The sequence below is a fragment of the Blautia sp. JLR.GB0024 genome, assembly GCF_037000545.1.
GTDB classification, from domain to species: domain Bacteria; phylum Bacillota; class Clostridia; order Lachnospirales; family Lachnospiraceae; genus Blautia; species Blautia celeris.
On sequence record NZ_JBANBF010000009.1, the window covers coordinates 1 to 193,425 of the forward strand.

General features: G+C 46.1%; 173 protein-coding genes and 6 pseudogenes. 28 read left to right on the forward strand and 151 right to left on the reverse strand.

Annotated features, from left to right (window positions below; translation table 11 throughout):
- Positions 1 to 90, reverse strand: a pseudogene (locus V8Q34_RS18495) (manganese catalase family protein); the annotation flags it as partial.
- Entirely contained in the window at positions 90 to 509 is a 420-nt protein-coding gene (locus V8Q34_RS18500; RefSeq protein WP_054353525.1) for a spore coat protein CotJB, read from the reverse strand. The pseudogene V8Q34_RS18495 and the gene V8Q34_RS18500, both read right to left, overlap by 1 nt.
- Positions 510 to 690: 181 nt before the next feature.
- Between V8Q34_RS18500 and V8Q34_RS18505 the strand changes: the two genes are divergently transcribed.
- The 3 genes from V8Q34_RS18505 to V8Q34_RS18515 are packed head-to-tail and all read left to right on the forward strand — an operon-like array spanning position 691 to position 2,639.
- Entirely contained in the window at positions 691 to 1,044 is a 354-nt protein-coding gene (locus V8Q34_RS18505; RefSeq protein WP_335836071.1) for a PadR family transcriptional regulator, read from the forward strand.
- Entirely contained in the window at positions 1,034 to 1,696 is a 663-nt protein-coding gene (locus V8Q34_RS18510; protein ID WP_033140837.1) for a permease prefix domain 1-containing protein, read from the forward strand. The genes V8Q34_RS18505 and V8Q34_RS18510 overlap by 11 nt, the downstream gene beginning before the upstream one ends.
- A 7-nt stretch (positions 1,697 to 1,703) precedes the next feature.
- Entirely contained in the window at positions 1,704 to 2,639 is a 936-nt protein-coding gene (locus V8Q34_RS18515; protein WP_335836073.1) for a DUF4097 family beta strand repeat-containing protein, read from the forward strand.
- Between the two features lie 99 nt (positions 2,640 to 2,738).
- Here V8Q34_RS18515 and V8Q34_RS18520 read toward each other — a convergent pair whose 3' ends face one another.
- The 4 genes from V8Q34_RS18520 to V8Q34_RS18535 all read right to left on the reverse strand — a co-directional run bounded on the left by V8Q34_RS18520 (position 2,739) and on the right by V8Q34_RS18535 (position 8,088).
- The gene (locus V8Q34_RS18520) at positions 2,739 to 4,067 is read right to left on the reverse strand and encodes a sensor histidine kinase (RefSeq protein WP_335836074.1); all 1,329 of its coding nucleotides are present in this window, start codon (positions 4,065 to 4,067) and stop codon (positions 2,739 to 2,741) included.
- Complete coding sequence (locus V8Q34_RS18525; protein ID WP_033140834.1) at positions 4,064 to 4,738, reverse strand: winged helix-turn-helix domain-containing protein; 675 nt, start codon at positions 4,736 to 4,738, stop codon at positions 4,064 to 4,066. Before V8Q34_RS18525 ends, V8Q34_RS18520 begins: the two co-directional genes overlap by 4 nt.
- A 72-nt stretch (positions 4,739 to 4,810) precedes the next feature.
- On the reverse strand, positions 4,811 to 6,580 hold the full coding sequence (locus V8Q34_RS18530; protein ID WP_335836075.1) for a Na/Pi cotransporter family protein: 1,770 nt from the start codon (positions 6,578 to 6,580) through the stop codon (positions 4,811 to 4,813).
- Between the two features lie 752 nt (positions 6,581 to 7,332).
- Positions 7,333 to 8,088, reverse strand: coding sequence for a GNAT family N-acetyltransferase (locus V8Q34_RS18535; protein ID WP_335836076.1), 756 nt, complete (start codon positions 8,086 to 8,088; stop codon positions 7,333 to 7,335).
- Between the two features lie 308 nt (positions 8,089 to 8,396).
- Here V8Q34_RS18535 and V8Q34_RS18540 point away from each other — a divergent pair, with 308 nt between their 5' ends.
- On the forward strand, positions 8,397 to 9,011 hold the full coding sequence (locus tag V8Q34_RS18540) for a Type 1 glutamine amidotransferase-like domain-containing protein (protein ID WP_335836078.1): 615 nt from the start codon (positions 8,397 to 8,399) through the stop codon (positions 9,009 to 9,011).
- Positions 9,012 to 9,215: 204 nt separating this feature from the next.
- On the opposite strand, the gene V8Q34_RS18545 is transcribed toward V8Q34_RS18540, so the two are convergent.
- From V8Q34_RS18545 to V8Q34_RS18565, 5 genes are all read right to left on the reverse strand, one after another.
- Positions 9,216 to 10,361: a Gfo/Idh/MocA family protein gene (locus V8Q34_RS18545; protein ID WP_335836079.1), complete on the reverse strand. Its 1,146-nt coding sequence runs from the start codon at positions 10,359 to 10,361 to the stop codon at positions 9,216 to 9,218.
- Between the two features lie 12 nt (positions 10,362 to 10,373).
- Positions 10,374 to 11,933, reverse strand: coding sequence for a response regulator transcription factor (locus tag V8Q34_RS18550; RefSeq protein ID WP_335836080.1), 1,560 nt, complete (start codon positions 11,931 to 11,933; stop codon positions 10,374 to 10,376).
- Between the two features lie 13 nt (positions 11,934 to 11,946).
- On the reverse strand, positions 11,947 to 12,780 hold the full coding sequence (locus V8Q34_RS18555) for a carbohydrate ABC transporter permease (protein ID WP_335836081.1): 834 nt from the start codon (positions 12,778 to 12,780) through the stop codon (positions 11,947 to 11,949).
- 13 nt (positions 12,781 to 12,793) lie between these two features.
- Positions 12,794 to 13,684: a carbohydrate ABC transporter permease gene (locus V8Q34_RS18560; RefSeq protein ID WP_335836082.1), complete on the reverse strand. Its 891-nt coding sequence runs from the start codon at positions 13,682 to 13,684 to the stop codon at positions 12,794 to 12,796.
- A 63-nt stretch (positions 13,685 to 13,747) separates the two neighbouring features.
- Positions 13,748 to 15,052: a sugar ABC transporter substrate-binding protein gene (locus V8Q34_RS18565; RefSeq protein ID WP_335836083.1), complete on the reverse strand. Its 1,305-nt coding sequence runs from the start codon at positions 15,050 to 15,052 to the stop codon at positions 13,748 to 13,750.
- 217 nt (positions 15,053 to 15,269) lie between these two features.
- On the opposite strand from V8Q34_RS18565, the gene V8Q34_RS18570 reads away from it, so the two are divergent.
- Positions 15,270 to 17,039 carry a sensor histidine kinase gene (locus V8Q34_RS18570; protein ID WP_335836084.1) on the forward strand — a complete coding sequence of 590 codons (1,770 nt, stop codon included), beginning with the start codon at positions 15,270 to 15,272 and terminating at the stop codon, positions 17,037 to 17,039.
- A 372-nt stretch (positions 17,040 to 17,411) separates the two neighbouring features.
- On the opposite strand, the gene V8Q34_RS18575 is transcribed toward V8Q34_RS18570, so the two are convergent.
- The 7 genes from V8Q34_RS18575 to V8Q34_RS18605 form a co-directional block, all read right to left on the reverse strand.
- Entirely contained in the window at positions 17,412 to 18,230 is an 819-nt protein-coding gene (locus V8Q34_RS18575) for a purine-nucleoside phosphorylase (RefSeq protein WP_335836085.1), read from the reverse strand.
- Between the two features lie 159 nt (positions 18,231 to 18,389).
- Positions 18,390 to 18,893 carry a transcription elongation factor GreA gene (gene greA / locus V8Q34_RS18580; RefSeq protein ID WP_335836086.1) on the reverse strand — a complete coding sequence of 168 codons (504 nt, stop codon included), beginning with the start codon at positions 18,891 to 18,893 and terminating at the stop codon, positions 18,390 to 18,392.
- Positions 18,894 to 18,924: 31 nt separating this feature from the next.
- On the reverse strand, positions 18,925 to 19,449 hold the full coding sequence (locus V8Q34_RS18585; RefSeq protein ID WP_335836087.1) for a transcription repressor NadR: 525 nt from the start codon (positions 19,447 to 19,449) through the stop codon (positions 18,925 to 18,927).
- A 76-nt stretch (positions 19,450 to 19,525) separates the two neighbouring features.
- Positions 19,526 to 20,383 (reverse strand): carboxylating nicotinate-nucleotide diphosphorylase, encoded by an 858-nt coding sequence (gene nadC, locus V8Q34_RS18590; RefSeq protein ID WP_335836088.1) that lies wholly within the window; start codon positions 20,381 to 20,383, stop codon positions 19,526 to 19,528.
- The gene (locus V8Q34_RS18595) at positions 20,380 to 21,693 is read right to left on the reverse strand and encodes an L-aspartate oxidase (RefSeq protein WP_335836089.1); all 1,314 of its coding nucleotides are present in this window, start codon (positions 21,691 to 21,693) and stop codon (positions 20,380 to 20,382) included. The genes nadC and V8Q34_RS18595 overlap by 4 nt, the downstream gene beginning before the upstream one ends.
- Before the next feature lie 61 nt (positions 21,694 to 21,754).
- Positions 21,755 to 22,663 (reverse strand): quinolinate synthase NadA, encoded by a 909-nt coding sequence (nadA, locus tag V8Q34_RS18600; RefSeq protein WP_335836090.1) that lies wholly within the window; start codon positions 22,661 to 22,663, stop codon positions 21,755 to 21,757.
- Between the two features lie 136 nt (positions 22,664 to 22,799).
- Positions 22,800 to 23,378, reverse strand: a complete 579-nt coding sequence (locus V8Q34_RS18605) for a TetR/AcrR family transcriptional regulator (protein WP_033140819.1) — start codon at positions 23,376 to 23,378, stop codon at positions 22,800 to 22,802.
- Between the two features lie 195 nt (positions 23,379 to 23,573).
- Between V8Q34_RS18605 and V8Q34_RS18610 the strand changes: the two genes are divergently transcribed.
- Entirely contained in the window at positions 23,574 to 24,575 is a 1,002-nt protein-coding gene (locus V8Q34_RS18610) for an NAD-dependent epimerase/dehydratase family protein (protein WP_335836091.1), read from the forward strand.
- Positions 24,576 to 24,651: 76 nt separating this feature from the next.
- Here the strand turns inward: V8Q34_RS18610 and purM are convergent, their stop codons facing one another.
- From purM to V8Q34_RS18645, 7 genes are all read right to left on the reverse strand, one after another.
- Positions 24,652 to 25,902: a phosphoribosylformylglycinamidine cyclo-ligase gene (purM, locus tag V8Q34_RS18615; protein ID WP_335836092.1), complete on the reverse strand. Its 1,251-nt coding sequence runs from the start codon at positions 25,900 to 25,902 to the stop codon at positions 24,652 to 24,654.
- A gap of 80 nt (positions 25,903 to 25,982) precedes the next feature.
- A complete protein-coding gene (locus V8Q34_RS18620) occupies positions 25,983 to 27,311 on the reverse strand; it encodes an MATE family efflux transporter (RefSeq protein WP_335836093.1) in 1,329 nt (442 codons plus the stop codon).
- A gap of 111 nt (positions 27,312 to 27,422) precedes the next feature.
- On the reverse strand, positions 27,423 to 28,124 hold the full coding sequence (locus V8Q34_RS18625; protein WP_335836094.1) for a metallophosphoesterase family protein: 702 nt from the start codon (positions 28,122 to 28,124) through the stop codon (positions 27,423 to 27,425).
- A 112-nt stretch (positions 28,125 to 28,236) separates the two neighbouring features.
- A complete protein-coding gene (locus V8Q34_RS18630; protein ID WP_148393519.1) occupies positions 28,237 to 28,521 on the reverse strand; it encodes a hypothetical protein in 285 nt (94 codons plus the stop codon).
- 3 nt (positions 28,522 to 28,524) lie between these two features.
- Positions 28,525 to 29,295 (reverse strand): ABC transporter permease, encoded by a 771-nt coding sequence (locus V8Q34_RS18635; protein WP_335836095.1) that lies wholly within the window; start codon positions 29,293 to 29,295, stop codon positions 28,525 to 28,527.
- The gene (locus V8Q34_RS18640) at positions 29,292 to 30,014 is read right to left on the reverse strand and encodes an ABC transporter permease (protein ID WP_148393517.1); all 723 of its coding nucleotides are present in this window, start codon (positions 30,012 to 30,014) and stop codon (positions 29,292 to 29,294) included. The genes V8Q34_RS18635 and V8Q34_RS18640 overlap by 4 nt, the downstream gene beginning before the upstream one ends.
- Positions 30,011 to 30,766, reverse strand: a complete 756-nt coding sequence (locus V8Q34_RS18645; RefSeq protein WP_033140812.1) for an ABC transporter ATP-binding protein — start codon at positions 30,764 to 30,766, stop codon at positions 30,011 to 30,013. The genes V8Q34_RS18640 and V8Q34_RS18645 overlap by 4 nt, the downstream gene beginning before the upstream one ends.
- A 216-nt stretch (positions 30,767 to 30,982) precedes the next feature.
- Here V8Q34_RS18645 and V8Q34_RS18650 point away from each other — a divergent pair, with 216 nt between their 5' ends.
- Together V8Q34_RS18650 and V8Q34_RS18655 are read left to right on the forward strand one after the other, a co-directional pair.
- Entirely contained in the window at positions 30,983 to 31,690 is a 708-nt protein-coding gene (locus V8Q34_RS18650) for a response regulator transcription factor (RefSeq protein WP_148393516.1), read from the forward strand.
- Positions 31,687 to 33,081: a sensor histidine kinase gene (locus V8Q34_RS18655; protein ID WP_227245041.1), complete on the forward strand. Its 1,395-nt coding sequence runs from the start codon at positions 31,687 to 31,689 to the stop codon at positions 33,079 to 33,081. Before V8Q34_RS18650 ends, V8Q34_RS18655 begins: the two co-directional genes overlap by 4 nt.
- 2 nt (positions 33,082 to 33,083) lie before the next feature.
- Here V8Q34_RS18655 and V8Q34_RS18660 read toward each other — a convergent pair whose 3' ends face one another.
- Both V8Q34_RS18660 and V8Q34_RS18665 read right to left on the reverse strand, forming a co-directional pair.
- The gene (locus V8Q34_RS18660) at positions 33,084 to 35,279 is read right to left on the reverse strand and encodes a hypothetical protein (RefSeq protein ID WP_335836096.1); all 2,196 of its coding nucleotides are present in this window, start codon (positions 35,277 to 35,279) and stop codon (positions 33,084 to 33,086) included.
- A 1,128-nt stretch (positions 35,280 to 36,407) separates the two neighbouring features.
- On the reverse strand, positions 36,408 to 37,088 hold the full coding sequence (locus V8Q34_RS18665) for a YoaK family protein (protein WP_033140809.1): 681 nt from the start codon (positions 37,086 to 37,088) through the stop codon (positions 36,408 to 36,410).
- Positions 37,089 to 37,316: 228 nt separating this feature from the next.
- On the opposite strand from V8Q34_RS18665, the gene V8Q34_RS18670 reads away from it, so the two are divergent.
- The gene (locus tag V8Q34_RS18670; RefSeq protein ID WP_033140808.1) at positions 37,317 to 38,204 is read left to right on the forward strand and encodes a LysR family transcriptional regulator; all 888 of its coding nucleotides are present in this window, start codon (positions 37,317 to 37,319) and stop codon (positions 38,202 to 38,204) included.
- A 418-nt stretch (positions 38,205 to 38,622) separates the two neighbouring features.
- Here the strand turns inward: V8Q34_RS18670 and V8Q34_RS18675 are convergent, their stop codons facing one another.
- The 3 genes from V8Q34_RS18675 to V8Q34_RS18685 all read right to left on the reverse strand — a co-directional run bounded on the left by V8Q34_RS18675 (position 38,623) and on the right by V8Q34_RS18685 (position 43,320).
- Positions 38,623 to 41,358 (reverse strand): translation factor GTPase family protein, encoded by a 2,736-nt coding sequence (locus V8Q34_RS18675; protein WP_256139655.1) that lies wholly within the window; start codon positions 41,356 to 41,358, stop codon positions 38,623 to 38,625.
- Between the two features lie 189 nt (positions 41,359 to 41,547).
- A complete protein-coding gene (locus tag V8Q34_RS18680) occupies positions 41,548 to 42,318 on the reverse strand; it encodes a helix-turn-helix domain-containing protein (RefSeq protein ID WP_033140805.1) in 771 nt (256 codons plus the stop codon).
- 111 nt (positions 42,319 to 42,429) lie between these two features.
- A complete protein-coding gene (locus V8Q34_RS18685; RefSeq protein ID WP_256130070.1) occupies positions 42,430 to 43,320 on the reverse strand; it encodes a helix-turn-helix domain-containing protein in 891 nt (296 codons plus the stop codon).
- Between the two features lie 179 nt (positions 43,321 to 43,499).
- Between V8Q34_RS18685 and V8Q34_RS18690 the strand changes: the two genes are divergently transcribed.
- Positions 43,500 to 44,891, forward strand: coding sequence for an MATE family efflux transporter (locus V8Q34_RS18690; RefSeq protein WP_227211734.1), 1,392 nt, complete (start codon positions 43,500 to 43,502; stop codon positions 44,889 to 44,891).
- 26 nt (positions 44,892 to 44,917) lie between these two features.
- On the opposite strand, the gene V8Q34_RS18695 is transcribed toward V8Q34_RS18690, so the two are convergent.
- From V8Q34_RS18695 to V8Q34_RS18715, 6 genes and pseudogenes are all read right to left on the reverse strand, one after another.
- Positions 44,918 to 46,954, reverse strand: coding sequence for a DUF4118 domain-containing protein (locus tag V8Q34_RS18695; RefSeq protein WP_227211735.1), 2,037 nt, complete (start codon positions 46,952 to 46,954; stop codon positions 44,918 to 44,920).
- A 13-nt stretch (positions 46,955 to 46,967) separates the two neighbouring features.
- The gene (kdpC, locus tag V8Q34_RS18700; RefSeq protein WP_256139658.1) at positions 46,968 to 47,615 is read right to left on the reverse strand and encodes a potassium-transporting ATPase subunit KdpC; all 648 of its coding nucleotides are present in this window, start codon (positions 47,613 to 47,615) and stop codon (positions 46,968 to 46,970) included.
- 13 nt (positions 47,616 to 47,628) lie between these two features.
- A complete protein-coding gene (gene kdpB / locus V8Q34_RS18705; RefSeq protein ID WP_033140800.1) occupies positions 47,629 to 49,695 on the reverse strand; it encodes a potassium-transporting ATPase subunit KdpB in 2,067 nt (688 codons plus the stop codon).
- Between the two features lie 25 nt (positions 49,696 to 49,720).
- Positions 49,721 to 51,427 (reverse strand): potassium-transporting ATPase subunit KdpA, encoded by a 1,707-nt coding sequence (gene kdpA, locus V8Q34_RS18710; protein WP_256282870.1) that lies wholly within the window; start codon positions 51,425 to 51,427, stop codon positions 49,721 to 49,723.
- A gap of 52 nt (positions 51,428 to 51,479) precedes the next feature.
- The gene (locus V8Q34_RS27565) at positions 51,480 to 51,557 is read right to left on the reverse strand and encodes a potassium-transporting ATPase subunit F (RefSeq protein WP_081624793.1); all 78 of its coding nucleotides are present in this window, start codon (positions 51,555 to 51,557) and stop codon (positions 51,480 to 51,482) included.
- Between the two features lie 30 nt (positions 51,558 to 51,587).
- Positions 51,588 to 51,689 (reverse strand): annotated as a pseudogene (locus tag V8Q34_RS18715) (DUF6783 domain-containing protein); the annotation flags it as partial.
- On the opposite strand from V8Q34_RS18715, the pseudogene V8Q34_RS18720 reads away from it, so the two are divergent.
- Together V8Q34_RS18720 and V8Q34_RS18725 are read left to right on the forward strand one after the other, a co-directional pair.
- A pseudogene (locus tag V8Q34_RS18720) lies at positions 51,642 to 51,851 on the forward strand (DUF6783 domain-containing protein). The pseudogenes V8Q34_RS18715 and V8Q34_RS18720 overlap by 48 nt on opposite strands.
- Positions 51,852 to 52,103: 252 nt before the next feature.
- The gene (locus V8Q34_RS18725) at positions 52,104 to 52,613 is read left to right on the forward strand and encodes a helix-turn-helix domain-containing protein (protein WP_335836097.1); all 510 of its coding nucleotides are present in this window, start codon (positions 52,104 to 52,106) and stop codon (positions 52,611 to 52,613) included.
- 459 nt (positions 52,614 to 53,072) lie between these two features.
- On the opposite strand, the gene V8Q34_RS18730 is transcribed toward V8Q34_RS18725, so the two are convergent.
- From V8Q34_RS18730 to V8Q34_RS18750, 5 genes are all read right to left on the reverse strand, one after another.
- Positions 53,073 to 53,402 (reverse strand): type II toxin-antitoxin system MqsA family antitoxin, encoded by a 330-nt coding sequence (locus V8Q34_RS18730; protein WP_225305259.1) that lies wholly within the window; start codon positions 53,400 to 53,402, stop codon positions 53,073 to 53,075.
- A gap of 4 nt (positions 53,403 to 53,406) precedes the next feature.
- Positions 53,407 to 53,799, reverse strand: a complete 393-nt coding sequence (gene rpsI / locus V8Q34_RS18735; RefSeq protein ID WP_033140797.1) for a 30S ribosomal protein S9 — start codon at positions 53,797 to 53,799, stop codon at positions 53,407 to 53,409.
- 16 nt (positions 53,800 to 53,815) lie between these two features.
- A complete protein-coding gene (rplM, locus tag V8Q34_RS18740) occupies positions 53,816 to 54,244 on the reverse strand; it encodes a 50S ribosomal protein L13 (protein WP_033140796.1) in 429 nt (142 codons plus the stop codon).
- Positions 54,245 to 54,470: 226 nt separating this feature from the next.
- Positions 54,471 to 58,640, reverse strand: a complete 4,170-nt coding sequence (locus tag V8Q34_RS18745; protein ID WP_335836098.1) for an alpha/beta hydrolase-fold protein — start codon at positions 58,638 to 58,640, stop codon at positions 54,471 to 54,473.
- A 132-nt stretch (positions 58,641 to 58,772) separates the two neighbouring features.
- The gene (locus tag V8Q34_RS18750; RefSeq protein ID WP_227211236.1) at positions 58,773 to 59,723 is read right to left on the reverse strand and encodes an AraC family transcriptional regulator; all 951 of its coding nucleotides are present in this window, start codon (positions 59,721 to 59,723) and stop codon (positions 58,773 to 58,775) included.
- A gap of 200 nt (positions 59,724 to 59,923) precedes the next feature.
- On the opposite strand from V8Q34_RS18750, the gene V8Q34_RS18755 reads away from it, so the two are divergent.
- Positions 59,924 to 61,840, forward strand: a complete 1,917-nt coding sequence (locus V8Q34_RS18755; protein ID WP_033140793.1) for an OPT family oligopeptide transporter — start codon at positions 59,924 to 59,926, stop codon at positions 61,838 to 61,840.
- On the forward strand, positions 61,840 to 62,199 hold the full coding sequence (locus V8Q34_RS18760; protein WP_081960266.1) for a PqqD family protein: 360 nt from the start codon (positions 61,840 to 61,842) through the stop codon (positions 62,197 to 62,199). The genes V8Q34_RS18755 and V8Q34_RS18760 overlap by 1 nt, the downstream gene beginning before the upstream one ends.
- Before the next feature lie 44 nt (positions 62,200 to 62,243).
- Here the strand turns inward: V8Q34_RS18760 and V8Q34_RS18765 are convergent, their stop codons facing one another.
- Positions 62,244 to 62,681: a rhodanese-like domain-containing protein gene (locus tag V8Q34_RS18765; protein WP_033140851.1), complete on the reverse strand. Its 438-nt coding sequence runs from the start codon at positions 62,679 to 62,681 to the stop codon at positions 62,244 to 62,246.
- 283 nt (positions 62,682 to 62,964) lie between these two features.
- Here V8Q34_RS18765 and bioB point away from each other — a divergent pair, with 283 nt between their 5' ends.
- The 3 genes and pseudogenes from bioB to V8Q34_RS18775 all read left to right on the forward strand — a co-directional run bounded on the left by bioB (position 62,965) and on the right by V8Q34_RS18775 (position 65,058).
- The gene (bioB, locus tag V8Q34_RS18770; protein WP_033140791.1) at positions 62,965 to 63,927 is read left to right on the forward strand and encodes a biotin synthase BioB; all 963 of its coding nucleotides are present in this window, start codon (positions 62,965 to 62,967) and stop codon (positions 63,925 to 63,927) included.
- A 184-nt stretch (positions 63,928 to 64,111) separates the two neighbouring features.
- Positions 64,112 to 64,186 (forward strand): annotated as a pseudogene (locus V8Q34_RS27570) (hypothetical protein); the annotation flags it as partial.
- Positions 64,183 to 65,058 (forward strand): YitT family protein, encoded by an 876-nt coding sequence (locus V8Q34_RS18775; RefSeq protein WP_148393501.1) that lies wholly within the window; start codon positions 64,183 to 64,185, stop codon positions 65,056 to 65,058. The pseudogene V8Q34_RS27570 and the gene V8Q34_RS18775, both read left to right, overlap by 4 nt.
- 77 nt (positions 65,059 to 65,135) lie before the next feature.
- Here V8Q34_RS18775 and V8Q34_RS18780 read toward each other — a convergent pair whose 3' ends face one another.
- The 4 genes from V8Q34_RS18780 to V8Q34_RS18795 form a co-directional block, all read right to left on the reverse strand.
- Positions 65,136 to 65,702, reverse strand: a complete 567-nt coding sequence (locus V8Q34_RS18780) for a uridine kinase family protein (RefSeq protein ID WP_033140779.1) — start codon at positions 65,700 to 65,702, stop codon at positions 65,136 to 65,138.
- A gap of 23 nt (positions 65,703 to 65,725) precedes the next feature.
- Positions 65,726 to 66,262 (reverse strand): flavodoxin family protein, encoded by a 537-nt coding sequence (locus V8Q34_RS18785; protein WP_033140778.1) that lies wholly within the window; start codon positions 66,260 to 66,262, stop codon positions 65,726 to 65,728.
- A 166-nt stretch (positions 66,263 to 66,428) separates the two neighbouring features.
- Positions 66,429 to 68,156: an adenine deaminase C-terminal domain-containing protein gene (locus V8Q34_RS18790; RefSeq protein ID WP_335836099.1), complete on the reverse strand. Its 1,728-nt coding sequence runs from the start codon at positions 68,154 to 68,156 to the stop codon at positions 66,429 to 66,431.
- A 15-nt stretch (positions 68,157 to 68,171) separates the two neighbouring features.
- On the reverse strand, positions 68,172 to 69,476 hold the full coding sequence (locus V8Q34_RS18795; protein ID WP_033140776.1) for an NCS2 family permease: 1,305 nt from the start codon (positions 69,474 to 69,476) through the stop codon (positions 68,172 to 68,174).
- A 217-nt stretch (positions 69,477 to 69,693) separates the two neighbouring features.
- Here V8Q34_RS18795 and V8Q34_RS18800 point away from each other — a divergent pair, with 217 nt between their 5' ends.
- Complete coding sequence (locus tag V8Q34_RS18800) at positions 69,694 to 70,629, forward strand: LysR family transcriptional regulator (protein ID WP_227211249.1); 936 nt, start codon at positions 69,694 to 69,696, stop codon at positions 70,627 to 70,629.
- Positions 70,630 to 70,733: 104 nt separating this feature from the next.
- On the opposite strand, the gene V8Q34_RS18805 is transcribed toward V8Q34_RS18800, so the two are convergent.
- The 32 genes from V8Q34_RS18805 to V8Q34_RS18960 form a co-directional block, all read right to left on the reverse strand.
- Positions 70,734 to 71,762 (reverse strand): Gfo/Idh/MocA family protein, encoded by a 1,029-nt coding sequence (locus V8Q34_RS18805; protein ID WP_335836100.1) that lies wholly within the window; start codon positions 71,760 to 71,762, stop codon positions 70,734 to 70,736.
- Between the two features lie 9 nt (positions 71,763 to 71,771).
- Positions 71,772 to 72,749: a zinc-dependent alcohol dehydrogenase gene (locus tag V8Q34_RS18810; protein ID WP_227211252.1), complete on the reverse strand. Its 978-nt coding sequence runs from the start codon at positions 72,747 to 72,749 to the stop codon at positions 71,772 to 71,774.
- Positions 72,739 to 73,647 carry a sugar phosphate isomerase/epimerase family protein gene (locus tag V8Q34_RS18815; protein WP_103732108.1) on the reverse strand — a complete coding sequence of 303 codons (909 nt, stop codon included), beginning with the start codon at positions 73,645 to 73,647 and terminating at the stop codon, positions 72,739 to 72,741. Before V8Q34_RS18815 ends, V8Q34_RS18810 begins: the two co-directional genes overlap by 11 nt.
- Before the next feature lie 3 nt (positions 73,648 to 73,650).
- Positions 73,651 to 74,523 (reverse strand): sugar phosphate isomerase/epimerase family protein, encoded by an 873-nt coding sequence (locus tag V8Q34_RS18820; RefSeq protein WP_054352832.1) that lies wholly within the window; start codon positions 74,521 to 74,523, stop codon positions 73,651 to 73,653.
- Positions 74,520 to 76,079, reverse strand: coding sequence for a response regulator transcription factor (locus V8Q34_RS18825; RefSeq protein WP_256139666.1), 1,560 nt, complete (start codon positions 76,077 to 76,079; stop codon positions 74,520 to 74,522). Before V8Q34_RS18825 ends, V8Q34_RS18820 begins: the two co-directional genes overlap by 4 nt.
- The gene (locus V8Q34_RS18830; RefSeq protein ID WP_033140769.1) at positions 76,057 to 77,925 is read right to left on the reverse strand and encodes a cache domain-containing sensor histidine kinase; all 1,869 of its coding nucleotides are present in this window, start codon (positions 77,923 to 77,925) and stop codon (positions 76,057 to 76,059) included. The genes V8Q34_RS18825 and V8Q34_RS18830 overlap by 23 nt, the downstream gene beginning before the upstream one ends.
- Before the next feature lie 17 nt (positions 77,926 to 77,942).
- Positions 77,943 to 78,773, reverse strand: a complete 831-nt coding sequence (locus V8Q34_RS18835; RefSeq protein ID WP_033140768.1) for a carbohydrate ABC transporter permease — start codon at positions 78,771 to 78,773, stop codon at positions 77,943 to 77,945.
- Positions 78,774 to 78,784: 11 nt separating this feature from the next.
- Positions 78,785 to 79,666, reverse strand: a complete 882-nt coding sequence (locus V8Q34_RS18840) for a carbohydrate ABC transporter permease (RefSeq protein ID WP_225305258.1) — start codon at positions 79,664 to 79,666, stop codon at positions 78,785 to 78,787.
- 66 nt (positions 79,667 to 79,732) lie between these two features.
- Positions 79,733 to 81,124: an ABC transporter substrate-binding protein gene (locus tag V8Q34_RS18845; protein ID WP_335836101.1), complete on the reverse strand. Its 1,392-nt coding sequence runs from the start codon at positions 81,122 to 81,124 to the stop codon at positions 79,733 to 79,735.
- Between the two features lie 255 nt (positions 81,125 to 81,379).
- Positions 81,380 to 82,180 (reverse strand): protein-ADP-ribose hydrolase, encoded by an 801-nt coding sequence (locus V8Q34_RS18850; protein ID WP_054352851.1) that lies wholly within the window; start codon positions 82,178 to 82,180, stop codon positions 81,380 to 81,382.
- A gap of 4 nt (positions 82,181 to 82,184) precedes the next feature.
- Complete coding sequence (locus V8Q34_RS18855) at positions 82,185 to 83,066, reverse strand: SIR2 family NAD-dependent protein deacylase (protein WP_335836153.1); 882 nt, start codon at positions 83,064 to 83,066, stop codon at positions 82,185 to 82,187.
- A 21-nt stretch (positions 83,067 to 83,087) separates the two neighbouring features.
- The gene (locus V8Q34_RS18860) at positions 83,088 to 83,720 is read right to left on the reverse strand and encodes a pyridoxamine 5'-phosphate oxidase family protein (RefSeq protein ID WP_335836103.1); all 633 of its coding nucleotides are present in this window, start codon (positions 83,718 to 83,720) and stop codon (positions 83,088 to 83,090) included.
- Positions 83,721 to 83,982: 262 nt separating this feature from the next.
- Positions 83,983 to 85,857 carry an EAL domain-containing protein gene (locus V8Q34_RS18865; RefSeq protein WP_335836104.1) on the reverse strand — a complete coding sequence of 625 codons (1,875 nt, stop codon included), beginning with the start codon at positions 85,855 to 85,857 and terminating at the stop codon, positions 83,983 to 83,985.
- Complete coding sequence (locus tag V8Q34_RS18870) at positions 85,847 to 87,289, reverse strand: glycosyltransferase family 2 protein (protein ID WP_033140763.1); 1,443 nt, start codon at positions 87,287 to 87,289, stop codon at positions 85,847 to 85,849. Before V8Q34_RS18870 ends, V8Q34_RS18865 begins: the two co-directional genes overlap by 11 nt.
- Positions 87,282 to 87,980 carry a HEAT repeat domain-containing protein gene (locus V8Q34_RS18875; RefSeq protein ID WP_256139667.1) on the reverse strand — a complete coding sequence of 233 codons (699 nt, stop codon included), beginning with the start codon at positions 87,978 to 87,980 and terminating at the stop codon, positions 87,282 to 87,284. The genes V8Q34_RS18870 and V8Q34_RS18875 overlap by 8 nt, the downstream gene beginning before the upstream one ends.
- A 7-nt stretch (positions 87,981 to 87,987) precedes the next feature.
- Positions 87,988 to 88,425: a hypothetical protein gene (locus V8Q34_RS18880; RefSeq protein WP_335836105.1), complete on the reverse strand. Its 438-nt coding sequence runs from the start codon at positions 88,423 to 88,425 to the stop codon at positions 87,988 to 87,990.
- Positions 88,426 to 88,445: 20 nt separating this feature from the next.
- On the reverse strand, positions 88,446 to 90,602 hold the full coding sequence (locus V8Q34_RS18885) for a hypothetical protein (protein WP_335836106.1): 2,157 nt from the start codon (positions 90,600 to 90,602) through the stop codon (positions 88,446 to 88,448).
- Between the two features lie 27 nt (positions 90,603 to 90,629).
- Positions 90,630 to 92,078, reverse strand: a complete 1,449-nt coding sequence (locus V8Q34_RS18890; RefSeq protein ID WP_227245009.1) for a CotH kinase family protein — start codon at positions 92,076 to 92,078, stop codon at positions 90,630 to 90,632.
- Positions 92,079 to 92,083: 5 nt separating this feature from the next.
- Positions 92,084 to 92,761 (reverse strand): DUF4956 domain-containing protein, encoded by a 678-nt coding sequence (locus tag V8Q34_RS18895; protein WP_033140759.1) that lies wholly within the window; start codon positions 92,759 to 92,761, stop codon positions 92,084 to 92,086.
- Positions 92,762 to 92,802: 41 nt separating this feature from the next.
- Entirely contained in the window at positions 92,803 to 93,498 is a 696-nt protein-coding gene (locus V8Q34_RS18900) for a polyphosphate polymerase domain-containing protein (RefSeq protein ID WP_033140758.1), read from the reverse strand.
- The gene (locus tag V8Q34_RS18905) at positions 93,495 to 94,403 is read right to left on the reverse strand and encodes a hypothetical protein (protein WP_103732997.1); all 909 of its coding nucleotides are present in this window, start codon (positions 94,401 to 94,403) and stop codon (positions 93,495 to 93,497) included. Before V8Q34_RS18905 ends, V8Q34_RS18900 begins: the two co-directional genes overlap by 4 nt.
- 174 nt (positions 94,404 to 94,577) lie before the next feature.
- Entirely contained in the window at positions 94,578 to 95,399 is an 822-nt protein-coding gene (locus V8Q34_RS18910; protein WP_335836108.1) for a MerR family transcriptional regulator, read from the reverse strand.
- Positions 95,400 to 95,481: 82 nt separating this feature from the next.
- The gene (locus V8Q34_RS18915; protein WP_278247695.1) at positions 95,482 to 95,808 is read right to left on the reverse strand and encodes a branched-chain amino acid transporter permease; all 327 of its coding nucleotides are present in this window, start codon (positions 95,806 to 95,808) and stop codon (positions 95,482 to 95,484) included.
- Positions 95,805 to 96,524, reverse strand: a complete 720-nt coding sequence (gene azlC, locus V8Q34_RS18920) for an azaleucine resistance protein AzlC (protein WP_033140754.1) — start codon at positions 96,522 to 96,524, stop codon at positions 95,805 to 95,807. The genes V8Q34_RS18915 and azlC overlap by 4 nt, the downstream gene beginning before the upstream one ends.
- Positions 96,525 to 96,653: 129 nt before the next feature.
- A complete protein-coding gene (locus V8Q34_RS18925) occupies positions 96,654 to 97,214 on the reverse strand; it encodes a DUF3795 domain-containing protein (RefSeq protein WP_103732630.1) in 561 nt (186 codons plus the stop codon).
- 27 nt (positions 97,215 to 97,241) lie between these two features.
- Positions 97,242 to 97,772, reverse strand: a complete 531-nt coding sequence (locus V8Q34_RS18930) for a dihydrofolate reductase family protein (RefSeq protein ID WP_033140752.1) — start codon at positions 97,770 to 97,772, stop codon at positions 97,242 to 97,244.
- A 20-nt stretch (positions 97,773 to 97,792) separates the two neighbouring features.
- The gene (locus V8Q34_RS18935) at positions 97,793 to 98,521 is read right to left on the reverse strand and encodes a hypothetical protein (RefSeq protein ID WP_335836111.1); all 729 of its coding nucleotides are present in this window, start codon (positions 98,519 to 98,521) and stop codon (positions 97,793 to 97,795) included.
- On the reverse strand, positions 98,508 to 99,332 hold the full coding sequence (locus V8Q34_RS18940; protein WP_227244995.1) for an ATP-binding cassette domain-containing protein: 825 nt from the start codon (positions 99,330 to 99,332) through the stop codon (positions 98,508 to 98,510). The genes V8Q34_RS18935 and V8Q34_RS18940 overlap by 14 nt, the downstream gene beginning before the upstream one ends.
- 9 nt (positions 99,333 to 99,341) lie before the next feature.
- Positions 99,342 to 100,010 carry a signal peptidase I gene (gene lepB, locus V8Q34_RS18945; protein ID WP_187370572.1) on the reverse strand — a complete coding sequence of 223 codons (669 nt, stop codon included), beginning with the start codon at positions 100,008 to 100,010 and terminating at the stop codon, positions 99,342 to 99,344.
- Entirely contained in the window at positions 100,000 to 100,509 is a 510-nt protein-coding gene (locus V8Q34_RS18950) for an RNA polymerase sigma factor (protein ID WP_033140749.1), read from the reverse strand. The genes lepB and V8Q34_RS18950 overlap by 11 nt, the downstream gene beginning before the upstream one ends.
- Before the next feature lie 124 nt (positions 100,510 to 100,633).
- Positions 100,634 to 101,125, reverse strand: a complete 492-nt coding sequence (locus tag V8Q34_RS18955; RefSeq protein ID WP_033140748.1) for a helix-turn-helix domain-containing protein — start codon at positions 101,123 to 101,125, stop codon at positions 100,634 to 100,636.
- A gap of 109 nt (positions 101,126 to 101,234) precedes the next feature.
- The gene (locus V8Q34_RS18960) at positions 101,235 to 101,681 is read right to left on the reverse strand and encodes a MarR family winged helix-turn-helix transcriptional regulator (RefSeq protein WP_033140747.1); all 447 of its coding nucleotides are present in this window, start codon (positions 101,679 to 101,681) and stop codon (positions 101,235 to 101,237) included.
- 154 nt (positions 101,682 to 101,835) lie between these two features.
- Here V8Q34_RS18960 and V8Q34_RS18965 point away from each other — a divergent pair, with 154 nt between their 5' ends.
- The gene (locus V8Q34_RS18965) at positions 101,836 to 103,581 is read left to right on the forward strand and encodes an FUSC family protein (RefSeq protein ID WP_335836112.1); all 1,746 of its coding nucleotides are present in this window, start codon (positions 101,836 to 101,838) and stop codon (positions 103,579 to 103,581) included.
- 64 nt (positions 103,582 to 103,645) lie between these two features.
- On the opposite strand, the gene zwf is transcribed toward V8Q34_RS18965, so the two are convergent.
- The 44 genes and pseudogenes from zwf to V8Q34_RS19185 form a co-directional block, all read right to left on the reverse strand.
- Positions 103,646 to 105,043 (reverse strand): glucose-6-phosphate dehydrogenase, encoded by a 1,398-nt coding sequence (gene zwf, locus V8Q34_RS18970; protein ID WP_335836113.1) that lies wholly within the window; start codon positions 105,041 to 105,043, stop codon positions 103,646 to 103,648.
- A complete protein-coding gene (gene gndA, locus V8Q34_RS18975; RefSeq protein WP_227244964.1) occupies positions 105,036 to 106,466 on the reverse strand; it encodes an NADP-dependent phosphogluconate dehydrogenase in 1,431 nt (476 codons plus the stop codon). Before gndA ends, zwf begins: the two co-directional genes overlap by 8 nt.
- 11 nt (positions 106,467 to 106,477) lie before the next feature.
- Positions 106,478 to 107,455 carry a beta-propeller fold lactonase family protein gene (locus tag V8Q34_RS18980; RefSeq protein ID WP_227244961.1) on the reverse strand — a complete coding sequence of 326 codons (978 nt, stop codon included), beginning with the start codon at positions 107,453 to 107,455 and terminating at the stop codon, positions 106,478 to 106,480.
- A 29-nt stretch (positions 107,456 to 107,484) separates the two neighbouring features.
- Positions 107,485 to 108,180 carry a ribose-5-phosphate isomerase RpiA gene (rpiA, locus tag V8Q34_RS18985; protein WP_033140742.1) on the reverse strand — a complete coding sequence of 232 codons (696 nt, stop codon included), beginning with the start codon at positions 108,178 to 108,180 and terminating at the stop codon, positions 107,485 to 107,487.
- A 334-nt stretch (positions 108,181 to 108,514) separates the two neighbouring features.
- Positions 108,515 to 108,871, reverse strand: coding sequence for a molecular chaperone Hsp90 (locus tag V8Q34_RS18990; protein WP_335836114.1), 357 nt, complete (start codon positions 108,869 to 108,871; stop codon positions 108,515 to 108,517).
- Positions 108,872 to 108,960: 89 nt separating this feature from the next.
- Positions 108,961 to 109,662 (reverse strand): ABC transporter ATP-binding protein, encoded by a 702-nt coding sequence (locus V8Q34_RS18995; RefSeq protein WP_335836115.1) that lies wholly within the window; start codon positions 109,660 to 109,662, stop codon positions 108,961 to 108,963.
- A gap of 16 nt (positions 109,663 to 109,678) precedes the next feature.
- Positions 109,679 to 112,069 (reverse strand): ABC transporter permease, encoded by a 2,391-nt coding sequence (locus V8Q34_RS19000; protein WP_335836117.1) that lies wholly within the window; start codon positions 112,067 to 112,069, stop codon positions 109,679 to 109,681.
- 61 nt (positions 112,070 to 112,130) lie between these two features.
- Positions 112,131 to 113,162 carry an ATP-binding protein gene (locus V8Q34_RS19005; protein ID WP_033143124.1) on the reverse strand — a complete coding sequence of 344 codons (1,032 nt, stop codon included), beginning with the start codon at positions 113,160 to 113,162 and terminating at the stop codon, positions 112,131 to 112,133.
- Positions 113,152 to 113,847, reverse strand: coding sequence for a response regulator (locus tag V8Q34_RS19010; protein ID WP_033143116.1), 696 nt, complete (start codon positions 113,845 to 113,847; stop codon positions 113,152 to 113,154). The genes V8Q34_RS19005 and V8Q34_RS19010 overlap by 11 nt, the downstream gene beginning before the upstream one ends.
- Positions 113,848 to 114,679: 832 nt before the next feature.
- Positions 114,680 to 115,657 (reverse strand): hypothetical protein, encoded by a 978-nt coding sequence (locus V8Q34_RS19015; RefSeq protein ID WP_227244949.1) that lies wholly within the window; start codon positions 115,655 to 115,657, stop codon positions 114,680 to 114,682.
- A gap of 49 nt (positions 115,658 to 115,706) precedes the next feature.
- Positions 115,707 to 117,623, reverse strand: coding sequence for a recombinase family protein (locus tag V8Q34_RS19020; protein WP_335836118.1), 1,917 nt, complete (start codon positions 117,621 to 117,623; stop codon positions 115,707 to 115,709).
- A gap of 72 nt (positions 117,624 to 117,695) precedes the next feature.
- A complete protein-coding gene (locus V8Q34_RS19025; protein WP_005339673.1) occupies positions 117,696 to 117,842 on the reverse strand; it encodes an SHOCT domain-containing protein in 147 nt (48 codons plus the stop codon).
- A gap of 360 nt (positions 117,843 to 118,202) precedes the next feature.
- Positions 118,203 to 118,448: a helix-turn-helix domain-containing protein gene (locus V8Q34_RS19030; RefSeq protein WP_195421495.1), complete on the reverse strand. Its 246-nt coding sequence runs from the start codon at positions 118,446 to 118,448 to the stop codon at positions 118,203 to 118,205.
- A gap of 3 nt (positions 118,449 to 118,451) precedes the next feature.
- Positions 118,452 to 118,871, reverse strand: coding sequence for an RNA polymerase sigma factor (locus tag V8Q34_RS19035; RefSeq protein ID WP_195421494.1), 420 nt, complete (start codon positions 118,869 to 118,871; stop codon positions 118,452 to 118,454).
- 246 nt (positions 118,872 to 119,117) lie between these two features.
- A complete protein-coding gene (locus V8Q34_RS19040) occupies positions 119,118 to 119,279 on the reverse strand; it encodes a hypothetical protein (protein WP_335836119.1) in 162 nt (53 codons plus the stop codon).
- A gap of 33 nt (positions 119,280 to 119,312) precedes the next feature.
- Positions 119,313 to 119,720: a large conductance mechanosensitive channel protein MscL gene (gene mscL / locus V8Q34_RS19045; RefSeq protein WP_335836120.1), complete on the reverse strand. Its 408-nt coding sequence runs from the start codon at positions 119,718 to 119,720 to the stop codon at positions 119,313 to 119,315.
- Between the two features lie 20 nt (positions 119,721 to 119,740).
- Positions 119,741 to 120,430, reverse strand: coding sequence for a hypothetical protein (locus V8Q34_RS19050; RefSeq protein ID WP_335836122.1), 690 nt, complete (start codon positions 120,428 to 120,430; stop codon positions 119,741 to 119,743).
- Positions 120,431 to 120,440: 10 nt separating this feature from the next.
- Positions 120,441 to 121,265 (reverse strand): BsaA family SipW-dependent biofilm matrix protein, encoded by an 825-nt coding sequence (locus V8Q34_RS19055; protein WP_335836123.1) that lies wholly within the window; start codon positions 121,263 to 121,265, stop codon positions 120,441 to 120,443.
- The gene (locus tag V8Q34_RS19060) at positions 121,255 to 121,746 is read right to left on the reverse strand and encodes a signal peptidase I (protein ID WP_335836154.1); all 492 of its coding nucleotides are present in this window, start codon (positions 121,744 to 121,746) and stop codon (positions 121,255 to 121,257) included. Before V8Q34_RS19060 ends, V8Q34_RS19055 begins: the two co-directional genes overlap by 11 nt.
- 63 nt (positions 121,747 to 121,809) lie before the next feature.
- On the reverse strand, positions 121,810 to 122,601 hold the full coding sequence (locus tag V8Q34_RS19065; protein WP_335836124.1) for a BsaA family SipW-dependent biofilm matrix protein: 792 nt from the start codon (positions 122,599 to 122,601) through the stop codon (positions 121,810 to 121,812).
- A gap of 76 nt (positions 122,602 to 122,677) precedes the next feature.
- Positions 122,678 to 123,289 carry a BsaA family SipW-dependent biofilm matrix protein gene (locus V8Q34_RS19070; RefSeq protein WP_335836126.1) on the reverse strand — a complete coding sequence of 204 codons (612 nt, stop codon included), beginning with the start codon at positions 123,287 to 123,289 and terminating at the stop codon, positions 122,678 to 122,680.
- An 11-nt stretch (positions 123,290 to 123,300) separates the two neighbouring features.
- Positions 123,301 to 123,933, reverse strand: coding sequence for a BsaA family SipW-dependent biofilm matrix protein (locus V8Q34_RS19075; RefSeq protein WP_335836127.1), 633 nt, complete (start codon positions 123,931 to 123,933; stop codon positions 123,301 to 123,303).
- A 12-nt stretch (positions 123,934 to 123,945) separates the two neighbouring features.
- Positions 123,946 to 126,924: a hypothetical protein gene (locus tag V8Q34_RS19080; RefSeq protein WP_335836128.1), complete on the reverse strand. Its 2,979-nt coding sequence runs from the start codon at positions 126,922 to 126,924 to the stop codon at positions 123,946 to 123,948.
- A gap of 183 nt (positions 126,925 to 127,107) precedes the next feature.
- Positions 127,108 to 127,740, reverse strand: coding sequence for a recombinase family protein (locus V8Q34_RS19085; protein WP_335836129.1), 633 nt, complete (start codon positions 127,738 to 127,740; stop codon positions 127,108 to 127,110).
- A gap of 202 nt (positions 127,741 to 127,942) precedes the next feature.
- Positions 127,943 to 128,845, reverse strand: a complete 903-nt coding sequence (locus V8Q34_RS19090; protein WP_335836130.1) for a conjugal transfer protein — start codon at positions 128,843 to 128,845, stop codon at positions 127,943 to 127,945.
- Positions 128,846 to 128,861: 16 nt separating this feature from the next.
- Positions 128,862 to 129,869 carry a C40 family peptidase gene (locus V8Q34_RS19095; protein ID WP_335836131.1) on the reverse strand — a complete coding sequence of 336 codons (1,008 nt, stop codon included), beginning with the start codon at positions 129,867 to 129,869 and terminating at the stop codon, positions 128,862 to 128,864.
- Positions 129,866 to 132,016 carry a CD3337/EF1877 family mobilome membrane protein gene (locus V8Q34_RS19100; RefSeq protein ID WP_335836133.1) on the reverse strand — a complete coding sequence of 717 codons (2,151 nt, stop codon included), beginning with the start codon at positions 132,014 to 132,016 and terminating at the stop codon, positions 129,866 to 129,868. Before V8Q34_RS19100 ends, V8Q34_RS19095 begins: the two co-directional genes overlap by 4 nt.
- Positions 132,016 to 134,466, reverse strand: a complete 2,451-nt coding sequence (locus tag V8Q34_RS19105; RefSeq protein ID WP_335836134.1) for an ATP-binding protein — start codon at positions 134,464 to 134,466, stop codon at positions 132,016 to 132,018. The genes V8Q34_RS19100 and V8Q34_RS19105 overlap by 1 nt, the downstream gene beginning before the upstream one ends.
- Positions 134,444 to 134,842, reverse strand: coding sequence for a conjugal transfer protein (locus tag V8Q34_RS19110; protein WP_004843362.1), 399 nt, complete (start codon positions 134,840 to 134,842; stop codon positions 134,444 to 134,446). The genes V8Q34_RS19105 and V8Q34_RS19110 overlap by 23 nt, the downstream gene beginning before the upstream one ends.
- 118 nt (positions 134,843 to 134,960) lie before the next feature.
- Entirely contained in the window at positions 134,961 to 135,464 is a 504-nt protein-coding gene (locus tag V8Q34_RS19115; protein WP_002323345.1) for an antirestriction protein ArdA, read from the reverse strand.
- Positions 135,465 to 135,481: 17 nt separating this feature from the next.
- Positions 135,482 to 135,985, reverse strand: a complete 504-nt coding sequence (locus V8Q34_RS19120; RefSeq protein ID WP_335836135.1) for an antirestriction protein ArdA — start codon at positions 135,983 to 135,985, stop codon at positions 135,482 to 135,484.
- Positions 135,904 to 136,200, reverse strand: a complete 297-nt coding sequence (locus V8Q34_RS19125) for a conjugal transfer protein (RefSeq protein WP_335836155.1) — start codon at positions 136,198 to 136,200, stop codon at positions 135,904 to 135,906. The genes V8Q34_RS19120 and V8Q34_RS19125 overlap by 82 nt, the downstream gene beginning before the upstream one ends.
- 73 nt (positions 136,201 to 136,273) lie before the next feature.
- A complete protein-coding gene (locus tag V8Q34_RS19130; protein ID WP_002323342.1) occupies positions 136,274 to 136,495 on the reverse strand; it encodes a hypothetical protein in 222 nt (73 codons plus the stop codon).
- A pseudogene (locus V8Q34_RS19135) lies at positions 136,496 to 136,609 on the reverse strand (DUF3789 domain-containing protein); the annotation flags it as partial.
- A 33-nt stretch (positions 136,610 to 136,642) separates the two neighbouring features.
- A complete protein-coding gene (gene mobT / locus V8Q34_RS19140) occupies positions 136,643 to 137,839 on the reverse strand; it encodes a MobT family relaxase (RefSeq protein ID WP_335836137.1) in 1,197 nt (398 codons plus the stop codon).
- Between the two features lie 183 nt (positions 137,840 to 138,022).
- A complete protein-coding gene (locus V8Q34_RS19145) occupies positions 138,023 to 139,417 on the reverse strand; it encodes an FtsK/SpoIIIE domain-containing protein (protein ID WP_335836139.1) in 1,395 nt (464 codons plus the stop codon).
- A 62-nt stretch (positions 139,418 to 139,479) separates the two neighbouring features.
- The gene (locus V8Q34_RS19150; RefSeq protein ID WP_021369856.1) at positions 139,480 to 139,812 is read right to left on the reverse strand and encodes a hypothetical protein; all 333 of its coding nucleotides are present in this window, start codon (positions 139,810 to 139,812) and stop codon (positions 139,480 to 139,482) included.
- An 81-nt stretch (positions 139,813 to 139,893) separates the two neighbouring features.
- Entirely contained in the window at positions 139,894 to 140,280 is a 387-nt protein-coding gene (locus tag V8Q34_RS19155; RefSeq protein WP_335836140.1) for a YdcP family protein, read from the reverse strand.
- 15 nt (positions 140,281 to 140,295) lie between these two features.
- Positions 140,296 to 140,622: a YdcP family protein gene (locus V8Q34_RS19160; RefSeq protein WP_005339720.1), complete on the reverse strand. Its 327-nt coding sequence runs from the start codon at positions 140,620 to 140,622 to the stop codon at positions 140,296 to 140,298.
- An 85-nt stretch (positions 140,623 to 140,707) separates the two neighbouring features.
- On the reverse strand, positions 140,708 to 140,848 hold the full coding sequence (locus V8Q34_RS19165) for a hypothetical protein (RefSeq protein WP_335836141.1): 141 nt from the start codon (positions 140,846 to 140,848) through the stop codon (positions 140,708 to 140,710).
- Positions 140,849 to 140,860: 12 nt separating this feature from the next.
- Positions 140,861 to 143,905: an SrtB-anchored collagen-binding adhesin gene (locus tag V8Q34_RS19170; protein ID WP_335836142.1), complete on the reverse strand. Its 3,045-nt coding sequence runs from the start codon at positions 143,903 to 143,905 to the stop codon at positions 140,861 to 140,863.
- Between the two features lie 242 nt (positions 143,906 to 144,147).
- Positions 144,148 to 145,515: a 23S rRNA (uracil(1939)-C(5))-methyltransferase RlmD gene (rlmD, locus tag V8Q34_RS19175; RefSeq protein WP_335836143.1), complete on the reverse strand. Its 1,368-nt coding sequence runs from the start codon at positions 145,513 to 145,515 to the stop codon at positions 144,148 to 144,150.
- 117 nt (positions 145,516 to 145,632) lie between these two features.
- Entirely contained in the window at positions 145,633 to 146,583 is a 951-nt protein-coding gene (locus V8Q34_RS19180) for a 3'-5' exoribonuclease YhaM family protein (RefSeq protein ID WP_103732993.1), read from the reverse strand.
- 75 nt (positions 146,584 to 146,658) lie between these two features.
- Positions 146,659 to 148,002, reverse strand: a complete 1,344-nt coding sequence (locus V8Q34_RS19185) for a S1C family serine protease (RefSeq protein WP_335836144.1) — start codon at positions 148,000 to 148,002, stop codon at positions 146,659 to 146,661.
- Positions 148,003 to 148,226: 224 nt separating this feature from the next.
- On the opposite strand from V8Q34_RS19185, the gene V8Q34_RS19190 reads away from it, so the two are divergent.
- From V8Q34_RS19190 to V8Q34_RS19210, 5 genes are all read left to right on the forward strand, one after another.
- Positions 148,227 to 150,605 (forward strand): endonuclease MutS2, encoded by a 2,379-nt coding sequence (locus V8Q34_RS19190; protein ID WP_227211834.1) that lies wholly within the window; start codon positions 148,227 to 148,229, stop codon positions 150,603 to 150,605.
- Positions 150,606 to 150,622: 17 nt separating this feature from the next.
- A complete protein-coding gene (locus tag V8Q34_RS19195) occupies positions 150,623 to 151,327 on the forward strand; it encodes a response regulator transcription factor (protein WP_018592951.1) in 705 nt (234 codons plus the stop codon).
- Complete coding sequence (locus V8Q34_RS19200) at positions 151,324 to 152,745, forward strand: sensor histidine kinase (RefSeq protein ID WP_103732984.1); 1,422 nt, start codon at positions 151,324 to 151,326, stop codon at positions 152,743 to 152,745. The genes V8Q34_RS19195 and V8Q34_RS19200 overlap by 4 nt, the downstream gene beginning before the upstream one ends.
- Positions 152,746 to 152,834: 89 nt before the next feature.
- Positions 152,835 to 153,509 carry a helix-turn-helix domain-containing protein gene (locus tag V8Q34_RS19205; protein WP_335836145.1) on the forward strand — a complete coding sequence of 225 codons (675 nt, stop codon included), beginning with the start codon at positions 152,835 to 152,837 and terminating at the stop codon, positions 153,507 to 153,509.
- 32 nt (positions 153,510 to 153,541) lie between these two features.
- Positions 153,542 to 154,471 carry an IS3 family transposase gene (locus V8Q34_RS19210; RefSeq protein WP_244807376.1) on the forward strand — a complete coding sequence of 310 codons (930 nt, stop codon included), beginning with the start codon at positions 153,542 to 153,544 and terminating at the stop codon, positions 154,469 to 154,471.
- A 150-nt stretch (positions 154,472 to 154,621) separates the two neighbouring features.
- On the opposite strand, the gene V8Q34_RS19215 is transcribed toward V8Q34_RS19210, so the two are convergent.
- The 14 genes from V8Q34_RS19215 to V8Q34_RS19280 form a co-directional block, all read right to left on the reverse strand.
- A complete protein-coding gene (locus V8Q34_RS19215; protein ID WP_033143110.1) occupies positions 154,622 to 155,122 on the reverse strand; it encodes a tRNA (cytidine(34)-2'-O)-methyltransferase in 501 nt (166 codons plus the stop codon).
- A 51-nt stretch (positions 155,123 to 155,173) separates the two neighbouring features.
- The gene (locus V8Q34_RS19220) at positions 155,174 to 156,163 is read right to left on the reverse strand and encodes an AIR synthase family protein (protein ID WP_335836146.1); all 990 of its coding nucleotides are present in this window, start codon (positions 156,161 to 156,163) and stop codon (positions 155,174 to 155,176) included.
- Positions 156,164 to 156,299: 136 nt separating this feature from the next.
- Positions 156,300 to 157,010, reverse strand: a complete 711-nt coding sequence (locus V8Q34_RS19225) for a 3'-5' exonuclease (RefSeq protein ID WP_227244941.1) — start codon at positions 157,008 to 157,010, stop codon at positions 156,300 to 156,302.
- Positions 157,011 to 157,015: 5 nt separating this feature from the next.
- Entirely contained in the window at positions 157,016 to 157,663 is a 648-nt protein-coding gene (nth, locus tag V8Q34_RS19230) for an endonuclease III (RefSeq protein WP_335836147.1), read from the reverse strand.
- Positions 157,632 to 159,428 carry a B12-binding domain-containing radical SAM protein gene (locus V8Q34_RS19235; protein ID WP_335836148.1) on the reverse strand — a complete coding sequence of 599 codons (1,797 nt, stop codon included), beginning with the start codon at positions 159,426 to 159,428 and terminating at the stop codon, positions 157,632 to 157,634. Before V8Q34_RS19235 ends, nth begins: the two co-directional genes overlap by 32 nt.
- On the reverse strand, positions 159,425 to 159,592 hold the full coding sequence (locus tag V8Q34_RS19240) for a FeoB-associated Cys-rich membrane protein (RefSeq protein ID WP_103731636.1): 168 nt from the start codon (positions 159,590 to 159,592) through the stop codon (positions 159,425 to 159,427). Before V8Q34_RS19240 ends, V8Q34_RS19235 begins: the two co-directional genes overlap by 4 nt.
- Before the next feature lie 105 nt (positions 159,593 to 159,697).
- Entirely contained in the window at positions 159,698 to 161,686 is a 1,989-nt protein-coding gene (gene feoB / locus V8Q34_RS19245) for a ferrous iron transport protein B (RefSeq protein WP_103731632.1), read from the reverse strand.
- The gene (locus V8Q34_RS19250) at positions 161,683 to 161,910 is read right to left on the reverse strand and encodes a FeoA family protein (protein ID WP_033143104.1); all 228 of its coding nucleotides are present in this window, start codon (positions 161,908 to 161,910) and stop codon (positions 161,683 to 161,685) included. The genes feoB and V8Q34_RS19250 overlap by 4 nt, the downstream gene beginning before the upstream one ends.
- Positions 161,911 to 161,931: 21 nt before the next feature.
- Entirely contained in the window at positions 161,932 to 163,224 is a 1,293-nt protein-coding gene (locus V8Q34_RS19255) for a cation:proton antiporter (RefSeq protein ID WP_227211836.1), read from the reverse strand.
- Positions 163,225 to 163,389: 165 nt separating this feature from the next.
- Positions 163,390 to 165,525, reverse strand: a complete 2,136-nt coding sequence (gene nrdD / locus V8Q34_RS19260) for an anaerobic ribonucleoside-triphosphate reductase (RefSeq protein ID WP_103731633.1) — start codon at positions 165,523 to 165,525, stop codon at positions 163,390 to 163,392.
- A 182-nt stretch (positions 165,526 to 165,707) separates the two neighbouring features.
- Entirely contained in the window at positions 165,708 to 167,066 is a 1,359-nt protein-coding gene (locus V8Q34_RS19265; RefSeq protein WP_033143101.1) for an MATE family efflux transporter, read from the reverse strand.
- On the reverse strand, positions 167,063 to 167,896 hold the full coding sequence (gene dapF, locus V8Q34_RS19270; RefSeq protein ID WP_033143121.1) for a diaminopimelate epimerase: 834 nt from the start codon (positions 167,894 to 167,896) through the stop codon (positions 167,063 to 167,065). Before dapF ends, V8Q34_RS19265 begins: the two co-directional genes overlap by 4 nt.
- Positions 167,897 to 168,104: 208 nt before the next feature.
- Positions 168,105 to 169,058 carry a 4Fe-4S binding protein gene (locus tag V8Q34_RS19275; protein ID WP_033143100.1) on the reverse strand — a complete coding sequence of 318 codons (954 nt, stop codon included), beginning with the start codon at positions 169,056 to 169,058 and terminating at the stop codon, positions 168,105 to 168,107.
- A 79-nt stretch (positions 169,059 to 169,137) separates the two neighbouring features.
- Positions 169,138 to 170,772, reverse strand: a complete 1,635-nt coding sequence (locus V8Q34_RS19280; protein WP_148392388.1) for an FAD-dependent oxidoreductase — start codon at positions 170,770 to 170,772, stop codon at positions 169,138 to 169,140.
- A gap of 195 nt (positions 170,773 to 170,967) precedes the next feature.
- Here V8Q34_RS19280 and V8Q34_RS19285 point away from each other — a divergent pair, with 195 nt between their 5' ends.
- The gene (locus tag V8Q34_RS19285; RefSeq protein ID WP_103731635.1) at positions 170,968 to 171,891 is read left to right on the forward strand and encodes a LysR family transcriptional regulator; all 924 of its coding nucleotides are present in this window, start codon (positions 170,968 to 170,970) and stop codon (positions 171,889 to 171,891) included.
- A gap of 41 nt (positions 171,892 to 171,932) precedes the next feature.
- On the opposite strand, the gene rd is transcribed toward V8Q34_RS19285, so the two are convergent.
- The 6 genes from rd to V8Q34_RS19315 all read right to left on the reverse strand — a co-directional run bounded on the left by rd (position 171,933) and on the right by V8Q34_RS19315 (position 180,052).
- Entirely contained in the window at positions 171,933 to 172,091 is a 159-nt protein-coding gene (gene rd / locus V8Q34_RS19290) for a rubredoxin (RefSeq protein ID WP_033143097.1), read from the reverse strand.
- Positions 172,092 to 172,352: 261 nt separating this feature from the next.
- Entirely contained in the window at positions 172,353 to 172,835 is a 483-nt protein-coding gene (locus V8Q34_RS19295; protein WP_033143096.1) for a hypothetical protein, read from the reverse strand.
- Positions 172,836 to 172,867: 32 nt separating this feature from the next.
- Positions 172,868 to 174,406, reverse strand: a complete 1,539-nt coding sequence (gene nhaC, locus V8Q34_RS19300) for a Na+/H+ antiporter NhaC (protein ID WP_033143095.1) — start codon at positions 174,404 to 174,406, stop codon at positions 172,868 to 172,870.
- Positions 174,407 to 174,458: 52 nt separating this feature from the next.
- A complete protein-coding gene (gene hutH, locus V8Q34_RS19305; protein ID WP_033143094.1) occupies positions 174,459 to 175,994 on the reverse strand; it encodes a histidine ammonia-lyase in 1,536 nt (511 codons plus the stop codon).
- A gap of 218 nt (positions 175,995 to 176,212) precedes the next feature.
- Entirely contained in the window at positions 176,213 to 179,077 is a 2,865-nt protein-coding gene (locus V8Q34_RS19310; protein WP_148392393.1) for a tetratricopeptide repeat protein, read from the reverse strand.
- A 312-nt stretch (positions 179,078 to 179,389) separates the two neighbouring features.
- Positions 179,390 to 180,052, reverse strand: a complete 663-nt coding sequence (locus tag V8Q34_RS19315; RefSeq protein ID WP_158587375.1) for a Crp/Fnr family transcriptional regulator — start codon at positions 180,050 to 180,052, stop codon at positions 179,390 to 179,392.
- Between the two features lie 198 nt (positions 180,053 to 180,250).
- Here V8Q34_RS19315 and V8Q34_RS19320 point away from each other — a divergent pair, with 198 nt between their 5' ends.
- Positions 180,251 to 180,655 (forward strand): DUF3783 domain-containing protein, encoded by a 405-nt coding sequence (locus V8Q34_RS19320; protein ID WP_052099662.1) that lies wholly within the window; start codon positions 180,251 to 180,253, stop codon positions 180,653 to 180,655.
- Positions 180,656 to 180,715: 60 nt separating this feature from the next.
- On the opposite strand, the gene V8Q34_RS19325 is transcribed toward V8Q34_RS19320, so the two are convergent.
- The 5 genes from V8Q34_RS19325 to V8Q34_RS19345 are packed head-to-tail and all read right to left on the reverse strand — an operon-like array spanning position 180,716 to position 187,268.
- Positions 180,716 to 182,263 (reverse strand): MGH1-like glycoside hydrolase domain-containing protein, encoded by a 1,548-nt coding sequence (locus V8Q34_RS19325; protein ID WP_227211937.1) that lies wholly within the window; start codon positions 182,261 to 182,263, stop codon positions 180,716 to 180,718.
- Positions 182,264 to 184,180: a beta-L-arabinofuranosidase domain-containing protein gene (locus tag V8Q34_RS19330; RefSeq protein WP_148392397.1), complete on the reverse strand. Its 1,917-nt coding sequence runs from the start codon at positions 184,178 to 184,180 to the stop codon at positions 182,264 to 182,266.
- Between the two features lie 22 nt (positions 184,181 to 184,202).
- Positions 184,203 to 185,027: a carbohydrate ABC transporter permease gene (locus V8Q34_RS19335; RefSeq protein ID WP_103731813.1), complete on the reverse strand. Its 825-nt coding sequence runs from the start codon at positions 185,025 to 185,027 to the stop codon at positions 184,203 to 184,205.
- 10 nt (positions 185,028 to 185,037) lie between these two features.
- Complete coding sequence (locus tag V8Q34_RS19340; protein ID WP_033143091.1) at positions 185,038 to 185,919, reverse strand: carbohydrate ABC transporter permease; 882 nt, start codon at positions 185,917 to 185,919, stop codon at positions 185,038 to 185,040.
- A 53-nt stretch (positions 185,920 to 185,972) separates the two neighbouring features.
- On the reverse strand, positions 185,973 to 187,268 hold the full coding sequence (locus V8Q34_RS19345; RefSeq protein ID WP_033143090.1) for an ABC transporter substrate-binding protein: 1,296 nt from the start codon (positions 187,266 to 187,268) through the stop codon (positions 185,973 to 185,975).
- Between the two features lie 273 nt (positions 187,269 to 187,541).
- On the opposite strand from V8Q34_RS19345, the gene V8Q34_RS19350 reads away from it, so the two are divergent.
- Positions 187,542 to 188,435, forward strand: coding sequence for an AraC family transcriptional regulator (locus V8Q34_RS19350; RefSeq protein WP_335836149.1), 894 nt, complete (start codon positions 187,542 to 187,544; stop codon positions 188,433 to 188,435).
- A 23-nt stretch (positions 188,436 to 188,458) separates the two neighbouring features.
- Here V8Q34_RS19350 and V8Q34_RS19355 read toward each other — a convergent pair whose 3' ends face one another.
- The 3 genes from V8Q34_RS19355 to V8Q34_RS19365 form a co-directional block, all read right to left on the reverse strand.
- Complete coding sequence (locus tag V8Q34_RS19355; protein WP_335836150.1) at positions 188,459 to 189,706, reverse strand: MFS transporter; 1,248 nt, start codon at positions 189,704 to 189,706, stop codon at positions 188,459 to 188,461.
- A 106-nt stretch (positions 189,707 to 189,812) separates the two neighbouring features.
- A complete protein-coding gene (locus tag V8Q34_RS19360; RefSeq protein ID WP_335836151.1) occupies positions 189,813 to 190,685 on the reverse strand; it encodes a class II fructose-bisphosphate aldolase in 873 nt (290 codons plus the stop codon).
- A 183-nt stretch (positions 190,686 to 190,868) separates the two neighbouring features.
- A complete protein-coding gene (locus tag V8Q34_RS19365; protein WP_335836152.1) occupies positions 190,869 to 192,119 on the reverse strand; it encodes an MFS transporter in 1,251 nt (416 codons plus the stop codon).
- A gap of 282 nt (positions 192,120 to 192,401) precedes the next feature.
- On the opposite strand from V8Q34_RS19365, the gene V8Q34_RS19370 reads away from it, so the two are divergent.
- Positions 192,402 to 193,163: a DeoR/GlpR family DNA-binding transcription regulator gene (locus V8Q34_RS19370; RefSeq protein WP_033144203.1), complete on the forward strand. Its 762-nt coding sequence runs from the start codon at positions 192,402 to 192,404 to the stop codon at positions 193,161 to 193,163.
- 147 nt (positions 193,164 to 193,310) lie between these two features.
- On the opposite strand, the pseudogene V8Q34_RS19375 reads toward V8Q34_RS19370, so the two are convergent.
- Positions 193,311 to 193,425: pseudogene (locus V8Q34_RS19375) on the reverse strand (myo-inosose-2 dehydratase); the annotation flags it as partial.

Below are 193,425 nucleotides of genomic sequence, written 5' to 3' on the forward strand. Positions count from 1 at the left end.
GCCGTACTGGCTGATAATAAGCTGTGCAGTTTTTGGACATGTTTTCGTGATCTTTACCGGAAACTGCAGTCTTTTTTCATAAGTCCACATCAGATACACGCTCCTTCCCATGGCATGGGACCTTCGCCCCAGCAGCCAATACAATCCTTTGTTAAAGCATAAAATTTCTCATCGAATTCTTTCAGAAGTCCTTTTCTCTGTTCAATGAGATTTTTCCTAAGGTCCATGGCCTCAGCGGATTCCGGATGGGTATCCAGATACAGGACGGTGTCGTCCAGTGCAAAACTCAGCGCACTGATTTCCTTCATCAGACGTTCTCTTTCCTGCTGCTCGGGTGACGCATTTTCGTCCGGCTTAAACTCAGTCTCGAAAGAGTTTTCTTCCAGCACGAAAAATGGCTTATTCAGTCCCGGAAAAATAGTTCCTGTTGCCAGTGCCTGATCCCAGTCATAAAGTGTCTCCCAGTTCTGCATGGGAACGGAGGCAATTGCCAAATGCTGCTGTTCCATATCATCGTCTCCTTTCATAAACAAAGACATTCTTTGACAAAATCCATCAAATTTTTCTCTGCAATGATAGTATGCGCAGAAAAAAAGCATTTCACAAAGGTAGTTTTTTCAATTTTAAATATACCTTGACAGGCGAGGTATATATATGCTTTAATGTAGCTAAGAAAAGGAGGTATGCTATATGTCAATCGCTTCTGATTTGATTCGCGGCCATACCGATACGATTATACTGGCGCATCTGCTGGAAGGCGACAGCTACGGATACAAGATCAATAAAGAGATACAGAGAAAGACCAGTCAACAGTATGAACTTAAAGAAGCCACCCTCTATACTGCTTTCCGGCGTCTGGAGGAAGCCGGCTGTATTTCTTCCTACTGGGGCAATGAACTGACCGGAGCCCGCCGGCGTTACTACTCCATTACCCCGGAGGGAGAACGGACTTATGAACGTCTGAAAGAGGAGTGGGATACAGCGAAACAATTAATTGATATCCTGATCCAATCAAAAAAGGAGGATGCAGCAGATGGAAAATAGACTCAGAGAATATATGGATGATTTATTCGGAGAAATCCCCCCTACCAAACAGGCAGTGGAACTGAAAGAAGAGATTCTGCAGAACCTCATAGACAAATATCATGACCTTCTGGCGGAAGGCAAAAGCCCGGAAGCGGCCTTCAATATTTCCGTAGCCAGTGTAGGCGACGTGGACGAACTGCTGTCCGGACTGACTGCAGGCTATACTCCACACCCCTGCCAGGACCAGGAAACCTATATAAAGCAAAAACGGAAATCTGCCCTTTTGTTTTCCACATCCATTATGCTTTATATTTTATGTGTATTACCTGTCATTATTGCCGACAGCGTGGGCTATGACATCATCGGCGTATGCCTGATGTTCCTTATGATCGCCACTGCCACGGGGCTTCTTATCTATAACCACATGACACGTCCCCGCTATGCCGCCAATGACGGGACCATTATAGGTGATTTCAGAGAATGGCAGGAATACAACAGCGGCAGCCGTCAGACCTTCCGCGCTGTCAACAGTGCTGTCTGGACTCTTGCCACAGTCCTCTACCTGATCATCAGCTTCAGCACCATGCGCTGGAATGTGACCTGGATCATCTTTTTGATCGCCGCTGCGGTTCAGTCCATCATCCGAGCAGCTTTTGAGCTGAGAAAGTAGGTAAGCCATGAATAGAAAAACATCCGCGGTCATCCGCATAATCTGCTGGTCCATCATTGCTGTGGCTCTGATAGCTGTACTCATACTTGGCCTCAACAAAAGATGGCACTTCACACCCTTTCAAACCGGCGGCTGGAGCTACCCGGAAAGCAGTAAATACACAGCCGGCCCCGCAAAACTTCCCGCAGATAAAATCAAGAATATAAATGTAGACTGGCTTGACGGCAGCGTCACCCTCACCACCGCAGACACTGACAAACTGATTGTTAATGAAACCAGCCGCCAGAAATTAAGCGCAGACAAACAACTCCATTATTATTTAAAAGATGACACTCTCCTGATCCAATACCGCGGTGCCACCAAAAATCTGATCTCCACCTTCAGTAACGGCCTCTCCAAAAAACTGGAGATCCAGATTCCGAAAAAATATGCCGCCTCCTTCCGGGAGATTGTGGTAGACGGTGTCTCATCGGACCTCAGCCTGGAAAATCTGAAAGCAGAAAAACTGTACCTGGACAGTGTATCCGGAGACATCACTCTGAAAAACATAAAAACTGACACCCTGACTGCAGACACCACCAGCGGCTCTCTGGATTCCACTGCCCTGATCGTTACCACCTCTGCTGTCACCAATACCACCAGCGGCAGTGTAAATCTGGAAGGCACCATAAACGATATTCAGCATGACAGCGTCTCCGGAGATCTCCGTGTCCTCTCCGATATCTGTCCTCAGAAGATCCAGGCAGACACCACCAGCGGCAGTATACTTATCAATATCCCGGACAATCCTGGGTTCACCCTTGACTACGACACCATAAGCGGCGACATCCACACCGACTTTCCCGCCACCGGTTCCGACTCCCATTTAACCTACGAGTCCGGACAAAACCACTTCCGCATTGAAACCACCAGCGGTGACATCACTGTCAGGAAAAACCAATAATTTTTTCTTTACACCATCAAAGTGCTGCTCCAAAAGCGAAACCGGGGAGGCCTGCAGGATACTCACACCCCGCAGGTCTCCCCGGCCTCCTCGCCGCTGCTAAAACCTCAGCACAATCTTCGTTCCCTTCCCAGGCTCACTATTCAGCACAATCTTAGCATGATGCAGCGCTGCCCCGTGCTTCACAATAGAAAGCCCAAGCCCGGTCCCTCCGGTCTTCCTCGAATGGCTCTTATCCACCCGGTAAAACCTCTCAAATATTCTCTCCTGCTCTTCTTTTGCGATCCCTATCCCGTTATCCTCTACGCTCCACCGCACACCGTCCTTTTCCCGTGCCAGCAAAACCTTCACATATCCACCTTCTTTATTATATTTGATGGCGTTATCCACAAGATTATACAGCATTTCATACAGAACATGCCGGACTCCCTGTATGGATACACTCTTTCCTTCCATGAGCACAGTCACACGCTTCTTCTTTGCGGGAAGCATAAGTGTCTGGCAGATATCCTGCGTCATCTCATACAGATCCACGTCCTCAAACGGCATATTTTTACTCTCATCCAGCTTGGATATCTCAATGATATCCTGCACAAGGCTGGTCAGCCTGCTGGCCTCATCATATATCCTGCCTGCAAACTCCGGTACATCCTGGGTCTGTACCAGCCCGTCCCGCATGATCTCCGCGTAACCGGATATGGACATGAGCGGTGTCTTCAGCTCATGGGACACATTGGCAGAAAATTCCCTGCGCACCATCTCAGCCTGCTTCAGCTCTTCCACCTGCTTGGCGATCTGCACATTCTGTTCATCCACCCTGTTTAAAAGAGGCCGCAGCTCCTCATAAGCCACGTGTTCCAGGGGATGCTCCAGATCCAGCTCATTGATTGGCGCGATCAGCCTCCGCGTCTGCTTCTCCACCACAAAAAATGCCAACGCCAGTATTGCGATCAGCAGAAGTCCCAGAAGCGTAAAGCTGGAAAGCATGGTGGAAAGAACACTGTCCGTCGTCTTAGCTACACGCAGAATATTGCCGTCATTTAATTTGACCGCATAATAAAAAGTCTGCTTTGAAAGAGTCTGGGAAAACCGCACGACCTCACCGGTTCCCTCCTTCTTGGCCTCAATGATCTCAGGCCTGTCCTTATGATTTTCCAGGTCTGATGCGTCCTTCTCTGAGTCATAGAGGATCGTTCCGTCAGGCTTTGCCAGGGTAATGCGGCTGGTAGTCAGGTCACCTGTTGTTTTGTTCAGATATTCCTTCCCCGTATTCTCCACCGCGTAGCGGATGTACTCGGCCTCATTCCTCACATCCTGCTTCATATAATGATTATATTTTCCGTACATAACAGCGCTTGCCGCAATAAAGGTCAGTATCACGGAAAGAACCACCATAATTCCCACGTGGTTCAGTATACGTTGTTTCATCTTCCATCTCCAATCCGATATCCCACTCCCCGGATGGTCTCAATCAGGTTGCCGCAGTCGCCCAGTTTCTGCCGCAGTGTCCGGATATGTACATCTACTGTCCTGGTCTCACCGTCAAAGTCATATCCCCAGATATGTTCCAGCAGCCTGTCGCGGCTCAGCACGATTCCCTGATTCTCCATCAGATAGCGGAGCATTTCAAATTCTTTCAATGTCAGTTCCACTCTCCGCTGTCCGTCCATTACCTCGTGGCGGTCCACATTTACGGAGAGATTTTCACAGCGCAGGATCTTGTCCTGTGTCTGCCTACTGCTTCTTCTCAGCACAGCCCGGACCCGGGAGATGAATTCCATCATGCCAAAGGGCTTTGTGATATAATCATCAGCCCCTCCGTCCAGTCCCCGCACCTTGTCATATTCCGCCTCCTTGGCTGTCACCATGATTATGGGAATATCCCTGGTCCTGTGCTCCTTTTTCAATTTTTCTAATATAGCATATCCGTCGTCACCGGGAAGCATAATATCCAGAAGAATCAGTTCCGGAATTTCATCCTCCAATGCTGTGAAGAGCTCTTTTCCGTCACTCAGTCCTTTGGCCTGAAATCCGGTGGTCCCTAATGTATATACAAGAAGTTCCCGAATATTTCTTTCATCTTCCACACAATAAATCATATGCGCTCCCTTCTCTGCCCATCTCATTCTATAGACAGTATACGCATTTTTTCGGGAGCGCACAAGAAAAATTTATGGAAGCTGGTAACGGCTGCGGGAGAGTTCCATCACTCTCTGGAATTCCGAGTTGTCTTCACGCTTCATATGTTCCAGGTAGCTGTGAGTGTCAAAGGTATCCTCAGGCACCTGGGTGATACAGACTGCAATGTTGGAGCAGTGATCTGCTATTCTCTCCAGACTGGTGGTTATATCCGAGAGGACAAATCCCTGTTCTATGGTACATTTACCTTCTCTCAGCCTGCGGATGTGGCGGCTTTTCAGCTCCATATTCAATTCATCGATCACCTGTTCCAGAGGTTCCACACTTTTGGCCATCTCCTGATCCTGTCCAGCAAATACTTTGTATGCGGAGTCAAAGATATCCTCAACCGCTTTGGCGATCACATGCAGTTCCTGCAGTGCCTTATCGGAGAATTTCATATTTTTTGAATACATTTCTTTTGCGGACTGCATAATATTTACCGCATGGTCAGAGATTCGTTCAAAGTCCCCGATGCAGTGGAGCATAATGGACAAGTCGTGGCTGTCCTTCTGATTCAAATCCTTCTGGCTCAGTTTCACCAGATAGGTTCCGAGGGCATCCTCATAGCGGTCCACATGGTCCTCCAGGGTCACCACCTCTTCCGCTTTCATCTCATCATATCTGTCAATGAGTGACAGCGCAGTGTGCAGAGAATCCTGGGCCTCTTTTGCCATTTTATCCACTACATGACGGCTCTGCTCCATGGCAAATGCCGGTTTATCCAGGAATCGCACATCCAGAAGCTGGGTCTGCACATCCTGTACAGCCGGTTTTGTCTCCTCCTCCTTGTCGCGGATCGTGAGTTTTGCCAGCTTCTCCAGGCCTCTGGAGAAAGGAAGCAGAAGCACAGTTGCAAATACGTTAAATGTTGTGTGTACCACTGCAATGCCTGCCGCGTTTGCCGCATGTCCCATAAATCCAAAATGGATGAAGGAATTCAGGGTGTAGAACAGAATCATGAAGATAACTGTACCGATCACGTTAAAGTATAAATGCACCATGGCAGCACGCTTTGCATTTTTCTTGGCTCCTACAGCGGAGAGAAGTGCTGTTACGCAGGTACCGATGTTCTGGCCCATGATAATGGGAATGGCAACGTCAAAGCTGACTGCACCGGTTACGCAGAGGGCCTGCAGGATACCCACTGACGCGGAGGAGCTCTGGATCACTGCCGTCAGAATGGTACCGGCGATCATACCGAGAATCGGGTTGGAAAACTGTGTCAGAATCCCTGTAAATTCAGGTACATCCGCCAGCGGCTTCACTGCGTTGCTCATACTGTCCATACCGAACATGAGAACGGCAAATCCGATAAATATCATGCCGATGTCTTTTTTCTTCTCACTTTTGGCAAACATAAGGAAGGCAACGCCAACAATGGCCAGAACGGGTGAGAATGTGGAGGGTTTAAAAAGCTGTATGAAAAAATTGTCACTTTCGATTCCGGAAAGACTCAGAATCCAGGATGTAATTGTTGTACCGATATTGGCACCCATGATAACGCCAACTGCCTGAGAGAGTTTCATGATGCCTGAATTGACGAAGCCAACTACCATTACGGTGGTTGCTGATGATGACTGGATGACTGCGGTTACGGCAGCGCCCAGGCCTACGGCTTTCAGGGGATTTGAGGTCAGTGTCTCCAAAATCCTCTCCATTTTGCCGCCTGATACCTTGGCCAGACCGTCACCCATGACATTCATTCCATATAAAAACAAAGCCAGACCGCCGATTAAGGTCAAAATACTAAAGAAATCCATACTTTTTCTCCTTTTCCTTTTGTAGCAAGGCATACTTATTACCTTTTATTCTTTCCTTATTGTAGGGGAGGTATGTAAAATCTTTTATTGGGGTTTTGTAAAATCTGTGTAAAATTTTCATTATTTAAGAGAGAATAGAATATGGGGGGGGGATTTTGGCATATGCGGACGGCGAAGGAGGGGCATAGGGAAAGGGATTCATCCGACGTTCCGCTGGTGGGCAGCTAACCAGCTGGCATTCACTAAATTCGTCGGATGAGGCCTCCTCATTAAGTGACTGCCGCAGGTGGATCTGCCCGCCGCTCCACTAAACCTACTGAATCCCTTTCCCTATGCCCCTCCTTCACCTGGGATATAATGCGGAATATACAGGGCGGATGTTCTTGAACTGTGCGGTTTAGTGACGATAGGGGAATCGTTGTCTGATAACATGGTTGTACAGGATATTTGTTTGGTAAGTCTGATTTCGTGGTTTCGTGCTTGTGGGTTTTATGGGTTTATTTTTGAGCGGTATTTTTAAGGTTGGAGATTTTAAATGTATTGTTGAAATAATAATAGTAATATAAGTGTTGATATTTATAGTAATATTAATTGATCTTATTTTTTAGTGTTTGTGGTTGTTATTGATAGAATTAATAATTATTTAGTTTTGAGATGGTTTTGGTTAGAGTTTTTAATTTGCCGAAAGCATAAAGTATTTTGGGTAAAGAAGCCGCTTACGGTTTTCCCGGCAGCGGCTTGTGAGAGTGGAGTTATAGATTTTGTTCTGAGAGAATTTTTTCAAATTTCTTTTCGGATAGTATTTCGTTTGTAAGAAAGGTTCCGTTGTAAAAGAGACTGTATGTGGTAAATGGGGATGGGGCATTTTGCGCCTGGTCTTTTGATTCAAAGCGTATCGTTTGGAAGGGTACGCCTTTATCTTTGGCCAGACTCTCGATGAGAGGAACGTATTTCGCCGTAAACGGACATTGGTGACTGTAATAGAGAACAAAGCCCTTCTGCTCTGATTGTGGTGTTTTTACCTGCTCTCTGAACTGCGGTTTCCCGGAAGTTTTATCGAAAGGCAGGTATAGTAGTTCGTAGTACGGCATTGCTGTATCCGCCAATTGGAAGCCTTTATATCTGAGGAAGTCCGGGTCAGAGAGATAGGGCCTTTTTTTGGGTGATGAAAGAACTGCCAGACCTTTTTTGCCCTTGGCCCTGCTGTCTTTGATGCACTCGTCCAGAAGCAGGGTGGAATATCCCTGCCCTTTGAATTTTCCGGAAACCCACAGGCAGTCAATGTACATATAGCCTTCCGCTAATATGGGAGCCCATGCCTCCTCCGCGGGAATATATTCAATAAAACATTTTCCCCGGACATCACATTTTTTGAACATCAGTCCTGCATCTAACTGCCGGGCGATCCACGCTTTCTTGGCTGCCACCTGACAGTCCTTATTATTGGAAATTGCACAGCAGATATGCTCTTTTTCAAGATTTTCCTTTGTCAAAGTAATTACGTCCATTTCATTTCTCTCCTCTTCTTAAATATGATCTATATTGCCCGTTCATTTTTGGGACCGGATCAGGACCGTCATAGACTGCCATAGTTTATTAAGCTAATAAACGGCTGTCTGTCATCTGAACCTTCTTTATTAACAATTATTCCCCGGTTAAATAAAGTAACCTCTTTTTTTCATTTGATTATAAACAGTATACTATAAAAAACATGACATAGTATGTCATATTTATTCCCTCATTATGTTAAAGACATTGTCAGCCTTCCCCGGCTGTAGTATACTCAGACTTATACTACACTGCAGGAGGATGCCCTATGAAAAGAATGCTTTTAGTCTCCATGTTTCAAAATGTTGGGGATATATTAAAAACAATTGAACCAAATCTGAAAAATAAGACCGTAACCTTTATCCCCACCGCAAGTCTTGCAGAAAAATTAGGTTTCTTTGTAAAAATAGGCAAATGGCGTCTGAAAAGGATGGGACTTAAAGTAGAAGAATTAGAAATCTCCAGTTCATCTTATGAAACAATAAAAAGTAAACTGGAGAAAAACGATATCATATATATATCAGGCGGCAACACCTTTTTCCTTCTTCAGGAATTAAAAAGAACCGGCGCAGACAAACTGCTCATCAAGGAAATAAACAATGGAAAGCTATACATCGGCGAATCCGCCGGCGCGATCGCAGTGGCTCCTGATATCCGCTACAGCGCTGAAATGGACAAACCGGAAAAAGCCCCTGATTTAAAAGACTACACCGGCCTTGATTTAATTGAATTCTATGTAGTTCCCCACTACAAAAACTGGGAATTAGGAAAAGCTGCAGAAAAAATAATTAAAAAATACGCAACCACATTAGATTTGAAAATAATTACCGACAATCAGGCAATCCTTATAGAAAATGATACCTGGAAACTACTAAACAGATAGACAAAAAACAAGTCCCCACCCCGCACGGATTTCCTTCCCGCATTCCACCACCAGGCGAAAGAGACGGTACGGCAGGAGCGGGAGATACAGGCTGGCGAGTGTTTAGCTGAGGGGAGCGCAGCCAGGAGTCAGACTGTATCTCCCCCTCCCGCTCCTGCCGCGCCGTTTCTTTCGCCGTCCGCCAAATGCCATATCCCCTCATTTTCACCTAAACTCCGGAATCACAACCCCCTCCCCATTTCTCATGGCCGACTCATGCCCGCAAATCCCCGCAGCCGTCCAATCAGCAGCCGTATACACATCAATCATCGGCTCCCTCTCCTCCACAATACTCCTGACAAATTCATTCACCAAATGCGGATGAGATCCATGATGACCGCCCCCCTGCTTCATATACATATCAGGATTATCCGGGTCCAGAATGGCAAATTCCGTAGTATACTTTCTGATCTCCTCAGGCAGAATCTCCGCCCTATTCGGACAATGCACCTCCTGCCTGCTAATTACTCTTCCCCTGCTGCCAATATTCGTCTCTGCCATTCCCTCCTCAAAAGCATATACATAAGGATCTTCTTCCTCAAAATTCCACTCAAAAGACATCTTATCCCCAAAGACACTGAATCCCTCCACATACTCATGGGCCGTCTCAAACAAAGAACGTGTGACATCTGCGGAAGTCTTCCCATCCTCCAACTGAAAGACCGCTGTCTCCACCGGATAAGGATTTCCGTATTTCTGAACCAGCTCATCCCGCATGGTTCCGCTTCCGAAACAGTGTACCTTCGCTGCTCTCTGTCCGCTTAAAAACAACAGCGGCGACACCGCATGCGTTGCATAATGCAGCGGCGGAAGGCCTTTCCAGTAATCAGGCCACCCTTCCATATCCTGAAAATGCGTCCCTCTCAAATATTGAATCCGGCCCAGCTTCCCCTGATCGATCAAAGATTTAACATACAGGCACTGATATGTATAAACACTTGTCTCCATCATCATATAGTTTTTTCCGCTCTTTTTCTTTGCCTCTATGATATTCCTGATCTCATCCAGCGTTGTCGCCATGGGTACAGTCACAGCGCAGTGTTTTCCCGCATTTAATGCCTGCACTGCCAAATCCGCATGTGTATGAATATTGGTTAAAATATGCACAGCATCCACATCACTGTCCAGCATTTCCTGATAATCGCTGCAGCACTTGCTAAACCCAAACTTTCTCGAAAAATCCCTGAGCAGTTCCTCATTTTTATCACAGATGACCACCTCCTCCACATCCGGATGTTCTCTGTAAATAGTCGGAAAAGCGCCTCCGAAAACAAGCCCTACAATCCCCACCTTTATCTTTTTACCATTCATTCTGATTCTCCTTTATTCCTGTATTTTCCGGTATTCCTTTGGAGAATATCCGGTTGCCTTCTTAAATCCCATACTAAAATAATATTGACTGGAATAACCCAGTTCGCTGCTGATCTCTCCTATTTTTTTATCTGTCTCTACCAATAGTTTTTTTGCCTGGAGGATTCTGAGACTGCTGATATAATTCACCAGGGTACTGCCTGTCTGTTCTTTAAAAATACGGCAGATATAATTAGGACTCATACTGAAAACCTTTGCGATCTGTCCCAGACTCAAATCCTCTTCTCTGTAATTTTCCTCAACATACCTCTTGATCTTAGAAACCGTCTGCGTCGTATCCTTAGCCGTATAATTCCTGATCTCACGGCATAAAGCTATGAGGATTTTCTCTAAATATTCAAGAATATCTGAGGCATAGACCATGGCGTTTAGTTTCTGCAGACTTATTAAATCCTTCACTTTCTCCTCAGGAAGAAGACCACAGACCTGCGTGCTTAAAAATGTAGTGACAAAGAAAAGCAGATACGACCTTTTGATCCGATGCTTTTCCATATAATTTCGTATTTCAGTACACACTTTATCGATTTCTCCGAAATCACCGCTTGTCAGACCGTCCGTCAGCTTTTTTTCAAAATAATCAAAGCGCGTATAATCTGATAATTCTTTATCTGCATAATCGTGAATATGAAAAACCTGGTTTTTCCCCAGGACAAAACGATATTCCAGTGCCTGCGCAGCAGCATCCGCGGCATACTGCAGCTTTCTGATATCATCCACCCAGTATCCGATTCCGACGTTGATATCCACACCTGTACCTTTTTCTGCCAGATCCCGGATATACTTTTTCAGCAGATGTACCAGTGTGTTCATAAGAAAATTTTCTTTTTCTCCAAATACAATGCAGAATACATCCGTCTCCATTAAAAACGGTCCCCAGAATTCCTGGGTCTGATAATACTGAGACAGGCTGCGGCAGATTTCAGCGCAGATCTCTTCCCCTGTGATATCACTTTTTCCTGTTTCCACTGCCGCCATAATGCAGTTAAACTGCATTTTCCGCAGATCGGATTCCAGAATCTCTTCCAGTTCTACCCGGTCCAGCTTACTGCTCTCTTTACTGTCCTTCAAAAGCTTTTGAAAAAAAGCTTCCCGATAAATGCCGTGATTGTTCTCATAAACATGCTGCACCTGCTCCTCGTGATGCTTTTCTTTGCCGGCCTGCAAAATGCGCCGGCTCAGAAATTCATAATCCACAGGCTTTTCCAAAAAATCATATACCCCAAGCTGAATCCCTTTCTTCGCATACTCAAATTTGCTGTATGCACTGATTATGATAATTTTTATATTTCGGCCCAGTCCGTTAATATACTCGCAGAAACTAAGACCGTCCATTCCGGGCATAACGATATCCGATATTATCACATCAGGCTTTGATTCATCCAGGCTTCTCATGGCTTCCTGGCAGTTAGAATAGAACCCCACCGGGTTCAGCCCGTATTCGTCCCACTTCACCTGCGTTTTCAGAGCATTCAATGTTAAGATACGATCTTCAATCACCATTACATTTATCATGATTTTTCATCCTTTACTGCTTTATACTTCCCATCATCAGGCCGCCCATAATATTTTTTTCAAAGCAGACAATAAACAAAATTGCCGGGAGCAGCATCATACATCCCGCAGCACTGATCGCTCCCCATGGCATCTGGTACTGATTCATCTTTGGAATGGATGACATTAAAAGGCTCATCACCTTCACATTTTTAGTAGTAAACATTAACGGTGTAAAAAATTCATTCAGACATGTGATAAAATTAATAATACACAGGGTTGCCATGATCGGTTTCAGCAGGGGAAGTATGATCCTCACAAAAGCTCCTGCCATAGTCGCCCCGTCAATTCTGGCTGCCTCCTCCAGAGAGGGCGGTATCTGACTGATGAAACCGGAATACATGATGGTTGAAAACGGGATCAAAATAGAAAAATACAAAATCACCAGTCCTGCAAATGTATCGCTCAGCCCCAGATGACGCCACAATGTCATAAGAGGAATAACCGTTACCGTGCCTGGTATCATGGTGGAAAACATGATAAAGGCAAATGCTGCATTTAACCCTTTTGTCTGACATCTCGCAAATCCATAACCGGCCAGCGCGCATAGAAAAACGGATAAGACCAGGGAAACCGCTGTAATGATAATCGTTCCTTTCAGATATTCCGTAAGTCCTGCCGCCTGGAACAACTGCCTGTAATTATCAAGCGTCAGATGAATCGGCCTGTACTCTATAGGTGATTTAAACAGATCTACCTGCTGTGTAAAAGAGGATTTTATGATCCAGTAAACAGGCCACATAATAATAAATCCCACCAGGATAGTCAAAACCCATAGGAATACTTTTTTCTTTCCGGACATTTTCATACTCATCCCCCCCTTAATAGTCCACTTTTCTGTAAATCGACAGCCCCACGACTCCATAAAGCGCAGTCGCTAAAAACATGACCACAGTGATCGCAGACGCCATTCCGTAATTCATATTTTTTGTCGCTTCCATATAAAGCCTGTAAGCTAAAAGGGATGTGGATGTGCCCGGCCCTCCCTTTGTCATTGCATATACGATTTCAAAGCTGTTGATCTGGGAAACACCAATGAAAATGATCATTATAATAAAAGTTCTCATAACATAGGGCAGCGATACATGAAACAATATCTTCCAGTCATTAGCCCCGTCAATCTTAGCCGACTCAAACAGTTCCCCCGGTATTCCCTGAAATGCTGCCAGCATGATAATTCCAAAGAAGGATACATTCTTCCATATATTCACGATAATAACGGATATCTGTGCTCCCGATTTATCTGAGAGCCAGTTAAAGTGATATCCTGCAAACCCTATTCTTCTTATCAAATCATTTATGATTCCATACGTATCATCAAAAGCCCAAAGAGCCGCTATAGATACAACGATCATGGAAAGTCCCCATGGAATCAAAGCGATAGTCCTTATCAGCTTTCTTCCGCCGAAATTCTGTTTTAGCAAAAGGGCCAGTCCGATTCCCAGTACAATGATCGCCAGTAAGGAAACCACAGTAAAAACCAGTGTAAAAGATAAAGACTCTAAAAACTGTTTATTCGTGGTGAGTTTCTTAAAATTCAGCAGACCTGCAAACTTTTTTGTTCTCCGAATCAGATCATAGTCCAGCAGACTATAGTAAAACATCGTCACAACCGGATATATGGTTGTCCACGCCCGAATCAGCAGAACCGGAAGAATACAGATCCATGCAAATAAAATTTTCCGCTTTGTGAGCGTCAGTTTTTTCAACATTGCATTCCCCTCTTCCAAATATTTTCAAAACGGAGGCTGCAGATACTACAGCCTCCATCCGCCTTAATTTTTGCCTAATAGCTCATCAATCTGCTGCTGTCCTTTTTCCAGGCATTCCTCATAACTGATCTCATCCATGAGATATTCCTGAAGGGTTCCTGTTACCGTATCCATATATTCACTGTGTCTCTCACTTAACGTTCTGGCCTCAAATGCGTTGTCCTCCACATATGACTTATGTTCTTCCACTGTCAGAAGGCCCTTTGTCAGTTCCGCATCATCCCACACACTCAGATTCGCTGTTGGTGAAAACTTTCCGGTTGCCTTCATATAAGCCGCCTGCGCCTCAGGCGTTGCCATGAATTTCACGTATTCTTTTGCTGCCTCTTTCTTGGAAGAATTTTTATTCACCACCCACATCCAGGAACTCATGGGTGTCTTGTTGGTAACAAATGTAGGCATTGGCGCACAGATAATCTCATCACCGTATTTTCCTGCTTCCGCAAAGGATGAGGATGCAGACGCCCACTGAAAATACATGGCTGCATTTCCATCTGTAAATTTCTGGTTTCCGGTTTCATAATCTACGCTCAGATTATCAATACTTGTGACTCCATAGGTATGTACTAAGTCATACATAAATTTAATTGCTTCCTTCGTCCCGTCCAGCGTCCAGTCATAGAAATTTCCGCCAAACATGAGACACCAGCGATTCAGATTATCCTGCAGATGCGAAGCCTTGTCCCAGGCCTCCAGCAGTCCGTACTTTCCGTCCTTTGTCAGTGCTTTCGCCGCTTCGATAAATTCCTCCTGGTTGGCAGGGACGGCGATTCCCGCTTCATCAAACATCTTCTTATTCACAAAGAAAAGGATACCTCCAAAATCAGCCGGCACGCCATACACATGACCATCCTTTTTTAAGAACTTATCTGCATACCCATCCATGAATTCATTTAAATCTTCTTCCGAAATCACGTCATCAATAGGCTCCAGAAAGTCAGCGCTCATAAATGAAAGCTGCATGATCTCATCAATATAATACACATCTACGGAATCATCGCCTGAAGCCAGCATAGTAGTCGCTTTATTTACCGTATCCGCGTACAACAACGGTTCTGCCTCAAAATTAACTTTAAATTCCAGGCTGTCCTCCACCATCTTCTTAAACTCCTGTCCATACTCATCATCATTAATCGCTGAGGTATAGACGGTTATCTCCGTCTCCTGGGTTGTTTCTTCCTGTTTCGCTTCCTGTTTTCCTGCACCAGCATCTTCTTCCGCAGAAGTACATCCTGATAAAAGCATCGTTCCCATCATAAACACAGCAGTCCCTGCTGCCATCTTTCTTCTCCAATTTCTTCTCTTCATACCATACTCCTTTTTCTGCTTTTAGAATCTCCTGCGCAAAAGAATCTGTAAATAGTACCGCTTGTCCAGCTAATATTAAGATATCACATCCATTTATAAAAATCATACAATTTATTATCTATTTTTTAATATTTCATATCCACTTTTACATAAATCGTTTTTATTTCTCATGAATTTTGCTATAATATTTTCAATACAGAATCAACCGGAGGTCATTATGAACAAATTCAAAAAATCCTTTCATAAACATTTTTCAACTTTCCGTTCCAAGCTGACTGCTGCCTTTATTCTAACGTCCATGATTCCCCTGCTTCTCTCCATTACCATAGCCATGTTTATTATCAACAGCTATCTGAGAAAAGAAACCATAAATCAACTAATCTCCGACGCCAGCCTGGAAGCACAGCAGATAGAGGCTCGTCTTGGTCAGATCATTGATATGCAGAACGCGCTCTCTTCCCTGTTCTCCTCCTCACTGACTCCCGATAACGCCTCAAAAGATATCTCATCCCTGTCACTGTCGCGTTTTGAGTCCCTGCGCGCCAATGTCACCAGCCTGGAGTATGTCTATAATGTAAAGAAAATCAGAATATACTCTGACTATTTTCCATTCACCGATGGTGACAGTTTTCATTTTTTTCCTCTCACAGACCTGGATTCCACTGTCCTTAATCAAATCGCCTCTGAATCCTCCGGTGTCAACCGCCTGAAAATGGTGTCCCCGGCTGACGTTTCCTCTGCCGGCACAGCCAGCTTTTACAAAGCGATCAAAAATATAAACGGAACCATCATTGCTGTTTACTATATCGATATAGACCTGCCCAGCACCATGAAAAGCATCCTGTCTCCCACAGCGGATACAACTGCCCTCACTCTTTTGGACTCTGCATCCACTCCTCTATACAGCAGCACTGAAAACCTGACCCTTTCCAATCCGCCGGACATCTGCGAACAAGACAAAGTATTCTCCTCCGAAGACGCCCGCTTCCAAATCCTAAAAAAAAGCAGATATACGGACTGGTATTATCTTTTTGAATCGTCAAAAGGGAGCAGTAAAATTGTAAACCAGGCCCTTCTTGCAGGCTATCTGCTGGTCTTTTCACTGACTGTACTTTTATGCATCATTGCCGTCATCATATTCCCCATCACCCTGTCCAAACGCATAAAATACTTTTCCAGTACCATCAATAACATCCCTGATAAAGACCTGGCATCCGCCAGCGCCGCTGAAGCCATCCTGGATACCCTTGTAAATGACAATACCCCCGGTGATGAAATAGACTCCATAATCATAACCTTCAGCAATTTATTCAAGAAAAACACACAACTCAATACCGCCATAAGACAGCATGAGCTGGAAATTGAAAAATCAAAGTTTACCATACTTCAGGAACAGATCAATCCGCATTTTCTATATAACTCCCTGGATACCATACGCATATGCATGCTCATGGACAAAAAGGAGACTGCCTGCCGCCTGATCCAGTCCCTGTCCCAATTTTACCGCATCTCCCTGAGCAAAGGAAAAGACATCATTACCATCGAACAGGAACTCCGCATGATAGAAGCCTACCTCCAAATCGAACAGGCCGGCTATGACGGAAAGATCACATGGAAAATAAGCTGCAGCGGCCAGGCATCCTCCTTCGGAATCCCTAAATTCACACTGCAGCCCATAGTAGAAAACTCCATCATACACGGAGATTTCGCCTCATCACCTACACCCCTGTCAATCACAATAACCGTGGAATACAAAGAATCGATCAAGATAATCCTAAAAGACAACGGCCCCGGAATCCCCCCGGACCGCCTGAAAGAACTGAACCGCCTGCTGGCTTCCCAAACCCTGGTCCCCACCGCCAGCTACGGCCTCCAAAACTGCAGCCAACGCATCCGCCTCCACTACGGCCCCGCCTATGGCCTCCAAATTACCAGCACCCCCAAAGGCACCCAAACCACCCTGACCCTCCCCCCCATCCTCCCCTAACCCCGCAGTTCCCCACCACATTCCCCTGTTTTCTCCCCACATACCCCAAGGTTACCACCTATTCCCCTCAGCCTTTTACCCCCATCCCAACTCTGTACAGATAACCTTCCCGCATTCCACCCCCAGGCGAAAGAGGCGGTGCGGCAGGAGCGGGAGGGGGAGATACAGGCTGGCGAGTGTTTAGCGGAGCGAGCCGAAGATCCACTTGCCCCAGCTGATTAATGAGGAAGCCCATGCTGACGAATTTAGCAGCTGGGAGCAAGTTAGCTGAGGGGAGCGCAGCCAGGAGCCAGGCTGTATCTCCCCCTCCCGCTCCTGCCGTGCCGCCTCTTTCGCCGTCCGCCAAATGCCACACCTCTTATCCTTCTACAGCTAAACTCTCTCAATAACCTCCGTCACCAACCCCGCAAACTCCCGCGAAACCCTGTCCGCCGTCTCCTGCACCTCCTTATGATCCAGCTTCGCACCCATCCCCGCAGCCTGATTCGTAATACAGGAAATCCCGCAGACTTCCATTCCCATATGCCGTGCAGCCATAGCCTCGCAGGCTGTACTCATCCCAGCCGCATCAGCGCCCCACACTCTGCACATCCGAATCTCCGCCGGCGTCTCATAATTCGGCCCGCTAAACTGCATATAAACGCCTTCTTTCAGTGTAATACCCAGCTTTTTTGCCGCATCCTTCACCACATTACGCATCCTTACACTGTAGACCTCACTCATATCCGGGAACCTCGGCCCCAGCTTATCCATATTCGGCCCGATCAAAGGACTCGGCACAGCGGTGGTGATATGATCCCGGATCAGCATAAAATCTCCCGGATCAAAATCAAAATTCACTCCTCCTGCCGCATTGGTCAGAATCAGCTTTTTCGCTCCCAAAAGTCCCATAAGCCTTACCGGCAGCACAACATCTGTCATAGGATATCCTTCATAATAATGGACACGCCCCTGCATGATCACCACAGGCACCTCCCCCACATAACCAAATACAAATCTCCCCTTATGTCCTTCCACCGTGGAGGTCGGAAATCCCTCGATATCCTTATAATCTACAGTATCCTCGATCCGAATACCGTCCGCATAATCCCCCAGTCCGGACCCCAGTACCAGAGCCACCTCCGGTTTAAAATCTGTTCTCTTTTTCACACTTTCCAAACACCTGAATAATTTTTCTTCTGCCTGATTCATACTTACATTCCTCTCTTTCCGATTCTGCCGCAAATTCTCTCACAGACTGCCCTTTCCCGGACACACATCTGCATACTTCACATTATAAAGCATTTCCCCTTGCAGAAAAAGGAGTAAACTCTTTTTTCATTCAAAAAAAGAGGGCATGTCTCCATGTCCTCAAAAACTTCTGATCTGATCCTCTTCATCTTCTGTTGTCTTAACAATCGCTTTTATCACAACCGGATAACTCACCGCATCATTTACCTTCACCATAACCCGGTCACCCTCCCGGTGTCCGCGGATGGCCTTTCCTAGGGGCGATTCGATACTGATCTTATTGTCAAGAGAGTTGCCCCGGATGGACGTTACCAGCTTGTAAGTCTCGGTCTCGTCATCCTCCTCATAGTAAATTTCCACCACATTGTTGATTCCCACTTCATCGCTCTTTGAATTGTCTTTTACAATGGCGGCAGTCTTCAGCATTCTTTCCAGATACCGGATACGGCTCTCGTTTTTATTCTTATCCTTTTTGGCCGCATAATACTCAAAGTTTTCGCTCAGATCCCCCTGTGCCCTGGCCTCCTTGACAGCCTCTATGGCTTCTTTCCTGACCACCAGCTTCCGGTATTCGATTTCCTCCTGGATTTTCTTTACGTCACTCTCTGTCAGCTGTTCCCGCATTTCTCTCTGCCTCTTTTCCTGATATTTCCGGTTACGATATCTTGGTTCCCGCCTCGGCCAGAAAACCACGTTTAAAAAGCTCTTCCGCTATCTCATCCAGGGTCTGCTCGCTGTCTGCAAGAACCGTATGGTAGTGATAGCCCGAAGTGATATTCTTCAGAGGACTGGATTGTCCTCCCTGTATGCCTCTCACAAACTCAGCCGCCTTCTTTCTGGAATCAACAGACAGATCAGCCCTGAGCTGTCCATAAACCTCATGGCGTATGAACACGTCCTCCACTTTGCCTCCGCAGTCAACGATCAGATTCAGCTCCTCCAGAATCTCACTGTCCTTATGACACACATAGAACACACGGCTCGCAAACACCGGGGCATGGAACACATACCCCCGGTGTGTGGAAAGAATATCCTGGTTCTGCGCCCGCAAAAGTGCAATATCCTGCACAATCACCTGGCGGCTGACCTGGAACCGCTGTGCCAGCTTCGTGCCGGAAACAGGTTCCGGGCTGCGCCTGATATATTCTAAAATTTCCTGTCTGCGTTTTTCGCCGTTCATCCTCACTTATTCCTTTCTCGCTGTCCTTTGCGGTACTTCCATTCATTCTCCCAAAGCCGGCCCGCTGCACCTGATGCTAACAGGACACGGGATGCAGATTTTTCAGGGAAATATCAAGAATCGGTGAGGAGTGAGTCAGCGCCCCGCTGGAAATATAATCCACGCCGATAGATACAAGCCTTTCCACATTCTCCCTGGTCACATTGCCGGAACACTCCGTCTCAGCCCTTCCGTCAATGATTCGGATGGCCTCCTTCATCATCTCCGGTGTCATATTGTCCAGCATAATGATATCAGCCCCTGCTTCCACGGCTTCCTTCACCATATCCAGATTCTCAACCTCTATTTCAATCTTGCGCACAAAAGGAGCATATTCTTTTGCCATTTTGACAGCTTTTGTCACACTTCCTGCTGCCCCGATATGATTGTCTTTCAATAAAATACCATCCGACAGATTGTATCTGTGATTATATCCGCCGCCCACTTTTACCGCGTATTTCTCAAAAACACGCATATTCGGTGTTGTCTTTCTGGTATCCAGAAGTTTTGTCTTGCTGCCTGCAAGCAGATCTGCGATCTGCCTTGTGTAGCTGGCGATCCCGCTCATTCTCTGCAGATAGTTCAAGGCAACTCGCTCACCGGAGAGAAGTACCCGGATATCTCCGTGAAGCGTTGCCATAAGCTGACCGTTTTTCACCCGGTCACCATCACTTACATAAAACTCCACCTCTGTCTTCTCATCCAGAAGCTCAAAGACTCTTTTAAAAACATCAAGTCCGGCTATCACACCATCCTGCTTACAGATCAGCTGCACCTCGCCGGGGCATGCCCCGCGCATTACCGCATTGGTGGTAATATCCTCACTGGTTATATCTTCCTGCAGAGCCTGCATGATCAAATGGTCTGCATTTAATTTCATTGTAATCTGATTCATACCGCTTTTTTCACCCTTTCGATTTCTTTCAAAACGCTCTCTCCGTACATCCTCTGAAGCTCTTCCTGCCTCGGAAAGCCTTCTCTCTCCGCTTTCGTCAGAAGCATGGCTGCCTTTTCCCGGCATATTTCTCCATTCTCCTGCTGCTCACGCTCTGAGATCCGCAAAGCCGCACGCTTTGCAAACACCAGACTCTCCAGCAGGGAATTGCTGGCCAGGCGGTTTGCACCGTGAACGCCGTTGCAGCTTGTCTCTCCTGCCGCATAAAGATTTTCCATTGTAGTCCTGCTGTCCAAATCCACTTTTACACCGCCCATAAAATAATGCTGGGCAGGCACAACAGGAATACATTCCTTTCTCACATCATACCCTTCCTCCAGACAGCGCTCAAAAATATTGGGGAAATGAGACATGATCTCTTCCTCCCCGAGGGGACGCATATCCAGCCACACATAGGGTTTGTGGTCTATCTCCATCTGCCTGTGGATGGCGTCTGCCAGGATATCCCGGGGAAGCACCTCATTGGCAAAACGCTCCATATTGGCATTGTATAATTTCGCACCTTCCCCGCGCACGGACTCCGATATCAGGAATCTGCGGCCCGGTTTCTTGGAATATAAGGTTGTAGGGTGAATCTGCACGTAATCCGGATGCTCCAGCTCAACACCGTGCTTCAGCGCAATGGCAAGGGCATCTCCTGTCAGATGGGGAAAATTGGTGGAATGTTCATAAAGCCCGCCGATTCCGCCGCAGGCCCAAATCGTATCCCGGGCTGTGATTCCAAATATACTGCCGTCCTCCCGGCGTGCCACAATACCGTAACACCGGTTATTCTCCTCCAGTATATCAATCATTGTTGTCCGTGTCAAAATTTTTACATTGGGAAGTTTCCGGACTGTTTCCAGCAGCCTGCTTGTGATCTCTTTTCCTGTGATATCTTTGTGAAACAGGATTCTCGGCCTGGAATGGGCACCTTCCCTGGTATAAGCCAGTTCCCCGTCTCTGCGGTTAAAGTCCACACCACAGGCAATCAGCTCCTCTATCACTGCTCTGGAGGAACGGATCATCATATCCACGGATTCTTTCCTGTTCTCATAATGTCCGGCTTTCAGGGTGTCCTCCATAAATGCCTCATAATCCTCTTCATCCCGCTGCACACAGATGCCTCCCTGAGCCAGAAAAGAATCACTGTTCTCCAGGTCATCCTTCGTCAGCATCAGAACCTGTTTCTCTCTTGGCAGGTGAAGGGCTGCAAAAAGCCCTGCAACACCTGTTCCCACGATCACGATATCTGTTTTTTCTCTTTTCATTTTCTCCTAAACCTTCTTTCCATCCGCAGCCTGCCGTTTCACAAAGGCAGTGCGGGTTACACTACTTTGCGGTCTCGAGCATCCGGTTCAGAGGCACATTGGCCTTACTGCGGAGGCTGTCATCCACACTTACCTCTCCTTTGTTGTATTTCAGACAGTCGCGCACTTTTTCCAGGGTTATCTTTTTCATGGATGTACAGGTCTGTCCGCCGGGCAGTGTATAGAATTTTTTGTCCGGATTCTTCTGCTGCAGTTCGTACAGCACACCGTTTTCTGTTCCGATAATAAATTCTTTTTTGTCACTTTTTGTGGCATGGTCAATGATGCCGGATGTGCTGCCCACATAATCGGCAAGCTCCAGCACTTCCTTTGTGCACTCCGGATGCACCAGAAACTCCGCACCGGGGTGGCAGCGTTTTATTTCTTCCACCTGCTCTTTCTTTACTTCTTTATGTACATAACAGTAACCGTCATTGAGAATCACATTTTTCTCCGGGACCTGTTTTGCCACGTAGCTGCCCAGGTTTTCATCCGGAATAAAAAAGATATTCTTATTTGGAAGTTTCCTTACTATCTCAACCGCGTTTGAGGAAGTCACACATACGTCTGCGTATGTCTTCAGTGCGGCACTGGAATTGATATAGCAGACAACTGCCAGGTCCTCATACTCTTCTCTCATTTTTTCAATTTTACCGGCAGCCGCCATATGGGCCATAGGACAATCCGCTGTGGTGTCCGGCATGAGTACGGTTTTTTCAGGGTTCAGGATTTTTGCGCTCTCCCCCATGAAAGTTACCCCCGCAAAGACCAGGGTACTGGCATCCAGCTTTGTGGCAATCTTGCTCAGATAAAAAGAATCTCCAATATAATCCGCACATGCCTGCACCTCACCCGGTACATAGTAGTGGGCAAGAATCACTGCATCCTTTTCTTTCTTCAGTTCCTCGATTTCCCGATAAATGGAATCCACGGTTTCTCCTCCTCGATTTTACGAATTTTTAACATTATACAACTTTCCTTTACATCTGACAAGACAGTTGTAAAATTGTACTGTAATACATACAAAAAAGAGACTGCACCATGTACAATCTCTCCTGTGTATTTCTCTACTTTTTCAAACACCCGACCCCATACATCATCATATCCTCAGCCATGGCAGCAATCTCTTCCGCCCCTGTCACCATGCCCTCCCTCAGCCACTCCTCCAAAAGGCCGATGCATCCCGCACTGGCAAACGCATAAAAATATTCGATCTCCTTCGGAGACGCCATGGCAAAGAATCGGGAGTAGGCTTCCACGCATTTTTCCCGTCCGAGGCTCAGAAGCCGTACAGCAAAGTTTTTATCCCCGTAATCACCCAGCGTCACGGTACAGAGATCCGCATTTTCCTTCAGACACCGGAATATCTCCGTAGTGATCTTCAGCGGGGTCAGTTCCCTGTTCTCCACTGACAGAAGCGGCTCCAACGCTCTTTCAATATCCCTGGTCATCTCCTCCTCTATCTGCTCCAGCAGGTCATAAATATCTTTATAATGCGCATAGAAAGTCCCTCTGTTTATACCTGCAAGACCGCACAGCTCTCTTATGGAGATGCTGTGTATGGGTTTTTCGCGAAGCAGTTCCATAAATGCTTTCCTGATAAGCTGCTTTGTCATTCTGGTTCTCTGGTCGCCCGATTTCCCCATAGAACGGCCTCCTTTCTCAAATGCCCGACACTTTTTGCCTGAACTGTTCAAAAACCATCCAAATGGCTCAAATCTGCCGATTGTTTTCCTGTTATATTCTCATTATAATTAATAATAGAAAGAGATTCAACTGCGTTTACATTCCGGTTTCAGAATGCGTATAAAATATTTGTGCCAAAAAGGAGATGTTTCCTTATGAGAACACTATATCTTGTTACAGGCGCAGACGGCCACCTGGGCAGCACTATTATCCGTCTGCTGAAAAAACAGAATCTTCCTGTGAGAGGACTGCTGCTCCCGGAAAAGGCAGAGCCGGATATCCGCGGTGTCCGGTATTTCCACGGAGACATACGGAACCCGGAAAGCTTAAGACCCTTCTTTGAAAATACCGGACACAGCAGCCTGGCCGTCATACACGCTGCCGGCATGATCTCTATCGCTGAGGATGTGACCCCGGAGTTATACGACGTCAATGTAAACGGAACGAAAAACATAATTGCCATGTGTCTGCAGTACAAGGTAAAAAGGCTTCTCTATGTAAGCTCCGTACATGCGATCCCGGAGCAGAATAAACTGAAAGTCCTGCATGAGACCACCAATTTCTCTCCTGACCTGGTAGTCGGCGCCTATGCCAAGACAAAGGCGGAGGCAACCAGAGCGGTACTGGAAGCTGTTCCTAAGGGACTTGACGCTGTGGTTGTCCATCCTTCAGGAATTTTAGGCCCCTTTGACACCTCGGGCAATCACCTGGTACAGATGGTAACAGACTACATAGAGGGACGTCTTCCGGCCTGTGTAAACGGCGGCTATGATTTTGTGGATGTCCGCGATGTGGCTTCCGGCTGTCTGGCTGCCTTAGAGCGCGGACGGAAAGGGGAATGCTATATTCTCTCCAACCGCCATTATGAGATAAAGGATGTTCTGAAAATGGTTAAAATGCAGAGCGGCGGCAGACACCTGCCGGTTCTTCCCATGTGGATGGCAAAGATGGCAGCACCTCTCATCGGGGGCATCTGCCGCATGAAAAAAAGCCGTCCTCTGTACACCCGCTATTCCCTGTATACCCTGCAGAGCAATGACCGGTTTGACCACACAAAAGCCACTGCCGAACTGGGGTTTAAGCCGCGAGATCTGTTCCAGACCATTGCAGATACGATTGCCTGGATGAAAAAGAAAAGCCACAGCATTCTGATTTAAAATGACATACTCTTACCATTTGAAAAGGCGGACGGCCTTCCTAACCCCTTCGGAAGATACCGTCCGCCTTGTATTGTCACTGCCAGTTTATCTTATTTTCCATTATGATCTTCTGCTTTTCAGCCCGGATACAGCCGATTTCGTAGCAGTCATAATATCTGCTCAGATGCGCCGCTATCCTGTCTGCTGCCTCCCGCTGCACCACCAGTATAAATCCCACACCACAGTTGAACGTGGAGAGCATTTCCCTGTCACTGATATTTCCGCACTGTCTGATAAAGCGGAAGACGGGCAGTGTCTTGATCCTGTCAAGCTCTATCACAGCACTTAAGCCGTCCGGGATTACCCGGCACAGGTTCCCTTCTATGCCGCCTCCTGTAATATGGGCCATGCCGTGAACAGCGCTGTTTCCCATTATGCCTTTCAGGGCTTTATAGTAAGGCGTGTGGGGCTTCATGATCTGTTCCGTAAATGTCATGCCCTCCACCTTTTCCAGTTTGATCTCCGGCATCCGGTCCATGAGCATACGGACAAGGGAATAGCCGTTGGTGTGCAGCCCGTTGGATGCAAGGGCCAGCACTGTGTCCCCCTCTTCAATAGCGGAGCCGTCAATGATCCTGTCCTTTTCCACAATGCCGGCAATGCTGGAAGTGAGCACATACACCCCCTTATCCACCACAGCAGGCTGTACGCTTGTCTCCCCTCCCACCAGGGAGCATTCATTCTCCCGGCAGGCATCCGATACGCCTTTGACCAGGGCACTGATGGTGTCCTTCTCCGCGTTTCCGCACACGATCGTATCCAGCACGGCAAGCGGCTTTGCCCCCATCACAGCAATGTCATTGACCAGATGATTTATCATATCATGGCAGATGGAGTCCGTATAGCCATACTCCATGGCAAGCTTCTGCTTTGACCCCGGCTCTTCTGACTTCAGAACCAGCACAGGGTTCTTAATCTCCGGGAACGAAATATCGTAGAGAGAAGCAAACGGCCCAAGTCCGTTCAGAACCCTTTTATCTCCTGTTTCCAGGTGCTTTGCCATTTCCTTTTTGATCGTGTCTGTGTAGGCAATGTCCACTCCTGCCTTACTGTAGGACAATTCCTCCCCGTCCTTCTCACAGCCCGAAAGCAGTTCATCCACCGTCACCTCCATGACCGCGGAAAGCTCCGGCAGCAGCTCCACATTGGGAAATGTACTGCCCTTTTCCCATTTGGATACGGCCTGAAAAGAAATATTCAGCCTGTCTGCAAGCTGCTGCTGCGTCATTCCCAGTTCTCTTCTTTTTCTGGAAATAAAACCTCCTATTTTCACACTGTCAAGCATGGCTTTTCCTCCTCGTCTTTATGCCTTAATCATACCCCTGTACCACGCTTTGGACAATAACGGAATATTTGAATTTTATCTCATTTTTCAACTGCCGGTAGAGTCCCTCTTTTATATCTTCTCCAAAGTCCTGCCGTCAGCAGCAGGGTCGAAACCTCAGCTGCCGGGAAGGCCAGCCAGATACCATCCATTTTCCAGATAAAAGACAGCACAAAGGCGAAAAACAGGATGGCAGCAACACCTCTTGCAAAAGCAATGGCAAAAGATTCCCTTCCACGCTCCACTGCTCCCATAAAAGCCGCTGCCACAATGTTGATCCCAGCCGGACAAAAGCCCAGAAAATACAGCCGCAGTCCCCAAAAGGCAATATCCGCAAGTTCCTGATTCCCCTCACTGTTAAAAATCCCAATCAGATTTTGGGTAAATGCAAACGCAGCCGCACTGAACAGAATCCCTACAGCCGCAGCCAGCAGAACTGCTCTTAAAAGCACCACAGCACTTTCCTTTTTCCTGCCCTCCCCGTAAAAACGGCTGATCAGAGGCTGACTTCCCTGGGAAATACCGGTAAATACAGACACAGCGACCAGGGCCAGATTCGCCACGATCCCGTAAGCCGCCACCCCTGTATTGCCTGCCAGACGCAGAATCAGCAGATTAAACACAATGAGCACCACCGCGGAAGACAGTTCATTGATAAACGCGGATATACCAAGACTGCAGATATCCAATACTCGCCGCCCAAGCGCTCTATGATCAAAGCTCCAGGCAAACCGGTTCTTCCCTCTGATAAAATGCAGAGACAAGAGTCCTATACTGATGACCGGAGCAAACCCGGTGGCAAGAGCCGCCCCGAAGATTCCCATATTCAATGGGAATAAGAATACATAATCAAGCAATATATTAGAAAAACTCCCGGTCAGCATAGCCGCCATGGAAAGACGGGGGCTGCCGTCGTTTCGGACAAATGCAATGAGTATGTTGTTCACAATGAAAAACGGAGCAAATCCCAGTATGGTCTTCAGATAACTCCCTGTCATCTCCTGTATGACACCCTCAGCTCCCAGGATTTTTGCCACAGCATCGGATGCGGTAAAACCAAGGAACAGAAGAACCAGCCCCACCGTAATCCCTGCCGCCGCTGAAGTGGTGAACACCTGATTTCCCTTCTGCACCTCTTTCTGTGCCCGACAGATAGCAAAACGTGTGGCACCACCGATTCCCAGCATCAGCCCCAGTCCGTTAATGATACTGTAGACAGAAATAGCCAGATTCAGCGCTGTCAGGCCGTCTGCCCCCAAACGCTTTGAGATAAAAAAAGTGTCCGCCAGAATATAACAGGACAACCCCAGCATTCCCAGAACATTTAAGGATATGTATTTGTAAAATTCTCTATTCATTTGTTTCTGCATAAGCCAGTCTCCTTGCGATTTTAAAAAAAATGCCCAAATACATTCCTTCCATGACCTACCGGAATGTATTCAGGCATTTTCCGTCTACCCGGTGGCAGACGGTTGCTCATGCTATTGTATATCAGCGGAAGGATTTTTGCAAGAGGGATTTTGTATCCGGTTGACTTCCATCTTATTCAGGATTCCCTCCGCCGTCACACCGGGATGTGTGGCAATGATACGGCAGACCTGTTCGGTAAATTCCGGGGAACAGCCGTATTTTTTTGCCATATCTTTTATATTCTCCCCTTTTTTCATTCCCCGGCTGATATTCTCCACTGCTTTTCGGGTATCGGTTCCCACCGGAACTTTTACGGGGGTATCCGTGTGGGGAATATCTATGCGTTTTACCTGTATCTCTCCGTTCCCGGTCTCCAGAACTGCCATGGTTATATCCTGGTTAAAGCGGCGTTTTCCGCAGCTCCCCGGATTGAGGAAGAGATGTCCGTCCCTTCGTTCCTCCAGATATTTGTGGGAATGACCGAATACGACCACATCCACACCGGTCAGATTTCGGGGGATCTCTTTTTTGTTATGCACCATATAGAAGGTAATACCGTCCAGCTCAAACCGAAGGGATACCGGTATCTGTTCCGCCCATTCTTTGTCATTATTTCCTCTGACAATGTAGAAAGGTTTATCTTTTGAAAGTTCATCCACGATTCTTTGGGTGTTAATATCTCCGCCGTGAAGAACCGCGTCACAGGTATTTACAATTTCCATCACCTCAGGACGCAGAAGCCCGTGGGTATCGGATAAGACTGCTATTCTCATTTAGCTGCTCTCCATCTAATTAGATTTTGTAACTGTCTGTCCGGTGGAACAGTTACAGGATTTCTTTTATCTTATCCGAAATCATTTTCTTTGTAAAGCACCCGCCATTCGTTTATGAAAATTTTGTTGCTCCCATCATAGCGAGCATAGCCACGCCTCCGGCTATGTAGACGCCGTGCACTACCAGGCATATTTTCATCAGATTGTTCTTAACCTTCCCTTTTGTGTAAGCGGTAATCGTGAAAATACCCCCGACAAGCATCACCGCAATATACACCAGGATAATGATCTCAGCCGCAGGTGACTCCAATGCCCACGGATTCCATCGTATCGGAAAAATTGTAAACGGGAAAAATATTAAAACAGTACTTATCGCAGTAAACAGTTTTTCTTTCATCATCTATCTCCTCTCTGCCTGTCCGAAACGGATACAGGCTGCAAACAGACACACCACCGTGCAACCCACTGCCACAGGTATGAACGGCATCAGTTCAAAAGCAAAGGTCCCCATATTGGATGCCAGCTCATGCATCCTGGATGCAACCATGAGAAACGGGTAGCACATGGGGTACGCAAACCATATTTTTGTGTTAATAAGAAGGACGGACGGCACAATAGATGCCATTCCCACACCCATGGAAAAAATGGGAGTCTGAATACTGACAGCAAGCATCCAGAAAAACGCGGCCATGGGAATGGAGGAAATGTAAATGATCCCCGCTTCTCTCAGTATATCTATAACCGGCAGCATGAAGTTATAATCCTGGATTCGGGATGCGATCGCCGCACTTGGAAAATATGCCAGGGTCATAAAAAACATCTGCACTGCTGCCAGCAAAATAAGGATAGAAAATTTCACCAGGCAGAGGCGGGCCGCAGATACAGGCAGAGCCAGCATCTTCAGTATTCCTTTATTCTTCCGTTCTGTCTGCACCAGCATCACGGTACTGATCACAATACTTGCAGGAAACATGAACCAGGCATATCCCATAAAGCTCTGTATGAAAAAGTTATTTTCCGGGGATATCCCTTCATTTCCTATGGTAAAGTTAATATCCGCATTGATCACAGCAGTCAGCCATATGAGAAATACGGGAATCACTAAAATCCAGAGGATGCCGGAGCGACGTGTCTTTTTCAGTTCTACTCCTGCTAATGATAAAAAACTCATGTGAAATGCCTCCTTATTTTAAAATAGATGATCTCCAGCAGTCCGAAACCTGCCGTTTCCCCGCAGGATATAATCAGGCATCTAACTGCCTGCGCCCCATTAAGATTCGGATATACCTTCATGGGCATCATAAATGGCAGATAAGAGAGTATCCCGCCTCCATTTTGGAGAATGGAAGTCATAAACAGACAGATCGTGCCGATTCCCAGCGATATCCACATATTTTTACAGATGGAAGAAACTGCAGTCATACAGAGGAGCAGCGGAAGGAACATGGCAAAAGAAAATCCCATGCTCTTCCAGATTTCTGTCGTAAAGATGCGGTCTGCAGAAAACCACTTCCATCCGCAGAACCAAAGAGCTGCACCTCCCAGTACAAGCGCCCCGGCTGTCAAAACCAACAGCACACTGCATTTTCCGAAAAACAGACTCTCCGGACGCTTTGGAAGGGTATCCATGCGCTGCATGGCATTGTCTGCAAATTCTGTATGGTACATAATACATGCGCCGATAATAAGGAGAAAAGACAGCAGCATAGACATGAGCTGCCAGTTGGCTCCCATTAAAATAACTGCCGGGGAATCCTGTTTGTTTACAAAGCTCTCCGGGCGGGCTCCGATATTTACCACCGGGGCTGCCGCTGCCAGAAGTCCGCCAGCCAGAAATGCGGGAAAGAATCCGGTCCGCTTCAGCTTATTCCACTCCAATGCAGATGTCATTTTCCTGCACCTCTCTTTCTGTTATCCTCCTCCACCATTGCCAGAAATGTATCTTCCAGATTGTCAGAGGGATATCCTTCAAAGTCAGCCATCTGCCGCAGTTCCTGCAGATTCCCTTCAAAGAGGAGACGGCCATGATTCAGGATTCCGATATCATCCGCCATGAGCTCTACCTCAGGAAGCAGGTGGGAGGACACAAGGACTGTGCAGTCGTATTTCTTCGGCAGGGAACGGATCAGAGTCCTGATCTCATGAATTCCCACCGGGTCAAGACCATTGGTCGGTTCGTCCAGGAATAAAATAGGCGGGCGTCCGATAAGCGCCGAGGCCAGCCCCAGCCTCTGTTTCATACCTAGGGAATACTTTCTGGCAAGGCGTTTCCGGTACTGGGTCAGCCCTACAAGCTCCAGAGCATCCGATACGCTGGATTTCGGAAGACCCAGGATTTTTCTTATAATCTCCAGATTCTCTTCCCCTGTCAGGTTGCCGTAAAAAGCGGGTGCTTCTATGAAAGACCCCACTTCCCTGAGAATCTTCATCCTGTCTCTGGGGAAGGTATTGCTGTTAATGGTAAAACGGCCTTTTGTAGGCTTTGTCAGTCCCAAAAACATTTTCATAGTAGTGGATTTACCAGCCCCATTCGGTCCCAGAAATCCGTAAACACTGCCCTTTCGTATATGCATGTTCAGGTCAGCGACAGCGGTAAAGTCAGCGTATTCTTTTGTCAGATGGTATGTTTCTATAATATTCATTTTCATGTCTCCCTTCCGGATTCTTTTTCTTTGTTTCTGTCTTTATTATAGAAAGCCAACCTTACATCTGCATTCTGATAACCTTACATTTACCTTACATTTCGGTATTATTCCCACGGGCAGGCGGATTTGCTGATATAATAAGGATACGGGGAGCTACTCAGCCGGATGAATAGATACAAATACGGAAAATATATTTGCAGGGAGGTACAGACAATGGCAAATGATCATTTGAAAAGAAAAAGAATACTTCTTGTAGACGATGAACCGGAGCTGCTTGATATGGTTGTCTCTATTTTACAGGAAGAGGGATATTTACAGATAAAAACCGCAAAAAATACGGCGGAGGCACTGGCTGCCTGCCGTGATTGGAATCCTGAGTTTGGCATTTTTGATGTTATGCTGCCGGATGGCGATGGTTTCTCCCTGTTTCAAAAGGTCCGGGAGTTTTCTGACTTTCCCATCCTTTTTTTAACCGCACGCGGGGAGGATGAGGACAAATTTACAGGACTTGGCCTGGGTGCTGATGATTATATGGTAAAACCGTTTCTGCCCAGAGAACTGATTCTGCGGATTCATGTTATATTAAAGAGATGCTATCGGAATGAATCAAATCTCGTGTATCTGAAAGCCTGTGCCCTGGATTTTGACCGGGCAGAAATTATACGGAACGGGGAACATATTGCCCTGACTGCCAAGGAATTTGAACTGCTGCAGGTTCTCAGCCGGAATGCCGGCAGGATCGTGACGATCGATATGCTCTGTGAGGCAGTTTGGGGTGACAATCCGTTTGGCTATGAAAACTCTCTTATGGCGCATATCCGGCGGATAAGGGAAAAAATTGAGGAAAACCCATCCAGACCGGAATCCCTTCTGACCGTCAAGGGACTGGGATATAAACTGCTCATGGAGGACGTACGATGAAAAGTATTCTGAAACTGATCAAACGGTTTATTGTAACCATGCTGTTTTCCCTTGTGCTGCTGCTTTTCCTTAATTTTTTTCTCCTGCTCCTTATCTCATATAAGCAGGCAGCAAACCACGGAGCATGGTCATCTGCAGATACTGTGGCCTCTGCCCTTACTGAGAACGGGGATGGAACATACCGGTTGTCCGCCCAGGGAGAGGATATCCTTTCCAGGACAAATGCCTGGGCTATCTTAGTGGATAATGAAACCGGATATATTCTCTGGAACAGCAGCAATCTTCCGGAGGGGATTCCCACACAGTATTCAGCAGCCAGCATTGCCATGGCGGTCAGAGGGTATATCAATGATTATCCCATCACTACCAGCGGGTACGGGGATGATTTGATCATGCTTGGTTTTCCGAAGAAATCTTACTGGAAATTAATATCCAATACCTTTGACTATGATTTCATCAGAAATTTTCCTAAAACGGTGCTGCTGTTTTTAAGCTGTAATCTCATCCTTATATTTTTCGTCTATATGGTCGTTACCTCCGGGGTTCTGCGTTCTGTAAAGCCGGTCATACAGGGTATTGAGGCACTTCCTGCTGAAAGAGACGTCTATGTCAAGGAAAAGGGACTGCTGTCAGACCTGGCGGTTTCCATCAATAAAGCTGCGGAAAAACTCCGGAATCAGGATTATCAGCTTCAGAAAAAGGAGACTGCCCGTGCAAACTGGATTGCCGGAGTATCCCATGATATCCGAACGCCGCTCTCTATGGTTCTGGGATATGCAAGCCAGATTGAGGAGAACAGGGATTTGCCGGAAAGGGAGCGAAAGAAAGCACGGATCATCCGGCAGCAAAGCCTGCGGATGAAGAATCTGGTCAATGATCTGAATCTGGCGTCAAAACTGGAGTATAATGTGCAGCCTCTTCATATGGATACTGTAAATTTAGTTTCCCTGGTCAGACAGACCGCTGTGGATTTCCTGAATCTGGACCTGGAGGGAAAATATCCAATCGAATGGGTCGCAGGGGAGGATATGCAGAACTGCTGTGCAAAAGCGGATAAGGGGCTTTTAAAACGGGCGGTTTCTAACCTGATCACAAACAGTCAGGTGCATAATCCGGATGGCTGTACATTGTTCATGTCTGTGGGGAGAACAGAAAAGATGTGCAGAATCGTGGTGGAGGACAATGGCACCGGAATCACCGATGAAGAGCTTGAGAAAATCCGGAAAGCCCCCCATTATATGGTCTGCGACAGAGAGACAGGAAACCAGAGGCACGGGCTTGGGCTGATGCTGGTCAGGCAGATTGCAGAAGTGCATGGCGGAGACATGGAGGTCTCACATGGAAAAGCCGGCGGATTCCGGGTTGTTATCCGGGTGCCGGGAACAGAGTGATACTATGATGAGATCTGACGATTGATATCCTGCAGGATTTTATCTATGTTATTGCCATGGACGTATAGAATTTTTTGTTCCTTTTTCCTCTGGCCTATTATTTTATAATACAGTCCGTGTTTCAGCACATCTGTGTTGAAGATAATATATCTCTTGCAGTGTAATACAGAATTGTCAAAATGCAGGTTGTCTGATGAAAGGAACTGGCTGCGCGGCAGGTATTGTTTCATCTTTCTCTGCCAGTTTATATGCCCGCCGATTATGAGCATTTTTTCGCCTTTCATCAGCGCTGCATAGTCTTCTGTGCGGTGGGATTCTTCGTGGTTTTGATATGCTTTTGCCTGTGAATCCACTGTTTGTAAATGTACTTTCTGTGCACATTCAGTCCGGGCACGTTCTTGCAGTACGCATTCTGCTTGTGCGTGTTCTGTCTGAGCACTTTCTGCTTGTGCACGTCCTGCCCGGGCGCATCCTATCTGGGCGCATTCTGTCCGGGCGCATTCTGTCCGGGCGCATTCTGTCCGGACGCGTTCTGTCCGAGCGCTTTCTGTCGAAGGATTTTCTGTCTGAATGTATTCTGTCTGAGCGCTTTTTGTCCGAGCGTTTTCTGTCTGAGCGCTTTTTGTCCGAGCGTTTTCTGTCTGAGCGCTTTTTGTCCGAGCGTTTTCTGTCTGAGCGCATCCTGTCTGGGATTCTGTCCGAGCGTTTTCTGTCTGAACACATCCTATCCATTCACATCCTGTTTTTGCAGATTCTGTTTGTATGACACCTGCGCCTTTACCTCCTGTCTGTGTAAACGGGAAAACATAATTCCGCAGGCTGATCAATTCCTCCCGCTCCAGCGCATTTTTTTCCTCCGTATTTTGAATCTTCACCTTCAGCTTTTCTTTCTCTTTTTCACATTGCTCCAGGCAATTTTCCAATTCCCTTTTCTTTTGTTCCAGATACGCTGTCCTGCTCTGCAGGTTCTCTATTTTATTGAGGAATTCCTTCCTATCCTTCTCAGCTCTTCGCTGACGGTAGCGGTATTCCTCCGGATCATTCTTTTCACATAACTGCTGCAGACTATGGATATATTTACACAAGCTTGCTATGAGTAATGTCTGTTTATACTCCTGCCATTTCATTCCCTCTGACAGGGAACAGATAAAGTCTATATCTTTCTGCTCCAGCTCAATTCCTGCAAGCATACGCAGGTTCAAATGAAAATATTCAAATACTGTCCCGGGATCAGGCACAGTTCTCTCTGTTTCTGTCCCATCCAGATAATAGCAGGTATAATAGGATTCCATCCGCGGATGACCCTTCTGCAGATTTCTGTGCAGTCTTCTGCCTCCGTTTTCTGTAATTTCCGGCTCCGGCAATGTTTCCAGATCCTCTTCATATGATTCAAGAATCTGAAGCCCCAAATAAAAATCATAATCCTCATGTACCGGAATTTCCAATTCTTCAGCTATTACCAAAAGAACCATCATCTCCGACGCGGCATGTACCATATCATTGCTGTCCTGAACTATCTTTTGGAACATGGAGCCATCTATGTATTCTGCTTTTTTTAACTGGTTCTTAAGATTACGGTAACCCTTTTCCAGAATTTCTGTAAGGTCTTTGTATCGCCTGTGCTCATCTGCATCACTGTCTTCTGCAGCTTCTTCTTCCAGGCGTATCCGTTCAATCAAACCCACTGCCATGCTTGCCGGAAGCCTGTCAGCCACGAGAAACCAGGATAAAAAGTCCGAATCTTTGTAGCTGGAATTTTTATATGCATCGTAACATGTTTCGCCTTCCTTTTCTGCATATTCCATTATGGCTTCTCTGCACGTCTCATTTCTGACGATTGCATATGCCAGAAAAAGAATACTTTCCACCTGTACCTCCTCGTGATCCATATTCAGCGCAGGGCCTACTGCTGCTGCAAGTAACTGGGGAAGTTCTTCCTGTCCGCGTTTTAACAATTTTCTCCTGATAATGGCATCAAATACATGCTCCTTCTGTTCCTGGTTCCACAGTATGCTCTTTTTCACAACACTGCCCATTTGCGATGACTCGAAAAATCCTTCTCTGCCATCTGCATTCATCATAGCCTGAATCAGCATATTCCGGGATTCTTTTGAGGATTCCATACACCAGTCAATAAATGCCGCCTTAGAATGCACACAGCATCTTAAACCTTCACACACAATGTTTTTTTGTACCATAAAAAACCTCCTTCAGATATAGAATAAAATGATTTGGTAAATTTGGCGAAACGCCTGATTTTGTTGAAAAGATAAAATTAGATATTTTAGATTGGCAAAATCTTTGCCTGTTATTGTGGAAATACAATACCATATTTTGTCTCGAAATGCAAGGACAAGATTTATTTTTTCCGGGCATGACTTATCCACCAAGTCATGCCCTTATCTGCCATGGCAAATGGAAATCCCGGCTATTGTGGATAACTTGCCACCTTAATGAGACCTTCCGGCCCATTTTCTCATAGTTTTCCACAGTCAAATTGAAAGGTCCCCCCGTTGGAACATTCGCTTTTCGGCCCCTTTTGCTGCAAAAAGAGTAGACCCTGCTCAACAGGCTGGTAAAATATAAGAAGAACCTCCTCCTTTTCCTGCATGATTTTTCCGTGCCATTTGAGATAACATGAGCGAAAGAGATTTGAGGAAGTGCAAAAATCCAGAAAGCCCTGACACTTCCAGTGAGTCTGACTTAGTCTATGAAAGATTACCTGCTATTCCGTTCCAATATCTTAGAATTATAGGCATTTCTGGCGATTCTGATCAGATTCTCATCGTGCTTTACCTACTATTCAACTCTAATATTTTAGAATTATAGGTATTTCTTAAGTTTCCGACCAATTTTTCTTCCTGCTTTACCTACTATTCATTTCTAACATTTTAGAATTATAGGTATTTCTTAAGTTTCTGGCCAATTTTTCTTCCTGCTTTACCTACTATTCATTTCTAACATTTTAGAATTATAGGTATTTCTTAAGTTTCTGGCCAATTTTTCTTCCTGCTTTACCTACTATTCATTTTTAACATTTTAGAATTATAGGTATTTCTTAAGTTTCTGACCAATTTTCCTTCCTGCTTTACCTATATTTCAATCTAAGATTTTAAAATTATAGGTATTTCTTAAGTTTCTGGCCAAATTTTCTTTCTGCTTTACCTACTATTTCAATTCAACATCTTAAAATTATAGGTATCCCTTAATGTTCCGTAATAGTTCAGACAAGCTGAACCGTTACGCAGCCAGCGCAATATAAAGAAAAATGTTCTTATCCGTGCATCGCGAAATATATTGCCGGGCACAGGGCACACAGCCAATCATCAGCATAAAACCGGCTGCTCTTTGATAAACATGAGGATAAAACCAGCCAGCAGCAGCAAGGAAGACCCCCAGATAGCCTGACTGCCCAAATGTGCAGTAACCAGTGCCCCGGTAGTTGCGCCTATAGCGAAAACCAGGATGATAAAATAATAGTGGGCACTCTTCCGCCTAAGCGTTTTATCTTTGGTTATATGATATCTGCAGAGCATTTCCGTGGCACTTCGGATGTTGCCGATACACATGGTAGTAGCACATGGAAGACCATGAAATTTTCGGAAGCTGTTGACCTGCATGGCACAGGCAAAGGACATCAGGGCATTGGCACTTATATTCAGGGATTGAGGGAGAAAACCGGTGATGATCAGTAAAAAAGATTCTATCAGAAGAATAATCTGCCTCCAGTGGATTTTGTCATTTTCCCTGAAAAGGCAATGTACCCGCTCCGTAATATAAACGCCCAGGAAAAAAGCGGCGAGGGGAATGAGATAATGAAGCGCTGTCTTCCATTGGCCCTGGGCCAGATTTTGACCGAGCAGAACAATATTACCGGTTTGTGCATTGGCAAAGACTTTGCCGCGGCAGTTATAGGAATAGGCGTCCTGAAAACCGCCGGCCAGAGTTAGAAATATGGCAAGAGGCATGGACTCTGACATTTGCTTTTTTTTAATTTCTGGTTTCATGATTCCTCCTGTTGACCGCTGTCGGTTTGGGTTGTTTTTTATTCTTTTATATATTATACTTTTGTGAAGCAAGATGTAAAATATATATTTCGTATCGCTTTTATATCATAATAATATATCAGACAGCGGTTATTGTTTATTACAGCAAAAAAAGAAGGAAATTGATAGCGAAGAGCAAACGATTGCCACAGGGATTGCAGCGCCCAAAGGAAAGGCAGAGTAATTTTAATGAATATAACATATGATTATTATAAAATTTTTTATTTCGTAGCGAAATATCACAGCTTTACAAAGGCGGCCTCTGTTCTGATGAACAGTCAGCCCAATATTACCAGATCCATGAATAATCTGGAGCACGAGCTGGGATGCAGACTTTTGGTGCGCTCCAACAGGGGCGTAAAACTAACACCGGAGGGGGAAATGCTCTTCCGGCATGTATCCCTGGCTGTGGAACAGATTCAGGCCGGAGAGGAAGAACTGCGGTCAGCGCAGTCCCTGCAAAACGGGCAGGTTTCCATCGGAGCCAGCGAAACGGCACTGCATGGGCTGCTTCTTCATAAACTCGGGGAATTTCACAGGAAATACCCGGGAGTAAGGATACGGATTTCTAATCAGACCACGCCTCAGGCCATACAGGCTTTGAAAAACGGTACCGTAGATTTTGCCGTTATCACAAATCCATCGGGCATCACCAGGCCATTAAAAGAAATTCCGCTGAAATATTTCAGGGAAATCCTTGTAGGCGGGCCGCAGTTTTCCGGGTTTTCCGAAAAAACATGGCATCTCGGGGAACTGAAACAGTTCTCCTTTGTGTGTATGGATAAAAGATCAAGAAGTTATGAATTGTATGGGGACTTTTTCCTGGAACACGGCTTAACCTTGGAACCGGATTTGGAGGCTGCCACCATGGACCAGGTTCTGATGATGGTGAAAAACGGGCTTGGAATCGGATTTCTTCCCGAAGAATTTGCCGGGGATGCTTTGGAGAAAAATGAAATTTTCAGAATTCCACTGCATATAGAACCGCCGAAGCGCTCCATATGCCTGATTCAGGATACGGAGCGCCCGCTCAGTGTTGTCGCTGAAAAATTAATGGAGCTCTTACTATTATATTAAATAGGTTTCTTTTCTTTATAATTAGTCATTTCCATTATTTTTGTCAAACCATTTGCAAATATAATAGCTAATTACACTTGCTACAATTGAAATTAAGAAATTAAAGATTTTCATATTTACACCCCCTTCCCACAAAAAGTGATCGGCTTATGATGGTAAATACTTAATATCTAGTGTTCTCTAATTATACAGATATTTTATCACATATTTCGTGCGAAGGAAACAGATTGTTACAATTAATTATTGTTGAAATTTTATATTAGCTATGATACAATACTTGTGTCGGTATTTTTTTACAATACCGGGGATTGAAATAACAAAAATTATTTGTAAAGTAAATTGAAACACCGAAAAGAGACTGCCTTATTAAATTTAATAGGCAGCCTCTTTTCATTTACTGAAACCCTTTCCGGTTAATTTACAGCTTCTTCCTCCCCATCCTGACATCCTCCATCAGCGCCTGGAGTTCATCAGACATATGGTCAAACAAATAATTTTTCCCATTTTGCCCCTGGTTCAGATAATTGCTTCGGATCTCTATGTCTGCAGCCTGAATCTCCTCTTTCAGGCCGGCGGCTGAGAGGCGGCTCGCGCCCTGGCCCAGAATGATGATCTGCTCCAGTGCGTCAGAGGTTGCCACGGTAACCCGGTGTTTTCTTCCAATCTCATGGACCGTTTTCTCAATGTACTGGTCCGCTGTTTCCGCCTCTTTTGTATAAACTACATAGATATTGTGGTATTTCATTACTTCTCCCGTATTGCCCTCCACTTTATAGGCATCATATACGAGGATCAGTGTGTTCTTCTTATATCCCTGATAATTGCTGAGGATGTCCATGAGCTTATTTCTGGCGGCCTCAATGCTGGCATTGGCAAGATCTTTTAACTCTTCCCATGCAAATATAATATTATAGCCGTCTACCAGCAGGTATTCCTCCTCTGTCACCTGCTTTGCAGGCCTGTATTGCCTGGAGGAAGATGACTCTGCGCTTACGGTACGTTTTCTGTTGAATGGATTTCTTTCCTTTTTGGCAGTTCCGTATGTGCGGGCAAAGATTTCTTCCAGCTCTTTTTCATCTGCCAGACCGCCGCCCGTGTAAGAGGAAGGTGATATCTGAGCGGATGATTCCTGAACCGGCTTCTCTTTTTTCTCCAGACTAAGGCCGCTGTCCAGATGCATGTAATCCCGTACTTTATCATAACTCACCACAAAACCGGCACCATGGGAACAGAAAACAGAGCCTGTGGGATTTTCCGTATCCTTCTCGGAATCATAGCCTTTTTCAGCGATGACCTCCTCCGCATTGTGGCAGGGTTCGTATCCCTTCAGTGTGCAGGAAAGACGTCCGTGGCCTTTGGTATAGGCGATCACCTCTGTCTGGTAATCCCGCATGGCGGATACAGGGGCAGTACCTGTCAGTATGGTCATATCCCCCTCTATGATCGGTTCGGAAAATGTACCGTACATTTTCTGGATGTCTGAGAGCGCCCTTCCCACCTTGTCGGAGGGGATTTCCAGCCGGTATTCGTAGACAGGTTCCAGCAGCAGACTGGTTGTACATTTCAGTCCGTGGCGCACGGCACGATAAGTAGCCTGCCGGAAATCTCCGCCTTCTGTATGCTTTAAATGTGCTCGTCCTGTCACCAGTGTGATCTTCATATCCGTGATCTCGGAACCTGTCAGCACACCTCTGTGGCGTTTTTCTTCCAGATGTGTCAGCACCAGACGCTGCCAGTTTCGTTCCAGGATATCCTCACTGCAGGCTGTCTCGAACTGCAGGCCGCTGCCCCGCTCTCCCGGCTCCATGAGAAGATGCACCTCCGCATAGTGGCGGAGAGGTTCAAAATGCCCTACCCCTTCCACCGGCTCTGTGATGGTTTCTTTGTACACGATACTTCCCGCTCCAAATTCCACTTCCGTGCCAAATCGTTCCCCGATCAGCCGTTTCAGAATTTCTATCTGCACCTCTCCCATAACCTGTGCATGGATTTCATTGGACTGCTCTTCCCAGACAATGTGCAGTTCCGGTTCTTCCTCCTCCAGCTGGCGGAGCTTCAGATACATCTGGTGCACATCACATTCCGGCGGAAGCTGGATCTGATAGGTGAGAACAGGCTCAAGAAGCGGCAGCTCCGACTCAGTCTCAGCGCCCAGCCCCTCTCCGCAGTATGTCCTGGACAGCCCTGTCACCGCGCACACTGTCCCTGCAGGTGCCTCGCTCACAGCACGGAAACCGGCTCCGGAATAGATACGGAGCTGGTCCGCTTTTTCCTCCCAGATCTCATCACTGTCCGCCTGTTCATCACGGCGGTTTGTCAGCATTCCTTTCACCTTCAGAGTTCCGCCCGTGATTTTCATATAAGTCAGACGGGTCCCCTGGGCGTCCCTGGCTATTTTGTATATCCTGGCGCCGAAATCCTCCGGGTATTTCGGACAGGCCGTATAGGTTCCCAGACCCTGCAGAAACTCCTCCACTCCTTCTATTTTCAGGGCAGAGCCGAAATAGCAGGGAAATACTTTCCGCTCCGCTATCAGCCGGACGATTTCTCCCTGCTCCACAGTGCCGTCAGACAGATATTTCTCCAGTACGGCCTCATCACTCATAGCCAGATTCTCATAAAAGGCCTCCTGTTCCTCCTCAAAGGCTATACACCTTTCATCCAGGCGTTTCTGCAGTTCTTCCAGCAGCTTCTGCCTGTCAGTTCCCTCCTGGTCCATTTTATTGATAAACAAGAACACAGGAATCTCGTATCGGGTCAGAAGCCTCCACAATGTCTGCACATGTCCCTGTACGCCATCAGCGCCGCTGATGACCAGGACCGCGTAATCCAGTATCTGCAGGGTCCTTTCCATCTCCGCCGAAAAGTCCACATGCCCCGGGGTATCCAGAAGTGTCACTTCCTTTTCTCCCAGTTTTACCTCAGCCTGTTTGGAAAAGATTGTGATTCCCCGCTCCCGTTCCAGGTCATAGGTGTCCAGAAATGCATCCTGATGGTCCACACGCCCTGGTTTTCTGATACTGCCCGTCAGATACAGGATACTCTCAGCCAGTGTTGTCTTGCCGGCATCCACGTGGGCCAACAGACCCACACTCATATGTTTTGACGTTTTATAAAACGATTTATTCTCTCTCTTTTCGGATGTATTTTCCATGAAAATACCCCTTTCTGTGATATATAATACAGTGCTTATCATATCACAGAAAGGGGTGTAAGTCGATAAGTATCATCGCATAAACAGGCTCATGTTAACCGACAAGATCACAGCAGCCATACAGCGGTGGAATGGTTATCATATAAAGGATGCAGAAACTGCAGTAAATTCTCTGTTCCTAAAACCGTTCTATTCGTTTTTCTTTGCCACCGCCACAATAGGGATAAATACTGTACACAACACTACTGCCAGGCATACATATCCCTCATATCTCCTCCATAATACCTCCCCCGTTGCTTTTAACAGCAAAAAATTAAGTAGTGGATTTATAACAGCAATTCCCAACATAGATATCCGTCCAGCTCGCAGGACATGGGGCCAGTTTCTGTTATTAAAATATACCCCTGCAATATGAATCCGAAACGGTCCCTGACTGTAATAATTAATCTTATTCTCATCATAGAAGGCCGGCAGAGTCTCTCTTGCAAACAGCAAAAACCATGCCCCAAATAAAAAACTCAGTCCTTCTATGGTAAAGAAACCAGTGAAAAATATCTCTTTCCCAACCTCTGCATATAGCAAAAGCCATATTTCCACCCCGGCAAGAGCCATACACAGCAGGTAGCGAATCATATTCTTTCTCTGTTTTAACCTTTTTTCTTCCTGTTCCTCCGCCGATAAACGAAGGGAACCTGAAACGAGAGCATCTACCTCCGGCTTTGTCAGTGTTTTTTCCTCACTAATGCGCTGAGCCTGCAAAAGCTCTGTCACCGTTACACCCAGAATCTCCGCCAGCGGGCCCAGGAGTGTAATATCCGGCAGACTCAACCCCCGTTCCCATTTGCTGACTGCCTTGTCTGATACAAATAATTTTTCTGCAAGCTGTTTCTGTGTATATCCCTTTTCTTTCCGCAGTTCCAAAAGGAATGCGCCGAATCGTTCTTTGTCAATCTCAAACATGTTATCTGCCTCCTGCTTTCTAACTCAAAAGCTTATAATAAAAGGCACGATTTGGCAATCGACCGGCAGTAGAATTGTCTTTTTTGACAGCAAATACAATAGAATCAGGAATCAAACATGATTCCTTTTTGCATATGCCTTAGGTGTGATCCCGGTTTTGCGCCGGAACATTTTAATGAAATAACTGACATCACAAAAACCTGTCTGTTCAGCAATTTCTGTGATACTCAAACCCGAGGTCTCCAGTAACGCCGCTGCTTTGGACAGGCGGTATTCCAGCAGATACTCCGTGATGGTCATATTCATCATCTGCTTAAAATAACGGCAGCATTCATTTCGGCTCATGGACACATGATCTGCCAGCGCAGCCAGAGAAAACTTTTCCTGATAATGTTCATGAAGATAGGCGATCAGGTTCAGAATCTTCCGGGTATCACGGGCTGCCAAGCTGGGCTTCGTCTGGTCAAGCAGATTTGCTGCAAACAAAGCCCAGACATCCTGAAGGATATGCTGGGTTTTCAAACGGAATGCAGGAGAGGTATCCGGACAGTGATCGCCTACCCACATAAGCTTCGGGAATATCTCCTTTGTCCATGCATCACGGCCATGGAATACAAAGTACGGCGTATTACAATCAACTATAGGACGATAGTATGCTTCCTCGTAATAACTGCCATGGCTGCCGTACAGAATCTCAGGATGGAAAATCAGCGTAAAATACTTTGCAGTCTTATATCCCGGCGCCGGACGGATGGAGTGCAGAAATCCCGGCATAATAAAAAAACCGTCCCCCGCCGCTACTGTCTGTTCGTGTTCCAGCACATATACATTTACTGCACCTTCGCAGATCACGGAAATTTCAATCGTAGGCTGCTTGTGCCAGTTTACAAATCCCTTGTTATATTCACTTAGGTCATCCCGTGAAAGAATAAAACGAAAAGAATCATCATAAGCAACAAGGGCGTTCATCTCCTGATCGATCGGCACCTGGCGTTTCTCCATTGTAAATCTCCTCCTCGCAGCAATACAATTATATTTTTTGAGAATATATCCATAGAAAAGCATACATTTTTTATAATATAATTATATCCATGGCATTCCGATATAGCAATACAAAATCGGAAAATCTACAGACTGCATCATGCGGATCCATAAAATGACCGCATCCGGAGGTATTACATATGAAAGCAAGACGTTCAACGGAACTTGTGGAAAAGAAAGATTTTTATAAGGAACTGTTCTCCCTTGCGATTCCAATCGGAATGCAGAACCTGCTTGTTGCCCTGATCGGCGCGTCCGATGCGCTGATGCTGGGACGGCTGACACAGGATGCTGTTTCCGCGGTTTCCCTGGCAAACCAGATTGCATTTATCATGAGCCTGTTCAGCGGCGCTGTGGTCGGCGGCGGCGGTGCTCTGATCGCCCAATACTGGGGTAAAGGCGATTGGACCATGGTTAAAAACCTGTTCTGTATGCTCATAAAATGGGCATTTGGCATCTCCTTCGTTTTCTTTGCCCTGGCAATGTTCGCACCGGAGCTATTAATGCGGATTTATACACCGGACACTGCCCTGATCAAAATCGGAGCCTCCTATCTCCGTGCGGTGAGCCTTTCTTATCTGTTCACCGGCGTTACACAGTGTTACTATCTGATAATGAAACTGGAAGGTAAGGCGCCTAAGAGCGTTTTGATTTCCGTTGTCACCCTCATAACCGACGTTGTGCTTGACTTTTTCCTGATCTACGGTTTCGCGGGGGTACCTAAACTGGGGGCAAACGGTTCCGCTTATTCCACTGTTGTTGTAGAACTGGTGGCGCTCATCTGGTGTATCGCGGAATCTCACCGTGGAGAAAGCATTCGTCCCGACCTGCAGGGGTTTCAATGGTTTTCCATCGATATAACCAAAGATCTGTTCAAAATCGCGCTTCCCATGCTGGGCAGTTCTCTTGCGTGGGGATTCGGATTTTCCATGCACTCACTGATCATGGGACACCTGGGATCCGATGCCACTGCAGCTGCATCCATCGCGTCCGTAGCACAAGAGCTTATAACCTGTGTCTGCAAGGGTATTTCTGTGGGCGCGGGAATTATGGTCGGTAAACTCCTTGGACAGAATCTGTTTGACAAGGCCAAAGAATACGGAAAAAAATTCTGCCATATTTCCATCTGGGCAGGTATTATCCATATGGCACTGCTCTGTATCCTCGGTCCCATCGTGGCGGAGTTCTTCGTGTTATCGGAAACCGCAAAGCACTACCTGGTCATCATGCTGGTCTTCAGCGCATTCTATGTATTCGCCTATTCCATCAATACAGTTATTGTCTGCGGTATTTTCCCTGCAGGCGGTGATGCCGGATACGATGCGCTCAGTGTTTTCTTCGCCTCCTGGTGCTTTGCACTGCCGCTGGCACTGCTCGGAACTTTCGTATTCCACTGGCCGGTCATCGTGGTATATATCCTGATGTGCGCAGATGAGATCGTGAAAATCCCCTGGCTGTACCCCCGATATAAAAAATACCTCTGGCTGAACAATCTTACACGCGAAGAAAGCTCAGAGATGGTAAACGCGTAAATGATATCCATACCCGGCTTGAGGCGTTATTTTGCTGTGGACTCTGCCAAATCCTCCATCTTCTGGATCCGCTCCAGTACAAGGGCTGCTTCATCCAGCATGGCAGATATGAGATTGTATTCAAATACAGCAATCTCTCTTTTCTCCTCAAGCACCATGCCGACCACAGCAGAAACCTTGTCATCCTCCATAACCGGAAGATAAATCGCCTTTGCGTTTGGAAGTGTATGAGTAGTGCATCCGGCCCTGTGTCCGTTTTCAAATACCCATTTGACCACGGCCTGCTCCGACCGGGAGGTATAGCCTGCCCTCAGGATTTCCTCCTCTTCCTCTTCTATCCCGCTGCGAAGATAAACAGAGGGGACCTGGATCACACCGTGTTTCTTCATATATATTAACACAGTAAACTGCATCAGTTTTTGGATCTGGCCGGCCAGCTCATCGCTGACCTGCTGCCTGGTCTTTGCCCGTCTTAATTTTTTGCTGTTTACCAGCAGAATTTCCGTGCGGTATGCGCGCTTTGCGTTTTCTTCGTTCTGCTTCTGAATCTTTGACATATTCCAGGATGTGAGAAGGCTGACTGTGAACATCATGGCAAATGTCACCGGATAGCTGGCATCATACGCCTGAAGGCTGTGAACCGGCATGGTGAAAAAATAATTGAACAGCATCACACTTAGAACTGAGGCAAGCACAGAGCACACATACCCCTGGGTAAAGATGGCGGTCAGCATCACTCCCAGCAGATATGACATAATGATATTGGCTTCTGTCATCTGAAAATGCGAAAGCAGAAAACCGCCGGCTGTACTGACTGTCATCATGCCCAGCATGATCCAGAAATCCGTTCCTTTCAGCCCCTGCAGGAATTTTCCGGTCTTTACCACAGTATAAGACCGCTGACCGATTCCGCTCTGCAGATCCGGGATGATATATACGTCAAGGCTGGGGGCATATTGATTCAAGCTTTCGACCAGGGTTTTTCTGGTCTGTCCGAACAGAACCCTGTGCGCAGTTCTGCCCATAACGATTTTCGTCACATTGCTGACTTTTGCGTATTCGGCGATCTGCCTTGACACGTCCTCTCCGTTTACCGTGGCAATCTTTGCGCCCAGGCTTCTGGCAAGACGCATATTTTCGTCCCTTCGTCTTTTCACTTTTTCATCTGCGTTCTGCAGATATCTGGTCTCCACATAGAGAGCCGTAAATTCCGCGTGAAAGGCATAGGCCAGGCGGGCTGCTGTGCGGATGACCTTTGCGTTGGAAGGCGCCGGGGAGATACAGGTCAAAACATGTTCCCCGGTAGAGTATTCCCCGGTTCCAAACAGCTTCTTCTCCTCCTCCGCCAGATGGTTCACTCTGTCGGCCATACGGCGCAGGGCAATCTCACGGAGGGCGATCAGCTTATCTCTCGTAAAAAAGTTCTGTAAAGCCCTCTGTGCCTGAATCTCCCGGTATATCTTTCCTTCCTTCATGCGCTGGATCAGCTCTTCCGGCTCAATATCCACAAGTTTTACCTGGTCCGCCCTGTCAAACACGCGGTCCGGAATGGTCTCTCTCACCATAACGGAGGTAATCCCGGTCACATTGTCATTCAGACTCTCCAGATGCTGGATATTTACGGTTGTATACACATTGATCCCGTGCTCCAGCAGCTCCTCGATATCCTGATAACGTTTCCTGTGACGGCAGCCGCGGATGTTGGAATGTGCCAGTTCATCCACCAGAATCACTTTGGGACGGCGTTTTAGAGCAGCGTCCAGGTCAAATTCCCTGATTTTGACCCCTTTATAGTCCACCATCAGAAAGGGAAGCTGCTCCAGTCCCTCCAGAAGTGCGGCAGTCTCCGGTCTTGCGTGGGGCTCCACATATCCGGCGATCACATCCACCTGCTGCTTTTTCAGTTCTCTTGCAGCTTCCAGCATAGCGTACGTCTTGCCTGTTCCGGCTGCGTAACCCAAAAAGATCTTAAGCTGTCCCATCTCTTTTTTACGGACCTGAGCTTCCTCTGCCCGGATCTTTTCCAGCATCTTTTCAGAACTTGGTCTTTCCATTGTGTCCATGGCATCTCCCTGCCTATATTTCTCCTATGGCCTTCGCGATTTCCAGATTACATTTCAGGACATTCACCCGCTCATGTCCGAAGACACCAAGAGTCCTGCCATCCGTATTCTCCTCCACGATCTTTCTGAGTTCTTCCTCTTGAAGCCCGGTCTTTTCAGCAATGGAAGGAATCTGGATCCTGGCGGATTCCGGTGTGATGTTCGGATCCAGGCCGGAACCGGAGGCTGTGAGCAGATCAGCAGGAATGTCACCCTTCTCCACATCCGGGTTCTTCTCCAGAAATTCCTCTACTGATTTCTCCGCGCGCTTCTTCAGCTCTTCATTGGATGGAGCCAGGTTAGAACCGCCGGAACCCACCCCTGTGTAGCTGCCGTCCTCTTTTTCTTCCTCTGTATAAGTGTTGTAATCCACCCCGGATACACGGCATTGAAAATACCTGGGATCTCCGGAAAAATCCTGCCCCACAATAGCTGAGCCCACTGCTTTTTCCGGGTCATCTGTTTTCTCTCCCTCTGCCGTGATCAGGCTTCCGTTCGCCTGATGCGGAAACATAAGCTGCCCCAGCCCGGTCAGTGCAGCGGGATAGGCAAATCCGCAGAGAACCAACATGAAAACCGTCAGAACCAGAGCGCTCCTAAAATATTTTAAAAATGATCTCATAGCATCTTCCTCCCTACATTCCCAGCACTGCAAGCAGCGGAGCCACCAGACAGTCTATGATCTTAATTCCGGCAAACGGTACGACGATACCACCCAGGCCGTAAATACCCATATTTTTCAAAAGCATGCGCTCCGCGCTCATGGGTTTGTACTTGACACCCCGCATGGCAATGGGAATCAAACACGGTATAATGACCGCATTGAAAATGAGTGCTGATAAGATAGCTGACATAGGTGTTGCCAGCTTCATGATATTTAATATCTGCATCTGCGGTATCACCATAGTGAACATGGCCGGTATAATGGCAAAATACTTTGCCACATCGTTTGCTATACTGAATGTGGTGAGGGAGCCTCTTGTAATAAGAAGCTGTTTTCCTATTTCCACCACTTCCAGAATTTTGGTGGGGTCAGAATCCAGGTCCACCATATTTGCCGCCTCTTTTGCCGCCGCTGTGCCTGAATTCATGGCCAGCCCTACATCTGCCTGGGCAAGAGCAGGGGCGTCATTGGTTCCGTCACCTGTCATGGCTACCAGTTTTCCCTCTGCCTGTTCCTTCTTAATCGCCTGTATTTTATCCTCAGGCCTGCATTCGGCAATAAATCCATCCACACCGGCCTCTTTCGCAATGGTCGCGGCAGTCAGCGGATTGTCGCCTGTGCACATAATCGTCTTGATCCCGATTTCACGAAGTCTTGCGAACCGCTCGATCAGACCCGGTTTCACAGTATCTTTCAGATAAATAACACCGTAGATCACAGCGTCTGCCTCCACAACCAGGGGCGTTCCGCCAAGCCCCGCGATCTGTTCCACTATCGCGTCCAGATCTCCCGGTATACTGCCCCCGTTTTTGAGAACTCTTTCTTTGATGGCATCTGCGGCACCTTTTCTGATTTGAGAACCGCTGTCCAGATTTACACCTGACATTTTGGACTGGGCTGTAAATTCAATAAATTCCATCTGTTTTGCTGCGCTGTCGTCAATTCTTGTTCCCATGCTCTTAGCCAGCTCTGCCGTTGATTTTCCTTCCGGTGTGGGGTCACAGAGGGAGGCAAGTGCGGCATAGTCTATCAGGTCCTCCCTGCTTTTCCCGGCAACCGGATAGAACTCTGCTGCCAGACGGTTTCCAAAGGTTATGGTACCTGTCTTATCAAGAATCATGGTATCCACATCCCCGCAGGCTTCCACAGCCTTTCCTGACATGGCAATCACATTGAATCTGGTAACTCTGTCCATACCCGCGATTCCGATCGCTGACAGCAGACCGCCAATCGTGGTCGGAATCAGGCAGACCAGCAGGGCAATCATTGTAGATACGGGTATCTGCACTCCCGAATAAGTCGCAAAAGGATACAGACACACAACCACGATCAGAAAAATAATCGTGAGGCCCACCAGCAGGGTATTTAATGCGATCTCATTGGGAGTCTTCTGGCGGGATGCCCCCTCCACCAGGGCAATCATTTTGTCCAGAAACGACTCACCCGGCTTTGATGTGATCCTGATTTTCAGCCAGTCACTGACCACGGTGGTTCCCCCCGTAACAGATGAAAAATCAGTTCCCGCCTCACGGGTGACAGGTGCGGATTCCCCTGTAATAGCAGATTCATCCACAGACGCGATCCCTTCTATTACTTCTCCGTCATTCGGAATCGTCTCCCCAGCCTTTACAAGTACCACATCATCCTTTTTCAGTTCAGATGCGTTTACAATAGTTTCCGTACCGTCTCTGCCGAGAAGACGTGATTTTGTATCCTGCTTTGTCTTTTTCAAGGTCGCCGCCTGCGCCTTACCACGTCCCTCCGCTACAGACTCTGCAAAATTTGCAAATAATACGGTTATAAAAAGTACAGCGCAGACGATTCCATTATAAATCCTCAGATATCCAAGTGATGCGTCGTCCCCAAAAATAGTGGGAACAATAGTCATAAGCAGCGTGAGCACAAATCCCACCTCCACCACAAACATGACCGGGTTCTTCACCATATATTTCGGACTCAGTTTCTGAAACGCACCGATAATGGAACTCTTTAAAATGTCCTTTGTCACGAACTTTGTTTGCTGTTGTTTTTTAGACATTCCTCTAACATCCCTTTCTTAAATTTTATGAAAACCACAAGGTCAGATGCTCTGCGACCGGTCCCAATGCCAGTGCCGGGAAAAAGGTCAGAGCAGCGAAAATATATACAATAAATACAAGCAAAATGGTAAATACCGTATTATCTGTACGCATGGTACCGATGGAAACCCTTGTGCTCTTCTTTGCAAGCAGTGAGCCGGCAATGGCAAGCTGGGCTATAATGGCTATGTAACGGCCGAAGAACATCGCAAGTCCTGTTGTGATATTCCAGAAGTAACTGTTGTCGGACAGTCCTTCAAAACCGGAGCCATTGTTTGCCGATGCTGAGGCGTATTCATACAGCACCTGGGACAGGCCGTGAAAACCGGGATTGCTGATACCTTCCAGACCGGCCTGCGTGGATACGGCAAGCGCCGAGAATCCCAGGATCAGCAGCGGATGGACGATCAGAACCAGGGCAACCAGCTTCATCTCTCTTCCTTCGATCTTCTTGCCCAGATACTCGGGAGTACGGCCAACCATCAGACCGCAGATGAATACAGCTAAAATGGCATACATCAGCATGTTCATAAGGCCCACGCCTTTTCCTCCGAATACACAATTGAGCATCATATGCAGAAGCGGTACCATTCCGCCAAGAGGCGTCAGTGTATCATGCATGTTGTTGACAGTACCTGTGGTGAAGGAAGTTGTCACAGTTGTAAACAGAGCGGACTGGTCAACTCCAAACCGGACCTCCTTGCCCTCCATGCTCCCCATTTCCTGGCTGATGCCGGCTGTCTCAAGAACCGGATTACCGGCCTTCTCAGATACAAAGCACAGAGTCAGACCGATGAGGAATATGACAGACATTGCCGCGAATATGGTCCTTCCCTGTTTGCCGAAGACAGGTTCTTTTTCCTTCCTCTTCCTATCCTGACACATCTTTCCAAAGGTAAGTACACAGGCACCCGGAAGGATCATCATGGAAATCAGCTCCACAATATCCGTGATCACTGTCGGGTTCTCAAATGGGGTGGAAGAGTTGGCTCCCAGAAAACCACCTCCGTTTGTCCCCAGATGTTTGATGATCTCAAGGGCCGCTATGGGTCCCATGGCAAAGTCCTGTAGTTTTCCGTGAATGGTCTCCACTGTAATGTTGGAGCCAAAAGTCTCCGGGCATCCCTGCCAGATCAGCACAAGGCCAAAGATGAGAGACCAGGGAATCAGGATACGTGTGGTGATACGCACCATATCCTCATAGAAATTTCCCAGGTCCTTACTCTTTCCCGCAAGTCCCCTGCAGAATGCCATACAGGCCGCATATCCGGATGCCGCGGAGGTGAACATCATAAAAATGATCACCAGCATCTGGCTTAAATAAGAAAGCCCGGATTCACCGGAATAATGCTGCAGGTTTGTGTTTGTCATAAAGCTTATGATCGTATTGAAGGAAAGGGTCGGCTCCATTGCCTCTATCCCGTTTGGATTCAGAAACAGTACATACTGCAGTCTCAATACCAGATATCCCGCAAAAACCATAACTGCATTTGCCATGAGAAGGTTCAGTGCATATGTTTTCCAATTCATACCTTTTCTGTCAATCCGGCAAATTCTGTATATCCCGTTGTCCACCCTGTCAAAAAAAGGGTCCGCAAATGTTTTCTTTTTGGCCGCAATGTGATACATGTATCTCCCCATAGGAATGACCGCCAAAACAAAAATTGCCAAAGTCAGCGCTATCTGTAACATGACTTTTATCTCCTCCTGTCATTTTCTAAATTCCCGTTGCTGATCTTGTTGTCTATAATTTCTCGGGATATACCAGGGCATAGAATAAATATGCCGCTATCAGTAAAATCACGATTCCCAGCAATATCATGTGATCTCCTCCTGTCCTTAATCTATGTTTTCATTTTTTCCTAGAGTGTGTTTGAAAATTGCTTTTGGCAAGCTGTGTGTCACAATTTGTGGGAGATTTGACCCCGATGAAGGAGGCGTAGCGGGCTACGCTGACTGAATTGGGGGCAAATATGCCGCAAAGTGGGGCGTGCAGATTGTCGGAATGAATTTTCTAACAGGCTCTACGCCTTATCTTCTGTGCTGTCTGTATCTACCTGTCTGCTGCACCATCCGGCAAACAGCACCATCAGTCCGAAGCAGGCAAACAGTATAACCACCATAGCCAAGTCCATCATTTCAGGTCCCTCCTTTATCTTTCAGGCTGTAACTGATATTATCACGTCCTGCCCTAAATGCGCATAAGGGAAACGGCAGGTGTATTAAAATTGGATTAATGGCAGCTTGAAAGCAACTTCTGACCTAAAGAATTTGCTATTTTGCCTGAATGTTAAAATGCGTTGCTTGTGGCAACGGGCAGTTTTGTCTAAAATAATGGTAACAATAGAAAGAAAGGAGGTTATCCCTAATGCTCAACGAAAATATAAAAGAAATCAGAAAATCAAAAGGACTTTCGCAGCAAGAGCTTGCTGTCAAGCTAAACGTTGTGCGGCAAACAGTTTCTAAATGGGAGCAGGGACTGTCAGTTCCCGATTCCGAGATGTTAATCTCCATATCAGAACTGCTTGAAACACCTGTAAGCACGTTGTTGGGAGAAACTGTTATTGAAACGGAGGTTGATAGCTTAAAAGCAATTTCAGAAAAATTGGAGGTAATAAACTTGCAACTGGCACAAAGAAAAACCATGAGGAGAAAAATTCTTCACTGGCTATTTATCTCATTGTGTGTAGTCATAGCAGCAATTTTTGCAGTTTTGTTCGTATCAGAAAGCCCTTATTTTGGATGGGATTATAGTCATCCTGAAACTGCTGTTCTTGGAGTGGCGTTTCACTCATTTGAATGGCTGTTTGTCAGAGCAGCCCCGATTATCCTTGTTGGTGCAATCATAGGGATTTTCTTAACACGAAAGAAAGAATAAAACCATCCTGCTCTGATATGATACCTTTTAAGCAGACAAGGCAAATAACCAAAATCTACTTAGGAGGTATTTTCATGTCCAAATCACCAGATACGCCAGAGTTCAGAGTAATGGTTTCTCAAGAATATCTTAACATACTAGACTCATATCGCTTTCCGGCAGATAAATATCAGATCGGTTGTAAAACTTTAAAAGAATAGGTGATTAAATATAGGTGGTATGGAATCGTTGCCTCTCAAATCTAAAATGGGAGTTGCATATTCTTCTGATTTAAAAAAGATGTGTGTGGAGGCTGTTTTGCCTGGTGATGGGAGTGTCGATGATATTGTTGAAAAATATAGTATTGATTGTCAGTTATGCATGTGTTTAGATAACTTCTGAAGCTTTCCCGCGATACCTTTGAAGAGTATTAAAATCCTTGAAAACACTGAATTTTCAAGGATTTTAATACTCTTCAAACTATGCCACTTTACTATAGTCAACAATTGAAATCTCCTGCATTACTTTCTTTGCCTGTTCTATAATATTTTCCAATTGTTTCACAACGTCCGCTGTATAAATAACTTCATTGCATTCTATGCATTTATAGCAAGGAACATTTCTGACAATTACTAAGCAGCTCCCCAAATCTGTCACGTCTGTTGTCAATCCTTTTTCAGCCTTAGCTCCGCATTCCATACATAACATATTTATTGCTCCTTTCTGGTTTTGAAATCTGCTTCCAATATTCAATTCAAAAAAACCCACAAACTTGACATTTGTGGGTTTTCCATACATTGCAATATGCAATTGATTATCTCTTGCTGAACTGCGGTGCACGACGAGCTGCTTTGAGACCGTATTTCTTTCTCTCTTTCATTCTCGGGTCACGAGTCAGGTAACCTGCGGATTTTAATACAGGTCTGTACTCAGCGTCTGCCTCCAGTAATGCTCTGGAGATTCCGTGACGGATAGCGCCGGCCTGTCCTGTGAATCCACCGCCATGAACGTTTACTAACACGTCAAATTTGTCTGCTGTCTCTGTTGCCATTAACGGCTGACGAACAACAACTTTCAGTGTCTCTAATCCAAAATATTCATCAATATCTCTTTTATTGATAGTGATTTTACCTGTTCCCGGTACTAAGTAAACACGAGCTACAGATGATTTTCTTCTTCCTGTTCCATAGAATTTTGTACTAGCCAATGTTCTCTACCTCCTATTAAAATGTTAATACTTCTGGCTTCTGAGCTGCATGGTTGTGTTCCGGTCCTGCGTATACGTGCAGCTTTTTGATCATGGATCTTCCTAAAGGTCCTTTCGGAAGCATTCCTTTAACAGCGAGTTCAAGAACCTTCTCCGGTTTTTTAGCCATCATCTCTCTCAGTGTGGTTTCTTTCATTCCGCCAACATAGTCAGAGTGATGATAGTAAATCTTCTGGTCTAATTTTTTACCAGTTACGCTGACTTTCTCAGCATTAACGATGATTACATAATCACCTGTATCGACATGAGGAGTAAAAACTGGTTTGTTTTTTCCTCTTAAAACTTTAGCTACTTCAGATGCAAGGCGGCCTAAGGTTTTGCCTTCAGCGTCCACTACATACCATTTTCTTTCAATCTTATCCGGATTAGCCATATAAGTGTTCATGGTTTTACCTCCTAATTTTCAGCATATACAGTAATATTCAAATTCATAAATTTATAATGAAAAATACCATACCGGGGCTTTTGGCTAGGTATTTTCGCACTACGTCACATTGAGATATTATATTACACTTATCCGGGCATGTCAACAGGTTTTATCGAAAATTTTGGCAAAAAATAAGCCATTTAGAGAGCTGTCTTCTTATATAATATTAACAGAACTCCTGATTTTATGATTTACGGATCTGTTTTTTCTTTTTCAGTATAAGAATGACTCCTCCAAAAGCTGCAGCAGTCAGGGTCAGATACAGTACAACCGGAGTCTCATCCCCTGTCTTTGCATTGCCGGCACCGGTCGTCTTTGTGCCTTTACTGCCGCTTCCCGTGTCATTTCCCTGACCGGAAGGTTTGGTACCGGGCTTTTTATCATCGCCGCCTGTTCCGTCATCCTTTCCATCATCTGTTCCCTTATTCCCGTCATCACCCGGGTCTTTGCTGTCATCACTCGGGTCTTTGCCATCATCACCCGGGTCTTTGCCGTCATCCTTTTTCTCTGCGCTCGTCTGTGCCAATTCCACAGTCTTGTCAAAAACAGCCGCTTTCAGACTCACCTGGTACGCTTCGTCCGGGTCAATACTGTCAGTGATATCAAAGGAAAAGCTTTCGTCTGCTGCACCGTCCGTCATATAATCACGCTGTGATGCAGTATACACAGTTTTTCCTCCCTGTGTGACCTCAAGCATAACAGGGACGGAGAGAGACGGATTCTCATTTTTTGTATAAACAGACGCAGGAATCCGGTTCATATAACTGCTGATTCCATCCTCAATTTTTATACTTGTGTTTACCACTGTTTTTCCATCTTTATTTTCCAGCACGGCAGTGCCGCTGATCTGTTCTGTGACCTCATCGTCCGCCTGATACATATGACCTCTCACATATGAAAACGCGGATTTGAAATACGGAATATAAAATTCACTGTTGTGATCTCCATTCTCTATAAAGAAGCAGTGGTCAACACCCCGCTCTGTGAGGGCTGCATCCAACTGGATTGCCGGGACTCCAAAACCATAGAGGTCTTGATTTCCGCACATAAAATACATAGAAAAATACTGCAGGTACTCGGTTGACACCTCTTTTACAATCTCATTCGGACTGTATGCGCCGCCCATACTGAAAGCGCCGAAGAAGCTTACCGCTCCTGAGAATATATCAGGATTGCGCAGGGCCAGGCCGTATGCCCCCTGTCCGCCCATAGACGCACCTGCTGTCAGACGATATCTTGCGTCCCTGATCGTCCTGTAACGGGCATCCATCATAGGCACCATCTCATCTGTGACCATTTTCTCCCAGTCATCTCTCCACCAGCTATCCTCCTCACTGTTTGGTATGACAACTATCATTTCGTCTATGAGGCCTTCCTCAATCGCTTCATCTAAAAGGCGGTCCACATTGTCTGTCATGTATGAAGTATGGTCGCTGTTAAACTGATGCAGCAGATAAGTGGTGGGATAATTTCTGTCAGATTCAAAATACCCCTCCGGCAGATATACCAGATATTTTTCCTCTACGGTTCCCTCTTTCTCCGTTGCCGATGCCGCATAAGCCGAATCATAAGATGTCTCAAAGAATCTGGAATGATTTCCATACATATAAATTCTGTCATTTCTGCTGATATAGGTATCCTGGAATTTTATCTCCTGTACACTGCCGTCCGTAAATGTGATCTTTCTTTCTGCACTGTATAAATAAGAAGCAGTGCCCTCTTTATCCTCTGTCTCAAAGATTGTGATGCCTGTATCCTCTATCTCTGTAATCCCTTTGTCATGTATCAGTTCTTCTGCTTCCTTTACTCTGTCTTCTTTCTTATTTCCCGATGAAAAATAATCTTCCGCAATAGTTCCTGCATATTCTTCTAATCTGCCCTCTTTCAGACAGGTATTCTGATATGCCGCTGCCGCTGCCACAGATTCTTTTATTTCCTTTTCCGGCACTCTGGAGGGCAGGCCCTGCAGTTTGTTGTAGGCTGCCTGGCTGTAAAGACCTACAGGTCCGCTGTACCAACCGCCGCCGCCATACGGAGGATCATTGTACACATGAACGTATACTGTATTCGTACCGCCGTAATTTAAGATGCTGGAGTCTATGGAGAACTTGCTGAGCACAGCCCAGGTCGTCTCCTTGGTACTGCTGCCATCCTCATTGACGCCTGTTCCTCCGATTCTCTTACCATTGACAAAAACTTCCCCTCTGTCATCCATGTACCCGATCAAGAGAGTCAGATTTTCTTTTGTGAAATCTTCCGGCAGTTCAAAGGTTCTGGCATACCAGCCCCAGCCTGTATTCATATACCATATCTTAGTAATATTTCCAAATCCCTGCTCCCAGTTTCCAAGGGCAGGCTGAACCACTGACCAGGATTCATATTCCTCTGAAGTCAAGGTATCTGCCTTAAACGGATCTGATAATCCTACATAATTGAAATACCAGTCTCCCATCAGATCGATCTGCTGTTCATCCTCAGCGTCCCCGGTATCCTGAATGCGAATCAATGTGGCTGTATCGAGATCCATACGGACGCCAAGAAGATTCACATACATCTGAATCGTGGAAGAGGTTTTATTTACCTTATTCGGAACCTTGACACCGCCCTCGTAAGTGCCGGGACCGTTTATATTCTGAGAAATTGTTGTATCGTACAGAATTTCCTTTGTGTTCGGATCAAGAACTGCAACTGTTATATCCATTTTGCTGTTCCCGCCCTGGAAAAAATCCGCATATTTTTCCCCAATCTCTATGGAATAGCTGACCTCTGCTGTCTTGTCGTTTCCCGTAAGCGCTGCTTTTTTCAGGGAAACAGACCCGGATGCCAAGCCTGAGATAAAGCGGTTTGTCATACGGCTAACCACTCTTTCCAGGGATTCCTGCAGATAATCTGTGCTGTAAGAGCCTGTCCTGACTGTAAATTCATGGTAATCAAAGGAAATAGATTTCTCCCAGCTGATAAACAGAGCTCCCATATCACTGGTGGAATGGGCCATATTTGTCCATGCATCGCCTGCAGGGGCGTCCATATAAGTATAGAATCTGGTATAAAAATTCGGATCTGCCTCGTGGCACTGTACCAGGTAATCATACACATCACCGTATATCTCATACCAGGGGTTGTCACTGCTGACGAAATCGCCCCGAATACTTGCAATCATGCCAAATGTCCCGGGTGCTGTAAGGGGAACGCTGTCTATCGCTTTGCTGTCCGATTCCAGAGGCTTCGGCATATCAGCATCCGATTCCTCCGGAAGGCTTCCGCTGTCCGGATCATGGAAATCTGCACCGGTGCTGTCTTCCGCATTGCCCGTTTTCTCAGCATCTGCTTCTGCATTCTTTTCTGAATCCTGCTGTTTCGGCATATCCGTAACTGAATCTTTATCAAAATCCGAAGTATCTGCATCCGAATCTTTTGCAGGTGACTGTAATTCTGCCTGACTCGCGTCTGGCTTCTGCTCTGCATCTGATTCTTTCCCGGCCTCTAACTGACGCGCATCCAATTCTTTTTCATTATCCTGAACATCCGAACGGTTCACATCTGTTTCTTTTTCCGCATCCCGGACATCCGAGCGGTTCGCATTCGATTCTTTTTCCGCATCCCCAGCATCCGAATGTTCTGCATCTGATCCTTTTTCCGCATCTCGGACATCCGAGCGGTCCGTATTCGATTCTTTTTCCGCATCTCCAGCATCCGAACGCTCTGCATCTGATTCTTTTTCCGCATCCAACGCTTCCTCTACATCCCGGGAATCCAACGTCTCCTGCGGCGTATCCGAATCTGTGTCCGGTATTTCTCCGGCTGTCTTATCCAGGTCTTCCTGCCCTGTCTTTGTATCCGCAGATTCTTCCGGATCCTTTGCATCTTCTGCCGGTTCCTGATCATCTGCCTGTTTCGTCTCTGTCAGTCCAAGAATATAGGCGAGATATCCTCCTGCTCCGGTTCCGACTACCGCCCTGTTTCCAGCACCCGGAATGGTATTATATTTTGCATCCACATCTGCCGCAACAAGCTCCATGACCTGCCGCACATCCATATCCAGAGTAAATGCCGGTTTTACCAGAATCATGTCAATCCCTTTTTCACCGGACATAGTTTCCCCCAGCATGTCCTCCATTCCTTCCGGATATTCCCCCAATCCATCATCCGGAAGCAGATACATAACCGGATAGCGCATTCCCCCATCCGGATCATAGCCCTCGGGCAGCACGACCTGATACCCGCAGGTATTCCCGTTCCACTCCACACTCTGCCTGTCAGACACTTCAGTCTTCGCCTTGATCTCCAGCGGCGTAAGAACACTGCCCAAAACCATAGACAATGTCAGCAAAATTGTCACAATTTTTCTCTTCATAAAAGCTCCTCCTGTACATCTTGACATATGAACCGCATTCTCCCCTCTGCATTTCCGTCATATTGTCAGTTTTATACATTTAAAATACAGGATAAGCATTCTTCACAGTAAGCAGATTCGCTTCTTAAACAATCAAAAATGATTCTCTTCACCGTCCCCGGTGCGTTCTTCCACCAGTATCTGTTTTATTTCATATTCCCCCCTCTCTTTTTTCCTGTACAGCCGCCGCTCTTCCCTCCATTTTGCAGGAAGTACCCCCATACGTTTTTTAAAATTCCGTTCAAAGGATGATATGGAGAGATAGCCGCACTTTTCTCCGACTATCCTTATTGGCTCCATGGTATTCTGCAGCATCCGGCACGCCTCCCTGACTCTTATGCAGTTAATGTAATCCACCGGTCCAAGCCCCTTCATCTTCTGGAAAACCTTGCGGAAATGGCTCTCACTGAAATGACACATGTCAGCCAGCTGCCCCACTTTTATCTGCTCCATATAATGGTCATAAATGTAGTCAATAGCCGGCAGAAGCGGCAGACTCACAGCCTCCTCCTCCACCCTGTGTTCCAGTACATCATAAAGCATAAACAAAAAAGAACACAGAAGGCTCATCACCTGCATTTTATATGTCCCTTTTTTCTCTCCCGCCGTCCGGAAAATCTGCTTTAAAAGAAAGGTAAGCTGTTCGTATTTTCTCTCATCTAAAATGCGGACTCCATAAAAAAGCTGCCTGCATATCTTCATATGCATTCTCTCATCAATAAAGGAAAACAGCTTCACAAAATCTTCCAGGTCCACAAACAAATATCCCCACATGTTGTACATGCCATTCTCATTTCTGGTAGCATGCAGAAGATTTGGCGCCACAAGACTGATACTTCCCTGACAAAATGCCGCTTCCTCCCCCTCGCTGATGATCGTCCCCTGTCCTTCATAACAATAACCAATCTCCAGATAATAATGAAAATGTAGTGGGTCATTAGCCCCTGCCTTCGCCCACGCGATCTTATCCAGTACCAGCAACGGATAATCCGGATATATTCTGAAAATATGGTCCTCTACATAACGCTTCTTTTTCCGCCCCACTTTTTCTTCTCCTGCTTTTATATTGCAAATATGCGTTTGCCTTTTTTATTATTATACATTATATTTGTAGAATTGTGTCATTATTTGTCATATTTATCCGTGATTTACTGGTATTTACTCTGAGAACTCTTTTCTTTATTGCAGTTTTTTATATTTTTCGATATAATAGGAGAGCATAAAAAATAAGGGAGAGAAAGACTATGAATGAACAAAAAGAATTCAAGCCTTATATTCCGGCCGAGCGCGTAACGCCGGAATTAACTGTCACCTCCATTGTTATGGGTATCATTCTGGCCGTCGTATTCGGCGCCGCCAATGCTTACCTTGGACTTCGTGTAGGTATGACAATCTCCGCGTCCATTCCCGCAGCCGTTCTCGCCATGGGTGTAATCCGCGTTATCATGCGCAAAAATTCCATCCTGGAGAGTAACATTGTACAGACCATCGGTTCTGCCGGTGAGTCCCTTGCTGCTGGTGCCATCTTTACATTACCTGCCCTCTTCTTATGGGCCGCTGATGGCAAAATGGAAACCCCGAGTATTCTGGAAATCACTCTGATTGCTCTGCTGGGCGGTCTTCTGGGTGTACTTTTCATGGTACCTCTGAGAAATGCCCTGATCGTAAAAGAGCATGGTATTCTTCCTTATCCGGAAGGAACCGCGTGTGCGGAAGTCCTTCTGGCAGGTGAAGAGGGCGGCGCAAATGCCTCCACAGTATTCGCCGGTATGGGATTTGCAGCAATCTTCAAATTTGTTATCGACGGTTTTAAACTGGTTCCCAGTGAAGTTTCCCTGAGAGTAAAGGGCTTTGCAGGTGAAATCGGAACACAGATCTATCCGGCTGTTATGAGTGTTGGTTATATCTGCGGACCACGTATTTCATCCTACATGTTCGCCGGCGGTCTGGTGAGCTGGATGGTTCTGATTCCGGCTGTTGTACTTTTCGGTGCTGATCTGACTCTGTATCCGGGAACTGCCCCCATTGGACAGATGTTCGCAGAAGGCGGCGCAAGCGCTATCTGGGGCAGCTACATCCGCTACATCGGTGCAGGTGCTCTGGCTGCCGGCGGTATCATCAGCCTGGCAAAATCCCTGCCTCTGATTATCCGTACATTCAGTGATGCCATGAAGAGTCTGAAAGGCAATACAAACACCAATACAACCAGAACAGGACAGGACATCAACATGGGTGTCATTCTGGGCGGTGTTCTACTTATCACAATTGCCATCTGGCTGGCTCCTCCGATTCCGGTTACCTTCCTGGGTGCCATTATCGTAGTGATCTTCGGCTTCTTCTTCGCCACTGTATCTTCCAGGATGGTAGGTCTGGTGGGAAGCAGCAACAACCCTGTTTCCGGTATGGCAATCGCAACACTGCTGATCGCTACTATCCTGCTGAAGGCAACAGGCGACAGCGGAATCCACGGAATGCAGGGCGCTATTGCCATCGGTTCCATTATCTGTATCGTAGCTGCTATCGCAGGCGATACTTCACAGGATTTGAAAACAGGATACCTTCTGGGCTCCACACCTAAAAAACAGCAGATTGGTGAGTTCATCGGTGTATTCGCAGCTGCTCTTGCCATCGGCGGTGTTTTATATCTGCTGAACGCAGCTTGGGGATTCGGTTCCGAGGAACTGGGCGCACCTCAGGCCATGCTGATGAAGATGATCGTAGAGGGTGTTATGGAAAACAACCTGCCGTGGACACTGGTATTTATCGGTGTATTCCTGGCAATCGCAGTGGAGATCGTGGGGATTCCGGTACTTCCGTTCGCAATCGGTGTATATCTTCCGGTACAGTTAAATGCCTGCATTATGGTAGGCGGACTGGTTCGTCTGGCATTTGACAAGATGAACATGAAAGACAAGAAGAAAAAAGACGCCATCATCAATGACGGTGTACTCTACTGTTCCGGTATGATCGCAGGTGAAGGTCTGATCGGTATCCTTCTGGCAGTCTTTGCCGTATTCCATGTGGATAAGGCCATTGACCTTTCCAGCAGATTCAATCTGCCTGCATCTGTTTCCAATATCGGAAGCCTTGTAGTATTCGCACTTGTGATCCTGAGTCTGCTTAAATTTTCTCTCTGGAGAAAACGTAAAGAGAACAAATAATGAAAAAAAAAGAAAATGTAATTGATAAAAACTATCTGGAGTTTATCCCTGAGAGAAATTCACTTCTCACCTGGAAAACGGACAAAAAGGGCATTGTGACCCTGGATGTTGAGAATACCGGTTTCTTTAACCGGCTCGCTCAGAAATGCTTCAACCGCCCGAAATACACCCATGTCCATCTGGACAAGCTTGGAAGTTTCGTCTGGCCTTTGATCGACGGCAAAAAGAACATCATTGAACTGGGCAAAGAGGTGGACGCACACTTCGGGGAAGAGGCTGCTCCTCTCTATGAAAGGCTGGCAAAATTCTTTCAGGTACTGGAAAGTTATCATTTCATTAAGCTGAACAAAGATGTGTAAAAGAACAGCGCACCATGGATATTATCTGCCATGATGCGCTGTTTTTATTTTTCTGTATCATAGGGCCAGTCCATGATCCCGCCGAAGTCATACACCTGGGTGTAACCCGCCTCTATGAGTTTTTTTGCAGCCTGCGCGCTGCGGTTACCGCTTCTGCAGTAGACCAGTATCTCCTGATCCGGGTCAGGCAGTTCCTCCAAGGGCTCACTGCCGATGGTCTCATTGGGGATCACCAGTGCCCCGGGCACATGGCCTTCCTTGTATTCCTCTTCTGTGCGGACATCCAGGATCACAATCTTATCATCCTTGTCCATGCGCTCTTTTGCCTCCTCTGCTGTGATCTTTTTATACTCTGTTTTCACTGTGTCCTCCTGTGCTGCATTTGTATCCTGGCCGTTCTTATTTTCTCCGCATGCGGCCAGTGCGGCTGCTATGACTCCCGCCGCTATAACAGTCTGAAGCCATTTCTTCTTTCTCTTCATACGTTTTCCTTTCCTCTGCCGGTAAGTCCATAAAACTTGATAGGATTCTGCTATTTCCGGCAGATTATACATTCTGTGATTAATTATGTTACAGTTGATACTGTAATTATAATTGTTGCAGTTATATTTGTCAAGCATTTCCGAAAAATACTGCTGCTGATTGTAAACTTTATTATTTTTATAAGTTGACAATATTCTTCTGATATTTTATAGTTATTCTCATAGGTTCTTTTTACGGATACATCTGAAATACTTAAAAAGCCCGAAAGATGAGGTATGAAAAATGATAACTACATTGCAGAAAAAAGTTATAAACGGCGGTACTCTTTCCAGGGAGGAGGCAATCCTTCTGTCTTCTGCCCAATTGGAACCTCTGTGCGAAGCAGCGGATCAGATACGCAGGCATTTCTGCGGGAACGCTTTTGATATGTGTTCCATTATCAACGGCAAAAGCGGAAAATGTCCGGAAGACTGCAAATACTGTGCCCAGTCCTCCCATTATTCTGCTGATACAGCCGTTTATCCCCTCCTAAGCACGGATGAGATCCTGCGGGAAGCAAAGGCAAACGCGGCTGACGGCATCCTCCGCTTCTCCATTGTCACCTCCGGGAAACGACTGAGTGATCAGGAAGTGGAACAGGTCTGTGACAGTTTCCGGAAGATCAGGGAAACCTGTGGAATCTCCCTGTGCGCTTCCATGGGTCTGCTCTCCCAAAAACAGTTTAAAATGCTGAAATCTGCCGGTGTGGTCCGTTACCACAACAATCTGGAAACATCCCGCCGCTTTTTTCCTCATATCTGCACCACTCATACATATGAAGATAAAATACAGGCAATCCGGGATGCCAGGGAATCCGGCCTCACGGTATGCAGCGGCGGAATCATCGGGCTTGGCGAAACCATGGAGGACAGAATTGATATGGCGCTCACCCTGCGGGATCTGCAGATCCGCTCTGTCCCCATCAATGTTCTGAACCCTATCCCCGGCACCCCTCTGGAGCATAATGCGCCTCTGCCCGAGGACGAAGTCTGCCGGACTGCTGCCATTTTCCGATTTCTTCTGCCGGACAGCATCCTGCGCATGGCAGGCGGCCGGGGGCTCATGGAAGACCAGGGACGCCGCGTATTCCGGTCCGGCGCAAACGGAGCTATCACACAGAATATGCTGACCACTGGAGGAATCGCTGTCCGTGAGGACCGGCAGCTTGCAGAGGAACTGGGATTTGAAATCAGGCTTTACGAGTAATGGAAGAAATCAACGGTAATTTTTTTAGAAAGGAACTTGAAATCTGATTTTCTCTCTGCTATACTGGATTCTATAAAAGAGCTTATGCGGATTATAATAATCGTTTGCATAAGCTCTTTTTTTGTTGTTTTACGTGTAACTGATTATAACTTGCCCGGAGCCTGTTTGAAAATGTGTTCCGGCAAAGTGTGACACACAGCCTGCCGAAAGTGATTTTCAGACACACTCTGGCAGGCAGAAAGGAAGGTTCTATTTATGAAAAACAATTATAAAGCACTGGCAAAAAATATTGGAATGGAACTGCTGGGAAGTGTCTTTATTGCCGTTGGCATCTACAACTTTGCCGTAGCCTCACACTTTCCCATGACAGGATTTTCCGGTATTGCGTTGATATTAAACCGCCTGTTTCAGCTTCCCATCGGTATATCCATTATTGTTCTGAATATTCCGGTGGCGATTCTCTGCTTCCGGCTTTTGGGGCGGCAGTTTTTTCTCCGTTCCCTGCGTGCCATGATCATCTCTTCGGTGATGATCGACTATCTGGCGCCGCTGCTGCCCGTCTATGAAGGAAGCCGGATGCTGTCAGCCATCTGCACCGGTGTGCTGGGCGGTCTTGGCTATGCCATTATTTATATGCAGAATTCCTCCACAGGAGGCACGGATTTTATTATCATGGCTGTAAAGGCATTGAAGCCTTATCTGTCCCTTGGAAAAATCGCCTTTTTATCTGATGTGGGAATCATTCTCCTGGGCGGTATTATTTTCCGGGATATGGATGGGATCATTTATGGAATGATCATCAACTTTCTGTTTGCTATTGTTGTGGATAAAGTGGTCTATGGAATCAATGCCGGTAAGATGACTCTGATCGTGACTGAGCACGGACAGAAGGTCACAGAGGTCATTGACGAGTGCTGCGGCAGAGGCAGCACCATCCTGAAAGGCGTCGGCGGCTACCGGATGGACGAAAAACAGGTGGTGATGTGTGCCTGTAATAATAAGCAGATGTATTTTGTCCAGAAAGCAGTGAAGGAGACAGATCCGGATGCCTTTATCATTGTTCTGGAATCCAATGAGGTGCATGGGGAAGGGTTTGAGATGCTGAAGATTGGGGAAGGCGGAACCTGTTAAAGAACAGATTGTAAGAAATAAAAATAGAGATTAAATATACTGCCTTCTGAAACTCCACATTCAGAAGGCAGTCTTCATTATACATATTTTCTTATGTAATCAACGATCATATCCATCGCTGTCCGAGAAGGAGTGGCTCCGTTCAAGATAAGATCCGCCCTCCATTTTGACGGCTCTACATACTGGTCATGGCGGTATCGCACTGTATCCAGATATACATCCGTGATTTCTTCACGGGAAAGGCCGTTCTGCATATTGCGTTTTAATCTCCTGAGAATCCGTTCGTCCGCCCGGCAGTCCACAAAAAGCTTCAGATCCAGCAGGCTGCAGATGGCATCATCATAGAGGGTCAGCAGGCCTTCCACCAGGATGATCCTTGTTTTGCCGCAGTCTCTTTCTCTTATGATATCCTCGTATAGCTGCTGCAGATACATGGTATCCGGATGGTTATCATCCACATATTCTCTGTCTCCTGTCAGAGCACGGACCCTCGGCCGCAGCTCTTCCGGTTTGAAATACTCATCCATATGAAAGACTTTTGGGCTTTCCTTTTCCAATATCTCTGCCAGTTTATTACACAGTGTGGTTTTGCCTGACGCACTGCCTCCGGCAATACCGATAACCAGAGCTTTTCCTTTTTCCATATGTAAAAGCACCCGCCTTTCCGCTATTCTGACACCAGGGATTTTCCTAACCGGTATGCTTTTTCCACACCGTCGGAATGTTCCATATCGCCTTTTGCATCCATCCCGGGAACGGTCAGAATCCCTTTATTTTCCCAGCGCAGATAGGAACAGGTATCCTCATAAGCAGCAACCGCAGAGCGGTAAACACCATCGGAAGCGGAATCCAAAAGCAGCGCTGCATAGCGGATATTGAATCCCTTTTTTGCCCTGGCGTAGAGTCTGTCTATGGCTGCCTTTAACTGTGCACTGATGGAAAACCAGTAAATGGGGGACGCAAAAACAATCATATCCGCATTGTCTACTTTGTCCAGTATCTCTGCCATATCATCCTTCTGCACACACACTCCGTTATGTGTAAAACAGAATTCACAGGCCAGACAGGGGGCGATTTTCATATGCCCGAGGTTTACTTTTTCCACCTGATGTCCCTGTTCCAATGCTCCTTTTATGAAGGCATCTGCCATGATCTCTGTATTTCCCTTTTTGCGGGGACTGCCGTTTAATACTAATATATTCATTCATTTTTCCTCCTGTACCTGTTTCTATCACTATAACATTGCGGAGAAAAAAAGTCACTACGGAGGGTTAAATTGTCTGCTGGAAAATTTTCCGAACGCAGAAATACCCGCCCCGTTTGCGGACAGGACAGGTATTTTTCAGTTGTATTTCATGCAGTTCTGACTGTCATGATTCCTCTATGACCAGAGGCACCACTGCCCCTTTTTCCACATCGATCAGCCCGCAGTCTGTCAGCTTCAGAGCCGGGCTGACCGGCAGGCCCAGGGTACACAGGGACATAATTGGATTGTAGTGTTCATATCCCAGATTCTCCAGGCTCCTTCTCACATCACCCAGCATTCTTCCGATATCATCCGCCGGAAGCTCTGAAAGAATGCCGCATACAGGGAGAGGCAGTTCTGCTGTTATCTGCCCGTTTTCGGCAGTACAGATGCCGCCCTGCAGCTCTATCAGCCGTCTTGCTGCTATGAGCATATCCTCCGGATCAGCACCAATCACCATGAGATTGTGATGGTCATGGTAATATGTGGTGGCCGCCGCACCGCGTTTCAGACAGTTTCCGGTCACGAATCCGTACCCTATATTACCGTTTTTGCCATGGCGTTCCAGCACAACTGCCAGCACGCAGCCGCTTTTTTGCCATTTTAAATGACCGTTTTCCACTTCCATCCGAACCTGCTTTTCCCTTGTCTGGGTGCGTCCGTCTCTTACCTCTATGACACGGACTTTAACGGTTCCCCGGCTTTTTGGTACTTTCGGTTCCAGGTCTTCTGCTTCGATCTTATCAAGGTGCACGGAGTGATAAAATTCAGTGGGAAAACCATAGCGTTTTAGCTGCCTTTTTGTCTCCCCTTTGCAAAAGATCTCCTTACCGTCCTTGAACACGCGATCCGGTTCAAAGGCAGAGACTGCCTGTTCCCTGATAAGCTGGAAATCTGCCTTTCTCCCCGGTGCCAAAGCGCCTCTGTCCCTGAGATTCATACGTCTTGCCGGGGTATAGGAGGCGCAGTAAACAGCTTCCTCAAGGGGAAATCCCATCTCTACTGCCTTTTTCACAATATAATTGAGCTGGCCTTTTTCCAGAAGGGCATCTGCCATAGTGTCATCCGTGACAAAACAACAATGCTCAAAGAGGTTATTTTTTATAATATAATCCAAAATCTCCGGTTTCAGCATTTTCTCCTGCAGTTCCACGAACATGCCGTTTTCAAAACGCTGTCTGATTTCCTCAAGGGTGTGCTCTGTATGGTCACCGTCAATTCCCCTGAACAGGAACTTCGCCAGATCCAGGCCGACAAGAGAAGGGCAGTGGCCCTCAATAACAGCCTGCGGATCTTCCTCTCTAAGGTAATCCAGAAACTTTGTGATCTCCATCTCAGTCCCCTTGACAATCTGGCGGTAATTCATGATTTCCCCTACACAGACAACGCCTTCTTCCCTCATGAGGTGCTTCATTTTCTCAAATCCGATGACACCTCCGGTCGTCTCCAGGCTTTCATTTGTGGAGGGAACACTGCTGGGGATTCCGTAGAAAATATCAATCGGTGAATCTTTTGCCCCGTTGATCATCTCATGGATTCCCTGCACACCCATGACATTGGCAATCTCGTGAGGCTCGGACACCAGCGTGGTAACCCCGCAGGAGGCTGCCCGTTCCCCAAAGGAAACAGGTGTCATCATGGAGCTTTCAATATGCATGTGTATATCGATAAACCCCGGCAGCATCAGACAGCCGCTGCCGTCCAGCACCTCATCCGGAGAAAGCGCATTCTCCTGCCTGGTATCCACATAATAAATCCTTCCATCCTGCACATATACATCAGCCGGCATAAAGCATTTCAGGTAGGAATTGTAAACTTTCGTATTCTTTATGAGTAAATCCGCCTTTTCCACAGGGCACCTCCCATCTTACACAATTGAGTAGAAATAAAGCAGACAGACTGCCACCAGCACCCACATGACAGGACGAATCTCTTTTATCTTTCCTGCTGAGATCTTCATCACCACATAGGTGGGAAGGGCAGCGCAGATGCCGTTGGCAATGTTGTTTCCGAAGATGGTAAATGCAATACATACAAAGGACGGAAATGCCTCTGTAAAATCATGGAATTTGATGTTTTTCATTGCTCCCAGCATATTGATTCCAATGTACATCAGCACCGGCGCAGTAGCTGCTGAGGGAATCATCAGCGCGATCGGAGCCAGGAACAGGGCCAGCCCGAAGAAAACAGAAGTAAACACTACGGAAAGTCCTGTCTTACCTCCTGCCTCCACGCCTGCAGAGGACTCCAGGTATGTTGTCATACTGGGCATTCCGAACAGAGCGCCGAAACTGGTAGCCACTGCATCCACCTTGAAGCATTTGTCAATGCCCGGAAGATTGCCGTCCTCATCCAGATACCCCGCCTTTGCGCCAACCCCCAGCACGGTTCCGAAAGTAGAGAAAAAGTCGGGTACAAAAAGTGCGATCAAAAATGGAATATATGCAAAATTAAGTGCGCCCAGGAAATCCACATGCAGGAACTGCCCGCTGATATTGGCCGGCATGGTAAACAGGCTTTCCGGCATTTTTGTGACGCCAAAGGGAATCCCCACCAGTGTGGTAAGGGCAATGGCCAGAATCATATCTCCCGGCACGTTTCTGGTTTTAAGTACCAGTAAGATCACAAAACCGATGACTGCAACAATAACCGTAGGAGCGGTCAGGTCACCGAATCCCAGGCTTTTCTTCGCTTCATTTGCGATAATAAGACCACAGCTTTTCGCTCCTAAAAGCGCGATGAACAGACCGATGCCGGCACTCACCGCGTGTTTCAGACTGACGGGAATGACTTTCACTACAGCTTCTCTGAGTCCCAGAAAAGAGATTGCAATAAACAGCACGCCGCTCCAGAAAATAACACCGGAAGCCACATCAGGCGCAATGCCGTCGTTAGCTATCATTGCTGTCACAATACCCACACTGCCCAGTCCCGGGGCAAGCGCAAACGGCCGGTTCGTGTAGAATGCCATCGCACAGGTTGTAAGGATGACCAGTAAGATCAGCACCGTGAACATTACGTGCTTGTCCAGTCCTGCGGACTCCATCATGTTGGGCACTGTTGCCAGAACATAGGCCATGGTCACAAATGTAGTCAGACCGGCCAGAAGCTCTGTTCTGACATTGGAATGAAACTCTGATAATTTAAATTGTTTTTCCAACCACTGTTTCATATAGATTTTCTCCTGCCTTTCTCAATCGTATAACTCCTTGATTCTTTTCCATTTTCATTGTATGATAACCGTAATCGGAAGTCTAATTCATCTTAACTATAAATTCTATTCCAAAGTGGAATAGTGCCCCCAAAAACCATATCCGGCATAGGACCCGGTACCTTGCTGTACCATCCGGTATTCCAGCCATTCGCTGAGAAGAGGTCAGGAGAAATCTATGAATATCCACGAATTGAACTATGTGCTTTGTATTGCCAAACATCAGAATATGACGAAAGCCGCCCAGGAGCTTTTTATTTCCCAGCCGACCCTCAGCAAACATCTGGGAAAGCTGGAGCGGGAACTGGGCATCAAACTGTTCAGCAGAGTTGACAACTGCTATATCCCCACTTATGCGGGAAGGCGGTATATGGAATACGCCTCAGGCGTACTGGAACTGACTCATGACTGGGAGAAGGAGCTTGCGGATCTGCGCTCTCTCAATGACGGAGAACTGAATGTGGCCTTTCCCCTCATGCGCAGCTCCTGCATGATACCCAGGATCCTGCCGGCATTTCGCCGGATACATCCCAACATCCGTCTGAATTTTCTGGAGGAGACATATGCGATCCAGGAGCGTCTTCTCACTGACAGCCGGATTGACTTTGCAATTTTCAGCGACGGAAACCTGCACCCCAAGCTGGAATATGAAACTCTGGGCCGGGAAGAAATCCTGCTGGCAGTTTCCCCCCGACATCCTCTGGCGAAAGAGGCCAAATGTAAAGTCTGTCAGGATGGCCCTTATCCCAAGGTGGATTTGTCACAGCTCGGCAGCGAAAAATTCATACTGCATTTTCCGGAGCAGAATACAGGCGCCATAACGGAACAGCTTCTGAAAAAATACGGCATTGAGCCTAAGGTTCCGTTCTATACCCGGAATACCCAGGCTGCACTCCTGCTGGTGCAGCAAAATGAAGGAATCTGTTTCGCACCGGAGACTTACATTAAGAACATGACGTTTTCTACACCGCCGGTCTGCTTTTCCCTTCATGATCCGGATGCCTTTACACGTACCATTATCGCATATCGGAAGGGGGCTTATCTGACCTCCTATGCACTGGATTTTATTCAGATATCAAAGGATTATTTTGGCGGTGATCTGCATAAACGGTAAATGGAATTCCCTTACAGAATGCCCATAGTGCCCCTGAAATATACTTTGGCGCTGCAATCGGCATCCGCATCACGCACCAGGCTGTGCCTGCAGTCCCTTTACCGTCACAGATAAATTTCTCTGCCCTGTTCTGACGATTCATAGATGGCTTTTATCAATTTCAGGCTCTCCAGGGCATCCTCTCCTGTTACCAGAGGCTTTCTGCCCTCTGTGACAGCCTGTACAAAATCCCGGTACTGACGTTCGTGTGAATCTGTGGAAATGGCTGCGTCCTGATGCAGTGTATTTGCTTTTGCAGGATTCAGCAGACAGCTGAACGCCTTGCTTTCCCCGTCTTTCAGCTGATAAAACAACAGTTCATCGTTCCTTATGATAACTGTGCCCTTTTCAGCAAAAACAGCCAGTTCCGCGTACAATCCCGGATAAGCAGTTGTCGTTCCCTCCACAGTTCCAAGACAGCCGTTTGCAAATTCAAGATTAGCTATCCCCACATCTTCTGTCTCGATTTCCTGATGAAGCAGGCGTCTGCACTTTCCGTTCACACTTTTCACTTTCCCGAAAATATCAAGCAGCAGGTCAATATAATGGATGGACTGGTTCATAAGAGAACCTCCCCCGTCAAATTCCCAGGTGCCTCTCCATGGATTTGAAAAATATTCCTCGTCTCTGTACCAGATTGTTCTTGATGCTCCCCATAGCAGCTTGCCGAGTTTTCCCTCTGCCGCCGCCTGTTTGAGTAAAACTATGGGCTTATCAAAACGATGCTGCATAATAACCCCAAGTTCTACTCCGCATTCCCTGCAGGTATCCACCATCTCCTGTGCTCGTTCCACATGAATATCTATGGGCTTTTCACAGATGACATGTTTCCCGTCCCTGGCTGCCTCTATGGTGACACTGCTGTGCATCCCCGAAGGCAGACAGACAGAAACCACTGCGACATCCGGGTCCCGTAACATCTCATGGTAGTCCTTGTAACTTCTGCAGCCCCATTTTCTAACTGCCTCCTCTGTTTTTTCCGCATCACTATCTGCCACCGCTGCCAGATAAGCCCCATCCAATGCGGCAATCACACCTGCATGGAGCATCCCTATAAACCCACACCCGATAACACCAAATCCAAGCTTCTCCATGGATACCTCCTATTCCCTGCACCAGCAAAATGCAGCCAGCATCAGCGGATCTTTTTTACTGAGCAGTCTGTCATAAATCGTCTGCGCACATTCAGGAGCAGCGTTCTCGCTGATGAGCGGTTCCAGTACAATTCTCCTCTGTGCAAGAAGATCTATGATCGTCTCCTCATCTCTCTGATGACTTCTAAAATGTCCGAACTGATCCCTCTCATCCTGTGCCCTATGCATTTCGTGAGCTCCGATGACAGCGATTCCTTTCCTGTGTACATCACGATAAAAATTGACGCCGTCCGTATTTCCCCTTGTGGACCCCAGAAGGACTACACGTCCAAGTGGTTTCACCATTTTAAGTGCTGTATTAACAGCCTGGGGAACTCCGGTAGCTTCGATCACAACATCAAAAACACTGTCGAATGCTTCGTCCTCCCCATTTTCCTCTGTCCTCAAAATCCCGCATTTCTTTGCCAGCACACGCCTCCACTCCACAAAATCAAAACCTGTCACACTGCCCGCCCCTGCACAGAATCCAAGCTGTGCCGCCAGATTTCCAATAGGCCCAAGGCCCAGAACTGCCACTTTATCCCCCAATTGAATATCTGCCTTTCTGATTCCCTGCAGGGAAATAGAGGCCAGTCTGAATGCGGACGCTTCCCGGGGATTTATCTTTTCCGGTATTTTTGTGCATTTTTGCGCGTCGGCGGTGAATCGTGAACAATGTATTTGATTACACACCACCAAATCACCTGCTGCCAGACCGCGGACACCGCTGCCGGCTTCCTCTATACGGCCGCAGCAGCTGTAACCGGGATAATAGGGATATTCGCCCGGCGTATTTTCCATATGGTTCAGCCATGCAAGCTCTGTGCCCGGAGAGATCGTGCTGAACAACGTTTTAATGAGCACTTCGTTCTCACCGGGGGGCTTCACCTCACAGCTCTCCAGCCTGACTTTCCCCTTTTCATAAGCACATATTTTATCAGCTCTCATAATCTTTTCCCCCGTTCTTCTTCCTTCTGTCAATTCTCTCCAGGATATGATTCAGTGCATTATACTGCATGTGAAATGCTTCCGCTCCGTCTTCTGCCCTGTTTTCCCGGATTATTTCCTTTACCGCTCTGCGCTCCAATAATTCCAGCCCTTCAAATCTTGTAAGATGAGGTTCCAATGTAAGGAATCCGTTGTACCCTTTCCCAAATGCATCCCCCAAAATCGTTTCCATACAGCCATCTCCCTGCCCGCAGACAACCGTATCACCATTTTCAGACAATGCATCTTTGATATGGAAATAGGCCACATATGGTTCCAGCATCCGGTATGCTTTTAACGGTTCCTCTTTACACTGCACAAAATTGGCAAAGTCAAAAGCTGCCTGCAAAAAAGGACTGTTCACCTTTTCAAATAATTCCAGACAATGTTCTTTTGTATCTCCGAATATTTCTTTTTCATTTTCATGCAGGGCTTTGATTCCATACCTGCCTAATACCTCTGCCAGCCTGCCTACCTTATCTGCAGCACATTCACTCCACATGGAATGGGAATCTCCTGTGGGAATGTAAAAACTGAATATCCTCACATAACTGCATTCCAATATCTCTGCTATATGTGCCGCATTTTCCGCCTGCAGCATCTGTTCTGCAAACGCTTCCTCGTCACAGATTGGTATTTTTCCAAGCGGGGAACCCAGGGATGAAACTCTCATCTTATATTTTTTCAGTAATGGCAGCACTGTCCTTTTAATCTCCCCGGGTGTATAGCTGCAGATGTTTTTCCCGTCTATATTCCGTAATGCCAGATAAGATATCCCTGTCCTGCCGGCTTCTATAAGCTGCTGTTCCAGATGACTGCTGATTTCGTCTGTAAACCCTGAAATTTTTTCATATTTCATATATCAGTCCTTCTCTACATCCATAAGCCAATGCAGGTATTCCAGATTATGCCTCAGCTTATCGTATGTACTTTCTTCATTTGAAAAGTCCTCCACGGATATGTTTCCCTGATAATTCATCTCTTTCATCACACGAAACAATTTCTTAAGGTCCGCACTCCCCTCTTTCAATGGTGTCCAGCTTCTTTTCCACTGCCGCACACCGTTTTCATCTGTTCCTTCCGGTTTCAGCATTCCGTTTTTAATATGTATATGGGCAATGTAATCCCCCAGCATTTCAAATGCTTTCTTATAATTTTCATACCCCTCATATACCAGGTTTCCCGGGTCATAAATGACCCCCATATCCTCAGGTCTGCATCCGCACAGAAGCCGGTGCGCTGCACTTGCGCTGGCCAGAATATTGTCCATATGGATTTCAAATACAATCTTTACCTTGTATTTATGTGCCAGTGTCTCCAGCATTTTAACATTCTCTCTGGCCTCCTGAAACAACTCTTCATAGTTCCTTGTCTCATCATAATCCGGTGTAAATACACGAACCTGCCTGCACCCCATTATGTCTGCAGCCCGCAGAACCTTCTCTATCTGTTTGTGCTCATGGGGCTTCAAATAAGTGGTAAGTCCAAATACAGCGATTTGCTGCTCCGCACATATCTGTTTTATGATCTCTGCTGTTTCCTCTATCGTCTCTAAATCTAATGTACATTGATTATCCTGCCAGTATCTGTCCTCATAAGCAATATTTTCTTTCTTTTTGTCCGGTAACGGCGCGACCCGCCACTCCACTCCATCATACCCCAGTTCTTTTAATATCCTAACAGCCTCCTTTGGACTGTATTCCGGCATACTCACTGTAAAAACCCCTGTTTTCATCTGCTTTCATCCTCCTTTTTCTCATCAAATTGGTTTCTGTACTCCTGAGGGGTAATACCGATATAACGTTTGAACATTTTGCTGAAATACTTTATATCCGCATAACCCACAAGTGCACCGATTTCATAGATACGCAGTTCCGTATCTTCCAGAAGCCTTTTTGCCTTCTCTATTTTCTTTTGAATAAGACACTCTTTGAAATGGATTCCCTCCACTTCCTTAAATATAATGCTGAGGTATATGGGTGTTGTATTCACATGTTCCGCGGCACTGTCTAGGGATACACAACTGATGTCTCCCTCCATATAAGCGATCACCTTTTTAATCATCTCCCGGTTTTTCCGGGTATTCATCTGCTGCTGGCATGTCCGCAGACATTCCGCCAATGCCGTGTATGCATTTACAAGCTTTGTTTCATCATTATCCGTAATAAAGTCTTCCGGCCCGTCATTAATTTGTATATCCGATTCTGTCATTTTTGCTTTGAGATAACTTACAATATCCCTGTACAGCTCTCTGGAAAAGTTCTGCACCACTCGGTTTTCTGCGTATTCCCTGCTGAAACGAACTATCATAAGCTCTATCAGGGAGGCAAGCTGGATATAGTTTTCCTGCTCCATAGTATCTACAGCCTTGTATCTGATCTTTTCCAGCTCCTTGACGATTCTGCTGTCACTGCCGCTGTAAAAAAGTACTCTGGATGCCTTCGTACCTATTCCCCTGGATTCGCAGTAAGCCGCATAAAAACTCAATTCTCCCTCATATAAACTGCTTATCTGAAATTCCGTATAAAGCTTAAAATCCTCATAAAGCACAGAATAAATCTGTTCCAGAACTGCTTCTAACAGCTCATCCTGCATACCTGTGATCAGTGTGTAATTTCCCGTTTCATCTTCGATACACAGATAGCGGCTGCCTGCCGCCTCACCTAAAATGTCATCCAGCTTTCTGCGTATAAACATCTTCAGATTAGATAACTGTACCGAACGGGAGTATGTGGCAATCGTCCAATATTCCTTTATGCTGATATTGACCACACGGTATCCGGCAAACAGTGAGGCCAGGCCAAGCCGCCGGATTTCCACCTGCAGTTCTGCGGAACAGCCGCCCTCAAAGATCATGTCCAAAACCACTTTTTTCTTTGCCAGCATCAGTGTCTTTTTTTCATCTTCCCTGCGGATTTTCTCCTCTGCGATCTGGTCTATGGACTGCCTCACAAGTTCGACGACTTTCTTTTGATTTATAGGCTTTAAAATATAATATCTCACATTTAACTCAATGGCCGTTTTCGCATATTCAAACTCACTGTAGCCGCTGATAATATACACATGCATATGGGGAAAATCTGTCTTAATGCTTTTTATAAAATCAAGGCCGTTCTCTTCCGCTATTCTGATATCCGTGATCAAAATATCAGGTTCTTCCCGGTACAGAATTTCTCTTGCTTTTGTCACATAGTCTCCCGTAAAAATCTCCAGTTCGGGAAAACGTGCATGGATCAACTGATATAAACCGTTCAGAATATAGTACTCATCATCCACCAATAAGATCTTCATTTCCGTCTCCTCCCATCCTTGCGGGAATCCTGATAACGGATACAGCGCCGTTCCCATTTTCCCCCGGTTCAAGTCTGACCCCATAATCCTCACCAAAGTACATCTTGATTCTGGCATCTACATTTCGCAGGCCATAACTGGATCTTCCGCTTTTCTTTTCCATGGTCTGTTTTTCCGAAAGTCCCTGTCCGTCATCGGCCACCCGAAAAAGAATTTCATGGTTTTCCATCTTCACCGCGATCCAGATATTCCCCTTGCTTCCCTTGGGAATGATTCCGTGGACAATAGCATTTTCCACAAGAGGCTGCAGCGCAACTTTTACCATTTCATATGGGTAGGTCTCTTCCTGAATATCGAAATGATATTTTATTTTTCCCTGATAACGTTCTTTCTGAATCTCAATATAAGCGCTTACATGTGTGATCTCTTGTCTGACGGTGTATATCCGTTCCCCGGAGTTAAGCCCCGTCCGGTAGAACTCAGAAAGGGATTCTATAATATGACATGTTTTTTCATCGTTGCGCTCAAATGCGATCCAGTTGATCATATCCAGTGTATTATAGAGAAAATGCGGATTGATCTGTTCCTCCAATACGCGCAGTTCTGCATCTTTCTTCTCGGTCTCCATGCTGATCTTCTGGTCTATCAGTTCTCCGGTCCGGTTAACCATCTTATTAAATCTCTGGGTAAGATAATTTAACTCGTCTTTTCCCTCATCCTCCACCACAACAGAGAAATTATTCTTCTCTACCTGCTTCATACCTGCAACAATCTGATTGATCGGTTTTTTAATACTGATAAAATACAGCCAGGACACAATCCCTGCTACCACCAGTACAAGTACACTGAAAAATACCATCATTTTAAATATCTGGTTGATCACCTGATAGAACTCCTTATAATCCACCAGTGCCACCATGCGCATGCCGGTTAATTTGGATTCCGAATAGAATACAAGTTTTTTCTCCCTGCCCCCATTCAGAAACACGACTTTAGATTCCGGTTGATCAATCTTATTCTGCTTTAAATTTTCTTTCAGCTCCTTTTCAATATAAGTCCCAATCTGTCCGGGATCTTTATGGGAAACGATCTTGCCGCTTCTGTCAATAAAAAACAGTTCTTCCTCCGAAAACAGTGAACTTGTTTTTTCTCTGTAATTCAAAACCTCTGACAATAAATCTGACAGCAGAAACTGATCGATATACAGATTTACGCATCCCAGATAGTCTGAGGAATACGCGCCCTTTACTTTGGTGGATATGATCAGCGGGTACTGCAGGTTTTTCCTGCTGGGAGGAGAGGAATACTTATCCGTATTCTCCCATTTGAATGCCCCGAGCCACACCTGCCTTTCCTCCAGACTCATGATATGGGAAAAGAGCACACTCTCTTCCAGGCGGCTGTCCGTGAACTGATATGGCTTGTAGGCTATAAATCCTCTTTTATTTATAACTTCCACAGCTATATAATCTTCCAGCTCACCGGCCCATTCGTCCAAAAATTTATAATACTCATTTGTCTGTATAAAATCATCCAATTGTTTATCACTTGATGTTTTCTCCAGCATCTTGATGGTATACAGGCTGGTAGCGATTTTATTTCCCACAGAACTGTATTCCCTGAGACGGTTGTTCACCAGCACATTATAAGAGTCCAATTCCTGCTGCATATTCTCGTAATTACTCAACTGAAAGACTCTGCGCACGGAAAAAAATGTTGCTGTTTCCAGAAAAAGCAGAGGAAATATGACCGCAAAAACCACAAGCAGCAGAAATCGTTTCTGCAGCCCCAGCCGGCGCACTATTCTGATCATTCTGTTGACAAATTTTTTCCAATGCTCTTTCATTCTGCCCTGCGTCCTCCTTATCCCTTAACCGCCCCGGCCATCAGGCCCTGTACCAGATATTTCTGTGCGAACAGAAGAAATAAAAGAGTCGGCACTGTGGCTATCACTGCACCGGCGGAAAGCAGTGACCAGTCAACCAGGTTCTCCTGTACGAATTTCTGCAGTGCCAGGTTGATGGTTTTCAGTTCGTCTGTCTGGATCAGTATCCTTGCCATCATATACTCATTCCAGGAACGGACAAACGTAAAAATCGCTACTGTTGCCAATCCCGGCTTTGATATAGGCAGGATGATCCTGATAAATGCCTGAAACTGGCTGCATCCGTCAATCAGACCGGATTCCTCCAATTCCATGGGCACCGAATCAAAGAACCCTTTCAGCAGCCAGATAGCAAATGTCAGTGAAAATGAGATATATGCCACGATCAGCCCGGCATGGGTATTATTCAGCCCCAGTCCTTTGTATATCATGAACATTGGTATCAGTGTCAGCATCATGGGCAGCATCTGCAGTACAAGAAGAAGCCCTATAAATCCACTGAAAATCTTCCCCTTAAATCTTGAAATCGCATATCCCGCAAACGCGGCGATCAATACGCAGAAAATCATGGCCACAACCGATACAAATATACTGTTGAAAATACTTTTTACAAAGGATTCCACATGAAGTACCTTGCTGAAATTTCCCAGATACACGTCCTGAAATTTGGGAAACATCCCCAGATCACTCATAGCCATTGTCTTTGTTTTCAGAGAAGTCCCGAACATGGAGATAACAGGCAGTGCCAGCAAAAAGCACACTGCAAATGTTACCAGATACATGATCATCCTTGAAATTGCCCTTTTCATTCTGCCGCCTCCTATTCGTTATTCCTGCTGAATTTTTGATTGATCAGACACAGCACTATCATGCACAGAAGCATTAATACGGATGCCGCAGATGCGTACCCCATCTTTGATCTGAAAAATGCTGTGTTATACGCGTATATGGGAAGCACCATAGTATTGCCGGAAGGCCCCCCTTCTGTGAGCAGAAAGATGTTCTCAAACCCATTAAAAGCCCAGATGAGCAGCAGGGTGACTGACACTTTTGACACGGAACGAAGGGACGGAAGTGTTATGTAAAAAAAGCTTTTTATCTTCCCGCCGCCGTCAATTCTGGCTGCCTCATATAATTCTCCCGGGATTCCCTGCATTCCTGCCAGCAGCGTGATCGTCATAAAGGGCAGGTTTTTCCATACCCCTATCATGGTAACTGTAAAGCGTGACATATACCTGGTCGTCAAAAACAAAATGGGTTTCTCAATTATCTTCAGCTCCATGAGCACATGGTTTATCAAGCCGAATTGGTCATTTAACAGCCAGAGCCAGTTTGCAGCCATTACCATAGGCGCGATGACCCAGGGCATCAGTATGACTGCACGGTAAATTCCCCGCCCTTTCATATTCATATTCAAAAGTGCTGCGATCAGCATTCCCAGGACATAGCTGAATACAACAATAGAAATAGCGTAGATAAAGGAGAACGACAGTGAACTGTAGAACTCTTTATCTTTTGTGAGAATATCAATATAATTCTGCACCCCTATGAATTTTTCTTTTCCCGGGCTTAACAGATTGCTGTTAGTAAAGCTCAGCTTAAAACCATCCAGAAACGGATAGATCTGAATCAGCAGGATCACTGCCAGTGCGGGCAAAAGCATAAGATAACCAAGGCGTTTGGATTTTTTCTTTTTCTGCATAGTTATACTCCCTTTACGAAAGGCTGCCTACAGAAAATCTTCTGTGGGCAGCCCCTAAAATGTCTGCTATTCTGCCTGCAGCTCCAGCGCTGCTTCCACATTTCCATTGTCCTCTTCCAGGATTGCCTCATAATCCCGTCTGCCGCTCAGAACCTTTTGTGCCGCATTTCCCAGATAACGTTCCCCGTTGATCTGTCCAAATGCAGGATAGAAATTCTGGATCGGTTCTGTCGCATGTACAAAGGTAGGCATGATCTTTTCATTAACAAGCTTTTCTAATACTGCGTTATCATAGTAAGGATCTGTTGTGATAGATTTCAGTACCGGCGTTTTGCCGCATTTCCCCTCTGTGAACAATGTCTTTGAATTTTTTACCCACCACTCCACAAAGTCCAGGGTTGCCTGCGCATTTTCAGAGTCTTTGTTATATGCCGCTATACTGTTTGCCCAGTACACAGTCTGCGGTTTGTCCGCTGACGGTCCCTGCAGGGGATCAAGAATGTCCAGATTATCTTTCAGATTTTCATCCTCAAAAAATCCTATAACAGGTGCCCCATAAAAAATGGCAGCCTGACCGGAATAGAAAAGTTTCTGCGCATCTGCATCTTTGTAGCTGATGGTTGCTTCCGGAATCAGCTCTTCATCCATAAGGGCTGCAACAAACTCCAAACATTCCTGCATCTTAGGTGAAGTAAAATCTGATTTGGCGTCTGCTGTTACGGGACCCACATTATTTCCCACGGTCAGATACATCATAATGTTCTGTGCTCCGCCCAAATCCCCGGCTGTCACAAGCGGAAAGACATCTGGATTTTTCTCCTTCAGCGTGCGAAGCACATCCAGTAATTCCTCCCATGTAGACGGAAGTTTCTCAATTCCTGCCTCCTTGAACATATCCGTCCGATATGTAAAAATCCTTGTATCACACTGCCAGGGAAGCGCAATATACTCGTCTTCAAGTTTGTTTGTTTCCAGTATCCCCTCCATCATATCATCCAGGATCGGATCCTTTTCGCTCTGCCATTTTTCTACAATAGGGGTAAGCGGCATGATTTCCCCCATGGTCGCAAACTGCATTGGAGTCTGAGATCCTGCCGTGGCTACATCCGGCCCTGTTCCGCTGGTGATCGCCGTCAAAAATGTCTGATAGTAGTTATCCCAGGGCACACTCTGATATTCTACTTTCACATTGGGATTTTCCTGGTTGTACTGGTCCACCAGTGCTTCCGCGGCCACATCGTACACACCTGCTTCTCCCCACATCATATCCCAGAACGTAATTTTGGCTGTCTCCCCTGATTCTTTTTCTTCCTCCTCTTTTTTCTGCGTATCATTGCTCTCTGTATTGACTTTTTCTTCTGAATTTTTATCTTCGGATGCAGAATCCCCACCGCATCCTGCCAACAGAAGGCTGACTGCTGCACTGGCTGCAAGCAGCATACTTAATCTTTTTTTCATACCTTTTCTCCTTGTTCGTACCTGGTATAGTTTTTTTTGTCCATTTCATTATTTAATAATTCTGATGCGCATCAAAAATTGTTAAATCTTTTATCTAAAAAAATTATATTATATAATCTTTCTTTCGTATAGTAAGAAAAAGTTTATAGAAGTTTTTGACAACTAAGTAATTCCCCCTATATCGCATGAAATCTTATACACGCACACAAAAACCGCCTGCCCTGTATCAGGCAGACGGTTCCGTCATGCTGGAAATTATAATGTTTTCAAAATCTCTTCATATATCCTTAAATCCTCATCCTTAAACACATTAAACACCACCCTCTCCATCCCGCTGTGCCCCAGCCACTCTCCCACGGTCTTCACTGCGATCTCCGCGGCCTTATGGTTGGGGAAATGAAATTCCCCGGTGGATATACAGCAGAAAGCTACGCTTTTAAGGCCCTTCTCCTCAGCCAGACTGAGACAGGATTTGTAGCAGGATGCGAGCTGCCGGCAGTGGTGTTTTGTAAGGTTCTCATAGACAATGGGGCCCACTGTATGCAGAACATATTTACAAGGCAGGTTGTATGCTCCTGTGATCTCTGCCTCTCCGGTGGCCTCCTCATGCCCCTTTCTCTCCATAAGCCTGCTGCATTCCTCCCGCAGTTCTATACCTGCCGCAGAGTGTATGGCATTATCGATGCACCCGTGGCAGGGAACAAAGCACCCCAGCATCCGGGAATTGGCAGCGTTTACAATGGCATCCACGGATAATCTGGTGATATCCCCCTGCCACAGGGATATTCTGGTGCTGTTCTGTCCGGTTATGCCGTATGCCTCACGAATCGTGGGAATGTGCTCCACATCCACAATCCCCTTCTCCCAAGCCTCCTTCTGCAGAAAAGCATCCTGTATTTCCAGAAATTCCGCCGAGACGTGACCCGGCATACGGATGTTCATGAGTGAACGCAGTGTGGCGCGCCGTTCTGCCTTTTCCACCCGCAGGCCCCGGTACTGAACGGAATCCTCACATAAATAATGGATCAGATAATCCAAACGCTCTTCCTGGGTCATATCCTTAGCTCTCATCTTCCATTCTCCTCTTCCAAACGCTCAGGATCCTGCCGATATCTTCACTGATACAGACAGACTTTCCCTCTATTTCCTGCGGCGCATAGGCTTCCCCCAGATTGATGCACCCATACACCGCCTCCGGCCATTGGCTGGTAAGGCGCCAAAAACTGAACTTGATGATACCGGGTGTATTCATCCCGCAGCCCAGCTCCAGAAATAAGACCCTGCTTCCTTTACGGGTCTCCAAAAAATTCTCATACCGCCCGCAGGCTTCGTGCCATCCCTCATCCTCCACAAACGTGCTGTCTGCTCTCAGATTCATAGTCATGGGCTTTTTGCAGACAGGGCAAAGCGGAATCAGTTCACCCGGAATGCGCATATCCTTCTGTTTGGCGATCATGCGGCGCACGGTCTCCTCATTATCATAGGTTTTCTTATGGCACGGTACGGAACACTGCCACAGCCCAAAGTCCCCCTGGGTATAGAAAAGCCGCTTCTTGTCAAACCCGGCTCTCTGAAAACAATGGTCCACATTTGTGGTCAGCACAAAATAATCCTTATCCTTTACTAACTGAAGCAGATCCGTATAGACCGGCTTCGGCACCTCCCGGTACCGGTTCAGGTAAATATATCTGCTCCAATAAGCCCAATATTCTTCCAGGGACTCATAGGGATAAAAACCTCCGCTGTACATATCATGAAACCCGTACTTCACCTCAAAATCACGGAAGTTTTCCCGGAACCTCTCCCCGGTGTATACAAATCCGGCAGAAGTGGAAAGTCCGGCTCCGGCTCCGATCACCACCGTCTCGGCTGTCCGCAGTTCACGGTACAGATTTTCCTCTTTCTTCTCCTCTTTTCTGTTCAAAGCGTTCAAAGCCTCCATCAGCCCCAATAAACCTCCCTCCTATCTTCGATGTACTGCCTTGCAGGGACATACCTCCTGACAGTTTCCGCAGCGCAGGCAGTGCTCCTGCAGGATCACATATGGAACTGCAGACATATCAATACACTTCTGCGGGCACTTTTTAAGACATTCCCGGCAGCCGCTGCAGGTCTCGTCAATATAATAGTCTCCGCTGACAGGATGTCTTTCCTGTGCGCCGCCCAGGGAAAAAGTATGCCGCACCACGGGTTTTGCTGAGAGGTCAAAATATTCGCCCTCCCCCTCATACATGCGGAATACCTCCAGTGCAGTACGGCTTTCCTCCTCCGGATAAATCTCCGCCATATAAGGATTCGCTTCAAATACCTGGGCAAGTCTGCCGCTCCCTATATTCTCCACCTTACCTCTCACGGATACGGCTTTCCTCTCCAGTGAACCCTTCCCCTGTGTCATGCCGCTGACAGCCGCGTATTTTCTGTCCGTAAGCTGTCGGTAAAAGGCTTTTCCCTTTGCCGTAATAAAATAAAGACTGTCCTCATCAGTTAACATAATATCAATCACTCTCGTTGCAGGAAGCCCCTGTTCATCCACAGTCGCAAACACTGCGGAATGTATCTCTTCTCTCAATATCCTGAGGATTTCTGCTGTTTCCATACTGCTTTCCCCCTTCTGAATTTCCGGAAATGAAATGCTGTCTTCCCTTTTATTTTATTATAAAACAGGGCTCTCCCGCTCCACAAGAGCGCACTTGAAAGTGCTATAGATGCCTTTTTGATACTAAGTATCCAAACGCCCCTCACAGTCGTTTTCTTCCTACGCGAAGTACATATCCCGCCCGGAAGGCTTTTTTCCACATAAAAAGGGATATCCCCGAAGAGATATCCCCAATACTACAGAGTGTCCAGCCAGCCTGTGATCATTTCTCAAGCTCACCAAATACCTCCTGACTGACGGGATAATAATAGTGGAATCCGCTGACCATGGTACAGCCAAGGTCTCTCAGGAATCTTTCCTGCTCCTCATTTTCTACCCCTACGCTGAGCACTTCCAGATTCAGCTTCCTGCACAATTCCACCACGCTTTTCACTACCACTTTCCCCTCCGGCTTGTCGATCTCGCTGATCATTTCCTGCCTCAGTTTAATGCCGTTGATTCCGCAGTAGAGATAATGAAAGAATACACGGTCCAGTTCCAGACCCGCCAGATATACATCAAAGCCGAACTGCCTGAGCTGTTTGATTGTTTTCGCATAAATTTCCGACTGGCTCATCTCCACCATCTGATTTAGCTGGACAATGATCTGCTTCCTGTCAATATGATACTGTTCTGCTATGGCATACAAATGGTTTGCGAACTGTTCATCACCAATATTCTCAACGGTAAAATTAAACAGCAGCCTGAGAGAACGCCCCTTCTCTGCCTCCTGCTTCAGAAACTGGCAGCCCTGGCGGTAGATCTCCATGTTCATCTTACCCGTGAGCTGCTTGCGCTTCATGACATCCAGAAATTCATTTGGCCTTAAAAGCCCCCTGTTTGGGTTCTGCCACCGGACCAGTGCCTCGGCACCGCAGATTCTGCCGCTGTCCAGGCTTACCATGGGCTGCAGATACATGAGAAATTCTTCATGCATCAGTCCGTGGATTGCCTCATGTTCCATTGCATAACCGGATATGGTCTCTCTCTCCACATATTCGTCATAGAGGGCGTAATCCAAGACATGTATCTTGGCATATTCCATAGCCACTTCACTGAACTGGATCGTCTTCAGGGGATCTTCATCCACATTGGTCATTCTGTAGATACCTGTGTGCAGCTCCAGAAAATATTTCTTCTCTTTCTTTTTAAATTCCTCAACTATATTTTCCTGCATATCCCGGATCCGCTTCTTCAGCCCTTCGATTCCGGTATACTCCACAAAGAAAATATAATAATATTCATTAAAGCGGGCAAACGCCTCTTTTTCGTGCATGACCAGCTCTTCACAGGTATCACTGATAAGCCGCAGTGCATTCTCCGCCTCCTTGTATCCGTATATATGACTCACCACATCAATGCCGGCGTATAAAAAGAGCACCGCATAGTGATTCCTGTTCTCCTCAACGATACATTTGGAAAACTTTTGTTTCCAGGATGTCAGATTGTCCCTTCCGGTAACGTCATCCTTATATGCCATCTGCTCCATCTGACGCCTTTTTTGCCAAAAGTACACAGGAAAAAATACAAGTATGGCAATGGAAAACAGAATAAGGCCGAAAATGATCCTAAGATAAATGCCGGACTTTCCTTCCGGGTTATCCCCTTTGGCGGCATAGCCGGCATATGCCCCCTGTATTTTCGCTGTGTCAATATTCTGAAACGCTTTTTCCAGCTTCTCAATATCTGCCGTTTCCATACTCTTTGTATAGGCCAGACTTATGCTTTTCTCTTCTCTGTCCTCCTCATAGACGATCAAATCCCGGCCCTTTACAAGCCCTGCGTCTTTTATCTCCTCCTCTGTAAGGCCCAGCGTCCATACCGCATCTGCCTGTATATTCCCGGCCAAAGCCAGGCGCCTGTCCTGATCAGAGGGCTTGATATACTTTATGGTAATATCTGCGGCTTCCCCTGCCTCCCTCAGAAGGTCAGGCAGGACACCTCTGTAATCCTCTGCTGTCTCGTCGTAAAATTCAAAAGGCCAGGAATCCGGCATGCCGGCCACATACACCTCATTTCCGGCCCGGCACACTGAGGGTGTGAAAATAAACATGGCTGCTGTAATCACTGCCAGATAACGGATAATCTTATTTCGCATCTCCCATTTTCCCCTTTTCTTCAGATGTCTGATGAAGCTGTATCTTCTGTCTCTTGATCTGTCCCCAAACATTTTTCTTTTTCTTATATCCGAAAAATGCCGTCATTCTTGTAAACGCCTGGATAAACCGGAAAAATACGCTCTCCGCAATGCACAGATAGACAGCCTTCACCACATCCAGCACGGACAGTCTGATATTCTGCGTGTAAATCCTGGCAAAAAACGCCGTTATAGTCAAAACCGCTCCATAGAGCGCATAGATCAGGAAAAACATGATCATAAAAGGCACATTGATCAGATTCACCATATATGCCAGCACAATGGTCAAAAGCCCAAACAACTCGATAAACGGGGACAGCAGTTCATACAGAAGATAATACAGATATGAAATGTATCCCACCACTCCGAATTCCGGTGCCAGGAACATTCTTCTGTGTTTGTTCAGACACTGGAAGAGTCCTAAGAACCATCTTCTCCTCTGTTTCTTTAAATCCCCGATACTGGAAGGACACTGACTCCAGCAGATCGCGTCCGGTATGTATCGTATCCCATAGGGTATTTTATTGATACGGCAGAAGGCATGAAGTTTTACGACCAGCTCCATATCCTCTCCCATAGTGGAGGCATCGTAACCGCCCACGCTGGCGACCATATCTTTCTTAAAAAGTCCGAACGCCCCGGATATGATCAGGTTGCCGTTAAATTTATCCATAAGGATTCTGGATGCCATGAAAGAGCGGTCATACTCCAGTATCTGCATTCCCACAATGGGGTTCCAGGGCATGTGATAGTCCACAAGCTCGCCCTCACTCAGCACCGCACAGTTGGATATCCTCACCAGGCCGCCCACCGCCACAATGGTGTCATCCTCCAGCACCGGGCGGACAATATATTTCAGAGAATCCTTCTGCAGCACACTGTCCGCATCCATACAGATAAAATACGGGTATCTGGACGCATTGATACCCATATTCAGGGCATCCGCCTTACCGCCGTTTATCTTCTGGACCAAAGTGATATTGATCCCATTGACCACAGCCTCGTATACATTCTGTTCCTTTCTGCATTTGATCTGCCGGTTAATAGGCCGCATCACCTTTTTCAGATGAAAGGCATCCAGCAGTACCTGGGTAGTCGCGTCCTTTGATCCGTCATCCACGACAACGATCTCATACAGCCTGTAATCCATCATGAGCAGGGATTTCACCGTGTCAACCACTGTGACCTCCTCATTATAGGCGGGAACTACAATGGACACAGGAACGTAATAGTCATGGCTGATCTCATTGTGGTATCGTCTCTTTTTACTCTCCTTGTACAGGTCAAGAGAGCCGGCGATCACAGAAGCGATAAGAAATGTGGAATAGCCCAGCAGGTAGATGACAAACAGGGCACCCACCACTGTATAAAAACACTTAACAAACTCAAACATCTGTCTCCCTCAGCTCCATTTCCTGGCCTTTGATCTCTATTTTCTCTGTGACATAATTCAGGATCTCTCTGGCATAACGGTCACGTCCATTATACACATCGAATAAATCCTTCTTTGGTATTTTAAGACCCATGATCAGGGTCTCCGCGCTGTTCAGCCGCACATACCAGTTGACAGCCTTCAGCCCTTCTTTCAGACAATCCACTGTATCAGGACCGGGATAGGATTCCAGAGCCTGGGCCGCAACCGCGGCATATTCCCAGTCCAAATATTCATGGTACTGCAAAAAGCGCTGCAGCAGCGCACGGACCGGCTCATACGGATATTTTCTGAAATAACGGACTGCCTCCAGACGGATTTCCTTATCTACTGTCTCCTTGGAGAGAAGTTCCAGGAACTCTTTCCGGAAATCCTCACCCAGAAACCGGATGAACTGCATGACAGGAAGTACCAGCCGGGTATCAAACCTGCTCCTGTGCTCAAACAGCAGGCGGGCAAGTTCTCCCCTGTCACCTGTAAATTTAAGAAGGCCGTCAGACAGCAGCTTTTTGCTGTGGCAGATCTCATTATCCTCCATTTTCTCCCAGGCGGCCAGCACTGCCTCTTTGTTCCCGATCATATAAAGAGCCCTCAGCGCGTTCTCCCTGACGAAGACACCCTTGTGGACTACCATACGGATCATAAAATCCATCAGGCCGTCATAAGCCGTGACCTTTGTCTATGCCGAACTTCTCTACAAGACTGGCAAAATAAGCCTGCTCAATTTCATCCCTTTTCTCATATACAGGGACTAATTCCAGGAAAACCCGGCGCATTTGTTCCAGATACTTTTCCGTTCGCCCGGCCGGCATCTGTCTTCGTATCTCCTCCATGGATAATTCAAAGGCTCTTAATTTTTCCAGTTTTTTCAACCTCCGTATCAGACCCGTAAAATATTCCTCCCGGACATCAACGCCGGCTTCCATCTGCTGTATCTGTCCCGTAATCTCATCTACCATCTCCAGGCTTTGGTGCTCCAGACGCCGCCCCCTGTACTTGTCAATAAAAATGTAGAGTACATTAAACACAAGGACAGCAACACAGCTTGCCATATAGACATATAAAATCACTTCCGGTTTGATTGAAAGTATGTGCATTGTCTCCTCCTTCGTGTTTTTTATCTGTTCCAGATATCCTGTATCATATAATAGGACTGCTTCAGCCGTTCATGGTACGTGGGATCCTTCCCCCACCCCTTCAGCTCCTTCCGGTTCATTTTAATCCTGTTATCCTTCCCCGCCTCTGTTCCGATTCCGGCATATATCCCTTTCACGGACAGATTTTCGATTCCATAGTTCTCATAATAATCATCATGGACCTGCATCTGGGATGGATTGGAGAAATTCAGCAGATCCCATGGAAGCCGGATCTCAATATCATCCCCATCGGCAATAAAATCCGACACAGAATGGTAATCCCGGTCGTAGGGATTTCCGTTTCCATAGGTAAGTCTTCCCGTCTCAAACTTTTCTGACATCCTATCCTCCTCGTCCGCTGCATTCACATTGCCGATCTGAAGTGCCATATATATCTTGTCAAAAACAGGAGTATCCTTATCCGGCACTTCAAAATACGGGTTATCCTCCCCATATGCCTCACTGTACACCACCCGGAAGACATCATAGCGCTGCTGTACAAGAACACGGCTGTTCTCTTTTCCGTCCAATACAACCAGAAAATCAGCCTGCCGGTCAAATTTTACATCCTCGCCCTCCGCATAATAACTCCCTGACTTGGGCGTGATATCCAGCGGAATATAGATTTTCTCATTTTCAAAATCCAGATTCTCCTTGTGGATACGGAAATAGATGAACTTCTCATCGTATTTCATGGACAAGGTGTAATCTCCGTTTTCTGAGAGTATATCGTCCCCGCTCCACTCCTCTGTGTCTCCGTCCGTATAGCAGACGCTCTCCTCTTCCCCGGGGTCAAAGGACATCAGTCCGAAAAACTGTTCATTTGTCTGAAAATCACTCCAGTAGGCCGTCTTGGTCAGGTCTACATTTGCCATGGTATTCCAGGTTCTCTTGAACCACTCATCCTGCCAGGAGAAGATAATACTCCCCGCGCACCCCGCCTTTTTGATGTCCTCATAGCTGGACACCAGGGCATTTCCCTGCTCTTTCTCCGACATATATCCCTGGGAACGGGCTGTGTGAAAATCAAGCTGTGCCCTGCCTCTTGACGTGGGCACGCCAAACTCGGATATGACCACAGGCATGGTATGATGGCGGTTCAGCATTTCCAGATAGATTCCGTAGGTGTTATAGCTGCCGTCCTCCTGCAGATAGTCCTTCGCATAAGGTATCTCCTCTTTCCAGGAATCATAATGACTCAGATAGTCCGGATAATAGGAATACACATGGTAGGACGCAAACTGACCGGAAAGGAATTTATCTGTGGAGGCAATATGCTCCACATCCACCTGTGCACATTTCATAAACAACTGGTTGATCTCCTCCGGATAGTCCATGGGGTCCGTTGTAGGCCAGTTGGAAAATGCCACCAGGCGCTGTTCTTTATATTTTTTACTCTCATACATAATGATCTGGTCACCGGCCTCTGCCAGCATGGCTTCAAAGGGTGTGGCATCTTCGGTCGTATACATATACTCCCCCCGGTAGGAACTGTTCTCCCGGCGCATATGGTCCGTATACGCAACCGTCACATCCTCCCACTCTACACCCATGATATATCCCAGCACCCACCGGGAGATATCCTTTGTATAGGAACCGCTGGCGTTGGATGTGCTGTATCCCAGGTTCATTTTCTTCCTGCCGTGGATGATATCTACCAAAGTCCTGCAGTCCTCCTTAAAAGTTTTTAAAAAGGAATCATCAAAGGCATCCACGTGTGAATTCTGTATATAATCATTGACCCATACCCCGTGGATAATGTAAAGAGGCTCCGGGTTATCCCTGTTATATTCATACACAGCTTCATAAAAATCACTGGAAAGAATGGTATACACACGGATGGTATTTGCCCCCATATCCTGGATCATGCGGAACCATCTCAGATACGTTTCCTTGTCAATGGCATACTCCGTGGCAAAATGTCCCGGTATTCCGGCACCCAGATCTACCCCTTTTATCTCAAATGGCTCGGGCCCTTTCCCCTCATCCACCAGGATTTCTTTACCGCTGACCGTTGTAAAAGTATCCGGTTCTTTGTCCGGCCAAAAATCAATATAAAATCCCCACCGGTAATATGCCGTGTTCAAAAAGAGAACCAGAATTATCAGCGAAACAGCACCGATCAAAAATTTCTTCAAAGTATGTTTCCTCCGTTACAACGCATTCTAATCATTAAATTTTTTGTTGACAGACTCGTGGCTGTAGGAGTACAGGGCATCTATATGCTTATCCATCCAGCCCATACGGCTGACAAGGCGTTTTTCATACTGTTCCACTGCCTCATCATAAGAGCTGATCTGCCGCCCTTCCCCTTTCAGAAGGTCGTTCTGCGGTTCAAAGGTATATCCCCATACCTGGAAATTTCGGTCTATAGCACATCCCAGGTATTCCTGTACCTCTTCCATATATGCCTTTACATGGTCATCGCTGAGTATCCCTTTTCTGAGTTCTCTGTATCTGTCGATCACCTTTTCGGTAAACGCCTCATCCTTGGCAAGCATGAAAAACCATGTTCTGTTCTGCATAAAAAAACCTGCCATGGACTGCTGGTATTCCATGTAGTTATCACAACAATTGTTAAAATCCCAGACCGCTGTCTTCAGCTTACCCGATATATCCTTGTAAAAATAGGTGGAAAAAATACCGGCATCTGTATTCTGCGTCACCTCATTGATAATGAAATAATCCACAAAATTATCTACGTCTATAAAGTTCCGATAGCCATAGCGCCTGGATGTATAATCATACGAATACAGGGACTTCTCAAACTCTGAAAAATCCCGGCTGATATAATCCGTGATCTCCGGTGTCAGCTTTCTGGCACCCGGATATTTAACCTCCACCTTGCTCGTCATCCGCCTTGCGTACTCTGTGAAGTTATCCAGATAATCCACATCATTGACACTCTCCCTGTCCACACAGACAATATAGCTGGAGGCATTGGATTTCCCGTCATACTCAGTCACCTCTACTCTGCCTTCCCCTACACTGATCTGTTCTGCCATCACGTATACGCCCTGGTATTCATCGTTCAAGAACACCTCGCAAAAACGCACATCCGGTGCCCATTCCATGATCTGGCCCGAGAGGTTATACCACATATAATTCCGCATCAGGGTCTTATCCAGATAAGGGCCGTGCAGTACCCAGGTACTGTCCTTTTCCATTCCCATAACCTCATATCCCTTGTCCATGCCGTCCTCATCCGTGAATTTAAACAAATACCCGGCCTTATCAAACAGCCGGGAGGAATTTCCCCTGACACGGATCTGTATATCTGACTCCACCTGGGGCGTGTCCTGCAGAGTATTTAGCTCCCCTTTATTTTCCATGATCTTCATCTCTGCATGGATAAAGGTATTCTTCACCTGGCTTACTTTCTGGCCCTCCTCCGGTCTTCCCGGTATGGCCTGCCCGCCTGTCTCAATGCTGACCACCGGAAGGCGGGAGGAAAAGGAGGACGGTTCTATGGACAGATTGGTGTCCTCCACCTCTGTATTGTAAGACAGATGCTGCTGTACCCTCACATTCTCAGGTTCTATGAATTTCGCTATTCCCAGCACTGCAAGCAGTGACAGCAGAACTGCTCCCACGTATAACCATTTACTTTTCATTGTTGTTACCCGCTGATCTCATCATTCTGAGTTACAATATTGACATATTCGATAGATTCCAGTTCATACAGCATCTCCGCAATACTCTTCTCCTTTTTATTGGAGAGAAGATATATCTTTCTGGGCATCTCATATATAAGCTCAATGGATTCCCGGCTTGTGTTCTTGACTCTCAGCATGGCCTTTGCCTCAAAATAGTCAAATACAATGGCTTCCATCCTGCGCTCCATATTCCTCGCGCCCCGGATGATGAGAAGGATCCTGTTGTCGTTTTTCACTCTTCCCAGAACCAACAGGACCAGGAACACCACACCGCTGCCCACACAGGCCACCACATAATCGCCCACACCGCAGCAGATTCCCACAATGATGGTCCAGAAAATATAAGTAGTATCCCGGGAATCCTTGATCGCCGTCCTGAATCTCACAATGGACAGCGCACCTACCATACCGAGGGACAGGGCAATGTTGTTGCCTATAACCGTCATGACAGTGGCGGTTAAGACCGTAAGGGTTATGAGGGACACATTGAATTTTTTGGAATACACTCCGCCTGCATGGGTGAAATAATAGGACAGGTAAATAACGCCTCCGAGAATCACCGCTACGAGTATATTCAGAATGATCTGCTCTGTATTCAGAGAACCTGTCTCCTCAAACATAGAATAAAGATAATTTTTCATTTATGCTTTTTCCTCTCTTTCTGCAGCCCGGCTGCTGTATGTCAGAATAAAAAATGAAGGCTGGCGCTTCTGGAAAGACTGTATTTGCTCACGGAAAGTGGGCTTTTTCCCTCCAAGCTAACCATCTGTTTAATATAACTCAGCATAAAACCGCTGTATTTTACTTCCATCACCACCAGGTATTTATCCATCACAGGATTCTGGTTCAGATCTGCCGCAAAAATGCGGAAGTCACTTTCCGTGGCTTTGATATCAAAGTCAAAGGTGATGCGGGTCTTATTTTCACTTGCTATATAGGCTTTTCTCTGGTACTCCACAATGGATTTCGGACGGTACAGCATCATATTCATAAGCCCGTAGCATTCCTTTGCAAAGGGGTCCTCATACTTAAGCAGACACCCGTACCTGCCCCGGGACAGTTCTATGGCATCTTCTCTGGATACGCGCAGAGACCTCTTTTTCTGATTATCCCCCTGCTTCTGCTTCATTTCCAGCATAGCAAAATCAGAGGTGGGCGAATAGGTCCGCAGACGGATTTTTCTGCGGATCTCCAGCCCGTCTTCCTTCTCGTAAAAATCCCTTTCCTGCAGTGTATCAAAATACAGGCTTCGGACAGCATATCCGCTCACCCCGTTGTGGGGATCCGGATGCAGTACTTTCTCAAATGTGTTGTCCAGCCTTCTGAACTGATCATATGACATCAGATACTTCTTCTCCTGACGCAATACTTCTCTCATGTATTTTCCCCTTTCTCCTGGAATGTGTCCAACTCCAGCAGTTCCAGCACCGGTTTCAGATAGTGCCAGGAAAATCCCAGATTCTCATTTGGTATCTCCTCCCTGAGATGCTCCCAGCTCTCTTTAACTGCTTCTATCCCGTCTTCGTAATAGGTGTTCTTGGGTTCCAGATCATGGGTGCCGGGCCTCTGCATTTCCGTAATATGGATGATTCCCTTTCCGTATTTTTCCGCGATCTCTGCTTCGCCCCATATCTGGCCCGCCTCATCTGTTTTATCATAATTCATGACAGCTACAGCGTCACAGCCCGTCCGGATCAGCTTCTCCAGTGACTGTTCAAGACCCATGGAATCGTAAAAATTGGGGATGCAGAGGATCACAAGCAGATTCCGCTTCTCTGCCGCCTCATACGCTTTGGCGGCGTTCTGCACAAACTGCGCCATTACCGTGACCGGATCTGTGTCCCACCGCTCCAAAAGATAGGGTTCCACATCCCACACAATGCCGCAGAATTCTCCGTCCGCTTCCGCCTCTTCATTCCATCTGCCCACAGTATCAACAGCCGTAAGCATGGACTCCCCGCTTTTCTGAACTGCCCACTTTGAGTCCCCGGCCAGATAGTAGACATCCTGGCCTGCCTTTCTGCGGCGTCTCAGATAATCTTTTATCACATCCATATCCGTATCTGCCGGAACCTGCTGGTATATGGCCTCACAATCCAGCATTTCCATAGCCTTCTGCACCTCTTCCTCCGCACCCGGAAGCATGTATTCCTCTTCCCATGAAAAAATACTGGTTTTACAAACTTTTACTTCCACGTCTTTTCTGTCATTTTGGCAGCCTCCCACGCAGCAGATCAGAATACAGAGTGCCAAAAAAACCACGGCTTTTCTTCCACCTGCCATGATTACCTCCTGCTTCTTACTCTATTGGATTAAAATTAAATTTTATATAATTTCAAAACAATTTCATTATAACATAAGGAAATATGAATGCATATTAATTAATTATTAATATGGAATGCCATTGTATGGAAAGCAAAAGGAGCTTCCTCAAAAAGGAAGCTCCCGCATCACCTGTTACTGTTTCTTTTTTACCGGATAACAAACCTCCGTCACAAATTCCTCCGGATTCTCTGTATCCTTTGGTCCCACGTGGTAAATGTTAAATCCCACCCCGTTAAACTCATATCCGTTATCCGCGCACCACCTGGCCACAGCTTCGTTTACCCGGGTGATCTTTTCATACCGTCCCTGAAAAACCGCGCCTGCATACTGCACTGAGGGCATGGTCTTAAATTTTACATGTTCGGTATCCCGGTATGTGCCGATGACCGTCCGCTGTACCTCCACATCCACATCGCTCTCCTTATAATCCCCGTCATAAAAGACAGCCATGTCATAGCAGGGGCTGTCAAAGCGCAGCTCCATATCTGCCGTCTCATCCCTCATGATACGCCACAGTCTCCCCTCCTCCTCATAGGCAGGAATGATTTGACGCACACTGACTACATACCGTTTCGGCAGCGTCTTCAGACTTACATCATATCCCATAATGCTTCCATCCTTTCTCATCCATTTAATGGTACTGTCGATCAGATGTTTCCGCTGCCTCAGTATCTGCTCCTGTTCCGCGGTCTCCTGCCTCTTGATTTCCAGGAAATGCTTAAGCTCCTCCGTGTCTGCGTACTTTCCCATGATCTCCCGGATCACGGACAGGCCAAAGCCCATATTCTTCAGCACCTGAATACGCTCTGCGTCCAGAAGCTGGGATTCTTCATAGTACCGGTATCCGGTAAACGCATCCACCTTTCCCGGCTTTAACAGGCCTATTTCATCGTAATGCCGCAGCATGCGGATACTGATTCTCGACAGCTTTGAGAAATCTCCGATCTTTAACATAGTTTCCACCTTTCACATATGTGAATTTCTGAGCTCACTTACAGTATAGGGTGTAACAGTGTGGGAGAGTCAATACGTTTTCTCAAAAAACAGTCTGGACCAAAAGCATATAAAATACGGTGCCTCCCGCTATGGACAACAGCATCTGCCGTTTCCACAGATGCAGCGCGATCACCAGCAGGATTGCCAGAAGTTCCGGTATCCCATGGCTGCCTGTGAAAATGCTGACATTTTTCAGACAGTAAATGACCAGAAGCCCAAAGACGGAAGCGGGCAGTACTTTGCCAAGATACTGTATGTATTTCGGGGTAGGCTTTCCTGCCGGAAAGAGCAGAAAAGGCAGAAAACGTGTGAGTACGGTTCCAAGCACCACCATGGCTATGGTTATGATCTGCTGTGTAAGAGTCATTGGCAAACTTCCTCGCTTTCTTTCTCAATGGGTTTCCTAAGCAGCGTCAGCACGCCGATAATGGCCAGCATGGCAGGAATCATGAAATTCTCCGCCCCGAACGCCAGCAGGCACAGAAGAGACAGGCCAAGCCCCAGAAGGGAACTGACATGGTTCTTCTCCTTCAGCCACTGCTCCATAAAGATGACCACAAACATGGCCGTCATAACAAAATCAAGCCCTTCTGTATTGAATTTCAGAAGGGAACCGAAGATACCTCCTAAAGTGGCGCCGGAAAACCAGTAGAGATAATTCAGCAGCGTCACAAAGAACATAAACCAGCCCTCATCCACATCCTCCGGTATCTTTGCCGTATAGTTGATGGTAAAGCTCTCGTCACACATTCCGAAAATCAGAAATCCTTTTTTCCAGCCCGTGTTCCTGTATTTGTCCAGCATGGAAATGCCGTAAAATAAATGCCTTGCATTTATCATAAGAGTCATCACAAGAGCCTGAAGCGGGTTAAACGCCCCAAGCAGCATGTTGACCACCACAAATTCTATGGAGCCTGCAAATATTGTCAGACTCATGATCATAGGGTACCAAAAACTGAACCCCGATACATTCATATAAATACCATACGTCAGCCCCACAAACCAAAACCCTGCAAAAATAGGGATGGTATAGGGAAATGCCGCGCGGAATGCACGGAGAATTCTCTTTTTCTTTCCTTCCATTTTCTTTTCCTGCCTTCTTATCTCTTGTCTCTTTCTTCCACGTTGTCCGCCCCTTTCCGGCTAAACCCGCGTTCTGTGTTCCATTTTATCAAAATATGCGATAAATGAAAATAGAAAAAAGCCGGCTTTTCACTTCTTCTTTCCCGGCTTTTTCTTCAGTTTCAATTCTATCCCCTGTTTGGCGGCTGCTGCCTGGAAAAGTTTTGCCGCACAGGAAGCTCTCTCTTTTTCCGAAAGCTCATCCAGGCCTTCTATACCTGCAATTTCCTTCATCACATTTCTGATATCCTGCAGTTCCAGAAGATTCACTGCCACACAGTAAAAATTTTTCTTTCTTCCGTCATTATAATGCTCCAAAAGATATCTTAAAATCTCCGCTTTCTCTGCCTGCTCTTCCCCGTATGCCCTGCTTCCCGCCTCCTCTGCCTTCTGCATATCTCTTTTCATGTGGCGGTGTGTGATAAAACTGTCGTATTCGTCAATCCCGTCATATCTGCTGCAGGGGTATTCCCCGCACTGGTGACAGTATTCTACTTTGTCATGCTCCAGACTGCATCTGGCAATGGCACAGGACTGATTTCCTTCGCCGCCTCCGCAGCCGGGGCAGTACCCGCCAATCTGCATCGGACACAGCATACAGTTCAGCCCGCACAGGGAAAACATCCTGTCCTCCCTTTGAAATCCCTTCATCTTATATCCTCCTCTTTTGCCCTCTTCCTATCTCCTCTGGTATACCAGATCCGTCATGCCGTTATAACTCTCAGCGGAAATAAGACGAAGCTGCAGCTCCGGATTCTCCCCGTCAAACAGACGGATGCCTTTTCCCAAAATCACGGGAATCACTGTGATCCAGTAACAGTCAATTCGGTCCTTCCGAATCAACTGACCGGCTGTCTCTGCTCCTCCGCAGATCCAGATATCCTTTCCCGGCTGCTCCTTCAGGCGCTCCACAAGATCCTCGGGGGCTTCATCCGTGAAAGAGATTCCCGGCTTATCCGGAATCTCCTTATGGGTAAACACATAGGTATGCATCCCCTCATAGGCCCATTTGTCCGGTGAAAGCTCAGTAACGATCTGGTGATACGTTGTATATCCCATGAGCACCGTGTCCACGGTCCTGATAAATTCCGGGTAACTGCCCTCCTCCAGACCGTCCGGATGCTGCTCTGTCAGCCAGCCCACACCTCCGTCCGGCGCTGCGATGAACCCATCAAGACTTTCCGCAATATATAATACTGTTTTCCTCAAAGTGCTCTCCTTTCTGCCGCCTAAAATCCTTTTTTCTTCAGTCCCATGATTTTTACTGCTGTCCAAATCATACCAGATATGAGCAGAATAATAAATGCCGTACTGCATTTATTTACAGAAAAACAAGATTCCCCCGCGAACATTGCCGTCACATCCGATATGGGAGGAACCACCCATAAAAGAACAGCCAGCACCGGAACATTTTTCAGTATGGCTGCCTTTGTTACCGCTGTGACTGCCAGCAGGAAGGTAAATAGGATGGCTGTTTTCCTGTTCCTGTTCAATCCGGGATGTGAGATTTCTCCCAGCGCGCCTCCCAAAAAGGCACTTACGGACATAAGCGGGAAACCGTACAGCAGGTCAGCCGCCTTAAGCGGCCGTTCAAAAAGCTGCCCCCGGCTGCACAGATCCATGATCACAGGAAAGAGAACGGCTATGGCACTGCTTATCATTCCAATCAGAAACAGGAAACATGCATGGCTGCTATAATATTTCCAGGCACTCTGTACCCGCAGGATCAATATCTGTTCTGAAACCTCATGTTCCATGTCACAGGCCGTAACCCCGATCCACACCATGAGCAGGAATAAAAATACACAGGACACCATCAGACTGTCCACCACCCCCACAGGTCTGGAGGAATAGATACTGTACAGTAAGATCATAAGTACAGCAAAGGGCATGGCAAACCTGCTTGTACTGAAATACTGCTGCATCTGATATTTTACTAATCCGCTAAACCTGCGCATCACTCATCCCCCTCAGTTTCCATCCGTGCCGGATCATCTCCACTATCATCCGGCTGCTCTCATGCTCCGAAATCCTTGCTCTGCAGCCTTTTCCCGCTATCTGGATATACGGCCGGTATTCTTCCGGCCAGGAAGCATTTTCCTGTCTTTCAAACCACAGGATGTATTCTTTGGCGGAAAGCTCTGCAGTTATGTCAACCTTATTCACCTGCCCGTGTCCCACAGCCATTACCGTATCCGACAGACTTTCAACCAGATATTTTTCATGGCAGGACATGAGAAGCGTTACCTTTTCCGCTCTGAGGGCATTCATTTTCTGAATGAATACCATCTGGGAGTCCATATCCTGTCCCGACAGCGGCTCGTCCAACAGCAGCACCTGTGGTCTCCGCAGAAGAGCCTGTATTACACCAATCTTCTGCAAGGTACCCTTTGACAGATCTTTCATGGGGGTATGTACCATCTCTGTCAGGAAAAAATCAGCAAACAATTTTTCGCATCTGTCCGCCAGAACCTTCCCGGGTATCCCGTCTATCTCCCCCATTCTCTTCAGATACTGCCATGCCGTTAGATTCATCTTCGGAAAACGTTCCGGCACGTAGTGAAACAGCAGTTTTTCCCTGTAAACCACCTTCCCGCCGGAAGGTCTTACAAGCCCGGCGATAATTTTGAGCATGGTGCTTTTTCCGCTGCCGTTATGCCCCGTAAACGCAATGGACTGCCCTTCGTATATGGACAGGTCGACCTGATCCAGGATCTGTTTATGGTTATATACCTTTGAAATTTGATTCAATTTGATGATCTCTCTCATCTGCCCTCCTCAATGTGTGACCATCACTTTGCCGGCAATGTCACTTTTCCTGATTATATGATTTTTCCCGTCTGCCGCCTGCCGATTATCCTCCAGCACAAAATATTCATTTTCTCCAAGCTCTGTCAGCTCCATGGAACAGTCCCCGGGATACGTTCCGGATTCCTCATATAACCGGCCGTCTATGTACACGCTGCCCTGTTTTAACTCCACCTGCTCTCCCGGAAGCCCGATCACTCTGGTGATATAGAAAACTCCGTCTCTCTCGTATACAAGGATATCCCTGCGGCATGGTGCACCCGTTTTGTACGCCCATTTATTCATGATATAAGTCTCCCGGTCTCTGACTGTGGGCGCCATGCAGTCCCCTGAGACAATAGCTCTCTGAAACATGCTGGTTGTTACAATAAAAATACCCATACATAACAAAAGGACAAGACCTGCGGCCCCTAAGCGTCTGTGATGGATGCGCTTTGCAATCTTTCGGTACCGCATCCTCTCTTCAGTTTCCTCCTCCCGGTCGGGCTCCACTCCCTTCATCTCTTCATAATACGCCCTGCACGCCCCGCACTGCCTCAAATGTCCGCTGACCAGTTCCTCTGTCTCCCGGCTCAAAGCCCCGTCTTCATAGAGGGGCAGCAAATCCTTAACCGCCGGACAAAAACTTTTATCTGTCATCCCCATATTCCTCCATTCTACCGCGAATCATATTTTTCCCCCGGTGATAAATCACTTTCGCTGAATTTTCCTTTATCCCCATGATCTCAGCAATCTCGTGAAAGGACATATCAAAAAACAGGCGGTAAATCAGTACCTCCCTGTATTTTCCTTTCATTTCCATGATTTCCTGCACCGCACGGGTATACAGCTCCCTCTGTTCCGCTTTCTCCTCCATGCCCGGAAATCCACCACCCTTTAAAAGCTCAGATTCAATCCCCGAAAACTCCACTGTGACAGGATTCTTCTTATAATATCTGCGGCAGACATTTTTCGCAATTCCGCAGATCCAGGTGAGAATACCGGAATCTCCTTTGTATTTCGGAAGTGAAAGGTATACCTGAAAAAAGGTCTCCTGGGTCAGTTCATCTGCCAGGTCCGCATTGGAGTTGGTGAGTTTCAGCAAAAAGTGGTAGACATACCGGCTATATTTTTCGTACAGTTCCTGAAATTCCTGCATATTCCCACCCCCTCTTCTAATTTAGTACCTGTTTTTCCAAAATGGTTACAGAAAATCACAAAAAGCAGGTTTTGCCGATTCGGTTAGAACCGCAGAACCTGCCCGTAAAAATATTCCTTAATGATCACTGCCGCGAATCAGCCCCATGCCTGTTTCTGTGGCGCAGGCAGACCATGATCGCAGCGGCTGTGGCCACCGCCAGTATTATGAACGGCAGCGTAAATCCCGGAAAGATATTCCAGAGGAAATCATTCTCTAAAGAAATATTCCGAAGAAGTATCAAAAGTGCAAATGCCGTAAGATAAATCCCCACACAGCTCCAAATGCAGAACTGTTTCTCTTTCCTTTTCCTGCTCTCCATGGCAAGCTCCTGCTGCTGTTTTTCCAGCATCTCCGTTTTTATGGAAAGCTGATCCAGTTCTGAGGGTTTCAACAGGTAATCTGCGGACACCTGGAAGACTTCGCAAAGAGTCACAAGTTTCTCCAGTTCCGGCACAGACTGACCTGATTCCCATTTGGAAACAGACTGTCTGGAGACATTGAGCTTCTCTGCCAGTTCCTCCTGTGTAAAGCCTTTTGCCTTTCTGAGCTGCAGTATTTTTTCTGATATATCCATTTGTTGTTCCTCCTTTTTCTTTCCCCAAATATAACAGACACGGCGGTTGCGTGCCAGCAATCCCTGTGTATAATCCCGCATCCGGCGGTTGCATTTAGGGGAAATGCCGTTATTTCAGCTTAGGAAGTATCTCATTCAGAACCCGGGCGGCTTCATTCAGCCGCTGCAGCTCCTCTTCTGTAAGCTGCTCCTCCAGCATCTGTATAAAGACCCTGTTTTTCAGATAATACTCATCCAGATAAGCGGAGGCCTTCGGCGTAAGCTGAATCCGGACAGACCTTCTGTCCCTCTCATTGCTCACACGCTCCACGAACTGATATTCACTCAGCTTGTCGATCAGCTTGGTGACCTGCTGCTTGGGCACTTTCAGTTCCCGGGCCAGATTTGTCATGGTAATGGCACCGCACCTCTTCACGGTTTCCAGACAGTAATAGGTTTCCAGGCTCATCTCCCGGTTCAGTGTGTCCTTAAATGGTTTGATCAGCTTGGCATGCCAGTTAGGCATCACAAGCAGCAGATTTTGAACAAATTGTTCCGATATCTTTTCAGTCTTCATCCTTTTTCTCCCCGTTGACAAATATATGGAATCGTGCTATTCTAATAAATTAGTAAATAAAATATGACTATCATATTTGTATTATAATATATATTGATTTTGTAACAGCAGTTTTTACACGTTAAAAGAATCAGAAAAGGAGACGCAGACATATATGTCAAAAAGTAAACGGAACATAACGAATGTGATAAAAGATAACTTTCGTTTCAGCACACTGAGTTTTATCTTCATCATTTTCTATGTGAACATATTTCAAATTTTATTCGGCCCCGAAAACTCCATTGTGGGTGTCATCTTTACCATCATGATGTCAGCCTCCATGGTGCGTGACCTGACTGCCACACCCTTCCGGCATCTTTTCATTCAGGCGCTGGTACTTGTCTGGATGGCGGCTGCCGCATTCTGGGTCAGCACATTACCCGCTCCTCTGTCCTTTGTCATCAATTTTATCACATTATTGGTAATTTTGTATGCTTTTACATATGAATATTCAAATCATATATATTTTCCTTATATTTTATCTTATTTATTCCTTATATTTATTTCTCCGGTAAATGCACCGCAGCTTCCGAAAAGAATGCTGGGTATGGCAGCCGGCGCTGTGTCTATTATGCTGTATCAGTGGATCATGGGAAGAAAAAGAGTGGTGGAGACTGCAAAAGATGTGCTGACTGAAATGATCGATGACATCTCTCTACTCATTGCCAATCGGCTGGGCGAGACAGAGAAGGAACCGAATCCTGCGGATATTCGCAGCAAGCTCTGCCGTCTCGGCAGAACCGTATACGAGCGCAGGAAAAAAGTCATGTGTGTGTCCGACGCCAGCTTCTCCATGATCGCCGCGGGACGTGGACTGGAACACCTGCTGATGCTGGTCCATGAACTGCCGGAGAAACTGTCTGACCGGGAAACGGTGATTCTGCTGTACACCTCTGACCAGCTTAAATCCTTCCGCGCCTTTCTGCAGAGGGATACCGTAAAACTTCCGCTCCCCGTTTTCTCTGATTTTCCTGACAGCGGAGACAGTAAAATAGACCGTCTGTTCCGCAGCACCCTGCAGTATACACAGGACAGACTCCTGCACATGACTGACCCGCTGAACAAAACACATTACAGGAAAACCGCCCTCTCCTTTAAGGTGCGTCTGCAGGCAGCGCTTGATCTGAGCCCTGTAAGAGCCGTCTATGCCTTCCGTACCGCGCTTGTTTTGTCCTGCGCCACCCTGCTTGTACAGTATCTCGGCCTGCCTCACGGCAAATGGCTTCTGTTTACCCTGGCCTCTGTCTCCCTGCCCTACGCAGACGATGTTCCCGCCAAAATGAAAAAGCGTATACTCGCCACCATAACCGGCGGTATCTTATCTGTTGTGATCTATTCTCTGATCCCGTCCCCGGCCGGACGGACGGCTGCCATGATGCTCTCGGGATACCTGTCCTTTTATTTTACGGATTACAGAGAAACCTTCGCCTGCTCCACCATAGGTGCCCTGGGAGGCGCTGTCTTTATGGGCAGTTTCGGTTTTCAGGCTGTGAGCAGTATGTTCCTGACCCGGCTTGGCTACATTCTGGCAGGAGCAGCCGCGGCCTATATATTGAACTGCATTATCCTCCCTTACAGCCGCGCCAAAGCAACGAGGCAGTTATGGAAAAAATATAAATCCGTCACGGAACTTCTGGATAAAATATGCCGCTCCGAATCCATGGACTCCCAGCTCTATTACCATCTGGTCATCCAGGCCTATCTGCTGGAAGAAAAATTATCTCAAAACGCGGATTTGGAAAAGTGGAAAGAATTTCCCGGACTTCTGGCCATGTATCAGGAAAAGATACGAAAGGCTCACAGAAAACTGATCGCAGGGCGGACAAATGCCCCTGTATTTGAAGGCGGACACCTTAGTTAGGTGCCGCCTTTACATATGAATATCCCAATCATATATTGGATAGACCCGCTGCCAAAGACACTTCTCAATCCAGCCAGAAATCCCCTGACATCTCCAGCATTTTTTCCGCTGCGCCAGGACCATAAGTCCCCGGCTCGTATTCATAGACGGGAAGATTCTTTTCATGATACCTCTTCCGTATGTCATCTACATATTTCCAGCTCGCCTCGATCTGATCCCACTGGGAGAACCAGAACCGCTCTCCTCTCACACAGGCACCCAGCAGCCTCTCGTATGCCTCCGGTGTGTTCATCTGGTTGATGAAGGAACAGCTCTGACAGAAATCCATTTTTGCCTGGGCGATCTCATCCTCCTCGCCGGGCTTTTTAATATTGAACTGCAGGTAAACACCCTCTGTGGGCTGTATCTTAATGTTCAAAATATTGGACTCCACCTGAGGCGCGGCGGATTTGAAGACCACAAGGACCTGCATCTCCCGATGTCCCAGCTTCTTTCCGGTCCGGATGTAAAAGGGCATGCCCCTCCATCTGTCGTTGTCCAGAAAGACCTTCAGGGCAGCATAGGTCTCGGTCACGGAATCCTCTGCCACCGCTTTCTCTTCCCGGTATCCCCTGTACTGCCCCAGGACCAGACTGTCCTCGATATTTTCCGGCGTATGCAGGGAGGACAGCACACGGATCTGTTCCCTGTGCATCTCCTCTCCTGCCAGCATCAGTTCCCCGGGCTGTTCCATGGCTACAATGGAAAGTATCTGAAACAGATGATTCTGCACCATATCCTTCATGGCTCCGCTGTGGTCATAGTATCCGCCCCTGGTCTCCACGCCCACTTCCTCCAGGGCTGAAATCTGTATGCATTCTATGTGCTCTGCATCCCACACACCTGAAAAGATAGGGTTGGCAAACCGTATGGTCTGTATATTCCGCACCATTTCCTTTCCCAGATAATGATCGATCCGGTAAATATGATCCGGATGGAAGAAATGCTCCATTTTCTCGTTCAGCTCTTTTGCTGCCGCCAGATTTTCACCGAAGGGCTTCTCCAGCACTACTTTTCCCCGGCAGGCATGCTCCACATGGACAAGCCCTGTCACAATGGAAGAGAAAAATCTGGGTGCTACTGCAAAATAGAAAATATGGCTGCCTGCCTCCATCTCTTTATAAAATGCATTGAGCTGTGCATAGGCCTCCTCATCTGTAAAGTCCATTTTATAGTATAAAATCCCTGCTGCCAGCCTGTCATAATCCTGCTCCGTGTAGGGAAGGCGGGCAAACTTTTCCACCCAGTCCCTGGCGATCATCCGGTACTGCTCACTGGTATAGTCCCTTCTACCGATGATGATCACCTGTCCCACGGATTCTGTTTTACTGGAAACCGACATATTGTAGAGTGCCGGAAGCAATTTTCGAAACGTCAGATCACCGGTCCCTCCGAAAATAGTAAACGTAAGTTTTTTATTCATATCCCTGCCCCCATTCATGGTGGAAAGTGCCTTCCCTGTCAGTCCGCTCATAGGTATGGGCACCAAAACAGTCCCTCTGTGCCTGAATCAGATTGGCCCCCACGGGCATTCCCCGGAATGCATCCAGATAAGCAGCGGCCTGGCTCATGGCCGGCATGGGAATGCCTGACAGGATACCGCAGGAAAGCACTTTTCGCAGGCTATCCTGGTTTCTGCTGATCTTATCCAGGAAAAATTCATCCAGGATCAGGTTGTTAAGTTTCGGATTCTTCTCAAATGCTCTTGTGATGTCATTTAAAAACTCTGCCTGGATAATACAGCCGGCGCGGAATATAGCCGCGATCCTTCCGAAATCCAGATTCCATCCGTATTCCGCGGAGGCATGAAAGAGCAGGTCAAATCCCTGTGCATAGGCCACGATCTTGGCTGCATAAAGCCCTTCCCTGACCAGATTTGCAAATGCCTCCTTCCGGGAGTCTGTTTTCGGCTCCGCCTCCATGATCTGGGGACCCGGGATGATTTTTTTCGCCTCGGCACGCTGTTCCAGCCGGTTTGACATAATCCTTGCATTGCAGGCCGCTGTGATCATGGATACATTCACGCCCTGTTTCAGGGATTCCAGACTTGTCCACCTTCCGGTACCTTTCTGCCCGGCACTGTCCACAATGTAATCCACAAGCTGTCCCTCTGAAAAATCGTCTGCCTCCCCGAAGATGCCCGCTGTAATGCCGATAAGGAAACTTTTTAATTCTCCTTTATTCCATTTTGAAAATTCCTCTGCCAGCTCCTGATTGTTAAACCCGCCTGCGTATTTTAAGAGCAGGTAAGCCTCTGCGATGAGCTGCATATCCGCGTACTCGATTCCGTTGTGCACCATTTTCACATAATGGCCTGCACCGTCCGGTCCCATGTATGCGCAGCAGGGCTCACCCTGGGCCTTTGCGGCGATTGCCTCCAGAATGGGCGCGACTTCCCGGTAAGCCCGGGCATTGCCGCCCGGCATAATGGACGGACCGAAACGCGCCCCTTTTTCCCCGCCGGAAACACCAACGCCGAAATAGTGGATGCCCTTTTTTCCAAGTGCTTCTGTTCGTCTTCTGGTGTCTTCAAAAAAAGAATTTCCACCGTCAATGAGAATATCCCCTTCTTCCAGAAGAGGCTCCAACTGGGCGATCACTGCGTCCACAGGTCTGCCCGCTTTTACCATCATCATGAATTTTCTGGGGCGTTCCTGTGATCCCACCAGATCTTTCAGAGTATAAAATGGGATGAGATTTTTATGGGGATGTTCCTTTATGACAGCTTCTGTCACCTCTTTACTTCTGTTATAGCCTCCTACCTGAAAGCCGTGATCCGCCATGTTCAGCGCCAGGCTTCTGCCCATCACTGCCAGGCCTATGATTCCTATATCTGTTTTCCGCATGGTGTGCCTCCTTATATTTCCTCCAGTATTACAGAAACCCCTTCCGGAATTTCCGCCTGTCCTGTTATTTTTACAATTTTTCCGCTTTTCAGGTCCCTTTTCATACTGACAAGACCACCCCGGTTCCTGTTTACTGCCAGTAGAAACTGTCCGTCCTCACTGAGGATAAAATCTCGGGGATGTTCTCCCTGGCTGGAAACGCGCTCCACCAGTTCCATACGTTCCCCGCCCACATACAATACAGCAATCTGATTGGTTCCCCGCAGAGAGATATACAGAAAACGTTCATCGCCAGATAAGCGGACAGCCGCAGCCGCACCTGCCTCCTTCTTAAGAAGGGGAAACGCCTCCAGGAGCTGAAACCTGTCTTCCCTCACCGCAAAGGAATATACTTCATTGCTCCACTCGCCGACGACCCAGAATCTACTGTGGGTCCTGTTAAATATCCCGTGCCTGGGTCCGCTCTTTTCCGGGAAAAGCAGCTCTCCGGCCTTTTCAAAATTCCTTTTCCTGTCAAAGTACAGGATTCTGTTTTGTGTCAGACAGGGAACAAGCATAAGCGGCCCATGAAATAAAATCTGATGGCAGCCTGCCAGGGGTGCTATGGCAATCTTCTTTACCGGACACAGTGCATCCTTTTCCCCGAACCTTTTTTCATATATCATGACCAGACCCTCATGATAGTTTGCGGTATACACATAAGTTTCATCCTGAAGGATATAGCAGGGCGTATGCGTCTCCCCCAAAACCTCTCCCAGAACCTTCGCTTTCCCCTCTGATATGTCTAAAAGACAGGTGCCTGCTGCCTTATCCTTTGCCACGGGAACTGCCATGGTGTTCTTGTACAGAGAAACCCATTTCGCATCCCCTGCCTCATAGAACAGTTCCGGCTGTCCTAACGCCCCGCTGTCTGTGTCGAATGTAAACCGGTATACGCCCCTGCTGTTTTCAGAAGCATATGTGCCTATAAATCCATTTGTGATTCCCATGTCTTCCGCCTCCTGACCTGCTGTTCTTCCTAAACTGCTCTATGCGGGTTTTCCATGACTTTGACCCCTGATGAAGTACCTGCCGCAATACGGCTGCACATCTGTCCAAAGTACCCGGTCTCCACAACTCCCGGCATATTGCGGATCTGCTCTGCCGCCTGGGAAATATCCGTATTTTCGGCAAACTGCACATCCAGTATAAAATTTCCGCTGTCCGTCAAATACGATTTTCCATCTCCCATGCGCAGGGCGGGAACTGCTCCCATATCTGCGATTCTGCGTTTTACAAAGGGCATACCAAAAGGAACGGTCTCCACAGGAAACGGAAACGCTCCCAGTCGTTCCACCAGCTTGCTCTCATCCATGATCCAGATGACTTCCTCTGCCCAGGAGGCAATGATCTTCTCCCTCAAAAGAGCACCGCCGCCTCCTTTGACCGCTCTGAACTCCCGGTCTATCTCATCCACGCCGTCAATTGCCAGATGGATCTTCCCTGCCTGCTCCGGTTCAAGAAGCGGTATCCCAAGGGACGCTGCCAGCTGCTCGGAATCCCTTGATGTGGCGATTCCGTAAAAGTGAAGTCCCTGCCCATACCTTTTCCCTGCTTCCCGTATCAGATAACGGGAGGTCGTCCCTGAACCAAGCCCGATCGTCATGCCCTCTTTGATGTAATCAGCCGCGGCCCGGGCTGCCTGCTGCTTTTGCTGCTCTTTTTTATGATCCATTTTCCCACCCCTTTTTGTTATTCCCCAAATGGATGAATCTCACTCTGCTGCTTTTGAGGTTAGATAAATTCATGTTGTTAATGTAATTATATTTGTTACAGTTATATTTGTCAATGTATTTTTATGTTTATATAGACAGAGCCATGCCCCTGTAAATGATATTGTCCATTTACAGGGACATGGCTCCACGGGATAAATACAAAAAATCAGAGCATCAATCGCCTCCGACTGATGCTCTTTGAAATTATTGGCTGTCAAAAATGTATTGGCTGTCAATCTGATATTCCCGGCTGTGTTGCCCGCCTTCGGTAATTCTGTGAAATGCGGTCACTGCTTAAAGCATCATATCCTTCTTTTCGAGAATCGCTTCAGCGGCTGCACATGCCGGGCAGTCACAGTATTTTGCTCCGGCTGCTTTGATCTCCTTCGCGTGTGCTGCAACGTTCTTCGCAGCATCAGCTCCGAAAACCTGTGCTCCGGCATCTGATTCTGCAAAAGCAATCAAGCCGTCAATGGGCATAATATCGGCTTCCAGCTCAGCAATGTATTTTTTCGTTTCTTCTGCCTCATTTTCCGTTCCGAGTGCATCCAGCCAGGCCTGAGCTGCTGTCTTTGCCTCACTGCTGCATGATGCTGCATCCATTAAATCGTGTGTTTTCCCAACAACAAAATCCAATACTTCTTTTTCCATAATTGACATACCTTCTTTCTTTTGGAATATCTATATTTTACCATAAAGGTAACGTAAATAGAAGGTATGGGAGATATTTAATATTTATTTTATACTCTGTCCTTACTGCTGCGGCCCATGGCCTGCTCATTCACAATTTTCCCGTCCTCGATGCGCACGATCCAGTCAGCAAGCTGAGCGATTTCATTGTTATGAGTGATCATCACAACCGTCTGATGAAACTTGCGGCTTGTTCTCTGAATCAGTCCCAATACACCGGCGCTGGTCTTACTGTCCAGATTGCCTGTTGGTTCGTCAGCCAGTATGATAGCAGGCTTTGTTACAAGAGCACGGGCAATCGCTGCACGCTGCTGCTGTCCGCCTGACAGATTGTTCGGCATACTCTCAAGCTTATCCTTCAGACCAAGCATGGTAACCACCTCATCCATATACCGCCGGTCCACCGTGTCCCCGTCCATCTCCACCGGAAGAATAATGTTTTCATAGACATTCAAAATGGGAACCAGATTATAATTCTGGAAGATAAAGCCGATATTTCGGCGGCGGAAAATAGTAAGCTGCTCGTCATTCATCACTGCCAGTTCCTTGTCCCGCACAGCTACGCTGCCGGATGTAGGAGTGTCTAATCCGCCCATCATGTGCAGCAGCGTAGATTTTCCGGAACCGGAGGTGCCGACTACAGCAACAAACTCCCCCTCTTCCACAGTGAAGTCTACCCCATCCAGGGCACGGGTGAGGTTCGACTGGGAACCGTAATATTTTTTTAAATCTTTTGTCTGCAAAACAGTCATAAAAACATCTCCTTTCTCATCCTCTTAAAAGTTCTATCAGTGAGGATTTCCTCTGGCGTCTTAATGCTCCCTCAGTGATTGCCAGTGAGCATAAAAGGATAACGATGCAGTAAATCAAAAGAATGCCAACCGGAAATTGATACTTTAAATACGTCATCAATTCCCGCTTCAAAAATCCGCACAAAATAAATCCCATACTACCTCCGGCCAAAATGGATAAAACCAATCCGGCCGCGGCAACCATCAATCCTTCGCAGCATATCATCCTAGTAAGCTGCTTCTGCGACATTCCTACGGAGCGCATAAGAGCAAATTCCTTTTGCCGTACTATAATCCCCGTTAAAATAGTGTTCAACAGGTTCATGACTGAAAAGCAGCCGATAAATATAACTGCAGCCGTAAGTGCAAAGGTTATACCCTGTAAAAAATTCTCGTTTTGAGCGATCGCATCCGATAAAGTCCGCAGGGACAAACGCGGTGCGCTTGTCAATATCTGTTCCATTTCCTTCTGCGCCTGCTGTTCCATGTTATCGGTAACACGGATCACATACTGGTAAGTAGTGTTGGACGCGGCGATCTTGCTTATGGAATCCATGGGGAGCAGCAGCATATCAATCTTATCGCCGTTGTTTCCGATTTTCTTTTGATCCAGCACCGCGGCGATTTCCAAGTCCATTTCCTTTACATCCGTTCCGTCGAAAATCTTCAGAGTGACGGATGAACCGGCTTCCGGCTGTCTGCCGAAATACTCTTCGAAATCATCCGGCCGGCCAACGAGCAGCTTATTTTGAGATGTCATTTCCTCATATTCCGGAATGGTATCTCTTGAGGCACACGACTTTATTAAGTCCATATCCTCCTGTCCGAAACCGACAATAGCCGCATCGGATTCCTGTGCCTGCAGATTCCCGGACACCGGAAGATTGGAAATAACGGATATTTTCTCAATTCCGGAAACATGACTGAAAGAGCGGTATATTTCATCGGTAAAAGGACTGTTTTTCTGAATGGCTTCCAGAGAGTTCTCCCGCAATTCCGAATTTTGGATGCCAACGTAAAACTGCCCCATAGAAAATCCGGACAAAGACATATCTCTTGCATTGATCGAAGATAGAACGGAAGACACACTGAATAACAGAATGCCTGTCAGAACTAAAGACGCTATGGACAGCATGTTCTTTTTCTTGTTGCGTAAAATCTGCCTCTCTGCCAGAAAAACCGGGGAAATCTTTTTCCTTTTATGCATATGGAGTACGGGAATTTCTGCCTCGAAACGGTATGCCTCTATGGGAGATACGGCTGCGGCAATGGCTGCCGGTTTTTTTATGGATAACCGAACGGTAAAAAAGACTAACACACCGGCCAAAGGGCATACCCAGATCAAGCTGCCAAAACGGAATCCCTGCGGTATCAACAGATAAGATACGATTATTCCCGCTGCCATACCGATGGGGACAGCAGTCAGGGACAGCGAATTTCCCTCTTTATATACGAGCCGCTTGATTTGTCCCTTTGTCATGCCGATTGTCCGCAGCTGTCCATAATCTTTGATCGCATTGATAATGGAAATGTAGAAAATACAATAGATCACCAGCACCCCTGCCATAATAACAACAGAAAGCCCAAAAAGAGCAGCAGCGGTCATCCAAACAGAGGGATGGCTCAGCTCTATATAGGCCTCGTTGAAAGATGGCGCTTGTTTGATCCCTGCATCCCTGCAAACCTGTGTAACCACATTGTGGATTTCCTCATCTCCTGATGCATATTGGGAAGTAAGACGGATCATTACCATGGGGGAAAGTGTGTTCCACCCATCTGCTGCATTAAAATAATCCACCGACAATATAGCTGCATACAGGGAACGGTCGGTTCCCCCTGCACTTGTTTTCAAAAAACCGGAAACAATAAATTCTTCCTGTCCGTTTTCTGTAGGAAGGGAAATAGAATCTCCGATTCCAGCGTCAATCCCCCGGTTCAGCAGATATTCTTTTTCGATCACTGCCTCATCCGCCTGCTCCGGCATTTTTCCCTCAGAAACTGACAAACCGTTAAGGATAAGGCTGTCCCTATTTGTACAGGAAATATTCAGATGCGTGTCATTGTCTGAAACACTTCCCAAAGAAGCATTAAAACCTAAAAGTTCTATGTGGCTGTCTCCTGCTAAGCGTTCGTACTGCTCCTGTGTGACGCCCGTAACCAGTGCATGGTAAGAACCGGTGATACTGTTCCCGCCATTCCTATTAACTGTCTTAATCCCTGAAACTAAGAGTAATACCGCAGTCATAAGAAATGTTGCCAATGCAATCGCAAAAACAGACAGGCCCTTCTTCAATTTGTCATGTTTCAGATGCGCGGAAGCAATCCTCTGTATGGCGGCACTGGTATCATTGTCAAATGGTAATGTCATGACCATCAACTCCTTTCTCCCATAGCCTAAGGCTCAAATGTTGCAGAAATGTCCCGCCCGTTCATCTTTGCGGCAGGAACATCGAAAAGGTAGAGCCTTTGCCGGCATGGGAGCTTACGGCAATGTAACCGCCCTGCATGGTAATGATCTCACGGGCAAGATACAGGCCGATTCCAATCCCCTCCACATCATGTACGGACTCTTCCCTGTAAAACCGTTTGAAGATTGCTGCCTGTTGGTTCTCCGGGATACCCCGGCCCGTATCTGCCACATCTATTTTCAGATACATTTCCCAGTTCTGTACTGTCACATGTATACTGCCGCCATCCGGCGTGTATTTTACCGCATTGTCCAGCAGGTTAAACAGAGCCTCCGAAGTCCAGCGGCTGTCATGGCAGACCAGCAGATCCTCCGGACATTCTACGGACAGTTCGATCTGTTTTTTCTCCATGGAGGCCAGAACACCGTTAATTGCCGTCACCAAAGTTTCCCCGATTCTTGTATACTTCTTTTCCAGAGTGATCACACCTGTTTCCAAACGTGAGGTTTTTACCATGGCCTGTATGAGAAAGTCCAATTTTTCAATCTGACTTTCTGATGCCTGCAGAAATTCTCTGCGCTGTTCTTCAGAAATAGAACGCGTCAGCAACGTTTCATTAAGCATTTTTAAATTGGCAATGGGTGTTTTTGTTTGATGGGAAATATCTGATACCAGTGACTGCAGCTCGGATTTTTCTTTGGCAGTGACAGCCCTGTTTTGCTGCATCACATGATAGAGTCGTTCCAGACGGAAACTGATCCGCGCCAGTATGGTTTCCGCCTCATAATCCGTCTGCGGACGGGTAGTGCTGTTCATCATATCATCCAGGGTCCGGCACAGGTTGTCCGTAAAGAGTGCCAGCTTTCTTTGAAAATAACAGAGGAATACCGCGCCCCACAGAAGAAGGGCTGCTGTCAGTATAAGGCCATAGAAAACCAGATACAGATTCCGGGTTGTCAGGTACAACACCAGCAGAAAGAAAGCGGAAGTCAAAACTGCTCCGAAGGCAGCACACCGTATAAAATTCTTTACTGATAATTTTTCAACTTTTATTCTGCTCACCACCCATCCACTGATACCCCATACCGTAGGCTGTTTTAATATATTTGTGCCCCTTGGCCTCAATCTTTTTACGAATACGGCTGATAATGGATACAAGCGTATGCTCCTCCACAAAATCCCCGTCAATATCCCACAGTTTTTCTAAAATCTGCCGCTTTGTCAGAATAATGCGGGGATTCTTCACAAAAAGAAACAGCGTACGGTATTCCTTGGGCGTAAAATCCAAAGGCTGACCTCCCAGTGCTGCACTCTGCTCTGAGAAATCTATCTTTAGATGTCCATCGTCAAATACATCATGCTGCGGTGCCCGCAGTTCCAGATTGGCGAGAACTGCTGCTACCTTTTTGCATAAAACCATTACGGAAAACGGCTTTGTCACATAATCGGCCCCGCCGGCACGATAACCTTTTAGCATATCACTTTCTTTATCATTGGCGGTTATAAAAATAATATAAGTGTGTTGACCCCTTCCCCGGATCTCTTCGCATAAGTCAAGGCCGTTTCCATCCGGTAAGTTGATGTCCAGCAGGGCAATGTCAAATTCTATTTCTTTTATATACTGTACTGCGTCACGATAAGTATGCACGGATGATACGTTAAATCCATCTGATGTCAAATTGAAATTGAGTGTTTTATTGAGGAGTTTATCATCTTCTGCAATTAATATTTTTCTCATTCGATACCTCGCTTGTATTATATTGACGATTATAAATTTTAAAGCTGAAATATTGCGGAAATGTCCTAAAAGTTTTTTGACTCTCTTGTTTTTATTTACTGTATATATAAAATGAACATGACCTTTTCTCTATCCTGACTGATATAAAATGGGGGATATAGTAAACACACTGCTATTCTTAAAATGAGTAATTTGCGGGCATGCAAAAAACATTCTCCCAAGAATACGTTTACTGCATTTGTACAAAAAAAATGGGATGTATATACTCATCCCATCTTTACGTTCCTTATCCATCGACCAGTTTTAAATCATGTAATCCTTAACGACTTAACTTGACCATTTGTGGAAACAGACAACACAGTCATTATTCATCTGAAAGCCTACAGCAATATCTATCGGGCGTCCCTCTATGAAGCTGAATACTTATTTATGTTTTTTAAACCCTTCGAATTCGAGGGATTTAAAATCAGGATTATGTAACCTCTCCCATAATCCCAAGAATTCTATGACGTCACGACTTCTCATCCAATTCTATATTACCGCCGCTGGATCATCACTTTATATCTGGCTGTATCCGTCAATGATATAAATTCATTTTCAAAATCTTGTGTATAAATTGCAATATCGATTCTATTTGCATGAATTGTATCTTCATTTGCGGGACAAAAGCACAACACTCTCCACATGCGGTGAAATATAGTTTTTATACTACATGGTGAAAGTATCTTCTTACCCTGTCTACTAGATTTACTCTTCAATTATAATAAAATAGTTGCCTAGTTTGAATGCCTAAACTCTAATTTCCGCTCTCCTTTTTCTCGATATAAAAATCTTAAATTTTCATTCGAAACACCTCTGAAAATAAAGCTATTTTATTTTTTACTATAGGATCTTTTTCAAAATCGTTAATAGTTTTTAACAACTCTGGATCATCACTATCTCCTTTTATTAAATTAAAGCCAACCCCCATTGTAACAGTATAAGCCGACTCAAACACTTCCTCAAGCAACCATGCATTCCTCAAAAACAATGCCAAATAACCAACCAATTCTTTCTGTCCCCAAACAGTATCAATATCAAATCTTTCATCCATAGTTAAGCCATGAGCAATTTTATTTCTTTGGGCTAAGAACAAAGTTAATGCATAGTACACATCTTCATCTATTTCAAATCTTTCTTGTATCAGCTTAATTAGCTTGCCAAATGTCAATTTTCTTTTCCATAGACTTGTTACTTCTTTTATAGAATATTCTCCATATCTTTCATTACCAATAGCAAAAATAAAAGAATCTGTTATGTATTTTTCTATTTTGTGAATTGCAGTTATACAAATACCAATCATATTGTCAAGTGTACTTCTCATTCCTTCATAACTAACATTTGAAATATTAGGGAATTTATCTCCAGTTAATTCTGCAAGTTCTTTCATAGCCCTAACCCCAACCGGATATATACTATTTGTAGATATTACAAAATCATTTATCAGAATTTCTTCTTTTTCCTCTATCATTCTATACTCGGCACCTAATAAATCTAATAGCCATCTATCCGCATAGTACGGCCATGCAATTAAATTATCTATATCTAAATATTTATTATAATCATGTTTTTTTGACCAATCTCGAAATTTACTATTAGCCAACATTTCATATTCGTCAGGAATATCCATAATTCTAGTAACCTGCACTTCCTGATCCTCAAAACCATTTGCATCTTTTTCAATTCTTTTAGCACTTCTTGAATTTTTCGCCACAACAAAGCAATCTTCCAAACCGTCTGAAGTAACCCAATATAATTTCCATTTATTCATAACAAAACCTCCTCACTCAAAATAAAAGCATCCACTGTATGCAATCACCTCAAACTTGTACTCTTTTACCAAAACGTTCATTTCCCTTACCCCACCATGGTAACCGGAAACATATTCCCCCCATCACCCACAAAAACACACTTACATATCCTCTCCAAATCACCGAAATCCTTTGATTTACTGCCCCTTCCGCTCCAGCAACACCACGGTCTCCACATGTGTCGTTACTACTATCGGAACACATTTTATCAACCTCGTTGCTGTCATGTGAACACAATTCGTCAGTCCTATGTCGTCCTCTTGCATTTTTTCTTTGTGGTTTAAATTTAGCACCATCTACACTATTCTTCAAGCCCGTTTTATAAACAAAAGTCAACTGTGCAGGGTCAACATTTCCGTTTTCATCAAGTCCACCTACAATTACTTTTTCAACAATGCTTTCAAACACATAGCGGTCAAATTTGTCAAGAACCTCATTCTGTTCCAAAGTTTTCTTAAACTCTTTCAAACGTTTTTTTATGTCCTTTTCATTATCTGATGTTTCTTGTAATTTCTGTCTTTCTTCAACAAGCTGTTCTTGTTTACTTACTAAGTCAGCATATTTGCTTTCGTAGGTTTCCTTATCAATAACTTCTTCCAGACGCATATCCACAAGTTTACTCTTTTTCTTCTCTAATGCGTCTATCTCTTTTTCTGCTTTTGCAAGTTGTTTCGACACCGCACTACTACTAAGCGTATCGTCCATTCTCTGCAAAAATTCTTCCAAAACATCTTTATTATCATCACATAACAAACGATAACTTTCTACAAATGCTTCTTCAATAGCTGTTTCTGGAATACCTTTGCTATGCTTACAGAATTTTTTGCCTTTCTTCGTAGCCGTTACACATTGCCATATAACTTTGCTGTACTGTGAACTGCTGTGCCAATTACGCCTTGTTAAAGTGCCACCGCAGAAACCACATTCCAGCATACAACTGAAAGCATATTTCCTGCTATATTTTTCTCTCTTTGTGTTACCCTCTCCAATCTTTCCTCTATTAACATTTCTTCTGGCAAGAATTTCTTGTGCTTTTTCAAAAACTTCTTCGCTAATAATCGGTTCGTGATGATTGCGAATATAGAATTTATCTTCTTCTCCGAAATTCTCCAATCTCCGCTTTGAAATCGGGTCTACTGTAAAAGTTTTTCCTAACAATAAATCGCCCTTATATTTCTCATTCTTAATAATGCCAATAACTGTTGATTGTACCCATGTAGAACTTCCATACTTTGTTTTATATCCCAAGTTTTCAAGTTCATGTGCAATAACAGAACCACCAGCACCCTCAATATACCGATTGAAAATATAACGTACAATTTCTGCTTCTTCTTCATTCACGGTAATTGTTTTTGTATCTTTGTGATAATCATATCCAAGACAACCTTGAAAACCAACCAGCTCTCCCCGTTTCATTTTCATTTTCAAACCCTTTTTTACATTAGCAGATATATTTTCAACTTCCTGCTGTGCCACAGAACTAAGTACCACTAAAAGCAATTCTCCGTCCATAGTTAAAGTATTGATTTTCTCATCTTCAAAATATACTGCTATATTGCGTTCCTTTAACATACGAACATATTTTAAAGTATCTAGCGTATTTCTTGCAAATCTGGAAATAGATTTTGTAATAACCATATCAATTTCTCCATTCATGCAATCATTTATCATACGCTGGAAATCTTCTCTTTTAGCCACTTGTGTACCTGTGATTGCTTCATCAGCATATATGTCCGCAAGTACCCACTCTTTATTTTTCTTAATCATGTCTGTATAATAGGCTACCTGCGACTTATAACTGTTTAGCTGGTCTGCACTATCTGTACTAACCCTGCAATATGCACCAACACGCATAAGTTCAATCTTTTTTCCTCTTGTACGAGTTTGCAAATCGTTCCTTGCTTTGATTACTTCTACTTCTTTCACAGAACCACTCCTTTTATATTTGCGTTTTGTATTCCCTTTGTAGTGTTATTATATAATATTCAAATATACAATTCAAGCGGTTATATCTGAAACAATTTTATAATCTTGCATAAGTTTTGATTTTACTAAAGCATATTCCTTTTCAGAAATCATTTTACGGGCAAGAAGTTGGTTCAACATGGCAATCTGCATACTATATCGTATTAGTTTTTTCTCCATATCAATTCCCCCTTGCTTGTAATTTCTAAGCAGGCAGACGGCTTTGGAAAGCTCCGTTAGTATCTCAACTATTCCCATTCTTGTGGGCAGAACCGCACCATGCGGACGTATCATTATTCTGTGAAGATAGGTCATGGCAAAACGACTTTTCCAACAGTCGCTCTCGGATCACTGCGTGGGTCGCTCGCTTTCTTTTGGAAAGGTCGTGGCGTACAGTACCCGTGGCTCGCTATCTCACAAACGTATCTGTCTGCTTTATTCAGTTGTCAAAGAGCTGTGGCGAAAGCGTGTTGCTTTCATGTGTAAGGCAGTAGCAGAGCAGGAAAGAGGGGGAGCAAGCCAAGCTCCGCTAAAAACCACTTATTCTTCGATTTCCAAAGGAATATCGAAATCTAACATCATTCTTATAAGGGCTTCTCTGATACGTCCTTTTAATTCCATATCCACGGCAATATAAACATTACCGTATTCATCATAGAGTGAACGTAAACAGCATTTTGATATGTACGGGTCATAAAGTGCCAGTATCTTTTCAATCGCTTTTTCGTCCCCGTCCGTAGCTGATGAAATCAGATAAAATGACGGTTTCTTAAAAATGTGCTTCATTTCTTATTTTTCTCCTTTTAGTATTTTTTTCATAAGTTCCAATGAGTTATACCGATTTTGAAATACTCCGCTTCTGGAAATATTCTGCAATTTAGCAATCTCGGTATCGCTCATTTCCAAGAAATAGTACATGAGTAAGTTTTCTCGGTTGCGGTCAGACAGCCTTTTCAAGGCCTCTGCCAATTCATCATCAAGAATACGAATGTCATTGCCACATACATTGAATAATGTATAATTGCTGTCGTAATCGTCATAAACGGATAATTTCTCAATCACGACTTCTGGAAGTTCACAAAAAGGAATTTCCTTGTTTTTTCTCCGTTTCAATTCTTTCTGATAATTTTTCACAATGCCTTTTACAACTTTCTTTAACTTACATTCAAATTGACATTGTATTGTTTTCTGGAAATCAGACGGCTTCATAATCTCACCCCCTTTCCAGCTATGACTTGAAAAGTGTTTATCCCTCTTTCCGCACCATATCTGTACAGCAAGGTGAGATTTGCTAAGCTGAAACTGAAAAAATGTCAGAAAGTTTTATGTATACAAAAAAGCTCGTACAAAACCATTTCTTGTACGAGCTTTCTATATTCATTTCCAGTATTTTCTTAGCCATGATTGTATTCGAACCATGCATTACTGCATTAAATATCGTTTTTTAGGTATCAACTACCTATCATCCGTTTTTTGAAAAGCATATTTTTTAAATTCTTCTATCTCTTTCCTAGAATATGCATCCATAGGAAGACTTTTCAGCAATATTCTGATATCTTCTTTATTTCTGTGCAATGGAATATCTGAAATGTAATCCAAACCAAGTGCTACCCTCATATCCTCAAAAATATCTTTCGTAGACTGTCCCTCTCATTGAACTTCCGATATACAGTGCGGACATTTTTTTGCATCAATATGTATCTCGCTCTGACAGTATGGACAAATCTTTGTTTCTTTTTTGGGTACTTCCTGATTTTTCCACCTTGCAGTGAAACGATTGATTGCTTTTATGATAATGAAAACAATCAGTGCCATAATCAGAAAGTTAATGACAGCCGTTAAGAATCTGCCGTAATATAAAACTACGTCTTTTCCCAAACTGATTGTAAGCAGGTCAAAATTCATTCCACCAAAAACACCTAACAGAGGATTGATAATATCGTCAACCAGACTCTTTACGATACTCGTAAAAGCACCGCCTATGATGATACCAACTGCCATATCCAGCACATTCCCACGGCTGATAAATTCCTTAAATTCTTTAATAAACGCTTTCAAATATTTCCCTACTTTCGATATTATTTTTCTAACTGTTTTTCAGCAGTCTCTTTCCTGTGCCGGAATACATTTACTACGCCCATCACAGTCATTGAACCTATCATAACAAATATCCATAGTCCCGTATTGGTCGTATCACCTGTCTTGGGCGGTTTGATTTCCGTAACTGGTGTATCCTTAGAATCCGCCTTTTCCTTCACCATGAACTTCCAGTCAATCTGTGTCAGAAGGTCACAGTATTCCAGCCCGATGTCTCCATCCAGTGTCAGGTCAACGGCTAACGTTGATTCCTTAGCAGGTGTATAAATTCCCAGAGGGACAATATTCTGTAAATCTTTTGTGCCTGGTTCTCCCGTGGCATTCCCTTTGTAGATTTGCTTTCCATCCTGCATGATTGTCATCTGTATCTTTTCCAGCAGTTCATCTTTTAATTCTGCCTGCTCTAAAGGGACAATCTGAAAATAAAGTTCATAAGTCTTTGAAGAACCATTTTCAATCACCAGACTGTCCTGATAAGATTCTCCCGGAACCATGTTCGTAAAACTCATGAACCAGTTTCCATTTGAACCTTTATCAGCATTCCATACCATTGTTCCATCTTGTTGTTCAAAATAAAGCTTCTTTTCCTTTGTATCGGCATGGACAGGAATGACACAGCTTAAAAGGAATATGAACAGCAACAGGCTTGTCCATATTTTTCTCTTCTTCATACCATCCCTCCTATTCCATGACTTCATACTCTGCCAGATATGCTATGACATCCTTTGCATTATCTTCATTACCGAATACTGCTTTTACTGCACCGGATGTCGCCTGTACGGTATCTGCACTGACCGTCATTGTATACCTTGCGTTTTCATAGCCGTATGTTGTATTTTTGATTTCCTGTGTCACCTTATTGTCAGAACCGTCATACCACACTTTTTCACCCTTGATTTCCGGTTCAATTGCAGGGTGCATGGTTACGGCGTCTACAAGCCGGGGAGCATCTTTATTCGGTTGAATATTACCAATATAATAGAAATGGAGGTTTCCTTCCTCATCTACCTTATCGGTCAATAAGAGCCATTTCCCTTTGGCATCCCCGATCGTATCCACGGTAGGAATTCCCAAGTCAATATCTCCCTGTTTTCCGCCGGACAGCACAACCACATCGTTGCCCCATGTCACTTGAGAGGCATAGGCTGAGCCGTTCCCGGTCTCAAAGGTCAGAGGAATAGTTTCCCCTTTCATCGGTGATATTGGATTCCCTTCACCATCATAAACATCTTCCGTGCGAATCCATTTTTGATGGATGGTGGCACGTACAAATGTCGGAATCGTTCCTTCATTTCGGATAGATACGTCCTTATTGACTTCCTGACCCGGCAGCCAATCAGAAGGTGCCGTAAATTCCTCCACAATCTTTGTATCGTATTTTGCCGTCTTAAATTCATTGCGTACCTGTAGTTCTTGTGTCCAGTAGGCAAAGACACCGCCAATAAGGAAAAGGCATAGGAAAGCGGATATAAACAGATATTTCTTATTCCATACTTTATTTTTCATGCTTCCTCCTTTGTCTCTTGTCCAGAGTATCCAGAAGATGACTGATGAGCAGTATCGTTCCCATAACGATAATTACTGCGATATTTTTTCCATAGCTTACGATATAGCCAAGATAGGGAATGGCAACGGTGCTTGTCTTCCCGATAAGGTCAGCTTCCTCCACCGGGTTGATGTCCTGCGTCTCATTATTGTCACCTTTCGTGATGAAGTTTCTGGACAGTTCATTCTTTTCTTCCACACGGTGTGTCACAAGGCTGTCTCCAGCTTTAAAAGTAATCGCATCACCAATTTTGATTTCCTCAAATGTTGACGGATGATAATATGTCAGACTTCCGACCGGATAAGACGGCTCCATACTTCCTGTAAGAACCACTACCGGACGGTTTCCAAACAGCATTGGGGATGCAACAGCAATATAGCCGATGATAACCACGATGACAAGCCATGAAAGGATATTAAAAATTCTTCGTATCAAATTCATCATCTTTCTACCAAAACAGGGAGCACCCATAACAGCACTCCCCATATGTAATCCTGTAATCTGTTATTCAGCTAAAGTCCAATTTGAACCTGTTACACTTGTTAATCCGAATGTACCGTTAACAGCTTCTTTTGAAGCCTGTACAGTCTGTGCTGTAATAGTCAATTTATAATCAGAATCTGCATATCCTTCACAACCATCTACAAGTTTAGTCACTGTTCTTGTGTGTTTTGCATCTGTTGGAACTTCACCTTCATATTTTTTCCACTGTGTAGATGCATCATCACCAATTTGATCGCTTTCTGGCTCACTATCAGCAGTTGTATAATATTTAATGACATCATATTTACCCATATCTGCATCATCAATCAGCTTTACGCTGTCAAGGAATGTACCTGTATTCTGACCTGCTTTTAAGTTCTCTAAATAGTAGTAGTATCCATCATTTTCGTTGTAGAACCATTTGTCAGCGTTTGATAAATTTTTCTTTACAACAGAGTAATCTCCATCTACCAAACCATCTGATGCATTTGTCTGAGTTGCTGAATCTTTAATTCCGGTATTTGTTACATATGCGCTATCACTGTCTTTTCTTACCCATGTTTCATCAAATTTTACGCGGACAATAACATCATAATCACCAGTATTATTCACCTGAATATCCTTGTTTACAGTTGCTCCCGGCTGCCAGTTGTCACCATCTGTCGGTTTAAAATGCTCCACCATTTCTGATTCATATTTGTTTGTATCAAATGGGTTTTCTACGGTCATTGTCTGATTGAAATATGCTAATGACCCTCCGATGACTGCAACTGCCATTAACCCTACGACTGCTTTTAATTTTTTGTTCTTCATAATTGTTTCCTCCTAAAATTGAATAATATTTTTTGAAATTGTTTTATGAATAAACTGTCATTTCTGACAGACTATTCTATTTTTTTGTCCACGAAACATTTGTTCCACTGACAACCGGATAGTAACTCCACCCCTGCAAGTCTGCATTATCCTTACTGACCGTAGCTAAAATCGCTTCACATACAACATCTACATCCATCTGTGAATTAGAGTAATCTGTCTGAATTCCATGCACGTCATTACTGATTCTATTGCTCATGGTTACTGACGTAAGTGTTTCTCCTGTCTTTTCTTCTGGTGCAAGCACCTTTTTATAGTAGTACCAGCCATCATCGCCTTTTTCCCATTTGTCCAAAAATGTATCAATATAATTAAGCTGAAACCCACTCAGAACTGCTGTATCAGTGACAGTCTCACCATTCTCAAGTTTTAGTATGGGTGTAAATTTTGCACGGATAACAACATCCATATCACCGTCATTCCCGAAATTTACAATTTTCTCTTTTTCTTCTCCCGGAACCCATTTATCATCTACGTCAAAGGTTTCATTCAGATAAACATTTGCCTCGCCTACAGAGAATGGATTTGTTACCTGCATACTACTGAAAAAGTATGCCAGAACACACGATACCGCCAATACGGCACATCCGCCGACAAGCAGGAGGTATTTCTTAGATATCTTCTTCATCTTCGCCCTCCTTACTTCCATGTCACAGTCTTGTATACATAATCTACAGTTGCAGATTTTCCAAACACGGTCTTTGATGCTTCCTCATTAACCTTATCTTTATTTAACGTTGCATCACCTGTACTTGCCTGTAACATCTCCACTTTGAAATATAGAGAGTAGTCTGCGTCTGCATAGCTTTTATATGCTTCCTGCCTATAATCCGGGAACGTCACACTGTTTAAAATTTTTTCTGTGCTTTCACCAGACTGAAGGACATATTTATAATAAAACCATCCGTCCTTTCCATCCTGCCAGTAATCAGAAAAAGACTTTGTCCAGTTCTTGACTGCAACCTCTGTACCGTTTGCCTTGTTGCTTAGAAGCACGCTGTTTCCTTCTGCATCCTCTTTCTGCCAGTTTTCCACATATGCCACTCTTAGAAACGCATCTGTAGTTCCATCATTTTTAAAGGACACTTCTTTTGTCACCGTACTATCTGGTGTACTCGGCGTATACTTTTCCGTCACCGTTGCTTTCATGCTGTCAGCCTTTAAATTATTAGTTTTCTGTATATTCTGATGCCAGATAGCTAAGGTCGTACCAGCCACGATCAATGCGGACAATCCGAGTATCATCCATAATTTTTTTTTAGTCTTCTTCATGTCTCATCCCCCTTACTTTCTGCTGAATACATTCGTAATCGAATCAAACGCATGGAAGAAAGGATTCCACGTATACTTGTTATATATAGTAACAGTAATATCATCTCCGGGACTTACTTCTACATATCCACTATTTAGAGTTCTTCCCACAGACTTTGAGTCATCTACTATAATCCCTTTAAAAGAATATTCCATTGTGATAACTTCTCGAACCTCGAGCACTGTAGGTTCTGTAATCTCAATATAACTGCTGATTTCATCGTGTTTCAACACAAAACCTGTAGAAACTGGCATCCCACTTATACTATTAATACTCAATATAAACTCATCATTGGAAAGGCTGTCGTTATAGTTGCTGATTATCTTTTTAAAACGGATTCTACCGACTTTGATTTGCCCGACCTCTATTTTAACCTCTCCTGCATGAGACTGTTCACTGACAGGGAGCTTAGATGTTGTCGTCTCTTTTACATCAGCTGGTGTAAATGTCACTTTCAAACTGTAGTCAAACGACTTATCAATGTCATCTTCTGTTGTACTGATGGTATGGGACGGCAGTGCCGGAGCTGTACGGTTTGTACTGTCTATGGTCGCTGTTGTCGGATTCCCAACCGGATTCCCATTTCCATCTACCCACTGATAAGTTAGTGTTCCTTCAATCTGTTCGTATTTGCCCAATGCATCCTCAACCGCCTTTGTAATGGACTGGTCGCTGTTGTCTTTTGCAAGTGTAGCAAGGTCAACGCTTCCGCCCGGTTCAAGGCTAATTTTTTGCCCATCGTTTACAGTGAATCTGACAGGCACATTAACTGCCGGTGTATCCGTAAATTCTTGCGTATATCTTGTACTACTAATACGCCCGGTATACGTAATCGTAGGTGTTCCTGCGTTAGTATAGACGTTGTTGCTTCCGATGAAATCACTTTTTGCCTGTACCGGAATTTCAAGATGAACTTCCTCGCCATGTCCTACAGTCTTAAAGTTATAAGACACCTTTGTTGTTCCGTCATTTTGGACAGTAACCGTTAGGTCTGCCGGGGTTGTTACCTCTCTGTTCCCAACATAAGCCTTTATACCTGACGCCTTTACGTCGAACTCTGCTGTAATCGTATCTTCCACAGTAACATCCGTTACTTTCTGCATATTTGTAGCTTTCGCCTGTACATCTGCATAAATTGATTTTAATGTTTCAAAGAACTGTCCTCTTGTAACAATATCTTTATAGTATTCCCCTGTTTCAAACGCTGGCGCATCATTCTTTCCGTTCCCCTGAGCTTCGTAATCCATCCATGATATCATGTCTCCTAGCGTATTTTTTCCATAGTCAGTTCCACTGGTGGTACGGATACCGTATTGATGCTTTAAGACACCATCTGGAACTTGTGGTAATTTCGTACTTCCGGCTTTTAAATCCTTAGCTTCACACCCACCACCTACGATGACGGAAATCATTTCTGCATCCTGATAGACAGGATTATTTTTAATATCTGTCCATCCGCCAAAATTAGAAGCGTCATTTAATTCCGCCATTGCTTTTTTTAGAGCTTGATTGCCGTAATGGATATGTTCACAATCTCCAAAACTGTCCCATCCATAAATCCCGTTCAAAAGATTATCTGTGCTGTTTGTAAAGTACGGTTCATCAAACATTGAGTATGTACCGCCGTGCTGATAGTTGGTAATTCCAATCATCAGACTTCCATCTGCATACTCTTTCGTCCAGTCAATAAAATCACGAAATCCCTGTTTCATTTCATAAAGCGACAACAATTCAGCTGTTATTTTATTACCGTTAACAAGCGACGCCCTGTCATTAGCATGAATTAAATCGAACATCTGCCAGCTTGTCTGAATCTGGAACAACAGCACTGTAGGTTTTGTCTGTTTTAAATCAGCAGTTCCTTTTAAATCAACAGTATATTCTCGTTTTGTATTGGCATCCCCAGTATCCGGTGACACCGTTTTGGCAAGGTCTTTAAACGCATTTTCATCATTTTTCACCAAAGCACCATTTACAAGCGTTCCTTCCGCTGGTACAATTTGCGAACTGGAATTACTGTGAAATGGACTCTCCCCATCTTTCGGATACTCATGCCCGGTACTTTCCAGCAGTTCATCTGCATAATCTGGTCTATCCGCCGGATTTGTCGATGATGGCTTCTTATCAGAATACTTTTCACCAGAAGGTGTAAGCAAAGCGCCACATCCACCTCTACCACTGAAATTGGGGTCATACAGGTCATACTGATATTTTTTCCAGACTTCTCTTGCATAAGTTTCATCGCTGTTTTCCAAGATGTTTTGTAACTCGTTCGCATCATGAAATGGAGCAGTATCATCTTTTGCAACACTTCCATAATATAATTTGTCCAGTCCTGAAATTCCGTTTGGCAGTATACCTGTGATTGCTGTATAACTTCTCAAAGTATTTGCGGATGGTACTTTGTCTGATTCCGATGATACTTCTTCCTCTCCGCTTTCATTTGCATAGGTATCCCACATATCCGCTTCTGATTTCTTGACGGTAAACCTTTGATTTGAAGATGCAAGAATGTTGTCCTCTCCATCTTTTAGCATAACCATATAATCAGCCTCAGTATCTGTTTCGAGTGCCGGAAGAGAGATACTATATGATTCTTCCCATTCAGAATTTCCTGTAAATTCCGAAGAATTCAGTCGTTTCTCCGAAAGTGCTTCTGTATTGAAGGAAGCAATCTCAGAATCTGATACCACAGTTTCCAGATATATCGTTTCCTTTGGGATAACATCCACGCCGGAGTACGTTACCTTTACCGTAAAATTTGCCTGTGTCTCTCCCTCGTAGGAATTATCCTCAGATGGTAAAATCTCTACATGATAGGGATTTTCACTTTTCGGCAGGTCATCTGTTGCCGTGGCATATGTACTTTCCAAAGGAATCGACGATACGATGACCGCAGTCAGCAAAAGGAACATAAGAGACTTTCGACGAAGACTTTTTATAATTTTCACATATCTGCACCCCTTTCTTGTTTTTAGACAGCCATTAAGTGGCAGTATTTACCAGTTGAAAAAAGGTAGACATTTTTTCAGTCATATGATATTCTCTAAAGCAGAGATGGTATATATGGGTTTCGCAGTATAATTACAACGATATGACAGAAAAATACTATTTTTCCAACTATGAAAAAAAGTCTACCTTTTTTCATTATTTTTTAACAAAAATTGGGTGGTTTCGTGTTCTTTCGCCCATCGTGCAAACGTATGAGGATTTGTATTCAAGCGTCTGGATGCTTCCGCTTTTGTAATTTCTCCTGAATTCCATAAATTAAATACTTTTGGAAATTGTTTCGGCGGTTTTAGTTTTGGTCTTCCCAAGTGTTTTCCCTGTGCTTTGGCTATTCTAATCCCTTCGGCTTGACGCTGTTTGATATTTTCACGTTCCATTTGCGCTACATAAGATAATATTTGTAAAACTATGTCGGATATGAACTTTCCGGTGATTTCGTTGTCCTTGTTCCGGGTATCCAGTAAAGGTAAGTCCAAAACTACAATGTCTATATGTTTATGCTTAACGAGATATCGCCACTGATCTATGATTTCGTCATAATTTCTTCCCAATCGGTCAATAGACTTTATGTAGAGACAATCACCCTCATTTAGGTTCTTTACCAGCTTCTTGTAATTAGGTCGATTAAAATCTTTTCCTGACTGTTTGTCTACGAATATATATTCATCATCAATCCCAACATCTTTTAATGCTACTATCTGCCTATCTATATTTTGGCTGATACTTGATACTCTTGCGTATCCATAATTTTTCTTCATTTGACTACACACCTCCTGAAATAAATATTATTCCATAAAGAGATGTGCATACTCTATCGGAAATTTCTGGATATCCGCTATGTAACATTTCAAATATCTAAAAAATGTTTTATATAAGATGATATTTATTTTCGCTTACTTTATGACACAAATAAAATCACGGCATATCAAATACTTCAAGCATGACCGCTATGGTTTTTCCTTATCTTATAATCTTCCAGTTGCTATCCTTATGTAGTACAAGCTCAAACTGCGATACCTGCGTTGCCTTTGTCTGATTGTCAATGAATTTCACGGCAACTTTGACTTTCACATTATCCCCGTCAGCCGTAAACACGGGATTGACTAATTCGGAATAGAGGTAGTCCCTGCCGATAGGTTCAAGCACATTGCCAGTTACATAGTAGGCAAGTTCTTTTTCTGTTGCAGTCGGGTACAACTTAAAGAATGTTTCTAAAAATGCCGTAGCGTCATTGACGGTATCAGCATCTACACTTGCGTCTGCTTCTGGTGTCTTAGGCTCATAGTCTGATTTTTCGATTGCTGGTGCAAGGGTAGGGTTCTGAACGATTACCATATCCCCGTCAGCGTCCACATGGACTTTTACCGTATAAGTTGCTTTCACATTGCTTGTCTGTTCTCCCTCTTTTATCTGCTGATCTACTTCGTAGGTAGCAGAAAAAGTGTCCGTTCCCGACTGTTCGATACTCCATACAATCACATCTGTAACTGTGGAGCTGGTCGGTATATCGGTTCTAATGGTATCAACATTCAAATCCTGCAATTCTTTTGTCAGATAACCGCTGATTGCCTGCGTCCTTGCTTCAATCACTTCTTTGCTGTTATTCCATGTGTAATAGGACTTCGCAAAGTTCTTCACGAAATTTTCTATCCCGTTGGTGTCCTGCAAGCGAAGCTCTATGATTTCTTTTTCATGGGTCGTGTGTTGGTCGATAGCTGTAAAATTCTTATACACCCCAAAACTCACGCTTGCGATAAGCACCACCCACAACGCAATCACGGTTTTCTTATGTGTGCCTACCTTGACAGTACGCACCTTTTTGTCTTTGACATTTTCTGTCTGTTTCTTATTCTTCTTAAACATATTTTTCAAGTCCTTTCTATTGTTTTACTCGTCCTGCACCGATTAAGTGCTGTTGCCAGTAACTACTGCTTAGGTCTGCATATCCTATCGGGTCGCCTGCATGGTACATCTGGTTATTTCCTACATAGATACCGACGTGGGTTACATACGAACCAGCGTTATAGGTAGAATGGAAAAACACCAAGTCCCCAGCCTTTGCCTGCGAAAGTGGAAGATGTTGGGTAGCGTCATACTGTGCTTGTGCCGTTCTCGGTAAGGAGATACCAGCTTTTCCATAGCACCATTGTGTCAGTCCCGAACAGTCAAAGGAAGTGTTGGGATTACTACCACCATAGACATACTTCCAGCCTTGATACTTCAACGCTTCATTCATTACCTTTTGTGCCAGCTCTCCCGACACCTGCGGAACAGTTAAATACTGATTGACTAATTCCACATAGAACATATTTCCATAGCTATACCGCCAGCCCCCATTCTTCGCAACAGCTATCGGATTGGTGTATGTTACTTTCTTTCCACCCGATTTTTCACGGGCGAAGCTCTCTGCAAGATTAAAAGTGTGTTTCTTTCCTTTTCCTGCCACATATCCCACATAGCCACCGCCATAGTTATAAGACTGTATCGCTACATTCAAATCGTCGATACCTTGATTTTTGCAGGAAGAAAGCAGGGACGCAAAATACTTACACCCCTGCTTGATTGAGCTTTCCGTATCTAAAGAGTTGGGCGGTAAACCAAGACTTTCCGAACTTTGCATAACATCTTCTGCCGTACCGCCACTTTCTACTTGAATGATAGCCAATAGCACATTGATATACTCTGAAATTCCGTATTCTCTGGCGTACTTTTCCACCATAGGCTGATGTTTCAAGACTTCTGCGGATAAGTTCATACCCGTAATGCCAGAAGAAAAGTTGCTGTTCTCGTCGTCGCTGTCCGCACTAATCAACACCCCAAAGAAAAGCACCAGAGAAAAGAGGATAGGAAACAGACTGCCGATAATAGCAATATGTTTCAGTTTCATTTTTTCTTCTGTCCTTTCTTCACTACAAGGTTATGGGTTTTCTCTGTGGTCTGCTGGTTCTTCTGGACGCTTTGCGTCTGCTGAACCTTTGTCCTGCGGTCTTTGGTGTCATTCTGGCGTGTTTCCTGCGATACCACTTTTTCTACATTCTGCCTATGTGCTGTCTGTGTAGGCTGGGGCACTTTTCTATCAGAAGCACCCGAAGATAACGGACGCTCTTTTACAACATTTGTCTTGACAGGCTCACTTGCTTTTGAAGTGGTCGCTGTGGCTGGTCGCTCATGGGGACGGGTAGCTCCCGTTGTCGCTGATCCGTCAGCCTTTCGCTGTGCCTGCCTTGCTTCTTGTGCCTTTTGAAGCTCCATACGCTTATCGGCGATATTCTGTCTATGCTGTTCCCGTTTTTCCATACGTCCCGACTGTCTGGACTGCTGTTCCTGCACCATGCCATGCTTGAAGTCAGACACGCTGGACTTTGCTTTTTCCTTTGCGGAATACACCGCATAAGCGGTCTGTGTCGGCACATCCTTGAGATTTTCTTTCAACGCACCAGCCTTGTCTTTGAGCTTGTTTTTCGTATCTAAGACAGCACCAGCCTTTGAACCTGCACGTTGTCCCATGCTGGAAGTAGGGTTGCCCCGATTGTCTTTAGAAGCCGTATTTTTTCTTTCTGCTCTTTTATTCACAACAGCATTTCCGACAACTGCACCAGCCACACCGCCCGAAACACCGCCGGCACTCACAGCCCTTGCCATGCGTCGCTCCATTCGTCTAGCCCTGTGTGCCATAAACAGATACGGTCTGCGGAAAATTCTTCGTCCCATGCTTTGACTGTCGCTGGCATTTAAAGAGAACATGCTCATTAAGTCGCCCAGCTTCATATAGATACCAGCGAAACATACTATCTGTAAGAAAGCTACCATGAAAAACGGATAGTCCGTGGATATGTTATAAAACATACTGGAAATGCTGAACGCCACCGTTACAATGAGCGTTATTCCTGCCCGTGTCATTATGGTATTAAATACCCTCACGATTGCCTGCTTTGCCATGCTTTCATAGCTCGGTATCATGGAAAGTAAAAAGCTGATAGGTAAAAACATTGAAAAGATAATAAAAAGTATCTGGCTAAACAACATCATGCCCGTAAGCAAAAATACAAATATCGTTATCCCTAAGTTGAAGAACAGTAGGAAGAACACCATGCCTAAACGGTTTACCACCTGCGGTATCGTCAGATTGTTGTTGTCGTTATCCTCGATTTCTGTTTTCACGACTTCCTCTCTGGTCTTTCCGTCCTCGTCCTCTGGGCTTGCCGATACAAGAGCGACCACACGGTCTGCCCCGATTTCTTCTGCGTTGCTGTTCCCGAATTGTAAGAGTAACCACGGCTGTTCCACTTGAATAGAAAATAGGCTGTCCCTTATCAAGTCCACGCTGTCCTTGCCCTCGCTGTCAGAGTTTGGGAGCATGATTTTTGTTCCCAAGTCAAGTGAAGCGGTACTGATGTCCGATGAAAACCCATTTATCTTCTTGATGTAGTCGGGAGCATAGGCAATAAACGAAGCGGACAGCACGAACACCACCACAAAGTTGATAACAGCGTGAAGTGCCTTGCTGGTTTCCCGTTTTATCAGTCCCGTATAGGCAACATAAAGTCCTACCACTAAGATAATGAGAAGCAGGAAACCAACATAGAAGCCCGTAGAAGAAAAGCCGTTCTGTGTTACGCCTGCAAGGGTCTGTATGCTCTTTCCGATACTGTCTGCCATATCGTTGATGAAGTCTAATTTATAGGCTTCCTGCACCACATAGCCCGTGGCATTGCTTAAATAAAGGCTTATCGTCCAAACAAAGTTGGTAATGCAGTAAAGCCCGTACTGCACCGATTTTCCGATACCGTCCAGCCAGTTCCACGGTAGCCACGACCAGCTATTATCCACATAAAAATCAAGCTGGTAGTTGGAAAGGGGATATTTTGAATAAAGATTTTCTGCGTTTATGGTATCGTCCACAAGCCCCGTCGCATGAGCCACCGTCCCCAGAAGTGAAAGCAGGATAAGGGAGAGTGCCACCACGAACAGAGCCATTTTGAGAAAGTGAAGTATCTTCCTTTTTGTGAACGCACCTTTTATCCTTTCTTTCATCACTCCACCCCATTTCTCGGTACTGGTGGTCTGGTATCAAAGGCGTGTAGCAGTTCTTCAAAGACGGGGTGTATCTGCACCACACCGACACGTCCGTATAAGTCCTGCAATAAGCACTGTCCGTTCTCCAAATCACGAAGCCGTTTCTGGTTGTTCTCGTCGTCCTTGTCGATACCGAAAAACTCTAAGGTCTGCTTTATCTCGCCCAAGTCGGTACTACGAAAGGCAAACTTCAAGCCGATATTGTTTTTCAGACTTTCCTTTGACACATCATAGGCAGACTGGGTAACAAAATAAACGCCTGCCTGCATAGCTCGTCCAGCACGAACCAGCTTGTTAGAGAGCGTTTCTCCTTGTGCTACATTTAAGAACGCCCATGCTTCGTCCAAATCGACAATCTTAAAAATACTTCTGTCCGAATGGATAAAATCAAGGGCAAAGGTACTAATCACAATCAGCATAGACACCGACAATAATTCAATGGTCGTGTATTCCTCAAAAGTCGTGTCCTTATCTGGCAACACAAGGTCTGCTACTTGAATGATATTGAGCTGATTATCTAAACTGATTGCATTTTCCACCGTACCGTCTGAAAACAGCAGGTGTGCAAAATCGTAGTCCGTGAAACTGTCGATATGGTCTGCGATATTTCTTGATATGGGCGTATCTTCACGGCGAAGCTCGTCTATCACATGGAGCAAGCCCCGACTGTCGCTCTGGGTAACGGAACGCACCGCTTTTCGTAACACGGGGAATTTTTCGCCGTCCCTAGAGGAAATACCCGTAAGGAATGTCAAAATGTCGATTGCCAGACTTTCAGCGTCTTTGACATTTTTCATTATCACGAATGGGTCAAGAAGTCCTGCATTGTCTTTATCGCTGGTAAGATTTACGATATTGATTTCATGGGCTATCTCTGGGAGCGTTTCTTTCCAGTTTCCTCTCTCGGCTTTTGGGTCTAAAATGACTGCTTGACCGCCAAATAGCACAGCATAATACACCAGAAGATTGTTGCAGAACGACTTCCCACCGCCAAGCGAACCGACAAAAGCAGCAGCTAAAGCGTTGGTAACTGTACCTTTTATACCTTGACTGGCAAGGGACGGTTGCAGGTACACATTTCTTCCCGTATCAACGGAATAGCCCATATAGATACCCGTGTTTTCTCCTAACTGCTGTGTCGCACCGAAGCCCAGCCCAGCTAGAAAATCTGATTTTACATACTGCACATAGTCGTTGATATATCGCTTGCTGGCAGGAAGAAATTCAGAATGAAGCCCCAGCATATCCCCAGCAGGACGCACCAGCTTTACATTGAGGTCGTCGTAAAAGTCCTTGACTTCATCACAACGGCGTTTCAGCTCGTCAAGATCGGGTGCAGACACCCGTATCACGTAGCTTAACTTATACATACTTTCTTTGCTCTGGTCTAAGTCTGTTTCCAGCTCGTCCACGCTGTCTAATGCGTCCACCACATTTGAGCTGGTTTCACTTCCTGCTTGATAGGCGTGATTGTCAAGGTCTTTCAATTCCTTTTTCTTGTTGCGGACGGTTGTTAATGCTTTTCGATTTTCTACGATTTCTACATTCATAGAAGTATCAACGGGGAATGTGAATTGCTGTTGCTGGAAATAGAAGATTTCACTTGACGGAAAATCAAGCTCCCCGACAATCGCATTGACGGTAAAGTAGGACACATAGCTTTCCTTGTCCTCATGTTCCAATCGTAAATACCGCTGGCTTTCTTCAATCACACACCTTGTCGGACGGATAAGGTCGTAGTATTTTATCAGCGTTTCTTTCTGCAAGTTCTTCTTTGGTAGCTGGTACTCATAATCTTCATAGGCGATACCGTCCCTGCCGTAAAGATGTTCCATGAGATACCCAAAATCATTGATTTCCAAGCGACGCACCTTAAAGCGACGGGAGATTTTATTTTCCAGTAACTTTTCCATTTTCATGTAACGGTTGATTTCATCATTCGGCATGGAAACAAAATCATTCATCAGCGTATGGTTCACTTCATGGAGAAATTCCGTGAACGTCAGCCACGCCGATTTTTTGATGTTCTTCAGATTGAGCTGTTCTTCCGTAACCATGAGCTTAAAGCCAAGAAAAAAGCGGTAGTCCACTTGATTGTCCCCAATCATAGATACTAACGCTTCGGTCTGTTCGTCTATCTTCTGATAGGCAACTTCCTTTAATTTTCCAGTTACCAGTTTCTTTGACTGTTCCTGCTGACTTCGGATTGAGCTTTCTGTGGCAATCTGCAACGTATGAATTTTACCCTCACGGGACTGTGCGATTAGCTGTCGAAAACTGTCATGCACGATAAATTTCTGCTCTGCGGATAGGAAAGAATAGTTGTACGGTATCAGCTCATAGTAAGCGAACACCTCATTGTCCTTGTTCCAAACAAGGTTATTGTCAATATATTTTATCGGGAACATAGTTCACACTCCTTACTGCCGTGATTGTTTCATTCAAGGTCTGCTTATGCAGTTTTACGGCTTTTCCTGCATAAGTGATTTTAGGTCGCAGGGCATAGGTTATCTGTGATTTCAAAAAGCTGTACGGCTTCTTTCCGTCAAAGGTTTTCTGCGACATAAACCAAGTGAGAGCAACGGGAATACCGAAATATTTGAGAAATGCTCCCTCAATCATGGAAAGTGGGGGAATATCCCCAAACAGAATGATGATAAATTCCGTAATCACAAACCATGTAATCTGTGTAAAGGTAACGGGAAAGGGTAAGTTAAAGTCATTGATTGCATACAAGACTTTTTCCACGTTCCAGATACCCGTATAAGATTTAATCTTTTTCAAGTTCTTTCAGCTCCTTTCGTAAGTTCTTCAAAGAGAAAAGGACAGCCATTTTCAGACTGTCCCTTAAAAGAGAAATACGCTGTCAGTAGCAACAATGCTTGTCGCTGATCTTCCAGCGTTAGTATGGTATCTCGCACATACCTCGGCTTGTTTCAATGAAGCAACCGCCCATATCCAAATCTCGCCCGTAGGCTTCATAGTCAATGTAGTTCTGTAAGCTGGGTGGAATATCGCCAAGTGCCTGCAATTCGTCTATGTAGTAGTAGGCAACGTCTGTCATGGTTTCACAGTCGGGATAATAATAAATATCGTCCTTATGTTCCACGACTTCTTCCAGCGTCCCGTAGTGGCTGATAAATTCGTCCAGACATTCTACGATATAGTCGGGAAGTTCCTCTATCATTTCATACATCTCATTGAGTTCTTCAATGGAAACATACTCGCCAATCGCAATGGGGAAGTTGTCGGTATCATGGATAGCGTATTCCTCATACTGTTCATTCAAGCCGATTTTTTCTTTTACATCTTCCTCGTCAATGGGAAACGTGAACCAAGCACCGACTAAATAGCCCTCATTGTATTTGCCAAGATTAGCAATGTAAACCGCCATATCATCAATCATAAGCACCACCTCATTTCCTACTCTGGCAGTTCAAAGATACCGTGTTCTGTTACTAAAAATTTCCCGTGTTCCTGCAAGTGAGAAGCGTAGGCTTCAAAATCAAAGTAGTATTCTTGACAGTCCTCGGATAAATGCTTGAACGTCGGGTCGTTCATCAGCTTTTGCCTTGCAACATCTATCATGCTTTTGCAGTCGGGATAAACCGTAATCACGTTCCTGCAAATATAAAGTACTTCTAAATTTTCATACACGGTAAGAAGTGCTGTATATTCTTCCTGCATATCACTTGAAAGCTGGCGGTACATAAAATCTAATTCGTTGAGCTGGTACACGCTTGTATGTTCGTGAACTTCATCAGCATAAGGCAACACCTTTTCGATAATGCGGTAATCTTGACTTTCTGCACCGATACCTAACTTTTCTTCAAACTCGGCAACATCTATCGGCAGGTCGAACCAGCATGATGTTGTTTCTTCGCCAGTTGTTCTTTTCGTTTCCACCAGCACCCTTGTTTCCTGCATTGTTCCTCACGTCCTTTCTGTTGTTTCATCACATCTCTTAAGGTCTGGTACGACATACCAAACACATACTTCGAAAAATCTTCTAACTGTCTTTTATCATAATCGGCAGGGTTCAGTCGTTTCATTTCATGCCATACCTTACGCTTGTAAGAGGGCAGGTCAGAAATGTATTCACAGCCGACTTGTACCTGCATATCCTTAAAAATATCGTTCATTTCATCACTCCAATCTGAAATTTTGGCAAGAAAAAAGCAGTCAATCATAAAGACTAACTGCTTGACATACCATTTATGCACCGATAATCTTATTGAACAGCTCTAACAGTACATCTTTCACACCACCAGCATTGAATACCAAACCGACAGCAATTAAGGCAACTACCAAGAAGCCGATAAGTTTGGAAAACTCACGCTTGAACCCCAAGTAGATACCGATAACCACGATTGCCATAAGCACTAAGCTCTGTGCGTTTGATAAAAACCATTGATACAAATTTTGTCCGAAATTCATTTAATTGTCCTCGCTTTCTTCTAATTGTTTCATTTCACAGTCAGCTTCTTTGCCGACATTCAAAATACACATCAAGACTACGCCGATACCCATTCCCATAGATACCAGCAGAAAGTCTTTTAATAATACCCACATTTTTTATCACTCCTAACTTTCTACTAAATCTTTTGCAGGGGTCGTCTGCTGTTTGATTATCATTTCATGCTTTTCTGTGAGTTTTGCCTGCTGTTCGATTGTTTCCATGTAGTCTGTACCGTTTCCCTTATCAATCTTTTTCAGCATTTTCAAGGTCGGTGCTACCTGCCGTTGTACCCACCGCAATGTGCGGTCTAAGGTGTAAGGCTCTGGCTTTGTCGTCAGTTTCAAGCTCTGTCTGTTATCGCCGATAAACCAAGCCCAGCGGTCATTGAGTTTCCAGTCATTTTTTCGCTTGTCTGGTTCTTCATCAACAAACCGTACATACTGGTTGATGATAGAAAAGGCGGTCTGCTCTGCGTCATAATAGGTCAGCAAATCCCGTACTGCATAATAAGCACGCTCATTGCGAAGCCGTATCTCGAAACGGTTGATAATGTCGGCTTCTTCCAGCGGTGTCCCTAACTTAACGTACTGCTCATAGTCCTTTTCATAGATACAAAAATACACATCTGATTTCAGCGAACCAAGATAAAGGGTACGTCCCATATATTCTCTGTCGTCCTCTCTGTGCTTGATAAGCTCGCCCGACTGGTAAAACTTATAACTTCTGGACTTTCCGATATATTCCCGTTTCCTGCATTTTTCCGCAAGCTCTGGAATATCCAAAATGCCCGTATGGTCGTTGATAGCAAGGTCGATACGCTTCATCACGCCACCGTCTATGAGTGCGTCCATGAGAAAATCATACCAGCTTCTTTGCTGTGCCAGAAGGTAACTTTCAAACTGCCTGCAACCACGCCCCTTTAACTCTAAAAGGACACCTTTTTCTTCGTCAGCCGACGTATAGATAAAGATGTCCCCTAAAGAATAATGCTCCGTATAACTGTAATGTCCGTAATCTTCATGGAGCATATAATTGATATTCAGTTTTAATATATCTTTGATGATGTGCTGTATATCCAGCGTGGGAAAACGAATTTTCACATAATCAAACAGCATGGTAAGCGGTGCTTCTGGATTGAACCTTGCCAGTTCTTTATACAGCGTTTCCAGAAGTTCCTTTGACGGCTTCATTTTTCCGCTTTCTATCTTGTTGAGATATTCTCTTGTGATACCAGAAGCCACCGCCAGCCTGCTTTGTGAGATACCGTAAGCAATCCGTTTCTCCCGTAATTCTTTTATCCATTGTTCTTCATTCAGAACCATCCCCCCAATCTGTCAAGTGTGAAGTTTTTTAAGGCGACTTCACAGCCGATTTTTGCTGGGAAACCATGCCAGAACCCTTATGTTTCCTATGTTTTTTGTCTATTGTCTATTTGCAAACGTACCCCTCTGTTAGATACCGAGGGGTTTTACCTGCTGGCGTGGCTTACGCCACACCAGCAACGGCTAGTCCGTGCCGTCGCCTTTCGCTTCGCACGTCGCCGTCCCGTCCTGCCTTGCTTGTGCAAGAGAGCCGATAGTCTGCAAAAAATCATGTCCTTTCGGTACTAAAGGCGTGTAAAATTCGCTTATCACGCTTGTCCCCACATCACAATAGCCACGCCCCTTGATACGCTTCTGGAAAAACTGCTTTTTCACATCTGAACCAAACAGCATACCGTAACCTAATTCGCTGATACGCCCAAGTCCCACACGGAAATTGAAATTATCTCTGATACCGTCTGAAAAATACTTTGCGTCTGGACGCTGGCAGGCAACGATAAGGAAATATCCTGCTTGCCGTCCCAACATAACGATTTTCTTTAACTGGCTAAGTAAGCCCACACTTTCTTTTGTCCCCAGCATTTCAAAAAACGCCACATATTCATCAAAGATAAGAAAGCAGGGTGGCAGTCCCAGATAGGCGTAGTTTTCGCCCGTCTTATAGTTCGGGTGTCGCTTCATTTCCTCACTTCGCTGTACCATTCCCTCATAAAAGGCATTGACACAATCAATCATTTCTTCTTTGGTGTGATACACATTTCCCATAACTGTCCCTAAGTCTGCAAGGTCAGCGTTCTTCGGGTCTAAGATGTAAAGGACAGCGTTGGTATGCAGTAGGGCTTCAATGAGTGTTAGCAGAAAATAGGTTTTACCGCCACCAGTCCCACCAGCAATCAGAGCGTGAGGGAGTGCGTCATATTCCCAGACAAGATTTTTCATCAGTTTAAGACAGCCGTTTTCTGCCCGTACTTCATCAATGGTAATGCGGTTCGCTATCATATCATAAAGCAGGGTATATTCGATATAGCCGTCATGCAGGGTCTTGTCGGTCAGTTCACAATACAAGCCACTTTCCAATTTATCCTCTAACCGTAAAAGCTGGTCTTGATATTTTCCTAATGTGATTTCACAACGGATATGAAGCAGTCCCTTTTCCATTTGATAATAAATCTTCGGAAACCAGACGATTTTTTCCCTTGATCTGCTTTGCAGGTCAGTAAAAAAACCGCTGTCTTGTACGGTATCGGCTTCATACCACTTGTTTTCCAGTACCATTCTTGCCAGCTTTTGACGGTGCAGGAGCTTCTTGAAACTGTCGTAACAGAAGCGGTAATACAGAAAAACGACCAATGCACAAACACCAATCGCTATCAGTATGGTTATGAAGTTGTAAGGGGAGAGCGTCAAGCCATTCTCTAACAAGCTGAAATGCTCCCAATCGGTACGCATGAGCTGTTTTATATTCAGTAGCAGGAGAACTGCTATAAACAGAAACAGAAGCGTCCCTATGGAAAAATGGTAGACAAGGTGCTTGTCGCTGGCTCTGATACGGTGTCCTTTGTTAAAAATCTTACACATAAATCATTCACTCCTTTCTAGGTATGAAAAAAGCAGTCAATCCTAAGACTAACTGCTTAATACTAAATTGCACTTATATCAATCTCAATAGATTTTCCCCATATATCTTTAGATATAATTCGCAATGTACCATTGATAAATATAAATTCACTATCCAAGTTTGTATATCTAGGTTTTAAATCTCTTGCAAATTCTTCATCTCCGATAATTTCTACAAAAGAGTAGTTAGTTTCAATCTTAGGAATAACCTTAAATATTTTACTACATACTGGATTTGCATAAGTGGAAAATAGAACTCTGGCTTCATGCATAAAAGCATTAGTATCTCTAAAATCCATATAATCTCTTAATGCAGATTGAGAAGCAGAAAATTTTTCAAATTCTTCGTTTGTCATATTATCAATCCTTTCTCAAAAGTTGTTATATTCCATATTATAACATTCAAGAATAGTTACGACAATGATAAGAAAATTTCATTATTTATTTTTCGGCTGTCCCTGCGTGCTATTATTCTGTGGATTGCCTGCGTTCTGGTTGCCTTTATTCTTCAATACAATATCCTCTGCTTTTACATACCAGTCCACATCTGCACCCGTATAGGTCTTTCTCGATACCGTATCGGCTACTGGATTGACAAGTTCCACAACTGCATTGTACGGAAATTCCCTTAACGGTACTTCTGGCGGTACAGATACGGGGATAATGCCACCATGCAGACTGCACTTCAAATCATAGATACGCTTTTTAAGCTGGGTACTCGGTGTCCCGTCCTCATTCTGTAAGAACACATCACGCACCGCTGTAAACTTTAATTCTCCAAATGTTTTCTCTTTGTCAATAACAAAACCGTTTGATAATCTCATAAATTCTTCACTCCTTTACTTTTCTTCAACTGCTACAATATCATCAGCGACTAACACATAATCGGTATGTCCCATATCCCCGATTGCGTAACCTCTGCCGTATAACTTCGGATTGACAAGTTTTACTTTCTGTTCATACTTAAACTTCTTTTCGCCAGCCTGCACGGGAATTTCCACCACAACATTTTCGCCTTTCTGTACGTCAGAATAAAGGTTATAGCTTCGTCTTGCTAAGACCCTGCGGTTATTTTTATCTCTTTCAAAGACTGGCTCGCTTTCGCCTGCAAATTCAAGAGTTCCAAAAGACTGTGCCATATCTGGCACGACATATTTCATTTCCATAGTGTTTTACCTCGTTTCTTTCTATTTTTGATAAGTTTTTTGATTGTGATTTCTTATTCTGGCGGTTGGAGAAGTACCAGCAATCTCACAGATAGTAAAGGGTAAAATCAATGCTTACGCACCCTTGACTATCCGTGTTCTTGCAGGTTGTTGGCAGACAAGCCAGAATAAGCGGAAGTCTGCCGTTTGACCGCTTCGGCGGAGAGCGTGATTTTTCTTTTCTCATACCGTTACCGCCTTATGATTTCTTCATTTTACGGCGTTTGTAGAAGAAGATACCTGCCAGTCCAGCACCAGAAGTCATAAGAAGTGCAAGCAGTCCGTAAAGGTTTGTGTTATCGCCCGTTTTGGGACTGTCGCTCGGTCTGCTCGGCTTTTCTGGTGTCTGTGGTGTTTCGGGTTTCTCTGGTTCTTCTGGCTTTTCCTTAAAGGTAATCGTCTGTCCCTTATCCTCAATGTCCTTATGCTCGGTAACTTTCTTCGGCTCATCTGGATTGCTGAAGTCGTACAATTCTTCAAAAGTTACAAGCTGTTTACCGTCCAGAGAAGTAGCGTCAAAGGTAAAGGCAACTTCTACTTTCATTGTTTCGCTGTCAGCGATAAACGTATAATCACTTTCCACACGCTTTCCATTGATAAGAAGCTCTGCATTTTCTTCTTTCAACATCTGCCAGCCTACAAGTTTATACTGTGTACCGACTTCTAAGCCCTCTAAGGTTACGGTATCAATGATTGTTACCTCTTTTCCTGCTTCAAGCTCTTTGTTGCCGTCTTTGTCGGTAGCAGTCGTATGAATTTTGATGATACGCTCTGTGATTAAAACAGTCTGCCCGTCGTCCTCAATGTCTTTATGTTCCGCAACTTTCACGGGTTCGTCTGGATTGCTCAAATCATACAATTCTTCAAAGGTAACAAGGTTCTTGCTACCTAAAGCAGACGCATTGAATGTATAGGAAATTTCCACTTTCATTTCTTCCTCATCAGCGACAAAGGTATCATCGTTTTCCACACGTTTCCCGTCAATGATAAGCTCGGCATTTTCTTCTTTTAACATCTGCCAGCCTTTGAGCTGGTATTTTGTGCCTTTGGTAAGTCCGTCTAATTTGACCGTATCAACAATCGTAACCTCTTTTCCTGCAAGGATAGTCTTTTCGCCGTCTTTGCTGGTTGCTGTGGTATGGATAGAGATTTCTTTTTCGTATTCATCAGTTAAAGTCCCTAAATCAATCACAAGATTATTTCTTGATACTACGATTTCAAAAGGTGGGATAAGTTCAAAGCCTTTGTTACTATCACATTTCAATTCTTCAATGATGTAAGTATCATAAAGCAATGCACCTTTGCTGTCGTCTGGTTCAGAAGTTCCAAACCACACACCGTCCTCGCTGGTCTTGCCTGCGTTGGTATTGTGTTTATGAGAAGCCCAGTCAGCAGAAGTGGAGAACTGCCCGTTATCGTCAGTTACCACGATATGACTTTCTCCCGTCGTCTTGCTTGTGATCCTAAAGGGAACATCAGCAAGACGCTTGTGTGTGCCTGCACCGATTTTTACGCCCTCAATATCGCCACGCTTAATCTGATTGTAGATAGAATGGGCTTCGTCGGTTAAGTCCACGATTTTTCCATTTTCTGTGATTGCAAAATCAATCGGCTTCGCACCGTCTGTCAAATATCCGTTTGGAGCTTCGCTCTCAACGATACGGAAGTTTCCATAAGGTAAGAGGTCAGAAGAAGTAGAAGCAACACCCTCAAGGTCTGTACGGATTGTTTTTACTACTTCATTTTTCTTATAGAGCTTTCCCTCAACCAATACCGCATTATCATTTAAGGAAATAATGTCAAAGGCAGTATCTTTTAAAGTGGCACTTCCTTGTGGTTTGGTATCGCCCGTTTCTAAATCTCGCTTCTGAATTTTCACACCGCCACGGATAACCTTATCTGATACGGAAAACTGATTACTTCCAGTTAATACGGCAAGGTCGCCGTCCTCGGTAATCTGTGTTACGTATAAGCCTTTTATCTGTTCAGACTTATCGCCAGCCTGCATATATGCACCGTCAAGCAAATAGCCGTTTGGAGCTTTTGTTTCTTCTACGGTTAGCGTTCCAAGTGGAAGAACCGCCTTGCCATCCTGCATATAGAAGCTGTCGCCAGATACCTTGTATGCGTCCGCTAATTTTGTGAGGTAGTAGGTTGTCCCGTCGCTGTCTGTTTCAGCGATTGTCTTTGTAACCCATGTACGAGTAGCTTCGGCAGGGAGATTGTCTTTGTTATAGAAGCCTGCATAATACTTCCATGTAAATTCCGCACCTGCTAAAGAAGCGTTCCCCTGCGGATTGTCTTTTTGTGTTTCCATATCAATCTTGAAAAGCTCAATCAAAGTGTCTGTTACTTTTGGTGTATCTGATACGTTCAAGGTCGCTGTTTTGCCAGCTTTTATTGTAAATGGATAGACTGTTTTATCCACTTTATATCCTACTGGTGCAGATATTTCCTTGATATAGACTGTGCCAACTGTTACCTCTGCAACATCTGTATTTCCGTTTTCATCAGTCGTAAGGGTGGCAAGCTGTTTTGTGCAATTCTTATCAGCAAAGACACCATAGGTCGCACCAGCGATAGAGTAGTTTCCGTTACTGTCTGTAATGCTGGTATTACTGGAAGTCTTTTTAAGTTTCGCATTTCCGACATTTAATTTCGCCCAGAATTGTCCCAATTCCTGCCCCTCGCCAGAGTAGATATAACCGCCACATTCATAGCGTCCTTTATTTTCTTTGACAAAGGCTCTAGCACCAGAGAAAACTTCATCCTGCGTTGCCTTTGAAATTTCATCATAAGAAGCTCTCACGTTATCGCATTGCCAGCCAAGATGTACGCTCAATCTCTGCCAGACAACAAGTTGTCTTAAAAGGTAGGCGTGATTGTTGCTTATTCCGCTGTGGCTGTCTGTGTACTGTTTCACATATTCGATAGATAAGGCAACGTCACTTATCTGGTCGGCACTCATACGGGTGCTTGCGTCAGTTCTGGTCTTGTAGCCGTTCCTAAAATCTGTGTTAATGTCGATACAGTAAGCGTCCTCGCCCTCAACGGTCAAATGCCCCTCATTAAAGGTAGAACCAATCGAACCGTCATTCATTACTTTTTCAACGATACCGACACGCTCTTTTGACTCCGTCCAGTATTGCTTGCTTTCTGCATGAACGGGTGTCGTCGGTAAAGCAGTAACGACAGTTGCAAGAGCTAAGAAGCCCGTACACAATCGTTTTAACATCTTTTTCATAAATCTAATGCTCCTTTCATTTTGGGTAAAAAAATAGACGCTCATTTCTGAACGTCTTACATTGAAAAGGGATACTTTTTAACAAGTACCCCTAAAGTTTAGTATTTAATTGTTTGTGTTCCCACACTCTATATCAACAACTACTGAAACATTGATATAGTTTTTTATCTCTTTATTTCTGATTTTATCGCCCTCGCTCGTAAAGACGATATGCTTGAAAAAGTGCCTAAAATTAAGGATTTCTACATAGTTCGTCTTTGTAGCAACACACAAGTCTCCACATGCACTGAAGCCGGAAACATATCACAAACCGCCACCCTCTCAAGCCGATACTCCTCACTGCACAAAATCTTCAGATCTCTTGCCAGTGTAGAGGAATCGCAGCTCACATACACGATCCGCTCCGGTCTCATAGCCAGCATGGTTGACAGCAGTTCCTCATCGCAGCCTTTCCTTGGAGGGTCCACCACGATAACATCCGCATAAATCCCCTTCTCTTTATATTCCCTAGGCAGAACCTCCTCTGCTTTCCCCACATAAAACTCTGCATTTTCGATTCCGTTCAGCTCTGCATTTTTCTCTGCATCCTCTATGGCCGCCGGAACGATCTCCACACCGTACACCTGCTTAGCCTTCTGTGCCAGAAAAAGGGAAATGGTCCCAATCCCGCAGTACAGGTCCCAGACTGTCTCATTTCCCGTAAGGCCTGCGTATGCAAGCGCTGTCTCATACAGCTTCACAGTCTGCACCGGATTGACCTGGTAAAAGGAGAGGGGGGAAATCTGGTATTTTACATTACCGATGTAGTCCGTAATATATCCCTGTCCCCACAGCGGAAGTATCTTCTCCCCTAAGATCACATTGCTGCGCTTCTTGTTCACATTGGCCGTAATGCTGGTCATTCCCGGAATTTTTACAAGCCGCTCAATGAGTCTGTCCTTTTTCGGAAGGCTGTCCCCGTTGATGATCAGACATACCATGATCTCCTTTGTGGTAAAACCATAACGGATCAGTGCATGGCGGACAAGACCTTTCCCGGTCTCCTCATGGTAAGGCTCCACATGGTTCTCTTCCATATATTCTATGATAAGGTTTAATATCTCCTCATTTTCCTCCACTCCCAGATAACAGTTTCTGTTTGGGATAATCGCATGGGTCCTGCCTGCGTAGAAGCCTGTCACAATGTTGCCGTCTTTGTCCTTTCCAAAGGGAAACTGGGCCTTATTCCTATATCTCCAGGGATTCTCCATTCCCATTACCTTTTCTATGGAAAAATCCCGGAAGCCTCCGATACGGCGCAGGTTGCCTTCCACCTTGTTTTTCTTGAATTCCAACTGTTTTTCATAGCTGAGAAACTGAAGCTGACATCCCCCGCATGCCCTGGCCTTCGGGCATTTTGGTTCGGTGCGGTCAGGAGATGGGACCAGGACGTTCATGAGGCGGGCAAATCCATAATTCTTTTTTGTCTTCATGATCTTGGCTTCCACCTCGTCACCGATCACCGCGTCTTTGATAAAAAGGGTATACCCGTCTGCTTTTCCAATGCCGGAACCGTCATGGCTCATGTCTTCTATTTTCACTGTGACAATATCATTTTTCTTAAATTCCATCTCTCTCTTCCTTCCATCCGAAAACTTTTCACTGTCTGCTTTCGTCCAAAAAGGGAGTGGCTTCTGCCTTATGGCTGACTGCCGCTCCCCTTTTTCTACCTAAATATTCTGTTCCTGTTATTCTTCACAGCCGCTTTTTCTCAAATTGGACTCAAACAGCCGGTTATATCCCAGCCATTCCTTATTTTCCCCTGCTGCACGGAAGATTTCCGTCAATGTCTCCATCTTGGCATCCGTATTATCCGCAAGGTTCAGTGCCACTGCCTCTGCAAGCGCAGGTTTTTTCGGTGATCCATATTCCAGTTCGCCGTGGTGGGCCAGAATACAGTGTTTCAGCTCGCTCTCCAGCTTCTCCGGAAATCCCGGGATTTCCCGGGCTTTATCATGGATCATCTCGGCTCCGATCATAATGTGTCCCAGAAGCTGTCCGTCATCCGTATAGTCATTCATGGGAAACGGGCTGAGTTCTTTGGTCTTGCCGATATCATGAAGCATGGCTGCTGTGATCAGCAGGTCTTCATTGAGAATGGGATATGTACTGCAGTAATAGCTGCAGAGCTTCACTACACTCAGAGTATGCTCCAAAAGTCCACCGATAAATCCATGATGCACGGTTTTTGCAGCGGAATTCCCCTTGAATGCCCTGATAAACGCCTCATCTTCCGCAAAAAAGCTGTGCAGAAGACGGGAAAGATAAATATTCTTCACCCGGCTTACGAAATTCAGAAGCTCGCCATACATGGCCTCCACGCTTTTATCACTGACCGGAAGATAATTTCCCGGCTCGTATTCTCCCTCAGATGCCTTGCGGGCCCGCTTGATGCTCACCTGCAGAGATCCCTGGAAGCTGGTCACATCTCCCACAACATCCACATAGTCCAAGGTATCAAAATCATCAATCCCCAGCGAATTAGGGTCCCAGATCTTTGCGTCTATGGTGCCTGTCTTGTCCTGTAAAATCACATTTTCATAGGGTTTTCCGTTTTTTGTGACTGCCGGCTGCTTATGTTTGCACAGATAAATCCCCGCTAACTTTTCGCCTTCGTGCAGTTCATTGATAAATCTCATATTTCAACCACCGGCGCGGTAAAATGCATGCCGCTGCCGGTTCTGTGTGTCTGTTTCACACAGAATCCTTTCTTTTTATAATGCCCCCAAAGTCACTTCAAAAGTAACTTCCACATAGCCTTCGGTTCCCTGGCGCATTGCCTTGACTTCTATGACAGAACCGGCTTTACAGGATTTTAGCTGCTGCTGATAGCCTTTTACTGTCTCCACCTTTTCTTTGTTGACCTCCACGATCACATCCGCATTGCGGATATCGGCCTGCATGGCCGGTGAATCTATCTCCACACCTTCTACGAAGACACCTTTGGGGATGCCTTTCTTCTCGGAAATCTCTGAGGTGATCGTCTGCCCGGTGACTCCCATATAAACGATATCCTTATTGTTGGACAGATTTTCAATCAGATCCTTTGTCTGGGATATGGACAGACCGGTGATGATATTCTTTGTATCGGCCTTGGCGAAAGACTGGGCTATCACACCCACAACTTCCCCTTTCAGATTCACAAGAATCCCGCTTCCGTCTCCGCTCCCCACAATATCGGTTGTGAGAATGCCGTACTCCGCGTCCACTTTAGACACAGAATTGGTGGTCGAAGTCACCACTCCATAAGCTATAGAATCACTATACCCCATCGGGCTTCCAATTGCAATAACAGGTTCTCCCTGATTTAATCCGTATGAATTGCCCAGAGGCGCTGTTATGATCTTTTCCTTTGTCTCTGCTGAGATGTCGGACACGGGAACCTTCAGGATGGCAAATCCCGTATTCTTATCCGCTTTCTGGAACCTGGCATCCACCACGCTCCCATCGCAGAATACCACCTGTATCCGGTCCACATTTTCCACGATTCTGTACTCTGTGAGTATAAACATCTCCTGCCCGTTATCCGCAACGATCAGACCTGATATCTGGTTTTCATAAGGTGTCTGAAACCAGTCTTCATCCTTCTTGCTGCCGATCACCGTCACCATGGCCTTCTTTGGCTCTTCCGCCTGCTTCAGAATCTCTGTGTACAGGTTCTTGTAATCATCCAGTGTGATCTCCCTGGATTCCGCCTGGGCTGCCTGGCTGTCCTCAGCGGATTCATCTGCTGTCTGCTGCTCTGACTGCCCATTGTCCTGGGGATTCTGCTCCTCCTGGGTTCCCGGCTCTTCGTCTCCCGGAATGTTTACATAGGGAACCTCTTTGCTCTGTACGTTTTTCTCTATCTTGGGTTCCACATAGGCAAATGTCAGCGCAGCCGCAAGGCCGAAAAGAACCCCTCCGGCTGCAAGAAAGCCGGCGTGCCTGGCCAGCTTTTTTTTATCAATAGGGCGCTCTTTGATTGTCTCTTTCAGGAACTCGTAATTATCTGCTCCGGTGTCCTGTTCCTGCTTTTCATCCTCGTGCCTTAAATCTTCTTTTTTTTCATCATCCATAACACATCTCCTGCCGCTCTGTAAAAGATGCCATAAACTTTTAATTATTTTACCAGATATATGTGAACAATTTATGAAGAAGGCCAAAATTATTTCCTGCTGCCCTCAAAAAGTCCCTTTTCTTTCCGCCCGATATGCGTTAGAATAAGAGTATCTGTATCATGGCGAAATTATGCCGTGACAGAACCGGACATATTAATCAGATACTTAAAAAGGTGAATTTTATGAATGAAAAAGCATTACGAACTCTGGAATATTATAAAATCATAGAACAGCTGGAGAGCTTTGCCACCTGCTCCATGGGAAAGGCACTCTGCCGGGAACTGACTCCTCTGGATGAGATCGGTAAGATTGAGGTCATGCAGCAGGAAACCGCAGATGCTCTGGCCCGTATCTATCAGAAGGGCAGCCTGTCTTTCGGCGGAGTGAAGGATGTCCGCGGCTCTCTGAAACGCCTGGAAGTGGGAAGTACCTTAGGCGCCGGCGAACTGCTGGCCATCTGCTCTCTTCTGGAAAATACAAACCGTGCCAAAGCCTACTCCAGAAAAGAGAATGAGGACGAGCGCACAGACTCCCTGGACGGCATGTTTGAGGTTTTACAGCCTCTGACTCCTCTGTCTGCAGAGATCCGGCGCTGTATTCTCTCCGAGGAGGAGATTGCTGATGACGCAAGTCCCGGACTGCGCCAGGTGCGCCGCTCCATGAAAAATACCAATGACAAGATCCACAGCCAGTTAAATTCCATTGTAAACGGCGGTTCCCGCTCCTATCTCCAGGATGCGGTGATCACCATGCGCAACGGCCGCTACTGTATTCCTGTAAAGGCAGAGCACAAAGGCCAGGTGCCCGGCATGATCCATGACCAGTCCTCCACCGGCTCCACCATTTTCGTGGAACCCATGGCGGTTGTAAAGCTAAACAACGACCTGAGGGAACTGGAAATAAAAGAACAGCAGGAAATTGAGATCGTGCTGTCAAACTTAAGCGAACTGGCTGCCGGGAATCTGGAACTTATAGATGACAACCTGAAAATTATGGTGGAACTGGATTTCATCTTTGCCCGCGCCCTGCTGGCCAAATCCCAAAATGCCTCAGAACCGGTATTTAACCGGGAGGGAATCATTGATATCAAGAAGGCCCGCCACCCGCTTATCGAAAAGCATCAGGTGGTTCCCATCGATGTGCGCCTGGGCGAATCCTTTGATCTGCTGGTAGTCACAGGTCCAAACACGGGTGGTAAAACCGTCTCCTTAAAGACCGTCGGATTATTGACCCTGATGGGACAGTCAGGCCTCCATATACCTGCCTTTGATAATTCCCGTCTCAGCGTTTTCAAGGAAGTTTACGCGGATATCGGGGATGAACAGAGCATTGAGCAGAGCCTCAGTACCTTCTCCTCCCACATGACCAATGTGGTGCATTTTATCGAAAAAGCGGATAAAGATTCCCTGGTGCTCTTTGATGAGCTGGGCGCCGGCACAGACCCCACAGAGGGCGCGGCTCTGGCAATTGCCATTCTCTCCTCCCTCCATGACCGCGGTGTGCGCGTTATGGCAACCACCCACTACAGTGAATTAAAGGTTTATGCCCTCTCCACCCCCGGCGTGGAGAATGCTTCCTGTGAATTTGATGTGGAGACCCTGCGTCCCACTTACCGCCTGCTCATAGGTGTTCCCGGAAAGAGCAACGCATTTGCCATTTCAGGCAAGCTGGGACTGCCGGAATATATCATTGACCGTGCCAGAGAACAGATCAGCCAGGAGGACGAATCCTTTGAGGATGTACTGACCAGCCTGGAACAGAGCCGCATCACCATTGAGACTGAGCGGGAAGAGATTGCCTCCTACAAAAAGGAGATCAAGGCCCTCAAAGCCCAGTTAGAGGAAAAACAGGATAAACTGGAACAGCGGAAAGAGCGCATCCTGGCGGAGGCCAATGAGGAGGCACACCGTGTTCTTCGGGAAGCCAAGGAATACGCTGACCAGACTATGAAAGTCTTCAATAAAGCCGGAAAGGAAACCCTCTCCGCAAAAGAACTGGAACAGAGACGCTCCGAACTGCGTAAAAAAATGGATTCCGCAGGCAAAAAGGTGGCGCTTAAGACACCTCCCAAAAAAGCATCCACGCTCCGCCCCCAGGATCTGTCCCTGGGCGATTCCGTCAAGGTTCTGAGTATGAATGTAAAGGGAACCGTAAGCTCCAAGCCCGATGCCAAGGGCATGCTCTTTGTACAGATGGGCATCCTGCGCTCCAGGGTACACATTTCCGATCTGCAGCTTCTGGACGAACCGGTCATCACCGGCCCGGCACTTTCGAGAACAGGCGCCGGCAAGATAAAGATGAACAAATCCGCCTCAGTCAGCACAGAGATCAATCTGCTCGGCAAGACCGTGGACGAAGCTGTGGCTGAGCTGGACAAATACCTGGATGACGCATACCTGGCACATTTAAACAGTGTCCGCGTTGTCCACGGCAAGGGCACAGGCGCCCTGCGGAAAGGCATCCACAACTACCTCAAACGCCTGAAATATGTAAAGGACTATCATCTGGCTGAATTCGGCGAAGGGGACGCCGGAGTCACCATCGTAGAATTCAAGAAATAAACCATAGGGGGTATATCATGGCTGCGAAACAGAAAATACTGATCGTTGACGACGACAACAACATTGCAGAGCTTATCTCTCTGTACCTCACCAAGGAATGCTTTGACACCATGATTGTCAATGACGGTGAGGAGGCGCTGAAGGCATTTGCCTCCTTCGGCCCTAACCTCATTTTACTGGATTTAATGCTTCCCGGCATGGATGGCTATCAGGTCTGCCGGGAAATCCGCCACAAATCCAATGTTCCTATCATTATGCTCTCCGCAAAAGGGGAGATCTTCGACAAGGTCCTGGGACTGGAACTGGGCGCGGATGACTATATGATCAAACCCTTTGACTCCAAGGAACTGGTTGCAAGGGTGAAGGCTGTCCTCCGCCGCTACCAGCCTACTGTGGCTCCGGGAAACCAGCCCTCAGGCAAATACGTGGAGTATCCTGACCTGGCTATCAACCTGACCAACTATTCTGTTGTATATTACGGAAAACAGGTGGATATGCCGCCAAAAGAACTGGAGCTTCTGTATTTCCTGGCTGCCTCCCCCAATCAGGTCTTTACAAGGGAACAGCTCCTGGACCATATCTGGGGATATGAGTATATCGGGGACACAAGAACCGTGGACGTACATATCAAACGTCTGAGGGAAAAAATAAAGGACCACCCCGCCTGGTCCATCAGCACCGTATGGGGTATCGGCTATAAATTCGAGGTCAAAAACGGATGAAAAAATCGCTTTATATCAAGTTTGTGGCATTCTTCCTGATTCTGGGGTTTATCGGTTTCTTCACAGTTTCCATGATAGGCCCCTCCATGGTGGAGAACCATCTGGAGGATGTCTACAGCGGAGATTTATACCGGGAGGCTTCCTCCATCGCAGAGAACAGAGCCTCCAAATACTATCAGGAACAGGCGACTCTGGACAGCGTTGCCATGAACCTGAAAACCCTGTCCATCTATCAGGATGCGGAGATCTGGCTGATCAGTCCACAGGGTGAGATTCTCCTGAGTACATCCGATGATTTTTCTGAGGATGAGACCAGGACCATAGAGCATTTTAATCCCGGGCACTCCAGCGGCTCCTACTACCAGATCGGCTGTTTTTATGACCAGTTTGCAGAGGATCATCTGAGTGTCATGGTACCTGTCACCTGGAAAATGTCCATTCAGGGATATGTGGCCATGCATCTTCCCATGTCCATTCTGCAGGAGCAGGAGAACGATGTGATGAATATTATCTATCTTCTGATCCTGATCCTACTTCTGATCATGCTGCTCATGCTGGCTGTATTTTCCTTCATGGTCTACCGCCCGCTGAAGAAGATCATCGCAGGAGCTGATCAGTTTGCCTCCGGTAACCTGAAGCACAATATCCCGGTGTACACAAGGGATGAGATGGGCTATCTGGCTCTGACCCTGAATTACATGTCCGATGAGCTTGACAAGACAGGGGAATACCAGCGAAAATTTGTCTCCAATGTATCCCATGACTTCCGCTCCCCCCTGACTTCCATCAAAGGTTACACGGAAGCCATCCTGGACGGCACGATTCCGCCTGAGCTTCAGAATAAATATCTGAACATCGTGGTGTACGAGACAGACCGCCTGTACAAACTGACCCAGAGCCTCCTCACCCTGAACGACATGGACGAAAAGGGCAGAATGCTGGAATATACAAACTTTGATATCAACAATACCATCAAGACTACCGCCGCCGCCTTTGAGGGCATCTGCCGTGAAAAACGCATTTCCATTGAACTGCTGCTCACCGGGCAGACCCTGTATGTATCCGCGGATATGGGTAAAATACAGCAGGTTCTCTACAACCTGATAGACAATGCCAGCAAATTCAGCCCGCCGGATTCCATCATCAAGGTGGAGACCACCATAAAGCATGAGACCGTATTTGTCTCTGTCAAGGACTCGGGCTGCGGCATACCCAAAAGCAGCCTCCCAAAAATCTGGGACCGTTTCTACAAGACAGATCCTTCAAGAGGAAAAGACAGAAAAGGCACTGGTCTTGGGCTCTCCATTGTGAAGGAGATCATCAACTCCCACAACCAGCACATCAATGTCATAAGCACAGAAGGTGTGGGTACGGAATTTATCTTCACCCTCTCCAAAGGGACAGAAAATAAAAATTAAAAAACGGCAGACAGCCGGAACCGGGTTTTGATATGATACCTCTTAAGTAGACAATGGAAATAACCAAAAGCTACTTAGGAGGTATTTTTATGTCCAAATCACCACATACAGTAGAATTCCGTGCAAAGGTTTCACGGGAGTACCTTGATGGGAGTTCCTATCCTTTTCTGTCAGAAAAATATAACATTGGGAAAACAACGCTGCAGCAATGGGTAGCCAAATACAGGCTTTATGGAATCTCCGCATTTTTCAAGGTTTCCGGAAACTCCTCTTATTCGTCAGATTTTAAAAAGATGTGCGCAGAGGCTGTCCTGTCAGGACAAGGGAGCGTAGACGATATTGTTGCCAGATATAATATCTCTTCAAGGGCGGTACTCAGAGGCTGGATTATGCGTTATAATGCCAATAGAGAACTTAAGGATTATAATCCTAAAAGGGAGGTCTATATGGCAGAAGCAAGAAGAAAAACAACTATTGAGGAACGCAGAGAAATTGTTGAATACTGTATAAATCACGAACGTAATTACAAAGATACTGCATCCTTGTATGATGTATCTTACAACCAGGTTTATTCTTGGGTAAAGAAATATGATGCTAATGGAAATGATGCATTAATAGATAAACGAGGTCATCATAAAACGGATGATGAGGTTGATGAATTAGAACGCTTGCGGCGTGAAAATCTTAGATTAAAGAGTCAACTGAAAGAAAAGGATATGCTGACAGAACTGTTAAAAAAAGTGAAAGAATTCGAAAGGATGTGAGGCTAGGAAAACTAAGATATGATTCCAGATTTATGGCAATAAAGTTCTTTTATGAAAACAAGCATTGGAGCCTTAACTGGATGTGTAAACAACTGGAAATATCACGAGCTGCGTATTACAAATGGCTTCATCGTGAAATTCCTGAGCATGAACTCAAAAACATAGAACTTGCGGAGCTAATTAAAGAGTATGATGAACGATTTGATCACATCTTGGGATATCGTAGAATGACTTCGTGGATTAATCACTTTAATCATACGAACTACAGCAAAAAACGTGTGCATAGAATCATGCAAAAACTTGATATCCATGCAGTAATCCGAAAGAAAAAGAAAACATATAGATCTTCTACACCTGATGAAACGGCTGAAAATAAACTTGGAAGAGATTTTTATGCAGATGCACCTAATAAGAAATGGACAACAGATGTAACAGAATTCAAAGTACCAGGTACACAGAAGAAACTCTATTTAAGTGCCATTCTGGATTTGTACGACAGATATCCAGTTTCACATGTCATAAGTTGCAGAAATGATAATCATCTGGTATTTAAAACATTTGAAAAAGCAATCGAAGCCAATCCAGATGCTAAGCCACTTTTTCACTCAGACAGAGGGTTTCAATATACCAGTAAAGTGTTTAAAAGAAAACTTATAGAACAGGAAATGGAACAATCTATGTCAAGAGTTGGACATTGTATTGATAACGGACCTACAGAGGGGTTTTGGGGCATTATAAAAGCTGAAATGTATCAAATGTATGAGATCACAGAGGAAGCTTCTTTAAGGCATGCAATAAATGATTACATACGATTTTATTCAACAAAACGACCACAAGATAGATATCATTGTAAAACACCTTTGGAAGTAAGAAATGAAGCGCTACAGTCTGAGATAATTCAGGAATATCCAATTCCTACGAATAAGAGAATTGAGAAATATAAAGAGAAATGGTGTGCATAGAAAAACGACCACACAAATCTGTGTGATCGTTCATCTGCATTTCATTTTAGATATTTAACCTGTCTACTTGACAGGGGGCATATCATTTTTGGCCGGTACCGTCTGTCTGCCGTCTTCTGTTTTCTCACCGTTTTTCACGGAATATTCTATTTACTTCCAGTCATACTTTGTCAGATGCCCTTCTAACTGCATATGGTCAAAGTGATTCTGCCGCAGCGCCTCATACAGCACAATGGCAACAGAATTGGCCAGATTCAGGGAACGGATATTACCGATCATGGGGATACGGATCGCTGTCTCCTGGTTGTCCAGAAGAATCTCCTCCGGAATACCGGCACTTTCCTTGCCGAACATAATGTAACAGTCCTCCTCATAACGGACATCCACATACGTCTGAGGGCCTTTTGTTGTAGCCATGTAAATTTTCGCCCCGGGATTGCGCTCCAGAAAGTCCTGATAGTTAATATAAGTGGTCACATCCAGGTCCTTCCAGTAATCCATTCCCGCACGTCTGATCGCCTTCTCATTCAATTTAAATCCCAAAGGCTCGATCAGATGCAGCCTGGTGCCTGTGGCCACACAGGTTCTTCCGATATTCCCTGTATTTGCCGGGATCTCCGGCTCAAAAAGTACAATGTTTAATTTTGCCATATCATTACGCCTCTTTTTTCCAGAACCTTATTTCAGCCGGCCTGCGGATTTTTATCCAAGATATATTTTATAGAGCTCATCGCTCTGGGGTTTGTCCAGGTATCTGGTATCCTCGCCGTTTCTGAGAATCCTGTCATTACTGTCTGTGACTTTTCCCACAACTGCAGCGTGAATTCCCGCCTGTTCCAGCTTTCTGACCAGACCGAATCCGTCATCTGTTGTGATCAGCATAGAACCGCTGGACATGAGTATATAGGGATTCAGACCCAGTGCCTCGCACACCTCCACAGTCTCCTGCCGGATGGGTATCTTCTTCAGATCAATATCAAGACCTGTGCCTGAGCCGCTGCCCATCTCCCAGAGTGCGCCGAACACGCCGCCCTCCGTAATATCATGCATGGCTGATACACCCCATGCCTTAGCAATTTTTGCCTCCGGTACCACGGAGAGATACCGGTCAAACCTCTTTGCTGTCTCCACAAAAGAAGGTGCAAAGCGCTCCAGCAGCTTCTTCTCTTTCTCTTTTGCCGCAATGGATGTGCCCTCCAGACCGATCCATTTCGTTATGACAACATCCTGTCCCGGTTTGGCGGCGGAGGTTGTAAGAACCTCCTCTTTTTTTATCCTGCCCACACCTGTGATGGAAATGAGCGGCTGCTTCACCACATCCGTGATCTCTGTGTGTCCCCCCATAACCTCGATATTCAGCTCTTCACAGGCTGACTCCAGGCCGCGCATCATCTCTTTTAACTGTGCCTCCTCTGTCTCGGGAGTCAGAAGAATGGTCACCATGATCCCCAGAGGCTCTGCCCCTGAAGCTGCCAGGTCATTGGCTGTGATATGCACGCTGTGGCTGCCCATATCCTTGATGGTACCGGTGATGGGGTCGGAGGAGAATACCAGCACATCCCCTTTGGCCGGCTCCAGGACTGCGCAGTCCTGGCCAACCGCAGGACCAACCAGGACCTCCGGCCTTCTATGTTGTACTTCTTTTAAAACGGAACGGATCAGCACCGGTTCCGGTAATTTTCCTATCTTCATGTTTCCTGTCCTCTCTGTCTGTCAGCTTAAAAAGGACAATGCCATGGGAAGTACCATAGCCAGAACCAGAATTCCCGCCACAATGCCTGCTACCACGCGCTTTACCTTATTATTGTTCATATTCATCATTGTCATATCACCTCATAATCTTTCCATAAGACCCTAAAATGGTATCTATCAGTCGGGAGGCTTCATTTTTAGTCAGGCTCTCCACTTCTGTGCTAAGCTCTATTCTATGATATTTTACTAATTCCTGCAAGTGGCGTTTTTGTGCCGGTGTGGCCGGCCCCTGCTTTTTCACCTTATAATTCAGTATTTTCGGCGCAAAAAGCTCCGAATTCTCCTCACCGTATTCGCTTTTCAGTCTCCGGTAGAGAAGATGTGCCGTCAGCGCGTCATCCAGAGCCCTGTGGGCATTTTCCTGTGGTATTTCATAGTGGAGCCGGAGGCTTTGGAGACTGCGGCTCGGAAGATCTGCAAGCAGCACCCTGGAAATCTTCAGAGTATCAATTCCCTCTTTTTCAAAAGTAAATCCGTTATTGACTGCGCTGTGTTTTATAAAGCTGTAGTCAAACATGATATTATGGCCCAGAAGCGGCAGCTCCCCGCAGAATGCCACAAGCCCCGGGACCGCGTCCTTTATCTTCGGCATGCCCTTTACCATATCCTGCGTGATTCCGGTCAGCTCTGTGATCCTCCCGGGAATCACCCTTTCCGGATCAATGAGAGTGCTGTAACTGTCCACAACCACTCCGTTTACCACCCTGGCGGCACCTATTTCCAGTATTCTGTCCGATTTTGGGGACAGGCCTGTGGTCTCCAAATCCAGAGCTATATATGCATCCATATCGTCTATTTCCTTTTCTTTTTTTGCCGCTCCCTGTATTCCCTGCAGTAATCTGTCAGAAAGCATTCCTCACACTTTGGATTCCTGGCAAAGCATATCTGCCGGCCGAAGGTGATGATCTGTATATTGTAGAGAATCCAGTGGTCCTTTGGCAGAACCTTCATAAGCTCCATCTCAATCTTCTCCGGGTCTTCCTCTTTTGTGAATCCCAGACGTTTGGAAATACGTTTTACATGAGTATCCACCACTACGCTGGGTTCGTGGAAAATATTTCCCCGGATCACATTGGCCGTCTTGCGCCCCACTCCCGGAAGCTGTACCAGATCCTCCAGCGCACTGGGCACTTCTCCCCCATACTTTTCACAGATCATCTGCGCACATCCTATAATATTCTTTGCCTTGTTGTGATAGAATCCCGTAGGCTTAATATCCTGCTCCAGTTCCTTCAGATCCGCATCGGCAAACGCCTGCATATTGGGGTATTTTACAAATAAATCCCTGGTCACTATATTCACCCTGGCATCTGTGCACTGGGCACTGAGCATGGTGGCGATCAGAAGCTGGCCCGGATTTTCATGGTTCAGATAACATTTATATTCTGTTGTATAGACTTCATCCAGTTTAGCAAGTATCTCTTTTGTCCTTTTTGTCATAATCTTCTCCCTGACAGTCAATTCCTGATTCCAGATTCACAGCACACATGGCGGCGTCATACGTCAGCGGGTTCCGTCTCCGGTAGTCAAAAAGTACCGGGAATTCCCCTCTCTTCTTTTCACCGCCCAGTATATCATAGTGAAACACTTCCAAATGTGTCATTTTCATAGTCTGCCTGGCCTGATACCCCTTGTAGTCAGCAAGCAGCACGGGATTTTCTTCCTCTTCTCTGTAAAACGCCTGCAGCCGCTTCTTATATGGTGCCATATCACAGGCCCAGGACGGCCTGGTCTTCAAATTCTCCCTTGCATACAGATCAAACAGCATCAGTTCCCGGAAATACTCCGTATCCGCCTGCTGCCTCTCCTCCAGATATTCCAGCAGGATTTCATACCTCCGTATCCGTGTATGAGAGATTCCCTGGTATCCCTTCTCATCGTAAAAATCTGCCAGCGCTTCATACATGGAAAATGCATCCGGAAACAGTTCTTCCATGGCTTTTACCGTGCGGATAAACTGACCGCTGTTGTAATAGACCTCCACCATCTCTTCCACACCCTTCAGCCTCAGCACATCCCCGTAGGAAATCCAGTTTGTCTTAAGGACCTCATAGGGTTCTGCCTCCTGGTAGACACATCCATAGGCCTCTGCCATCTCATGCATATAAGACCCTTTCAGCACCTTCAGAAATCCAAGCTGAAGCTGCTGGGGTCTGAGGTCGTAGACCTGCCCAAAGGAACGGCGGAAGCTCTCGTAATCTTCATAGGGAAGACCCGCGATCAGGTCCAGATGCTGGTGTACATTTCCGCCCTTCTGCACCTTCCTGACCGTTTCCGCTATCTTGTCAAAGCTGGTTTTTCTTCTGATCTCCCTGATTGTTCTCTCATTGGTAGACTGCACTCCGATTTCCAACTGAATCAGACCCGGCCGCATGGAGGCGATCAGGCTGATCTCCTCCTCCGTCAATAAATCGGCGGCGATCTCAAAATGAAAATTCGTCACGCCGTTGTCATGGTCCCTGATATATGTCCAGACTGCCATTGCATGCTCTTTTTTGCAGTTAAATGTCCGGTCCACGAACTTCACCTGCGGCACCTTTTCATCCAGGAAAAACTGCAGCTCATCAAGCACCAGGTCCAAACTTCTGAACCGCAGTTTCTTGTCAATGGATGACAGGCAGTAGCTGCAGGAAAAGGGACACCCTCTGCTGCTCTCATAGTAAATGATCTTGTGTGAGAACAGAGCCATATCCCCATAGGGAAATACCAGCCTGTCCATATCCATAATGGGTCTGGAAGGCGTTCGCACAATCTGCCCTTTCTGTCTGCAGACAAGCCCCCGGATGGCAGCAGGCCCGCTGTTTTCCTTCTCTGTTCTCTTTTCGTAGTAAGAGGCCAGTTCCAGAAAGGTCTCCTCCCCTTCCCCGCACATGACACCGCAGGCCCAGGGACAGCGCTCTAAAAATGCCTCCGCGTCGTAGGAGACCTCAGGTCCGCCCACCCAGATATCTGTCTCCGGAAGTATTTTCCTGATATCTCCCATAATGTCTTCCACAAAGGAGATATTCCAGATATAGCAGGAGACACACAGCACCTCCGGCTTCTGCCTGTACACGCCACGCAGGATCTCATCCTTCTGCTGATTGATGGTATACTCCGCAATCTCCGCCCGGATACCATGCCGGGCAGCATAGGACTGCAGGCTGTACACAGCCAGATTGGAATGTATATATTTGGCATTGACTGCCATCAATAAAATCTTCATTTCTCATCTCCGTTCTTCTTCTGCCCGCCGCAGCCCCTGCCGCACTCCCTGCAGTTTCCGCCGCAGCCGCAGAATTTCCCGTTTTTTATATCCTTGACTTTTTTCCGGATCACAAACCCGGCATAGACTGCCACCGCAGCGGCAAGTATTATGGTCACTGCCATATTTCCTCCTGTTCCAAAAGAGGTGCCGCACACTTAAGCCTCCTGCGAAGCCCGGTACCGCACCCCTACTATATATTATTTTTACAAAGTTGTCATTAGGAAACTTCAGGACAGCAGCCTTCCTGCCTGGAAAACCACCACAGAGGCGGCATAGGCCAGAAGAAGCTGGAAGAATACCATCTTCAGCGTCCATCCCCAGGAACGCGTCTCTCTCTTAATGGTCGCCAGTGTTGCCACACACGGTGTATACAGCAGGCAGAATACCATCAGAGAATAGGCGTTCAGGGCTCCGAATCCCACAGACCCCAGGGATGCACTGAGCACAGCCATGCCCTGTACGGAGTTTACATTGTTGACTCCATAGAGCACGGAGAAGCTGGATATTACCACTTCCTTGGCCGACAGACCGGAGATCAGGGCCACCACGATCTGCCATGTTCCCAGTCCTGCAGGCACTAAAAGGGGCGCCAGCACTTTGCCGATCTGGGCGCCGAAGCTCTGCGTCACATCCGCGGTCATGCCATGGATACCATAGTTTAAAATAAACCAGATGACAATGGAGGCCACAAAGATCGTAGTACCTGCTTTCGTCAGGTAATCCTTTACCTTTTCCCACACATAAATCCTGATGGTCCTGGCATTTGGCACCTTATAATCAGGCAGCTCAATGAGCAGGGTTGCCTTCTCACTGCTTTTCCACAACTTTCCTATGACAAGTGCTATGGCTATAGCCATGAGAAGTCCCAGCGCGTAGAGGGAAAATGCCGCCATCATGGCGTGCTTTCCAAAAAACATATCTGCAAACAGAACGTAAATGGGAAGCCTGGCGGAACACGACATAAACGGCGTCAGAAGAATGGTCTTCTTCCTGTCCTCCTGGTTTTCCAATGTGCGTGACGCCATGACAGCGGGAACCGTACATCCAAATCCCAGCACCATGGGAAGAAACGCCTTGCCGGACAATCCCACCTTACCCATGATCCCGTCCATAACATAGGCCACGCGGGCCATATAACCACTGTCCTCCAGAAAAGCAAGAGCCAGAAACAATATGAAAATGTTCGGCAGGAAAGTCAGGATTCCGCCCACACCCGTCATGATACCATCCACGATCAGGGAGACCAGCCAGTCTGCGGTTCCCAGATTCACCAATGTACTCCTCGCCACCGTAAACGCCAGGTCCATCCAGGATTCAAACAGCCCCTTGACTATGTCCCCTACGGTAAACGTGAGGAAAAACACCATGGCCATGATTCCCAGGAAGACGGGAACACCCCATAGGGGATGGGTCAGGACCCTGTCTGCCTTCTCTGTCAGGGACTCCCTGTTGCCTTTATAGAAGACACACTCCTCTAAAACAGTCTCAATATACTCATACTTCTGATTGATGATCTGCTTTTCATAATCCCTGTCAAGCAGATCGGACACATCAATGGGATGGTCCTTAAATATCTGCTCATCATTTTCCAATATCTTAATACTGTGCCAGCGGATGTTCTCGCTGTCCGGATGTTCCACTGCGATACGCCTGGAAACCTCCTGGATCTTCATTTCAATATTCGGTTTATAGGTGACAACCGGGTCAGCCACCTGCTCCTCATAATGATGCTTTACTGCATGGAGAAGTACATCCAGGCCGCTTCTCTTCCTGGCGGATACCGGAACCACAGGAATATTGCCCAGCATCTCGGGAAGCCTGTGGAGATCCAGCTCCATCCCCCGCTCCTCCACAATATCCATCATGTTAAGAGCCAGGATCACCGGTTTGCCAAGCTCCAGAAGCTGCAGCGTGAGGTACAGGTTCCTCTCCAGGGCTGAGGCATCCACAACATTTACGATCACATCCACCTCTCCGCCCAGAATGACCTTTCTGGATACCATCTCCTCCATGGAATAAGAGGTAAGGCTGTAGATTCCGGGCAGGTCGATGAGCCTCATCTTCTGCCCCTTATAGGATGTCTCCCCTTCCTTTTTCTCCACCGTAACACCCGGCCAGTTGGCTACCTTCAGGTTGGCGCCTGTATATGCATTGAACAAAGTGGTCTTGCCGCAGTTAGGATTTCCTGCAAAGCCTACACGAATCTCCTCTTTCATCCTTTCAGCTCCTCCACTTCTATCCCTTCCGCGATCTCATTGCCAAGCGCCCATCTGCTCCCTCTCACCTTGATAATAGTGGAACCGTTACGCTTTCGGTTCAGAACCACTACCTTTGTGCCCTCCAGGATTCCCAGCGCCTCCAGGCGCCGCTGGATTTTTTCCTGTTCCTGAACGCTGGTTATGCGGTAATTCTGCAATATATCCGCCTGATTCAGCTTCATCTGTCGTACTTCCTTCCGTCTCTATTTTGCCTGCTGCTTTCCGCCCACATAACGGGATGCATCACTTTTTCCGGCCGCCTCAGCCTCTTCCATAAGCCTTGCATATTCATTTTGCTCATATTCCACCTTGCCGCTCTTCTCACTGAAGCTCAGCTTAAGTAAAATAGGTGAAATGATGGTTGTGATGACCACCACCACAACAACCGGCCCCAGAAGGGAGGAGGACATCAGACCCACAGCGTTGCCCTTTGCTGCCACGATCAGCGCCACCTCACCCCTGGACACCATGCCCATACCGATGCGGATACAGTCCTTGTTCTTATAGTGACAGACTTTGGCTCCTATTCCGCATCCCACGATCTTCGTGAGCACTGCCACGATGACCAGAACCACTGCAAAGACAAGGATCATGGGACTCATATCAGGAAGCTCCACCTGAATACCGATGCTGGCAAAGAATACCGGAGACAGCAGAATATAGGATAAAATCCCAAACCGCCTTGCAATATAATTGGTATGCGTTGTCTTGGTAATGATCAGACCTGCGAAAAATGCACCTGTAATGTCCGCAACTCCGAAGAACTTCTCTGCACAATAGGAAAAGAGCAGACAGATCACAAATGAGATAATGACAAACCGCTGCAGATCCCTCTCGTAACCCTTCACCCACTTTTTAAAAATAACGTGAAGCAGATAGCCTCCCACACCGACGAACACGAAAAATCCCACGATCTTCGCAAACACAACCACCACATTTACACTGGAATCCGCCAGGCTTGTGATGATTGTCAGCGCGATAATCCCCAGCACATCGTCAATAATGGCTGCACCCAGAATGGCATTTCCGGCCTTGGTGTTCAGCTTGCCCATCTCTTTCAGGGTCTCCACTGAGATACTCACACTGGTAGCGGTAAGGATAACACCGATAAAAATATTCTGCAGCATGATACTTGCCGAAGCATTGGATTCTATCATGCCCGGCCTGTTGAAGAACCAGGCCACTCCAAGACCTCCCGCAAGCGGTACCAGCACACCTAACAGCGCAATGACAAAGGATGCCTTGCCGCTCCTTTTCAGTTCATCAATATCTGTCTCCAGGCCTGCGCAGAACATCAGCACAATCACGCCGATCTCCGACACCTCATGGATAAACTCTGTCTGCTTCAGTATCCCGAAACAGGCCGGTCCCAGCAGCAGTCCCGCAAGCAGCGCACCCACCACCTGGGGCATCCTCACTTTTCTGGTAAGCAGTCCGAAGACCTTGGTGCTCAGCAGTATAAGCGCCAGGTCCAGTAAATAAGTATAAGAGTTCATAGTTTTTCCGTCCTTTCTCTCCCCTGTGTCTTACTCTTTTCCCGTTTTCCGCACAAAACGAAATCCAATTAATCGTACCACAATTCTAAAAAAAAGGAAATGGAAAAACGTCACAAAACCTCAAAATTCCGCGCAAAAAGGCTGCCCCAAAAAGGGCAGCCATCATTACATGGATTTACGCTCCGCAATTTCCGCCATCTTGGCAGTGTTCAGTCTGGTATCGCCATGTACGCGGCTGTATGACAGATACCCGTTCATCCTGTCTATCTTCGTCAGGTTGGTGGAACCGCAGACCGGGCAGACATCCATCTCCAGCTCTTCATGTCCGCAGTCATCACAGTAGGCCAGAGAGAGATTCACACCCTCATAATATCCCAGCGCCATTGCCCTTCTCACCAAAGCACGGATTGCATCCGTGTTATACCCTATGGGATAACGCACATACTGGATCTTGCCGCCGTTGCACAGTTCCCAGAAACGGCCCTCACAGTCCTGCTTCTCAATCGGGGTCATTTCCTCCGTCACATGACAGTGGAAACTGTTGCTTACATAGGGACGGTCGGATACACCCTCCACGATACCGTACATTTTCCTGAACTGCTCCACCTGCAGACCGCAGAGACTCTCTGCCGGGGTACCGTAGATGGCATACAGATTTCCGTCCTCCTCCTTAAACTGCGTCACCTTGCTGTTGATATACTGAAGTACTTCCAGGGCAAAGGCCCCGTCCTCCCGAATGGATTTTCCGTTGTACAGCTCCTGCAGCTCGTTAAGGGCCGTGATGCCGAAGGAAGCTGTCATGGGCTTCAGAAGCGGTTTGATCTTGTCTGAGGGTTTCAGATTCCCGCCGTAAAAGCCGCCTTCACAGTAGGCCAGGGGATTGGTGGATGCCTTCATCTCTCCCAGATAGTCATAGGTTCTGATATGAAGCTGGCGTATCATTTCCAGATAGAAATCAAGCACCTCGTAAAAATCCCGGTTCTCCGCTCTTGCCTTTGCCAGGATCATGGGCAGATGCAGGCTGACCGCACCCACATTGAACCTTCCCACGAATACAGGCACATCCTTGTCATCCGCAGGTGTCATGCCGCCGCGCTCATACCAGGGGCTTAAAAAGGCACGGCATCCCATGGGGCTGATCACCCTTTTATACTTTTTGTACATACTGGAAATATAGCCGTCCCCGCTCATAGACAGCCAGTCCGGATACATAGTCTTTGCCGAACACGCAATACCGGCCTCAAACACATCCTCGCTTACGCCGCCCTCTCCGTGAATTTCCTCATCATAGAGAAAGACGATTTTTGGAAACAGTACCGGCTTTTTGTGTCCCGCTTTTCCCTGCCCCTCTTTATGCACATTGAGGAGGGAAATGCTGCACATCTTCTCAAAACGTTCTGTTCCAAGCCCCAGCGTCACAGTCACAAAAGGATAATCTCCTCTGGAGGAACCGACGGTATTGAGCTTGTACTCAATCCCCTGCCAGCCCTGGTCAAAGTCGCGGTGTACCTTGTCATACGCGTACTTTTCAGCCCTGTCCTGTGCATGCTCCCACTCCGGGTCCACATATTTCAAAAATTCTTCTTTATATTTTCTGTAGCTTTTCTCTGCATAAGGGGCCAGAATCTTATCCACCTCCGGCACCGTGAAACCGCCGTACTGCTGGGCAGCGGTGCTCAGGATAATATCCCCCATAACGTCAAATGCAGTGTCCAGTGTCTTCGGCTCGTTGTACCAGACATTGCCCATCTCAAATCCGCCCTTTAACACATTTGCCACGTCAAAGAGACAGCAGTTCATGGTATCCAGCCTTGCAGACTGGTCATGAATATAAATATAGCCGTCCTTGCATGCCTGCAGCTCATTGCGGTTCATAAAGAATTTCCGGTAAAGTTCCTTGTTCAGTTCATTGAATATCAGGCTTCTCTTGGTTGCAACCAGCGCACTGTCTGTGTTTGCATTGCTCTTGTCCCCGATATAGCGGATAGACTGGCTCTTGGTATAGACCTCGTCCATCATGTGGATAAAATCATGCTTATAATTTCTGTAATCCCGGTAACTCTTGGCAACCGCAGGGTTTACCTGCTCCAAAGCCCCCTCCACAATATTGTGCATTTCCTGGATCGTAATTTCTTTCTTCCCCAGGGATTCCGCCTTGTCTGTGGCATATCTGCACAGGAAATCAATCTCCTTCTCCGTAAAACTGTACATGATCCTTTCCGCGGATTTATTGACTGCCCTGACTATTTTCTGAACGTCAAATTCTTCTTTTGTTCCATCTTTCTTAATTACATAAATCATTGCCTTCACCTCATTGCAGCACTACATCTTGTGTCACTTATTATTTTATTCTTTTGTTATTACCAGATTTTGTATCACAAAGTATATCATGTTTCTTTCTGAAAGGGAAGTGGGAATATTGCACAAAATCCAGATGAATTTAATCCAATATCCCCACGAAAGCCTTGAGGCTTCAATATTTTTTATCTCGTAATATTATTCAGCCATTTATAACTTTTATATCGCTTCCAGGAAAACGGCACTTTGATCACCTCATCGCTGCACAGGATTATGTAAACCCATGGCATGGGTACGTGTATCACAAAGGCCGCCACAGCCGCAGCGAAAATGGAGCACAGCCACATGATTCCCACGTCCAGAAACAGCCCGAACATAGTGTCTCCCCCGGCTCTGAACACGCCTACCACCAAAGTGGAGTTGAAGGACTGTCCCACCACATAGTAGGACATGATCACCATCATGACCTGGAGATAGGATTTCGCCAGAGGCGTCAGTTTCAGCATATTGCACACAAAGGGTGAGATCACAAGGATCAGGATACCACCCGCTGCTCCGAACAGAAGGGAAAGCTTTGCAAACCGGCTGCCGTAATCCCTGGCAAGCGCCTCTTTCTTCTCCCCGATCGCCTTGCCTATCATGATGGCAGTGGCGTTGGAGATACCGAATGCAATGACCATGGACAACTGTCTGCACACCTGTGCCACGGAATGAGCAGCCACAGACGCGCTGCCCAGATGCCCCACAATGGACGAGATGGCAGCCATGCCTGCGCCCCAGGCAAACTCATTGAGAAGCACAGGGAAGGCATACACGAAAAAGTCTTTTTCCAGCCATTTGTATCTTTTGAACATATCCTTTATGCGGATGCGCACTACATCATTTTTCTTCCGGGCATAATATACGACAATAATGACCTCAACAGCTCTCGCGCACAGCGTGCCGATAGCCGCACCTGCAGCCCCCAGGGCGGGAGCGCCCAGAAGACCGAAAATAAAAACCGCATTGAGGATAATATTGACGGACAGGGATGTGGCATATACCACCGTCGCGATCACTACACGCTCAATACTCCTGATAATATTCAGATATACATTGGTAAACGCTGCAAGTATGTAGGAAAACGCCACGATCCGAAGATAGCTCACACCCTCCGCAATGATCGCCTCGTCTGAGGTGAAGATCCGCATCAGCAGATCCGGCACGCACAGCGCCAGCGCCGTGAATACCGCGGCGGACAGGATCGCTATGCGGAAGGACATGCCCATGACCTTCTCAATGGTCCGGGTATCCTGCTTTCCCCAATACTGGGCAGTCAGCACACAGGCCCCTGAGGTCAGTCCGAAGAAGATCAGGGACAGGATAAAATATACCTGGTTCGCCAGGGAAACGCCGGAAAGCGCTGTCTCTCCCACTCTTCCCAGCATAATCACGTCCGTGGAGGTAACCCCCACGTTGATCAGGTTCTGAAGTGCCATAGGCATGACAAGCCGCATCACATTTCCGTAGAAGCGCTTGTCCTCTGTTGTCATACGAAATCTCATAGTTCGATCGTACCGTCAAAAACCACTTCCGCAGGACCTGTCATGTAGATGGTGTCCTCTTTTCTGTCCCAGAAAATCTTCAGGTCACCGCCCAGCAGTTTTACCGTTACCTCCTCCTCTGTATATCCGTTCATCACACAGGCTGCCGCCACAGCACAGGCTCCTGTCCCGCAGGCCAGGGTCTCCCCGCTGCCTCTTTCCCAGACCCGCATCTCCACAGTCTTCTCATCTAAAACGCGGACAAATTCTGTATTGACACCCTCCGGAAATGCCTCGTGTTTCTCAAAATAAGGACCAATCTCCTTAATATCCAGTCCTTTCACATCCTCCATGAACACCACCGCATGGGGGTTTCCCATGGATACTGCAGTCACCTCATAGACCTGCTGCTTCACAGCCAACGGCTCACGGATGACCTTTTCTTTTCTGTGCTTCATGGGAATGTTCTCCGTATGGAATTCCGGCTTTCCCATATTCACTTTCACCAGAGCCACTCTGCCGTTTTTCACAGTCAGATCCAGGTACTTGATGCCGCTTTTCGTATCCACGCTGATCCTTGTCTTGTCTGTGAGGCCGTAATCATACACATATTTTGCCACACAACGGATGCCGTTGCCGCACATGGCGCCCTGGCTGCCGTCCGCATTGTACATTTCCATCTCAAAATCCGCTTTCTCTGAGGGTTTGATCAGGATCAGCCCGTCAGATCCAATGCCGAAATGCCGGTCACTGACCTTCTTTGCCGCTTCCGACGGATTTTCCACTGTCTCCTGAAAACAATTCACATACACATAATCATTGCCGATTCCCTGCATCTTTGTAAATTTCATCGCTGCTGCCTCCTTTGCTCTGTATCCTGTGTCTTCATTTTCTTTTCCCCGGGCAGCGCATTCCCGCACCTGCCCGCAGAGAAAAAAGAGGGTGTCTGTAAAAGATACCCTCTTCGTTTCTTTGCTATTAATCATAGCAATCCATAATTCTTTTGTCAATGCAGAAAGACATTTTTCATAGCTGTCATTATGCAGCCGGTAAGGCATCTTAGCAGGTAGCTCCGCCCACCTCGTGCAGTTTGGCAGACAGGATTTCCTCTTTCCTCTCCAGAATCTCATCGGAGAGAAGCTGTGCCTCCACATTCTCAAATCCAAGACGCTCAATCGTATCAGAGAAACGTTCTCCTGTCTTTCCCTGTTCCCTGTACAGAAGAAGGGTTTTCTCAATTACACTCATAAGCTCTTCCTTGGTTGTAAAGATCTTGCTCATAGGCTTTCCGATGGCGATCTTCTTTCCCCATCTTCCGCCCAGATAGATCTTATATCCGTAGGTGCCGTCCTCAATGGCGTCAAAATGACAGGTGCCGATACAACGTCCGCAGTTGATACATTTTTCCCGGTCAAGCTCCATGACCCCGTCCACAAGCTTCACAGCATCAATGGGACAGATTTTCACAACGCTGCACTTCTTACATCCGCTGCACATATCCTGATCAAAGTTTGGAATGAGCTGACCGACAATACCCAGATCATTCAGGTTCGGTTTCACACAGTTGTTTGGACATCCGCCCACTGCGATTTTAAATTTGTGAGGCAGTTTTACATCATGCCAGTTTACATAAAACTCATCATGGATCTCTTCGGAAAGTCCAAAGGAATCCAGAAGGCCATACTGGCAGGTGGTTCCTTTACAGGATACTACAGGGCGCACTTTAGAACCGGTACCGCCTGTGTCCAGCCCGCATTTCTGGATATAGGCACGAAACTCATCAATTTTCTCATATGGGACTCCCTGAACTTCCACGGTAAGACGTGTGGTGTATGTCACCCCGCCGTTGCCGAACAGTTTTGCTGCCTCACCAATACATATCTGCTGTTCTGCTGTAATTTTTCCGTTCTTGGTTATGATCCTGGCGGAAAAATTATCCGTTCCCTTGTTGTTCAAAAAGCCCAGGGCCTTTACTCTTTTCTCATCTTCTTTGCTCACTGTTAATGTTGCCATTTCTACTTTCCTCCAACTTTTTATCTTTTCTGGTCTTGCCTGTCTTGTGCGTTCCTGCTGTTATGTTTTACATCATTCTTCAGTCTTCTGTCAGATCTTCTCCATTGAATGTGCTTCCGCCCTCCAGAACCTTGGTATTGGTGTATCCGTAATATCTCAGACGGTTCTGCAGCATATATGCCCTCTTACCTTTTGCGCATACAAGAAGCATCTTCTCATCCTTCGGATGACCTTCCACTTCACCGTCAATCTCCTCCAGATTCATAAATTCCACACCTTCCAGAGTCGGTTTCAGGGATGCGTCAATCACTTTGTAGCCCTCTGCCTTGCCTTCTGCGAACTCAACCGGCGTAAAGGTATCTAAAGAACCGGACATTTTGTTCAGAAGGATATTGATGCAGTGCGCAAAGGGGTGGATCGCTGTTGAGAACGGCGGCGCATATGCAAAATCCAGATGCTCCAGCTGCTGCACAGTGGCCTTCATGCTCAGTGCCACTACAGCGATATCCACCATCTTATCCACAGCGCCCTTTCCCAATACCTGGATTCCCAGGAATTCACCAGTCGTTTTATCTGCGATCATCTTGACCAGGAAGGAGTCTGCACCCGGATAATAATGTGCCTTGTCATCTACAACAGCTACAACGGAAACCACATCATGTCCCGCTTCCTTAGCCACCTGCTCTGTAAGTCCTGTACGGCCTGCGTTCAGTCCCGGCAGTTTTACCACACCCGTTCCCAGAACGCCCGGATAGGAAACATCAGCACCGGCAATATTCTGTGCTGCGATCCTGCCTTCAATGTTTGCAGAGGAACCCATGGGTGACCATGCTCTTGCATGTGTCATACGGTTGGTGATCATGGAGCAGTCACCGAGAGCATAAATATTCTCATCATTGGTTCTCATATGGTCATCTACCAGAACCGTTCTGTTTGGCGCAAGCTCAATTCCCGTATCTGCCAGGAATGCTGTATTTGCACGGATACCAAGGGAGAGTACCAGGGCATCTGCCTTGATCGCTCTTCTGGATGTCTTAACCTTCTCAACAGTCCCGTCACCTTCCACACCTTCCAGCTTCGTATCCAGAAGTGTCATGATTCCCTGGTCTGCCAGATGGTCCTCCACAAACTCTGCCATCTCCGGATCAAATCCCGGCATAATGTGCGGGAGCATATCCAGAACTGTGGTGCGGATGCCGCGGCTCTGAAGATTCTCCGCAACTTCCAGACCGATAAATCCACCGCCCGCGATCACTGCACGCTTGATCGTGCCGGATTCCGCTGCTTTTCTGAGGGCCTCCGCGTCATCAGGCGTTCTCATCATAAATACATTCTTCATATCAAGTCCCGGAAGGGGCGGTACAACTGGAGACGCACCGGTTGCTATTACCAGTTTATCATATGTATATTCTTTTGTCTCACCTGATTTCAGGTCTTTGGCAGTCACTTTTCTGCCTTCACGGTCAAGACCCGTCACCTCAATACCTGTCTCAACTTCCGCTCCGGTCAGTTTTGCAAATTTCTCAGGTGTGTTGACGATCAACTGGCTTCTCTCATGAATCACATCACCTACATAATAAGGAAGTCCGCAGCCCGCATAAGAAATATCCTCACTCTTGGTAAGAATCAATACCTCTGTCTCTCTGCTCTCTCTTTTTAATTTTGCCGCAACCTTTGTGCCTGCGGCCACGCCGCCGATAACCAATACTTTCATAGCCCATACCTTCTTTTCTCAAATTTGCGTAACTACTCTTATGCACGGTCAACGCAGTCAATACACAGACCTGATTTGAACAGTTACAACTTGCTCTCTTTGGTTTATGATTAGTATAACACTTGCACATGTATAAGAAAAGTAATATAATTTTATATAATTAATAGGATTTACCTATGATAAAGGAGACGTCTTATGACCATCAGACATTTGAAGATATTTCTGGCCGTGGCAGAATCCGGTAAAATGAGCCTGGCAGCAGAACAGCTCTTCATCACCCAGCCCTCCGTCAGCCAGGCGATCCGGGAACTGGAGGAGCACTACCAGACACTGCTCTTTGAGCGCCTGTCAAAAAAGCTCTACATCACAGAGGATGGAAAAAAGCTCTATGTCACTGCCAAACAGCTCGTCACCCAGTTTGAAAGCCTGGAGGAGAGCATGCAGAAGGAAAACCGCCGGGAAAAGCTCCGTATCGGCGGCACGATTACCCTTGGCAGCGGAATCCTCTCCAGGGTGGTGCGGGACCTGCGCGCAGAGCAGCCCGACCTTGATATCTATTCTTATATGAACAATACCCAGATCATAGAACAAAAACTTCTGAATATGGAGCTGGATGTGGGTATCGTGGAAGGCCGTGTCAAGAGCCGGGATCTGGTATCCATTCCCCTCATTGACGACATGCTTGTGCTGGCATGCGGACAGAACCACCTCTTTTTCGGCCGCCACACTTTATTCATCAATGAACTGAACGGACATGACTTTGTAAAAAGAGAACCCGGGAGCGGTACCAGGGAACTGTTTGAGAATTTCATTGTGCGCCATGGCCTTGACATCCATACCGTATTTGAGGAGAGCACCCCTGATTCCATAAAAAATGCCATACAGATCAACAACTGTATGGCAGTCATCTCCATCCGCCTTCTGGAAAAGGAGATCCAGAACGGTGAGATGTATGTATTCACAGGTCCTCACAAGGAATGGAACCGGCATTTCTCCTTTGTGTACCACAAGGACAAATACCTGACAGACTCCATTCTCCGGCTGAAAGAGATTGTGAGCAGCTACAATGATGCGGAGGAGATCCGGAAGCTGCCCGGCGGAAAACTGGTGGACAGTTAAGTCCGCAAAAAAGCTGCCGTTATACGCGGCAGCCTTTTTTATTAAGCCTCAATAAATACATCTTTTCCCATACCGCAGATTGGGCATACCCAGTCTTCCGGAAGGTCATCAAATGAGGTTCCCGGAGCAATTCCGCTTTCCGGATCTCCTACCTCAGGGTCATATTCATATCCGCATGGTTCGCATACATATTTCTTCATAATATTTTATACCTCCTGTATATAGCTTCTCCAGTTATCTCCTGAATTACACTGATTCTATCACATATTCTCCTATAAATCTAGTCTTTTTTTGTCCAATTTAAAAATTTGTTAAAAATCTCTTTTAAAAAGACTGCACACTTATGTTATTCATAAGTGCGCAGCCTCTCGTCCGGGGAAAGTAAGAGGAGTTTACTTTCCCTTCCCTATAATTCGGAGACCTGTTGATAAAACAGATTTCCTGGACATATTCACAAATATCTACTTCTTCTTTTTGTATCCGGCCATCTGCCGCGGATCAGCATCTGACACCACGGCTCTGGAGTTTTTCTTTCTTGCAAGCACCATTATCTGTTTCGCATCCGCCTTTGTGAAAAACAGGCGTTTACTTCTGTTGCCCCTGCCAAAATGGAGCGCCACCAGTTCCGGATGCTTTCTGTCTTCCCGAATCACGGAAACAATCTCCTTCCAGCTCCAGAAGTCATAATGTGTGGTAATCCTCATCTGATAAAAAATCTCCAGTCCCCTCTCGGTAATGACTGTATCTTTTTTCATCAACAGCGTCAGTATGTACAGCACACCAAATACGGCGGCTACGCGGTAAGGCGTCACAATACCTCCAATGATCAGAGCTGCGGACAAGATCCAGCAGCCGTATGTTACCCACTGCTTACGGGGTTTCAGTTCCCTTGCATGATAAATCGGTCCTTCTAAAGAGTCCCAGGGAAGATGCTCAACACTCAAAATGATACTCCTTTCAGTCAACAACGGATAAATTATGCCTGTGCTTTGGGTGCCCTGCCGGCTGCACGCATAGCTTCCAGATTCTTCACTGCAAGCTCGTGCTTATCTGCAGGAGCAGCGGCCGGTTTACGCATTGTCGTTTTGCCGAAAATATTCGTATAAGCACCGTCAGCCCAGAAGATGTTACGACCCAGGAACGCAAGGATTGCAGCCAGGATCGGGTTCAGCAGGTTAACGAACGCAAATGGGAAGTATGCGAACGGATGCACTCCCAGAACACCCATCTGGTAAGCGCCGCAGCCCGTCCACGGGAACATAACTGCCCACAGAGTACCGCAGTCCTCCAAAGTCCTGGACAGCATATTACGTCCCAGACCCATCTCGTCATATTTGTCAACATACAGCGGAGCCGGTACACCAATTCCCAGGAACTGGTCGCACATGGTAGCATCGCAGAATAAGGATGTCAGAAGTGTTGCCAGAATCAGACTTCCCACAGAGTGGAGTCTCTTCTTCAGGCCTCCGAACAGTGTATCTACACATCCGCAGCGCTCCAGCGCACCGCCGTAGGCTACTGCCAGCAGAATCAGGTTAATGGTCCACATCTGGTGGTCCATACCGCCTCGGCTCAGCAGGTCGTTCGCTAAATCATTGGTGGATTCAAATGTTGTACCATAATGCAGAACGTCGAACAGTTCTCCTAAGCTGTGCATACCCTGGAAAACAGCGGCAAAGAGAACACCGCATCCCACAGAGATTGAAATACCGACAAGTCCCGGTACTTTCATAATACAAACCACCACGATAACAACGATCGGAAGCAGCAGAATCGGGCTTAAGTTAAAGCCTTCTGCCAGAGCTGCCTGTAAATCTGTTGCCACAGAGGCGTCAAATCCTGATGTATCAATATTCAGACCCATGATCGTGTATAAGATCAAAGCGATCACAAACGTTGGGCCTGTGGTGGAAACCATTGCCGTAACGTGGTCAAACAAGCCGGTTTCGGAAACTGCTGCCGCCAGGTTTGTAGTATCGGAAAGCGGTGAGAATTTATCACCAACATAAGCGCCGGAGATGATCATACCTGCAGTGATAGCAGGATTGATTCCCAGGCCGGCACCGATTCCTAAAAAGGCGATACCAATGGTAGCAGTAGCAGTCCAGGAAGAACCGCATGCCAGACCAACAACCGCACACATAATACAGCCGATTGGCAGGAAAAGCTTAGGTGTCAGTAAATCCAGGCCGTAATAGATCAGGGCCGGAATTGTACCGGACATAATGAAAGATGCCACGAGGATACCGACTGTACAAAGAATCAGTATCGCTTCCATTGTAGCACTCAGCCTGTCCAACATACCAGCCAGCATGTCGGAGAAGCTGTGTCCGCAGAGACAGCCGATGATACAGGCCACTACGATAGATACCAGTAACGGCATGTGGGCATCACTGTATCCGCTTCCTCCTACGAAGCCATAAAGCATCAGTGCCATCATGACAACAATTGGAATAATAGCTTCAAAAAAATTCGGAAGACGAACTGTACGTTCTTTCTTTTCGTTCTTTCCCATTAAGACTTACCCCTCTTTTCTCAAATTATTTTTTGCAGGACAGTTTAAGAATTTATTTTGTTTCTATAGCTCCGCCAAGGGCCTCCTCTACCGCTTTGACGAGAGAGCCATCCTTAATAATTTCTTCACAATAGTTGATATCACCGTATAATTCGCGGTCCTCATCTAATGTGGCTACTGCTTTGCGGACTAAGTCATAAGCAGCCTGTGTTCCTTTGCCCAGGCCTTTATTGCCGCGCATATCGATACCCTGGCATGCAACCATAAGTTCCATAGCCAGAACACGTCTTACGTTCTTAGCGATCTCTCCTGCTTTTCTGGCAGCGATGGTACCCATGGATACGTGGTCTTCCTGACCGGCGGATGACGGGATACTGTCAACAGAAGCCGGATGTGCAAGAACTTTGTTCTCAGATACTAATGCTGCTGCGGAATACTGAACGATCATGAATCCGGAGCAAACGCCGCCGTGCGGTGTCAGGAATGCAGGCAGGTCACTGTATGCCGGGTTGACCAGACGCTCAATACGTCTCTCAGATACGTTAGCCAGCTCGGAAACTGCGATTCCCAGGAAGTCAAAGCTCAGTGCCATAGGCTGTCCATGGAAGTTGCCGCCGGAGATACCATTCTTATCTTCTTTGAAGATGATCGGGTTGTCTGTTACAGAGTTAATTTCAATATTTACATGATCCAGTACATAATTCACTGCATCCTTGCTGGCGCCGTGAATCTGCGGTGAGCAGCGCAGAGAATATGCATCCTGTACACGAATCTCACCCTGAACCGTAGTGTTCTTGCTGCCTTCCAGAAGTCTTAACAGGTTTCTGGCTGTTGCAAGCTGTCCTGAATGAGGACGCACGTCATGCAGACGGTGATCCAGAGCACTCACGACACCGTTCTGTGCCTCAAAGCACAGAGAGTCAGCGATATCTGCAACCTTCAGAAGCTGCAGCGCATCGTACAGTGCCAGGGAGCCGGCGCTTGTCATTGCCTGTGTTCCGTTGTTCAGAGCCAGTCCTTCTTTTGCGGACAGTTCAATCGTAGGAATTCCCGCACGCTTCATAGCCTCTGCACCGGGAAGAAGTTCTCCTTCGTAATAAGCCATACCAAGGCCCAGCATCGGCAGAACCATATGGGATAACGGTGCCAGGTCTCCGGATGCTCCAAGGGAACCTTTCTCCGGGATAAACGCAGTCACACCTTTATTCAGCATATCGATCATGGTCTGAACAGTCTCCAGACGAATGCCTGAAAATCCTTTTACCAGGTTGTTGATCCTAAGCAGCATCACACCTCTTGCAACATCAATGGGGAACGGATCACCAGCACCTACCGCATGAGTGATGATCAGGTTTTTCTGAAGAGCCTTGCACTGGTCCTGAGAAATTACAACGTCGCTGAATTTACCAAATCCTGTTGTGATTCCATAAACGACCTTCTCTTCCGCAACAAGGTCATCAACCACTTTTCTTGATTCGATAATGTTCTGTTTTGCCTCCTCGGCTAACTCGATTTTTACATTCTCACGACAAATTAAAGCAATCTGTTCCAGTGTGAGGTCTTTACCAGTAATTACAATATTGCTCATATCGCACCCTCTTTTCCTTATATTTTATAGTGCAATTATACACACCTCCGTGTCAAAAAAGCGTCAATAAATGTCAAAATCCACAAACACAATTGTCTAACAATTATCTTTCATCGTCAAATTCCTCGTGTCACGGTCATTATTCCGTCATTGGCGAACAATATTTTTTCGTGTTATCAGGCTAAATTAAAATATTTTTTTAAGGCGGGAACCTTTTCTCAGAATCCCGCCTTATTCTTGATCTCCTTTAAAACCTTCACAGTGGTCGGATTATTCATTTTTTCTGAGAGCTGTACGCCCTTTTTATAATGCTTTCTGGCTTCCTCTGCCTCTCCCTTTTCCAAAAGGACTAAAGCCATGTACGCTTCTGCACGTTCCAGTCCCCAGTAATATCCATGGCGCTCAAAACATGCCACTGCCTGTTCCAGATACTCCTGGGCCAGTTTGATCTTTCCGAGAAGGTAATAGATCTGCCCCGCGTTGGAATAGAACTGTCCAAGTCCGTTGGTCACCACCTTGCCGGTTCCTTTTTCGATGGCTATTTTATAGTAGGAAAGTGCTGACTGGTAATCACCGGTGGCACGGCAGGCATCCCCGATATAATTATAACACGCCGCAATGCTCATAATATAGCGGGAATCTCTTCCACTGTAATCCTCAAATATCTGGCGGGCCTCTGTGAGCGTCTGGCGGGCCTCCTCATATCTGCCCTCATGGAGCAGATACCAGCCTCTCAGCCTCATGAAAGCACCTCTCTCGTCCGGTTCCTGCACATTGATCAGGGACAGGCCCTCGTCCACATATTTTTTCACCAGCTCCAGGTCTTCCACTTGGATCCCGTAGAAAATCATCTGCTTGAAATTATTCAGAAGAGATTTCTTATCCTCCAGCATCTCAGCCAGCTTCATGCTCTCCTCAATATTGCGGATACCGGATGCGTAATCTCCCACAGCGATGTCAAAACGGCCCTTGACATAGTACATTTCCTTTTTCATTTCCTGCAGCTGATGAGAATCCTCGTCAAACTGGATCACCTTCTGAGCCAGTTCAAGAAGTTCATTGGCCTCAAAGGTTACTCCGTAATTGTCGTCGCCATATTCCATCTCCCAATGAAGTACAGGAAAGTTCTCATTGACAATCGTATAATACTCTTTCAGATATTTAATCTTATATTGATACGCTTTCACCATGTTATGGCACTTCTCATAGTGGTGAATCGTCATTGGAAGATACCCAAAATTTTTCTTCCCCTCAGCCTTTGACTCATAATACTCTGCCAGCATCTGATGGTACATGCGCTTCTTTCCCTCACTCTGGCGCTCGTATATGAACTGCCGGAAGACCTGATGTTCAAATTTATAGTACACATTCCAGCCGACAAGTATTTCCTTGATCAGATGACGCTCCTGCAGCTTTTCAAGAATACGGACCAGGGTCAGCCTATCCATCTTCGGAAGCAGCAGCTCTATCTCCTCAATGCTGATCTTCTCAGGGAACATGCTCATGCAGTCCAGCACTTCATTTTCCGTCTCCGGCAGGCCTGCAAGCCTTGCTTTGATCACATTGTTGGTCTTCTGGGATTTTTCCAGGGTATATCCCTTTTCCTTTATCAGATTCACCAGCTCCATCAGGAAAAATGCATTTCCGTCAGTCATCTGGAATATACTCCTGAGCTTCTGCTCATCCCCGTTAAGCTCCGGCAGATATTTGTGGAGCAGCTCCATGGTCTCCTCCTCCGTAAAGGGATTCAGAGAAATAACATGGAGATAATCCTTCTTCATGAGCTTCTCCAGGGATTCCATAACCTCCACATCATTGTTCTGGTTATAAGTACACATGAGAAGGATCCGCTCTGTGCCAAGCGTCAAAAGAATCCTGTTCAGAAGCTGGAAGCTCATGGCATCCATCCACTGGATATCGTCAAAGAACAGCACTACCTTGTGCTTTTCCACGATTTTGCGGAACATGTCCAGGATGGCTTTTTCCATAAGCTGATATGTCAGCCTGCCCAGCGGCTTCTCATCCCCCAGGATGCTTCCCTTAAAGAAACGGTCAAGCTGTGCCTGCTCCTCCTCTGTGATGGAGCGCTCCAGCAGTCCGTTCTCCACACACTGCTCCACCTCCCAGAATATGTCATTCCAGGGGCGCAGGAAAAATTCCGACTCCTCCCGGTAGCAGGCAGCATACAATGGAATCATCTGATAGCCCCGCACCATCTGTTTTGCCTTGTCCAGAAGCGCTGATTTGCCTACTCCGTCCTCCCCGCTGATGGCCACACATTGGGGATGGCGGCTCTTGCCGGTTCCCACAATACACTCACTGACCTGGTATATTTCAGCGGTACGGCCCAAAAACGGCGCGTTCCAGGCAGCAGACTCCGCCGTGGTGTTTCCCTTAACATTGAAAATACGGTGAAACAGTTCCTTGATCTCCGGGGACGGCTCCACGCCCAGCTCATCTGCCAGAACCTTCTCCAAATCGTAATACAGCTTGATCGCCATATTATAGTTTCCATTCACCGCATAGATATCCATGATCTCATAGTAGAGCTTCTCATTATAGGGATCATGCTTTAACAGAATGTTGCTGTATTTCTGAATCAGATCCACATCCTTTGTGGCATCCGCGTCGTACAGCTTTTCCCTGGCACATTTGATAAATGCCTGGTTATACTGCTCCTGCATGGAGGTGATCCACTCTTCATATTCATAACTGTTCTTTATCATAAAATGGGAGAGAAATCCTTCTTCCTCGTTCTCCAGAATATTCTCTTCACTGATATGGTCCCAGTCAATATCCGGCATACACTCCGGATTCAGAGAGATGCTGGTATGGCCTGCTGTCACCAGGATTTCCTTGCCAAGCAGCTTTTTGATCTGGTAGACTGCTTCCCTCAGGTTCTTTCTTCCCACATTTTCATTGTCTGCCCCCCAGAGCACGTATATGATTTCTTCCCTTGTAGCTGTCTTCTTCACACAGAGATAATAGAAAAATCCCTCTGCTTTCTTGTATGGAAAATTCACACGCTCTCCGTCCACCTCAACATAAGGTCTTCCCAAAAGATGTACACTGATGTTCGCCACAATTTATCCCTCATATTCTCAATTTACAGTCCCAAAGTAACAAAATGTATTGTATTAAGTATACTCTAATGCAGACACAACTGTCAATACTTCCCCAAATTATGGAAATTTAAAGTTCTTTCTTGTTACTACTTTACCATGCAAAATTGTTATATGTGGTTTTTCTCGGCCATTTTTACGGATACAGCCGTATTTCTTCCCTGTTTCTTATATATTTTCACAGTTTGCTTTCTCACCTGCTTATTATAGGAAGAAACTCCTGCGCCGACCGTGCCGAAAGGCAGCGGCGGCAGGGATTCCGTTAACCGGGCGTCACGACCCCCCTTTGCAGAGTGTAAAACGGTTTTTGCGGAAGGTGATGATTCCCTCCTCCTGCATTCTGCCCAGTTCGTCGGAGAGCACGCTGCGGTTTACACACAGATAATTTGCCAGTTCCTCCCTGGAATAGGGAATCTCCACCGTATTACTCCCTGTCTTCCGGCATTGTATGCGCAGGTATTTCAGTACCCTTCTGCGCACACTTTTTGTGGAGAGGATATCAATCCTGTAAAATTTTCTGACGTTTTCGTTGGCTATAAATTCCATCAGTCTCCGTTCCAGCTCCTCCTCCCATTTTTCATGTCCCGGCATCCAGTCAAAAAACCACACTTTTGTATCCTGGCTGCAGTAAGCGGAATATGGGCTTTGACGGCTGGGCGTGCAGACAATATCAGCCCCCAGCATATAGGAGGGAATCAGTTTCTGAAAAAGCCTTTCATTTCCATCCATATCGATCCGGACGATCCGCACTTCCCCCTCCAGCACGATTCCGAGCTGTCCGATCGTGTCTCCCTCATGCAGTAACTGCTGCCCTTTTCCGTAATCCTGTATCTTTCCCCCAAGAAGCCTGCCCAGTTCCTGCAGCTCCTCTGCGTCCTTTTGCCGGAACAGACAGCTCTGTTTCAGGATTTTTTCATACTTCTCCAGTCCATTCATTTGGCATCTCTCCATCCTCTTTTTTTACTCCTCTTATTCTATCATCTTCTTATGTTTTCGTAAATTGCTCCTTATGATTCCCTCAAACGGAGCCTTTTATCTGCTTCCTTAATATTTACAAAAGATGTAAGAACCCCGTTGAAAATTCATAACTTATAGTATATGATGAAAATATGAAAACTGCCTGGAGGGATTGTTATGATTCGCAGACCCAATATCTTATACTATAACAATGGGCAGACGGAAAAAGGAAAAGTGTTGGAAAAAGCAGCACGCCGAATGGGATTCGACTTTACTCCCATTCTCCCGCAGAATGTGCTTCAGACTGTGGGATATCTGGCCAAAATCAAAGGCTTTCCGCAGCGGAAAATATCCGTGCTGGAAAACCTTCCTTCTATTCCTGTGGATGTTATGGTTATGTGCAATTTCACTGACGATAACCTGAACCACCTTCTTCGCATGATGAAGAACGGGGAACTTCCATCCGTTGCCTTAAAAGCAGTCCTCACATCCCAGAACTGCTTCTGGACATTCGCACATCTTGTAAAAGAGCTGGAGGAAGAACACAGAGATTTTATGGAGAGAGAAGAAGAGGAAAAATAAGGCGGAAGGAACGCAGGTGATGCGTTCCTTCCGCCTTATTCTACCTTCCATTATTTTCTATTATAAAATACAGGTGACAGATTCCGGTACAGAATCAAATCCCGCCTGCAGTCTGCCGTCCGCGTATATCTGAAACCCCGGCCCGCTGCCATATCGCTCCCCCGTTTTATCATATTGGATCGTCACAAGATGACCGCCTGCCGGAACATCCTCCAGTTTGAAATACTTCCATCTATGGTCCAAAAGAGGTGTCACCGTAAGCCTCCCGTCCTCATACATATGGATCCCCGCCGCGCCGCTGATGATCAGGTCACAGAAGGTTGAATGATTGTAATCCTTTCCCCTCTCGTATCCCCCTGCTTCCTGCGGAAATCCCTGTTCCTTCAAAAACCTGCGCGCCTCCCACTCTCCGGTGTCGGGATGGAGATTTTCATCGATCCAGCAGGACTTTCTGCCGTACCTGTCTGTTCTGTAATGAGAACCGGCATACAAAAGGAGCAGTTCCCCGTATTCTCTTCTTCCAAATTCGGTATTTCCTCTTTTCTCCCGGTTCTTCTGCAGATACTCTGCTGCTGCCGTCAAAGTCTGCGATGTAGAAAAAGGCCAGGACCAGCCATTCCACAGACAGGGATGCACAGCCTTTTTTTCCAGGAACCCGGGATACCGGCTGCAGGTGGACGGCCCATAGGGTGCATAAAAGCATTCCCGGTCAAAAAGCCTGGAAAAAGCAGCCCCCATGCGCTTTACCTGCGCATCCCCCTCAAACTGAAAAGGCAGCCCAAAATACCAGGGGAGATAGCCGGTTATCTCGTCCATCTCCGCCATCTCTCCCGGCGTCCCTGTTTTCTCCTGCACCCGGATTCCCCTGTAGAAGTTCAGTTCCGGCCTCCAGAGCATGGTCTGTATTCTGCGCCAGATGGATTCTGCCTCTCGCCGATATCTTACCTCAGCGGATTTGTCCCCCTTCCACCCTGCTATCCGAGAGAGGGCAGAGGCTGCTGCTGCCATATAGGAATTTAAGGTGAGCCGAATGCCGTTCCCGCCTGCTGAATATTCCATACCGTCCCTGTTGTCTGAAGACCAGAACAATCCGCATCTGTGCAGACTTCTTATCTTCCACCTTTTATAACTGTCTTCCATATAGGGAAACAGCTCTGATGCCAGATCATAATTTCCGGTTGTCCTGGTGAACCGGTAAACAGCGTGAATCAGCCAGTTGCTGTAATCCTGTTCATGCTCCCTGCCGCTTCCCAGAAACCAGTACACACAGTAATCCCTCAGATATGTATCACTGCCCCGTAGCCAGCGCCCTTCCATAAGATGATGGCCTGCCGCGCAGGATATGCCGTTATAGGGCCCTGACCAGGGAACTTGGGGAAGAAATTCTGTGAGGATATAGCCTTCCGGGGTCTTTTTGATATGTTTCCGGTAGACCCACCAGCGGAAATAATAGATTTCCTCAAGGACCGGGTCCTGACAGTCCAGCAGGGGGATGTGCTCCCCCATCCAGACCGCGGCGTGTTTGTTGTCAATTTCCTGTCCATGAGGCTCATCATCCCGGGCGGAAAATTTCTCTGCGTAGAATTTCAGTTTCTCTCTGAGGTGCATTTACTTATCCTCTTTTTTGTACCATGGAAATTGTGTGACCCTCAGCTTGGTACAGCCATAAGGGATCAGGGTGATTTCCTCCTCTGTCCCGTCCGGACTGATCGGACTGACGGGAAGCGTCCCTGCGCTGTTATCCTCCAATTTCCAGGAATCAAGTCTGCGTCCCCTGGTCTTCAGGCGGATTGGAGGGTGCTCCTTGGAAAACGGGACCACTCCCACACGGCCTGCCTGCATTTCAAAGGAAGGATTCTCTTCCAGTGCATAATTCCAGTCACTTTCAGGGTAGACCTCATAATCTCTGACACCTGCCACTTCTCTGACTGCCTCCCATCTCTCCTTCATGTCCAGCGCATACACCAGGGGGCCTCTCTCAACTGCCACGCTGTTATGGAACCAATGAGATGTTTCAATCTCCATGGAAAACTCCGCTTCGATCTTGTCCCCTGTACGGATTCCTCTGCAGACAGATACCACATCTCCTGTCTTTTCTCTGTTCTTCACTTCTTTGACACAGATTCCGTTCTTGTATATTTTACAGGCACTGCACCATCCCGGGATCCTGATCTTAAATTCCAGCCCGTCATGGGAAGCCTCCTCCACATGGTACGTGATTTTTTCTTTAAAAGGATACTCTGTCTCCTCCCTGATACACAGTTTCTTTCCCTCAGCCTCCGTCTCCAGCCTGCAGGGGGCAAATACCATAGAGACCACTTCCGAGTCACTTTCCCTGTACCACAGGCTCTTCACGAATTTCGGCCATCCCTGATGCATGTTCGCTGTACAGCAGCCGAAATTCGGTTCCAGACCGAACATATTGGATTCCTCATTGTTATTGAACCAGTTCCGCTTTGCTTTGCTCACAAGCACCTGATTTGCCTGCTGCACATACTGATGTGCCATGAAATCCTCTGTAATGGTAGCCGGCAGCGCATTGTAGGCAAGACGCTCCATTTTATCCGCAAAACAGGGAAGTCCGAAGGCCTCCAGCATGGTCTGCAGGCTGAACATATATTCCACTATTGAGCAGAGTTCTGCTCCCTGGGAGGGATTGTTTCCGCTTAAATGCTCATCCCCGTTGACGGCACCGCTTGCGACCCCGTGATATTTATCAGCACTCTCCATCCCTGCCAGTGAAACTGCCTCATAGTCCAGGTCATCGAAGAAATAGGACAGCATTGCAGGGTATTTAAATCCCATGGTCACATTTACGATATGGTTTGCGTGGTATTTCATAGTGTCATGATAATCTTCCCATGAAAAATGGCTGTATTCCTTATTCCAGTCATAATAATAACCCGCAGGCCTTGTAAAAGGAAAATCAGCAAAAATATCCACCCAGTCAAGAGCCTGTTTCCTGAGCATTTCCACAAGCGCCGGAATATAGCTTCTCTCTTCCCGTTCGCAGTACCACTGGATACAGTACAGCAAATCCCCTATTCTGGCGCTTGACCACTGTTTCATAGGCACCTGGGGTATCTTTTTATATAGATACTGAAAATACCTGTCAAAAAACGGAAGTACCCTGCTGTCTTTTTTAATCTCATAGTATTGGATCAGGACCTTCAGCATGACAAATCTGGACCAGTAGTCCTCCTTACTGGCTACAGGACCGAAGTTTCCCTCCTCATCCTGGCTGCCCAGAGTCCATTCCACAAACCTGCAGGCAATGTCCCAGTGTTCTTTGTCCTCCAGATAACAGGAGAGCGGCAGAAGCCCGTCCAGGTAGTAAGGCGCTCTCTCCCAATTTTCTCCTGTACCGCCCAGCCAGCCGGAATAACTGCCCACACTGTCCCAGATGTCAAACAGTTTTCCCGTAAGTCCCTGCATCTGAATTTCCAGCTGTCGTTTCAGCCATCCCTCCGGTTTCACTTCCGGGATGGAAAATGTATGTAATCTTTTCTCATTTTTATTGCTCATAATAGTTCCTCCAGGGTGCCTTTTATTTTAGTGCTCCGCTCAGCATTCCCTTGATAAAATATTTCTGCAGGAATACGAACAGGATCAGGATAGGCATCAGGCCTATAATGGAACTGGATGTCAGAAGTCCCCAGTCCGTACCGTACTGGCCGATCGCCAGATTGGTAAGTCCCACATTGAACGTCTTAATGGAATTACTGTTGGCAAATACCAGCGCGATCAGATAGTCGTTCCATGTGGTATACGCCGCATAAACGGCAATGGTCGCCACAGATGACCAGGTCAGCGGCAGACATATGTTGGAAAACACGGAGAACGCCCCCGCACCGTCCAGTTTTGCAGACTCCAGCAGACTGTCCGGCACCATGTCAAAGGCGTTTTTCATCATATAAATACAGAACGGTGACTGGAAGGTGGCGTAGATCAGCACCATACTCGGAATCGTATTTAAAAGATGCAGCTTTGACATGATGGAGTACAGCGGATTCAGCAGTGCCTGGAAAGGGATCATGATCGCCGCCAGAATACAGGCCATGAAAAGACCCTTTCCCTTTAACTGCAGCTTTGAGAACCCATACCCGGCCAGCACGCTGACAAAGACCACCAGTAAAATCGTGATCGCGGTAATGACAAAGGAATTCAGCAGATATCCTCTGTACAGACCATCATCCAGGGTAAATATCTTGATATAATTAGCCAGGGTCGGATGCTTTGGAATCAATGTGGGCGGTGTTCCGTATATCTCTGTCTTGTCCTTCAGAGACGTCACCACCGTCCAGTACAGCGGCAGGAAAAAGATGACTGCCAGAACTGTATTCATCCAAGTTTTTTTCGTCACTCTCTTCATACTTTCTCCTCTATTTCGTGGGGTCCTGCAGGACCTTATTTTCAAAATAACTCAGAACACCGAGCACAAGCAGCAGAATCATTGTCATGGCAGATCCATATCCCATCTTAAAATACTTAAATGACGTATTGTATATGTAATGGACAATGGTTGTGGTATCCTGCGCAGGACCGCCTTTTGTCATGATCAGGAACTGCTCAAATGCCAGTACGGAGCCGATGACCGACAAAATCAGTGCCAGAGCCGCATGCGGCTTGATGATCGGCAGAGTGATCCTGAAAAACTGCTTTACTTTATTGGCCCCATCCACACTTGCAGCCTCGTAGATCTGTTCATCTACGGACTGGAATGCCGCCAGAATGATCAGCATGGAAAATCCCGCCATCTTCCAGGTGACCATAAATATCACGGCGGGCAGGGATGTCTTAGCCGAATTCATCCACAGGATAGGGTCCTGTATGATCCCCAGTGTCTGGAGAAGGTAATTCAGCACACCGTACAGATCATTGTAGATCCAGAGCCATACCATACTGCAGCATGTCATGGATATGACCACCGGAGCAAAATACAGGGAACGGAACAAATTCACACCCTTAAATGCCCCATTGATCAGAAGTGCCAGGATAAAAGCCAGAATAAACAGGCACGGGGTCACAAAGACCGCGTATTTCATGGTGAACAGCAATGAATTCCAAAACTGGGCATCCTGAAACAGTTTTATATAATTATCCAGAAAGACAAACGTTTTCTCCCCCAGCACCGGCCAGTCGTAAAATGACATGAGCAGTGACTGGAGAAATGGAAATACAAAAAACATGAGATTCAATATCAGTGCCGGGAGTATGAACAAATAGGATACCAGCGGTATTTTCTTTTTATGTCTTCTCTTCATCAGTTTCTCCTTACTTTATGGAGGGGCGCCTGCAGGCAGGCCCCCTCTTGTTGTCACTGCATAATTTTATTGATAGCCTCCGCAGCATCCCCAAATGCCTGTTCCGGTGTCTTCTCCCCGTTCAGACAGGTCTGCATAGCCTCCAGAATGGGCACATACATCTCATCGTATTTCAGAGATACCGGGGTATGTCCTACCTCCAGCGCCTCTTTCAGCACCTGGTATTCCGGTGTATCATTGAAATATTCGTTGTCAAAGAAATCACTTCTTGCAGGGAGCAGACCGCCTTTTGCCAGCTCGTCCACCTGTACTTCCTTTGACAGGCCAAACTGTATGAATTCCCAGGCTGCGTCCACATCTTTGCACTGGGAGGTAATGCCGATGGAATCCCCGCCGGAGAAAGACGCATACTCTGTGCCCTCCGGTCCCTTTGGAAGAAGGCAGGCGCCCCAGTTCATATCATCGTGTTCACCGCTTATGAAAGAATAAATAGCTGCACTGCCCAGCACTACCTGGCTGGCTTTTCCTGTGAGGAATGCATCCTGTGCCTCATTCCAGGAGTATGTGGTAACACTGGGAGGCGTTACTTTATAGGTATTTGTCAGATCATTGAACATGGAAAGGGCTGCGACTGCATTTTCGGAATCCAGCTCACATGTCTTCCCGTCTTCTGAGAGCACTTCCCCTCCGTTGTTCCATACATAGGGCATGAAGGTAAACATATGGCCCCCCGCGTCACCTCCGGCATAGACATAGCCGTATCGGTCCGCTGTGGTCAGTTTCTGGGAATCAGCGATCAGCTCATCCCAGGTCTTGGGCGGTGTTTCCGGGTCAAGACCGGCCTCCTGATAATGGTCTTTGTTGTACAGAAGTACGGAAACGTCCGGCGCAAAGGGCACTGCATAAGTCTTGCCTTCAAGCTGTCCTGACTTTATCATACCTTCACTGAAGGTATCCTTATAATCCAGAGCCTCGTACTTATCAGAAATATCAGCAAAGGCTCCTATAGATGCAAAGTAGGGAACCTTTGTGCAGTCCAGGGAGACAATATCCGGCGCCTCGCCTGAGGACAGCGCCAGGGAGAGCTGGTCTGCCATCTGGGATGCGGGCTGCTCCACTACTTTTACTTCCACGTTTTCGTTCTGCTCATTGTATTTTTCCGCAGCGCTTTTTACAGCCGCTACTGTGGAATCACGTGTCCACACAACGATCTCCGACTTTTCGGAAGCTGTCTCCTTGTCTTTTTTCTCACCGGAATTCCTGTCACCGCCGCAGCCTGCCAGCATGGAAACTGCCATAAGAGATGTCATGGAAAGAGCTGCCCATTTCTTCATGTTTCCTGTTTTCATAATTTTCCTCCTTGGACGCAGACCTCAACTTCTGCATCATTATGCATTTTGATATGTTTTACGTGGTATCGGGCCGATATCTTGGGTATATTATACAAAAGCTTTTTCTATAAGTAAATTCATATTCTTTACCTAAAATAGTAAAATATTAACAGTATAAAATTGTAATAATTTAACATATAACGAAATATATTTTCTAATTTTTAGTTGATTTACAGCAAATATCCGTTTATAATCATATTAAAATATGAACATATAAGACAGGAGGCCGTCATGGAATATGTGAACTTTTCTACTCCCCCTTACCCGCACTTCATCATTGCAGGGTCTGCCCTCTACCGCCCCGGGGACGCACACGGGAGACGCAGCAACATTGGGATCTTTGATCTGATCTTTATCGAATACGGAGAACTTTATATTACAGACGGAGACGCCTCGTATCATCTCAGGGAAAACGAACTGATTATTTTAAAACCGGATTCCACCCATTACGGACACAAAAAGGTGACGGAGAAAACAAAATTTGACTGGCTTCATTTCAGAAGTGTGGGAGAATATCATTACTCCGAAGAATTTCATCTGGTGAAAGAAGAGCGGAAATCACTGAGTACATATACGGATCGGAAGAGCACACTTACACTCCCCCTTTATAAAAAAATGACACCGCTGGAGAGCAGTGAATTTACATCCATATTCTCGAAATTAATATCTGCCAACATAGACAAATACCAGCAGAAAGAGACCCAGGACCAGGCACTTTTATCACCTCTGGAATGCCAGGAGCTGTTTTTCCGGCTTCTGAGCTTTGTACAGGTGTTTCAGCCCCAGCGTAACTCCTCAGAACTTCTGGCTGCTAATATTATGGAATACATCCTTCGGAATTTCCACACACAGCTTACCCTGGAAAGTATAGCAGATTATTTTAATTTTCATCCGGTACATATCATACGGTGCCTGAAAAGGGAATACGGAATCACCCCAAACAAGGCCATCATACAGATCAGGATTGACAACGCAAAAAAGATGCTCATCACCTCCAATCTGAGCATCAATAAAATTTCTGAATTTGTGGGTTTCTCCTCCCCCTCTTATTTTAACAAGGTCTTTCGGGAATATACAGGCATGACCCCCAAGGAATACAGAACACAGAAAAGGCCCGGAATATAAACCGGACCTTTTTCACTCTGTCTTTATTCTATTTCCGGCTGTATCTGCACAGCGGTCTCTTTCTTTAACTCTCTCTCAAGAAGCAGTAAAAATCCAAGAGCCGCAGCCCCGCACAGCGCACCTATGGCAAATACCACATTGATATCCATGCCTGCACCCAGCACGGAATTGGTGACAGCAGGGGCGCTTAAGGTTGCCACAATAATTCCAAACATGACATACCCGTAATTCTCCCCGGAATGCTTCATACCGAAAATAGAACTTGCCAGGGAGGGAAAACTTCCCATAATGCCGCCGTAGCAGGCATACATCAGCACCACGCACACCGTAGCCATCGGTGCCGGAGCTGTGATCAGAAGGACCATGGCAAGGACTATGAAAGCCAATACCCCTTTCAGACAGATGGTACGCCCCACCTTATCTGCGGCAGTAGGCAGAAGAAGCCTGGCAGCCGCGTTGCAGACAGACCCCGCCATGACCGAAGTGACGGCTATGCCTGAGGCTATGCCCCTGTCCATCTGGACGGTCTGGGACAGAGGCGAAAGGATCAGATAGGGGATCAGCCCAAACAGCATGACTGCCAGCAAATAATAGAATTTCTTTGTCCGCAGCATCTCCCCTGATGAATACTGGCGTCCCTCATAGAGCGCAGCAGCAGACTCTTTTCCTCCGCCAGATCCAAGATTCCGTTTCTCCGGATTTCTGATAAAAATGCTTGCCAGTATCCAGGCCAGCGCCAGTACGGAACCGATCGTCAGCAGGGTAAACTGAATGCCCCGCTCTGCCAGCAGCACTCTGGAAAGCGGAGCCAGAAAAAATCCGCAGAGGCCGTTTGCTGTCACGATAACCCCTGACGCAAAGCCTGTCCTGTCAGGAAACCATTTCTGGGCAGTGGATATAATGGTGGTATATATCATGCCCTGCCCAAATCCCTGCATGATCCCATATGTCAGATACAGCATAACCGGTGACTGCCGCATGGAAAAGGCGGACAGCAGAATCCCCGCCGCGAATATCCCGCCTCCCACAGCCACCACGATCCTGGGGTTTGATCTGTCCTGAATCCTTCCCCCGATAATATTTCCCGGTACAAATGCCAGAAAGCTTAAATAGAATCCCATACTGGCCTGACTCTGGCTCCAGCCTGTCAGCTCCATGGCGTAGGGCTGGTATATGGACCATATATGCGGATACCCTGTAAAAAATATGGCAAAGGCACCGAAGATCAGTATCAGATATTTTGTCTTTGCACTGGTTTTATTCTCTCTCATAATCTCTCCCTCGCTCCCTTTGTTACTGCTTTATGTAAACCACTATTCCCCCATTTTTGTTTTAAAATACCGGACAGCAGCGTACACTGCTGTCCGGTCATTGTTCTTACTGTGCCCGGAATGAATTTTCAGACAGGCATTCGTATGGTGTGTTGAATACCAGAATATGACGTTTTACATTCTCATATGTCCCCTGCACCATAGCCTCGTTCAGGTCAAAGTAATTGTGTTTTCCCTCTGAGGCAATGTACTCCTCCACTTTCTTTGTCAGGCAGTTAAAGCTTGCAGTCGCAATGTTTACTTTCCTGATACCAAGGGAGATTGCTCTCTGGAAATCAGAATCCGTGATGCCGCTGCCGCCGTGAAGCACCAGGGGAATATCCACTTTATTATGTATCTGCTCCAGCACATCAAAGGCCAGCTTCGGAGCCACCGGATAATTTCCATGCGCGTTGCCGATCGCCACGGCAAGGGCGTCAATGCCTGTCTTCTCTGCAAACACTTTGGCGTCATCCGGGTCAGTACAGCGGATACCATGGTCACAGCTTCCGTCCTCACTGCCGCCTACCAGGCCCAGTTCGGCCTCCACTGTAGCGCCGTACTCTGCTGCCAGTCCCACAACTTTTCTGGTATTTGCAATGTTTTCTTCAAAAGGAAGTGTGGAGGCATCCAGCATTACGGATGTAAAACCAAGCTCCAGCGCTCTCTGAACCGTCTCAAAAGTAAGGCCGTGGTCCAGATGCACTGCCACATCCACCTTAGCTGATTTTGCCGCCTGCACCATCATAGGGCCCATCAGGTCAAGGGGGGAATGTTTCAGACGCACTTCTGCAATCTGTAAGATGATAGGAGTATCAAGCTCCTCTGCTGCCCGGATGGCTCCTTTTACCATTTCCATATTGCCTACACTGAATGCACCGCATCCCCTGTTGTTTTTTGCTGCGTTTTCCAGTAATGTTTTCATTTTTACCAGTGCCATAATGATTTTTCTCCTTTATCTCATTCTTTATTTGTATCGGTTCAGGTAACTGTTCAGTCAGGTCTGCGCATTTACTGCGCTGACCGTGCAAAAGAGTAGTGGCGGCAGGTATTCGCCCCATCGCGAAGCGATTTTTAATGGGCGAATACCCGTAACTATTCAGCTGGCTGAATAGTTATCGGTTCAATTTCCTTGGATCGCTTTTGGCGATGTGATCTTTGACCGGCTGCATTTTTCCCTTTTTATTTCTCTCTCCAGAAGAAGCAGGAACAGGAAGGAAATCGCTGCGCATACTGCTCCGATGGTAAATACCACGTTGATGTCATATCCACGTCCCAGGACTGTGTTTGTGATCGCCGGTGCCCCTAAAGTGGCAACCGCGATTCCCAGCATTACATAGCCGTAATTCTCACCGGAATGCTCCATGCCGAAAATGTTGCTGGTCAGTGAAGGGAAACTTCCCATGATACCGCCGTAGCATGCGTATACGAGAACCACACAGACGGTTGTGACTGCTGCCGGTGCGATCACCAGGAGAATCATAGCTGCTGCTGCCACCACTAAAACCACCTTCAGGCAGATGATCCTGCCCACTTTATCCGCTGCTGTGGGAAGTGCCAGACGTGTTCCCGCATTGAACACAGAGCCTGCCATGACTGCTGCCACTGCCACTGTGGATGCGATTCCCCTGTCCATCTGGACTGTCTGGGACAGCGGTGACAAGATCAGGTATGGTATCAGCCCGAACAGCATGGTTGCCAGAAGAAAGTAAAATTTCTTTGTCTTGATCATTTCCATGGAGGAATATTGTTTTCCATCATATCTGTGAATTATATTCCCCCCGGCCTTATTGGCATTCTCCGGATTTTTAATGAAAATGCTTGCGAAGATCCAGGAGATTCCTATCATAACACCGATCACAAGGAAGGTAACTTTGATTCCCTGGCTGGAAAGCAGCGCTCTTGAAAACGGTGCCATGAAAAATCCGAACAATCCATTGGCTGTAACGATCACCCCGGATGCAAAACCGGTTCTTCCCGGGAACCATTTCTGCGCGGTAGAGATAATGCTCGTATAGATCATACCCTGTCCGAATCCCTGTAAAATTCCATATGTAAAATACATCATCAGAGGTGACGGACGAAGCGCCAGTGCGCATAACAAAACACTCACGGTAAATATTCCTCCGCCGCAGATCACCGCGATCCTGGGGCTGTATTTATCCTGGATACGTCCTCCGAAAATATTACCCAGCACAAATGTGACAAAGTACAGGTAGAAACACATGGACGCCTGACTCTGGCTCCAGCCTGTCAGTTCCATGGCGTAGGGCTGGTAAATGGACCAGATATGGGGATACCCTGTAAAAAATACTGCAAAGGCACCAAATATCAGTATCAGATATTTTGTTTTAGAATTTGCTTTTCCTGTCATGATAGCTTTCCTTCCTCTTTTGATAAACTCTTTGTTATATATTGGTTATCTCTTTGCATTTAAAGTATCACCTTTTGGGTACTTAGTCAATAGTTTTTGATGATTTTTTGTATTTATTTCATTAAGCCCTTCACAATTTACCCAAAATATACTATACTTATACCAAAACATATTGGAAACCGCTTACTGCAGGCCCTGTGCCGCGCGATGCCAGACCTCCGTAACCGCTCAGACAGGTCAGCTTGTCTGAATGGTTACAGACTACCGGGAAAGGATATTTTTATGCGTACAAAACGAATTGATTTAATAGAGACTTTCATTGAACAGGAAAAATCCGTGTCCCTGGATACCCTGTGCGAAAAATTTAATGTATCTAAAAACACGATCCGAAGGGATATTGATGATCTTGTGAAAAAGGGTACTGTAGAAAAGGTATACGGCGGCGTGGTCAGCACGCAGCAGGCCTCAGATACACGTCTGCTGCCCTATGAACAGCGCCATACTGTGCTGAGCGCAGAAAAAGATGCCATATCAAAAAAAGCTGCCTCCTTTGTGGAGAACGGGGATGTGATCTATATTGATACGGGAACTACCTGCCTCAATATGGTGGATTCCCTGTCCCATTTAAACTGCACGATCATAACAAACAGCCTGCAGATTTATATCCGCGCAGTCCCTTATCCCAATCTCCAGGTTATTTCCCTGCCGGGAATCCTGAACAGGGACACCCTCTCCTTTGTAGGAAGTGAGATTCCGGGATATCTGCGGACCTTCAATATAACCAAAGCGTTCATGGCCTCCACAGGCGTGACCATTGAAAACGGCCTGACAAATGCCTCCGCGGAAGAGTATGCGGTTAAAAAAGCGGTCATTCAGAACAGCCAGACACGCTGCCTGCTCTCAGACCACACCAAATTCGGCAAGTTTGCACTTATGACTTACTGCCGTCTGAACGAAGTGCAGCATATTATCACGGACCGGCCGCTGGCGGAGGAATATGAGGATTACTGCCGGGAATACGACATCTCTGTCCACCTGGCATAAAAGCAATGTGTTTTTTTATACAAAACAGCCGAAGGCACAGGCTCCATCCGGAACCGGTACCTTCGGCTGTTTTCAATATTTTCAATTATCTGCAGCAGAGAACACGCTTTGTATTTTCTCTGCTGACATACCATAGAGGTAACAATTTTATAAGCCTGTCTTCTCAGCAATGAATTTTCTTGCCTTGATGGCATACTTAAGCGGATTGGCTTTTGCAGGGTCCTGCTCTGCCTCTACCAGCATATATCCTTCATATCCTGCC

What these genes read in the sequence shown, in the direction of transcription:
- V8Q34_RS18500 (WP_054353525.1), bottom strand. Translation starts at nt 509, where the DNA reads ATGGAACAGCAGCATTTGGCAATTGCCTCCGTTCCCATGCAGAACTGG.
- V8Q34_RS18505 (WP_335836071.1), top strand. Translation starts at nt 691, where the DNA reads ATGTCAATCGCTTCTGATTTGATTCGCGGCCATACCGATACGATTATA.
- V8Q34_RS18510 (WP_033140837.1), top strand. Translation starts at nt 1,034, where the DNA reads ATGGAAAATAGACTCAGAGAATATATGGATGATTTATTCGGAGAAATC.
- V8Q34_RS18515 (WP_335836073.1), top strand. Translation starts at nt 1,704, where the DNA reads ATGAATAGAAAAACATCCGCGGTCATCCGCATAATCTGCTGGTCCATC.
- V8Q34_RS18520 (WP_335836074.1), bottom strand. Translation starts at nt 4,067, where the DNA reads ATGAAACAACGTATACTGAACCACGTGGGAATTATGGTGGTTCTTTCC.
- V8Q34_RS18525 (WP_033140834.1), bottom strand. Translation starts at nt 4,738, where the DNA reads ATGATTTATTGTGTGGAAGATGAAAGAAATATTCGGGAACTTCTTGTA.
- V8Q34_RS18530 (WP_335836075.1), bottom strand. Translation starts at nt 6,580, where the DNA reads ATGGATTTCTTTAGTATTTTGACCTTAATCGGCGGTCTGGCTTTGTTT.
- V8Q34_RS18535 (WP_335836076.1), bottom strand. Translation starts at nt 8,088, where the DNA reads ATGGACGTAATTACTTTGACAAAGGAAAATCTTGAAAAAGAGCATATC.
- V8Q34_RS18540 (WP_335836078.1), top strand. Translation starts at nt 8,397, where the DNA reads ATGAAAAGAATGCTTTTAGTCTCCATGTTTCAAAATGTTGGGGATATA.
- V8Q34_RS18545 (WP_335836079.1), bottom strand. Translation starts at nt 10,361, where the DNA reads ATGAATGGTAAAAAGATAAAGGTGGGGATTGTAGGGCTTGTTTTCGGA.
- V8Q34_RS18550 (WP_335836080.1), bottom strand. Translation starts at nt 11,933, where the DNA reads ATGATAAATGTAATGGTGATTGAAGATCGTATCTTAACATTGAATGCT.
- V8Q34_RS18555 (WP_335836081.1), bottom strand. Translation starts at nt 12,780, where the DNA reads ATGAAAATGTCCGGAAAGAAAAAAGTATTCCTATGGGTTTTGACTATC.
- V8Q34_RS18560 (WP_335836082.1), bottom strand. Translation starts at nt 13,684, where the DNA reads ATGTTGAAAAAACTGACGCTCACAAAGCGGAAAATTTTATTTGCATGG.
- V8Q34_RS18565 (WP_335836083.1), bottom strand. Translation starts at nt 15,052, where the DNA reads ATGAAGAGAAGAAATTGGAGAAGAAAGATGGCAGCAGGGACTGCTGTG.
- V8Q34_RS18570 (WP_335836084.1), top strand. Translation starts at nt 15,270, where the DNA reads ATGAACAAATTCAAAAAATCCTTTCATAAACATTTTTCAACTTTCCGT.
- V8Q34_RS18575 (WP_335836085.1), bottom strand. Translation starts at nt 18,230, where the DNA reads ATGAATCAGGCAGAAGAAAAATTATTCAGGTGTTTGGAAAGTGTGAAA.
- greA (WP_335836086.1), bottom strand. Translation starts at nt 18,893, where the DNA reads ATGCGGGAACAGCTGACAGAGAGTGACGTAAAGAAAATCCAGGAGGAA.
- V8Q34_RS18585 (WP_335836087.1), bottom strand. Translation starts at nt 19,449, where the DNA reads ATGAACGGCGAAAAACGCAGACAGGAAATTTTAGAATATATCAGGCGC.
- nadC (WP_335836088.1), bottom strand. Translation starts at nt 20,383, where the DNA reads ATGAATCAGATTACAATGAAATTAAATGCAGACCATTTGATCATGCAG.
- V8Q34_RS18595 (WP_335836089.1), bottom strand. Translation starts at nt 21,693, where the DNA reads ATGAAAAGAGAAAAAACAGATATCGTGATCGTGGGAACAGGTGTTGCA.
- V8Q34_RS18605 (WP_033140819.1), bottom strand. Translation starts at nt 23,378, where the DNA reads ATGGGGAAATCGGGCGACCAGAGAACCAGAATGACAAAGCAGCTTATC.
- V8Q34_RS18610 (WP_335836091.1), top strand. Translation starts at nt 23,574, where the DNA reads ATGAGAACACTATATCTTGTTACAGGCGCAGACGGCCACCTGGGCAGC.
- purM (WP_335836092.1), bottom strand. Translation starts at nt 25,902, where the DNA reads ATGCTTGACAGTGTGAAAATAGGAGGTTTTATTTCCAGAAAAAGAAGA.
- V8Q34_RS18620 (WP_335836093.1), bottom strand. Translation starts at nt 27,311, where the DNA reads ATGCAGAAACAAATGAATAGAGAATTTTACAAATACATATCCTTAAAT.
- V8Q34_RS18625 (WP_335836094.1), bottom strand. Translation starts at nt 28,124, where the DNA reads ATGAGAATAGCAGTCTTATCCGATACCCACGGGCTTCTGCGTCCTGAG.
- V8Q34_RS18630 (WP_148393519.1), bottom strand. Translation starts at nt 28,521, where the DNA reads ATGAAAGAAAAACTGTTTACTGCGATAAGTACTGTTTTAATATTTTTC.
- V8Q34_RS18635 (WP_335836095.1), bottom strand. Translation starts at nt 29,295, where the DNA reads ATGAGTTTTTTATCATTAGCAGGAGTAGAACTGAAAAAGACACGTCGC.
- V8Q34_RS18640 (WP_148393517.1), bottom strand. Translation starts at nt 30,014, where the DNA reads ATGACATCTGCATTGGAGTGGAATAAGCTGAAGCGGACCGGATTCTTT.
- V8Q34_RS18645 (WP_033140812.1), bottom strand. Translation starts at nt 30,766, where the DNA reads ATGAATATTATAGAAACATACCATCTGACAAAAGAATACGCTGACTTT.
- V8Q34_RS18650 (WP_148393516.1), top strand. Translation starts at nt 30,983, where the DNA reads ATGGCAAATGATCATTTGAAAAGAAAAAGAATACTTCTTGTAGACGAT.
- V8Q34_RS18655 (WP_227245041.1), top strand. Translation starts at nt 31,687, where the DNA reads ATGAAAAGTATTCTGAAACTGATCAAACGGTTTATTGTAACCATGCTG.
- V8Q34_RS18660 (WP_335836096.1), bottom strand. Translation starts at nt 35,279, where the DNA reads ATGGTACAAAAAAACATTGTGTGTGAAGGTTTAAGATGCTGTGTGCAT.
- V8Q34_RS18665 (WP_033140809.1), bottom strand. Translation starts at nt 37,088, where the DNA reads ATGAAACCAGAAATTAAAAAAAAGCAAATGTCAGAGTCCATGCCTCTT.
- V8Q34_RS18670 (WP_033140808.1), top strand. Translation starts at nt 37,317, where the DNA reads ATGAATATAACATATGATTATTATAAAATTTTTTATTTCGTAGCGAAA.
- V8Q34_RS18675 (WP_256139655.1), bottom strand. Translation starts at nt 41,358, where the DNA reads ATGGAAAATACATCCGAAAAGAGAGAGAATAAATCGTTTTATAAAACG.
- V8Q34_RS18680 (WP_033140805.1), bottom strand. Translation starts at nt 42,318, where the DNA reads ATGTTTGAGATTGACAAAGAACGATTCGGCGCATTCCTTTTGGAACTG.
- V8Q34_RS18685 (WP_256130070.1), bottom strand. Translation starts at nt 43,320, where the DNA reads ATGGAGAAACGCCAGGTGCCGATCGATCAGGAGATGAACGCCCTTGTT.
- V8Q34_RS18690 (WP_227211734.1), top strand. Translation starts at nt 43,500, where the DNA reads ATGAAAGCAAGACGTTCAACGGAACTTGTGGAAAAGAAAGATTTTTAT.
- V8Q34_RS18695 (WP_227211735.1), bottom strand. Translation starts at nt 46,954, where the DNA reads ATGGACACAATGGAAAGACCAAGTTCTGAAAAGATGCTGGAAAAGATC.
- kdpC (WP_256139658.1), bottom strand. Translation starts at nt 47,615, where the DNA reads ATGAGATCATTTTTAAAATATTTTAGGAGCGCTCTGGTTCTGACGGTT.
- kdpB (WP_033140800.1), bottom strand. Translation starts at nt 49,695, where the DNA reads ATGTCTAAAAAACAACAGCAAACAAAGTTCGTGACAAAGGACATTTTA.
- kdpA (WP_256282870.1), bottom strand. Translation starts at nt 51,427, where the DNA reads ATGTTACAGATAGCGCTGACTTTGGCAATTTTTGTTTTGGCGGTCATT.
- V8Q34_RS27565 (WP_081624793.1), bottom strand. Translation starts at nt 51,557, where the DNA reads ATGATATTGCTGGGAATCGTGATTTTACTGATAGCGGCATATTTATTC.
- V8Q34_RS18725 (WP_335836097.1), top strand. Translation starts at nt 52,104, where the DNA reads ATGCTCAACGAAAATATAAAAGAAATCAGAAAATCAAAAGGACTTTCG.
- rplM (WP_033140796.1), bottom strand. Translation starts at nt 54,244, where the DNA reads ATGAACACTTATATGGCTAATCCGGATAAGATTGAAAGAAAATGGTAT.
- V8Q34_RS18745 (WP_335836098.1), bottom strand. Translation starts at nt 58,640, where the DNA reads ATGAAGAGAAAAATTGTGACAATTTTGCTGACATTGTCTATGGTTTTG.
- V8Q34_RS18755 (WP_033140793.1), top strand. Translation starts at nt 59,924, where the DNA reads ATGAATGAACAAAAAGAATTCAAGCCTTATATTCCGGCCGAGCGCGTA.
- V8Q34_RS18760 (WP_081960266.1), top strand. Translation starts at nt 61,840, where the DNA reads ATGAAAAAAAAAGAAAATGTAATTGATAAAAACTATCTGGAGTTTATC.
- V8Q34_RS18765 (WP_033140851.1), bottom strand. Translation starts at nt 62,681, where the DNA reads ATGAAGAGAAAGAAGAAATGGCTTCAGACTGTTATAGCGGCGGGAGTC.
- bioB (WP_033140791.1), top strand. Translation starts at nt 62,965, where the DNA reads ATGATAACTACATTGCAGAAAAAAGTTATAAACGGCGGTACTCTTTCC.
- V8Q34_RS18775 (WP_148393501.1), top strand. Translation starts at nt 64,183, where the DNA reads ATGAAAAACAATTATAAAGCACTGGCAAAAAATATTGGAATGGAACTG.
- V8Q34_RS18780 (WP_033140779.1), bottom strand. Translation starts at nt 65,702, where the DNA reads ATGGAAAAAGGAAAAGCTCTGGTTATCGGTATTGCCGGAGGCAGTGCG.
- V8Q34_RS18785 (WP_033140778.1), bottom strand. Translation starts at nt 66,262, where the DNA reads ATGAATATATTAGTATTAAACGGCAGTCCCCGCAAAAAGGGAAATACA.
- V8Q34_RS18795 (WP_033140776.1), bottom strand. Translation starts at nt 69,476, where the DNA reads ATGAAACAGTGGTTGGAAAAACAATTTAAATTATCAGAGTTTCATTCC.
- V8Q34_RS18800 (WP_227211249.1), top strand. Translation starts at nt 69,694, where the DNA reads ATGAATATCCACGAATTGAACTATGTGCTTTGTATTGCCAAACATCAG.
- V8Q34_RS18805 (WP_335836100.1), bottom strand. Translation starts at nt 71,762, where the DNA reads ATGGAGAAGCTTGGATTTGGTGTTATCGGGTGTGGGTTTATAGGGATG.
- V8Q34_RS18810 (WP_227211252.1), bottom strand. Translation starts at nt 72,749, where the DNA reads ATGAGAGCTGATAAAATATGTGCTTATGAAAAGGGGAAAGTCAGGCTG.
- V8Q34_RS18815 (WP_103732108.1), bottom strand. Translation starts at nt 73,647, where the DNA reads ATGAAATATGAAAAAATTTCAGGGTTTACAGACGAAATCAGCAGTCAT.
- V8Q34_RS18820 (WP_054352832.1), bottom strand. Translation starts at nt 74,523, where the DNA reads ATGAAAACAGGGGTTTTTACAGTGAGTATGCCGGAATACAGTCCAAAG.
- V8Q34_RS18825 (WP_256139666.1), bottom strand. Translation starts at nt 76,079, where the DNA reads ATGAAGATCTTATTGGTGGATGATGAGTACTATATTCTGAACGGTTTA.
- V8Q34_RS18830 (WP_033140769.1), bottom strand. Translation starts at nt 77,925, where the DNA reads ATGAAAGAGCATTGGAAAAAATTTGTCAACAGAATGATCAGAATAGTG.
- V8Q34_RS18835 (WP_033140768.1), bottom strand. Translation starts at nt 78,773, where the DNA reads ATGAAAAGGGCAATTTCAAGGATGATCATGTATCTGGTAACATTTGCA.
- V8Q34_RS18840 (WP_225305258.1), bottom strand. Translation starts at nt 79,666, where the DNA reads ATGCAGAAAAAGAAAAAATCCAAACGCCTTGGTTATCTTATGCTTTTG.
- V8Q34_RS18845 (WP_335836101.1), bottom strand. Translation starts at nt 81,124, where the DNA reads ATGAAAAAAAGATTAAGTATGCTGCTTGCAGCCAGTGCAGCAGTCAGC.
- V8Q34_RS18850 (WP_054352851.1), bottom strand. Translation starts at nt 82,180, where the DNA reads ATGACCCAGGAAGAGCGTTTGGATTATCTGATCCATTATTTATGTGAG.
- V8Q34_RS18855 (WP_335836153.1), bottom strand. Translation starts at nt 83,066, where the DNA reads ATGGAGGCTTTGAACGCTTTGAACAGAAAAGAGGAGAAGAAAGAGGAA.
- V8Q34_RS18860 (WP_335836103.1), bottom strand. Translation starts at nt 83,720, where the DNA reads ATGGAAACAGCAGAAATCCTCAGGATATTGAGAGAAGAGATACATTCC.
- V8Q34_RS18865 (WP_335836104.1), bottom strand. Translation starts at nt 85,857, where the DNA reads ATGCGAAATAAGATTATCCGTTATCTGGCAGTGATTACAGCAGCCATG.
- V8Q34_RS18870 (WP_033140763.1), bottom strand. Translation starts at nt 87,289, where the DNA reads ATGTTTGAGTTTGTTAAGTGTTTTTATACAGTGGTGGGTGCCCTGTTT.
- V8Q34_RS18875 (WP_256139667.1), bottom strand. Translation starts at nt 87,980, where the DNA reads ATGGATTTTATGATCCGTATGGTAGTCCACAAGGGTGTCTTCGTCAGG.
- V8Q34_RS18880 (WP_335836105.1), bottom strand. Translation starts at nt 88,425, where the DNA reads ATGCACATACTTTCAATCAAACCGGAAGTGATTTTATATGTCTATATG.
- V8Q34_RS18890 (WP_227245009.1), bottom strand. Translation starts at nt 92,078, where the DNA reads ATGAAAAGTAAATGGTTATACGTGGGAGCAGTTCTGCTGTCACTGCTT.
- V8Q34_RS18895 (WP_033140759.1), bottom strand. Translation starts at nt 92,761, where the DNA reads ATGAAAAATTATCTTTATTCTATGTTTGAGGAGACAGGTTCTCTGAAT.
- V8Q34_RS18900 (WP_033140758.1), bottom strand. Translation starts at nt 93,498, where the DNA reads ATGAGAGAAGTATTGCGTCAGGAGAAGAAGTATCTGATGTCATATGAT.
- V8Q34_RS18905 (WP_103732997.1), bottom strand. Translation starts at nt 94,403, where the DNA reads ATGGCAGGTGGAAGAAAAGCCGTGGTTTTTTTGGCACTCTGTATTCTG.
- V8Q34_RS18910 (WP_335836108.1), bottom strand. Translation starts at nt 95,399, where the DNA reads ATGTTAAAGATCGGAGATTTCTCAAAGCTGTCGAGAATCAGTATCCGC.
- V8Q34_RS18915 (WP_278247695.1), bottom strand. Translation starts at nt 95,808, where the DNA reads ATGACTCTTACACAGCAGATCATAACCATAGCCATGGTGGTGCTTGGA.
- azlC (WP_033140754.1), bottom strand. Translation starts at nt 96,524, where the DNA reads ATGGAAGGAAAGAAAAAGAGAATTCTCCGTGCATTCCGCGCGGCATTT.
- V8Q34_RS18925 (WP_103732630.1), bottom strand. Translation starts at nt 97,214, where the DNA reads ATGAAGGGATTTCAAAGGGAGGACAGGATGTTTTCCCTGTGCGGGCTG.
- V8Q34_RS18935 (WP_335836111.1), bottom strand. Translation starts at nt 98,521, where the DNA reads ATGCGCAGGTTTAGCGGATTAGTAAAATATCAGATGCAGCAGTATTTC.
- V8Q34_RS18940 (WP_227244995.1), bottom strand. Translation starts at nt 99,332, where the DNA reads ATGAGAGAGATCATCAAATTGAATCAAATTTCAAAGGTATATAACCAT.
- lepB (WP_187370572.1), bottom strand. Translation starts at nt 100,010, where the DNA reads ATGACAGATAAAAGTTTTTGTCCGGCGGTTAAGGATTTGCTGCCCCTC.
- V8Q34_RS18950 (WP_033140749.1), bottom strand. Translation starts at nt 100,509, where the DNA reads ATGCAGGAATTTCAGGAACTGTACGAAAAATATAGCCGGTATGTCTAC.
- V8Q34_RS18955 (WP_033140748.1), bottom strand. Translation starts at nt 101,125, where the DNA reads ATGGATATATCAGAAAAAATACTGCAGCTCAGAAAGGCAAAAGGCTTT.
- V8Q34_RS18960 (WP_033140747.1), bottom strand. Translation starts at nt 101,681, where the DNA reads ATGAAGACTGAAAAGATATCGGAACAATTTGTTCAAAATCTGCTGCTT.
- V8Q34_RS18965 (WP_335836112.1), top strand. Translation starts at nt 101,836, where the DNA reads ATGTCAAAAAGTAAACGGAACATAACGAATGTGATAAAAGATAACTTT.
- zwf (WP_335836113.1), bottom strand. Translation starts at nt 105,043, where the DNA reads ATGAATAAAAAACTTACGTTTACTATTTTCGGAGGGACCGGTGATCTG.
- gndA (WP_227244964.1), bottom strand. Translation starts at nt 106,466, where the DNA reads ATGCGGAAAACAGATATAGGAATCATAGGCCTGGCAGTGATGGGCAGA.
- V8Q34_RS18980 (WP_227244961.1), bottom strand. Translation starts at nt 107,455, where the DNA reads ATGGGAATCACAAATGGATTTATAGGCACATATGCTTCTGAAAACAGC.
- rpiA (WP_033140742.1), bottom strand. Translation starts at nt 108,180, where the DNA reads ATGGATCATAAAAAAGAGCAGCAAAAGCAGCAGGCAGCCCGGGCCGCG.
- V8Q34_RS18990 (WP_335836114.1), bottom strand. Translation starts at nt 108,871, where the DNA reads ATGGAAAAAGAAGTATTGGATTTTGTTGTTGGGAAAACACACGATTTA.
- V8Q34_RS18995 (WP_335836115.1), bottom strand. Translation starts at nt 109,662, where the DNA reads ATGACTGTTTTGCAGACAAAAGATTTAAAAAAATATTACGGTTCCCAG.
- V8Q34_RS19000 (WP_335836117.1), bottom strand. Translation starts at nt 112,069, where the DNA reads ATGACATTACCATTTGACAATGATACCAGTGCCGCCATACAGAGGATT.
- V8Q34_RS19010 (WP_033143116.1), bottom strand. Translation starts at nt 113,847, where the DNA reads ATGAGAAAAATATTAATTGCAGAAGATGATAAACTCCTCAATAAAACA.
- V8Q34_RS19015 (WP_227244949.1), bottom strand. Translation starts at nt 115,657, where the DNA reads ATGAATAAATGGAAATTATATTGGGTTACTTCAGACGGTTTGGAAGAT.
- V8Q34_RS19025 (WP_005339673.1), bottom strand. Translation starts at nt 117,842, where the DNA reads ATGGAGAAAAAACTAATACGATATAGTATGCAGATTGCCATGTTGAAC.
- V8Q34_RS19030 (WP_195421495.1), bottom strand. Translation starts at nt 118,448, where the DNA reads ATGAAGCACATTTTTAAGAAACCGTCATTTTATCTGATTTCATCAGCT.
- V8Q34_RS19035 (WP_195421494.1), bottom strand. Translation starts at nt 118,871, where the DNA reads ATGAAGCCGTCTGATTTCCAGAAAACAATACAATGTCAATTTGAATGT.
- V8Q34_RS19040 (WP_335836119.1), bottom strand. Translation starts at nt 119,279, where the DNA reads ATGAGGGTAGCACTTGGTTTGGATTACATTTCAGATATTCCATTGCAC.
- V8Q34_RS19050 (WP_335836122.1), bottom strand. Translation starts at nt 120,430, where the DNA reads ATGAAGAAGAGAAAAATATGGACAAGCCTGTTGCTGTTCATATTCCTT.
- V8Q34_RS19055 (WP_335836123.1), bottom strand. Translation starts at nt 121,265, where the DNA reads ATGAAAAATAAAGTATGGAATAAGAAATATCTGTTTATATCCGCTTTC.
- V8Q34_RS19060 (WP_335836154.1), bottom strand. Translation starts at nt 121,746, where the DNA reads ATGAATTTGATACGAAGAATTTTTAATATCCTTTCATGGCTTGTCATC.
- V8Q34_RS19065 (WP_335836124.1), bottom strand. Translation starts at nt 122,601, where the DNA reads ATGAAGAACAAAAAATTAAAAGCAGTCGTAGGGTTAATGGCAGTTGCA.
- V8Q34_RS19070 (WP_335836126.1), bottom strand. Translation starts at nt 123,289, where the DNA reads ATGAAGAAGATATCTAAGAAATACCTCCTGCTTGTCGGCGGATGTGCC.
- V8Q34_RS19075 (WP_335836127.1), bottom strand. Translation starts at nt 123,933, where the DNA reads ATGAAGAAGACTAAAAAAAAATTATGGATGATACTCGGATTGTCCGCA.
- V8Q34_RS19085 (WP_335836129.1), bottom strand. Translation starts at nt 127,740, where the DNA reads ATGAAGAAAAATTATGGATACGCAAGAGTATCAAGTATCAGCCAAAAT.
- V8Q34_RS19090 (WP_335836130.1), bottom strand. Translation starts at nt 128,845, where the DNA reads ATGTTTAAGAAGAATAAGAAACAGACAGAAAATGTCAAAGACAAAAAG.
- V8Q34_RS19095 (WP_335836131.1), bottom strand. Translation starts at nt 129,869, where the DNA reads ATGAAACTGAAACATATTGCTATTATCGGCAGTCTGTTTCCTATCCTC.
- V8Q34_RS19100 (WP_335836133.1), bottom strand. Translation starts at nt 132,016, where the DNA reads ATGAAAGAAAGGATAAAAGGTGCGTTCACAAAAAGGAAGATACTTCAC.
- V8Q34_RS19105 (WP_335836134.1), bottom strand. Translation starts at nt 134,466, where the DNA reads ATGTTCCCGATAAAATATATTGACAATAACCTTGTTTGGAACAAGGAC.
- V8Q34_RS19115 (WP_002323345.1), bottom strand. Translation starts at nt 135,464, where the DNA reads ATGATTGATGATATGGCGGTTTACATTGCTAATCTTGGCAAATACAAT.
- V8Q34_RS19120 (WP_335836135.1), bottom strand. Translation starts at nt 135,985, where the DNA reads ATGCAGGAAACAAGGGTGCTGGTGGAAACGAAAAGAACAACTGGCGAA.
- V8Q34_RS19125 (WP_335836155.1), bottom strand. Translation starts at nt 136,200, where the DNA reads ATGAACGATATTTTTAAGGATATGCAGGTACAAGTCGGCTGTGAATAC.
- V8Q34_RS19130 (WP_002323342.1), bottom strand. Translation starts at nt 136,495, where the DNA reads ATGAATTTCGGACAAAATTTGTATCAATGGTTTTTATCAAACGCACAG.
- mobT (WP_335836137.1), bottom strand. Translation starts at nt 137,839, where the DNA reads ATGGTTCTGAATGAAGAACAATGGATAAAAGAATTACGGGAGAAACGG.
- V8Q34_RS19145 (WP_335836139.1), bottom strand. Translation starts at nt 139,417, where the DNA reads ATGTGTAAGATTTTTAACAAAGGACACCGTATCAGAGCCAGCGACAAG.
- V8Q34_RS19150 (WP_021369856.1), bottom strand. Translation starts at nt 139,812, where the DNA reads ATGACAAACGAAGAATTTGAAAAATTTTCTGCTTCTCAATCTGCATTA.
- V8Q34_RS19155 (WP_335836140.1), bottom strand. Translation starts at nt 140,280, where the DNA reads ATGAGATTATCAAACGGTTTTGTTATTGACAAAGAGAAAACATTTGGA.
- V8Q34_RS19160 (WP_005339720.1), bottom strand. Translation starts at nt 140,622, where the DNA reads ATGGAAATGAAATATGTCGTGCCAGATATGGCACAGTCTTTTGGAACT.
- V8Q34_RS19165 (WP_335836141.1), bottom strand. Translation starts at nt 140,848, where the DNA reads ATGAGAAAAGAAAAATCACGCTCTCCGCCGAAGCGGTCAAACGGCAGA.
- V8Q34_RS19170 (WP_335836142.1), bottom strand. Translation starts at nt 143,905, where the DNA reads ATGAAAAAGATGTTAAAACGATTGTGTACGGGCTTCTTAGCTCTTGCA.
- rlmD (WP_335836143.1), bottom strand. Translation starts at nt 145,515, where the DNA reads ATGGAATTTAAGAAAAATGATATTGTCACAGTGAAAATAGAAGACATG.
- V8Q34_RS19180 (WP_103732993.1), bottom strand. Translation starts at nt 146,583, where the DNA reads ATGAGATTTATCAATGAACTGCACGAAGGCGAAAAGTTAGCGGGGATT.
- V8Q34_RS19185 (WP_335836144.1), bottom strand. Translation starts at nt 148,002, where the DNA reads ATGGATGATGAAAAAAAAGAAGATTTAAGGCACGAGGATGAAAAGCAG.
- V8Q34_RS19190 (WP_227211834.1), top strand. Translation starts at nt 148,227, where the DNA reads ATGAATGAAAAAGCATTACGAACTCTGGAATATTATAAAATCATAGAA.
- V8Q34_RS19195 (WP_018592951.1), top strand. Translation starts at nt 150,623, where the DNA reads ATGGCTGCGAAACAGAAAATACTGATCGTTGACGACGACAACAACATT.
- V8Q34_RS19200 (WP_103732984.1), top strand. Translation starts at nt 151,324, where the DNA reads ATGAAAAAATCGCTTTATATCAAGTTTGTGGCATTCTTCCTGATTCTG.
- V8Q34_RS19205 (WP_335836145.1), top strand. Translation starts at nt 152,835, where the DNA reads ATGTCCAAATCACCACATACAGTAGAATTCCGTGCAAAGGTTTCACGG.
- V8Q34_RS19210 (WP_244807376.1), top strand. Translation starts at nt 153,542, where the DNA reads ATGGCAATAAAGTTCTTTTATGAAAACAAGCATTGGAGCCTTAACTGG.
- V8Q34_RS19215 (WP_033143110.1), bottom strand. Translation starts at nt 155,122, where the DNA reads ATGGCAAAATTAAACATTGTACTTTTTGAGCCGGAGATCCCGGCAAAT.
- V8Q34_RS19220 (WP_335836146.1), bottom strand. Translation starts at nt 156,163, where the DNA reads ATGAAGATAGGAAAATTACCGGAACCGGTGCTGATCCGTTCCGTTTTA.
- V8Q34_RS19225 (WP_227244941.1), bottom strand. Translation starts at nt 157,010, where the DNA reads ATGGATGCATATATAGCTCTGGATTTGGAGACCACAGGCCTGTCCCCA.
- nth (WP_335836147.1), bottom strand. Translation starts at nt 157,663, where the DNA reads ATGACAAAAAGGACAAAAGAGATACTTGCTAAACTGGATGAAGTCTAT.
- V8Q34_RS19235 (WP_335836148.1), bottom strand. Translation starts at nt 159,428, where the DNA reads ATGAAGATTTTATTGATGGCAGTCAATGCCAAATATATACATTCCAAT.
- V8Q34_RS19240 (WP_103731636.1), bottom strand. Translation starts at nt 159,592, where the DNA reads ATGGCAGTGACCATAATACTTGCCGCTGCGGTGGCAGTCTATGCCGGG.
- feoB (WP_103731632.1), bottom strand. Translation starts at nt 161,686, where the DNA reads ATGAAAGAGGAGATTCGTGTAGGCTTTGCAGGAAATCCTAACTGCGGC.
- V8Q34_RS19250 (WP_033143104.1), bottom strand. Translation starts at nt 161,910, where the DNA reads ATGAAGCTGAATCAGGCGGATATATTGCAGAATTACCGCATAACCAGC.
- V8Q34_RS19255 (WP_227211836.1), bottom strand. Translation starts at nt 163,224, where the DNA reads ATGAACTCTTATACTTATTTACTGGACCTGGCGCTTATACTGCTGAGC.
- nrdD (WP_103731633.1), bottom strand. Translation starts at nt 165,525, where the DNA reads ATGATTTATGTAATTAAGAAAGATGGAACAAAAGAAGAATTTGACGTT.
- V8Q34_RS19265 (WP_033143101.1), bottom strand. Translation starts at nt 167,066, where the DNA reads ATGAGATTTCGTATGACAACAGAGGACAAGCGCTTCTACGGAAATGTG.
- dapF (WP_033143121.1), bottom strand. Translation starts at nt 167,896, where the DNA reads ATGAAATTTACAAAGATGCAGGGAATCGGCAATGATTATGTGTATGTG.
- V8Q34_RS19275 (WP_033143100.1), bottom strand. Translation starts at nt 169,058, where the DNA reads ATGGCAACATTAACAGTGAGCAAAGAAGATGAGAAAAGAGTAAAGGCC.
- V8Q34_RS19280 (WP_148392388.1), bottom strand. Translation starts at nt 170,772, where the DNA reads ATGAAAGTATTGGTTATCGGCGGCGTGGCCGCAGGCACAAAGGTTGCG.
- V8Q34_RS19285 (WP_103731635.1), top strand. Translation starts at nt 170,968, where the DNA reads ATGACCATCAGACATTTGAAGATATTTCTGGCCGTGGCAGAATCCGGT.
- rd (WP_033143097.1), bottom strand. Translation starts at nt 172,091, where the DNA reads ATGAAGAAATATGTATGCGAACCATGCGGATATGAATATGACCCTGAG.
- nhaC (WP_033143095.1), bottom strand. Translation starts at nt 174,406, where the DNA reads ATGGGAAAGAACGAAAAGAAAGAACGTACAGTTCGTCTTCCGAATTTT.
- hutH (WP_033143094.1), bottom strand. Translation starts at nt 175,994, where the DNA reads ATGAGCAATATTGTAATTACTGGTAAAGACCTCACACTGGAACAGATT.
- V8Q34_RS19315 (WP_158587375.1), bottom strand. Translation starts at nt 180,052, where the DNA reads ATGAATGGACTGGAGAAGTATGAAAAAATCCTGAAACAGAGCTGTCTG.
- V8Q34_RS19320 (WP_052099662.1), top strand. Translation starts at nt 180,251, where the DNA reads ATGATTCGCAGACCCAATATCTTATACTATAACAATGGGCAGACGGAA.
- V8Q34_RS19325 (WP_227211937.1), bottom strand. Translation starts at nt 182,263, where the DNA reads ATGCACCTCAGAGAGAAACTGAAATTCTACGCAGAGAAATTTTCCGCC.
- V8Q34_RS19330 (WP_148392397.1), bottom strand. Translation starts at nt 184,180, where the DNA reads ATGAGCAATAAAAATGAGAAAAGATTACATACATTTTCCATCCCGGAA.
- V8Q34_RS19335 (WP_103731813.1), bottom strand. Translation starts at nt 185,027, where the DNA reads ATGAAGAGAGTGACGAAAAAAACTTGGATGAATACAGTTCTGGCAGTC.
- V8Q34_RS19340 (WP_033143091.1), bottom strand. Translation starts at nt 185,919, where the DNA reads ATGAAGAGAAGACATAAAAAGAAAATACCGCTGGTATCCTATTTGTTC.
- V8Q34_RS19345 (WP_033143090.1), bottom strand. Translation starts at nt 187,268, where the DNA reads ATGAAAACAGGAAACATGAAGAAATGGGCAGCTCTTTCCATGACATCT.
- V8Q34_RS19350 (WP_335836149.1), top strand. Translation starts at nt 187,542, where the DNA reads ATGGAATATGTGAACTTTTCTACTCCCCCTTACCCGCACTTCATCATT.
- V8Q34_RS19355 (WP_335836150.1), bottom strand. Translation starts at nt 189,706, where the DNA reads ATGAGAGAGAATAAAACCAGTGCAAAGACAAAATATCTGATACTGATC.
- V8Q34_RS19360 (WP_335836151.1), bottom strand. Translation starts at nt 190,685, where the DNA reads ATGGCACTGGTAAAAATGAAAACATTACTGGAAAACGCAGCAAAAAAC.
- V8Q34_RS19365 (WP_335836152.1), bottom strand. Translation starts at nt 192,119, where the DNA reads ATGACAGGAAAAGCAAATTCTAAAACAAAATATCTGATACTGATATTT.
- V8Q34_RS19370 (WP_033144203.1), top strand. Translation starts at nt 192,402, where the DNA reads ATGCGTACAAAACGAATTGATTTAATAGAGACTTTCATTGAACAGGAA.